At 69.4% G+C, this 230,686-nt stretch carries 203 protein-coding genes, 2 tRNA genes, 6 pseudogenes and 1 riboswitch (2 of these 212 cut by a window edge); of the genes and pseudogenes, 92 read left to right on the top strand and 119 right to left on the bottom strand.

Features of this window, described 5'->3' with window-relative positions:
• Together OG966_RS27390 and OG966_RS27385 are read left to right on the top strand one after the other, a co-directional pair.
• On the top strand, positions 1-67 hold the end of the coding sequence (locus OG966_RS27390; protein ID WP_326652533.1) for a GNAT family N-acetyltransferase. 578 nt of this gene lie to the left of the window's left edge; the window shows 67 of its 645 coding nt (coding positions 579-645); the start codon falls outside the window, past its left edge; its stop codon occupies positions 65-67.
• Positions 68-410: 343 nt separating this feature from the next.
• On the top strand, positions 411-716 hold the full coding sequence (locus OG966_RS27385) for a protealysin inhibitor emfourin (RefSeq protein ID WP_326652532.1): 306 nt from the start codon (positions 411-413) through the stop codon (positions 714-716).
• 129 nt (positions 717-845) lie between these two features.
• On the opposite strand, the gene OG966_RS27380 is transcribed toward OG966_RS27385, so the two are convergent.
• Positions 846-1,628 carry a rhomboid-like protein gene (locus tag OG966_RS27380; protein WP_326652530.1) on the bottom strand — a complete coding sequence of 261 codons (783 nt, stop codon included), beginning with the start codon at positions 1,626-1,628 and terminating at the stop codon, positions 846-848.
• A gap of 599 nt (positions 1,629-2,227) precedes the next feature.
• On the opposite strand from OG966_RS27380, the gene OG966_RS27375 reads away from it, so the two are divergent.
• The 4 genes from OG966_RS27375 to OG966_RS27360 all read left to right on the top strand — a co-directional run bounded on the left by OG966_RS27375 (position 2,228) and on the right by OG966_RS27360 (position 8,987).
• Positions 2,228-2,905 (top strand): spermidine synthase, encoded by a 678-nt coding sequence (locus OG966_RS27375; protein ID WP_326652529.1) that lies wholly within the window; start codon positions 2,228-2,230, stop codon positions 2,903-2,905.
• Between the two features lie 103 nt (positions 2,906-3,008).
• Complete coding sequence (locus OG966_RS27370; RefSeq protein WP_326652528.1) at positions 3,009-3,746, top strand: response regulator transcription factor; 738 nt, start codon at positions 3,009-3,011, stop codon at positions 3,744-3,746.
• Between the two features lie 58 nt (positions 3,747-3,804).
• Positions 3,805-4,872 carry a HAMP domain-containing sensor histidine kinase gene (locus tag OG966_RS27365; RefSeq protein ID WP_326655396.1) on the top strand — a complete coding sequence of 356 codons (1,068 nt, stop codon included), beginning with the start codon at positions 3,805-3,807 and terminating at the stop codon, positions 4,870-4,872.
• 290 nt (positions 4,873-5,162) lie between these two features.
• Positions 5,163-8,987, top strand: coding sequence for a multifunctional oxoglutarate decarboxylase/oxoglutarate dehydrogenase thiamine pyrophosphate-binding subunit/dihydrolipoyllysine-residue succinyltransferase subunit (locus OG966_RS27360; protein WP_326652527.1), 3,825 nt, complete (start codon positions 5,163-5,165; stop codon positions 8,985-8,987).
• A gap of 171 nt (positions 8,988-9,158) precedes the next feature.
• On the opposite strand, the gene OG966_RS27355 is transcribed toward OG966_RS27360, so the two are convergent.
• The 4 genes from OG966_RS27355 to OG966_RS27340 form a co-directional block, all read right to left on the bottom strand.
• A complete protein-coding gene (locus OG966_RS27355; RefSeq protein ID WP_326652526.1) occupies positions 9,159-12,419 on the bottom strand; it encodes an SAV_2336 N-terminal domain-related protein in 3,261 nt (1,086 codons plus the stop codon).
• Between the two features lie 4 nt (positions 12,420-12,423).
• Positions 12,424-13,425, bottom strand: coding sequence for an AAA family ATPase (locus OG966_RS27350; protein ID WP_326652525.1), 1,002 nt, complete (start codon positions 13,423-13,425; stop codon positions 12,424-12,426).
• Between the two features lie 94 nt (positions 13,426-13,519).
• Positions 13,520-15,523 (bottom strand): VMAP-C domain-containing protein, encoded by a 2,004-nt coding sequence (locus OG966_RS27345; protein WP_326652524.1) that lies wholly within the window; start codon positions 15,521-15,523, stop codon positions 13,520-13,522.
• Positions 15,520-15,969 (bottom strand): CU044_2847 family protein, encoded by a 450-nt coding sequence (locus OG966_RS27340; RefSeq protein WP_326652523.1) that lies wholly within the window; start codon positions 15,967-15,969, stop codon positions 15,520-15,522. The genes OG966_RS27345 and OG966_RS27340 overlap by 4 nt, the downstream gene beginning before the upstream one ends.
• 152 nt (positions 15,970-16,121) lie before the next feature.
• Here OG966_RS27340 and OG966_RS27335 point away from each other — a divergent pair, with 152 nt between their 5' ends.
• Positions 16,122-16,304 carry a DUF6104 family protein gene (locus OG966_RS27335; RefSeq protein WP_003961784.1) on the top strand — a complete coding sequence of 61 codons (183 nt, stop codon included), beginning with the start codon at positions 16,122-16,124 and terminating at the stop codon, positions 16,302-16,304.
• A 142-nt stretch (positions 16,305-16,446) separates the two neighbouring features.
• Here the strand turns inward: OG966_RS27335 and OG966_RS27330 are convergent, their stop codons facing one another.
• Positions 16,447-17,253: a hypothetical protein gene (locus tag OG966_RS27330; RefSeq protein WP_326652522.1), complete on the bottom strand. Its 807-nt coding sequence runs from the start codon at positions 17,251-17,253 to the stop codon at positions 16,447-16,449.
• 182 nt (positions 17,254-17,435) lie between these two features.
• Here OG966_RS27330 and OG966_RS27325 point away from each other — a divergent pair, with 182 nt between their 5' ends.
• The 3 genes from OG966_RS27325 to OG966_RS27315 all read left to right on the top strand — a co-directional run bounded on the left by OG966_RS27325 (position 17,436) and on the right by OG966_RS27315 (position 20,835).
• Positions 17,436-18,287 (top strand): DUF4097 family beta strand repeat-containing protein, encoded by an 852-nt coding sequence (locus OG966_RS27325; RefSeq protein WP_326652521.1) that lies wholly within the window; start codon positions 17,436-17,438, stop codon positions 18,285-18,287.
• A gap of 1 nt (position 18,288) precedes the next feature.
• Positions 18,289-19,293 carry a PadR family transcriptional regulator gene (locus OG966_RS27320; protein ID WP_326652520.1) on the top strand — a complete coding sequence of 335 codons (1,005 nt, stop codon included), beginning with the start codon at positions 18,289-18,291 and terminating at the stop codon, positions 19,291-19,293.
• 696 nt (positions 19,294-19,989) lie between these two features.
• Positions 19,990-20,835, top strand: a complete 846-nt coding sequence (locus OG966_RS27315; protein ID WP_326652519.1) for an MBL fold metallo-hydrolase — start codon at positions 19,990-19,992, stop codon at positions 20,833-20,835.
• Here the strand turns inward: OG966_RS27315 and OG966_RS27310 are convergent.
• The 3 genes from OG966_RS27310 to OG966_RS27300 all read right to left on the bottom strand — a co-directional run bounded on the left by OG966_RS27310 (position 20,813) and on the right by OG966_RS27300 (position 24,640).
• The gene (locus OG966_RS27310; RefSeq protein ID WP_326652518.1) at positions 20,813-22,222 is read right to left on the bottom strand and encodes a glycoside hydrolase family 5 protein; all 1,410 of its coding nucleotides are present in this window, start codon (positions 22,220-22,222) and stop codon (positions 20,813-20,815) included. The two genes, OG966_RS27315 and OG966_RS27310, sit on opposite strands and share 23 nt — an antisense overlap.
• A 33-nt stretch (positions 22,223-22,255) precedes the next feature.
• The gene (locus tag OG966_RS27305) at positions 22,256-23,221 is read right to left on the bottom strand and encodes a zinc-binding dehydrogenase (RefSeq protein WP_326652517.1); all 966 of its coding nucleotides are present in this window, start codon (positions 23,219-23,221) and stop codon (positions 22,256-22,258) included.
• Positions 23,222-23,428: 207 nt separating this feature from the next.
• Positions 23,429-24,640, bottom strand: coding sequence for an NAD(P)-dependent malic enzyme (locus OG966_RS27300; protein WP_326652516.1), 1,212 nt, complete (start codon positions 24,638-24,640; stop codon positions 23,429-23,431).
• Between the two features lie 529 nt (positions 24,641-25,169).
• Between OG966_RS27300 and OG966_RS27295 the strand changes: the two genes are divergently transcribed.
• Genes OG966_RS27295 through OG966_RS27285 form a run of 3 tightly spaced genes read left to right on the top strand, consistent with a single transcriptional unit; the run spans position 25,170 to position 27,886 of the window.
• Entirely contained in the window at positions 25,170-26,129 is a 960-nt protein-coding gene (locus OG966_RS27295) for an ABC transporter substrate-binding protein (protein WP_326652515.1), read from the top strand.
• 42 nt (positions 26,130-26,171) lie between these two features.
• The gene (locus tag OG966_RS27290) at positions 26,172-27,128 is read left to right on the top strand and encodes an amino acid ABC transporter permease (RefSeq protein ID WP_326652514.1); all 957 of its coding nucleotides are present in this window, start codon (positions 26,172-26,174) and stop codon (positions 27,126-27,128) included.
• 5 nt (positions 27,129-27,133) lie between these two features.
• Positions 27,134-27,886 carry an amino acid ABC transporter ATP-binding protein gene (locus OG966_RS27285; protein ID WP_406733751.1) on the top strand — a complete coding sequence of 251 codons (753 nt, stop codon included), beginning with the start codon at positions 27,134-27,136 and terminating at the stop codon, positions 27,884-27,886.
• Positions 27,887-27,945: 59 nt separating this feature from the next.
• Here OG966_RS27285 and OG966_RS27280 read toward each other — a convergent pair whose 3' ends face one another.
• Positions 27,946-28,635, bottom strand: coding sequence for a class I SAM-dependent methyltransferase (locus OG966_RS27280; RefSeq protein ID WP_326655395.1), 690 nt, complete (start codon positions 28,633-28,635; stop codon positions 27,946-27,948).
• 164 nt (positions 28,636-28,799) lie between these two features.
• Here OG966_RS27280 and OG966_RS27275 point away from each other — a divergent pair, with 164 nt between their 5' ends.
• The gene (locus OG966_RS27275; protein ID WP_326652513.1) at positions 28,800-29,429 is read left to right on the top strand and encodes a CGNR zinc finger domain-containing protein; all 630 of its coding nucleotides are present in this window, start codon (positions 28,800-28,802) and stop codon (positions 29,427-29,429) included.
• Here OG966_RS27275 and sodX read toward each other — a convergent pair.
• Positions 29,336-29,752: pseudogene (gene sodX, locus OG966_RS40930) on the bottom strand (nickel-type superoxide dismutase maturation protease); the annotation flags it as partial. The gene OG966_RS27275 and the pseudogene sodX overlap by 94 nt on opposite strands.
• A 150-nt stretch (positions 29,753-29,902) precedes the next feature.
• On the opposite strand from sodX, the gene sodN reads away from it, so the two are divergent.
• Positions 29,903-30,298 carry a superoxide dismutase, Ni gene (gene sodN, locus OG966_RS27265; RefSeq protein WP_326652512.1) on the top strand — a complete coding sequence of 132 codons (396 nt, stop codon included), beginning with the start codon at positions 29,903-29,905 and terminating at the stop codon, positions 30,296-30,298.
• A gap of 7 nt (positions 30,299-30,305) precedes the next feature.
• Here sodN and OG966_RS27260 read toward each other — a convergent pair.
• The 6 genes and pseudogenes from OG966_RS27260 to OG966_RS27235 form a co-directional block, all read right to left on the bottom strand.
• Positions 30,306-30,425 (bottom strand): annotated as a pseudogene (locus tag OG966_RS27260) (tyrosine-type recombinase/integrase); the annotation flags it as partial.
• A 91-nt stretch (positions 30,426-30,516) separates the two neighbouring features.
• Complete coding sequence (locus OG966_RS27255) at positions 30,517-31,059, bottom strand: hypothetical protein (protein WP_326652511.1); 543 nt, start codon at positions 31,057-31,059, stop codon at positions 30,517-30,519.
• On the bottom strand, positions 31,056-33,659 hold the full coding sequence (locus tag OG966_RS27250; protein WP_326652510.1) for a helix-turn-helix domain-containing protein: 2,604 nt from the start codon (positions 33,657-33,659) through the stop codon (positions 31,056-31,058). Before OG966_RS27250 ends, OG966_RS27255 begins: the two co-directional genes overlap by 4 nt.
• Positions 33,660-33,868: 209 nt before the next feature.
• A complete protein-coding gene (locus OG966_RS27245) occupies positions 33,869-35,044 on the bottom strand; it encodes a low temperature requirement protein A (protein ID WP_326652509.1) in 1,176 nt (391 codons plus the stop codon).
• 234 nt (positions 35,045-35,278) lie between these two features.
• Positions 35,279-35,872 carry a hypothetical protein gene (locus OG966_RS27240; RefSeq protein WP_326652508.1) on the bottom strand — a complete coding sequence of 198 codons (594 nt, stop codon included), beginning with the start codon at positions 35,870-35,872 and terminating at the stop codon, positions 35,279-35,281.
• Positions 35,873-36,049: 177 nt separating this feature from the next.
• Complete coding sequence (locus OG966_RS27235) at positions 36,050-37,012, bottom strand: LysR family transcriptional regulator (protein WP_326652507.1); 963 nt, start codon at positions 37,010-37,012, stop codon at positions 36,050-36,052.
• A gap of 179 nt (positions 37,013-37,191) precedes the next feature.
• Here OG966_RS27235 and snpA point away from each other — a divergent pair, with 179 nt between their 5' ends.
• Positions 37,192-37,854, top strand: a complete 663-nt coding sequence (gene snpA, locus OG966_RS27230; RefSeq protein ID WP_326652505.1) for a snapalysin — start codon at positions 37,192-37,194, stop codon at positions 37,852-37,854.
• A gap of 139 nt (positions 37,855-37,993) precedes the next feature.
• Positions 37,994-38,470 carry a group II truncated hemoglobin gene (locus OG966_RS27225; protein WP_326652504.1) on the top strand — a complete coding sequence of 159 codons (477 nt, stop codon included), beginning with the start codon at positions 37,994-37,996 and terminating at the stop codon, positions 38,468-38,470.
• Positions 38,471-38,479: 9 nt separating this feature from the next.
• Here OG966_RS27225 and OG966_RS27220 read toward each other — a convergent pair whose 3' ends face one another.
• From OG966_RS27220 to OG966_RS27205, 3 genes are all read right to left on the bottom strand, one after another.
• Positions 38,480-38,920: a DUF6304 family protein gene (locus OG966_RS27220; protein WP_326652503.1), complete on the bottom strand. Its 441-nt coding sequence runs from the start codon at positions 38,918-38,920 to the stop codon at positions 38,480-38,482.
• 456 nt (positions 38,921-39,376) lie between these two features.
• Entirely contained in the window at positions 39,377-40,408 is a 1,032-nt protein-coding gene (locus tag OG966_RS27210) for a family 2 encapsulin nanocompartment cargo protein polyprenyl transferase (protein ID WP_326655394.1), read from the bottom strand.
• 87 nt (positions 40,409-40,495) lie between these two features.
• Positions 40,496-41,917 (bottom strand): family 2B encapsulin nanocompartment shell protein, encoded by a 1,422-nt coding sequence (locus tag OG966_RS27205; protein WP_326652501.1) that lies wholly within the window; start codon positions 41,915-41,917, stop codon positions 40,496-40,498.
• Between the two features lie 240 nt (positions 41,918-42,157).
• On the opposite strand from OG966_RS27205, the gene OG966_RS27200 reads away from it, so the two are divergent.
• Both OG966_RS27200 and OG966_RS27195 read left to right on the top strand, forming a co-directional pair.
• The gene (locus OG966_RS27200) at positions 42,158-42,748 is read left to right on the top strand and encodes an N-acetylmuramoyl-L-alanine amidase (RefSeq protein WP_326652500.1); all 591 of its coding nucleotides are present in this window, start codon (positions 42,158-42,160) and stop codon (positions 42,746-42,748) included.
• A 49-nt stretch (positions 42,749-42,797) separates the two neighbouring features.
• Positions 42,798-43,901 carry a 1-aminocyclopropane-1-carboxylate deaminase/D-cysteine desulfhydrase gene (locus OG966_RS27195; RefSeq protein WP_326652499.1) on the top strand — a complete coding sequence of 368 codons (1,104 nt, stop codon included), beginning with the start codon at positions 42,798-42,800 and terminating at the stop codon, positions 43,899-43,901.
• Here the strand turns inward: OG966_RS27195 and OG966_RS27190 are convergent.
• Entirely contained in the window at positions 43,880-45,478 is a 1,599-nt protein-coding gene (locus OG966_RS27190) for a Na+/H+ antiporter (RefSeq protein WP_326652498.1), read from the bottom strand. The two genes, OG966_RS27195 and OG966_RS27190, sit on opposite strands and share 22 nt — an antisense overlap.
• Positions 45,479-45,534: 56 nt before the next feature.
• Here OG966_RS27190 and OG966_RS27185 point away from each other — a divergent pair, with 56 nt between their 5' ends.
• The 3 genes from OG966_RS27185 (at position 45,535) to OG966_RS27175 (ending at position 47,401) form a co-directional block, all read left to right on the top strand.
• Positions 45,535-45,795, top strand: coding sequence for a UBP-type zinc finger domain-containing protein (locus tag OG966_RS27185; RefSeq protein WP_326652497.1), 261 nt, complete (start codon positions 45,535-45,537; stop codon positions 45,793-45,795).
• A gap of 242 nt (positions 45,796-46,037) precedes the next feature.
• Positions 46,038-46,451, top strand: a complete 414-nt coding sequence (locus OG966_RS27180) for an anti-sigma regulatory factor (RefSeq protein ID WP_250918386.1) — start codon at positions 46,038-46,040, stop codon at positions 46,449-46,451.
• Positions 46,448-47,401 carry an RNA polymerase sigma factor SigF gene (locus OG966_RS27175; protein ID WP_326652495.1) on the top strand — a complete coding sequence of 318 codons (954 nt, stop codon included), beginning with the start codon at positions 46,448-46,450 and terminating at the stop codon, positions 47,399-47,401. Before OG966_RS27180 ends, OG966_RS27175 begins: the two co-directional genes overlap by 4 nt.
• A 104-nt stretch (positions 47,402-47,505) precedes the next feature.
• On the opposite strand, the gene OG966_RS27170 is transcribed toward OG966_RS27175, so the two are convergent.
• The gene (locus OG966_RS27170; protein WP_326652494.1) at positions 47,506-47,922 is read right to left on the bottom strand and encodes a hypothetical protein; all 417 of its coding nucleotides are present in this window, start codon (positions 47,920-47,922) and stop codon (positions 47,506-47,508) included.
• A gap of 70 nt (positions 47,923-47,992) precedes the next feature.
• Here OG966_RS27170 and OG966_RS27165 point away from each other — a divergent pair, with 70 nt between their 5' ends.
• Both OG966_RS27165 and OG966_RS27160 read left to right on the top strand, forming a co-directional pair.
• On the top strand, positions 47,993-48,961 hold the full coding sequence (locus tag OG966_RS27165) for a diacylglycerol/lipid kinase family protein (RefSeq protein ID WP_326652493.1): 969 nt from the start codon (positions 47,993-47,995) through the stop codon (positions 48,959-48,961).
• A 318-nt stretch (positions 48,962-49,279) separates the two neighbouring features.
• Positions 49,280-49,537, top strand: a complete 258-nt coding sequence (locus tag OG966_RS27160; protein ID WP_003953983.1) for a WhiB family transcriptional regulator — start codon at positions 49,280-49,282, stop codon at positions 49,535-49,537.
• Between the two features lie 175 nt (positions 49,538-49,712).
• On the opposite strand, the gene OG966_RS27155 is transcribed toward OG966_RS27160, so the two are convergent.
• The 6 genes from OG966_RS27155 to OG966_RS27130 form a co-directional block, all read right to left on the bottom strand.
• The gene (locus OG966_RS27155; RefSeq protein ID WP_326655392.1) at positions 49,713-51,188 is read right to left on the bottom strand and encodes a sensor histidine kinase; all 1,476 of its coding nucleotides are present in this window, start codon (positions 51,186-51,188) and stop codon (positions 49,713-49,715) included.
• Between the two features lie 401 nt (positions 51,189-51,589).
• The gene (locus tag OG966_RS27150; RefSeq protein ID WP_326652492.1) at positions 51,590-52,660 is read right to left on the bottom strand and encodes an SIS domain-containing protein; all 1,071 of its coding nucleotides are present in this window, start codon (positions 52,658-52,660) and stop codon (positions 51,590-51,592) included.
• Between the two features lie 72 nt (positions 52,661-52,732).
• Positions 52,733-54,310, bottom strand: coding sequence for a glycoside hydrolase family 3 protein (locus OG966_RS27145; RefSeq protein WP_326652491.1), 1,578 nt, complete (start codon positions 54,308-54,310; stop codon positions 52,733-52,735).
• Between the two features lie 10 nt (positions 54,311-54,320).
• A complete protein-coding gene (locus OG966_RS27140; protein WP_326652490.1) occupies positions 54,321-55,178 on the bottom strand; it encodes a carbohydrate ABC transporter permease in 858 nt (285 codons plus the stop codon).
• Positions 55,175-56,170 carry a carbohydrate ABC transporter permease gene (locus tag OG966_RS27135; RefSeq protein ID WP_326652489.1) on the bottom strand — a complete coding sequence of 332 codons (996 nt, stop codon included), beginning with the start codon at positions 56,168-56,170 and terminating at the stop codon, positions 55,175-55,177. The genes OG966_RS27140 and OG966_RS27135 overlap by 4 nt, the downstream gene beginning before the upstream one ends.
• 75 nt (positions 56,171-56,245) lie before the next feature.
• Positions 56,246-57,529 carry an extracellular solute-binding protein gene (locus tag OG966_RS27130; RefSeq protein WP_326652488.1) on the bottom strand — a complete coding sequence of 428 codons (1,284 nt, stop codon included), beginning with the start codon at positions 57,527-57,529 and terminating at the stop codon, positions 56,246-56,248.
• A 285-nt stretch (positions 57,530-57,814) separates the two neighbouring features.
• Between OG966_RS27130 and OG966_RS27125 the strand changes: the two genes are divergently transcribed.
• The 6 genes from OG966_RS27125 to OG966_RS27100 all read left to right on the top strand — a co-directional run bounded on the left by OG966_RS27125 (position 57,815) and on the right by OG966_RS27100 (position 65,118).
• On the top strand, positions 57,815-58,579 hold the full coding sequence (locus tag OG966_RS27125) for a GntR family transcriptional regulator (RefSeq protein ID WP_326652487.1): 765 nt from the start codon (positions 57,815-57,817) through the stop codon (positions 58,577-58,579).
• A 366-nt stretch (positions 58,580-58,945) separates the two neighbouring features.
• A complete protein-coding gene (locus OG966_RS27120) occupies positions 58,946-59,149 on the top strand; it encodes a YbdD/YjiX family protein (RefSeq protein ID WP_326655391.1) in 204 nt (67 codons plus the stop codon).
• 134 nt (positions 59,150-59,283) lie between these two features.
• Positions 59,284-59,583 (top strand): DUF3311 domain-containing protein, encoded by a 300-nt coding sequence (locus tag OG966_RS27115; protein ID WP_326652486.1) that lies wholly within the window; start codon positions 59,284-59,286, stop codon positions 59,581-59,583.
• Positions 59,580-61,205: a monocarboxylate uptake permease MctP gene (gene mctP, locus OG966_RS27110; RefSeq protein ID WP_326652485.1), complete on the top strand. Its 1,626-nt coding sequence runs from the start codon at positions 59,580-59,582 to the stop codon at positions 61,203-61,205. The genes OG966_RS27115 and mctP overlap by 4 nt, the downstream gene beginning before the upstream one ends.
• A gap of 244 nt (positions 61,206-61,449) precedes the next feature.
• A riboswitch (cobalamin riboswitch) is annotated at positions 61,450-61,575 on the top strand.
• Positions 61,576-61,717: 142 nt separating this feature from the next.
• Positions 61,718-64,099, top strand: coding sequence for a ribonucleoside-diphosphate reductase subunit alpha (locus OG966_RS27105; RefSeq protein ID WP_326652484.1), 2,382 nt, complete (start codon positions 61,718-61,720; stop codon positions 64,097-64,099).
• Positions 64,099-65,118, top strand: coding sequence for a ribonucleotide-diphosphate reductase subunit beta (locus OG966_RS27100; protein ID WP_326652483.1), 1,020 nt, complete (start codon positions 64,099-64,101; stop codon positions 65,116-65,118). The genes OG966_RS27105 and OG966_RS27100 overlap by 1 nt, the downstream gene beginning before the upstream one ends.
• 151 nt (positions 65,119-65,269) lie before the next feature.
• Here the strand turns inward: OG966_RS27100 and OG966_RS27095 are convergent, their stop codons facing one another.
• Positions 65,270-65,566 carry a hypothetical protein gene (locus OG966_RS27095; protein ID WP_326655579.1) on the bottom strand — a complete coding sequence of 99 codons (297 nt, stop codon included), beginning with the start codon at positions 65,564-65,566 and terminating at the stop codon, positions 65,270-65,272.
• Positions 65,567-65,648: 82 nt separating this feature from the next.
• Between OG966_RS27095 and OG966_RS27090 the strand changes: the two genes are divergently transcribed.
• Positions 65,649-66,617, top strand: a complete 969-nt coding sequence (locus OG966_RS27090) for a helix-turn-helix domain-containing protein (RefSeq protein WP_326652482.1) — start codon at positions 65,649-65,651, stop codon at positions 66,615-66,617.
• 53 nt (positions 66,618-66,670) lie between these two features.
• Here OG966_RS27090 and def read toward each other — a convergent pair whose 3' ends face one another.
• The 8 genes from def to OG966_RS27050 all read right to left on the bottom strand — a co-directional run bounded on the left by def (position 66,671) and on the right by OG966_RS27050 (position 74,493).
• Positions 66,671-67,303: a peptide deformylase gene (gene def, locus OG966_RS27085; protein WP_326652481.1), complete on the bottom strand. Its 633-nt coding sequence runs from the start codon at positions 67,301-67,303 to the stop codon at positions 66,671-66,673.
• 95 nt (positions 67,304-67,398) lie between these two features.
• On the bottom strand, positions 67,399-68,379 hold the full coding sequence (locus tag OG966_RS27080; protein WP_326652479.1) for a tetratricopeptide repeat protein: 981 nt from the start codon (positions 68,377-68,379) through the stop codon (positions 67,399-67,401).
• Positions 68,380-68,475: 96 nt separating this feature from the next.
• The gene (locus OG966_RS27075) at positions 68,476-69,795 is read right to left on the bottom strand and encodes an HD-GYP domain-containing protein (protein ID WP_406731060.1); all 1,320 of its coding nucleotides are present in this window, start codon (positions 69,793-69,795) and stop codon (positions 68,476-68,478) included.
• On the bottom strand, positions 69,782-71,194 hold the full coding sequence (locus OG966_RS27070) for an HD-GYP domain-containing protein (protein ID WP_326652477.1): 1,413 nt from the start codon (positions 71,192-71,194) through the stop codon (positions 69,782-69,784). The genes OG966_RS27075 and OG966_RS27070 overlap by 14 nt, the downstream gene beginning before the upstream one ends.
• A 151-nt stretch (positions 71,195-71,345) precedes the next feature.
• Positions 71,346-71,666 (bottom strand): mycothiol system anti-sigma-R factor, encoded by a 321-nt coding sequence (gene rsrA, locus OG966_RS27065; RefSeq protein WP_326652476.1) that lies wholly within the window; start codon positions 71,664-71,666, stop codon positions 71,346-71,348.
• The gene (locus OG966_RS27060) at positions 71,663-72,328 is read right to left on the bottom strand and encodes a sigma-70 family RNA polymerase sigma factor (protein WP_326652475.1); all 666 of its coding nucleotides are present in this window, start codon (positions 72,326-72,328) and stop codon (positions 71,663-71,665) included. Before OG966_RS27060 ends, rsrA begins: the two co-directional genes overlap by 4 nt.
• A gap of 233 nt (positions 72,329-72,561) precedes the next feature.
• Entirely contained in the window at positions 72,562-73,200 is a 639-nt protein-coding gene (locus tag OG966_RS27055; protein WP_406731061.1) for an alpha/beta hydrolase family protein, read from the bottom strand.
• 477 nt (positions 73,201-73,677) lie between these two features.
• The gene (locus OG966_RS27050; RefSeq protein ID WP_326652473.1) at positions 73,678-74,493 is read right to left on the bottom strand and encodes an SOS response-associated peptidase; all 816 of its coding nucleotides are present in this window, start codon (positions 74,491-74,493) and stop codon (positions 73,678-73,680) included.
• A 49-nt stretch (positions 74,494-74,542) separates the two neighbouring features.
• Between OG966_RS27050 and OG966_RS27045 the strand changes: the two genes are divergently transcribed.
• From OG966_RS27045 to OG966_RS27030, 4 genes are all read left to right on the top strand, one after another.
• Complete coding sequence (locus tag OG966_RS27045; RefSeq protein ID WP_326652472.1) at positions 74,543-75,283, top strand: M50 family metallopeptidase; 741 nt, start codon at positions 74,543-74,545, stop codon at positions 75,281-75,283.
• A 107-nt stretch (positions 75,284-75,390) separates the two neighbouring features.
• Positions 75,391-76,707, top strand: a complete 1,317-nt coding sequence (gene aroA / locus OG966_RS27040) for a 3-phosphoshikimate 1-carboxyvinyltransferase (protein ID WP_326652471.1) — start codon at positions 75,391-75,393, stop codon at positions 76,705-76,707.
• Between the two features lie 4 nt (positions 76,708-76,711).
• Positions 76,712-77,725 (top strand): ribosome small subunit-dependent GTPase A, encoded by a 1,014-nt coding sequence (rsgA, locus tag OG966_RS27035; RefSeq protein ID WP_326652470.1) that lies wholly within the window; start codon positions 76,712-76,714, stop codon positions 77,723-77,725.
• 92 nt (positions 77,726-77,817) lie between these two features.
• A complete protein-coding gene (locus OG966_RS27030) occupies positions 77,818-78,141 on the top strand; it encodes a DMT family transporter (protein ID WP_326652469.1) in 324 nt (107 codons plus the stop codon).
• On the opposite strand, the gene OG966_RS27025 is transcribed toward OG966_RS27030, so the two are convergent.
• The gene (locus OG966_RS27025) at positions 78,107-78,748 is read right to left on the bottom strand and encodes a TetR/AcrR family transcriptional regulator (RefSeq protein ID WP_326652468.1); all 642 of its coding nucleotides are present in this window, start codon (positions 78,746-78,748) and stop codon (positions 78,107-78,109) included. The two genes, OG966_RS27030 and OG966_RS27025, sit on opposite strands and share 35 nt — an antisense overlap.
• A gap of 119 nt (positions 78,749-78,867) precedes the next feature.
• Between OG966_RS27025 and hisN the strand changes: the two genes are divergently transcribed.
• Both hisN and OG966_RS27015 read left to right on the top strand, forming a co-directional pair.
• Complete coding sequence (gene hisN, locus OG966_RS27020) at positions 78,868-79,668, top strand: histidinol-phosphatase (protein ID WP_326652467.1); 801 nt, start codon at positions 78,868-78,870, stop codon at positions 79,666-79,668.
• Between the two features lie 181 nt (positions 79,669-79,849).
• Positions 79,850-80,251: a CBS domain-containing protein gene (locus tag OG966_RS27015; protein WP_326652466.1), complete on the top strand. Its 402-nt coding sequence runs from the start codon at positions 79,850-79,852 to the stop codon at positions 80,249-80,251.
• 63 nt (positions 80,252-80,314) lie between these two features.
• Here OG966_RS27015 and OG966_RS27010 read toward each other — a convergent pair whose 3' ends face one another.
• Positions 80,315-81,787, bottom strand: coding sequence for a catalase (locus OG966_RS27010; protein WP_326652465.1), 1,473 nt, complete (start codon positions 81,785-81,787; stop codon positions 80,315-80,317).
• A 126-nt stretch (positions 81,788-81,913) separates the two neighbouring features.
• Here OG966_RS27010 and OG966_RS27005 point away from each other — a divergent pair, with 126 nt between their 5' ends.
• Positions 81,914-82,330 (top strand): Fur family transcriptional regulator, encoded by a 417-nt coding sequence (locus tag OG966_RS27005; RefSeq protein WP_326652464.1) that lies wholly within the window; start codon positions 81,914-81,916, stop codon positions 82,328-82,330.
• A gap of 211 nt (positions 82,331-82,541) precedes the next feature.
• Here OG966_RS27005 and OG966_RS27000 read toward each other — a convergent pair.
• The 4 genes from OG966_RS27000 to OG966_RS26985 all read right to left on the bottom strand — a co-directional run bounded on the left by OG966_RS27000 (position 82,542) and on the right by OG966_RS26985 (position 88,005).
• Positions 82,542-82,615: transfer RNA gene (locus OG966_RS27000), tRNA-Met, on the bottom strand.
• Between the two features lie 77 nt (positions 82,616-82,692).
• A complete protein-coding gene (locus tag OG966_RS26995; protein WP_326652463.1) occupies positions 82,693-84,780 on the bottom strand; it encodes a tetratricopeptide repeat protein in 2,088 nt (695 codons plus the stop codon).
• Between the two features lie 202 nt (positions 84,781-84,982).
• Positions 84,983-85,056 (bottom strand) — tRNA-Met (locus tag OG966_RS26990).
• Positions 85,057-85,098: 42 nt separating this feature from the next.
• On the bottom strand, positions 85,099-88,005 hold the full coding sequence (locus tag OG966_RS26985; RefSeq protein WP_326655390.1) for a UPF0182 family membrane protein: 2,907 nt from the start codon (positions 88,003-88,005) through the stop codon (positions 85,099-85,101).
• A 137-nt stretch (positions 88,006-88,142) separates the two neighbouring features.
• On the opposite strand from OG966_RS26985, the gene OG966_RS26980 reads away from it, so the two are divergent.
• Positions 88,143-88,700: a PPA1309 family protein gene (locus OG966_RS26980; RefSeq protein WP_326652462.1), complete on the top strand. Its 558-nt coding sequence runs from the start codon at positions 88,143-88,145 to the stop codon at positions 88,698-88,700.
• Between the two features lie 179 nt (positions 88,701-88,879).
• On the opposite strand, the gene OG966_RS26975 is transcribed toward OG966_RS26980, so the two are convergent.
• The 3 genes from OG966_RS26975 to OG966_RS26965 form a co-directional block, all read right to left on the bottom strand.
• Positions 88,880-89,968, bottom strand: coding sequence for a YlbL family protein (locus OG966_RS26975; RefSeq protein ID WP_326652461.1), 1,089 nt, complete (start codon positions 89,966-89,968; stop codon positions 88,880-88,882).
• A 394-nt stretch (positions 89,969-90,362) separates the two neighbouring features.
• Entirely contained in the window at positions 90,363-90,824 is a 462-nt protein-coding gene (locus tag OG966_RS26970) for a molybdenum cofactor biosynthesis protein MoaE (protein ID WP_326652460.1), read from the bottom strand.
• A gap of 108 nt (positions 90,825-90,932) precedes the next feature.
• A complete protein-coding gene (locus tag OG966_RS26965) occupies positions 90,933-92,060 on the bottom strand; it encodes an SDR family oxidoreductase (RefSeq protein WP_326652459.1) in 1,128 nt (375 codons plus the stop codon).
• A 191-nt stretch (positions 92,061-92,251) separates the two neighbouring features.
• Between OG966_RS26965 and OG966_RS26960 the strand changes: the two genes are divergently transcribed.
• Positions 92,252-93,706, top strand: a complete 1,455-nt coding sequence (locus OG966_RS26960; RefSeq protein WP_326652458.1) for a zinc-dependent metalloprotease — start codon at positions 92,252-92,254, stop codon at positions 93,704-93,706.
• Positions 93,703-94,224, top strand: coding sequence for an NUDIX hydrolase (locus OG966_RS26955; protein ID WP_326652457.1), 522 nt, complete (start codon positions 93,703-93,705; stop codon positions 94,222-94,224). The genes OG966_RS26960 and OG966_RS26955 overlap by 4 nt, the downstream gene beginning before the upstream one ends.
• A 121-nt stretch (positions 94,225-94,345) precedes the next feature.
• On the opposite strand, the gene OG966_RS26950 is transcribed toward OG966_RS26955, so the two are convergent.
• The 4 genes from OG966_RS26950 to OG966_RS26935 form a co-directional block, all read right to left on the bottom strand.
• A complete protein-coding gene (locus tag OG966_RS26950; protein ID WP_326652456.1) occupies positions 94,346-95,101 on the bottom strand; it encodes an AIM24 family protein in 756 nt (251 codons plus the stop codon).
• 18 nt (positions 95,102-95,119) lie between these two features.
• Positions 95,120-95,800, bottom strand: coding sequence for an AIM24 family protein (locus tag OG966_RS26945; protein WP_326652455.1), 681 nt, complete (start codon positions 95,798-95,800; stop codon positions 95,120-95,122).
• A gap of 13 nt (positions 95,801-95,813) precedes the next feature.
• On the bottom strand, positions 95,814-97,460 hold the full coding sequence (locus OG966_RS26940; RefSeq protein WP_326652454.1) for a TerD family protein: 1,647 nt from the start codon (positions 97,458-97,460) through the stop codon (positions 95,814-95,816).
• A 120-nt stretch (positions 97,461-97,580) separates the two neighbouring features.
• Complete coding sequence (locus tag OG966_RS26935; protein WP_326652452.1) at positions 97,581-98,204, bottom strand: M48 metallopeptidase family protein; 624 nt, start codon at positions 98,202-98,204, stop codon at positions 97,581-97,583.
• 198 nt (positions 98,205-98,402) lie between these two features.
• Between OG966_RS26935 and OG966_RS26930 the strand changes: the two genes are divergently transcribed.
• Positions 98,403-99,551 (top strand): ThiF family adenylyltransferase, encoded by a 1,149-nt coding sequence (locus OG966_RS26930; protein WP_326652451.1) that lies wholly within the window; start codon positions 98,403-98,405, stop codon positions 99,549-99,551.
• A 65-nt stretch (positions 99,552-99,616) separates the two neighbouring features.
• Positions 99,617-100,981 (top strand): ABC1 kinase family protein, encoded by a 1,365-nt coding sequence (locus tag OG966_RS26925; protein WP_326652450.1) that lies wholly within the window; start codon positions 99,617-99,619, stop codon positions 100,979-100,981.
• Between the two features lie 37 nt (positions 100,982-101,018).
• Here the strand turns inward: OG966_RS26925 and OG966_RS26920 are convergent, their stop codons facing one another.
• From OG966_RS26920 to OG966_RS26900, 5 genes are all read right to left on the bottom strand, one after another.
• Entirely contained in the window at positions 101,019-101,219 is a 201-nt protein-coding gene (locus OG966_RS26920; RefSeq protein WP_326652449.1) for a hypothetical protein, read from the bottom strand.
• A gap of 112 nt (positions 101,220-101,331) precedes the next feature.
• Positions 101,332-101,655, bottom strand: coding sequence for a hypothetical protein (locus tag OG966_RS26915; RefSeq protein ID WP_326652448.1), 324 nt, complete (start codon positions 101,653-101,655; stop codon positions 101,332-101,334).
• Positions 101,652-102,029: a WhiB family transcriptional regulator gene (locus OG966_RS26910; protein ID WP_326652447.1), complete on the bottom strand. Its 378-nt coding sequence runs from the start codon at positions 102,027-102,029 to the stop codon at positions 101,652-101,654. Before OG966_RS26910 ends, OG966_RS26915 begins: the two co-directional genes overlap by 4 nt.
• Before the next feature lie 173 nt (positions 102,030-102,202).
• Positions 102,203-102,544 carry a hypothetical protein gene (locus OG966_RS26905; RefSeq protein ID WP_326652446.1) on the bottom strand — a complete coding sequence of 114 codons (342 nt, stop codon included), beginning with the start codon at positions 102,542-102,544 and terminating at the stop codon, positions 102,203-102,205.
• A gap of 165 nt (positions 102,545-102,709) precedes the next feature.
• Positions 102,710-104,884, bottom strand: coding sequence for an ATP-dependent DNA helicase UvrD2 (locus OG966_RS26900; RefSeq protein ID WP_326652445.1), 2,175 nt, complete (start codon positions 104,882-104,884; stop codon positions 102,710-102,712).
• A 179-nt stretch (positions 104,885-105,063) separates the two neighbouring features.
• On the opposite strand from OG966_RS26900, the gene OG966_RS26895 reads away from it, so the two are divergent.
• On the top strand, positions 105,064-105,306 hold the full coding sequence (locus OG966_RS26895) for a mycoredoxin (RefSeq protein ID WP_326652443.1): 243 nt from the start codon (positions 105,064-105,066) through the stop codon (positions 105,304-105,306).
• 28 nt (positions 105,307-105,334) lie between these two features.
• Here the strand turns inward: OG966_RS26895 and nudC are convergent, their stop codons facing one another.
• From nudC to OG966_RS26865, 6 genes are all read right to left on the bottom strand, one after another.
• A complete protein-coding gene (gene nudC, locus OG966_RS26890) occupies positions 105,335-106,282 on the bottom strand; it encodes an NAD(+) diphosphatase (protein ID WP_326652442.1) in 948 nt (315 codons plus the stop codon).
• Positions 106,283-106,319: 37 nt separating this feature from the next.
• Positions 106,320-107,717, bottom strand: coding sequence for a dipeptidase (locus OG966_RS26885; protein ID WP_326652441.1), 1,398 nt, complete (start codon positions 107,715-107,717; stop codon positions 106,320-106,322).
• 10 nt (positions 107,718-107,727) lie between these two features.
• The gene (locus tag OG966_RS26880; protein ID WP_326652440.1) at positions 107,728-111,594 is read right to left on the bottom strand and encodes an ATP-dependent DNA helicase; all 3,867 of its coding nucleotides are present in this window, start codon (positions 111,592-111,594) and stop codon (positions 107,728-107,730) included.
• A 57-nt stretch (positions 111,595-111,651) separates the two neighbouring features.
• Positions 111,652-112,473 carry a hypothetical protein gene (locus OG966_RS26875; RefSeq protein ID WP_326652439.1) on the bottom strand — a complete coding sequence of 274 codons (822 nt, stop codon included), beginning with the start codon at positions 112,471-112,473 and terminating at the stop codon, positions 111,652-111,654.
• A gap of 112 nt (positions 112,474-112,585) precedes the next feature.
• On the bottom strand, positions 112,586-116,095 hold the full coding sequence (locus OG966_RS26870) for an ATP-dependent helicase (protein ID WP_326652438.1): 3,510 nt from the start codon (positions 116,093-116,095) through the stop codon (positions 112,586-112,588).
• A 176-nt stretch (positions 116,096-116,271) separates the two neighbouring features.
• Positions 116,272-116,622 carry an MGMT family protein gene (locus OG966_RS26865; protein WP_326652437.1) on the bottom strand — a complete coding sequence of 117 codons (351 nt, stop codon included), beginning with the start codon at positions 116,620-116,622 and terminating at the stop codon, positions 116,272-116,274.
• A gap of 215 nt (positions 116,623-116,837) precedes the next feature.
• Between OG966_RS26865 and OG966_RS26860 the strand changes: the two genes are divergently transcribed.
• From OG966_RS26860 to OG966_RS26840, 5 genes are all read left to right on the top strand, one after another.
• A complete protein-coding gene (locus OG966_RS26860) occupies positions 116,838-119,543 on the top strand; it encodes a lysylphosphatidylglycerol synthase domain-containing protein (protein WP_326652435.1) in 2,706 nt (901 codons plus the stop codon).
• Between the two features lie 110 nt (positions 119,544-119,653).
• The gene (locus tag OG966_RS26855; RefSeq protein ID WP_326652434.1) at positions 119,654-121,216 is read left to right on the top strand and encodes an alpha/beta hydrolase; all 1,563 of its coding nucleotides are present in this window, start codon (positions 119,654-119,656) and stop codon (positions 121,214-121,216) included.
• Between the two features lie 43 nt (positions 121,217-121,259).
• On the top strand, positions 121,260-122,855 hold the full coding sequence (locus tag OG966_RS26850) for an alpha/beta hydrolase (protein WP_326652433.1): 1,596 nt from the start codon (positions 121,260-121,262) through the stop codon (positions 122,853-122,855).
• Between the two features lie 268 nt (positions 122,856-123,123).
• Positions 123,124-123,687: a hypothetical protein gene (locus OG966_RS26845; RefSeq protein ID WP_326652432.1), complete on the top strand. Its 564-nt coding sequence runs from the start codon at positions 123,124-123,126 to the stop codon at positions 123,685-123,687.
• 30 nt (positions 123,688-123,717) lie between these two features.
• A protein-coding gene (locus tag OG966_RS26840) for an IS5 family transposase (protein WP_326655389.1) occupies positions 123,718-124,598 on the top strand; the annotation gives its coding sequence in 2 pieces (ribosomal slippage) (positions 123,718-124,081 and positions 124,081-124,598; 882 coding nt in all).
• A gap of 12 nt (positions 124,599-124,610) precedes the next feature.
• On the opposite strand, the gene OG966_RS26835 is transcribed toward OG966_RS26840, so the two are convergent.
• From OG966_RS26835 to OG966_RS26825, 3 genes are all read right to left on the bottom strand, one after another.
• Complete coding sequence (locus tag OG966_RS26835) at positions 124,611-125,117, bottom strand: DinB family protein (protein ID WP_326652431.1); 507 nt, start codon at positions 125,115-125,117, stop codon at positions 124,611-124,613.
• Positions 125,118-125,460: 343 nt separating this feature from the next.
• Positions 125,461-126,334, bottom strand: a protein-coding gene (locus OG966_RS26830) for an IS5 family transposase (RefSeq protein WP_326647296.1) whose coding sequence is annotated in 2 segments (ribosomal slippage) — positions 125,461-125,944 and positions 125,943-126,334 — 876 coding nt in all. Because the reading frame shifts where the segments join, the coding sequence is not laid out codon by codon here.
• A 280-nt stretch (positions 126,335-126,614) separates the two neighbouring features.
• Positions 126,615-127,268, bottom strand: coding sequence for an HAD family hydrolase (locus tag OG966_RS26825; RefSeq protein ID WP_406733758.1), 654 nt, complete (start codon positions 127,266-127,268; stop codon positions 126,615-126,617).
• Positions 127,269-127,364: 96 nt separating this feature from the next.
• Here OG966_RS26825 and OG966_RS26820 point away from each other — a divergent pair.
• From OG966_RS26820 to OG966_RS26795, 6 genes and pseudogenes are all read left to right on the top strand, one after another.
• A pseudogene (locus OG966_RS26820) lies at positions 127,365-127,514 on the top strand (helix-turn-helix domain-containing protein); the annotation flags it as partial.
• Positions 127,515-127,832: 318 nt separating this feature from the next.
• Positions 127,833-128,039, top strand: a complete 207-nt coding sequence (locus tag OG966_RS26815; RefSeq protein WP_326652429.1) for a hypothetical protein — start codon at positions 127,833-127,835, stop codon at positions 128,037-128,039.
• 361 nt (positions 128,040-128,400) lie between these two features.
• On the top strand, positions 128,401-129,159 hold the full coding sequence (locus tag OG966_RS26810) for an ISL3 family transposase (RefSeq protein WP_326652427.1): 759 nt from the start codon (positions 128,401-128,403) through the stop codon (positions 129,157-129,159).
• Positions 129,160-129,649: 490 nt separating this feature from the next.
• Complete coding sequence (locus OG966_RS26805) at positions 129,650-131,434, top strand: reverse transcriptase/maturase family protein (protein ID WP_326652426.1); 1,785 nt, start codon at positions 129,650-129,652, stop codon at positions 131,432-131,434.
• Between the two features lie 162 nt (positions 131,435-131,596).
• Positions 131,597-132,412: a transposase gene (locus tag OG966_RS26800; RefSeq protein ID WP_326652425.1), complete on the top strand. Its 816-nt coding sequence runs from the start codon at positions 131,597-131,599 to the stop codon at positions 132,410-132,412.
• Between the two features lie 512 nt (positions 132,413-132,924).
• A complete protein-coding gene (locus tag OG966_RS26795; RefSeq protein ID WP_326652424.1) occupies positions 132,925-133,518 on the top strand; it encodes a hypothetical protein in 594 nt (197 codons plus the stop codon).
• Between the two features lie 55 nt (positions 133,519-133,573).
• Here the strand turns inward: OG966_RS26795 and OG966_RS26790 are convergent, their stop codons facing one another.
• On the bottom strand, positions 133,574-134,029 hold the full coding sequence (locus OG966_RS26790; RefSeq protein ID WP_326652423.1) for a GNAT family N-acetyltransferase: 456 nt from the start codon (positions 134,027-134,029) through the stop codon (positions 133,574-133,576).
• Between the two features lie 186 nt (positions 134,030-134,215).
• On the opposite strand from OG966_RS26790, the pseudogene OG966_RS26785 reads away from it, so the two are divergent.
• A pseudogene (locus OG966_RS26785) lies at positions 134,216-134,598 on the top strand (SMI1/KNR4 family protein); the annotation flags it as partial.
• Positions 134,599-134,730: 132 nt separating this feature from the next.
• On the opposite strand, the pseudogene OG966_RS40925 reads toward OG966_RS26785, so the two are convergent.
• From OG966_RS40925 to OG966_RS26760, 4 genes and pseudogenes are all read right to left on the bottom strand, one after another.
• Positions 134,731-135,690: pseudogene (locus OG966_RS40925) on the bottom strand (IS481 family transposase).
• 434 nt (positions 135,691-136,124) lie between these two features.
• Positions 136,125-136,334 (bottom strand): hypothetical protein, encoded by a 210-nt coding sequence (locus OG966_RS26770; RefSeq protein ID WP_326652422.1) that lies wholly within the window; start codon positions 136,332-136,334, stop codon positions 136,125-136,127.
• 197 nt (positions 136,335-136,531) lie between these two features.
• Positions 136,532-136,885 (bottom strand): hypothetical protein, encoded by a 354-nt coding sequence (locus OG966_RS26765; RefSeq protein ID WP_326655385.1) that lies wholly within the window; start codon positions 136,883-136,885, stop codon positions 136,532-136,534.
• A 319-nt stretch (positions 136,886-137,204) separates the two neighbouring features.
• Positions 137,205-137,645 carry a VOC family protein gene (locus OG966_RS26760; protein WP_326652421.1) on the bottom strand — a complete coding sequence of 147 codons (441 nt, stop codon included), beginning with the start codon at positions 137,643-137,645 and terminating at the stop codon, positions 137,205-137,207.
• A gap of 1,095 nt (positions 137,646-138,740) precedes the next feature.
• Between OG966_RS26760 and OG966_RS26755 the strand changes: the two genes are divergently transcribed.
• Together OG966_RS26755 and OG966_RS26750 are read left to right on the top strand one after the other, a co-directional pair.
• Positions 138,741-140,132 (top strand): IS1380 family transposase, encoded by a 1,392-nt coding sequence (locus OG966_RS26755; protein WP_326652221.1) that lies wholly within the window; start codon positions 138,741-138,743, stop codon positions 140,130-140,132.
• Between the two features lie 986 nt (positions 140,133-141,118).
• A complete protein-coding gene (locus OG966_RS26750; RefSeq protein WP_326652420.1) occupies positions 141,119-141,691 on the top strand; it encodes a TetR/AcrR family transcriptional regulator in 573 nt (190 codons plus the stop codon).
• Positions 141,692-142,141: 450 nt separating this feature from the next.
• Here the strand turns inward: OG966_RS26750 and moeZ are convergent, their stop codons facing one another.
• From moeZ to OG966_RS26715, 7 genes are all read right to left on the bottom strand, one after another.
• Positions 142,142-143,320 carry an adenylyltransferase/sulfurtransferase MoeZ gene (gene moeZ / locus OG966_RS26745; protein ID WP_326652419.1) on the bottom strand — a complete coding sequence of 393 codons (1,179 nt, stop codon included), beginning with the start codon at positions 143,318-143,320 and terminating at the stop codon, positions 142,142-142,144.
• 63 nt (positions 143,321-143,383) lie between these two features.
• Positions 143,384-144,169: a spherulation-specific family 4 protein gene (locus OG966_RS26740; RefSeq protein WP_326652418.1), complete on the bottom strand. Its 786-nt coding sequence runs from the start codon at positions 144,167-144,169 to the stop codon at positions 143,384-143,386.
• Positions 144,157-145,116 carry an NAD-dependent epimerase/dehydratase family protein gene (locus OG966_RS26735; protein ID WP_326652417.1) on the bottom strand — a complete coding sequence of 320 codons (960 nt, stop codon included), beginning with the start codon at positions 145,114-145,116 and terminating at the stop codon, positions 144,157-144,159. Before OG966_RS26735 ends, OG966_RS26740 begins: the two co-directional genes overlap by 13 nt.
• Positions 145,117-145,312: 196 nt before the next feature.
• Positions 145,313-146,587: a hypothetical protein gene (locus tag OG966_RS26730; protein ID WP_326652416.1), complete on the bottom strand. Its 1,275-nt coding sequence runs from the start codon at positions 146,585-146,587 to the stop codon at positions 145,313-145,315.
• Complete coding sequence (locus tag OG966_RS26725) at positions 146,584-148,275, bottom strand: DUF3492 domain-containing protein (RefSeq protein WP_326652415.1); 1,692 nt, start codon at positions 148,273-148,275, stop codon at positions 146,584-146,586. Before OG966_RS26725 ends, OG966_RS26730 begins: the two co-directional genes overlap by 4 nt.
• 362 nt (positions 148,276-148,637) lie before the next feature.
• On the bottom strand, positions 148,638-149,942 hold the full coding sequence (locus OG966_RS26720; RefSeq protein WP_326652414.1) for a DUF3152 domain-containing protein: 1,305 nt from the start codon (positions 149,940-149,942) through the stop codon (positions 148,638-148,640).
• 7 nt (positions 149,943-149,949) lie between these two features.
• Positions 149,950-150,915: an alpha/beta fold hydrolase gene (locus OG966_RS26715; RefSeq protein ID WP_326652412.1), complete on the bottom strand. Its 966-nt coding sequence runs from the start codon at positions 150,913-150,915 to the stop codon at positions 149,950-149,952.
• A 124-nt stretch (positions 150,916-151,039) separates the two neighbouring features.
• On the opposite strand from OG966_RS26715, the gene OG966_RS26710 reads away from it, so the two are divergent.
• The 4 genes from OG966_RS26710 to OG966_RS26695 all read left to right on the top strand — a co-directional run bounded on the left by OG966_RS26710 (position 151,040) and on the right by OG966_RS26695 (position 152,833).
• The gene (locus OG966_RS26710) at positions 151,040-151,258 is read left to right on the top strand and encodes a hypothetical protein (RefSeq protein ID WP_326652410.1); all 219 of its coding nucleotides are present in this window, start codon (positions 151,040-151,042) and stop codon (positions 151,256-151,258) included.
• A 147-nt stretch (positions 151,259-151,405) separates the two neighbouring features.
• The gene (locus OG966_RS26705) at positions 151,406-152,047 is read left to right on the top strand and encodes a TetR/AcrR family transcriptional regulator (protein ID WP_326652409.1); all 642 of its coding nucleotides are present in this window, start codon (positions 151,406-151,408) and stop codon (positions 152,045-152,047) included.
• A 130-nt stretch (positions 152,048-152,177) separates the two neighbouring features.
• Positions 152,178-152,405, top strand: a complete 228-nt coding sequence (locus OG966_RS26700) for a DUF3107 domain-containing protein (RefSeq protein ID WP_215095436.1) — start codon at positions 152,178-152,180, stop codon at positions 152,403-152,405.
• 158 nt (positions 152,406-152,563) lie between these two features.
• Positions 152,564-152,833 carry a hypothetical protein gene (locus OG966_RS26695; RefSeq protein ID WP_326652408.1) on the top strand — a complete coding sequence of 90 codons (270 nt, stop codon included), beginning with the start codon at positions 152,564-152,566 and terminating at the stop codon, positions 152,831-152,833.
• Between the two features lie 49 nt (positions 152,834-152,882).
• On the opposite strand, the gene OG966_RS26690 is transcribed toward OG966_RS26695, so the two are convergent.
• On the bottom strand, positions 152,883-153,608 hold the full coding sequence (locus OG966_RS26690) for a ferritin-like fold-containing protein (RefSeq protein WP_326652407.1): 726 nt from the start codon (positions 153,606-153,608) through the stop codon (positions 152,883-152,885).
• A gap of 523 nt (positions 153,609-154,131) precedes the next feature.
• Between OG966_RS26690 and OG966_RS26685 the strand changes: the two genes are divergently transcribed.
• Both OG966_RS26685 and OG966_RS26680 read left to right on the top strand, forming a co-directional pair.
• Positions 154,132-156,003, top strand: coding sequence for a DEAD/DEAH box helicase (locus OG966_RS26685; RefSeq protein WP_326652406.1), 1,872 nt, complete (start codon positions 154,132-154,134; stop codon positions 156,001-156,003).
• Positions 156,004-156,223: 220 nt separating this feature from the next.
• Entirely contained in the window at positions 156,224-157,063 is an 840-nt protein-coding gene (locus tag OG966_RS26680; protein ID WP_326652405.1) for an alpha/beta fold hydrolase, read from the top strand.
• Here the strand turns inward: OG966_RS26680 and OG966_RS26675 are convergent.
• Complete coding sequence (locus OG966_RS26675; protein ID WP_326652404.1) at positions 157,054-157,953, bottom strand: NYN domain-containing protein; 900 nt, start codon at positions 157,951-157,953, stop codon at positions 157,054-157,056. The genes OG966_RS26680 and OG966_RS26675 overlap by 10 nt on opposite strands.
• Positions 157,954-158,141: 188 nt before the next feature.
• Here OG966_RS26675 and OG966_RS26670 point away from each other — a divergent pair, with 188 nt between their 5' ends.
• A complete protein-coding gene (locus OG966_RS26670; RefSeq protein ID WP_326652403.1) occupies positions 158,142-158,294 on the top strand; it encodes a hypothetical protein in 153 nt (50 codons plus the stop codon).
• Positions 158,295-158,376: 82 nt separating this feature from the next.
• Here OG966_RS26670 and OG966_RS26665 read toward each other — a convergent pair whose 3' ends face one another.
• The 3 genes from OG966_RS26665 to OG966_RS26655 all read right to left on the bottom strand — a co-directional run bounded on the left by OG966_RS26665 (position 158,377) and on the right by OG966_RS26655 (position 160,648).
• Complete coding sequence (locus tag OG966_RS26665) at positions 158,377-158,982, bottom strand: MarC family protein (protein ID WP_326652402.1); 606 nt, start codon at positions 158,980-158,982, stop codon at positions 158,377-158,379.
• Positions 158,983-159,037: 55 nt separating this feature from the next.
• Positions 159,038-159,901, bottom strand: a complete 864-nt coding sequence (locus OG966_RS26660; RefSeq protein ID WP_326652401.1) for a PHP domain-containing protein — start codon at positions 159,899-159,901, stop codon at positions 159,038-159,040.
• A gap of 108 nt (positions 159,902-160,009) precedes the next feature.
• Positions 160,010-160,648, bottom strand: coding sequence for a DUF6758 family protein (locus tag OG966_RS26655; RefSeq protein WP_326652400.1), 639 nt, complete (start codon positions 160,646-160,648; stop codon positions 160,010-160,012).
• Positions 160,649-160,817: 169 nt separating this feature from the next.
• On the opposite strand from OG966_RS26655, the gene OG966_RS26650 reads away from it, so the two are divergent.
• Positions 160,818-162,050, top strand: coding sequence for an MFS transporter (locus OG966_RS26650; protein WP_326652398.1), 1,233 nt, complete (start codon positions 160,818-160,820; stop codon positions 162,048-162,050).
• Positions 162,051-162,056: 6 nt separating this feature from the next.
• Here OG966_RS26650 and OG966_RS26645 read toward each other — a convergent pair whose 3' ends face one another.
• Complete coding sequence (locus OG966_RS26645) at positions 162,057-162,650, bottom strand: suppressor of fused domain protein (protein ID WP_326652396.1); 594 nt, start codon at positions 162,648-162,650, stop codon at positions 162,057-162,059.
• Positions 162,651-163,063: 413 nt separating this feature from the next.
• On the opposite strand from OG966_RS26645, the gene OG966_RS26640 reads away from it, so the two are divergent.
• Positions 163,064-164,179, top strand: a complete 1,116-nt coding sequence (locus tag OG966_RS26640; protein WP_326652395.1) for a magnesium and cobalt transport protein CorA — start codon at positions 163,064-163,066, stop codon at positions 164,177-164,179.
• 13 nt (positions 164,180-164,192) lie between these two features.
• Positions 164,193-164,756 carry a hypothetical protein gene (locus tag OG966_RS26635; protein ID WP_326652394.1) on the top strand — a complete coding sequence of 188 codons (564 nt, stop codon included), beginning with the start codon at positions 164,193-164,195 and terminating at the stop codon, positions 164,754-164,756.
• Positions 164,757-164,844: 88 nt separating this feature from the next.
• Here OG966_RS26635 and OG966_RS26630 read toward each other — a convergent pair whose 3' ends face one another.
• Positions 164,845-165,612: a hypothetical protein gene (locus OG966_RS26630; RefSeq protein ID WP_326652393.1), complete on the bottom strand. Its 768-nt coding sequence runs from the start codon at positions 165,610-165,612 to the stop codon at positions 164,845-164,847.
• A 180-nt stretch (positions 165,613-165,792) separates the two neighbouring features.
• Here OG966_RS26630 and OG966_RS26625 point away from each other — a divergent pair, with 180 nt between their 5' ends.
• From OG966_RS26625 to OG966_RS26615, 3 genes are read left to right on the top strand one after another with little or no spacing between them, the layout of a single operon-like run.
• Positions 165,793-167,100, top strand: coding sequence for a magnesium transporter MgtE N-terminal domain-containing protein (locus tag OG966_RS26625; RefSeq protein ID WP_326652392.1), 1,308 nt, complete (start codon positions 165,793-165,795; stop codon positions 167,098-167,100).
• Positions 167,093-167,686 (top strand): DUF1003 domain-containing protein, encoded by a 594-nt coding sequence (locus OG966_RS26620; RefSeq protein WP_326652391.1) that lies wholly within the window; start codon positions 167,093-167,095, stop codon positions 167,684-167,686. Before OG966_RS26625 ends, OG966_RS26620 begins: the two co-directional genes overlap by 8 nt.
• A 44-nt stretch (positions 167,687-167,730) precedes the next feature.
• Positions 167,731-168,864 (top strand): Mrp/NBP35 family ATP-binding protein, encoded by a 1,134-nt coding sequence (locus OG966_RS26615; protein WP_326652390.1) that lies wholly within the window; start codon positions 167,731-167,733, stop codon positions 168,862-168,864.
• Between the two features lie 125 nt (positions 168,865-168,989).
• Here the strand turns inward: OG966_RS26615 and OG966_RS26610 are convergent, their stop codons facing one another.
• The 5 genes from OG966_RS26610 to sigE form a co-directional block, all read right to left on the bottom strand.
• The gene (locus tag OG966_RS26610) at positions 168,990-169,679 is read right to left on the bottom strand and encodes a hypothetical protein (protein ID WP_406731085.1); all 690 of its coding nucleotides are present in this window, start codon (positions 169,677-169,679) and stop codon (positions 168,990-168,992) included.
• Positions 169,680-169,798: 119 nt separating this feature from the next.
• On the bottom strand, positions 169,799-170,245 hold the full coding sequence (locus OG966_RS26605; protein ID WP_326652389.1) for a sec-independent translocase: 447 nt from the start codon (positions 170,243-170,245) through the stop codon (positions 169,799-169,801).
• Between the two features lie 138 nt (positions 170,246-170,383).
• On the bottom strand, positions 170,384-172,084 hold the full coding sequence (locus OG966_RS26600; RefSeq protein ID WP_326652388.1) for a S1C family serine protease: 1,701 nt from the start codon (positions 172,082-172,084) through the stop codon (positions 170,384-170,386).
• 92 nt (positions 172,085-172,176) lie between these two features.
• A complete protein-coding gene (locus tag OG966_RS26595; protein ID WP_326652387.1) occupies positions 172,177-173,133 on the bottom strand; it encodes an anti-sigma factor family protein in 957 nt (318 codons plus the stop codon).
• On the bottom strand, positions 173,130-173,897 hold the full coding sequence (gene sigE / locus OG966_RS26590; protein WP_326655383.1) for an RNA polymerase sigma factor SigE: 768 nt from the start codon (positions 173,895-173,897) through the stop codon (positions 173,130-173,132). Before sigE ends, OG966_RS26595 begins: the two co-directional genes overlap by 4 nt.
• Positions 173,898-174,018: 121 nt before the next feature.
• Between sigE and OG966_RS26585 the strand changes: the two genes are divergently transcribed.
• On the top strand, positions 174,019-174,705 hold the full coding sequence (locus OG966_RS26585; RefSeq protein WP_326652386.1) for an O-methyltransferase: 687 nt from the start codon (positions 174,019-174,021) through the stop codon (positions 174,703-174,705).
• A 71-nt stretch (positions 174,706-174,776) separates the two neighbouring features.
• On the opposite strand, the gene OG966_RS26580 is transcribed toward OG966_RS26585, so the two are convergent.
• A complete protein-coding gene (locus OG966_RS26580) occupies positions 174,777-174,944 on the bottom strand; it encodes a DUF3117 domain-containing protein (protein WP_003966491.1) in 168 nt (55 codons plus the stop codon).
• Between the two features lie 301 nt (positions 174,945-175,245).
• Between OG966_RS26580 and OG966_RS26575 the strand changes: the two genes are divergently transcribed.
• Entirely contained in the window at positions 175,246-176,046 is an 801-nt protein-coding gene (locus OG966_RS26575; protein ID WP_326652384.1) for an enoyl-CoA hydratase/isomerase family protein, read from the top strand.
• Here the strand turns inward: OG966_RS26575 and OG966_RS26570 are convergent.
• Positions 176,043-176,636, bottom strand: coding sequence for a DNA-3-methyladenine glycosylase I (locus OG966_RS26570; protein ID WP_326652383.1), 594 nt, complete (start codon positions 176,634-176,636; stop codon positions 176,043-176,045). The genes OG966_RS26575 and OG966_RS26570 overlap by 4 nt on opposite strands.
• Positions 176,633-176,986, bottom strand: coding sequence for a DivIVA domain-containing protein (locus OG966_RS26565; RefSeq protein ID WP_326652382.1), 354 nt, complete (start codon positions 176,984-176,986; stop codon positions 176,633-176,635). Before OG966_RS26565 ends, OG966_RS26570 begins: the two co-directional genes overlap by 4 nt.
• A 101-nt stretch (positions 176,987-177,087) precedes the next feature.
• Between OG966_RS26565 and folP the strand changes: the two genes are divergently transcribed.
• On the top strand, positions 177,088-177,948 hold the full coding sequence (gene folP, locus OG966_RS26560; RefSeq protein WP_326652381.1) for a dihydropteroate synthase: 861 nt from the start codon (positions 177,088-177,090) through the stop codon (positions 177,946-177,948).
• Positions 177,949-178,066: 118 nt separating this feature from the next.
• Here folP and OG966_RS26555 read toward each other — a convergent pair whose 3' ends face one another.
• Together OG966_RS26555 and dapE are read right to left on the bottom strand one after the other, a co-directional pair.
• Positions 178,067-178,825, bottom strand: coding sequence for a TIGR00730 family Rossman fold protein (locus OG966_RS26555; protein ID WP_326652380.1), 759 nt, complete (start codon positions 178,823-178,825; stop codon positions 178,067-178,069).
• A 79-nt stretch (positions 178,826-178,904) separates the two neighbouring features.
• On the bottom strand, positions 178,905-179,984 hold the full coding sequence (gene dapE / locus OG966_RS26550; protein WP_326652379.1) for a succinyl-diaminopimelate desuccinylase: 1,080 nt from the start codon (positions 179,982-179,984) through the stop codon (positions 178,905-178,907).
• A 39-nt stretch (positions 179,985-180,023) separates the two neighbouring features.
• Between dapE and OG966_RS26545 the strand changes: the two genes are divergently transcribed.
• Both OG966_RS26545 and OG966_RS26540 read left to right on the top strand, forming a co-directional pair.
• Positions 180,024-181,010 carry a hypothetical protein gene (locus tag OG966_RS26545; protein WP_326652378.1) on the top strand — a complete coding sequence of 329 codons (987 nt, stop codon included), beginning with the start codon at positions 180,024-180,026 and terminating at the stop codon, positions 181,008-181,010.
• A gap of 338 nt (positions 181,011-181,348) precedes the next feature.
• Positions 181,349-181,801 carry an ATP-binding protein gene (locus tag OG966_RS26540; RefSeq protein WP_326652377.1) on the top strand — a complete coding sequence of 151 codons (453 nt, stop codon included), beginning with the start codon at positions 181,349-181,351 and terminating at the stop codon, positions 181,799-181,801.
• Between the two features lie 115 nt (positions 181,802-181,916).
• On the opposite strand, the gene OG966_RS26535 is transcribed toward OG966_RS26540, so the two are convergent.
• Both OG966_RS26535 and fdxA read right to left on the bottom strand, forming a co-directional pair.
• Positions 181,917-183,038: a bifunctional succinyldiaminopimelate transaminase/glutamate-prephenate aminotransferase gene (locus tag OG966_RS26535; protein WP_326652376.1), complete on the bottom strand. Its 1,122-nt coding sequence runs from the start codon at positions 183,036-183,038 to the stop codon at positions 181,917-181,919.
• Positions 183,039-183,153: 115 nt separating this feature from the next.
• Positions 183,154-183,474, bottom strand: a complete 321-nt coding sequence (gene fdxA / locus OG966_RS26530; RefSeq protein ID WP_168101584.1) for a ferredoxin — start codon at positions 183,472-183,474, stop codon at positions 183,154-183,156.
• Positions 183,475-183,588: 114 nt separating this feature from the next.
• On the opposite strand from fdxA, the gene OG966_RS26525 reads away from it, so the two are divergent.
• From OG966_RS26525 to OG966_RS26505, 5 genes and pseudogenes are all read left to right on the top strand, one after another.
• Positions 183,589-184,584, top strand: coding sequence for a GNAT family N-acetyltransferase (locus OG966_RS26525; protein WP_326652375.1), 996 nt, complete (start codon positions 183,589-183,591; stop codon positions 184,582-184,584).
• 17 nt (positions 184,585-184,601) lie between these two features.
• Positions 184,602-185,453, top strand: a complete 852-nt coding sequence (locus OG966_RS26520) for a transglutaminase-like domain-containing protein (protein WP_326652374.1) — start codon at positions 184,602-184,604, stop codon at positions 185,451-185,453.
• Positions 185,450-185,815 (top strand): DoxX family protein, encoded by a 366-nt coding sequence (locus OG966_RS26515; protein WP_326655382.1) that lies wholly within the window; start codon positions 185,450-185,452, stop codon positions 185,813-185,815. The genes OG966_RS26520 and OG966_RS26515 overlap by 4 nt, the downstream gene beginning before the upstream one ends.
• Before the next feature lie 88 nt (positions 185,816-185,903).
• The gene (locus tag OG966_RS26510; protein ID WP_326652373.1) at positions 185,904-186,086 is read left to right on the top strand and encodes a hypothetical protein; all 183 of its coding nucleotides are present in this window, start codon (positions 185,904-185,906) and stop codon (positions 186,084-186,086) included.
• Between the two features lie 90 nt (positions 186,087-186,176).
• Positions 186,177-188,814, top strand: a pseudogene (locus OG966_RS26505) (DUF6531 domain-containing protein); the annotation flags it as partial.
• A 196-nt stretch (positions 188,815-189,010) separates the two neighbouring features.
• Here OG966_RS26505 and OG966_RS26495 read toward each other — a convergent pair.
• From OG966_RS26495 to OG966_RS26480, 4 genes are all read right to left on the bottom strand, one after another.
• Positions 189,011-191,308: a hypothetical protein gene (locus tag OG966_RS26495; protein WP_326652370.1), complete on the bottom strand. Its 2,298-nt coding sequence runs from the start codon at positions 191,306-191,308 to the stop codon at positions 189,011-189,013.
• 313 nt (positions 191,309-191,621) lie between these two features.
• Positions 191,622-192,044 (bottom strand): DUF6113 family protein, encoded by a 423-nt coding sequence (locus tag OG966_RS26490; RefSeq protein WP_326652369.1) that lies wholly within the window; start codon positions 192,042-192,044, stop codon positions 191,622-191,624.
• Positions 192,041-192,928 (bottom strand): N-acetyl-1-D-myo-inositol-2-amino-2-deoxy-alpha-D-glucopyranoside deacetylase, encoded by an 888-nt coding sequence (mshB, locus tag OG966_RS26485; protein ID WP_326652368.1) that lies wholly within the window; start codon positions 192,926-192,928, stop codon positions 192,041-192,043. The genes OG966_RS26490 and mshB overlap by 4 nt, the downstream gene beginning before the upstream one ends.
• 29 nt (positions 192,929-192,957) lie before the next feature.
• A complete protein-coding gene (locus OG966_RS26480; protein ID WP_142213873.1) occupies positions 192,958-193,152 on the bottom strand; it encodes a hypothetical protein in 195 nt (64 codons plus the stop codon).
• A gap of 157 nt (positions 193,153-193,309) precedes the next feature.
• Between OG966_RS26480 and OG966_RS26475 the strand changes: the two genes are divergently transcribed.
• Positions 193,310-195,463 carry a S9 family peptidase gene (locus OG966_RS26475; protein ID WP_326652367.1) on the top strand — a complete coding sequence of 718 codons (2,154 nt, stop codon included), beginning with the start codon at positions 193,310-193,312 and terminating at the stop codon, positions 195,461-195,463.
• A gap of 26 nt (positions 195,464-195,489) precedes the next feature.
• On the opposite strand, the gene OG966_RS26470 is transcribed toward OG966_RS26475, so the two are convergent.
• Positions 195,490-196,560, bottom strand: a complete 1,071-nt coding sequence (locus tag OG966_RS26470) for a hypothetical protein (protein ID WP_326652366.1) — start codon at positions 196,558-196,560, stop codon at positions 195,490-195,492.
• 420 nt (positions 196,561-196,980) lie between these two features.
• Between OG966_RS26470 and OG966_RS26465 the strand changes: the two genes are divergently transcribed.
• The 5 genes from OG966_RS26465 (at position 196,981) to OG966_RS26445 (ending at position 203,130) form a co-directional block, all read left to right on the top strand.
• Positions 196,981-198,021, top strand: coding sequence for an ABC transporter permease (locus OG966_RS26465; protein WP_406731092.1), 1,041 nt, complete (start codon positions 196,981-196,983; stop codon positions 198,019-198,021).
• 54 nt (positions 198,022-198,075) lie between these two features.
• Complete coding sequence (locus tag OG966_RS26460) at positions 198,076-199,866, top strand: ABC transporter substrate-binding protein (protein ID WP_326652365.1); 1,791 nt, start codon at positions 198,076-198,078, stop codon at positions 199,864-199,866.
• 81 nt (positions 199,867-199,947) lie between these two features.
• Complete coding sequence (locus OG966_RS26455; protein WP_326652364.1) at positions 199,948-200,925, top strand: ABC transporter permease; 978 nt, start codon at positions 199,948-199,950, stop codon at positions 200,923-200,925.
• 14 nt (positions 200,926-200,939) lie between these two features.
• Positions 200,940-202,001, top strand: a complete 1,062-nt coding sequence (locus OG966_RS26450; RefSeq protein ID WP_326652363.1) for an ABC transporter ATP-binding protein — start codon at positions 200,940-200,942, stop codon at positions 201,999-202,001.
• 13 nt (positions 202,002-202,014) lie between these two features.
• Entirely contained in the window at positions 202,015-203,130 is a 1,116-nt protein-coding gene (locus OG966_RS26445) for an ABC transporter ATP-binding protein (protein ID WP_326652362.1), read from the top strand.
• 60 nt (positions 203,131-203,190) lie between these two features.
• On the opposite strand, the gene OG966_RS26440 is transcribed toward OG966_RS26445, so the two are convergent.
• The 13 genes from OG966_RS26440 to OG966_RS26380 form a co-directional block, all read right to left on the bottom strand.
• Positions 203,191-204,240 carry an ABC transporter ATP-binding protein gene (locus OG966_RS26440; protein ID WP_326652361.1) on the bottom strand — a complete coding sequence of 350 codons (1,050 nt, stop codon included), beginning with the start codon at positions 204,238-204,240 and terminating at the stop codon, positions 203,191-203,193.
• Positions 204,233-205,207, bottom strand: a complete 975-nt coding sequence (locus OG966_RS26435) for an ABC transporter ATP-binding protein (protein WP_326652360.1) — start codon at positions 205,205-205,207, stop codon at positions 204,233-204,235. The genes OG966_RS26440 and OG966_RS26435 overlap by 8 nt, the downstream gene beginning before the upstream one ends.
• Before the next feature lie 10 nt (positions 205,208-205,217).
• Positions 205,218-206,198 carry an ABC transporter permease gene (locus OG966_RS26430; RefSeq protein WP_326652359.1) on the bottom strand — a complete coding sequence of 327 codons (981 nt, stop codon included), beginning with the start codon at positions 206,196-206,198 and terminating at the stop codon, positions 205,218-205,220.
• Positions 206,191-207,114, bottom strand: coding sequence for an ABC transporter permease (locus OG966_RS26425; protein WP_326652358.1), 924 nt, complete (start codon positions 207,112-207,114; stop codon positions 206,191-206,193). The genes OG966_RS26430 and OG966_RS26425 overlap by 8 nt, the downstream gene beginning before the upstream one ends.
• Before the next feature lie 96 nt (positions 207,115-207,210).
• The gene (locus OG966_RS26420) at positions 207,211-208,836 is read right to left on the bottom strand and encodes a peptide ABC transporter substrate-binding protein (protein ID WP_326652357.1); all 1,626 of its coding nucleotides are present in this window, start codon (positions 208,834-208,836) and stop codon (positions 207,211-207,213) included.
• Positions 208,837-209,005: 169 nt separating this feature from the next.
• Positions 209,006-209,428, bottom strand: coding sequence for a VOC family protein (locus OG966_RS26415; protein ID WP_326652356.1), 423 nt, complete (start codon positions 209,426-209,428; stop codon positions 209,006-209,008).
• A 241-nt stretch (positions 209,429-209,669) separates the two neighbouring features.
• On the bottom strand, positions 209,670-210,815 hold the full coding sequence (locus OG966_RS26410; protein ID WP_326652355.1) for an ABC transporter ATP-binding protein: 1,146 nt from the start codon (positions 210,813-210,815) through the stop codon (positions 209,670-209,672).
• A complete protein-coding gene (locus OG966_RS26405; protein ID WP_326652354.1) occupies positions 210,808-211,863 on the bottom strand; it encodes an ABC transporter ATP-binding protein in 1,056 nt (351 codons plus the stop codon). Before OG966_RS26405 ends, OG966_RS26410 begins: the two co-directional genes overlap by 8 nt.
• Before the next feature lie 17 nt (positions 211,864-211,880).
• Positions 211,881-212,810 (bottom strand): ABC transporter permease, encoded by a 930-nt coding sequence (locus tag OG966_RS26400; protein ID WP_326652353.1) that lies wholly within the window; start codon positions 212,808-212,810, stop codon positions 211,881-211,883.
• A 31-nt stretch (positions 212,811-212,841) separates the two neighbouring features.
• Positions 212,842-213,765, bottom strand: a complete 924-nt coding sequence (locus tag OG966_RS26395) for an ABC transporter permease (protein ID WP_326652352.1) — start codon at positions 213,763-213,765, stop codon at positions 212,842-212,844.
• 169 nt (positions 213,766-213,934) lie between these two features.
• Positions 213,935-215,581 carry a peptide ABC transporter substrate-binding protein gene (locus tag OG966_RS26390; protein WP_326652351.1) on the bottom strand — a complete coding sequence of 549 codons (1,647 nt, stop codon included), beginning with the start codon at positions 215,579-215,581 and terminating at the stop codon, positions 213,935-213,937.
• A gap of 442 nt (positions 215,582-216,023) precedes the next feature.
• On the bottom strand, positions 216,024-217,898 hold the full coding sequence (gene typA, locus OG966_RS26385) for a translational GTPase TypA (protein WP_326652350.1): 1,875 nt from the start codon (positions 217,896-217,898) through the stop codon (positions 216,024-216,026).
• A 244-nt stretch (positions 217,899-218,142) separates the two neighbouring features.
• Positions 218,143-220,617 (bottom strand): ABC transporter substrate-binding protein, encoded by a 2,475-nt coding sequence (locus tag OG966_RS26380; protein ID WP_326652349.1) that lies wholly within the window; start codon positions 220,615-220,617, stop codon positions 218,143-218,145.
• 319 nt (positions 220,618-220,936) lie between these two features.
• Here OG966_RS26380 and OG966_RS26375 point away from each other — a divergent pair, with 319 nt between their 5' ends.
• The 4 genes from OG966_RS26375 (at position 220,937) to OG966_RS26360 (ending at position 224,795) form a co-directional block, all read left to right on the top strand.
• The gene (locus tag OG966_RS26375) at positions 220,937-221,182 is read left to right on the top strand and encodes a hypothetical protein (RefSeq protein WP_326652348.1); all 246 of its coding nucleotides are present in this window, start codon (positions 220,937-220,939) and stop codon (positions 221,180-221,182) included.
• A 61-nt stretch (positions 221,183-221,243) separates the two neighbouring features.
• A complete protein-coding gene (locus tag OG966_RS26370) occupies positions 221,244-222,065 on the top strand; it encodes a hypothetical protein (RefSeq protein ID WP_326652347.1) in 822 nt (273 codons plus the stop codon).
• Position 222,066: 1 nt separating this feature from the next.
• Complete coding sequence (locus OG966_RS26365) at positions 222,067-224,007, top strand: fumarate reductase/succinate dehydrogenase flavoprotein subunit (protein ID WP_326652346.1); 1,941 nt, start codon at positions 222,067-222,069, stop codon at positions 224,005-224,007.
• On the top strand, positions 224,004-224,795 hold the full coding sequence (locus OG966_RS26360) for a succinate dehydrogenase/fumarate reductase iron-sulfur subunit (RefSeq protein WP_326652345.1): 792 nt from the start codon (positions 224,004-224,006) through the stop codon (positions 224,793-224,795). The genes OG966_RS26365 and OG966_RS26360 overlap by 4 nt, the downstream gene beginning before the upstream one ends.
• On the opposite strand, the gene OG966_RS26355 is transcribed toward OG966_RS26360, so the two are convergent.
• The 5 genes from OG966_RS26355 to OG966_RS26335 form a co-directional block, all read right to left on the bottom strand.
• Positions 224,792-225,940: a hypothetical protein gene (locus tag OG966_RS26355; protein ID WP_326652344.1), complete on the bottom strand. Its 1,149-nt coding sequence runs from the start codon at positions 225,938-225,940 to the stop codon at positions 224,792-224,794. The two genes, OG966_RS26360 and OG966_RS26355, sit on opposite strands and share 4 nt — an antisense overlap.
• A gap of 39 nt (positions 225,941-225,979) precedes the next feature.
• The gene (locus OG966_RS26350) at positions 225,980-228,568 is read right to left on the bottom strand and encodes a SpoIIE family protein phosphatase (RefSeq protein ID WP_326652343.1); all 2,589 of its coding nucleotides are present in this window, start codon (positions 228,566-228,568) and stop codon (positions 225,980-225,982) included.
• A 167-nt stretch (positions 228,569-228,735) separates the two neighbouring features.
• Complete coding sequence (locus tag OG966_RS26345; protein WP_326655380.1) at positions 228,736-229,152, bottom strand: ATP-binding protein; 417 nt, start codon at positions 229,150-229,152, stop codon at positions 228,736-228,738.
• A 288-nt stretch (positions 229,153-229,440) separates the two neighbouring features.
• Positions 229,441-229,842 (bottom strand): NUDIX hydrolase, encoded by a 402-nt coding sequence (locus tag OG966_RS26340; RefSeq protein WP_326652342.1) that lies wholly within the window; start codon positions 229,840-229,842, stop codon positions 229,441-229,443.
• A 95-nt stretch (positions 229,843-229,937) separates the two neighbouring features.
• On the bottom strand, positions 229,938-230,117 hold the full coding sequence (locus OG966_RS26335; protein ID WP_326652341.1) for an SPOR domain-containing protein: 180 nt from the start codon (positions 230,115-230,117) through the stop codon (positions 229,938-229,940).
• A gap of 206 nt (positions 230,118-230,323) precedes the next feature.
• Here OG966_RS26335 and OG966_RS40920 point away from each other — a divergent pair, with 206 nt between their 5' ends.
• Positions 230,324-230,581: a hypothetical protein gene (locus OG966_RS40920; protein WP_442806759.1), complete on the top strand. Its 258-nt coding sequence runs from the start codon at positions 230,324-230,326 to the stop codon at positions 230,579-230,581.
• 78 nt (positions 230,582-230,659) lie between these two features.
• On the opposite strand, the gene OG966_RS26325 is transcribed toward OG966_RS40920, so the two are convergent.
• On the bottom strand, positions 230,660-230,686 hold the final stretch of the coding sequence (locus OG966_RS26325) for a GntR family transcriptional regulator (protein ID WP_326652340.1). Its footprint extends 726 nt past the window's final position; 27 of the gene's 753 nt are visible here — the last part of the coding sequence; its start codon lies beyond the right edge, outside the window — the gene reads right to left on this strand; its stop codon occupies positions 230,660-230,662.

Raw genomic sequence — 230,686 nt, 5'->3', positions numbered from 1 at the left:
GTACGAGTCCCTGGGGTGGCGGACGCAGGCCCCGCTGGTCAGCCTCTACTTCGACCCGTCCGCCTGACGCGTACGCCCGGCCGGCTGACCCGTACGCCTGACCGGCCGGGGCGCCGGAGGCGATACTGCGGGCACGTACTGGTGCGGTACGGACGACAGGTGGACGCATGCGACTGATCACACGGGCTCGGTACGGTACCGCGGGCGTGCTGCTGGCGGCCGTCCTGACGGCGGGATGCGCGGGAGGCGACGGCTCCGGGTCGACGAGCCCCGCGGAATCAGCGGGCACCTCGCCCGCACCGTCGGCCTCGGCCGCCACCTCGACCCCAGCCCCTGCCTCTACCGCTACCTCAGCCTCTGCCTCTGCCTCTGCCTCGGCGAATCCCGCTCCGCCGCGGCCACTGGTCGGGGTGACGGTCACCGGCGGTATCGCCGGCGTGCACAACACGCTGCTGGTCCAGGACGACGGCACGTACACCACGTCCTCCAGGACCGGACCCGCCCGGACCGGCCGGATGACACCGGCCGAGCTGGCGGCGCTGCGCCGGGCCCTGGACAAGGCGGATTTCGCTCGCCTGCCCCGCGAGGCCACGGGCAGCCCGATCGCGGACGGGTTCACGTACCGGCTCACGTACGCCGGTCATACCGTCACCACGGATGACACCACACGGCTGCCGGCCCTGCGGGCGGTGTTCGCCGCGCTCCCGCAGGACTGACCGCTCACCGAGGCGGTCAGCCGCGCCCGACGATCCGGAGCGAATTGCCGTCCGGATCGCGGAGGAGGGACATCGACGGCACTCCGCCGCTCCGGCACGGCACCTCGGGGCCTGCGCCGCCCTCGATGCTCACCGGCCGTGGAGCACGGACTCTTTCCGTCGCGCCGAGGCGCGGCGCACCGCGGGCCAGCAGACGATTCCGGCCAACAGCGCCAGCGGATGACCCCAGTTGGTGAGCGGGTCCTCGAGGGCCAGCAGGTCCTGGACGAGCATCAGGGACACAAAGCCGAGCAGCGTCGCGCGAGCCACCGGGCGGAGCAGTCCGGCCAGGGCACCGATGCTCGCCATCAGACCGAAGCTGATGCCGTAGTCGAGGCGGTGCAGGGAGCTGGCGGGCAGATGTCCGGTCAGCACCGAGACGGCGACCGGTATCTCGGTGGCCAGCGTCGCGGCGACATGGCCCGCCAGGAAGACTCCGGCGGCGCGCCGGCCGCCGATGCGGCGTTCCAGCGCGGTGAGCGTGAAGAGGAAGGCGATGGCGTACGGGCCCAGCAGGCCGCCCGCGACCCACAGCGCGCTGGCGCCGAGAACGAGCAGGGGCGTGTCCGCCAGGTGGGCGACATCGGTGCTGGAGCCGCGGAGCAGCGAGGAGACGGTGGCAGGGTCTCCGTACTGCGCGAAGAGCGAGGTGGCGAGCAGGACGAGGACGTAGCAGAAGGTGAAGGGTGTCCCGGTCGGCGTGGGCAGCAGCTGGAGCGCTTGCCGCCACAGAGGCGGCGTCAGGCACGGGGCGGGCGCGGGCGGGGACGGGAGGGCGGGCGTCGCCACCCGCGTCGGCGCCGCGCGCTGGGTCGGGATGCCGCCGAGCAGCTCCTGGCCCGTGAGCGGATCGCGCGTCGTCAGCTGTTCCACGCGTCAGGCCCCTCTCGTCAAGCCCCGAACGAACCCCCACCCAACGCGATCACCTTCACCCCCGTCTATGACCTGCGCCACATGAGGCAACCTTGTCCCCACCTCGGGCGTCGTGCGCACGTCAGGTCATGCCGAGCGGGCTGTGATCCGGCTGCAGCCCCTGTGGATCCGGCCGTTGACCGGCAGTGCCCGGGCACACGGCGGAGTTCCGTGCGCCTGCGACGGCGCGCAATACCCTGGGACGGTGGGCATCGCCACGGCCTCGGCGGCCCTGGTCGGCGCCGGCTGAGCCGACTGCCGGCGTTCGCGTACGTCACGCGATCCGCCCGGGTGCGCCCGGCGTCCCCGGCGGCCGGGCCGCGGTGCGGGCCCGGCCCGTGCAACCGGGCCGGCAGCCCGCGGCGTGGGCGGCGGCGGCGGGAGCGGCGCTGTGCGCAGGGCGCGGGTCCCGCCGCGAGGCGCGGTAGGCCGCCGGGCACGAACTCACCGGCCAGGAAAGCATTTGTCCCTCTCGCCCCGTCCCGCGAACATGGCCACCGCAACGCGTCCGACCACTCCCCGCCTCCCGTGGGGAGACCAATTGTCCGGAGGTCACCGCCATGCCGCTCCATACCGACGGCCCCGTCATCCTCGACCGGCGCGAGGGGCCGCACGGAGAGGTCGCACTGCGGCAGCATGGCGAACATCACGAGATCATCGCCAACGGGTGCTTCCTGATGGACACCTCCGACGGCCGCTCCGAGCGCCTGCTCGTCGACGCGGCCCTCGACGCGCTCGCCGACCACCCCGCACCGTCCGTGCTCATCGGCGGTCTCGGCGTCGGCTTCTCGCTGGCCCGTGCCGCGGCGAACCCCCGCTGGCGCCGAATCGCCGTCGTCGAGCGCGAGCAGGCGATCATCGACTGGCACCGCACGGGACCCCTTGCCGCGATCTCCGGCGACGCCCTCGCCGATCCCCGCAGCGTGATCCTGCACACGGATCTCGTCACGTATCTGTGCACCACTACGGACCGCTACGACGCCCTCTGTCTCGACATCGACAACGGACCCGACTGGACCGTCACCGACGACAACGAAACCCTCTACTCACCGGCCGGACTCGCCGCCTGCCAGGGCCGGTTGGAGCCGGGCGGAATCCTCGCCGTCTGGTCCGCGCAACCCTCCTCCGCGTTTGAGGATGCGTTGCGGAATGCCGGATTCACCGGGGTTACAACCGAAGAGATCCGGGTTGCCCGAGGAGTACCCGACGTGGTCCATCTCGCTGTTCGCCCTGCGTAGCCGGGACGAGGTAAGAGCCCTTACGCTGCTGACCTACACACGGCATCTAATTCGGCATCCGCATCAGGATGCAGCTCGCGAGAACGCGTACAGGGGCGGGGCGATGGAGCAGACACACACCACGCACAACGGCGTCGCGGCCACACCCGGCGCCCAGCGCCGGGTGCTGGTCGTCGAGGACGACGCGACGATCGTCGACGCCATCGCCGCGCGTCTACGGGCAGAGGGCTTTCTGGTGCAGACGGCCGTGGACGGCCCTGCCGCCGTCGACGCGGCCGAGGCCTGGCAACCCGATCTGATGGTTCTCGATGTGATGCTGCCGGGCTTCGACGGCCTCGAGGTCTGCCGCCGGGTCCAGTCGACGCGTCCCGTCCCGGTGCTGATGCTCACGGCGCGCGACGACGAGACCGACATGCTGGTCGGCCTCGGTGTCGGCGCGGACGACTACATGACCAAGCCGTTCTCGATGCGGGAGCTCGCGGCGAGGGTGCATGTGCTGCTGCGCCGGGTGGAGCGCGCCGCGCTCGCCGCGGTGACACCGCGCAGCGGGATCCTCCGCCTCGGCGAGCTGGAGATCGACCACGCCCAGCGCCGGGTCCGGGTGCGCGGCGAGGACGTACATCTCACACCCACCGAGTTCGACCTGCTGGTCTGCCTGGCGAACACGCCGCGCGCGGTCCTCTCCCGCGAGCAGCTGCTCGCGGAGGTGTGGGACTGGGCCGACGCCTCGGGCACCCGGACCGTCGACAGCCACATCAAGGCCCTGCGCCGCAAGATCGGCGCGGAGCGGATCCGTACCGTCCACGGCGTCGGCTACGCACTGGAGACGCCGGCACCATGAGGCGGCGGCCATGAGACGGCTGCGGCCCTGGAACGGGCTGCGCGGCCGCCGGAGCCGGATGGGCTCCGATTCCATCTCGATCTCGATCAAGACCAAGCTCGGGACCCTCGTCGTCGTCTCGGTCTTCATCACCACCGGTCTGCTGGTGGTCGCCCTGCGCACCCAGACCGAGATCCGTTTCATCACGGTGTTCTCGGTGATAGCGACCCTTCTGATCACCCAGTTCGTGGCGCACAGCCTGACCGCGCCGCTGGATGAGATGAACACCGTCGCCAAGGGCATATCGCACGGCGACTTCACCCGCCGGGTGAGCGGTGCCGACCGCCGTGACGAGCTCGGCGACCTGGCCTCCACCATCAATCGCATGGCCGACGATCTGGAGGCCGTGGACCAGCACCGCAAGGAGCTGGTCGCGAATGTCTCTCACGAGCTGCGCACGCCGATCGCCGCGCTGCGCGCCGTGCTCGAGAACGTCGTGGACGGCGTGTCGGCCGCCGACCCGGAGACCATGCGCACCGCGCTCAAACAGATAGAGCGCCTGGGCCGCCTGGTGGAGACACTCCTCGACCTGTCCCGGCTCGACAACGGCGTCGTCACGCTGCGGGCCCGCCGCTTCGAGGTCTGGCCGTACCTCTCCGGTGTGCTGAAGGAGGCCAGTCTGGCCGCCGCCCAGCGGAGTCTCACCTCCGGGTCGGGCAACCACACGCGTACGGACGTGCATCTGCATCTGGATGTGTCACCGCCCGAGCTGACCGCGCACGCGGACGCCGAGCGGCTGCACCAGGTGGTGGCCAATCTGATCGACAACGCCGTCAAGCACTCCCCGCCGCACGGCCGCGTGACCGTACGGGCCAGGCGCGGCCCCCGGCCGGAGTCCCTCGACCTGGAAGTGCTCGACGAGGGCCCCGGCATCCCGGAGCCGGAGCGCCACCGGGTCTTCGAGCGCTTCAACCGCGGCAGCGTCATCTCACCTCATGGACCGGGCAGCGACGGCGGTACGGGCCTGGGCCTCGCGATCGCGCGCTGGGCGGTGGATCTGCACGGCGGGCGCATCGGGGTGGCCGAATCCTCCCGGGGCTGCCGGATCCAGGTCACCCTCCCGGGCATCCGGGCGGCACGCGGTTGACGTAGGGTTCGAACCGGAAGCACGCATTCTGCGTGTACGGAGTGAGGGCGTGGCCAATAACGGGCCAGAACGTCGTCCGGGGTGCGGGCCTACGGGTCGCAGCCGCGGTGTGGCATACCCGTGGCGAAGCGGAACTGTGCTTGTTTCCCGCCATTCACAGCCCCGAAACCCGCCCTTCGGTGTGACTTGCGCGACGATGGCCCGCCCCGCCTGCACCTCTCGGCCAGGGAGGCGTAGCCTTTATTTCCGCTGTCCATCACCTTGTGAAGCGGAAGAGGGCGGTTACCGCCGTGTCGTCTCAGTCCCCCAGTAACTCGAGCATCTCGACCGACCAAGGCGGGCAGGGTAAGAACCCTGCCGCCGCGTTCGGGCCCAATGAGTGGCTCGTCGACGAGATCTACCAGCAGTACCTCCAGGACCCCAATTCGGTCGACCGTGCCTGGTGGGACTTCTTCGCCGACTACAAGCCGGGTACCACCTCCGGCACGGCGGACAAGCCCGAGGGTGCCGCAGCCGCGGGGGCTGCGGTGACCACGCCGCAGGCCGCGCCGTCGCCCGCCCCGGCCACGAAGCCGGCAGCCCCGGCACCGGCGGCCCCGGCACCGGCACCCGCCGCTCCGGCCCCTGCCGCAGCCGCGCCCGCCGCCCCGGAGAAGCCCGCGGCCGCCGCTCCGGCGCCCGCGAAGCCCGCCCCGGCCGCCGCCAAGCCGGCCGAGGCCGCCGCTGCCCCGGCCACCGAGGCCCCGGCCGGGCCCGAGTACGTGACGCTGCGCGGCCCGTCCGCCGCGGTCGCCAAGAACATGAACGCCTCGCTGGATATGCCGACGGCCACGTCCGTCCGCGCCGTCCCGGTGAAGCTGCTGTTCGACAACCGCATCGTCATCAACAACCACCTCAAGCGCGCCCGGGGCGGGAAGGTCTCCTTCACCCACCTCATCGGCTTCGCGATGGTGCAGGCCATCAAGGCCATGCCGTCGATGAACTACTCCTTCACGGAGAAGGACGGCAAGCCGACCCTGGTCAAGCCGGACCATGTGAACTTCGGTCTGGCCATCGACCTGGTGAAGCCGAACGGCGACCGCCAGCTGGTCGTCGCCGGCATCAGGAAGGCCGACACCCTCAACTTCTTCGAGTTCTGGCAGGCGTACGAGGACATCGTCCGCCGCGCCCGCAACAACAAGCTCACGATGGACGACTTCACGGGCGTGACTGTCTCCCTCACCAACCCGGGCGGCCTCGGCACCGTCCACTCGGTCCCGCGTCTGATGCCCGGCCAGTCGGTCATCATGGGCGTCGGCTCGATGGACTACCCGGCCGAGTTCCAGGGCACCTCGCAGGACACCCTGAACAAGCTGGGCATCTCGAAGGTGATGACCCTCACCTCGACGTACGACCACCGCGTCATCCAGGGTGCCGCGTCGGGCGAGTTCCTCCGTATCGTCGCGAACCTGCTGCTCGGTGAGCACGGCTTCTACGACGAGATCTTCGAGGCGCTGCGCATCCCCTACGAGCCGGTCCGCTGGCTCAGGGACATCGACGCCTCGCACGACGACGACGTCACCAAGGCGGCGCGTGTCTTCGAGCTGATCCACTCCTACCGGGTCCGCGGCCATGTCATGGCCGACACCGACCCGCTGGAGTACCGCCAGCGCAAGCACCCCGACCTGGACATCACCGAGCACGGCCTCACGCTGTGGGACCTGGAGCGCGAGTTCGCCGTCGGCGGCTTCTCCGGCAAGTCCCTGATGAAGCTGCGTGACGTGCTGGGCGTGCTGCGCGACTCGTACTGCCGCACCACCGGCATCGAGTTCATGCACATCCAGGACCCGAAGCAGCGCAAGTGGATCCAGGACCGGGTCGAGCGCGGGCACACCAAGCCCGAGCGCGAGGAGCAGCTGCGGATCCTGCGTCGCCTCAACGCCGCCGAGGCCTTCGAGACCTTCCTGCAGACCAAGTACGTCGGTCAGAAGCGGTTCTCGCTCGAGGGCGGCGAGTCCGTCATCCCGCTGCTCGACGCGGTCATCGACTCGGCCGCCGAGTCGCGCCTGGACGAGGTCGTCATCGGCATGGCCCACCGCGGCCGGCTGAACGTCCTCGCGAACATCGTCGGCAAGTCGTACGCGCAGATCTTCCGGGAGTTCGAGGGCAACCTCGACCCGAAGTCGATGCACGGCTCCGGCGACGTGAAGTACCACCTGGGCGCCAACGGCACCTTCACGGGGCTGGACGGCGAGCAGATCAAGGTCTCGCTGGTCGCCAACCCCTCCCACCTCGAGGCCGTCGACCCGGTGCTCGAGGGTGTCGCCCGCGCCAAGCAGGACGTCATCAACAAGGGCGGTACGGACTTCACGGTCCTGCCCGTCGCCCTGCACGGTGACGCGGCCTTCGCCGGCCAGGGTGTCGTCGCCGAGACGCTGAACATGTCCCAGCTGCGCGGCTACCGCACCGGCGGCACGGTCCACATCGTCATCAACAACCAGGTCGGCTTCACCGCCTCCCCGGAGTCCTCGCGTTCGTCGATGTACGCGACCGATGTGGCCCGCATGATCGAGGCGCCGATCTTCCATGTGAACGGCGACGACCCGGAGGCCGTGGTCCGCGTGGCGCGGCTCGCCTTCGAGTTCCGCCAGACGTTCAACAAGGACGTCGTGATCGACCTCATCTGCTACCGCCGCCGCGGTCACAACGAGGGCGACAACCCGCAGTTCACCAACCCGCAGATGTACAACCTGATCGACAAGAAGCGCTCGGTGCGCAAGCTCTACACCGAGTCGCTGATCGGTCGCGGCGACATCACGCTGGAAGAGGCGGAGCAGGCGCTCCAGGACTTCCAGGGCCAGCTGGAGAAGGTCTTCGCGGAGGTCCGCGAGGCCACCAGCCAGCCGTCCCCGGCGCATGTCCCGGACGCTCAGGCCGAGTTCCCGGTGACTGTCACCACCGCGGTCTCCCAGGAGGTCGTGAAGCGGATCGCCGAGTCCCAGGTCAACATCCCCGACCGGATCACGGTCCACCCTCGTCTGATGCCGCAGATGCAGCGCCGTGCGGCATCGGTGGAGGACGGCACGATCGACTGGGGCATGGGCGAGACGCTCGCCATCGGCTCGCTGCTGATGGAGGGCACCCCGGTCCGGCTGTCCGGCCAGGACACCCGGCGTGGCACGTTCGGCCAGCGCCACGCGGTGCTGGTGGACCAGGAGACCGGCGAGGACTACACCCCGCTGCAGTACCTCACCGAGGACCAGGCCCGTTTCAACGTCTACGACTCGCTGCTGAGCGAGTATGCGGCGATGGGCTTCGAGTACGGCTACTCGCTGGCACGCGCGGACGCGCTGGTCATGTGGGAGGCGCAGTTCGGTGACTTCGTCAACGGCGCGCAGACCGTCGTCGACGAGTTCATCTCCTCGGCCGAGCAGAAGTGGGGCCAGACCTCCGGCGTCACCCTGCTGCTGCCGCACGGCTACGAGGGCCAGGGCCCGGACCACTCGTCCGCCCGTCCTGAGCGCTTCCTGCAGATGTGCGCGCAGAACAACATGACGGTGGCCATGCCGACCCTGCCGTCGAACTACTTCCACCTGCTGCGCTGGCAGGTCCACAACCCGCACCACAAGCCGCTGATCGTCTTCACGCCGAAGTCGATGCTGCGTCTGAAGGCAGCGGCGTCGAAGGCGGAGGAGTTCCTCACCGGCGGCTTCCGCCCGGTGATCGGCGACGACTCGGTGGACCCGAGTGCGGTCCGCAAGGTCGTCTTCTGCACCGGCAAGGTCTACTACGACCTGGACGCCGAGCGGGTCAAGCGCGGCAACACGGACACCGCGATCATCCGCCTCGAGCGCCTGTACCCGCTGCCGGGTGCCGAGCTCCAGGCGGAGATCGCCAAGTTCCCGAACGCCGAGAAGTACCTGTGGGCGCAGGAGGAGCCGGCGAACCAGGGTGCGTGGCCGTTCATCGCGCTCAACCTGATCGATCACCTGGACCTGGCAGTCGGCGCGGACATCCCGCACGGCGAACGCCTGCGCCGCATCTCGCGCCCGCACGGTTCGTCCCCGGCGGTCGGCTCGGCCAAGCGCCACCAGGCGGAGCAGCAGCAGCTGGTCAACGAGGTCTTCGAGGCCTGACCGGTTGGTTGTACGTCACCAAGGGCCCGTCCCCGCGCGCTGGACGCGGGGCCGGGCCCTTTGGCCTGACGAGAGGTCGGTCTGTCCGGCCCTCCGGCGCGAGCTGAACCCGGCCTGTCGCGCTCATGTGCCTGTCACGCTCGGATGCCTGTCGCGCTCACCTCGTCGCGCTCAGATGCCCGCGGCCCCGAGCCTGGACAGCTCCTGGCGTACGAGGCCCGCCGCCTCCAGGTCATCCGCGTCCGCGGCGACCAGCATGAGAAGCACCGCCCGGTGTTCCTCCAGGGCGCGCTCGGGGCCCGCGGTGCGTTCCAGGCGGGTGGCTCTCATCCACTGGGCCGTGACGGCCCGTTCGGTCAGGCCGCCGGTCCCCGGCTCGGCGGCGGCGCGGCGGAAGTAGGCGGCGGCGTCGCTGAGCCTGGGGGGCGAGGCGGTGCGCTGGGCGAGGAGCGAGGATGCCAGCGCCCGGTACCACCAGGCGTAGGCCGCCAGTTCGGGATCGTCCGCGCCGCGGGCCGTCGCGCCCAGGGCCCAGTCCGCCTCGTGGAGGTCGGCGACCGCTTCCTCGGCACGGAAGCGCTCGATGTACGCATGGCCCAGCAGGGCCCTGCGACGCGGCAGCTCCGGATCGCCGCCGGGTGTCTCCTCGATGGCGCCGCGCAGCGCCCGTACGGCCGCGTGCACATCGACGGCCGAGTCCTTGTCCACGCCGCGCTCGGCCAGCTGCCTGCCGAGTGCGGTGAGGATCACGGCGCGGCGGGGATCGCCCGGAGGCAACAGCGGCAGCGCTGAGGTCCAGGCGGCGATCGCCGAGTCGCGGTGCACCCAGCCGCCGGTGGACGCGTACCGCTGCTCCAGCACGCGGGCCATCCGCAGCAGACAGCCGGCCTCGGCCTCCTCGTCCTTGCCCACATGCCGGCGCGCCTGGTCGAGGGCCTGCAGGATACGCAGCCTGTCGTCGTCGTCCAGGTCCTCGTGGGCGAACTCGATGGCGTCGGCGTAGTCCAGCCAGGCGCGGCAGAGCTCCGCCTGCGGGACGGCGTCCCAGTCGAGTCCGTCGATGCCGGCGTGCAGATCGTTGTCGGCCCGGTCGGCGAAGGCGCGGGCGGCGATCCGGTCCTGCTCGTCGGCGTCCCTGGCCACCGGGCCCTCGCCCCGGTGGTGGCGGGCCAGTTCGAGCAGCAGTCCGCCCCTGATGAGCAGCGCGGACTCCCGGTGTTCGTCGGCCAGCAGCAGACGGACGACGGAGAGCGCGGTCCGCAGAGTGCCGGTGAACCAGTCCTCGGGCCGGCCGGGGCCGCGCAGCGCGTACGGTGCGCCGGTCACCGCAAGACGCCGCAGCACGCGGATCCTGGCCGCCGCGGCGGTCCGAGCGAGCAGCCGCGCGCCTTCCGACCGTGGAGTGGTGTCGGTCAGCTCGGTGAGACTCGTGTCCGCGGTCGACAGCAGTACCGACGCCACCAGGCCCGTGTCATGGGCCTTCCCGGCAGTCTGTACCCGTACCCACTCCGGTATCAGCTGGGGGCTGAGCCGGCCCGCCTCCACCTCGTCCGCCATCGCCTCCAGCACCTGCGCCAGCGTCAGATGCGCCTGTGGCTTCCCGGTGATCGCGTTCTGGGCGGCGTCGAGCGCCTCGCGCAGGTCCTCCGGGAGCGGGCGCACCAGCCAGCGCCGCAACAGGGCCTCGGCCAGCTCCCCGTAGAGCGCGGCCCGTTCGGTGGTGCGCCGTTCGGCCTGGGTGGCCGAGCCGAGCAGCTGGATCGCCGCGTCCAGGTCGCGTACGGTCCCGTACTCGCCGAAATGCGCCAGGCAGGCGCGCGCCTGTGCCACCAGTCCGGCCGGTCCCTCGCCCGGCGGACGGCCGGGTGGGGCGGTCCGCTCGGCCGCGCCGAGCCTCCGCAGCACCTGTGCCGACACCTGCGCGAAGGCGGAAAGGCCGCGGCTGTCCGGACTGCTCAGGACCACGGGCCTCGGGTCCACCGAGCCGGCGAGAAAGGCCGCGGCCATGGCCGGGAAGTTCCGTACCGTACGCCCGTAGCGCGTCTCGACGTACTCGGAGCAGTGCTTGAGCACCAACGCCGCGCTGCTCGCGCCCAGTTGGCCGAGCAGCTCTTCGCGTACGCCGGCCAGGAAGCTGTAGGAGGGGCCGCCGTCGTCCTCGGCCGGGCCCGTGTCGTCGCGTCGCAGCAGCCCGCTGAGCAGCACCTCCGCCAGCACATCGGGACTGCTGCGGACCAGCATCGCGCGCTGGACGAGCTGCATCACGGGAAGGACGAGCGGCACCGCAGAGAGATAGACCGCGAGCTGTGCGGCGGCCGGTGACGCGGTCCTGCGAAAGGCCCGCACCCGCTCGGCCGCGTCGATGTCCCATGCCGTACGGGCCCGGCCGACGGCCGGCTCGTGACGGCTTCTGACCAGGCCCGCCGCGGCGTTCAGCGACTGGCCGGTGGCGCCGGCCACCAGCTGCGTCCAGGCCTCGAAGGAGGAGCGGCGCAGCGCGAGCACGGGCACCGGAATGCCTCCCTCGGCACCGCCGTACTGCGGATTGAACTCCAGCCGTCCGGCGGGTCCTTCCCGCCGCCGCAGCAGTCCGGGCCGTGCGGGCAGATGCGTACGCCGCCACATGTGCTGCGGCAGCGGCTGCACCACGGCGACCGGCGCGGTCGACGCCCAGATGTGCAGCAGCCGCTGCATCCGGCCGCTGCGCCACATGGGGCCCGCGCAGTCGCTGAGCACCAGGGTCAGCTGCCGTCCTGTGGGGTCGCCGAGCTGGGCCGGGGCGGGCTCGTCCTCGCGCACCTGGTGGACGGCGATCTCGCGGAAGGCTCCGGCGCGTTCGCATACCTGCCGCAGCTCGTCGAGTGCCTTCTTCCACACGACATTGGACGAGGAGACGTCCATGACGAGGGCGAGACGTGCCTCGCGCCGCCGTACCGCGGAAAGCACCGGCACCACCAGTCCGGTGTCGGCGGCCCGGTCGGCCGTCGCGACCTCGTCGAGCTCGCGGCGCACCAGGCGCATGGGCGGCCGGTAGCGCTGCAGCGGCCGCAGGGCGCGCTGCAGTGCGAGCGCGTCGGGGAGTACGGCGGCGGCCGGCACGGGAACCCTCCGCAGACCTCCGTCCGGTACGCCGCCGGCCGCGCCGCCCGACTGCGCGGGCCCGAACAGGTCGATCCGGGTGCGCGGCACCGGGCCCGGCGTGAACGACGAGGGCGCGGACGTCTTGGCGACGTCCACGGGAGCCGGGTTCACCGGCTGCGGTCCGGCGGGCCCGGCGGGCGCGGCGCCGGGGTCGCGGGAAGCGGCCGCCGGTACAAAGCGGGACAGCCACAGGGCGTCGGCCAACTCCTCGGCAGTCGGCTTCAGTTCGGCCTCGCGCAACCGCGTGACCAGCGCGGTCAGCGCGCCGGGGAGCGGATGGGCGGCTTTCACTTCGTCACCGCTGCCTGGTCTCGAGAGGACGTATCAGCAGCTCGGCTATCTCCTCGCGCCGCCCCGGCTCCTCACGTACCGCGTGCTGCGTGAGGAATATCGCATTCAGCAGCTGGTCGGTGGGGCGCAGTTCGCCGTCGCCGTCCTCCCGGGTGAACTGGCCGATCAGATCGAGGTTCCGCTCGTCGGACCCCGCGCCGAAGTGCGCCTGGACCATCGCGGCCAGCCGCTCGTCCCGGGGCGGGTCGAGATGCAGATGGATACAGCGGCGCAGCAGCGGGGCCGGGAAGTCACGCTCGCCATTGCTGGTCATCACCACGAAGGGGAACGCGTGACAGCGCACCCGGCCGTCCCGCACCGGCGCCCGGCGGCCGTCGTCGGTGAGCACCCGCACCTCGTCCTGACCGGGCCGGTCGGCCATCCGTTCCAGCTCCGGGAGCGCGAACTCCCCCTCCTCCACCACGTTGAGCAGATCGTTCGGCAGGTCGATGTCGCTCTTGTCGAGCTCATCGATGAGCAGCACGCGGGGCCGCTCGGCGGGCAGCAGCGCGGTGCCCAGCGGCCCGAGCCTGATGTACCGGCCGATGTCGTCGGCCTGGCGCTCGGCGAGCTGGGCGTCCTGGAGCCGGCCGATCGCGTCGTAGGTGTACAGCCCGTCCTTCAGCTCGGTGCGGCTGACGATGGGCCACTGGAGCACCCGGCCGAGGCCGAGTTCGTACGCGACGGAGTGCGCGAGCGTCGACTTGCCGGAGCCCGGCTCACCGGTGACGAGGAGCGGGCGCCTCAAGTACAGGGCCGCATTGATCAGTTCGAGGGCTTCGGCGTCCTGGGCGGGCGGGGCCTCGACCCGCTCGCCGAGCCGCCGGGTCGACGAGGTGTCGATCGGCGGCGCCGGGTCGGGCAGCGGCTCTCCCGAGAAGGCGCGCCAGGGCGGCGGCGGCGGAAGTCGCCGGATCCGGTCGGGATCCGGCGCGCCGACGCCACGGTAGATCAGCCAGTCGTCCATCGCTCGCTCCTCGTCGGCGGTCGGTGGGACCCGTGGCGGACCACGTCGGTTACGTACCCACCGCCCTGCCGTCCCACTGCTCGGCGGCGGCTCCTCATGGGGAGTCCACCGGTGCGCTGTCGTCGGCCGGCAGCGGGCGGCTCGGGTCGTCGTAAAGCATGGCCACCCCCTCCGCCCAGTGTGTGCTGTTCCTCGATCCGCTGATGTCGTCCCGGATACGGCGCAGCCGGTCGGGAAGCTCAATCGCGCCCGCGGTCTGTGCGAGCAGTACGGCCGCGCCCTGGTGCACGTCCTCGCAGAACTCCGTACAACCGTGGTCGGGATGGCCGTCGGTGTGCCAGAGGGCGATGCCGTGTCCGGCCTGAAGTGCCATGCCGATGGCTCTCCGTCCGACGCCCCTGCCTGCGGGCCGGCACAGGACGGGTACGGCGGACGGCGGCATTTCCTCGAAGTGGCGGGGCCGGGGGACCTGGCGCTGCGGCGGAGTCCGGCAGGCGGTGAGCGCCTCGGCGGCCAGCATCCCCTCCCAGCGGCGCAGCCAAACGGTGTCCGGTTCTCCTCGTCTCGCAAGGTCACGCAGCACCACCATCCGTCGTACGCCGACGTACGCCGGATGGTGCAGCCGGGCCATCTCGGTGAGCTGCCAGCGGTGCACGGCGGTGTCGAAATGGTCCGCGGGCAGGGCGACTTCGAGCGGGGCCGGGGCACCGGGCGAATCGACCGAGGCGAAGACCTCGTCCAGCGCGCCGCGCAGCTTCTGGACGAGCTGCTCGGGCGGGACGCCGTCGCCCGTCTGCTCCTCGTGCAGCGGCTCGTTGACGTCATGGCCGTCGTCGACCCGGATCCGCCAGTAGAAGCGGGTGGGCCGGGCGTCGCAGACCGGCTCCAGTTCGACGATGACAACGGCTGAGCCGTCGCCGGGCCGCGGATAGCGGACGACGATCCGGTCCTGGCCGCCGGCGGTGCGCGGGTGCACGAGTCCGGGCGGCAGCGTCGCCTGGGTCACCACGGTGTGCACTATCCGGGGCACCTCCTGAAGCCGCCGGGCCACCCATTCGGCGAGCGGCGCGGCTTCGGCGCCGCGGCTGCGCTCGTACTCCACCACCAGCTGGAGGTAGTGCAGCGCGGCGATGGCGGCGACGGGCTGCCCCGCCTCGTACAGCAGGCCGTGTCCGTCGCGCCAGATACGCGGCAGCAGCTGCCCGGGCGGCGGGGCGACGCCACCGCGGGCCTTCTTGGCAAGCTCGGCGACGGGGCGGATACCGGCCGGCGGGTGTACTCCGGCGAGCAGGCTCAGTGCCTCGCGCCGGTCGACCGGGCCCCACTGCTCGCCGCTGGTGTGCACGCCGGCGCCCGGGAGCCGGTCCTGGCGCTCGATCCAGTTGTGCCCGGTGACCTTCGGGGACTGGCCGTGCCAGCGGTCGTGTGCGGCCATGACGAGCTGATACGTGGGGCCGAAACGGCGCAGGGCGGTGGCGGCGATGGCCATGCCGCCGTCCCTGCTGACGCGCCGGGACTTGAGGACGCCGACGACGGCGCCGGTATGGGCGTCGAGGACCGGTGAGCCCGAGCCGCCCTTGGGGAACTCCGCCTCTGGCCGGAATCGCATCCCGTAGTCGTCGTCGAATCCGTTGATCCTGGCGGTGGCCTTCCACCGCACGGCACGCTTCGCGGCTCCGTCCTCCTGCTGCTCGGGCCGGTAGCCCTGGACGATGCCGCGGCCGCCGGGGTACTCGGTGCGGTCGGTGAGCCAGACGCATTCGTGCTCGACGTCGGGCTCGACGAGCTGCACCAGGGCGAGATCCTGCTCGACGGGTACCCGCTGCTCGGCACGCGGCTCTCCGTCGAGCAGCCAGCAGGAGAGCTGCGCCTCGAGGGGCTCGCCGCCGTTCACTTCGCTGCCACGGAGGTGGAAGACGCGTGCCGGGTCGCCCTTGAGATGGGGGGCGAGGACGTGCGCGCAGGTCAGCACCCAGCCGGGCGCCACAAAGAAGCCGCTGCCCCACATGGTGACGGTGTCCGGCCCTTGCCGCGCGGGCGTGAGGTGGACGGTTGCAGCGCGGGTCAGGGCGTCGATGAAGGAGTCGGAATCGCTCATGGAGTCCTGGTACCCGGGCCGGGGGCAGGGTGCGGGACCGCCGGGTCCCGGGCGGGGTCCTGGGCCGGGTCCCGGGCGGGATCTCGGGCCGGGTCCCGGGCGGGATCCTGGGCCGGCTGATCCTTCAGCTTCCAGGTGAGGGTGACCTGGACGGATGCTTTGGCCTCCCCCGCGGCGAGTACGGCGAGGGCGACCCCGGACTTGGCGGTGAGCTCGACGCCGAAGGTGACGCTGGCCTCGTCCGGCCTGGCCGCGGCCGCGGCCTCGAGGACGGAGGCGCCCACCTCGGTGATCAGCCGGTCGAGCTGCTGGACCTTGGCGGTGACGTTCTCGACGAAGCCGACGTCCTCGTCGTCCTCGCCGTATCCGCCGGCGCCGGCCGTGGACAGCCGGGCGAGCACAACGGCTCCCCCGGGCAATTCGATCTGCTGGACGCGTCCGTTCACGGTCCCCCCGTCTCCACGGCCAACTCACCCTTGTGACAACGCATTTGGGTTCTGCGGCAATGGCGACGACGTTACTGGCCTGCACGGTTGCAGGGGAGAGTCGGAAGTCGCCGTAATCTGGGGGTAGACCCCGTCAGTACCAGGAGCATGTCTTGTATTTCACCGATCGCGGCATCGAGGAGCTGGAGAAGCGACGCGGCGAGGAGGAGGTCACTTTCGAGTGGCTCGCCGAACAGCTTCGTACGTTTGTGGACCTCAACCCGGACTTCGAGGTCCCGGTGGAGCGCCTGGCCACGTGGCTGGCGCGGCTGGACGACGAGGACGAGGACGAGTAACCGGGATGCGCCCCGGCTTCCGGAAAGGCTGAGTTCCAGCCCCTCCGGCGTCTGAGGAGTGGGGTCTCAGGAGTGGGGTCCGGGGCGGAGCCCCGGTCCGGGAAGGGGCGGGGTGGGGCACAGGCCCGCCGCACGCGCCGGACTACCCCCGACGCCCCCGCATCCGGTCGTACACCAGCCCCAGTACCCCATGCCCCATCAGCACCGCCCCCGCGACCACCCACCCCCCGCTACGCCGCCGCAGCCCCCAGACCGCCAGCGGTACCCCCGCCGCCAGCTGGGCCGCGCCCAGGACACGGGCCTTCGGGCCACGGAGCCAGGGGCCCAGCGGGCCCTCCTCCACCGCGTCCAGTTCCGCCCGTACCGCATCGCGCCAGCCGGACCACTCCACCGTCTCCGCGCCCTGCGCACGCGCGACCGACCGCAGCCGGTCGGCCGGTTCGCCGGGGCCGAGTCCCGTCGGCAGGGCCAGGCCCGACCGGGCCAGGACCGCGATCAGGCCCAGCAGCCGGGCCCGCGCGTCCGCCCCCGGGTCGGGCAGCGTGAGCGACTCCAGCGCCTGCAGGTCCAGCACCGGATCGAGGCCGAGCCGCGCCGCGAACGTCCGCATCGCCTCGTCCTCGCCGACCGGCGTCCCGTCCGCCAGCCACACGTACCCGACCGTCCGGCGGAATCCGGACGCCAGCGTGAACCCGGCCCGGTCGCCGTCCCACCACAGCGCGAGCACCGGCCAGTTCGCACCGACCGCGAGCGCCGCGGCCCAGCCCGCCAGTACCCGGTCCACCGGTTCGCCGCCGTCCAGCCACGGCTTGCCCTCCGGGACCAGCACGCTCCACTCGTCGCCGGCCGCGACGAGGAGCTGCCGTTCGCGCAACAGATGGGCCGGTTGCCGTACGGCGTCAGGTTCCGCCCGGCACAGCAGCAGCGCTCCCACGGATGTCGCGTCCATGGCCCATACGCTAGGCCAATTTGCCCCCATATGAAGCTCAATGGGGCTCGCATGGCGCCCGATGACACCTCACCTACGCACCGGGATGCCGCCTTGTCGCTTGACACAGCGCAACCGCGATATATCGTGTTCAGCAAGAGACGCGATATGTTGCGTCACGGCCGACCCAGGGAGGTCGCACCATGTCCGAGTGGTCCGTCGCAGAGCCGAAGAAGCTCACCTTCGACGACCCGGTGACGGCACTCAACGTGCGTATCGTCAACGGAACGGTCAACGTCGTGGGCACGGACGAAGGTTCCGCCCGCCTGGAGATCTCCGAGGTCGAGGGACCCCCGCTGATCGTGACCCAGCAGGGCTCCACCCTCACCGTCGCGTACGAGGACCTGCCTTGGAAGGGCTTCCTCAAGTGGCTCGACCGCAAGGGCTGGCACCGCAGTGCCGTCGTCTCCCTCGCCGTCCCGGCCGGCTCGTCCGTCGAGGTCGGCGTCGTCGGCGCCGCAGCCGTCGTCTCCGGCATCCAGGGGCCCACCGCCATACGCGGCGTCAGCGGCGACACCACTCTCGTCGGTGTCTCCGGCGCGGTCCGCGCCGAATCCGTCTCCGGCAACCTGGAGGCCCAGTCCGTCACCGGCGACCTCCGCTACAACTCGGTCTCCGGCGATCTGACCGTGATCGAGGGCTCGGGTTCCTCCGTACGGGCCGAATCCGTCAGCGGCGACATGGTCATCGACCTCGACCCGGGCGGGAAGCCGACGGACATCCGGCTGACCAGCGTCTCCGGCGAGGTCGCGATCCGGCTGCCGCACCCCGCGGACGCGCAGGTCGAGGCGAACACCGCGAGCGGCGCGGTCTCCAACGCCTTCGACGACCTGCGGGTCAGCGGACAGTGGGGCGCGAAGAAGATCACCGGCACGTTGGGCGCGGGCACGGGGACGCTCAAGGCGACGACCGTCTCCGGTTCCATCGCGCTGCTCCGCCGGCCGCCCGCGGAGGACGAACCGCACGACGCAGCCCCCACCGGAAAGGTGCTCTGACATGCCGCCCGTCTTCGCCCACGGCCGACTGCGCCTGTATCTGCTGAAGCTCCTGGACGAGGCGCCGCGCCACGGCTACGAGGTGATCCGCCTGCTGGAGGAGCGCTTCCAGGGCCTGTACGCGCCGAGCGCCGGCACCGTCTACCCGCGGCTCGCCAAGCTGGAGGCCGAGGGTCTGGTCACCCATGCCACCGAGGGCGGTCGCAAGGTCTACTCGATCACCGACGCGGGCCGCGAGGAACTGGCCGGGCGCAGCGGGGAGCTGGCCGACCTCGAGCTGGAGATCCGCGAATCCGTCTCCGAACTCGCCGCGGAGATCCGCGACGACGTGCGGGGTGCGGCGGGCAAGCTGCGCAGCGAGATGCGCGCGGCGGCGACGGAGACACGGCACGCGCCCGGCGGCGCGAAGGAGCGGGCCGACTGGGAGTCCGCCTTCGGCGACAAGGAGGCGTGGCGGGCGGCGAAGGAGGAGCTCCGCCGCGCCAAGCAGGAGTGGAAGGAGCAGGCGCGCCGGGCGAAGGACGAGTCGCGCCGGGCCCGCGAGGACGCGCAGCAGGCGCGTCGGCAGGCCAAGGAGGCGCAGGACACGGCCCGCCAGGAGATGCAGCGCATCGCCAAGCAGGTCCAGGACCAGGTGCAGGACCACTTTGCGCGGGGTGACTGGCCGACGGGGGTACGGGAGGGCCTGTCGGAGCTCAGCACGCAGCTCGGGGGCCTGGCGCGGGGGACGGCCTGGCCGCCGTACACCAAGGCGGAGGCTTCGAAGGCGGAGGCGGCTGGGGCCGGGGCCGGGGCTGGGGCCGCGGCGCCGGAGTGGGCGGAGGACACGACGGGCTCGGGCGACCCGGCACGCGATCTCGACCGGCTGCTGGACCGCTTCCGGGACGACATCAGGGATGCGGCGCGGGACCACGGGGTGACGGAGTCACAACTGGGCGAGGCCCGCCGCCACCTGTCAACGGCGGCGGCCCACATCGGAGCGCTCCTGCGCAAACCGAACGCCTGAGCAACACGGCGGGTCCCTTGCGGGCTTGGTCCCGGGGTTCGGGTTCCCTGCGGGGTGCCGGGTCCCTTGCGGGGGTGCCATGGTCCCGGGGTGCGGGTGCCTTGCCGGCTTGGTCCCGGGGTACGGGTTCCTTGCCTGGCTTGGTCCGGGGTGTGGTGCCTTGCGGGGTGCGGGTCTTGGGTGCTTGGGCGTGCCCGGTCTTGGGCCGGAAGCCGTCCGGGGTCCGCTCCGGGGCTCGTGTCCGGGACTGCTTTCCTCACCGCGCTTCGCGCGAGTTGCGAAGCTCTACGTCCCGGACACGACCCCTGCGCGTCCCCCTGCCACGGGGCAAGGGCGGGGCCCCTCGGGTGCCCGCCCTCCTGGGTGTGAGGGGCCGCGACGCGGAGCCGGTGACCGTAGGTGGGTGAGGCCGCGCCGCCGGAACGTCCCGCCGCGGGCGGTCGGCGTGCCCGGTCTTCGGCCGGTGGCCGTCCGGGTTCCTCACCGCGCTTCGCGCGCGAGTTGCGACGCCGACCCCTGCGCGTCCCCCTGCCAGGGGCGGGCCCTGGGCCCCCGGGTGGCCGCACCCGGTGGTGTGAGCACGCTGCCGCGGAGGCGCCGGAACGTCGCGCCGTGGGGGCGTGAAGCTGCCGCACCGGGGGTGTGGGGGAACGCCGCACAGCCACCCCGCGCGACGCCCCGTCGTACCGTGGTCCCGTGATCGATTTTCGTACCGCCGCACCCGTGACCGGCAGTCTCGACGTCCAGTGGCATGCCGGCTGGCCATCGCCCAAACACGACCCGGCGCCGGAGATACAGGTCCACGCCTACTCCGAGCACACCGTCATCCTTCGGCAGAACAAGTCCGTGCACTTCGAAGCCCCGTTTCTCTTCCTGCTGTTCGGGAACGAACGCGCACTGCTGCTGGACACCGGTGCCACGGCCGACCCCGCGTACTTCCCCCTGCGCGCGACCGTCGACGCGCTGGTCGACGGGTGGCTCGACCGGAACCCGCGCGCGGAGTACGGACTGGTGGTGGCTCACACCCATGGGCACGGCGACCACATCGCCGGCGACGCCCAGTTCGCGGACCGGCCGCGGACCGAGGTCGTCGGTCCCTCGCTGAAAGAGGTGACGGACTTCTTCGGCATCGAGGCCTGGCCAGAGTGCCAAGGAGAGCTGGACCTCGGCGGGCGGGTGCTGGATCTGCTGCCGGGGCCCGGGCACCAGGAGGCCGCCGTTGTCTTTCACGACCGGCACACCGGCCTGCTGCTGACCGGCGACTCCCTCTACCCCGGCCGGCTGTACGTCCAGGACTCCGCCGTCTTCACCGCCACCGTCGACCGCCTGCTCGCGTTCTGCGAGGCGACACCGGTGACCCACATCCTCGGCTGCCACATAGAGATGACGACCACCGCGGACGTGGACTACCCACGTGGCACCACGTATCAGCCGGACGAACCCCCGCTTCAGCTGACGACCGCGCATCTGCGCCGGCTGCGCAGCGCCCTGGCCGTGCACGACGGGCCCTGCCGCGACTTCATCGTGGTGTACGAGGAGTGATGACCGCCGTGATCCGCGCCCCCGGCCGGGCCAGGACGCGCACCACACGGGGGATGCCCGCGGCCACCGTCCGGCTGTCCGTCCAGGCCGGTCCTGCCACGGCGATACGCCAGCCCGACGGGCTCGGCGGCAGTGAGATCTCCGTCGTGCCGGGCCGCGCGGACGCCCGGTACACCAGGCGGTACGTCCCGCTCGCCGGGTCGTACGTGTCCGCGCCCACCCGGCCCGCCACGGCCGCGGCGTACGGCGCGGCGGTCTGCTCCTTGTTCCTGCGGAGCGCTCCCGCGCTGTCGACCGCGCAGTACCCGCCCCCGTAGCACCACACATAGCCGGCCCAGCCGGAGCTGTAGCGGCGAAGGGAGGCAAGCGCCTCGCGGTAGAAGCGCGACATGTTCGGGAGGGAGTTGTTGAGCGGGCCCCACTCGCCCACCACCACCGGGATCTTCTGTGATGTGGGGTATGCGGTGACGGCCGCCTCGTACGACTCGATCCAGCCCGCCGCCGGGTCGTAGTCCGCGCCCGCCTCCATCGCCGCGTTGTAGAAGTGCGGTGCGTAGACGACCTTCGGGTCCTTGACCGCCCCGAGGCCCGTGGGGACGCTCTCGCCGACGATCGGGGTCGGCTCGATGAAGAGCCGGCTGTCGTCGTCGGCCGAACGGATCGCGTCCGCGAGGCGGTTGTACATCGGCGTCAGCTGGTCGCGCTCGATCCGGCGGGCCGCCGTGGGCAGCTCCTCGCCCGCGCGCATCTCGCCCATCGGCTCATTGATCAGGTCGTAGCCGAGGACGGCCGGATGGTGCCCGAGGCGGCCGGCGAGGACCCGCCACATCCGCGCCTGCGCGCGCCGCAGGTCCCCGTCCTCGTAGAGGTGGGTGAACGCGCGCTGCACGGCCGGCTCGAAGTACTCGGAGAACCAGTCGTCCGGGTGCGGGGTGAAGGGCAGCCCGTCGGTCCGGGTCGCCCACTCCGGGATGCCGCGATGCCCGAAGGCGGGGCCGAAGACGTCCTGGTGGGCGTCGACGAGCACCTGGATGTCGTACCTCTCGGCCCAGTCCAGGATCCGCTCGATCCTGCGCAGATACGCTGCGCTGTACTGGCCCTGCTCGGGCTCGAGGTCGTCCCAGAAGACCAGCAGCCTGGCGAAGTTGAAGCCCTTGGCGCGCATATCGCGGAAGTGCTTCTCGGTGATGGCGGAGAGCGCGTGCTCACCGCGGTTCGCCTTGTCCTCGACGTTCCAGCCGCGCAGCGTGAGCGTTCTGCCCCGGTCGTCGGTCAGCCGGGGAATGCCACCGGGACCGCCCGGGTCCGCGGAGGCAGGCGCCCCCGCGAACAGCAGAAGAATGCAGCAGACCGTCGCCAGTGCCCGGGTCGTTCGGCGCGTACGCATGGGACGGATCCCATCAGCGCACCTGACGGTCCATCAAGAGGTCGTCAGCACGATCTTTCCGAAGAGGTCGCCGCCGGCCATCCGCTCGAAGCCGTCCCTGGCCCGGTCCAGCGGCAGCACCTCGTCGATCACCGGCCGTACGCCCGTCGCCGCGCAGAAGGAGAGCAGATCCTCCAGCTCGTCCTTCGAGCCCATCGTCGAGCCGACGACCTTCAGTTCCAGGAAGAAGATCCGGGTCAGCTCGGCGTGCGAAGGGCGGTCGCCGCTGGTCGCGCCGGAGATCACCAGGGAACCGCCCGGCCTCAGCGACTTGACCGAGTGCGACCAGGTCGCGGCGCCGACCGTCTCGATGACGGCGTCCACGCGCCGCGGCAGCCGCGCGCCGGGCTCGTACGCCTCCTCCGCGCCCAGCTCGACGGCCCGCTTCCGCTTGGCCTCGTCGCGGCTGGTGGCGTAGACGCGCAGCCCCGCCGCCTTGCCGAGGACGATCGCGGCGGTCGCCACACCGCCGCCGGCGCCCTGCACGAGGATTGAGTCCCCGGGCCGCACTCCGGCGTTGGTGAAGAGCATCCGGTACGCGGTGAGCCAGGCGGTGGGCAGGCAGGCGGCCTGCTCGAAGCTGAGCTCCTTCGGCTTCGGCAGGACGTTCCAGGACGGGACGGTGACCTGCTCGGCGAAGGTGCCCTGGTAGCGCTCGGTGAGGATGGAGCGCGGCTCGTCCGGGCCGACGCCGTGCCCGGTCTGACCGATGACGGAGTGGATCACGACCTCGTTGCCGTCCGCGTCGATGCCCGCGGCGTCGCAGCCGAGGATCATCGGAAGCTTGTCCTCGGCAAGGCCGACACCCCGCAGCGACCAGAGGTCGTGGTGGTTGAGCGAAGCGGCTTTGACGTTCACGGTGGTCCAGCCGGGGCGGGCGCCCGGAGCCGGGCGTTCACCCAGCTCCAGGCCGTTGAGCGGGGTGTCACGGTCGATACGGGCGGCGTAGGCGGCGAACATGACCATGACGATAGGGCGGGGACGGGAGGCGACGGAACCACTCCGGGGTGTGACACGCGCCGCGTCGCCCGGACCCCTGGGGTTCCGTACCCACCTGTTCGGACGAAGCCCACGAACGAAGTTCGGCCGGTCGCCGAGCGGAACGGGCTGTGCCGCATCCCTCGGGGGATGCGGCACAGCCCGTTCTCGTACGCCGAACGTGACGGATCAGCGCCTCGCGACGCCCTCCGCGCGCGCGGCGGCCGCCACGGCCGCGGTGACCGCCGGGGCCACCCGCTCGTCGAACGGCGACGGGATCACATAGTCGGCAGCCAGCGCGTCGCCCACCACGTCCGCCAGCGCGTTCGCCGCCGCGATCTTCATGCCCTCGGTGATCCGGGACGCCCGCACCTGCAGCGCACCCGCGAAGATCCCCGGGAAGGCGAGCACGTTGTTGATCTGGTTCGGGTAGTCACTGCGCCCCGTGGCCACGACCGCCGCGTACCGGTGCGCGACATCGGGGTGCACCTCGGGGTTCGGGTTGGCCATCGCGAAGACGAAGGCTCCCGGCGCCATCGAGGCGACCGCCGGCTCCGGCACCGTACCGCCGGAGACGCCGATGAAGACGTCCGCGCCGGCCAGCGCGGTCTCCAGCGAGCCGCTCAGGCCCGCCCGGTTCGTGATCTCCGCGAGCTCCCGCTTGACCGGGGTCAGGTCCTCGCGGTCGGCGCTGACGATGCCCTTGCGGTCGGCCACCGCCACATCGCCGATGCCCGCCTCCAGCAGGAACTTCGCGATGGCCACACCGGCCGCTCCGGCGCCGGAGATGACGGCGCGCAGTTCACCGAGACCGCGCCCGGTCAGCTTCGCCGCGTTCCGCAGCGCGGCGAGGGTCACCACGGCCGTGCCGTGCTGGTCGTCGTGGAAGACGGGGATGTCGAGGCGCTCCTGAAGCTTGCGCTCGATCTCGAAGCATCGCGGTGCCGAGATGTCCTCGAGGTTCACGCCGCCGAAGGACGGTGCGAGCCGCACCACGGTCTCGACGATCTCGTCGGCGTCCGTGGTGGCGAGAGCGATCGGCACCGCGTCCACGCCGCCGAACTGCTTGAAGAGGATGGCTTTCCCCTCCATCACCGGAAGCGACGCCTCCGGACCGATGTCGCCGAGACCGAGCACCGCGGTGCCGTCCGTCACGACAGCGACGACCTGTGACTTCCAGGTGTAGTCGTGGACGAGCTCGGGCTGCTCGGCGATCGCGGTGCAGACCTTGGCGACGCCGGGTGTGTACGCAAGGGACAAGTCGTCCTTGTCGCGGATCGGCACAGTGGCCTGGATGGCCATTTTGCCGCCACGGTGCAGCGCGAAGGCCGGATCGAAGGGCTCCTCGGGAGCACTCTCCGTACCGCTGTCGCTGCGAGGATTGACGATCTCCGCTGCCATTTGGTTGACCCCTTAAGTCTTCATCTGTTGAGGGTGGCCACTCCTGGTTGAGGAGGGGTGGGCGGGCACCGCGTCCGTGCCCCGCCTCAGCGGTTGGCCCGCCTGGCGGGGGGAGGTACGTACGCGCGGGCGCGCCGCACACGCGCCCTGAGCCCCGGATGAGGGGTGTAAACGTCCTTCATACCGGACGGACGGCACCGCGACGAGTCGTTATCCACGCGGTGACACGACTCATCGCCGAATATCTGGACACGTCCGCTTCGCGCACTGAAAACCGTCCGCGAAGCGAGATGAGCCGCAGATCTTCCGGTCGGAAGAAGGCATTCCCGTAAGAGGTCCGGCCTTGATGTACCGGCCTCGTGAGGTTCGGGGGTGACCCGTTACCCGATTTTGACATGCGCGGCCCCCTGATTGGGCTAGTCCGAATGGCAAGATGCCGAAAACACTCAAGGTCGCGACACTCGAAGGTGAGTACAACGACCGGAATGTCCAAAAAGGCTGCCACCTCACCCGCCGGAGGATCCTGATCATGACCGCAAGCAACACCTGTCGTACGACCGCCGCCCGTTCCCGGATCGCCGCGGTCGGCGCAATCGCGGTCGCCGGCTCACTCATGCTCACCGCCTGTGGTGACCAGACGAACTCCGGCACCTCGGCGTCCGGGGGCACCAAGGAGAGCAGCGCCGCGCTCTTCGACAAGCTGCCGAAGAAGTACCAGGACGCCGGCGTGATCAAGGTCGGTACGGACGCCGCGTATGCCCCGATGGAGTACGAGGAGGGCGGCAAGATCGTCGGCATCGACCCCGACATCGCCGCGGCCCTCGGCACTCAGCTCGGCGTCAAGTTCCAGTTCACCAGCGGCACCTTCGACGGCCTGATCTCCTCGCTCAACACCGGCCGCCAGGACATCGTCATGTCCGCCATGAGCGACACCAAGGCCCGCCAGGAGGGCCTGGACGACAAGGGCAAGAAGGTCGGCCAGGGCGTCGACTTCGTCGACTACTTCACTTCCGGCGTCTCGCTCCTCGTCAAGAAGGGCAACCCGGACAGCATCAAGTCGCTCGACGACCTGTGCGGCAAGAAGGTGGCCGTCCAGCGCGGCACGATCTACGAGGACACCTTCAAGACCCAGGCCGCCAAGTGCAGCAAGGACGGCAAGGGCAAGCTCACCATCGAGGCGTTCGACACCGACGCCGAGGCCCAGACCCGCGTGAAGTCCGGCGGCGCTGTCGCCGACCTCAACGACTACCCGGTCGCCGCGCACATCGCGAAGACCGCGGGCGGTGGCAAGGACTTCGAGGTCGCGGGCGACCAGACCGGCGCCGGTCCGTTCGGCATCGCCGTCGACAAGGACAACGCGCAGCTTCGTGACGCGCTCAAGGACGCGCTGAACGCGATCATCAAGAACGGCGAGTACGCGAAGGTCCTGGAGAAGTGGGACGTCAAGAACAGCGCCGTGACCGAGGCGACCGTCAACGCCGGCAAGTAATACGGCGTTCTCGCCTCAAGCGTTCACTGAAGGGCAGTCACTGTGACTGACAAGTTCGACAAAACGCCCGCCGACGAGCCACCAGCGGACTCGGCGGTCAGCAAGGGGGCATTCATTCCCCCTGAGAAGATCAAGGCCATCCCGGTACGGCACTGGGGCCGCTGGGTCAGCGGTGTCGTCGTCGTGGCGTTGCTGGGCACGCTGGTGTACTCGTTCTCGCAGGGCGACGTCAACTGGGGCACGGTCGGGGACTTCGTCTTCGACGACCGGATCCTGGCGGGCATGGGCCGCACGGTGCTGATCAGCGTGCTGTCGATGCTGATCGGCCTGATTCTGGGCATTGTTTTCGCGGTCATGCGGCTGTCGAAGAACCCGGTGACGGGTGCGGTGTCCTGGCTGTACATCTGGTTCTTCCGCGGCACCCCGGTGTATGTGCAGCTGCTGCTCTGGTTCAACCTCGCGCTGATCTTCCCCGTCCTGAACCTCGGGTTCTACAAGGACGAGATGGTCGACGTCATGACCCCGTTCGTGGTCGCCCTGCTGGGCCTGGGCCTGAACGAGGGCGCCTATATGGCCGAGATCGTCCGGGCCGGCATCCAGTCGGTCGACGAGGGCCAGACCGAGGCTTCGCACGCGCTGGGCATGCCCACCGGCAAGACCATGCGGCGGATCGTGCTCCCACAGGCGATGCGGGTGATCGTGCCGCCGACCGGGAATGAGTTCATCAACCTGCTCAAGACCTCCTCCCTGGTGTCCGCGGTGCAGTACAACGAACTGCTCCGCGCGGCGACGAACATCGGCTCCACGTCGTTCGCGGTCATGGAGATGCTGCTGGTGGCCTCGATCTGGTACCTGGCTCTGACCAGCGTCTTCAGCGTCGGCCAGTACTACGTCGAGCGCTACTACGCCCGCGGGTCGCTGCGGCAGCTGCCGCCGACGCCGTGGCAGAAGGTCAAGGCCAATCTGGCGTTCGGCCGTCCGAAGGGAGGCGTCGCATGAGCGCCATGGTGAAGGCCGAGGGCGTCCACAAGTCCTACGGTCCCGCGCACATCCTCAAGGGCATCGATCTTGAGGTCGCCCCGCGTGAGGTGTTCTGCCTGGTCGGCCCGTCCGGTTCCGGCAAGTCCACGTTCCTTCGGTGCATCAATCACCTGGAGCAGATCAACGCCGGCCGGCTCTCGGTCGACGGCCGGCTGGTGGGCTACCGGCAGAAGGGCGACAAGCTCTACGAGCTGAAGGACAGCGAGGTCGCGGCGCAGCGCCGGGACATCGGCATGGTCTTCCAGCGCTTCAACCTGTTCCCGCACATGACCGCTCTGGCGAATGTCATGGAAGCCCCGATCCAGGTCAAGGGCGAGTCGAAGGCCGTGGCCCGGGCCCGCGCGGAGCGGCTGCTGGACCGGGTGGGCCTGTCGGACAAGGCCAGGAACTATCCGTCGCAGCTCTCCGGCGGCCAGCAGCAGCGCGTCGCCATCGCCCGTGCGCTGGCGATGGAACCGAAGCTGATGCTCTTCGACGAGCCCACCTCCGCCCTCGACCCGGAGCTGGTGGGTGACGTCCTGGACGTCATGCGCGGCCTCGCCGAGGACGGCATGACCATGATCGTCGTCACCCACGAGATGGGCTTCGCCCGCGAGGTCGGCGACGCCCTCGTCTTCATGGACGACGGCGTCGTGGTGGAGTCCGGCCACCCCCGCGACGTACTGAACAACCCCCAGCACGACCGCACCAAATCCTTCCTCTCGAAGGTTCTGTAGTCACGCGAGAGGGCGGTACGGACGTGATGTCCGTACCGCCCTCTCGTGCTGTCCGGAAGCTACTTCACAGCCAGCAGCAGCGTGTCGGAGGGCGAGGCCCATACGGCGCGGGCCTCGCCGAATCCGGCCGTGCGCAGCGTCTCGGCGTGCCAGTGCGGGGACGGCATGTCCCCGTCGGCGTGCTCGCCGTAGATCTCGTAGCGCCTGGCGGTCGGCCCGGCGAGTACGGGGTCCTCGGCGGCCAGGGCCCACCAGTCGGACCAGTCGAGCGCACCGGCGGCCTTCGCCCGGTCCATGTGCGCGTGCCGGCGGGCCCGCTCGGCGGCGTTGATGCGCGGGGTGGTGCTGTCGATCATGTGGTCGGCGTTCATGAAAACACCGCCGTCCCGCACGAGCCCCGCGATGTGTCCGTACAGCGCGGTCAGCGGCTCGCTGTGCAGCCAGTGCAGGGCGGTGGCGGTGAGCACGGCGTCGTACCGGTCGTGCGGCAGCTTCGTCACCCACTCGGGGTCCTTCAGATCGGCGGTGACAAAAGTGATGCGCTCGTCGCCGTCGAAGTATCCCTCCGCGATGGTCAACAGCGCGGGGTCCAGATCGACCCCCGTGCTGGTGGCCTTCGGGAACCGCTTGAGCAGCCGGTCCGTGATACTTCCCGTACCGCAAGCGAGATCCAGCACCCTCGGCTCGGGGCCCACCAGGGCCTCGACCATGTCCAGCATCACCCGGAACCGCTCCTCGCGGTCGGGCATGTACCACTCCTGCTGCCGGTCCCAGCTCTCCTGCCAGGCCCGCCAGTCGGTCCCCGTACTCGCCCCTGCCGCCGTCTCCGCCACCGGAACCCTCCCGTCCGTAATACCCTCGAAGCATCATCAGCCGTTACGCCGACACTAGAACGTCGCGGTAAGGACTACAAGTGGAACTGGCCTATTACTCGGACTATGCCGTGCGCCTGGTCAACACCGAGGAGCCGGCTCGCAACAAGGACTCCCTCACCTCGGTCGAGTCCATTCGCGAGCTCTTCGGCGAGTCTTCCCAGGCCGCACGCCGCGCCACCGACGCGGATGTCACCCGTTTCCGGTCCGTACGGGGCCGCCTGCGCGCGGTCTTCACCGCGGCCGACGCCGGCGACGAGACCCAGGCGGTCGACCTGCTCAACTCACTGCTGCTGGAGTTCCCGGTGAACCCGCAGATCTCGGGCCACGACTTCCGGGACGAGGACGGCCGCCCGAAGTGGCACATGCACCTGGCCGACCACCCGTCCAACGCGACCGCGGGGTACGCAGCGATCGCCGCGATGGGCCTTGCGTTCCATCTCACGGAGTACGGGGTCGACCGGCTGGGCCTCTGCCAGGCGGCGCCGTGCCGCAACGCCTACCTCGACACCTCGACCAACCGCTCACGCCGCTACTGCTCGGACCGCTGCGCGACCCGCGCCAATGTGGCCGCGTACCGCGCCCGCAAACGCCTCGAGACGGAACGGTCGGCGAGCACGAGCCGCAGCGACGACACCGCCCAGGAGACCACCCCGCGGACCGATCGCTGATCCTCGGACAGCGGCCGGTATCTGCCGCGCACCCGCCCCAGCAGCAACTCGTGGGGAACCGTGCCGAACAGCCGGCTGTCCCCCTCCGCCCCCGGATTGTCCCCGAGCACCCACCAGCCGTCCTCGCGGCGCTCGACGAGCCGCTTGACGATGAGCAGATCCTGCTGCAGCGGATGGCGCAGTACGGCGATATCGCCGGCCTTCACCTCCGCGCCGTAATGGACCAGCAGTTGATCGCCGTGCTTCAGCGTCGGGTACATGGAAGGACCCGTCACTTCGGCGACCCCGAACGGCGCTCTCGGCTCCCGCCCCTGGTCAGTCATCCGCCACCTCCGAGTCCCACGGTATGTTCGGCCACCAGTCCCATACTGACCCTGGACTTTTGTCCTAAGCCCTAGGGGGCACCCGCGAAAACACGCTTCTCACGGAGTAATGTCCCACCTGAGAAGACGATCACGAGGAAGGACAGCTCAATGCTTTCCCGCCTGTTTGCCCCCAAGGTGAAGGTCAGCGCCCACTGCGACCTTCCCTGCGGTGTATACGACCCGGCCCAGGCCCGCATCGAGGCCGAGTCGGTCAAGGCCGTCCAGGAGAAGTACCAGGCCAACGAGGACCCGCACTTCCGGGCCCGCGCCACGGTCATCAAGGAGCAGCGCGCGGAGCTCGCCAAGCACCACGTCTCGGTGCTGTGGAGCGACTACTTCAAGCCCCCGCACTTCGAGAAGTACCCGGAGCTGAACCAGCTGGTCAACGACACCCTGAAGGCGCTGTCGTCCGCGAAGGCCTCCACGGACCCGGCGACGGGCCAGAAGGCACTGGACTACATCGCCCAGATCGACAAGATCTTCTGGGAGACGAAGAAGGCTTGATCTTCGATCATGCCATCTGACCTGCGATTTCCTTGGTCGCAGTGTCTCCGAGTCCGCACCCGGTCCGCAGGCCGCCGAGAACGGCGTCCATGACGGTCCGGGTGCGGTCTTCTTCGCCCGGCCAGAGGTCTTGCGGGCACGACGTCGTATCCACACCGACCGTGGTCCAGTCGAGCATGTCGGGTCGTGACTCCTCCTCGGCTGCTTTCGCCAGCCGATTACGGTGCGGGAGGCGGCTGTGGTGGCTGGGACTGGGAGGCGACGTTTGTTGCGTTGTTTGAGGCGCGCGACAAGAGCTTCATGTCGTCGGGGTCACTGCGGTGCAGTACGAAGACCTTCGAGAGCGCGAGCAGGCTCGGGCCACACAGGAGGACGGACAGCCAAGGAGCTGAGTCGACGACCGCAACGCCGGCAGCCAGAAGAGCGATGGAGATGACCGCGCCGACGCTCACGTTCACAACATGTCGACGATGGCGCAGCTTCTCGACCTGCGCGGCGGCTTCCCGCTCCGCCGCCTCACGTTCCGCGCGTGCCTGGATGCGCTCCTTCTCCAGGTCATGATTCAGCCGAAGCCGGAGGACGGTCTCTTCCGACCTCAGAGCCCGCTCGGCCTTGGCTGTGGCGAGAGCCGCCCGGAACACCTCTGAGGGGGCATCAGCCCACTGTGCAACGAGCCGATGTGCCTCGGCCGCCAGGATGTCGAGCAGCTCAGGCTCCTGGTGCTGCGGGACAGGGAGGGATCCCTCGTCATCCGTACTCACTCCTGTGTCCCCCCACCGCCGCTGTTGACGGGCTCGTAGCGGCCTCTACCGGTCGCTTCCGGAGGTGGCCCCAGCTTCAGGAACAGCTCGATAAGGTCGTTGTTGACGGCCTCCCGCGCTTCTCTGGCAAGGCGTCGTGCCTCGTCTGGATCCAACGTGCCAACCTGCCTTGACGCACCCGGATCGGCCTCTTCGAACTCGTGTGAAGCATCGTCGAGGATCCCGGCCACACGGGCCGCGTGAGAAGCGAAGAGATCATCAAGCGACGGCACATCACGGGCTCCCTCGCCCCTCGATGGGACCGATTCGGCGGACGAGTCCGAGAGGGTGTCATCGGCCGGGGTGAGGTCGTCCGGCGCGCGCAGGGGTACTGGATCCGGCACGAGTACCGAGGGCAGACCGAGGCGGTTCTGGAGTCGGGCGTGGCGGAATTGGTGGATCGCGCCGACCTGGCGCAGTACGCCTCGTCGGCAGGCATCGTCGAGAAATCCGGACAGTGCCCACGGCAGACGCCCCGTGAGCGGCAACCAGATGCGTGCCAGGGCAACCCACTGACCCCAAGCGGTCAGGCTGAACCAGTACCCGAGCGCGAGTGCGAAGGCCGTCTCGAGCCCAGCCGTGAGCCCGGGACCGGACCCCGCCGTGAACACATTGATGAGCCCGAACACGAGCCCCCCGACGAGCAGAGTGAAGACCACGTACCGACGGTTGGTGTTCAGCAGGTCGGCGGGACTGAAGGCGGACCGGATGTCGATCGGAGCCTCCAACCAGACCATGAGCCCGAAGATCAGCCCGGTCCCGAGCCCGACCCCAGGGATGAACACGAGCGTACTGTCGAGCCGGTCGTCGAGTCCGAGCCCCGCGAGCGCGACCTGGTCCAGGAGCACCAGCACCAGCGCGGCCAGGAGCCCGAGCACGAGCCCGAGCACGAACAATCCGGAGAGCAACCTCGCGCGCATCGCTCTGGGGCTGCCGAAGGCCGGGACACGGAGACGCGTCGGTCCTGCCGGTCGCCGATCGCCGACCGCCCCGTACAGGATTCCGGAGCCGAGCCCGGCCACGAGCCCGTGCAGGAGCCCGGCCACGAGCCCCCGCTCGAGGGCGTACCCGAGCCCGTGCGGCGTCGCGATCAAGTCCACGGCGATGGTCCCGAGCCCGGTTGTCGCCCCGACGACCAGCGCGGTCAGGAGCCCCAGCGCGAACATACGGGAAGAACGGTTGACGGTGGTGCCCAGGCGCCACCATTCCAGGTCGGGAGTGCCGAGCTGCTTGAGGTGGTCGGCGAGGTGACCGAGCCAGCGGCGGGGACGTTCCGCGTCGAAGCTGCGTAGGAGCTGACCGCTCCGGCCCAGCCCCGGTCGAGGACCGTAGACGGTGGGGACGAAGTTGTCCAGAAGGTGGTCTTCCAACTCCTCCGGGCTGCCGAACCGTTCGTTGTCCAGGAGCTCTGAAGGGTCGCGACCGGGGGTGTCGCTGTATATGGTGCGGGCGAGCGTGACCATCAGCGGCGTGGCCAGAACCGCGGCGAGGGGGGACGCGGGCTGCTCGCGCAGCTCGGTCAGCACGGGGTCCCAGGCGTTTGCGTCGGGGTTCGCGCTGCTGGAGTTGCGAGTGGTGCGCGGCAGGTAGGCAGCCAGGTCGTCGAGGGTGAGATCGGTCAGCTCGATTGCGGCGGCGGAGGTCAGCACGTCGGTCTCCGCGACTGCGGCGGCGTATTCGCCTGGACGACTGGTGAGCAGCAGTGGCAGGGTGCTGGCGTTGAGGGCCTCCAGCGCGGGGCGGCGCAGACCGTCGGCGATCTCGTCGAAGCCGTCGAGCACGGGGAGCAGGCGGCCGGACTCAACCAGTGTGGAGGCCAGGGTCGCCCCGCCGGAGTCCCGGGCGGCGAGACCGGGGTGATCGCGTATCAGCTGATCGGTCAGCCAGTCCTGCAGGGTGGCGGTCGCGGGATTCCACGTACGGGTGCTGAAGATCACCGGCACCCGCTCGCCGTGGGTCCGCCACTTCAGCTGGTCGAGGACGAAGCGCAGGGCCAGGATCGTTTTCCCCGAGCCGGGCCTGCCCAGCACCACCATCCGCCCGGACGGGATCCGCCGGTACGTCTCGGCGATCTGGCTCAGTTGGCCGACAAGGTCGAGGGGATCGTCAGTCGTTCCCGCGGGGACTCGGCGGATATTGGCCCAGTGGTCGGTCAGCGCCTGTGGGGCCGTCCACCAGCGAACCGGCAGTGGGAACGGATCCAGGACCCGCCGGTCATCCGCCTCGCGCCGCCAGCGGACGGCCACTGCCTTCGCGAGTTGCTCGGTCGCGTCCGCCAGGGCGTCATGCGCTGCCGGCTGTCCCGAAACGAACTCGTTCTGCTCGTCGCCGCCCGAGTCCCGGCGGATGGCGGCGCTGAGTAACTTCTCGCGTTCCCTGGGCCGTAGCGGCAGCGCATCGGCCAGCACCTGAACCGTGGTCATACGCGGGTTGGAGCGCTTGCCGGTCTCCAAGCCGCGGATAGTGGACACACTCACCCCGGAACGCTCCGCCAGATCCTCCTGGGTCATCCCCGCCTGGACCCGCAGCTGCCTCAACACCGCGCTGAACTCACTGGCCACGGTGACGACCCTTCCCCCGGGTACATCGTCATTTCCCTGGTGAGGACTCTAGCGTGGCACCGACCGAACGCGGACGATCTGCTGGGCCGTTCGTCGTTCGGCACCATGCCCACCGCGCCAGGTTGCGCTGGGATGTCCTGCCGCGCGGGTCACAGCGGCTGTCGCTGACAATGGTTGAGGCGGCTCTGAGGCTGGTTGACGCTCGGAGGTCATGCCCCGCCCGTCCCGGCGGCCCGGTCCTTCCGGCTGAGCAGGATCACCATGCCGGTCACCACCACGGCCAGCAGCCCCAGCGCGACCAGTGCGGGCATCAGGACGACCACCGCTCCCGCGCACAGACAGCCGAGCCCTCCGGCGATGAGGATCACAGAGCTCCGGCCGCCGCTGCGCACCAGGATCGCCGCCGCCGCCAGCAGGAACACCCCCACGCCTCCGCCGAGCGCCCAGGCCACCACCCCGTGCAGCGGCTCGTACAGGTCGTAGTGCCCGGTGTCGGCGACCTGGTGGAGGACCGTCTTCATGCCCAGCGCGGTGAGTACGACTCCCGCCACGAGCGGCAGGTGCAGGAACGTGTAGGCGTCGCGGGCCAGCCGGGTGCGGGCGTCGCCGTCCAGCGTGGTCAGCCGGTGTTCGGCGGTTTCGCTGATCTGCCGGAAGTACACGCGCCACAGTCCGGCGACGACCAACAGGCCCGCGGCGGCGCCCGCCAGTACCGGCGCGGTGAGGGGAAGGCCGGACACGCCCACACCGATCGCAACGATGGACTCGCCCAGGGCGATGATCACGATCAGGCCGTGCCGCTCGGCGAAGTGCCCCGGCGAGATGACACGCCAGCCCGACGCCCCCGTGACGTAGATCCCGAAGTAGTCGATGACGACCGCGCCGAGCCACAGCAGCACCTGCGTGACGCCGGTGAACGAGCTGCCGATCAGCAGCAGTACGAACGGCGGCGCCACCGACAGCAACGCCGTCCGGCGCAGCGTGACATGGAGCGCCTCGTCACCGGGGCTGGAGATCCAGTACGAGACCAGGTGCAGGATCCGGACCGCGCCGTAGCAGAGCACGAACACCAGTGGTGCGGACAGGCCGCCGGGCGCGTCGGCGTAGACATCCGGGACGGTCAGTGAGACGACGAGCACCACCGCCATCACCGCGACCAGCACGGCGAACATCGGCCCGGTGTCGGCTCGCACCACATTTCCCAGCCAGGCGAAGCAGCACCAGCACCACCACAGCAGTGCGAGCACCACGGCCGCGCCGAGTATCCGCAGGAGGCTCGGATCGGCCGCCATCAGGGCGGTGACCTGAGTGATCGCGTACACGAACACCAAGTCGAAGAACAGCTCGGCCGGCGTCACCCGGTGACCGCCCTCGGTTGCAATCATCCGGGAACGATCTCTGTCTGTCGCCACGGCCTCTCCCCCTCCGGAGCCCAGCACTCGGTTCGGCCGGCTACGCGCGGAAGGATACGACGCGCCGGCATCGGCGGCGTGACGAAACGTGGGCAGGAGCCGCTCAAGCAGCTGCCCCGCCCCCGGGGTTCGGCCAAGCCGGGCAAGCCGCTCAGGCCCGCCCGGAGCGCTCCGGTGGTCGGCGGCGCGCTGCCATCGAACCGGAATTCAGCTCCAGTCCGTCCGGTAGCCCGGCCGGCGCAGTATCCGCAGCAGCTCTTCGTCCGTCGCCGGGTGCGTACGGGTGAGCAGGCGGCGCAGCCGGCTCTGGTCCGCGTGGACGCCGTTCACCGCCACGCTGAACACCCGGTCGCCGTGCGGCTGGTAGAGAGCGACCGAGGCAGCGCTGTTGCCGGTCCGGTGCGTGACGACCTTGGTGATGCCGTTTCCGATGTCCGTACAGCTGAGGATCTTCGCCGCGCAGTTCGCGCCCTCGGCGGCGAGAGAGCCGTCGTCGGCCGGCTGGAACATCCGGTAGGTGGCCAGGGCCCGTGGGTCATCGGCGGTGGGGAGCGGAAAGCTGAAGCTGAAGCCGGATTCGTACGTCTCCCCCTGGACACCCTCGCGCGGTGTCCCGTCGGGGATGCGGAGTTCGTCCCTGGGCCAGGGCGCGGGCCGGGTGAGGTCGGCCAGGTCCCGGCGGTCCTTCGCCCGCTCCAGTCCGCCTTGCACGCGCTGGAACACCGTGCAGCCGCCGACGGTCACGACGGCCGCGGCCACGACGACCGCGACGGTACGGCGGGGGCGGGGTATCCGGGCCATGGCAATGATCATGCCAGCGACCCGCGACCTCCGATGGTCCGTTATCGGCCGAGTGTGCCGAAGAAGGGCCGGACATCCTCGGACCGGCCGGTGGGCGAAGCCGATGGGCGAAGCCGATGACGAGGCCGGTCCGGACGCGGAAAGGGCGGCCGTCGGCCCGGTGCCTCAGGTCTCGGATCAGGCCGCGGGCGCGTGGAGCAACGGGCTCTTGTGGCGCAGCAGCCACTGCCGGTACGCGGACACGCGCAGGGCCGCCTCCCGGTACGCCGCCTCCAGCTCCTCGTACACCGCCGCGTACAGCTCCGCGCACGCTCCGGGTCTGGAGAACAACAGCAGCCGTACGCCGAGCGGATCGCCACGCAGCGGACGGATCGCCATGTCCTCGCGCGGTCCCGTGGTCGGCTGGCACGGCGCGACCGCCTCGCCGACCGCGATGAGGGACGCGGCGGTGAGGTAATCCCCGTGCAGGACGGAGGGGTTGAGGCCGGCTGCGCCGAGCACCCTGCGCAGCCCGTCCCATTCGCCGTCCACCGTCGGGTCGACCATCCAGCGGTCCCCGGCGAGATCGGCCAGCTCCACGACGGAGGCCGCCGCCGCCGGATGGTCGCGCGCCATCGAGATGAACTGCGGCTCGCGCTCCATCAGTACGCGTACGGCGAGTCCGTCCGGCACCAGGAGCGGACACCCCTCCACCTCGTGCACGAAGGCGACATCGAGCTGGCCCGCCGCGACCATCCGCAGCAGCACGTTGGCGGAGACACTCATATGCAGCGATAAATCGGTTCCGGGCAGCCGCTCGCGCAGCCGGCGCAGCCAGCCTGCCAGCGCGCGGCTGGCGGTGGAGCCGATGCGCAGCCGGGGGCCGCCGGCCCGTGCCGCGGCCGCCTTGGCCTCCACGACGAGCGCGGCCATTTCGGCCACGAGCGGGCGGGCCCGGCTCAGCACGGCGCGGCCCAACGGTGTCGGCCGGCAGCCGGTGCGTTCACGCGAGAAGAGCTCGGCGCCGAGGGAGTTCTCGATGCGCCGAAGCTGCGTCGTCAGGGACGGCTGGCTCATGCCCAGTTGGCGGGCCGCTTTATGCAGGCTTCCGGTGTCCGCAATGGCGCACAGCGCACGGAGGTGCCTCACCTCGAGCTCCATCCCCCGAGCGTAGAGCCGCCTCAACTGTCACACCAGGCACCTTAGTTGGGGCACACATGGCGGAACTGGACAGCGTGATGCGCCCGTGTTATCGGCAGTTGGCATCATCCGGAACGCGGCAGGCTCCTCAACACTCTCCCCAACCGCACCTGTTCATCCCAAGAGTAGGAGCCCCCCACATGCGTCACCCCAGAACCGTATTAGTGTCCGCCGCCCTCAGCGCCGGCCTCGCCGCCGCGCTGAGCGCGGTGCCCGCGACCGCAGCCACCACGACGGCCAACTCCCCTACGGCCGCCGTCTCTTCGTCGTACTCCGCCTACGCCGGCTCGTCGGCGGACGCCAAGGCGACGAAGGCCTTCTTCGACGCCGTCGTGAAGTCGGTCGCCGAGAAGCGCGCCGCGAACCCAGGCGCGCAGGCCGTGACGGTCGTCTACAGCACCAGCAGAGCGCCCAGCTTCCGCAGCCAGATATCCCGGAGCACCCAGATCTGGAACAGCTCCGTCAGCAATGTGAAACTGCAGGAAGGCTCGGGCGCGGACTTCTCCTATCGCGAGGGCAATGACTCCCGCGGCTCGTACGCCAGCACCGACGGGCACGGCCGGGGCTACATCTTCCTCGACTACGCGCAGAACCAGCAGTACAACTCCACCCGCGTCACCGCCCATGAGACCGGGCACGTGCTCGGCCTGCCGGACCACTACTCGGGCCCGTGCAGCGAGCTGATGTCGGGCGGCGGCCCCGGCACGTCCTGCCAGAACGCCACCCCGAACGCGCAGGAGCGTGCCCGGGTGAACGCCCTGTGGGCCAACGGCCTGGCGGCGGCGATCGCCCGCGTCTCCTGACGGTCCTCGATGCACGAGAGGCGCCCCGCCGGCTCACGGCGGGGCGCCTTCCGCTCTTGGCGGAAGTATTCCGAAACGCTTGGGCCCGCGGACGGGGCCGTGAATCCTGGCAGCGCACACACCGGAGCCAGGAGGGCCCGTGACCGAAGAGACGAACAGACCGGGCGAGCGTCCCGCGACGCTGTACGAGGCCGTGGGCGGCGCGGACGCGCTGCGGCGGCTGAGCAACGCTTTCTACGAGGCCGTCCTCGCCGACCCGCTGCTCGCCCCCGTCTTCGCCGACTTCACCCCCACCCACATCGAGCATGTCGCCGTCTGGCTGGCCGAGGTCTTCGACGGACCTGCCCGCTTCACGGCCGAGCTCGGCGGCCACCAGGCCCTGCTCCGCGCCCACCTCGGGCTCTCGATCACCGAGGAGCAGCGGCTGCGCTGGATGGAGCTGATGACGGAGGCGGTGGCGAAGGAGCTCCCGGACGACGAGATGCTGCGCCGCCGGGTGATGGAGTACTTCGACTGGGGTACGAAGATCGCCCGTGAGGTCTCGGCCGACCCGGCGGGCACGGACCTCGGTGATCCGGGCCCGACGCCACGCTGGGGCTGGAACGGAGTGCGCTGAGGATCTCCGTCAGGCACCCACGGGTGCTGACTGCCCGAGCTCCGCACCGGGCGGCAGCTGGTCCCGGATCCGGCTGAGGGCGTCGTCGAAGTCACCGCCGGCGACGCCGGATTCGTACGCGGCTCCGCCGTAGTGCAGGGTCAGATTGAGGTCCGCGCGGTCGAGCTGCCCGCCCGGCTGCGCCTCGCCGAGCGTCAACAGGCAGCTGAGCGTGGCCCGTTGGACCGTCCCTTCCGAGTGGACGGGCAGCGGCATGTCCCACTCCAGTACACAGGAGGACAGCACCCCGCTCAGGCCCACCGGCTCCAGGGCGGCGAAGGTCGCCCCTTCGTACTCGATTCCCCTGATTCGCGTGCGCAGTTGCTGCTCGTGCGCCGCTATGGTGACCGCTTCCGCGCCCAGCCGGTCGCGGTACCAGCCCGCCCAGACTTCCGTCGACTCCGATGACATGGCGCGGACTGTAGCGGTACGGCCCCTTCCGCTGAACAGCAGGGATCCCTCAGGCGGTCCCGACCCCTGCGGCGGGTCCCTCGGGCGGCCCCTCGCCGGGTGCCTCATGCGGTGCCTCGCCGGGTGCCTGATGCGGTGCCTCGCCCGGCTTCCCGCCCCCGTTCCCGGAGTACTCCGGGCACTGGGGATTATGGCAGGGCCCGGGGCCCCAGGACGGGACGAAAGCCCCGAGAGTCTTGCGTCGTCTGATGACGGAACCGACAGGCTGTCCGCAAGCCGGGCACACATGGCCGTCGGCCTGCGGGCGGCGGACGGTCCGACGTCCTTCGCTGCCCATACATCCAGGATATAGCGGTATGCGCAGGCCGGACAGCCGACAGTCACGCCGCGCTCACCTCGGCCGCGGATCGCGCCCCATGGGCCATGTTCCAGGAGTTCGCTGTCCTGCCGCGGGCGTCAGCGCGTGCGGCGAGTGACGAATTCCGCCAGGGCCAGCAGATCGCCCGCCGCCGACAGGTCCCCGACCGCGCGTGAGAGCTCCTGCACGGCACGCGCCATCCGGTCGGCGGCCTGCAGCTGCGCCCAGTCGCGGCCGCCCGCCCGGTCGACCGCGTCGGCGGCGCGGCGGACTGCCGATGCGTTCATGGGCCCGCGGTAGAGCTCGGCCAGTTCGGCGCCGGCCGGGGTGCCTGAGGCGAGCGCCGCGACCACCGGCAGGGACTTCTTGCGGGCCGACAGATCAGCGCCTGCCGGCTTGCCCGTACGGTCGGGGTCTCCCCAGATCCCGATCAGGTCGTCGATGAGTTGGAAGGCGAGGCCCGCCTCCCGCCCGAATGCGTCCATGGCAGCCGCCTCCTCCTCGCCCGCGCCCGCGTAGAGCGCGCCGAGCGCGCACGCACAGCCGAGCAGCGCCCCGGTCTTGGCGGTCGCCATGGCGAGACACTCCTCCAGTGAGACCTCGTGCGGGGCACGCTCCTCGAAGGCGCAGTCCGCCTGCTGTCCGGCGCACAGCTCGATCACACAGGCAGCGAGCCGCTCCGATGCGGCGGCCGACCCGGGGTGCCGGTCCTCGGCGAGCAGCTGCAGCGCGAGGGCGAAAAGGGCGTCGCCCACGATGATGGCGGCCGGAGTACCGAAGACCGTCCAGGCGGTGGGGCGGTGCCTGCGGGTGGGATCCTCGTCGATGACGTCGTCGTGGAGGAGGGTGAAATTGTGCGCCAGCTCCACGGCCGCGGCCGCCCGTACGGCCGGCTGCGGGTCTCCGCCCAGCGCCCGGGCCGAGGCCAGTACGAGCGCGGGCCTGATGGCCTTGCCCGCCGCGCCCGTGGCCGGCGTGCCGTCGGCGTGCTCCCAGCCGAAGTGGTACATCGCGATACGGCGTATGGGCCCTGGCAACGACTCGACGGTAGCGCGCAGTCGGGGATCGACGGCGCTTCTGGTGCGTTCGAGGAGCGCGACGGCCTCGCTGCCCTCGACGGTGTCCTGCATGGTCAACTCAGCGGTCCTTTCGAGGTGTTGGGCCCGGGCTGTCGGGCCGGGGGCGCGAAGTGGCACCGGGCCCCCGGCCGCGTCGGTTCACCGCCAGCGGCTGATTTCGACGTTCTCCAGGACGCCGAGCGCGTCCGGCACCAGCACCGCCGCCGAGTAGTAGGCCGTGACCAGGTAGGAGATGATCGCCTGCTCGTCGATGCCCATGAAGCGCGCGGACAGGCTCGGCTCGATCTCGTCCGGGATGCCGCTCTGCTGCAGTCCGATGACTCCTTGCTCGGCCTCGCCCGTACGCATACAGATGATCGACGTCGTACGGGCGTCGCTCACCGGGATCTTGTTGCACGGGAAGATCGGCACACCGCGCCAGGCCGGCACATGGTGCCCGGCGACCTCCACACTCTCGGGGACCAGACCGCGCTTGTTGCACTCGCGCCCGAAGGCGGCGACGGCCCGCGGATGGGCGAGAAACAGCTTCGAGCCGCGCCGCCGCGAGAGCAGTTCGTCCATGTCGTCGGGGCTCGGCACACCGTCGTGCGGCTGCAGCCGCTGACCGTAGTCGCAATTGTTCAGCAGGCCGAACTCCCTGTTGTTGACGAGCTCGTGCTCCTGGCGCTCGCGCAGCGCCTCGACCGTGAGCCGCAGCTGCTGCTCGGTCTGGTTCATCGGCTGGTTGTAGAGGTCGGCGACGCGGCTGTGGACCTTCAGTACGGTCTGGGCGACGCTCAGTTCGTACTCGCGGGGCGCGGCTTCGTAGTCGACGTAGGTGTGCGGTACGACGGCTTCGCCGATATGGCCGGCGGACAGGTCGATCGCCGCCTCGCCGTATTTGTTGGTCCGCTGCTGCGGCAGTTCGCAGAGCCCGGCCAGATGGGTGCGCAGCGACTCCGTACGCTCCGCGAGGTTCAGCACATCGTCCCTGGTCAGGACGAGCACCGTGCATGCTGTCGCGGCGCGTGCGGTGTACTCCCAGACCGCTTCCCGGTCCGTGAGCGTGTGGTCGCCGAAGTATGAGCCGTCGGCGAGGACGCCGAGCACCGCCTCGTCGCCGTACGGACCGGTGCCGATCTGCTCCACCCGGCCGTGCGCAATAAGGAAGACGCGGCCCGCGTCCGAACCGGACGCTGCCAGCACCTCTCCCGGCGCGAACTCCCTTTGCTCACAGCGGTTCGCCAGCTCGGCGAGCACCGCCTCGTCACCGTACTCCCGCAGCGCGGGGAGTTCGCCGAGCTCGGCGGGAATGACCGCCACCCGGTCACCGGTCTGCACGAACGTCACGCGTCCGTCGCCGACCGAGTAACTCAGGCGGCGGTTCACCCGGTAGGTACCGCCCTGTACTTGCACCCACGGCAGCATGCGCAGCAGCCACCGTGAGGTGATCTCCTGCATCTGCGGGGCCGATTTGGTGGTGGTCGCAAGGTTCCGCGCGGCTGCCGTACCGAGACTCTGCTGCGCCGTCTGCTGCTCGCGGATCTCGTCGCCGACCGGACCAACCGAACCAACCGACATAGGACTCCCTCTCCATCATGGGGTCTGACCTGCGAGAGGAAGCCTTTCAGCACAGAGAGTGCGGACGCCATTACACAAATGAGTGGGACTGGATCGGTCGGGCCCGGGGCACTGTCCGGATCGGCTCGCTCACCAGGTGAACGGATGGTCCCTCCACCGGAGTTCGGGTACAAGCACGGTACGGAGCATTCCGCCCGGAACATTCCGCTCCGATCCCCTCACCCCCACAAGGAGACGGCCATGTCCCCACCCATGTCCGCGAACAGTTTCCTCGACGCCCTGCGCGACGAGGGGCTGACGGTCGTCGAAGTCGGCGAATGGCGTACGCACAACCGCAACCACGTAGGCCCCTGGGGTCCCGTACACGGCGTGATGATTCATCACACCGTGACCAAGGGCACCGCGAGCACCGTCCGTATCTGCCGGGACGGTTACGCGAGCCTGCCAGGTCCGCTCTGTCACGGCGTCATCACCAAGGACGGCAGAGTCCATCTCGTCGGCTACGGCCGCGCCAACCATGCGGGGCTGGGCGACGACGACGTGCTGCGTGCGGTCATCGCGGAGAACCCGCTCCCGCCGGACAACGAGGCGAACACCGACGGAAACCGCCATTTTTACGGCTTCGAGTGCGAGAACCTCGGCGACGGCGTGGATCCATGGCCGGCGGTCCAGCTGGAGGCGATCGAGAAGGCCGCGGCGGCGATCTGCCGGCCCCATGGCTGGACCGAGCGCTCGGTGATCGGCCACCTGGAATGGCAGCCGGGGAAGGTCGACCCGCGGGGGTTCACGATGAGCTCGATGCGCGCCCGCATCCACGAACGCCTGCAGTGACACGCGAAGCCGACGTGATCGACAACCGGCGTGAAGTGACAATGGGCAGGTGACCCGGGAAGCGTTCGACCTCACCTCCGCGCTGCGGCCGCGACTGCCGTCGCCGCTGCAGCCGGTCGAGGACGAGCGCTTCGCGCGTCACGGCGTCCGTCTGCTGCTCAAGCGCGACGACCTGATCCACCCGGACATCCCGGGCAACAAGTGGCGCAAACTCGTCCCGAACCTGCATGCGGCGGCCGGCCGGCCGCTGCTGACGTTCGGCGGCGCGTACTCCAACCATCTGCGGGCGACGGCGGCCGCGGGCCGGCTGCTGGGCTTCACGACGATCGGCATAGTCCGCGGCGACGAACTGGCTTCGCGCCCCCTGAACCCGTCGCTGTCCCGGTGTGCTGCGGACGGTATGCACCTGCATTTCGTGGACCGCGCGGCGTACCGCGGGAAGGACGACCCGGAGGTGCGGGAGCGCATCCTGACGGCTGCGGCCCAGGCGCTGGAGCAGCGGTGGGCGCGAGACGCCGCCGACGGGGGCGGCTGGAGCCCGCAGGACCGGCACCCGTCGGCTCCCGTGGGCCCGGCCTTGGAGCACGCTCACCGCGCCGGGCCCACGGCGGACGGCGCCCATGGCTGCCCGCAGGGGCCCGGGGGACCTGCCCACGGTTCGGGACGGGGTGGGCCCGGGGACATCTACGTCGTCCCGGAAGGCGGCAGCAACGCTCTCGCCGCCCACGGCTGCACCGCGCTCGGTCACGAGCTCCGCGACGCGACTGACGTCGTCGCCGTCGCCTGCGGGACCGGCGGGACCATCGCCGGACTCGCCGCCGGTCTCGGGCCCGGCCGGCGCGCCATCGGGTTCCCCGTCCTCAAGGGCGGCTTCCTCGGCGACTCCATACGCACCCTGCAGCTGGAAGCGTTCGGCGGCCCCGTCGGGAACTGGTCCCTCGACGGGCGCTTCCACTTCGGCGGATACGCCCGTACCACCCCCCGGCTCGACGCCTTCGCCGCGGACTTCGAGGCGCGCCACGGGCTGCCCGTCGAGCGTGTCTATGTCGCCAAGATGCTGTACGGCCTCACCGTGCTCGCCGCCGAGGGCGTCTTCCCGCCCGGCACCACGATCGCCGCCGTCATCACCGGTCAGGGCGCGTCCTCGCGGTAGGCCGCCGCCTCCTCCAGATCGAGCCGGCGCAGCAGCGTGCGCATCATCTCGTCGTCGATCCTCCGCTGGTCCCGAAGCTGAACGAAGACCTCGCGCTCGGCCTCGATCATCTCCCGCGCCAACCGCCGGTAGGTGTCGTCCACCGACTCGCCGGTCACCTCGTTCACCGTCCCGAGCCGCTCCCAGACGGAGTTCCGCCGCCGCTCCAGTACAGACCTCAGCCGGTCGGCCAGCGGCTGCGGCAGGGCGTTCCGCTCGTCCTCCAGCAGCTCGTCCAGCCGCAGCTCCGCGGCCCGCGAGGCCTCGCTCTGGGCCTGTGCCTCGGCCAGCGTCTCGGCGTACCTGTCGCGGCCGGGCAGCTTCAGAGCCCGGATCAGCGACGGCAGCGTGAGCCCCTGCACCACCAGTGTCCCGATCACCGTCGTGAAGGTCAGGAAGAGGACCAGGTTCCGCGCCGGGAAGGGCCCGCCGTCCGCCGTCGTCATCGGGATGGAGAAGGCGATCGCCAGCGAGACGACGCCTCGCATCCCGGCCCAGCCCACCACCGTCGACGCGGTCCAGGTGATGCCCGGCTCGCGCTCCCTGATCCGTTTCGACAGGACGCGCGGCAGGAATGTCGCCGGGAAGACCCAGATGAACCGCACCACGACCACGGCGACGAAGACCCCGACGGCGTACCAGAGCGATTCGCCGACGCCGTACCCGCCGAGACCCTTGAGTACGTACGGCAGCTGCAGCCCGATCAGCGCGAAGACCGAGGACTCGAGGATGAAAGCCACCATCTTCCAGACCGCCTCCTCCTGCAGCCGGGTCGCGAAATCGACCTGCCAGGAGCGGTGCCCGAGGTAGAGCGCGACGACGACCACGGAGAGCACTCCGGACGCCCCGACCTGCTCGGCCGCCGCATACGCGACGAACGGGATGAGCAGCGAGAGTGTGTTCTGCAGCAGCGCTTCCCTGAGATGCGTGCGCAGCCAGTGGATCGGCACCATCAGCACCAGGCCGACGGCGACTCCGCCGACCGAGGCCACCGCGAACTCCTCGATGCCGCCGGCCCAGCTCGCGCCCTCGCCGACCGCCGCGGCCAGCGCCACCCTGTACGCGGTGATCGCGGTCGCGTCGTTCACCAGGGACTCGCCCTGCAGAATCGTGGTGATCCGGCTCGGCAGGCCCAGCCGGCGGGCGATCGCGGTCGCGGCGACCGCGTCCGGTGGCGCGACCACCGCGCCGAGCACCAGCGCCGCCGTCAGCGGCAGGTCCGGCACCAGCAGAAAGGCGAGGTAACCGACCGCGACGGTCGCGAAGAGGACATAGCCGACCGAGAGCAGCGCGACGGGCCTCAGATTCGCGCGGAGGTCCAGGTACGAACTGTCGACCGCGGCCTTGTGCAGCAGCGGCGGCAGCACCAGCGGCAGCACGATGCTCGGGTCGAGCGTGTAGTCGGGCACCCCCGGCACATACGCGGCGATCAGCCCCACCGTCACAAGCAGCAGCGGCGCCGGGACGGGTGTCCGGCGGGCCACCCCGGCGATCGCGGCGCTGGCCGCGATCAGCCCCACCAGTGGCAGTGCGTCCATCTCGCCCTTCCTCACATCCGTACGACGCGCGAAGTCCGCGTCGTAGTCTGGCAATCATGAGCGAGTGCCCACATGTAAGAGAACTGCCGCGTCCCGAACCTGCGCCGCTGAGCGAGACCTGCGCCCAGTGTCTGGCGGTCGGCAGCCACCCCGTACAACTGCGGATGTGCCTGGTCTGCGGCCATGTGGCCTGCTGCGACTCCTCGCCCCACCAGCACGCCGGAGCGCATTTCCGGGAGACCGGGCACGCGGTGATGCGGAGTTTCGAGCCGGGGGCCCTCTGGCGCTGGTGCTTTGTCGACGGTTCGATCGTCTGACGCGTGGGTACGTCAACCCTCCGCTGGGTCCTCGCAATTGGACGCCGCAGACCTCTAGCCACTGTGTGTACTCATAGGTTTACCATGAGTGACAGTCATCGACTGGGGGTCCCGGCGACAGGGCACCATGGATCGCGATAGCGTCGCCGGGCCAGTACCGGCTACGTACGAATGCGTAGTGACGGCTTCGGGATCTCCCCTCCCGTAGCCCCGAAAGAGCTTGTGCCACCTTGGAGGTGAGGGTGTCCCAGATCGCAGGCGAGCCCGGGACCCAGGACTTCGTGGAAGTCCGGCTGCCCGCTGCGGGTGCCTACCTGTCTGTGCTGCGTACGGCCACGGCCGGCCTCGCAGCGCGCTTGGACTTCACCCTCGACGAGATCGAGGACCTGCGGATCGCGGTCGACGAGGCGTGCGCGATTCTGCTGCAGCAGGCTGTTCCCGGCTCCGTCCTCAGCTGCGTGTTCCGGCTCATCGACGACTCGCTCGAGGTCACGGTGTCGGCGCCGACCACCGACGGTCGCGCGCCCGAGCGTGACACCTTTGCCTGGACAGTGCTGTCGGCACTGGCGGGCAAGGTCGACTCCACGGTCGCGGACGACCGCACGGTCTCCATCAGCCTGTACAAACAGCGCGGCGCGGGACCCGGGCCGGCGTGAGGAACAGGGACGGGGGCGGTCCGGTGCGGGACGAGGAGCGCGGGCCCAGGGCGCTGAGCGCGCCCGCCGACATCCCGGAGCAGGAGGCGCGGCCGCACCCGGAGGACGGAGACGGCCGGACGGCCGCGGCGGAGCAGGCGCAGGCAGAGCGGGCGGACCGTATGAGCGAGCACGTGCACGAGCAGCACCACGATCCACATGACCGCAGCGGGGCGCGGGCGATGTTCATCGAGCTGCGCAAGCTGCCCGACGGCTCGCCGGAGCGGGCGGAGCTGCGCAATCAGCTGGTGCGGATGCACCTGCCGCTCGTCGAGCATCTGGCGCGCCGCTTCCGCAATCGCGGCGAGCCGCTGGACGATCTGACGCAGGTCGCGACGATCGGCCTGATCAAGTCGGTGGACCGGTTCGATCCGGAGCGAGGCGTCGAGTTCTCGACCTACGCGACGCCTACGGTCGTCGGCGAGATCAAACGCCACTTCCGCGACAAGGGCTGGGCGGTACGGGTGCCGCGCCGCCTGCAGGAGCTGCGGCTCGCCCTGACCACGGCGACGGCGGAGCTCTCCCAGCAGCACGGCCGCTCCCCGACGGTGCACGAGCTGGCGGAACGCCTGGGCATCTCGGAGGAGGAGGTCCTGGAGGGCCTGGAGTCCGCGAACGCGTACTCCACGCTGTCCCTGGACGTCCCCGACACGGACGACGAGTCACCGGCGGTGGCGGACACACTGGGCGCGGAGGACGAAGCCCTGGAGGGCGTCGAATACCGCGAGTCACTGAAGCCGCTGCTGGAGGACCTGCCGCCGCGCGAGAAGCGGATTCTGCTGCTGAGATTCTTCGGCAACATGACGCAGTCGCAGATCGCGCAGGAGGTGGGCATCTCCCAGATGCACGTCTCCCGCCTGCTGGCCCGCACACTGGCCCAGCTGCGCGAGAAGCTGCTGGTGGAGGAGTAGGGACGGCTCGGGGCGCGGCCGGGACCGCGCCCGGCGCCGCTCGCGGGTTGTGAGCCCCTGTCCTCCACAGCGCCGAAGAGCGGGCGGACAGGGCCCCGCGGCCGCTACGTGTCCCGCGCCGCGCCGCCCCGGATGCCCAGCGCCTCGGCCGTCGTCGGGTTGACCAGCAGCACCAGGCCCGTCACCGCGACCAGCGCCAGCACGATCCCGAGCGGCATCAGCCCGCCCGCCGCGCGCAGCAGGGTCCACGACGGAATCAGCGTCATCAGATGCGTGATGATCGCCGGGCCCCGGCTCCAGCTGCGCCGCAGCAGGAGCCCCCTCGCCGCGACCAGCGGGAGCGCGGCGAGTGCGATCAGTGTCACTCCGCCCATCTCCGCCTGCGAGGCACTGTCCGGCCGGTCGAGCAGCCCCAGCACCAGCATGAAGATGCCGCCGGCGGCCAGTGCCAGGCCCTCCAGGCCGGATACCGCGGCCGCGGCGGTCAGACGGGCAGGGCGGGGGGTCCGGTCATCGCTCATTTCTGCAGGGTAGCCCGGGTTCCAGGCCCGGGGCTGGAACCGGTACCACCCACTGGGTACGCTGCTGCGCATGCGCGCACTTCTTGTGGTCAATCCGGCAGCAACCACCACCAGTGCCCGCACCCGTGACGTGCTCATCCACGCACTCGCCAGCGAGATGAAGCTGGAGGCCGTCACGACGGAGTACCGCGGACACGCCCGTGACCTCGGTCGGCGGGCCGCTGATTCCGACGACATCGAGCTGGTCGTCGCCCTTGGCGGCGACGGCACCGTGAACGAGGTCGTCAACGGTCTGCTCCACCATGGTCCCGACCCCGACGGCCTCCCCCGTCTCGCCGTCGTCCCCGGCGGCTCGACGAATGTCTTCGCCCGGGCCCTCGGACTCCCGAACGACGCCGTGGAGGCGACCGGCGCGATCCTTGACGCGCTCCGCGACCGGACCGAGCGGACGGTCGGCCTCGGTCGCGCGGCCGGCACGCCGGGCACGGAGGACGAGTCGGTCCCGCCCCGCTGGTTCACCTTCTGCGCCGGACTCGGTTTCGACGCGAGCGTCATCGGACGGGTGGAACAGCAGCGGGAGCGCGGCAAGCGCTCCACGCACGCCCTCTATATGCGCCAAGTGGTACGGCAGTTTCTGGACGAACCCCACCGCCGGCACGGTCCGATCACCCTCGAGCGCCCCGGCGAGGACCCGGTCACCGATCTTGTGCTCTCCATAATCTGCAATACCGCTCCTTGGACCTACCTGGGCAATCGCCCGGTGTACGCGTCTCCCGAGGCTTCCTTCGACACCGCCCTGGACGTCGTCGCACTGTCCAAGCTGTCGACCTCCGCCGTGACCCGGTACGCCACCCAGCTGCTCACCTCCAGCCCCGAGCGCGGACCGCGCGGCAAGCACGCCGTCACTCTCCATGACCTGACGGACTTCACCTTGAATTCAAAGGTTCCGCTCCCGTTCCAGATGGACGGTGACCACCTGGGACTGCGCACGAGCGTGACGTTCACAGGCGTACGCCGTGCACTGCGTGTGATTGTGTGAGCGGAAGGACCTAAAGTCCTTTATCTCGAACGTATGGGCTGGGATCCACCCCATAGAAGTACGGCTGTGACCTAGTCGACACCGAGGAATCAAAAAAAAGTTTCCGGAAGGGGTTGTATCCGCCGCCGAGGTTTGCGAATCTCTACATGGCGATCGGGACGGCCCGCGACATCGGCCCCACAGACCGCCAGAACCCCTCCTAAGAACCCAGGACCCACGCCGGGAAACTGGCAGTCGGCCCTTCCCTCGTGGGGGGATTCGTGAAAGCGTTCACATTCACAAGCAACCTGAATGTAATACCAAGGAGAGGTAGCAGCCATGGACTGGCGTCACAACGCCGTTTGCCGCGAGGAAGACCCCGAGCTCTTCTTCCCCATCGGCAACACTGGTCCTGCGCTGCTGCAGATCGAGGAAGCCAAGGCCGTCTGCCGTCGCTGCCCCGTCATGGAGCAGTGTCTGCAGTGGGCGCTCGAGTCTGGCCAGGACTCAGGCGTCTGGGGTGGTCTCAGCGAGGACGAGCGTCGCGCTATGAAGCGCCGTGCCGCTCGCAACCGGGCGCGTAACGCCAGCGCCTGACCCCCCTGCTACGAGCCTGAGCCCGGCGGAGCGTACAGCGAGTACGCACTCACCGCCTTCGAGCCGCAGCGCGCAGTACCCCCGATGCGCATAGCAACGTGAGCTTCGAGCCCCGGACCGTTCCACACGGTCCGGGGCTCATCGCTGTTCCGGCCGCCCGCTTGCTTCGGCTTCTCTACTTCTCGCCCTGGACGGGGATGTCGAGGACGACGCGGGTACCACGACCGGGCGCCGGGACACGCACCATGTCGAAGGTTCCGCCCAACTCCCCTTCCACCAGGGTCCTTACGATCTGCAGACCCAGATTGCCGGCCCGCTGCGGGTCGAAGCCCTCGGGCAGTCCGCGCCCGTCGTCCTGGACGGTGATCAGCAGCCGGCCGGTCTCCGCGCGCTGATCGGCCCGTACGGCCGCTACCTCGACCGAGCCACGCTCGCCCTGCGCGAAGGCGTGCTCCAGGGCGTTCTGCAACACCTCGGTCAGGACCATGGAGAGCGGTGTGGCCACTTCGGCGTCGAGGATGCCGAACCGTCCCGTACGGCGGCAGTCGACCTTGCCCGGCGAGATCTCGGCGACCATCGCGATGACCCGGTCCGCTATCTCGTCGAACTCCACGCGCTCGTCCAGATTCTGGGAAAGCGTCTCATGGACGATCGCGATCGAACCGACGCGCCGTACCGCCTCGTTGAGCGCCTCCCGGCCGCCTTCGGAATCCATCCGGCGGGCCTGGAGGCGGAGCAGGGCGGCGACCGTCTGGAGGTTGTTCTTCACCCGGTGGTGGATCTCCCGGATGGTGGCGTCCTTGGTGATCAACTCGCGCTCGCGGCGCCGGAGTTCGGTGACGTCGCGGAGGAGTACGAGAGAACCGATCCGCACGCCCTTGGGCTTGAGCGGGATGGCGCGCAGCTGGATGACGCCGCCGTTGCCCTCGACCTCGGTCTCGCGCGGCGCGTAGCCGCTGGCGAGTTTGACCAGGGCCTCGTCGACCGGTCCCCGGGACGGGGCGAGTTCGGCGGTGGTCTGGCCGAGGTGGTGTCCGACGAGGTCGGAGGCGAGGCCCAGGCGGTGGTAGGCGGAAAGGCCGTTGGGGCTGGCGTACTGGACGACGCCGTCGGCGTCGAGCCTGATCAGCCCGTCGCCGACGCGCGGCGAAGCATCCATGTCGACCTGCTGCCCAGGGAAGGGGAACGATCCTGCAGCGATCATCTGGGCGAGGTCGGAGGCGGACTGGAGGTAGGTGAGCTCCAGCCGGGAAGGGGTCCGTACGGTCAGCAGGTTCGTATTGCGGGCGATGACGCCGAGCACCCGGCCCTCGCGGCGTACGGGGATCGACTCGACCCGCACCGGAACCTCCTCGCGCCACTCCGGGTCGCCCTCGCGGACGATCCGCCCCTCGTCGAGCGCGGCGTCCAGCAGGGGCCGGCGGCCGCGGGGAACGAGATGGCCGACCATGTCGTCCTGGTAGGAGGTGGGCCCGGTGTTGGGCCGCATCTGGGCCACGGAGACATAGCGGGTGCCGTCGAGGGTGGGGACCCAGAGGACGAGGTCGGCGAAGGAGAGGTCGGAGAGCAGCTGCCACTCCGAGACCAGCAGATGGAGCCACTCGAGGTCGGATTCACTGAGGGCTGTGTGCTGGCGTACGAGGTCGTTCATGGAGGGCACATCTGCGAGCGTACCCGCGGGGTGAACCCGTTGAGCCGTCCGCCCGTGCTGGAGGATGGACCGGGACTAAGCTCTGCAGATGGATGGACAGCGGAGAATGGTCTAGTCCACAATGTTTGAGTAAAGCCTCCACTCTCCCCGCACAGGAGGGTGGAACGAGGTACCCGGCGCTCTCTGCCCTGACTGCGTCGAGACCTCTTACACGGCCGAGCGGGACCGCACACCTGCCGGCCGGAGCAGCTCCGGGCTGCGGTGCCGTACGGGCTGAGGGTCCCGGCACGGCGCCGCGGCCCGCGGGTGCTCCCTTCCCTCAGCGCCCCTCACACCGCCCGGCCACGGGGCCGGGAACCCAGAGTTCCGCGCCACCGGCGCCGGAGGACGGGAAACCCCCGTCAGTGCGTCTGCGTCACCTTCGCCAGGGCGCGCGGCGCGTCCGGGTCCTGGCCCCGCGCGATCGTCACCTCGTACGCCAGCAGCTGCAGCGGCAGGATCTCCAGGATCGGCTGGAGTTCCTCCGGGACGCCGTCCACCGGGAGGGCGAAGCCCGCCGATGCCGCGTCGACCTGGGGCTTGGGACCGATCACCACCAGATCCGCGCCGCGGTCGCGGAGGCGGTCGAGAACCGGCTGCAGGGCCTCGCCGCCCTTGCCGTCCGTGACCACCGCGATGACCGGGGAGATGTTGTCGACCATGGCCAGCGGGCCGTGCAGCAGGTCCGCGCCGGAGTAGGCGAGGGCCGGGATGTAGCTCGTCTCCATCAGCTTCAGCGCGGCCTCCTTGGCCGTGGGATAGCCGTAACCCCGCGACGTGATCACCATCCGCTCGGCGAAGCGGTAGCGGGAGGCCAGCTGCCGCACCTCGTCCTGGCGCGACAGGGTCTGCGCGGCGAGCTCAGGGAGGATCTTCGCCGCCGCGCCGTCGCCGCCGCGCAGACCCTCCACGAACAGATAGAGCGCGAGCAGCGACGCGGTGTACGTCTTCGTCGCCGGGAGCGCCTTCTCCTCGCCTGCCAGGATGTCGATGTGGAATTCGGAGACCGCCGCCAGCGGGGAATCCGCGTTGTTGGTCACCGACAGCGTGACCGCGCCCGCCTCCCGCGCCGCCTTCGTCGACGCCACCAGGTCCGGTGAGCCGCCGGACTGGCTGACCGTGATGACCAGGACGTCGGTCAGGTCGGGCCGTGCTCCGTACGCCGTCGTCGTCGACATGGAGGTCAGCCCGCACGGCAGACCCAGCTGGATCTCGAGCAGGTACTTGGCGTACAGCGCGGCGTTGTCGGACGTGCCACGCGCGGTCAGCAGCACGAAACGCGGGCTGCGCGCCGCGATCGCCGCCGCCACCTCGCGGATCTTCGGCGCGCCCTCCTGGAGGAGGCGCCGCAGCACCGCCGGCTGCTCTGCCATCTCGCCGGACATGATCCGGCCGGGACGCTCGCTCTGCGCGGCCGAATTCGTGGCGGACATGCCGGGTGCCTCCATGTGGCGTTCCTGGTGCCGGGGACGGAAGGGCCTCCGGTACAGCACGGTCCGCGTCGGTCAGGCGCCGGCGCCCTTGCCGGTGATGACCTCCGCGGCGGCCCGTCCGCAGACGCGGGCGGCGCCATGGGTCGCGATGTGCAGGATCCCCCTCGGCTCCGCCCGGTCCACCCCCATCTCGACCACGACCGTGTCGGGACGGGCCGCGATCAGGGTGTCCAGGGCGTCCGCCATCCAGGGGTGTCGGTGGACGTCGCGCACTACAGCGACGATCCTACGGTCCCCGGCAAGACCCAGCACATTTCCGACCAAGGAGGCCGTATCGGTAGATCCGTCACCCGCGCTGCCATAGGTGTCGGTCGTCGTGCCCCGCAGTATCGCGGCCAGCTCCGCCGCCACTCCCCACGGAGTCTCGTCCCCCACCGCGATGTTGGCGACCGGCGTGAATGCGGCGACGTACGGAGCCCTCGTCAGCGGTTCGTACGGCACCTCCGCCGCCGTCACGCGCACCGCCCGGCGCGCCGCGACAAGGCCGATGTCGGTGCCGGGCGCGGTCCCTTCCCCTGGCATCGCCAGAGGGGCCCCCACCCCTGAAGCCGCGCCCGGCTCCCCTCCTGCCCCCCTGGCCCGTCGCGTCCAGTCGGCGAGCGCGCGCACCCGCGCGGCCGCGTCGGCCAGTCGCTCCTCGGGCAGTTCGCCGTCCCGTACCGCCGTGACCAGCGCGTCGCGCAGTCGCAGTACGGTCTCCTCGTCGGCCAGCCCGCCGCCGACGCAGATCGCGTCGGCACCTGCGGCGATCGCGAGGACGGAGCCGCGCTCGATGCCGTACACCGCCGAGATGGCCTGCATCTCCATGCCGTCGGTGACGATCAGGCCCTGGTAGCCCAGCTCTTCGCGCAGCAGACCGGTCAGGATCTGCGGGCTCAGGGTCGCCGGGCGGTTCGGGTCGAGCGCGGGAAGCAGGATATGCGCGCTCATCACCGCTTTGGAACCCGCCGCGATGGCCGCGCGGAAAGGCACCAGCTCACGGGCGTGCAGCGTGTCGAGATCCACGTCGATCCGGGGCAGCGCGTGGTGCGAGTCCACATTGGTGTCGCCGTGCCCGGGGAAGTGCTTGGTGCAGGCGGCGACTCCGGCGGCCTGGAGACCTTCGACGTACGCGACGGTGTGGCGGGCGGCGAGGGCCGTGTCCGCGCCGAAGGACCGTACGCCGATGACCGGGTTGTCCGGGTTGGAGTTGATATCCGCGGACGGCGCCCAGTTGAGGTCGACTCCACACTCGGCGAGCCGGCGGCCGAGCTCGCGGGCGACGGCCCGGGTGAGGTCCGTGTCGTCCACCATGCCCAGCGCGTAGTTGCCGGGGAAGGAGGAGCCGGTGCGCACCTCGAGCCGGGTGACGTCCCCGCCCTCCTCGTCGATCGCGACCAGTACGTCGTCCCGCTCCGCCCGCAACTGCGCGGTGAGCGCCGCCAGCTGAGGGGGCGAGACGATATTGCGGCCGAACAGACCGACGGCCGAGAGGCCTTCGCCGATCCGGCGCAGCAGCCAGTCCGGTGCGGTGGTGCCGACGAAGCCCGGCTGGAGGACGGCGAGCGCGTCGCGGGTCAGGGTGTCTGTACTGCGTACGAGAGTTGTCATGTGGACGGCGTCATCCCTTCACTGCGCCGGCCGTCAGACCCGCGGCCATTTTGCGCTGGACGAGGAGGAAGAGGATCACGATGGGGATGGCCATCATCGTGGCGCCCGCCATCATCGGGGCGTACTCGGTGCCGTTCTTGGTGGTGAAGTTGCCCAGCCACACGGTGGCGGTCTGGTTCTGCTGGCTCATCAGCATCAGTGCGTACAGATACTCGTTCCAGGCCTGGATGAAGCCGTAGACCGAGGTGGCGACCATGCCGGGGGCGAGCAGCGGGAAGACCACGCGGACGAAGGCGCCGGTGCGGGTGCAGCCGTCGACCATCGCCGCCTCCTCCAGTTCCCTGGGGATGTTGACGATGAACCCGCGCAGCGTCCACACCGTGAAGGGGAGGATGAAGGTCAGGTACGTGATGATCAGGCCGGTGAGCCTGTCGTACTGACCGAGGTCGTTCAGCAGCAGGAAGACCGGGATGATCATGGCGACGAGCGGGATCATCTGGACCGCGAGGATGCCGACGATCACGATTTTGCGGCCGCGGAAGGCGAACCGGGATATAGCGAGCGCGGCGAGCATGCCGACCGCGATGCCGATGACGACCACGACGAGCGAGACGGTCAGGCTGCGTCCGACCGGTCCCCAGAAGTCGGCGATGTCCAGGGCCCGCCGGAAGTTCTCCGTCGTGAAGACGTCGGGGAAGAAGTGCGGGTCGGGGTCGATGGCGTCCTTGGCCGGCTTGAACGCCGTGTTCAGCATCCAGTAGACCGGGAAGCCCGCGGTGACGAAGACAAGGAGGCCGAGCAGATTCCAGCCGAGCCGGCTCTTCCCGGGACGGCGGGTGGCGGCGGGAGCCGCGGCGGTCGAAGTCACTCCACCTCTCCGATCTTGAGCATTTGGCGCATGTAGACCGCGACCACACCGAGCAGCAGAATCACCGTGACAAGCGCGATCGCCGAGCCGGTGCCGTAGTCGTTGACGACGAAGGCCTTGTCGTACGAGTACGTGGTGAGCAGCTGGAACTCCGCCTCGGGATGGCCGTTGCGCATCACGAAGACCTGCGGGAAGACACCCATGTCCCAGATCACCGAGAGCGTCGTCAGCATCACGATGATGGGCTTGAGGATCGGCAGGGTGACGAAGCGGAAGACGCCCCAGGCGCCGGCGCCGTCGAGACGGGCTGCCTCTTCGAGCTCCTTGGGCACCTGGGTGAGGCCGGCGCCGAGTGTGATCACGACGAAGGGCACGGCGCCCCAGACCACCAGAAGGATGATCACGGCCAGGCCCTGGGGGCCGCTGGCGAACCAGTTGTGGCCGATCATGTCGACTCCGGGCAGCCGGGAGAGCAGCCAGTTGAGTACGCCGTAGTCGGCGTCGAAGAGCCACTTGAAGATCGCGGTGGCGACGATGATGGGCATGCCCCAGCTCGCCACGAGCGCGATGTTGACCAGGGTCTTCACCCAGCCCGAGACACGCTGCAGCAGCAGGGCGACCAGCATGCCGAGGACCATCGTCAGGACCACGGCGCTGAAGGCGAAGACCACGGTCCGTACGACGACGCTCCAGAACTCGCCGTCCCCGAGGATCTTGGAGAAGTTGCCGAAGCCGACCGGCTCCGGGTCCTTGAAGCCCCACAGCTGGGGCTGCCCGAACTTCTGGAAGGAGAGGGTGACCAGCCGCACCAGCGGATAGCCGAGGACCAGCAGAAGGATGAGCAGGCAGGGCGCGAGCAGCAGCCAGGGCACTCCTGCCCCGCCCGTTGTCGGCTTTCTGCCCGGCTTTGCGGGGGCGGCGGCGCCGGTCCCCGGCGGTGGCGATTGCCGCGTCGGCGGCACCGTGGCGGTGGTTGTCTCTGCGGCACTCATCCCGTGCTCCTCAGCGGTCCCTCTCCCGGTACGAGCGGCAGGGCCCCGTCGCGGTGACGGAGCCCTGCCGATAGGTCACTTGGTGTTGATGACCTTGTCGATCGCGGCGTCCGCGGCCTTCGCGGCGTCCTCGACCGACTTCTTGCCGGTGCCGATCTGCTGCAGCATCGTCTTGAGGGTCTGGGCCTTCTCGACCTGACCCCAGCCCGGCGCCATCGGCACGAACCAGTTGGACTCGGCGGCGGTGGCCGGGACCACCGTCTTCGGGTCGTTCTTCAGGGTCGCCAGGTCCGTCTTGTTGTTGGGCAGGTTGCCCTTGGCGAGCAGACCCTTCTGGCCCTGGGCGCCGGTGAAGGCGTTGATCCACTCGGCCGCGACGTCCTGCGCCCTGGACTTGACCGGGACAGCCAGGTCGGAGCCGCCGAGGAAGACGGGAAGGGCCTTGCCGTTCGGGCCGGGCATCACGAAGTTCTCGAGCTTGTCGGCGAGTTTGCCGACCTTGTCGTTCTTCGGGTCGGCGGCAGTGCCGCCCTCCCAGGCCGCGCTGAAGATGGTCGCGGACTTGCCCTGCCCGAAGACGACCGGCCGGTCGGACTCGTCCTTCGTCTTGTCGCCGTGCATGTACTTGTCGAGGATCGACTTGTACTCATTGAGGCCCTTGAGGGACTCGGGCGAGGAGAGGTTGGCCTTCCACTTGTCGCCGTCCTTCTTGGCGATGGAGCCACCGGCGTCGTACACGAAGGACATCGCTGCGTACCAGTCCGGCGAAGGCTGGTACCAGGCGCTGAACTTGTCGCCCTTCTTCTCCTGGATCTTGTCCAGGGCGGCGGTGAGCTCCGCGTATGTCTTCGGGGCGGCCTTGACGCCGACCTCGGTGGCGATGTCCTTGCGCCAGGTGCCGACACGGCCACCGGCGTAGTAGGGGATGCCGTAGGTCTTGCCGTCGTACGTGACGGACTCCTTGAGGCCATCCAGCCACGCGTCCGACTGCTCGAACTTCTTCGGGTCGACCTCGGCGAACGCGCCCTTGGTCATGTAGCCGAGCATCTCGGTGTTGCCCATCTCGACCACGTCCGGAGCCTTGTCCGTGGCGAGTACGGCATCGAGCTTGGCGTTCTTGTCCGGCCAGCCGTAGTACTCGTGCTTGATCTTGATGCCCGGGTGCTTCTCGACGATCGCGTCGTCGGCGGCCTTCACCAGATCGGGCCAGTTGTTCTGGGCGTCGACCGTCAGCCAGACGGTCAGTTCCTTGGCGTCGCTGCCGCCGGCCTTGTCCCCGCCCTTGTCCGAATCACCACAGGCCGCAAGGCCGATCATCATGCCCGCGACGCCTACCGCCGCGATGAGCTTGCGCTTCACGCCACCCTCCTCAGGGATGCCTGCAACCCCCCTGCCCACCGCGAAGACATACGACGAGTACTGCTCGTGGGGCTGGGACCTGGTCTTTAATGGTTTAGACCAGTACCCGGAGCTTGGCCTAGACCTTTAGGGGTGTCAAGGGTGTATAAGAAGGGCTGTCACCTCCGTTATCGGACCGACACCTGAGGGAGGTCGACGACCCGCGACCGGACCGTGCCACCATGTGAGCCGCAACAGACGGAGGAGCCGGTGACGGCAGCAGGACAAGAGTCGGGAAGGCGGGCCATGGCCACGGACGGGGGCGGCACCGAGACCGAGGGCGGGGCACAGACCCGTACCGCGCGTGTGCCCAAGTACTACCGGCTGAAGCGCCACTTGCTGGACATGACGGAGACGATGCCGCCCGGCACGCCCGTTCCGCCGGAGCGGACGCTCGCCGCGGAGTTCGACACCTCGCGCACGACGGTGCGCCAGGCGCTCCAGGAACTGGTCGTCGAGGGCCGCCTCGAGCGCATCCAGGGCAAGGGCACCTTCGTGGCCAAGCCCAAGGTTTCGCAGGCCCTGCAGCTCACCTCGTACACCGAGGACATGCGGGCCCAGGGTCTCGAGCCCACCTCGCAACTGCTGGACATCGGGTACGTCACGGCCGACGACACGCTGGCCGGACTGCTGGACATCGCGACCGGCGGACGGGTGCTCCGGATCGAGCGGCTGCGGCTGGCGAGCGGCGAACCCATGGCGATCGAGACGACGCATCTGTCGGCCAAGCGCTTCCCGGCGCTGCGGCGCAGCCTGGTGAAATACACCTCGCTCTACACGGCGCTGGCCGAGGTGTACGACGTCCATCTGGCCGAGGCCGAGGAGACGATCGAGACCTCGCTGGCCACACCGCGCGAGGCGGGGCTGCTCGGTACGGACGTGGGCCTGCCGATGCTGATGCTGTCGCGCCACTCGCTGGACGCGCAGGGTGAGCCGGTGGAGTGGGTCCGCTCGGTGTACCGCGGCGACCGGTACAAGTTCGTGGCGAGGCTTCAGCGCCCCAAGGACTGAGTCCTGCACGCGGTGGCGCAGGTGACATTCCTGCTCTACGGTCCTCCCGTCATCGCAAGCGACGGGAGGACGACCCGGTGCGCTCAGCAAACTCCCGAATCATCGTCATCCGGACGCTCGTTGCGCCGATCGGCGCGGCCGGCAGGACCGTACTGGCCCTCTCGCGCGGCGATGAGGTGCCGGCCACCCGGATGGTCGCCGCCGCCCTCGGCTCGTACGCCATCGGCTACGGCACCACTTCGCCGCGATCGCGGGCGGTGCGCCGGCCGGCGACCGCGACGCTGGACGAAGCGCCGCATGTGGAGTCGAAGCTGACAGCCCCGGCCGGACTCCGGCCCACCGAGGAGGAGAAGGGGGAGGCGCGGGATGCTGCCGAACGGGCTGCGGCGGGCCGCCGGCGCGGTGCGCTGGTACGTGCGCGAATTGATGGACGAGACGGCATACAACCGGTATGTCGCACACGCGCGGTCCCACGATCCGGTCGTATCCGTGCCGTCCCGGCGGGAATTCGAGCGGATGCGGACGGACCGTCAGGAGTCGGACCCGGGTTCAGGCTTCCGCTGGTGCTGAAACCGCTGGTGAAGGCGGCGGGGCTGAAAGTTGTTGCCGTACCGATATGCGAACAGGGGGTGACTCTCCGCGAGACCCTCGCCTAGATTGCCTGCGCATTACACAGGTCACAGGTGAGGGGACGGAGCCGCCGTATGTCAGCAGAGCCTGGCGCGCCAGAAGCGCCGGAAGTGCCTGAAGTTCCTGAAGTTCCTGATGCGAAACCGCCGGTCATCACGCCGGTGCGCGTGATCATCGCCCTCTGCCTCTTCGCACCGTTTGTGGCGATGCTCTGGGTCAGTTCGTATGCAAAGACCGAGCCTGCCTTCATCGGCATCCCGTTCTTCTACTGGTACCAGATGCTCTGGGTGCTCGTCTCGACCGCACTCACCATGATCGCTTACCAGCTGTGGCAGCGTGACCAGCGCGCCCGCAAGGGAGGTGCGTCGAAGTGAAGGACGGCGTGAACGGCGTCGCACTCGGCGTCTTCATCTTCTTCTTCCTGGCCGTCACGGTCATGGGCTTCCTGGCCGCGCGCTGGCGCAAGGCCGAGAGCGACAGCCTCGACGAATGGGGCCTGGGCGGCCGGTCGTTCGGCACCTGGGTCACCTGGTTCCTGCTCGGCGGTGACCTGTACACGGCGTACACGTTCGTCGCCGTGCCGGCGGCTATCTACGCGGCGGGCGCGGCGGGCTTCTTCGCCGTGCCGTACACGATCCTCGTATATCCGCTGATCTTCACCTTCCTGCCGCGGCTGTGGTCGGTGTCGCACAAGCACGGGTACGTCACCACCTCGGACTTCGTACGCGGGCGCTGGGACTCGAAGGGTCTCTCGCTGGCGGTCGCCGTCACCGGCATCCTGGCGACCATGCCCTACATCGCGCTCCAACTGGTCGGCATCCAGGCGGTGCTCGATGTGATGGGCGTCGGCGGTGGCGAGACGACCAGCTGGTTCGTCAAGGACCTGCCACTGCTGATCGCCTTCGGTGTACTGGCGGCGTACACATACTCGTCCGGTCTGCGGGCGCCGGCACTGATCGCGTTCGTCAAGGATGCGCTGATCTACATCGTCATCGCGGTCGCGATCATCTACATCCCGATAAAGCTCGGCGGCTTCGACGACATCTTCGCGAAGGCGGGCGACGCGTTCGCACAGGTCAACCCGGCGACGGAGAAACCACGAGGCGCGCTGGTACCGGGTGAGGCGGGCCAGTGGGGTTACGCGACACTGGCGCTGGGCTCGGCGCTCGCGCTCTTCATGTATCCGCACTCGATCACCGCCACGCTGTCCTCCCGCAGCCGTGACGTGATCCGCCGCAACACCACGATCCTGCCGCTGTACTCGCTGATGCTGGGTCTGCTGGCATTGCTCGGGTTCATGGCGATCGCGGCCGGAATCAAGGTGCAGAACGGTCAGCTGGCGATCCCGCAGCTGTTCGAGACGATGTTCCCGGACTGGTTCGCCGGTGTGGCGTTCGCGGCGATCGGCATCGGCGCGCTGGTACCGGCGGCCATCATGTCGATCGCGGCGGCGAATCTGTTCACCCGGAACATCTACAAGGACTTCATCAAGCCGGATGCGACACCCGCGCAGGAGATGAAGATCTCCAAGCTGGTCTCGCTGCTGGTGAAGGTGGGCGCGCTGGTCTTCGTCCTGACGATGGACAAGACGGTGGCGATCAACTTCCAGCTCCTCGGCGGCATCTGGATTCTGCAGACCTTCCCGGCGCTGGTCGGCGGCCTCTTCACGCGGTGGTTCCACCGCTGGGCGCTGCTGGCGGGCTGGGCGGTCGGCATGATCTACGGCACGTCGGCGGCATACGGAGTCGCGAGCCCGGCACAGAAGCACTTCGGCGGCTCCTCGGCTGAGATCCCGGGCATCGGCGAGATCGGCTACATCGGCCTCACGGCGTTCATCCTGAACGTGGTGGTGACGGTGGTCATGACGTTCGTCCTGCGTGCACTCAAGGCCCCGGAGGGCGTCGACGAGACCAGCCCGTCGGACTACACGGCGGACGCGGGCGACCCTGACGTCCAGGTGGAACTGCCGCCGGCGACGGCGGGGGTGAGTCACTGACGGTGCGGCCGGCGTGAGGGCCGTCGCGTTTCCCGGGAGGGGACGCGACGGCCCTTTGCTGTGTGGGAGGGGCTGAACCTCCCGCCGCGCCCGGCGGATCAGGCCCCGCCGACGATGGGCGGCGCGGGGTCCGGGGCGGAGTCACGGCCCATCCCCGGGATCGCCTTGCTCACTTACGCGTTGGAGCTGCAGTGCTCCATGACACAACATGTGGGGGGTGCCGCATCAAGCGGCCCCCACATGTATGCTCATGCTCGCTGTCGACGCAGGGGAATCCGGTGCGAATCCGGAACTGTCCCGCAACGGTGTGATGCGGTGCGCTTTGTCGTACCCCGCCAGTCCGAGGACCTGCCGATGGTGCATCCGGCTCGACCGAACCGGGTGCCGAGACGTCCGGGCCTCGCGGTTGGGCCGGTGGACGCCGTACGGTGTGCTGCCCTTCGACGGGTGAGTACGCCCGTACCGGCCTCCCCTCCCCCGCCGGCCCAGAGCCGAGCGAGGGAGAGCACCACGTGACCATCGCGCCAGCCGATCCGGCTTCAGGCATCTCCGAGCAGGTGGCCGACGGCCCCGGGACCGCGCTGCTGCGGACCCTCACGGACCTCACCGCCGATCTGCCCGACACCGACCCCGGACGCGTCGCCGCCGCCGCGCTGCGCGGACGACACGCCGGGTCGGACGCGGCCGAGCTGCGGAGCCTCGCCACCGACGCGGCCGCGGGGCTGATCTCCGAGGATCCTGCCTACTCGCGGCTCGCCGCCCGACTGCTGACCCGTCATATCGCGGACGAAGCAGCGGGACAGGGCGCGGTGGCCTTCTCCGCTTCCGTCGCGGTCGGGCACCGCGAGGGCCTGATCGCGGACCGTACGGCCCGGTTCGTGACGCTGCACGCCGCGCGGCTGGACTCCCTCGTCGACCAGGCCGCCGACGACCGCTTCGGCTACTTCGGTCTGCGCACCCTCTACAGCCGGTATCTGCTTCGGCACCCGATCACCCGTCAGGTCATCGAGACCCCACAGCACTTCATGCTGCGCGTCGCCTGCGGTCTCGCCGAGGACGATTCGGTCCTTGCCCTGGACGAAGTCGCCGCGCTGTACGGCCTGATGAGCCGCCTCGACTACCTCCCTTCCTCGCCCACGCTCTTCAACTCCGGCACCCGCCACCCGCAGATGTCCTCCTGCTATCTGCTGGACTCGCCGCTGGACGAGCTCGACTCGATCTACGACCGCTACCACCAGGTGGCCCGTCTTTCGAAGCACGCGGGGGGCATCGGCCTCTCCTACTCGCGTATCCGCTCGCGCGGTTCGCTGATCCGGGGCACCAACGGCCACTCCAACGGCATCGTCCCGTTCCTCAAGACCCTCGACGCCTCGGTCGCCGCGGTGAACCAGGGCGGCAGGCGCAAGGGCGCCGCCGCCGTCTACCTGGAGACCTGGCACTCCGACATCGAGGAGTTCCTGGAGCTGCGCGACAACACCGGTGAGGACGCCCGGCGTACGCACAATCTGAATCTCGCGCACTGGATCCCGGACGAGTTCATGCGCCGCGTCGAGGCGGACGCCGACTGGTCGCTGTTCTCGCCCGCGGACGTGCCGGAGCTGGTCGACCTGTGGGGCGACGAATTCGACGCGGCGTACCGCAAGGCCGAGGCCGCGGGTCTCGCACAGAAGTCCATGCCGGCCCGTGACCTCTACGGCCGCATGATGCGGACGCTCGCCCAGACCGGCCAGGGCTGGATGACCTTCAAGGACGCCTCCAACCGCACCGCCAACCAGACGGCGGAGCCGGGCCACACGGTCCACTCCTCGAACCTCTGCACCGAGATCCTCGAGGTGACGGACGACGGTGAGACGGCCGTCTGCAACCTCGGCTCGGTCAACCTGGGTTCGTTCGTGGCCGACGGCGGCATCGACTGGGAGCGGCTCGACGCGACCGTCCGTACCGCCGTCACCTTCCTCGACCGCGTCGTCGACATCAACTTCTACCCGACCGAGCAGGCCGGCCGCTCCAACGCCAAGTGGCGTCCGGTGGGCCTTGGCGCGATGGGCCTCCAGGACGTCTTCTTCAAGCTCCGTCTGCCCTTCGACTCGGCCGGGGCGAAGGCGCTCTCCACGAAGATCGCCGAGCGGATCATGCTCGCGGCGTACGAGGCGTCCTGCGACCTCGCCGAGCGCAACGGCCCGCTGCCCGCCTGGTCCCGGACGCGCGCGGCCCGTGGCGTGCTGCACCCCGACCACTACGACGTCGAGCTGAACTGGCCGGAGCGCTGGGACGCGCTGCGCGCCCGGGTCGCCTCGACGGGCATGCGCAACTCCCTGCTGCTCGCCATCGCGCCGACCGCGACCATCGCCTCGATCGCCGGTGTCTACGAGTGCATCGAGCCGCAGGTCTCCAACCTCTTCAAGCGCGAGACACTGAGCGGTGAATTCCTCCAGGTCAACGGATACCTGGTGGCGGAGCTGAAGAAGCTGGGTGTATGGGACGCGCAGACCCGTGAGGCGCTGCGCGAGTCCAGCGGTTCGGTGCAGGGCTTCAGCTGGATCCCGGCCGACGTCCGCGCGCTGTACCGCACCGCGTGGGAGATCCCGCAGCGCGGCCTGATCGACATGGCGGCGGCCCGTACGCCGTTCCTGGACCAGAGCCAGTCGCTGAACCTCTTCCTGGAGACGCCGACGATCGGGAAGCTCAGCTCGATGTACGCGTACGCCTGGAAGCAGGGGCTGAAGACGACGTACTACCTGCGCTCCCGGCCGGCGACGCGGATCGCCCGTGCGGCCGGCTCCGGCGCTGCGGCGGCCGCCGCTCCCATCCCGATGCAGCAGGCGTCGGAGCCCGACGCGGACGCGGTCGCCTGCTCCCTCGAAAACCCCGAGTCCTGCGAGGCATGCCAGTAATGACCACCCCGAACACCGAGAAGAACCTGCTGGACCCGGGCTTCGAACTGACCCTGCGTCCGATGCGTTACCCGGACTTCTACGAGCGCTACCGCGACGCGATCAAGAACACCTGGACCGTGGAGGAGGTCGATCTCCACTCCGACGTGGCCGACCTCGCCAAGCTCTCCGCCGGTGAGCAGCACATGATCGGCCGGCTGGTCGCGTTCTTCGCGACGGGCGACTCGATCGTCTCCAACAACCTGGTGCTGACGCTGTACAAGCACATCAACTCCCCGGAGGCGCGGCTCTATCTGAGCCGTCAGCTCTTCGAGGAGGCGGTGCACGTCCAGTTCTATCTGACGCTGCTGGACACCTATCTGCCGGACCCGGCCGACCGCGCTGCCGCCTTCGACGCGGTCGAGGAGATCCCCTCCATCCGCGAGAAGGCCCAGTTCTGCTTCAAGTGGATGGACTCGGTCGAGAAGATCGACCGGCTGGAGTCGAAGGCCGACCGGCGTCGCTTCCTGCTGAACCTGATCTGCTTCGCGGCGTGCATCGAGGGCCTGTTCTTCTACGGCGCGTTCGCGTACGTCTACTGGTTCCGCTCCCGCGGTCTGCTGCACGGTCTGGCCACCGGCACCAACTGGGTGTTCCGGGACGAGACGATGCACATGAACTTCGCCTTCGAGGTCGTGGACACCGTCCGTAAGGAGGAGCCCGAGCTCTTCGACGATGCGCTCCAGCAGCAGGTCACCGACATGCTGAGGGAAGCCGTCGAGGCGGAGCTGCAGTTCGGCCGTGATCTGTGCGGCGAGGGTCTGCCCGGGATGAACACCGAGTCGATGCGCGAGTACCTCCAGTGCGTCGCCGACCAGCGGCTGACGCGGCTGGGCTTCGCTCCGGTGTACGGCTCGGAGAACCCGTTCTCCTTCATGGAGCTGCAGGGCGTCCAGGAGCTGACCAACTTCTTCGAGCGCCGTCCCTCCGCCTACCAGGTGGCCGTCGAGGGCTCGGTCGGCTTCGACGACGACTTCTAGGCCCTCAGGACCAGGACTTCAGGACCATGTGAATACGGGGGACGGGGGCTGAACGGCCGGGCGGATGCCTTCTGCGCATCCGCCCGGCCGTTTCAGATGTCCTGCCGCGCGCAGCACTTGGGCCCGCGCTGCTGACGCGGCACACGGACCGCTATCCCGCATTGCACGGGGCCTTCACCGCGACCGTCGTCGGCGCCGGCCGGGACGAGGAGCCGGAGTTCGCACGGACCGTCGCCCTCGACGGGACCGGCGCGCTGGTCGAGGAGCGGCGCACCGCGCGACGCGGCTCGGCCTTGAGCGGCTCGGCCTTGAGCGGCTCGGCCTCACGCAGCTCGGCCTCACGCAACTGACGGTCGATGGCCCGCTCCCTGGCGTGCCCGACCAAGGCGGGAAGCGTGATCAGCCCGAACAGGGCGAGTACGAACAGGTAGTTCAGGAAGGTGTTCATGACGTCCACTGTCGTCCTTCCGCACTGAAGAAGTCAGTGGCAGGACTGTCATGAACCATCGAATTACTGCCACACTGATTCCATGCTGAAAAATGTGGCTGCCGTCCTGCTGGACGAAGTGCACCCCTTCGAGCTCGGCGTCGTCTGCGAGGTGTTCGGCCTCGACCGCAGCGACGACGGTCTGCCCGTCTACGACTTCGCGGCGGTCTCCGCCGAGGGCCCCACCCTGCACACCCACGCCGGGTTCACCCTCAGCACCCCGTACGGCCTCGAACGGCTGGAGGATGCCGACCTCATCGCCGTCCCCACCGGTGGCTCGTACCCCACCCGCGGCTATCCCGGTGAGCTCCTCGACGCACTGCGCCGCGCCGTGGACCGCGGCGCGCGCGTGCTCAGCGTCTGCACCGGAGCGTTCGTCCTCGGTGCGGCCGGACTCCTCGACGGCCGCCGCTGCACCACCCACTGGCGGCACGCGCGGGCACTGGCCGACCGTCATCCACTGGCCCTCGTGGACCCCGATGTGCTGTACGTCGACGAAGGTCCGGTGATCACCTCGGCCGGCACCGCGGCGGGGATCGACGCCTGCCTTCACGTCGTACGCCAGGAGCACGGTCCCGAGGTCGCCAACCAGGTCGCCCGCCGGATGGTGATCCCGCCGCACCGCGACGGCGGGCAGGCGCAGTACATCGAGCGCCCGCTGCCACGCACCCCCTGCGACACCGTCGGCGACGCGCTGTCCTGGATGGAGCGGCATCTGGACCGCGAGATGAACGTCGAGCAGCTCGCGGCCCGCGCCCATATGTCGCCGCGCACCTTCGCCCGCCGCTTCCAGCAGGAGACGGGGACCACTCCGTACCGCTGGCTGCTGCGCCAACGGGTGCTGTTGTCACAGCAGTTGCTGGAGTCGACTGACGAGACGGTGGACGCGATCGCGGGCCGCGCCGGCTTCGGGAACGCGGCCGGGCTGCGCCACCACTTCCTCCGTACGCTCGGCACCACACCGAACGCGTACCGCAGGACCTTCCGCGGCCCGGTGCGCGGGGTGGCGTGAACGCCCAGGGGCCCCGCTCGCTGTGAGCGGGGCCCCTGGGCAGACGTACAGGATCAGGCGTTCGGGACGGTCTCGTAGCGCGGCGTGCCCTCTTCCATCTGCCGCAGCGCGTCCTTGCGGTCCCGCTTCGAGAGCCGGTCGATGTACAGGTAGCCGTACAGGTGGTCCGTCTCGTGCTGCAGGCAACGGGCGAAGTACCCCGTGCCGCGCACCTTGATCGGCTCGCCCTCGGCGTCCTGCCCGCGCACCACCGCGTAGTCGGGTCGCGCCAGCGCCGCGTACGCCGTCGGGACGGACAGGCACCCTTCGTTGGCCTCGTCCAGGACACGGCGCTCGGCCGGCAGCTCCTCGAGTACCGGGTTGCAGACGACACCGACGTGACGTACGCCCTCGTCGTCCATGCAGTCATAGACGAAGACCTTCAGGTCCACGCCGATCTGGTTGGCGGCCAGGCCAACGCCCTCAGCCGTCCGCTGGCTGGCGAACATGTCGTCGATGAGAGCGGCGAGCTTGTCGTCGAACTCGGTGACGTCCTTGCACTCCTTGTGAAGCACCGGATTGCCGACGACCGTGATCGGGCGCGACGTGCCACGCTCCCGGTACGCCAGCTCGCGCGCCTCGCAGTCTTCTGTATCCACGACGAAACCATCGTTGACCTGCTGGTCCGTCTCCTGCTGCGACGCCATGTCAGCCGTACGCCCTTCTCGGTACTGGGGGTCCCCGGACGAAGTCCCTGGGGGGAGCTTGGTCACTCTGTGCCCGTACAGCCTACGGCCAGAGGTCAGCAGACTTCCTCGAGATCCCGCCACTCACGGGAGTCCGGGCTGTCCGCGACCCAGCTGTCGAGCAGCCCGCGTACGAGCCCGACGGGCGCCGCGATGCCGCACTCACGCTCCGGGGACCACAGATCGCCGGCCGTGCGGTGGCCCAGCGGCCCCGGGTGTCCCGGCTCGCTGTGGTCGTGCGGATCGAGGTGCTCGCCCTCGCCCTCGGCACTGGGCATCCGGCCCTCGGAACAGGCCCGGCACAGCAGTCGCACCGACGAGGACCAGTCCTCGGCCGCGAATCCGGCGTCGGCGGCGAGCCGCTCCAGGGCGTCCCGGTCGGCCTCGGTCGCGGCCTCGAGCAGGACCACCCAGGTGGGTACGGGCGAGGGGGCCCAGAGCTCGATCTCGTCGAAAACGGGGTAGGACGGTCCCGCGGTGGTGGTCCGCTCGCCGTGGGGCACTCCGTCGTGCAGGACGACCTCGCCCCAGCGTCGCCCTGAGGACGGCAGCGGGATGGAGAGCACTTCTATCCGTGCCGGGTCGAGCCTGCGGCCCCACACCACTTCGGCCTCGCCCTCGGGCGAGAGCCGGACGGCAGCACTTCCCAGCTCCATGCCGACCGGCTCGCCGTTGGCAGCGGCCGCGCCCGGCACCTTGAGTCCATAGGCCTGCCAGGCGCGACGGGCCAGTGGCCAGTCCTGCAGGGCGGTTGCGGCGATCCCGACGTTCCACCAGTCGGGGGCACCGCTCTCCTTGTCGAGCAGTGCGACGGCACGCAGTCCCGCGGCGCGCGCCTGCTCCCAGTCGTGCCGGAATTTGTGCAGCAGCGCCAGATTGAACCAGGACTCGGAGAGCCAGGGCTCAAGATCCGCCGCCCGCGTCAGCAGTGCACCGGCGTCCTCGTACCGGCCGTCGCCGATCAGCGTGAACGCGCGGTCGGTGGCCTGCCGCCAAGAAGCGGAGGGCCGATGCCGTACCTTCCCGAAGATCCTCACGATTCCCGCCTGCCGGTCGCTCGGGTCAGTGCCCCCGGACACCCTCTTCTTCGCATCCAACCATGCCCGGTCACAGGCTCGCTCATTACCCATGGGTTACCCAGGTGGGACCGGGGCCAGACCGCCTCGTGCGAGGACTCTGGCAAGCGATTCCACCACCTCCGGCTGGTAGTCGTGGCCGGTCCCGAGACGCAGCCGTTCGAGTGCCGTGAGCACGCCGCCCGCCGTTCCTCCGCTTCCCCCGGTGAGATCGTCGTATGCGTTGACGGTCCGGACGATTCTGGCGGGCAGCGGCTGCTCCCGGTACGGATCTGCCTGACGCTCCACTACGACGGCGACGGCCACGGGGACGCCGGTCTGCCGGACGACCGCTCCGCCGAGGAGTGCTATGCGGCGCTGCTCGGCGGCGGGCAGCAGGGCGGTGGCGCCCTCCGAAACGGGGTCCACCAGCGAGAGCTGGCCGATGTCGTGCATCAGCGCCGCGTACTCCAGAACGGTCAGATCGGGCCCGGAGAGCCCCAGCTCGCGCCCGACGGCGGTACTGAGCGCGGCGACTCTGCGGGCGTGGCCCGGCTGTGTGTAGCCGGCGATCTCGGTGGACCTGGCGAGGGAGGCGATGGTCTGCCGGTTGGTGGTCCGCACCGCGGTGTAGCGCCGGAAGGACAGCTGGGTGAGCAGCAGGGGTACGCAGAACACCGGGAGCGCCCACAATCCGGCGACGGCGACGGCGAGGGCCATCACGGCTCCGGTGGCGCAGACGGCGGAGCCGATTCCGAGGAGGGCCCTCAGCTCGTCGCGCAGCAGCGGCCCGTACGGAATGGGGGTACCTCCCATGCGCTTGGCGCTATGGGGGAGGGTGCGGGCGCGCAGCATCGCGGCGGCCAGGACCGCGTCGCACAGGGCGGTCAGTACGAGCAGGACGAGAAGGAAGACCGCGTGGTACGCCCCGGGCCCGACGACTTTGCCCAATTCACCCGAGTTGTACAGCGGTTGGAAGCATGCTGCCGCGAACCCGACGGTCAGCACCCGCCGCGTCACCTGATCGAGCACGGGCCCGCTCCCGCGCGCCACATGCGGTACGGAGCCGACAAGCGCGGCCGCGACCACGACGGCGACGACCTGGAGGACACCATGGGTGGTGGGCTCCCCGGCGCACTCTCCGAGCAGCGCATACGCGAGCGCCCCGGCGGCCGCGAGCGGCGCGGGTTCCCGTTCTCCGGGCGAAGCCCCCCACCGGACGAGCGCGCCGACGACGATGAGGGCGCCGAAGGCGAGGGCGTTCCCCGGCTGCTCCACTCCCTGCCACAGGGTCCACGCCAGCCCTGCGCCGGTGAGCAGGGCGGCGGCGGTGTAGATGGCGCCGACGATGACGCCCGGCCGCCGTATCACGCCTCGCCCGCTCTCACCCCGGGCCATCCGCCGCGCCGTCGTCGCGCCCGGGCACCGCCACGCGTGGCGGCTCCGGCTGAGGCGGTACGTTTCCTCGCACGTCCGGCCCGCGCCCCACCCCCGCCGGCTCGTCCGACGTCACCGCCGTCTCCCAGCCGTCCCGCTCCAGCGCCTTGGCCAGTGCCCGCACCATCTCCGGGTCGAACTGCGTCCCCGCGCACCGCCGCAGTTCCTCCAGCGCCACCGGCACCGGCCGGGCCCGCCGGTACGACCGGGTGGAGGTCATCGCGTCGAACGCGTCCGCCACCGCCACCACCCGTGCGAACTCCGGGATCTGCCCCCCGGCCAGCCCGTACGGGTAGCCGCTCCCGTCCAGCCGCTCGTGATGGTGCAGGATCGCCGCCCGCGCCTCCCCCAGGAACCCAATGCCGCGCACCATCTCGTGCCCGTACTCGGGATGCAGCTCTATCACCCGCCGCTCGTCCGGCGTCAGCGGACCGTCCTTGCGCAGCACCCGCGTCGGCACGCCGAGCTTGCCGACATCGTGAAGGATCCCGGCGAACCGGAGTACCTCGAGGCGCTCCTCCTCCATGCTCAGTTCGCGCGCGATCAGCACCGACGCCCGCCCCACCCGCTCGCTGTGCCCGCGGGTGTACTTGTCCTTGATGTCGACGGCCTGCACCAGGGCCCGGATGGTTGCCTGATGGGCGGCGTGCTCACGGTGGTATTGCGCGAAGATCCAGCAGGAGATGTACATCGGCAGCAGGACGAAGAGCGCGGAGAGCGGCCCGTACGGACTCCGCCACAGCACCGCCATCATCAGTCCGGCGAGCCCGTGCGCACAGTGCGGCGCAGGCGAGCGCAGCAGCAGCCCGCGCCAGGCGGTCCATACGGGCAGCCGTTCCGCGGTGGCCAGGATGCCGACGTCGAGCGTGGTCAGCACCAGGCAGAAGGCGAGCGCACCGGCGGCGGCCGGCAGCAGCGCGTACGGAAAGTCCGGCGCTCGCAGTACCCGCTGACCGTTCAGCAGCAGATAAGCCTGCGCCGCGCCCCAGGTCGCGAGCGCGAGCTGCGCGGCGCGCCAGATCCGGCGGACTCCGGCCGGGCGCCGGTCTACCCGCCCCAGCAGCGCGCCGGGCACGGCGACGAGCGCGGCCGCGGCCGGCGGCAGCAGAAAGGCGGCGGCGAGGAGCACGGGAAAGAACGATCCGGCAGCCACCGGCACGGAGTCGCCCAGGTAACGGCAGCGGGCGGGCAGCTCGCACACGGTGTACAGCCCGGCGAGCATCAGCACGGTGGTCCAGGGGACCTCGGCGCCGGGCCGCGACACAGGCAGTACGGGCGGCAGTACGGGCAGCACACACGCCACAGCGCCCAGCACGGCGCACAGAATGTACGCCCGTGCCGCCGTCGGTATGGCCTTCACCGCCCCGCCCCCTCCTCAAACCGAGCGCCAGGCTAGCGATTTGAGGGGTGCGCGGCGGCCGGAAGCCCGTGATTCGCACCTACGGGTGAATATGAAAAGGGTGCGTCGCGACAACCGCGACACACCCCGTTCATATGTTCGTATGTGCGACCTACTCCTGCGCGACGCTCGGCAGCTCGGCGCCGGAGACCGTCACATCGTGGTCGGGCACGGCCTGCCCGGACCGGATCAGATCGATGCGTCCCATCACCTTGGCCCGCAGATCGCTGGGGACGTCGTCATGTCCGCAGCAACGCTTGACCAGCTTCTTCACGGCCTGCTCGAGCCCGTACTTCTCCAGACAGGGAGAGCACTCCTCGAAGTGCACCTCGAACTTGGTGCAGTCGCTGTCGGGCATCTCATGGTCGAGAAACTCGTAGAGATGGTCCAGGACCTCTGAGCAATCCGTCTCATGCGGCTCTCCGCAGCTCATGAGCCCGAGCCTTTCGCTTCGTTCGACTCTCCTGCACCGGCCGGGACGAGCCCGCGCTCACGGGCGTAGTCCTCCAGCATTCCGCGCAGTTGACGGCGGCCACGGTGCAGCCGGGACATCACCGTACCGATGGGTGTTCCCATGATGTCCGCGATCTCCTTGTACGCAAAGCCCTCCACATCGGCGAGATAGACCGCCATGCGGAACTCTTCGGGGATCGCCTGGAGAGCCGCCTTGACGTCCGAGTCCGGCAGATGGTCGAGGGCCTGCGACTCGGCGGAACGCAGCCCGGTCGACATATGCGACTCGGCGCGCGCGAGCTGCCAGTCCTCGATCTCCTCCGCGGCGCTGCGCTGGGGCTCGCGCTGCTTCTTGCGGTAGGAGTTGATGAAGGTGTTCGTGAGAATCCGGTACAGCCACGCCTTGAGGTTCGTGCCCTCACGGAACTGATGGAAGGATCCGTACGCCTTGGCATACGTCTCCTGCACGAGGTCCTCCGCATCGGCCGGATTGCGCGTCATGCGCAGCGCGGCCGAGTACATCTGATCGAGGTACCCGAGGGCGTCCCGCTCGAAGCGGGCATTGCGCTCGGCGGTCGTCTCCTCGGGCTGCTCCGCCCGGCCGTCGTCGGTCCCTGCGTCGGTCCCAGTGACCGGACCCACCTCCTCCAACGATGTGGCGAGGCCGAATGCGGACCCGCTCGAATCGGAGGATAGACGACGATCCGCTCCGCCCGCCGCCCCAACAGAGGCGGTCTTCGCCGCGGGAAGCACCGTCCACTCCAGGTCAGCGGTGTGCGAGCGACTCGGGCAGATGGTCGAACCCATGCGACGGACTCCCTACTCAATGCACCATGCTCTGTTCTCCGACATCCGCCACAACAGTGCTCGTACGCTCAGCATTCCCGGAGCCCGCGGACCCAGCCGCCGGCCGCGTCCGTGATGAGGCTCACCACCTCGGCATCTGTCGTCCCCGCCCGTTTGGGTACGCCGAACCCGTGATCCCCGTAAGGGACTTCCACGAGCTCGTACGCCCCCTCGGGGAACTCTCCGGGCTTGCCGAAGGGATCATTGCCGCCCTGTACGACGAGGGTCGGCACCCCGGTGCCGAGGAGCTCGTCGGCGCGGGACTTCTCGGGCCTGCCGGGCGGATGCAGCGGAAAACTCAGCGCGAGCACCCCGGCGGCGCCGAGCTCCTGCGCGGTCCGGCAGGCGACCCGCGCCCCGGCACTGCGCCCACCGGCGACGACGGGCAGCCCCGGCTTCCGCAGCACGGGCCAGACACCGCGCCACCCCACGTCGAGCGTCCTGGGTGCGGGCGCGACCTTCTTCCCGGCCACCCGCCAAGGCTGCTCGACGAGCGCGACGGTGACCCGCTCCCCGGGCAGGACGCCGGCGATCGCCTGCAGATCGCGCGCCTCGATCCCACCCCCGGCCCCATGGCTGAGCGCCACCACGAGCCGCGCCCGCCGGGCCGGGTACCAGGTGATGCGGGCGTCCCCGGCTGCTGTCTCAACAATCTCGCTCCGACTCACGAGCCCCATCCTGCCGCTGCCGGGGCACGGGGGGCGCGTCGTGGGGGTCCGGGTGCGCGTGCGTCCCCTCGCGCGGCAGCAGCGCCGCTCCGGCGAGGAGCGGGAGTGGGTGTCGTACCGCCGCAGGCGGGATCCGGCGGATGACGCCCACGCCAGGACGAGCCCGGGCGCGCTGCCGGAGCTGCCGGAGCTGCCGGAGCTGCCGGAGCTGCCGGAGCTGCCGGAGCTGCCGGAGCTGCCGCGAGGATTTACGACGAGCGAGCCCGGGCCCGACTCGATGACCTGCCGCCTGGCCGGCGGGACGCAGCTGACGCTTTCAGCCACCAGCCACTGGGGCACGCCCGCGTCACTCACCCGCCGCCGGCCCTCGCGACGCTCTGCTGCCGCTGCTCGGGTCGCGGGCCCGCCACGGCCCCTCGGGGGTCCGGGGGGTTGCCCCGGTTTCGGGAAGGGGCGGGGCGGGGGAGAAGCCCCCGGTCAGAACAGCGTGCCCACCTCCGGCCCCGACAGCTCCTCCAGCAGCTCCGGCCCGTTGTTCCGGACATTGCTGACCGCCGTCGTGACCGGATACGCCCTCATCAGCCCACCCGGCGGTGGCTCCAGCAGCCCCCGCAGCTCCCCCTCATCCGTCCTGGACGGGTCCAGCCACGCGTCCCACCGGTCCGGCGTCAGCATCAGCGGCATGCGCGGGTGGATGTCCGACAGCGACTGCGGGCCCTCCGCCGGGGCCACCCCCAGCGGCCCCGTCTCCGCCTCGGTCGTGATCACCGAGCACGTCACCCACCACGCCCGCGGATGGTCGTCCGGCAGCGTGCGGTCGCGCCAGAACTCGTACAGGCCGGCCATCGCGAACACCGACCCGTCCGACGGCGTCACGAAGTACGGCTGCTTCCGGGGCCGCTTCTTCTTCCCCTCCACCTCCAGCTCCCGCTCCCCCGCCCCGGTCACCCACTCGTAATAGCCGTCCGCCGGCAGGATGCAGCGCCGTGACAGAAACGGTTTGCGGAACGACGGCTTCTCGTGCACCGTCTCCGCACGCGCGTTGATCATCCGCGCGCCGCCCTCCGGCGACTTCGCCCATGACGGCACGAGGCCCCACTTCAGCGCCCGCAGCTGGCGAACCGGACGACGGTCTTCAGCGTCCTTAACAGGGCGTTCGAGAATCGCGTAGACCTCTTTCGTGGGGGCCACGTTCCAATCGGGCGCCAGCGTCTCCTCCGGCTCCCATTTCTCGACCTCGAAGAGTCCCGCGAGATCCTCGGGTCTACGACTCGCTGCATACCGTCCGCACATGAGTGCCAGACTGCCACTCCCGCCCGCCGCCCGAGGAGCCGCCCGAGAAATGGCCAGCACCGATCCCGTCACCAGCCTCAGCAGCGCCGCGATAGGCGACCTCTGGGACCGCATCTCCGGCACCCAGCCCGTCCCTGACGAGTGGCTCGTCATCGTCACCGGCCTGGTCGCGCTCGCCGCCGTCGTACCCCACCCCCTCTGGCGGCTCTCCCGCAACGCGATCACCATCGCCCACGAAGGCGGCCACGGCCTCGTGGCCCTGCTCACCGGCCGCCGCCTCGACGGCATCCGGCTGCACTCCGACACGAGCGGCCTCACCGTCAGCGCCGGCAAGCCGACCGGAATCGGCATGATCCTGACCGCCGCCGCCGGCTACACCGCACCGCCGCTGCTCGGCCTCGGAGGCGCCTACCTGCTCGCCGCGCACCACATCACGCTGCTTCTCTGGCTGGCCACCGCCCTGCTCATCGCGATGCTGGTGATGATCCGCAATGCGTACGGCGCGCTGACCGTGATCATCACGGGTGCCGCCTTCCTGCTCATCTCCTGGCTGACGGAACCCGGCGTACAGTCCGTCTTCGCCTACGTCGCCGTCTGGTTCCTGCTGTTCGGTGGGGTACGGCCGGCCTTCGAGCTCCAGTCCAAGCGCCGACACGGCGGGGCCCCGGATTCGGACGCCGACCAACTCTCCCGGCTGACCCATGTGCCGGCCGCGATGTGGCTGTTTCTCTTCCACTCGGTGTCGATCTGTTCCCTGATCGGCGGCGGCCGCTGGCTGCTGGGCCTCTGACACCCCGCCAAAGCCCCGGTGAGCCCTCTACCACCGCTTGGTTACGCCCCCATTTCGGCGTATTTGATCAAGATCCGGCTCTCCGTCGAGCCACTAAAGTGTTGGCCATGACCGAAAGCTCCGTGCACCCTGCCCTCTGGCCCGCCCCCTACGCGACCGGAGCCGTCGAAGCGACAGTCACCGTGCCCGGATCGAAATCGGTCACCAACCGGGCCATGGTGCTTGCCGCGCTCGCCGCCGAACCCGGCTGGCTGCGTCGCCCTCTCCGCTCCCGAGACAGCTTCCTGATGGCCGAGGCCCTGCGCGCTCTCGGCGTCGGCATCGAGGAGGGCGTGGGCCCCGACGGCGGGGGTGAGACCTGGCGCGTCATCCCGTCCGGCCTGCACGGCCCTGCCACAGTCGACGTCGGCAACGCCGGTACGGTGATGCGTTTCCTGCCTCCCGTCGCCGCGCTCGCCGACGGCCCGGTCCGCTTCGACGGCGACCCCCGTTCCTACGAGCGCCCGCTCGGCGGCGTGATCGACGCGCTGCGCGTCCTCGGCGCCCGTATCGACGACGACGGCCGGGGCGCGCTCCCGATGACCGTGCACGGCGGCGGGGCGCTGGACGGTGGTCCGGTGGAGATCGACGCCTCCTCGTCCTCCCAGTTCGTCTCCGCACTGCTGCTCTCGGCCCCGCGCTTCAACCAGGGCGTGGAGGTACGGCACATCGGAGGCAAGCTCCCCTCCATGCCGCACATCCGGATGACCGTCGACATGCTCCGCGCCGTGGGCGCCCAGGTCGACGAGCCGGAGACCGGCGGCGAGCCCGATGTCTGGCGGGTCTCCCCCTCCGCCCTGCTCGGCCGTGATCTCACCGTCGAGCCCGATCTCTCCAACGCCCAGCCGTTCCTGGCGGCCGCGCTGGTCACCGGCGGCCGGGTCACCATCCCCGACTGGCCCGAACGGACCACCCAGCCCGGTGACGCGCTGCGCGAAATCTTCACCGAGATGGGCGGTTCCTGCGTGCTGACCGACGTCGGTCTGACGTTCACCGGCAGCGGCCGTATCCACGGCATTGACGTCGACCTCGGTGAGGTCGGCGAGCTGACTCCGGGCATCGCGGCGGTCGCGGCGCTCGCCGACTCGCCCTCCACGCTGCGCGGCGTCGCCCATCTGCGCCTCCATGAGACGGACCGCCTCGCGGCCCTCACCAAGGAGATCAACGAACTCGGCGGCGACGTCACCGAGACCGAGGACGGCCTCCACATCCGCCCGCGCCCGCTGCACGGCGGCGTGTTCCATACCTACGAGGACCACCGGATGGCCACCGCCGGCGCGATCATCGGCCTGGCGGTAGCCGGCGTCTCGATCGAGAACGTGGCGACAACCGCCAAGACGCTCCCCGACTTCCCGCAGATGTGGGCCGGAATGCTCGGGGCCTGAGGACATGCGGCGCTACGGCAAGAACCCCGACGAGGACGACATCCGCGTCCGCCCCAACCGCAAGGGCAACCGCCCCCGGACCAATATCCGCCCCAAGCACGAGGACGCGGTCGAGGGCATGGTCCTCACCGTCGACCGGGGCCGGCTCACCTGCCTCGTCGACGACCGCGTCGTCATGGCGATGAAGGCCCGCGAACTGGGCCGCAAGGCCGCGGTGGTCGGTGACCGCGTCAGCATCGTCGGTGATCTCTCCGGTGAGAAGGACACCCTCGCGCGCATCGTGCGTATCGAGCCGCGCAAGTCCGTGCTGCGCCGCACGGCCGACGACGACGATCCGTACGAGCGCGTGGTCGTCGCCAACGCCGACCAGCTGGCGATCGTGACGGCGCTGGCCGACCCCGAACCGCGCCCCCGGCTGATCGACCGCTGCCTCGTCGCCGCGTACGACGGCGGGCTGACCCCGCTGCTCGTACTGACCAAGTCGGATCTGGCCTCGCCGGACGAGCTGCTGGAGATGTACGGAGCGCTCGGCGTCCCCCATGTGGTCACCACCCGCGACGAGTTCGTGGACGGCGTCGCCGCCGACCGGGTCCATGAGCACCTCAAGGGCCGTACCACCGCGTTCGTCGGCCACTCCGGCGTCGGCAAGACGACCCTGGTCAACGCCCTCGTCCCGAAGGAGCGGCGGCGGAGCACCGGTGTTGTCAACGCGGTCACCGGACGCGGCCGGCACACCACCACCTCTGCGCTCGCCCTCCCCCTCGCGGACGCGGACGGCGGCTGGGTGATCGACACCCCGGGTGTGCGCTCCTTCGGTCTGCACCACGTCGATCCGTCCCGGGTGATCCTCGCCTTCCCGGATCTCGTACCGGGTACGGAGGGCTGTCCGCGCGCCTGCAGTCATGACGAGCCGGATTGCGCGCTGGACGAGTGGGCGGCCGAGGGCCACGCCGACCCGGCGCGGCTCTACTCACTGCGGCGGCTGCTCTCCACGCGGGAGCGACGCGAAGGCGACTGACGGGCACGCGTTTGCGGCCCGCCGATGCTGGTAAGTGCATACTCGCACCAAGTGCGACGAAGCAGTCACCGACCGACGCGGGAGGCACAGCCATGGCGTGGCTGCTAGTGGTGGTCGCCGGGATCCTGGAAACAGGCTTCGCGGTCTGCCTCAAGCTCTCGCACGGTTTCACCAGGCTCTGGCCGACGGTCGCCTTCGCCAGTTTCGCGCTCGGCAGCTTCGGCCTGCTGACGCTCGCGCTGAAGAAGCTCGATGTGGGTCCCGCGTACGCGGTGTGGACGGGCATCGGCGCGGCGGGCACCGCGATCTACGGAATGGTCTTCCTCGGCGATGTGGTCTCCACCCTCAAGATCATCTCCATCACGCTGGTGATCACCGGCGTCATCGGACTGCAGCTCTCGGGCTCGGCCCACTGACGGCCCCGCCGACGGCCGTACGCACCAGCAGGCCGACCCCCTCACCGACCGGCGCGATCACGTACGAGAGCGCGAGCCGCACGGTCAGCTCGCAGCGGTGCGCCAGATCGGCCCACTCCTCCTTCGTACGGCTGTCCTGACGGCCCCGGCCCAGCGCGGCGAGCGAGCGGTCCCGTACCGACGCGACCAGCTCGGCCGGGGCCGGCAGCCCCGCGTCCGCACGGCGCTGGGCCGGCACTCCGGACATCGCGGCGCCGCTTCGGGCGGGCCTCGGCGCCGGCAGCCGTTCCCCCCAGCAGCCGGTGAGCAGGGCCCGCAGCAGCGGCCTTGCGCGGGCCTCGCCGACGGTCCACTCGGCGACCGCCACCAGCCGGTCCGCGGCCCCGGTCCACTCGGCCAGCATCCGCTCCACGCCACGGAGGTACTGGTCGGCCTCGCGCCGCACCAGTGCGCGGGCGAGGCCGTCCTTGCTGCCGAACTCGTTGTAGAGGGTCTGCCGCGAGAGCCCTGCGGCGGATGCGACGTCCACCATCCGCACCGCCGACCAGGGCAGGTCTGCGAGCGCCGCGAGCGCGGCGTTCAGTAGGGACTCTCGCGCTGTAGGCATCGTCGCCTCCCAGGCCAAGCGGGTCTGGGCTCAGAGTTGACGTGCGCACCCTCACTGTCAATAGTCCTGTCGGACAGCGACCCGGGAGGGGCCCCGGAAGCCCCGATAGAGTGACGACCATGCCCGATTACCACGATGATCTGCGTCTCGCCCATGTCCTGGCGGACGCCGCCGACGCCGCCACCATGGACCGGTTCAAGGCTCTGGACCTCAAGGTGGAGACCAAGCCGGACATGACACCGGTGAGCGAGGCCGACAAGGCGGCGGAAGAGCTGATCCGTGGACAGCTCCAGCGGGCGCGGCCGCGCGACGCGATCCTCGGCGAGGAGTACGGCATCGAGGGCACGGGCCCGCGCCGCTGGGTCATCGACCCGATCGACGGCACCAAGAACTACGTACGCGGTGTGCCGGTCTGGGCAACGCTGATCTCGCTGACGGTGCAGGGCGAGGGTGGCTACCAGCCCGTCGTGGGCGTGGTCTCGGCCCCGGCGCTGGGCCGCCGGTGGTGGGCAGCGCAGGGCCGCGGCGCCTACACCGGGCGCAGTCTGACCTCCGCGAGCCGTCTGCAGGTCTCCAAGGTCGGCCGGATCGCGGACGCCTCGTTCGCGTTCTCCTCGATGACCGGCTGGGAGGAGCAGGGCCGGCTCGACGGGTTCATGGACCTGACCCGGGCCTGCTGGCGCACTCGCGGTTACGGCGACTTCTGGCCGTACATGATGGTCGCCGAGGGTTCGGTCGACATCTGCGCCGAACCGGAGCTCTCGCTGTGGGACATGGCGGCGACCGCGATCGTCGTACAGGAGGCGGGGGGATCGTTCACCGGTCTCGACGGACGCCCGGGCCCGCACAGCGGCAACGCGGCCGCGTCCAACGGCCTGCTCCACGACGAACTGCTGGGCTACCTCAACCAGCGGTACTGACGGCATATACACCTTTCCCGTCGGCTCCGCGGCGTTTTCCCACGGGCTTCCGCGCGCCTCCCAACCGGCGACGCGCGCCCCCTTGCTGCCGCACCGCAGGGCTGCGACTCTGAGAGTCCCCCACTTGTGAACTTGTGAATCGGTTCCCGAACGACCGATCACCAAGGAGGTGGCTCCATTCATGCTCGTCCGTGACGCCATGAGCACGGTGGTCCTCACCATCGGACCCGCACACACACTCCGACAGGCGGCCTGCCTGATGGCCGCGCGCCGTATCGGCGCCGCCGTAGTCCTCGACACCGACGCCGGCGGCCTCGGCATTCTGACCGAGCGCGACATTCTGAACTCGGTGGGCGCGGGGCAGGACCCCGATCGTGAGACCGCCGGTACCCACACCACCACCGACGTCGTCTTCGCCGCGCCGTCCTGGACCCTGGAGGAGGCCGCCGAGGCCATGACACACGGTGGCTTCCGGCATCTGATCGTGCTCGACGACGACGGGCCCGTCGGCATCGTCTCCGTACGCGACATCATTCGCTGCTGGGCCCCGGTCAGGCGGCACCCCGCGATTCTGGCGGGTTAGGGCATACGAGAGGGCCGGACCCCCCGACAGGAATCCGGCCCTCTGTACTGCGACAAGCGTCCGTCAGGCGCGAAGGGCCTGGACCGCGGCCTCGAGCCGCTTGCCGAAGTCACCATCCGCCTGGCGGAAGTTGTTGACCGCGCGCTCGGCGATGTCGTCGCGCGACACCTTCGAGATGAACCCGGCGAGGTTCTCGATCAGACGGCCCTTCTCGTCCTCGGACATCAGCCGGTAGAGGTTGCCCGCCTGCACGAAGTCGCTGTCCTCGGCGTGGCTGGGCGCCTCGTGGTTGCCGGTGCCACCGGTGACCGGGACCGACTGCCACAGCGGCTTGTCCGTCTGGAACGGGCCGCCGAAGCTGTTCGGCTCATAGTTCTTCGTGCCCTTGTGGCGACCGTCGTACAGGTAGCCGTCACGGGAGTTGGTGCGCGCCTCGGTGGCGTGCGGGCGGTTCACCGGCAGGTGGTCGGCGTTGATGCCGACGCGATAGCGGTGGGCGTCGCCGTACGCGAAGAGACGGCCCTGGAGCATCTTGTCCGGTGACGGACCGATGCCCGGCACGAAGTGCGCGGGGCTGAAGATCGACTGCTCGACCTCGGCGAAGATGTTCTCCGGGTTGCGGTTGAGCTCCAGCTTGCCGATCTCGATCGGCGGATAGTCCTCGTGCGGCCAGACCTTGGTCAGGTCGAAGGGGTTGAAGCGGTAGTTCGTCGCCTCGGCCGCCGGCATGATCTGCACCTGCACGGTCCAGGACGGGAAGTCGCCGCGCTCGATGGACTCACGCAGGTCGCGCTGGTGGGAGTCCGGGTCCACACCGGAGAGGCGGTTGGCCTCGTCGGTGGTGAGGTTCTTGATCCCCTGGTCGGTCTTGAAGTGGTATTTGACCCAGAAGACCTCGCCGGCCTCGTTGTTCCACTGGTACGTGTGCGAGCCGTAGCCGTTCATGTGGCGCAGCGTGGCCGGGATGCCGCGGTCACCGAAGAGCCAGGTCACCTGGTGCGTCGACTCCGGGCTGAGGCCCCAGAAGTCCCAGACGTTGTCCGCCTCCTGCGAGCCGGTGTACGGGTCGCGCTTCTGGGTGTGGATGAAGTCCGGGAACTTGATGGCGTCCTTGATGAAGAACACCGGGGTGTTGTTGCCGACGAGGTCGTAGTTGCCCTCTTCGGTGTAGAACTTCAGGGCGAAGCCGCGGGGGTCACGCACCGCGTCCGCCGAGCCGAGGTTGCCCGCGACGGTGGAGAAGCGCAGGAACGTCTCGGTCTGCTTGCCGACCTCGGAGAGGAACTTCGCCCGCGTCCACTGCGAGACGTCTCGGGTCAGCGTGAAGGTGCCGTACGCACCAGCGCCGCGCGCGTGCACGATGCGCTCCGGGATGCGCTCACGGTTGAAGTGCGCGAGCTTCTCGAGCAGCGCCTGGTCCTGAACCAGAACCGGCCCGCCGACGCCCGCGGTCTCGCTGTTCTGATTGTCGGCTACCGGCGCGCCGGCCTCCGTGGTGAGCGGTCCCTGCGTCACGTGCGCCTCCTGCTGCGTCATCCCTGCAAGTCCTGTCCTTGGCGTTTGCCGAGTTTCGATCCTACAATGGACATTGTCTAAGTCAAGTGGCCATCCAATTTCACACCCGTTCGGGACCTGGCTCCCTTCACTGTTAGGCTGGTCCTTATGAGTGACCTGTTGGAACGACTTCGCGGACGCGGCTGGCGCATGACGGCGCAGCGGCGTGTCGTGGCTGAGGTCCTCGACGGCGACCATGTCCACCTGACGGCCGACGAGGTGCACGCGCGCGCGGTGACGAAGCTGCCCGAGATCTCCCGGGCGACCGTCTACAACACGCTGGGCGAGCTGGTCAGCCTCGGTGAAGTCATCGAGGTGTCGACCGACCGCCGCGCCAAGCGGTACGACCCGAACGCGCACCGGCCGCATCAGCACCTGGTCTGCGCCCAGTGCGGCGCGATCCGCGACGTACATCCGGCGGGCAGCCCGCTGGCCGACCTCCCGGACACGGAGCGCTTCGGCTTCACGATCTCGAGCGTCGAGGTGACGTACCGGGGCACGTGCCCGAACTGCGCGGCCGCCTGACGCACGCCTTCACGAACGGCCCGGTACCCGAGAGGTGCCGGGCCGTTCGTGATGGTCCGCGGGCAGTCGTTGGCCGCGGGCGACCACGGTCCGTGGGCAATCGTTCCGCAGACGCGCGCAAGGCCGTGGCCGGGCCCTTTCACCGCGCCCGGTTGGCATGCGGGTACGACAAAGGCCCGGATCCATCAGGATCCGGGCCTTTGTCTGTCAGTAGCGGGGACAGGATTTGAACCTGCGACCTCTGGGTTATGAGCCCAGCGAGCTACCGAGCTGCTCCACCCCGCGTCGATGAACGCAACACTACGTCACCCCGCCGACCAGCGCAAATCCCTATTCGTCGCTACGCCGTGAGCCCGCAACGCTCACGCCGTGAGCTCCTGGTGCAGCGCCTCGCGCAGCCGCGCCGCCCGCTCCGCCACCTCGGCAGGACCCAGCTCGACGGCCCGTGCGCACCACCGCTGGCCCTCGGTCAGCTCCCCTCTGCGGGCGGCGAGCAGCGCCAGGCGCAGTGCCGCCCTGCCGTGCCCGGCACGAGCCGCGCGGCACCACCACAGGGCCGCCTCCCGCTCATTGCCCTCGCGGGCGAGGAGCAGTCCGAGGTTGAAGGCACCGTTACGGCTGCCTGCCTCGGCCGCCTCGCGGTACCAGCGGGCGGCATCCACCATGTCGCCACGGGCGGCTGCGAGCATGCCGACCCGCACCTGGGCACGACGGTGCCCCTGCTCGGCGGCCCGCTCGTACCACTCCTCGCACTCGCTCTTCTCCGCCGTCGCCTCGCCGAGGGCGGGCGGCCCGGGCAGCGACTGGCGGGAGTCGAGCACCGTGGCGAGACGGAAGGCGGCCTCGGCGCTGCCGCCGCCCGCCGCGCAGCGCAGATGGCGCTCGGCCGCCTGCTCGTGACCGTCTCTGAGCAGCGCGATGCCGACCTGCAGTGCGGCCTCGGTGTGACCGGCGGCAGCTGCCCTCTCGTACCAGGTCAGAGCCGTACGGTCGTCGTCACGGCCGACGTAGAGGATGCCCAGGTTGAACGCCGCGTCGACGCTGCCGGCCTCGGCGGCCTTGGAGAACCAGGGCTCGGCACCGGTCGCGTCGCCTGCCTGCAGAAGCAGTACGGCGAGCGCGTTGGCGGCCTCGCGGTGGCCGGCGTAGGCGGCACGGCGGTACCACTGCTCGGCCTGCGGCGTACGGTCCTGGGCGGCGCAGAGCAGCCCGAGGTTGTATGCGCCGTTTATGTCACCCGCGTCCATGGCGGCGCGATACCAGCGCTCGGCGGTCTGCTGCTCCCCACGCGCGGCGTGCAGCGCGCCGAGGGCGTTGGCGGCGTTGCCGTCACCCTCCTGCGCGGCACGCAGCCACCAGACGGCGGCGCTCTCCTCGTCGCCCGCGTCCCGGAGCAGGAACCCGAGCGCGCAGGCTGCGCGGGCCTCTCCGTCCTTGGCTGCGGTGAGGTACCAGCGACCGGCCTCCTTGAACTCACCACGCTCCTCGAGGATCGCGCCGAGGTGCAGCGCGGCCCGCCGGTGCCCGCGGGCCGCGGCCTGCCGGTACCACTGCACGGCTTCGTCGAGCGCGGACAGCTCGACGTCGTGCTCACCGTCCGTGCCCGCGCCTGTGCCCGTTCCCGTTCCCGCGCCGTCGGGCTTCACGTCGTCCCGACCGACCGGGACCCCTCCAGCACGCCCGGCACGACCCGCGCCCGCGCCGTCGGACTTCACGCCGTCGGGCTTCACGCCGTCCTGGCCGACCTCGCTGGCCCGTCCCGCACGTCCCTCGCGCCCCATCCGCAGGCCCACGTCCTCGCCCGGGCGAGCCTCCTCCGCCGCCAGCCGCTCCAGCGTGCGGGCCAGCCGGTACGCCGCTTCGCGGTGGCCCTGCTCGGCCGCCGCGCGCAGCCAGCGCTCCGCGCCCGCGTCGCTGCGGTGCTCCAGAAGATCGGCGAGGGCGTACGCGCCCAGCGCGTGGCCCTGTTCGGCGGACTGGCGCAGCCAGTACTCCGCGGCGGGCTCGTCGCCACGCTCACGGAAGTGACGCCCCAGGGCGTGCGCCGCCGCCGCGGAGCCGGCGACGGCCGCGATACGCCACCACCCCGCCGCCTCGTCGGCGTACCCACGCTGATGGAGGAGGACACCGAGATTGTTGGCGGCGGCGCGGTCGCCGTCGGCGGTCGCACCACGCAGGTAGGGCTCGGCGCCGTCGAGGTCTCCGCGGCGCAGCAGCAGCGCGCCGAGCACGCTCATGGACGCGGTGTCGCCGCCGTCGGCGGCACGCCGGTGACCCGCCTCACTCCCCGCGGTCTCCACGGAAACCGAGTCGACGCCTTCACCACCGCCGGCGTTGTCAACGTTGTCAACAGCGTCGCCCCCGCTGCTCGCGTCCGCCACGCTTCCGGCATGCCGCCGCACAAACCGCCCTGTCTTCAACAGTGTTGCCCTGTCCCCCATAAATTCCATCGTCGCACCACCCGCAACCCGCGTACACCTGGTATACCGCAGCCAGTGAGGTCACTTCAGCGTTTTGTCGACATGCCCACAGATGGACAAGTCAAACACGACCGGACCCAACTCGCCCCGCGCGGCACACAGTTCTCACCGCAGCACATACGCACGAACAGGGCCCGAATCCTCAAAGGATTCGGGCCCTGTTCTTTTTCAGTAGCGGGGACAGGATTTGAACCTGCGACCTCTGGGTTATGAGCCCAGCGAGCTACCGAGCTGCTCCACCCCGCGTCGTTGTGTTGCAACCGTACCACGACGCGGGATGGTCCCTGCTCAGCCGCCCTTGGGGGTAGTCGTCGGACCGGGCTTGCTCTGAGCGCCTGCCGCCCGCTCCAGCGCGTCCTGCAGGGCAGCCTGCGCCTTGCCGTACGCCTCCCAGTCCGTCGGCTTCTTGTCGAGCGCCGCCTGGGCATCGTCGTACGCCTTCTGGGCGTCCGCGATGGCGGCCTTCAACGCTGCGTCACCGGTCGCCGGCGGCGGCTTGGTGGTGTCGCCCGGTGGCGGTGTCGTCGTCGGTGGCTCGGCGCCGCCCTCCTCGAAGACCGCGTTGAGTGCCTCCGTGAGACTGTCCTTGAAGACCGGTTTGCCTCCGCCGTAGGCGACGGCGACCTTCTTCAGCAGCGGATAGTTCGCACTGCCGCCTCGCGCGTACACCGGCTCGATGTAGAGGAACCCGCCGTCCAGCGGCACCGTCAGCAGGTTGCCGTACTCGATGTCGGAGTCGGTGCCTCTGAGGTCCCTGACGAAGGTCGCGACCTCCGGCACACCGTTGAGCTCACTCTGCACCTGCTGTGGCCCCTGCACCGTCTCGGTGACTCTCAACAGCCTCATCGTGCCGTACTTTTCGCTGTTGGCATCGGCGTCGACCGCCATGAACGCACCCAGGTTGGGGCGTCCGGCCGGCGTGAACGTCGTCGTCAGAGAGAACTTCTGCGCCTTGTCCCCGGGCATCTTGAGGCTCAGGTAGTACGGCGGAACGGCGCTGGTGTCCTTGTTCGTCGGGTCGTCCGGCACCTGCCAGGCGTCACTGCCGCTGTAGAACTGCTCGGGCTGGGTGACGTGGTACCGGGTGAGCAGCTCGCGCTGCACCTTGAACATGTCCTGCGGGTACCGCAGATGGGCCTTGAGGTCCGGCGAGATCTTGTCCTTCGCCTTCACCGTGCCCGGGAACGCCTTCATCCAGGTCTTCAGCACCGGGTCCTTGGTGTCCCACTGGTACAGGTTGACCGTGCCGTCGTACGCGTCGACGGTGGCCTTCACCGAGTTGCGGATGTAGTTGACCTGGTTCTGCTGCGCGACGACCGCACGCTGGTTGGTGGTCAGCGAGTCGGCAGTGGTGTCCCCCAGCGTCGTACGGGAGGCGTAGGGATAGCCGTTGGTCGTGGTGTACGCGTCGACGATCCACTGGATGCGGCCGTCGACGACCGCCGGGTAGGCGTCGCCGTCAATGGTCAGCCAGGGGGCGACCGCCTCGACGCGCTCCTTGGGCGTGCGGTTGTAGAGAATCCGCGAGCCCTCGCCGACTGCTCCCGAATAGAGGATCTGCGGCTCGCTGAAGGCGACGGCGTACGCTGCGCGGTTCAGCGGGCTGGAGAGGTTGACCCCGCTCTTGCCCTTGTAGCTGGTGGTCTCCTCACCGTTCTTCTCGTAGTCGAGTTCCTTCTGCGGGCCACCGACGATGGAGTACTGCTCGGTCTTCTCGCCGTAGTAGATCCGCTGCTCGTACTTGCCGAGCTGGCCGCTGGTCGGCAGCCCGGACTCGGTGAAGTCGGGGGAGCCGACGGTGCCCTTGTCCGGGTCCGTGATGGTGTTCGTGCCCTTGGCCGCGATCGCGCCGTAGCCGTGGGTGTACGTGAAGTGGTCGTTGATCCAGTTGCGCTTCTGGATGCCCTTGATGTTGAGCTCGCGCAGACCGATGACCGTGTCCTGCGGCTTGCCGTCGGTTCCGGGGTACCGGTCGACGTCGAGGGTCGCGGGGAACTGGTAGTACTTACGCTCCTGCTGGAGCTGCTGGAAAGCGGGTGAGACCACGTTCGAGTCGACCAGGCGGTAGCTTGCCGCCGTGGGGGCATCGGCGCGCTGCTGGGCCTTCCGCTTGGGGTCGCCCTTGCCCGAGTAGTCCTCCGGGTTGGCGTTGTCGATTCCGTACGCGTGCCGCGTGGCCTCGATGTTCTTCTTGATGTAGGGGCTTTCCTTGGCCTGCTCGTTCGGCTGGACCTGGAACTTCTGCACGATCGCCGGGTAGAGGCCGCCGATGAGGATCGCCGACAGGACCATCAGCCCGAAGCCGATCACCGGCAGCTGCCAAGTGCGGCGCCAGAGCGTCGCGAAGAAGAGCAGGGCGCAGATGACCGCGATGCAGAAGAGGATCGTCTTGGCCGGGAGGTAGGCGTTGGCGTCGACGAAGCGCAGACCCGTCCAGTTGCCGGTGGCCTTGAAGTCACTGGACTTCACCGCGAGGCCGTACCGGTCGAGCCAGTACGCGACGGCCTTGAGCGAGACGAAGACACCGAGCAGCACGGAGAGATGACCGGTGGCCGCGCCCGTCGCCCGGGCGCCGGGGCTGGTGATGCGCAGCCCGCCGTACAGATAGTGGGTCAGCGCGGCGGCGATCAGCGAGAGCACGGCGGCCGCGAAGCCGAAGCCGAGCAAGAACCGGTACCAGGGAAGATCGAACGCGTAGAACGACACGTCCATGTGGAACTGCGGGTCCTTCTGGCCGAAGGAGACGCCGTTGACCCACATCAGCCAAGTGCGCCACTGTCCGGTGGCGGAGGCTCCGGCGATCAGCCCGACGAGAGCGGTGATCGCGAGGAGCACCCACTTCTTGTACGGGGCGATGCTCATCCGGTAGCGGTCAAGACTCTGCTGCTCCAGCGACATGGCGCTCAGCGGTGGCCGCAGCCGGTGCGCGAGCCAGATGTTCACACCGACGGCTGTGGCCATCAGCAGCCCGAAGACAGCGAACAGCCCGATCTTGGTCCACAGGGTGGTGGTGAAGACGGAGGAGTACTTGACCGAGCGGTACCAGAGCCAGTCGGTCCAGAACCCGGCGAACATGACGAAAGCCATGGCCAGCACGGCCAGCACGCCCAGTGTCATGAGCAGGGTGCGGACACGCCGGGACGGCCGGCCCACTCTGATCCGTGGCCCGGTCGGGCCTCCGCCGCGGTCCGGCATCTGGAAAGCCAACGTGCGCACCTCTAAGTTCGCGGTCGTGGGAAATCGGGCCCCGCGATCGTAGAGCCCACTGATGCAACTTACTGAGGCTTTACCTAGTTCCCGTCCCGGGCCCGGAAGGAGGCAGGATATTGCCCATGTCCAACGATTCCTCTTCCGGCCCCCCGACGGCCGCGAGCCCGCTCACCCGAGCCGTGCTCGAAATCGACGAGTACGCATCAGGGCTCGGCTGGGACCAGCCGGCCAGGCTCTTCGCGCTCGTCGACACCGCCCACCTGCGCTCCCAGGAGCCGGGCCTCGCGGCCCAGCTCGGCCTCGACAGTGACGAGGCGGCCGCGCCGCTCACCCCGATCGAGCAGGACGAAATCCCCGCCGGCAAGGCGCTGGACGAGTTCCTCGCCACGATCGCCTGGCCGGAGGCGGTGGCAGGCTGCGCACTGACAGTGGAGCGCCTGATGCTCCCACCGTCCGCGGAGTCCTCAGTCCCGGACGGCCTCGACGAAGCGGCGCTCACCAAGTGGGTCGCCGGCCACCCGAAGCGCCAGGAGGTCCGCATGACCGTGGCGGTCCTGCGCGACGGCGCCCGCGAATCGGCGGTACGCCTGCGCGAAAAGGACTCTCCGACGGAAGTCCTGACGGGTTCGGACCTGGTCCCGGGCTTGGCGGAGGCGCTTGCGGCGACGTTCGAGGCCTAGCGGCGGGTGAGGGCACCGCCGTACCGGATCGTGAGGGATCGGGTGCGGCGGTTTGCTGTGTGAGCCCGCGGCCGGCCGGGCAACGGGGCGGGCGGCATCCGGGGTGCGGCACCACGCGCTCCCGGGGCAGGGAGCCCCCGGTTCCGGGAAGGGGCTGGTCGGGGGCAGCGCCCCCGGCATCAGCTCGGCGCGCAGGCCGGCAGCGCCGCCGTGTCCCCCGACTTGATCTTCTGCAGCGACGTCGCCGCATCGGCGATCGTGTTCACCTTCACCAGCGTCAGCCCGTCCGGGATGTCCGACGCGGCCGCCGCGCAGTTGTCCACGGGCGTCAAGAAGTACTGCGCCCCCGCGTTCCGCGCGCCGACCAGTTTCATCTCGATGCCGCCGATCGGCCCGACCTTGCCCTTGTCGTCGATCGTCCCCGTGCCCGCGACGAACTTCCCGCCCGTCAGATCCTGCGGCGTGAGCTTGTCGACGATGCCGAGGGCGAACATCAGACCCGCACTCGGCCCGCCCACATCTGCCAGGTTGATGTCGATACCGAACGGGAACGTGTGGTCGGTCCCGGCCTGGATGCCGACGATCGCCCGGTCGCCCTTGCCCGACTTCACCGTGGTGATCGTGACCTTCTCGGTGGTCCGGGGTTCCTTCCCGGCCTTCTCCGCCGCAGCCGCGTCCTTCGCCGGCACGATCGTGAAGGCGACGTCCTGGCCGGGCTTGTGCTTCACGACCAGCTTGGCGACGTCGGCCGGCTCCTTGACGGGTGTGCCGTCCACGGCCCGGATGACGTCACCGGCGTGCAGCCGGTTCTCCGACGGCGTGTCCTTGAGAACCGTGGACACCACGACACGCGACTTCACCGGGATCCTCAGCTGCTCCAGCGCGGCAACCTTCGCGCTCTCCTGCGACTGGGTGAATTCCTCGGCGTTCTCCTGCGTGGACTGCTCTTCCGTCTTCCCGTCCGGGTAGAGCGTGTCGTGCGGCACCACCACGTTGTCATGGGCCAGCCAGCCGTAGACCGCCTCGACGATGTTCATCTTGTAGTCCGCACCGGTGACCCTGACCGTGGTCATGTTGAGGTGACCGGTCGTCGGGTAGGTCTTGCGGCCGGAGATCTGAAGCACCGGCTCTCCACCGGCCGCGCCCAGGGTGTTCACCGTCGGCCCGGGCGACATCTCCGAGTACGGCACTGGGATGAACACCCCTGCGCAGAGCAGCGCAATGAAAACGAGGGTGGAAGCGAGCATCGTCGCGGTGCGGCGTGGCATGGAACGACAGTACGGGACGGGTTTGTCAGACCACCTTCGGGGCCGGTCCGTACGTGGCGGGGTGGCAACTGCGTACGGTCGGCGGCCGGGTCGTACCCGGTTACGCGGTATCAGTACCGGAGTCCGTCTTCTCCATCGCGTCGCGGAACCGCGCATATCCGGCAAGCTCGGCCACATCCCCGGTCGTCCGGTTCCGTGAAGCCCAGCTTCCCCATATCGCCGCACCGACGGCAGCGAAAAGCGGAATCAGCAACCAAGCGAGCGCTGCCATCACGACCTCCCTACCCCATGAGCAAACCCAACTGAGTGATCAGCAGATTAGCCATCTGCCAGTCCAACGCTCATGGCAGGGGGGCGGTTACGCAAATCGGGGTGCTTGAGCTCTGTGAGGGTTTCAGCAGGCTCCGACCCACTCCTCCGTGCCGTCGGAGAACTTCTGGTGCTTCCAGATCGGCACCTCGTGTTTGAGGTCGTCGATCAGCTTCCGGCAGGCCTCGAAGGCCTCCCCACGGTGCGGGCAGGACACGGCGACCACGACCGCCAGATCTCCGACCTCCAAGTCACCCACACGGTGGACGGCGGCCAGCGCCCGAACGGGGAAGTCCACGGTGACCTTCTCCGCGATGCGGCGCATCTCGGCCTCGGCCGTGGGGTGGCACGAGTACCCGAGAGTGTCGACATCGGCGCCGCCGTCGTGGTTGCGCACGGTGCCGACGAACAGCGCGGTGCCGCCCGCCGCGTCGTCGCCGACGGCCGCGAAGACCTCGTCGAGAGAGAGCGGGGTGTCGCGGATCGCGAGCAGACGGATGGGGTCGTCCGCCGCTTGCTCGCCGGGGTGGTCGTACCTGCTTGCCATGCCTTCCATCGTGCCGTACCGCACTGACAACTCGGAATAGCTCTTTCGACCGGTCGGTGACACACCGTCCTGGAGCCTCCTACAGACCGCCCACAGCGCCCGCGGGCGCTAGATACGGCGCCGCGCCTTGCGGGCACGGCGCACCAGGGCCGCCGTGCCGAGCAGCGCGACCGTCGCACCCGCCGCACCCGCAGCCGTGGCGTCCTTGCGGCCCAGGCGGCGGCCCGCGACGGTGTGGCGGCCCTCCACCTCCTCCAGCAGCGCGGCGAGGACCTCCTCATTGGTCCACTGGGGCCGCCAGCCCGCGTCATGCAGCCGGCTCACACTGACCACCCAGGGGTGCATGGTGTACGCCAGGTCACCGGCCGGGGACGGGGTCAGGCCGATCCGGTGGAGCCTGGCCGCGGCCCCCAGGGCGACCGCCGAGGGCAGCTCCATCCGGCGGATGCCGCTGAGCTCCTCGACCTCCTCCTGCTCCAGCCAGCCGTCGCAACCGACCGCGAGTTCCCCGTCGACCTTCTCCAGAGCGGCGTACTCGAGCGCGCTCACCAGGTCCTCGACATGGCAGAACTGCCAGGTGGGACGCGATCCGGCGACCACGAGCAGACGCGGCGACTCGAAGTAGCGGGTGAGCGCCGTGTCAGTGCCGCCCACCAGGACCGCGGGTCTTACCACCGTGACGTTGAGCCCGGGGTGGGCGCGGGGTGCCCGGCGGCCCAGGCGCTCGATCTCCAGCAGGTCACCGACGCCCGTGGCCTCTGCGGTGGCGCGCAGCTCCGCGTCCTCGGAGAGCGGGATGTCGTTGTCGGGCAGCGCCCCGTACACCATCGCCGAGGTGCACAGGACGACCCGGTGGACACCGGCCGCCGCGGCGGCGGTCAGGACGGTCTGGGTACCGCGCACGTTGTACGCCGTACGGGCGGCGGAGTCGGTCTCCAGGTCGAGATCGAGGGCCAGGTGCACCACCACGTCCGCACCGCGCAGCTTCTCCGCGATGGCCGGGTCACGTACGTCGAGGATGTGCCAGTGCGCCTCGGAGACCTCGCCCCGGCGCTCGTCGATGGCGACGACCTGCTTGATCTCCTCGGAAGCGGCCAGGCGCCGGACAAGCAGGTCACCGACGCCGGAGGCGGCGCCGGTGACCGCGACGACGGGACCACGGCCGTGGGACCCGCGGCCTGAGGCCGGGGTTGATTGGTTTCGCGCTGCGCGAACCTGCGGATCTGGGGAACTCACCAGGCGTCTCCAGCGGTTGTCTTCAGTACGTACGCGAACGACGCGTCCGCACCAGGTGGCGTCCATCCTGCCGCAGGCCAAGAGTCGGCGGAGCACCGAGCCCATATGCGGCCCGGATGTCTACGCTGGGTGGTGTTGTCGGGCAGTCGCCGTCGGCAGGAAGCCGGCGGCCCTACGAGCCGAGGAAACCCGTGAGTGACACCCCATTCGGATTCGGCCTTCCGCCGGAGGAGCCGGAGAACGGCGACGAGGGCAAGAAGAAGGATCCCGCCGGAGGTGGCCAGGGCTCCGGCGGGCAGTTCCCGACGAATCCCTTCGGGTTCGGTGGGGGCGGCGGTGACAATCCGTTCGCCGCGATGTTCGGTTCGCTGAATCCGAACGACCTGGGCGCGGCCTTCCAGCAGCTCGGCCAGATGCTGAGCTACGAGGGCGGTCCCGTGAACTGGGACATGGCCAAGCAGATCGCGCGCCAGACGGTCTCGCAGGGCACGCCGGACGGCACCAAGGACCAGAGTGTGGGTCCGGCCGAGCGCACCGCGGTCGAGGAGGCCGTACGGCTCGCCGACCTGTGGCTGGACGGAGCGACCTCGCTGCCCTCCGGCGCGAACACCGCCGTGGCGTGGAGCCGTGCCGAGTGGGTCGAGGCGACGCTCCCGGCGTGGCAGCAGCTCGTCGACCCGGTCGCCGAGCGTGTCGGCCTGGCCATGGGCGATGTGCTGCCCGAGGAGATGCAGGCCATGGCGGGCCCGCTGATCGGGATGATGCGCTCCATGGGCGGCGCGATGTTCGGCCAGCAGATCGGGCAGGCCGTGGGTGTGCTGGCGGGCGAGGTGGTCGGTTCGACCGACATCGGCCTGCCGCTCGGCCCGGCCGGCAAGGCCGCGCTGCTGCCGTTGAACATTGAGGTGTTCGGCAAGGACCTCGGCGTGCCGAAGGAAGAGGTGCGGCTGTATCTGGCCCTGCGCGAGGCCGCCCACCAGCGGCTCTTCGCCCATGTGCCGTGGCTGCGCTCGCATCTGTTCGGCGCGGTCGAGGGGTACGCCCGCGGGATCAAGGTCGACACGAGCAAGCTGGAGGATGTGGTCGGCCAGTTCGACCCGACGCATCCCGAGCAGCTGCAGGAGGCTCTCCAGCAGGGCATGTTCCAGCCGGAGGACACCGCGGAACAGAAGGCGGCGCTGGCCCGCCTGGAGACCGCGCTCGCGCTGGTCGAGGGCTGGGTCGACGCGGTGGTGCACGAGGCGGCCTCGACCCGTCTGACGTCGGCGGACGCCCTGCGGGAGACGCTGCGCAGGCGCCGGGCCTCCGGCGGTCCCGCCGAGCAGACATTCGCGACGCTGATCGGTCTTCAGCTGCGTCCGCGCCGGTTGCGGGACGCCTCACGGCTGTGGGCCTCGCTCACCGACGCACGGGGCGTGGACGGGCGGGACGGACTGTGGGAGCACCCGGACATGCTGCCGACGGCCACCGACCTGGACGATCCGGACGGCTTCGTCCACCGTGAGCAGCTCGATTTCTCGGAGCTGGACAAGATGCTCGGTGAGGCGGCGGGCGGCAGCGGCAAACCGAAGCTCGACAAGGACGACCTCAAGAAGGACGACCCCCAGAAGGGCACCAAGGACGACGAGGGCGACAAGGACCAGTGAGCCTGCACGACGACGCCGTACTCGTACTGAAGGGCTACGAGGATCAGGAGGAGCTTCGGCAGGTCTATCTGGACCACCTGGCGGCGCACCCGGACGGGATGTGGAAGGCCTGCCGGGCCGGGCATCTCACCGCGAGCGCGCTGGTGGTCGACCCGGAGCGCGGCCGGGCGTTGCTGACACTGCACAAGAAGCTCGGCATGTGGCTGCAGATGGGCGGCCACTGCGAACCTGACGACGCGACGCTGGCCCTGGCCGCGCTGCGCGAGGCCACGGAGGAGTCCGGGATCCACGGGCTGACTCTGCTGCCCGGTGGTCCTGTGCGGCTGGACCGGCATGCGATTCCGGCGCCGTGCCACTGGCATCTCGATGTGCAGTACGCGGCGCTGGCTCCGGCCGGGGCGGTCGAGGAGATCAGCGAGGAGTCGCTGGATCTGCGTTGGTTCGCGTACGACGAGGTGGCGGGTGTGGCCGACGAGTCGGTCGTACGACTGCTTGAGCGTACGCGTGCGGCGCTGTAGCGAGCCGCTCATGAGCCGGGGCGTGAGGAAGAAGCGTCAGTAAGGGGCGGCCTCTTATGGAGGCCGCCCCTTACCTGTATGAGCCGCCCCTTACCTGTATGACCTGTGTGCCTGGCGTGTGTCAGTTCCAGGCGTTGTTCTGGTTCTGGGCGTGAGCCCCGTGCTGGCCCACGCCGTACTGGGCGCGCAGGCCCTGTCCGATCTCCGCACTCTGCGGCGGCATGACCTCGCTGGGCTGCACGAGCGCGAAGCCCTGGCCGAGGAAGCTGAGTTCCCAGCCCTCGCCGGTGCTGCCGCGCCGACGCCGTACGCCGGAGGAGTGTGTCTGCGCCTGCATCTGGACGCGCAGCGCGGAGGACCAGGCGACGATCGCGTCGGCATCCACGTTGATGTACTTGTCCGGCGTGACCTGCATCATCAGTGGCTGCCCGGAGGTCATCAGCGCGACCTTGCCCCGGCCGGAGATATTGAGCTGGTACTTCCCGGAGCCGGAGATACCGTACTGGCTGTCCACCGCGATGACCTCGGTGTGCAGTGTGGAGTCGAGCGCCAGGACATAGGCGCTGTCGACCGTCATGCCCTCCTGCTCGACGTCCACGACGTGGATGTACTGCGCGAGATTGGCAAGGTAGACCGTGCCCTGCCCGGAACAGCGCATCAGGTCCAGGCCTTCACCGGTGTTGGCGCGGGCCCGCCGCTGGTTGTTCGACTGGTACTCGCCGTCGAAGTCCATCAGCCCCTGGTACGCGACCATGGCGCCCTTGCGGGCGAGGACGTCGTCATGGCCGGTGAGCGAGACCCGCAGCAACTGCGGGTTCTGCACGGTGTACCGGTCCTGGGACTGCTGTTCGGTGTAGCTGAAAAGCGGACTCTGCATGATGTGTGCTCCTCCCCCTCAGTGCCGGATCCGCAGGCGGTCGGTACTGTCCTCGCTCGGCTGTACGACGACAATGCCCTGTCCCGAGAAGGCCATCTGGTAGGCCTCTCCGCTGCCCCGCCCGATCAGCGAGGAGGCCTTGAAGCTGCGCTTGCCCTTCACCTTGAGGTTCGGGGACCACGCGACGAGGGCGTCCGGGTCGACGTACGTCTCGTCCTCACCACGGCCGCAGTCGACGACGATCGGCGTACCGCGCGAGGTGAGGGCCACCCAGCCGGTGCCCGCGACCTCGACGTTCCACAGGCCCTGACCGGCGAACTTGGCCATGCCCTTGACCCGCTCGACGCCCCACTGCAGGTGCGCGTCGAAGGCCAGCAGATTGGTGCCGTTGACCGCGAGCGAGTCGTTGTTGAGGTTGATGACGACGACATCCGCGCCGTAGTCGGCGAGGTAGAGCAGCCCGTCTCCGGAGCACTTCATGATGGGAGCGCCCTCGCCGGTCACCCACTGGGAGGCGATCTGGCGGACGGCGGGCGGGTTCGGCTCGTACTGGACGAAGCCTTCGTAGGCGACCATCGAGCCGGTGCGTGCGTACAGGTCCTGGCCGGTGGCCATGGCGACCTTGAGCATGGCGCGGCCGTGGTTCTCCATCCGGGCCGCGATCGGGGTCGGGGCGAAGCCCGCGAGTTGCTGGTTCATTCTTCGGGCTCCCTCAGACCTCGTACGGCTGGACGACGATGAAGTTGCCGGGTGCGCCCCGGAACTGGAGGTTGATGGTCTCTCCGCTGTGCCCCGGGTACGCGTTGCGGCGCAGCCGGACCTGGCTGGAGAGGATGACCTGTGACGCGGCCGACCAGGCGACGACCGCATTGCAGTCGGCGAACGTCGTCGGCGTGACCGGCAGGACCACGGGGATGCCGTGGGTCTTCACAATGACGGTGCCGGTGCCCTGGAACATCATGGTGAACAGGGCGCCGCCGGGGATGCCGTGGCCCTCGATCCTGCGGACCTCGTGCTGCAGCGACTCGTCGAAGGCGAGGACGTTCTCCGCGGAGACGCAGATGCCGTCGCCCTGCAGCTCGATCGAGTGCAGATGAGAGCCGTCCTCCGCGAGGAAGATCTGGCCGCGGCCGCTGCAGCGCATCAGCTGCATCTCCTGGCCGGTCGCATTGCCGACGATCCGTCCGGCGAAACCGGCACCCTTGTAGCTGAAATCGACCTTGCCCTGGTACATCACCATGCTGCCCTGGCGGGCGAGGACAGGCGTGCCACCCACGGTCAGATCGACCCGCATGAGCTGCTGGTTCTGCGGGGTCCAGCGCTGGCCGGTGGGGGTCTCGCGGTAAGGCTGGAGGGCGGCCTGCAGGCCGGCGCCGGCCTGCGGGGCTCCCTGGGGAACGCCTTGCGGGAAACCACCCTGAGGGGGCATGCCGGGAGGCTGCTGACCGTACGGGGGCGGGGCCTGCTGTCCGTACGGCGACGGCGCGCCCGGCTGCGGGACCTGACCCGGCATCTGCCCCGGGACCTGCCCGTACTGCGGCTGCTTGGGCGGTTGTCCGTACGGGGAGGGGGGAGCCGGCGGCGGTACGGTGCCGCCGTGCGGGGTCATCGGCGCCACGATGGTCGGCGCGGAATGCATCTGCGGGTTCTGCTGAGGGGCGGGCGCCTGGGCCGCGGGAGCACCGAAGGAGGGCGCGGGCTGCGGTCCTTGAGGGGCCTGCGGCATCTGGGGCGCCTGCGGTGCGCCGAACGCCGGGGCGGGCGCGGTGGCCTGCACGGGCGGCGCGAACGAGGGCGCGGCACCCTGCGGTTGCTGTGCGGCCGGTGACTCCTCGGCGACCTCGCCGCCGAAGTTCTTCAGCAGCGCGTCGAGACCGCCGTCGAAGCCCTGGCCTATGGCGGCGAAGCGCCACACGTCCTTCAGGTAGAAGTCGCCCAGCATCACGGCGCGCTCGGTGGAGAACTCCGAGCCGTTGAAGGCGTAGCGGACGACCTCCTCGCCACCCGCGACGATGCGGATGTACCCGGGGCCGACCTGAGACATCTGTCCGGCACCGTCGATCGTCGCGGTGAAGGAAAGCCGGTGGATGCTCGCCGGAATGCGGTCCAGAGTGACGCGAAATGACTCGGTGTCACCGGATTGCGCACCGAGCAGCTGAATGGATTCCTCGGGAGACTTCGGCTGGTTGAAGAAAATGAAGTACCGGTCGTCCGAGAGCTGCTCGTTGGCGTCGAGTCCGAAGCAGCTGATGTCGAAGGTCAGCCCAGGAGCGGCGATCTGCACACCTACGTACAGATCCGTTCCCGGCGTGAGATCACTGATCTTGGCCTTGTGGCCGCGTTGGAATTCCCTGGCCATGCGTAACGACCGTCCCCCATCCCGAAATGTAATGCGTCGCGCCAGGCTAACGGCTGAGGCCGACATTGAGCCAAGCCGGTACACATTCGGTACAGGACCGTCGACGGTCCTCCCCGCCGGTCACTCTCCGCGCGCGGCGGGCAGATGCGGCAGCCGGTCGGCCGCGACAACGCCTTCGAGGTAGCCCCTGGCCCGCTCGGTGCGGGGGTACGCCTCCAGCAGCCGCCAGAACCGCGGGCCGTGGCCGGGCACGAGCAGATGGGCCAGCTCATGGACGAGTACGTAGTCGACGACGTACTCCGGCATCCCCTGCAGGCGGTGTGACAGGCGGATACTGCCCTCCGCCGGAGTGCAGGAGCCCCAGCGGGTGTTCTGATTCGTCACCCATCGCACGGATGTCGGCCTTGCGCGTCCGTCGAAGTACTGGGCGGACAGCCGCTCGGCGCGCTCGCCCAGTTCGGCGTCTCCCAGGATCCGCTTGCTCTCCTGGGCAGCGAGCTTGTCGAGCATCACGCCGACCCAGCGCTGCTCCTCCGCCTCCGACATCCTGGCGGGGATGAGAACGATGGTCCGGTCACCCTCGCGGTAGGCCGAGACCGTTCTGCTGCGCCGGGCGCTCCTGCGGACCTCGACCGCGCTCGTCCCCGATCCGCGGGGCGGGTGGCTTGGCGCGCTGCGGTGTTGACTTCCGGCGCTGTGCTGTGGGGTCTCCCCAGCGAAGCGAGGGGAAGGGTCGACGGACACGCCCCGACGTTACCCGCTGTCAGAGGAGGAAGTCCCGCCTCCGGGACGGTTCGATCTTGATCCACTCCATGGCGTGCACCATTTGAACGACTAATGCCCGCACCTGTGGATAACTTTTCACACCCGTCGGCGCTGCCGGGCATTCTGACAACAGTTCACAGGAGAAGGCCGGACGAAAGATCAACGGGGGAAGCGGATATGCATCCGACGGTGAAGCCTGCCTTGAGGCGCGCATGGCGGGAGCGACAGACCGTGCAATTCGGGGCCACACCCGCACACGCGGTGATGGTCGGTCCGGTGGACACCGCGACAGGTGCCCTGATCGAGCTGCTGGACGGGACGCGGGGGTTGCCGTGGCTGCGCCAGGAGGCGCGGTCGATAGGCCTGCCCGAGGGACAAGTGGACGCCCTCGTGAACCGGTTGACGGCGGCCGGGCTGCTCGACGATCCGACGGCAGGCGGCCCCGCGGCCGATGCGCTGCGGAAACGACCCGGGGCCCTCGACCGGCTGCGCTCCGACCTGGCGTCGCTCTCCGTGGTCCATCCGGAACCGGGCGGCGGGATACAGCGCCTGGCGGCCCGGCGGGCCATGCGTGTCCAGGTCCGGGGCGCGGGGCGAGTCGGTGCGACGGTCGCCGCAGTGCTCTCGGCCGCCGGCGTGGGCGCGGTGGAGGTGCTGGACGGCGGATGCACCGAGCCGTGGGACGTGGCGCCCGGCGGGCTGCCGGCGGAATCGGTCGGTGAGCGGCGGGACGCGGCGGCCCGGCAGTTGGTGCGGCGGTCCGCGCCCGACCGTCCCCCACGCGCGGGAGAGTCGGCAGGGACCACGGAGTGCGCCGAGCCCGGTCTCTCCCTGGTCATCGTCGCGCCGCGGGACGGCCTGGCGGCCTATGCCCCCGATCCGGCCGCCGCCGAGGACTGGATCGTCACCGGGACACCCCATCTGTATGCGGGAGTTGTCGAGGGGACCGGTGTGGTGGGCCCGCTGGTGCTGCCCGGCGGCACGGCCTGCGCCGGGTGTCTGGAGCTGGACAGGGCGGAGCGCGACCCGGCGCGTCCCAGGCTGCTGGCACAGTGGCGCTCGGGCCGCCGGAGAGCATTGCCGGCCTGCGATGTCGCTCTGGCCACCGCCGTGGCAGGGATGACGGCGGCGCACGCGCTGTCCTTTCTCGACGGGGAGCTGCCCGCGAGTACGGGGGCGCGATGGGAGACTTCACTGCCTCTGCTTGACTGGCGCTCGGAGACGATCAAGCCGCACCTCGACTGTGTCTGCAGTGCGGTAGGGAAGAGTGAGAGGGAGCACACCTCGGGGATCGGGCCGCCGCCGCACGAGACAATGGCCGGGTAACCGCCGTCGACGAAGCAATGCTGTACGGCACACGCGGCACGGCAGTCTGGGATTTGGAGGGGCGCATGTCTGATCTTCCCCGGAAAGCGGTCACCCGAACCGCCAAGTTGGCCGCGCTGCCACTGGGCTTCGCGGGCCGTGCCACTTGGGGTCTGGGCAAGCGGATCGGCGGCAAGTCCGCGGAGATCGTGGCCCGGGAGCTGCAACAGCGCACTGCGGAGCAGCTGTTCAAGGTGCTCGGCGAGCTCAAGGGCGGTGCGATGAAGTTCGGACAGGCCATGTCCGTCTTCGAGTCGGCTCTCCCCGAGGAGATCGCGGGCCCCTATCGCGCGGCCCTGACCAAGCTTCAGGAGGCGGCGCCCCCGATGCCGACGCGCACGGTCCACTCGGTGCTGGAAGAGCGGCTGGGCGAGGAGTGGCGGGAGCTGTTCCTGAAGTTCGAGGACAAGCCGTCGGCCGCCGCGTCCATCGGCCAGGTGCACCGGGCGGTGTGGCACGACGGGCGCGAGGTCGCGGTGAAGGTGCAGTACCCGGGGGCGGGGGATGCGCTGCTGTCCGACCTGACGCAGCTCAGCCGTTTCGCCCGGCTGCTGGGGCCGCTGATTCCCGGGATGGACATCAAGCCGCTGATCACCGAGCTCCGCGACCGGGTGTCGGAGGAGCTGGACTACGAGCTGGAGGCGCAGGCCCAGCGGGAGCACGCGGCGGAGTTCGCGGACGACCCGGATGTGCTGGTGCCCGATGTGGTGCACCAGTGCGACCAGGTGCTGGTGACCGAGTGGATCGACGGGATACCGCTGGCCGAGGTGATCGCCGACGGCACGACCGAGCAGCGGGACCGGGCGGGGCAGTTGCTGGCGCGCTTCCTCTTCTCGGGCCCGGCCCGTACAGGACTGCTGCACGCGGATCCGCACCCGGGGAACTTCCGGCTGCTCCCGGAGGAGGACGGCGAGAGCTGGCGGCTCGGCGTGCTGGACTTCGGCACCGTGGACCGGCTGCCCGGCGGACTGCCGCAGACCATCGGCGACTGTCTGCGGATGACGCTCGAGAGCGAGGCCGAGGCGGTCTACGAGCTGCTGTGCGATGCAGGCTTCGTCAAGGAGTCCATAGAGCTCGACCCGGACGCGGTGCTGGAGTATCTGCTGCCGATCATTGAGCCGGCGGAGGCCGAGGAGTTCACCTTCACCAGGAGCTGGATGCGCAACCAGGCAACGAGGATCGCCGACATCCGCTCCCCCGCACATCAGCTGGGCAAGCAACTCAATCTGCCGCCCTCGTATCTGCTGATACACCGGGTGACGCTGAGCACGATCGGGGTGCTGTGCCAGCTGAACGCGACAGTGCGGCTGCGGGACGAACTCGAATCGTGGCTTCCCGGTTTCCTGCCGGAGGACGAGGAGGACAGCACGGCGGTCGGCGCCCAGGCCTGAGCGACCGCCGCCGTGCCAAAGCTGCCGCGCCCGGTCGTCACCACCAGGCTGAGTCGAGCCTGCCCTCGATCGCCCTGATGTTGGCACGTGCGCATTCGTCGCAGAAGTAGTGACGGCTGCCGTTCTCCACAGAGCAGATCCAGGTGGGCGGTGGTCCCTCGGCGATCGCGCCGCAGTGGGAACACACGATGCTCTCGGCACCCGGCTGCGCCGGGTGCGGAGTCTGCTGCTGGTCCACCTCGTGACGATAACCCCACAAGGGACCGGCCGCCGGGACAACGCACCGCGGGGGCCGGTCCGTGCGGACCGGCCCCCGCGGGTCAGTGTCTGACGTCAGTGCGCTTGTGTGGTCAGTGCATGACGGCCATGGCCAGTGCGCGGCGGGCGCGCAGCGACGCACGCTCGGCGCGGCGCTGCATCCGCCGGGCGGCGATCAGGCGAACGGCCTGGCGTTCCGCGTCGGCCTCCCGCAGGCGTTCGTGCATATGCGCACGCGCCATGGCTTCTGGGATGAGTTGCATCTCACGGGTCCTGTTCTGACGCGAGGCGTTCGCGCCGATGATGGTGACGGCTGGAGTGGCGGAGCCTGACGGCTCGCTCGTGGAAGAGGTCATTGGGGCCAGCTTCTGGGGATCGTGCGTGACGGGACGGTCGATGGTTCCGATGGCGTTCATGCCGCAACCGGGTTCTTGCGCGGGCGACCACGCGGCCGCTTGCGGGCGACGACGACGCCCTGGACGAAGAGCTCGCCGCCCCAGACGCCCCACGGCTCACGCCGCTCCTTGGCGCCCGCGAGGCAGGCCTCCATCAGCGGGCAGGTACGGCAGAGGGACTTGGCGTACTCGACATCGGCCGGCGACTCGGCGAAGAAGACCTCCGGGTCGTAAGAACGGCAGGGGACGGGTGCGCCGAGGGCCTCGATGGCGTCGTCGAGCGCGGAGAGCGCGGTGAGCGGAGTGAGCGGAGTCAAGGTGGTGTCCTCAGTGAGGGCGGGCGGGAGGATCGTCTCGGAAGGCGGTACGGACGGGGCGTGCGCTTCGAGTTGCACGGTGGTGTCGTTCCTCGTCTGGTCGTTCCGGCCTGTTGGCCGGGTGGCGGCTGGTACCGGGTGCTTCTTGTCCCGAGGCCCCTTCGCCCTGTCGTCCCGCTTTCGGGAAAACAGAAGGGCCGCGGATCCCGGGTGGGGTTCCGCGGCCCTGAAGGCGCCGGCCTGATTCTGGATCAGGCTGGATCACTCCAGGGTTCGAGCCCGCGGAAGGCCCACATCGTGTGGTGCTGCGTCGTCTGGTGCTGCGTCGTCTGCTTCTGGGTTTCGGCACTGGCTGCCGCAAAGGCATAGGCCCGAGCCTTTGCCGCTGCTACTCCTGCTTCCAGTGCCTTGGTCGGTCGCTCATTGCGCTCCAGGACGGGGAGACCGCCCAGACGGGACACAGGAAGTGCGGCCGAAATGCCGGACACACCGGTGCCGTTGAACGCCGCGGAGAAGCCGAGCGAGCAGGCGGAGACGACCGAGCGATCGGTCATTTTGGCGGTGCTGACGAAGCTCGTCTTGATGCTGATCACTGGAATCGCCTCCTCTCGGCGTCTAGAGGACCGGCCGGGGCCGATCGCGCGTATTCGGATAAGTACAGCACGGGGACAGGGCTTCAGAGAAGCCGCCGTTCCCGTGGTTAAGAACCTATGGGGATTGCTGGGGCGGGCGCAAACTATTTTTTCGACGAGTTTGTATCAGTCCTCCTCGTCCTCTCCCCCAACCTCCTGACCTGCGCAGATCGTCAGCACATCAACTCCGAAGCGCTCGAGCTTGCGGCCGCCGACCCCGGAGATCCCGGCCAACTCGCCCTCACTCCCCGGCACGGCCTCGGCGATCGCCATCAGCGTCTTGTCGGTGAACACGCAGTACGCGGGCTGGCCCAGCTCCTTCGCCTGCTCAGAGCGCCACTCGCGCAAGCGCTCGTACAGTGCCTCGTCCATGTCGGAGGGGCAGTCCTCGCAGCGCATCAGTTTCATCTCGCCCGCGTCGGTGAGCGTCTTGCCGCAGACGCGGCACAGGACGGGCCCGCGCCGCTTGCGCCTGCCGCCGCTGCCGCGGTCGATGCCGCCGGCACCGCCCGCGGCCCGGGCGCCGGGGGCTGCCGAGCCGGGACGCATCCCGTTCAGGAACCGGGTGGGGCGGCGGGAGGCGCGGCCGCCGGGCGAGCGGGAGAGCGCCCAGGACAGGGAGAGGTGGAGACGGGCGCGGGTGACGCCGACATAGAGCAGCCGGCGCTCCTCCTCGACCTGCTCGTCCGTCTTCGCGTAGGTGATGGGCATCATGCCCTCGGTCAGACCGACCAGGAACACGGCGTCCCACTCCAGGCCCTTCGCCGAGTGGAGCGAGGCGAGAGTGACTCCCTGGACGGTGGGGGCGTGCTGGGCGGCGGCGCGCTCGTCCAGCTCGGCCACCAGATCGGCGAGGGTCGCCTCCGGCTTGACCCGTACATAGTCCTCGGCGAGGCGGACCAGCGCCGCCAGGGACTCCCAGCGGTCGCGCACCGCTCCCGATCCGGCGGGTGGCTCGGTGGTCCAGCCCTTGGTGGAGAGCACTGCCCTGACCTGAGCGGGCAGGTCCTCGGCATCGTCGAGCAGCGAGTCGTTGCCACCGGCGCGGGCGGCACCGCGCAGGGCCACGCCCGCTTCCCGTACCTCGGGCCGGTCGAAGAAGCGCTCGGCACCGCGCAGCTGGTAGGGCACTCCGGCATCGGCCAGCGCCTGCTCGTAGACCTCCGACTGGGCGTTGATCCGGTAGAGCACGGCGATCTCGCCGGCCGGGACGCCTGCGGCGATGAGGTCGCGGATACGGCGGGCGATGCCCTCGGCCTCGGCCGGCTCGTCCGCGTACTCCGTGTAGGCGGGCTCGGGGCCGGCCTCGCGTTGCGAGATCAGTTCGAGGCGGTGTTCTGCAGCCCGGCCGCGGGCCTGGCTGAGCAGACCGTTGGCCAGATGGACGACCTGGGGCGTGGAGCGGTAGTCGCGGACCAGCTTGACCATGGTCGCGTCGGGGTGGCGGGTGCGGAAGTTCAGCAGGTGGTCGGGGGTGGCGCCGGTGAACGAGTAGATCGTCTGGCTGGCGTCGCCGACGACGCAGAGGCTGTCGCGGTCGCCGAGCCACAGGTCGAGAAGCCGCTGCTGGAGCGGGCTGACGTCCTGGTACTCGTCCACCACGAAGTGGTGGTACTGCCGGCGGATCTGGTCGGCGATGTCGTGCCGGTCCTGGAGGATACCGACCGTGAGCAGCAGCACATCCTCGAAGTCGATCACCGAGCGGTCGCGCTTGAGCTGCTCGTACATCCCGTAGACCTGGCTGATCTCGGCCGGATCGCGCGGGGCGTCGCGGTGCGACTTGGCGACCGCGGCCGGATAGTCGGCCGGCACGGTCTGGGTGACCTTGGCCCACTCGATCTCGCTCGTGACGTCGCGCAGCTCATTGCGGTCGAGCCGGATGCGGCAGCGGGCAGCGGCCTCGGCGACCAGCTGGATCTTGCGCTCGAGGAGCCTGGGCAGCTCGCCGCCGACGACTTTCGGCCAGAAGTACTGCAGCTGGCGCAGGGCGGCGGAGTGGAACGTGCGCGCCTGGACGCCGCCCGCGCCGAGCTGCCGCAGCCGCCCACGCATCTCGCCGGCGGCGCGGTTGGTGAAGGTGACGGCCAGCACGCTGGCGGGCTGGAGTATCCCCGCGCGGACGCCGTACGCGATGCGGTGGGTGATCGCACGTGTCTTGCCCGTGCCGGCGCCTGCCAGCACGCACACCGGCCCGTGCAGAGCCGTCGCGACCTCGCGCTGCTCGGGGTCGAGCCCGTCGAGCACCGCGTCCGCCGAATCGGGGACCTGTGGGAAAAGAGAGGAGTGCGTTGCTGCTGTCACACCGCCATGCTGCCAGGTCGGCGGAGATGGGTGCGGCCGTTGTCCCCAGGGGGACAAGAGCAGTCGTACTTATGCGGGAATGGTGGCCAGGTCAGCTACGTTCACATACCCGGTGCGAACACGCATCGAGCGAAAGATCCGGCGAGATCCGGCGGGACGAACAGAGGAGCGCAGAGACAATGCAGGGTTCTGTGACGATGTACAGCACGACGTGGTGCGGCTACTGCCGTCGGCTGAAGAGCCAGATGGACCGCGAGGGCATCGCGTACACCGAGATCAACATCGAGCAGGACCCGCACTCCGCGGCCTTCGTCGAGAAGGCCAACGGGGGTAACCAGACCGTTCCGACCGTGCTCTTCGCGGATGGTTCGACGCTGACGAACCCCTCGCTGGCCCAGGTCAAGCAGAAGATCAGCGTCTGAGCAGGCAGGCAGCGGGCCCGTCGGCCGACTAGGCCACCTCTCCGGGCTTCGGCAGCGGCTTGCCGTACCAGAGCTCGATGAGACGGGCCGCAATCGAGACCCCGTAGGGAGGCAGCACCTCCCCGGACTCGAATGCGGCCCGCAGGTCTTCCCGGGAGAACCAGCGCGCCTCGTGGATCTCTTCACCGTCCACATTGATCTCGGAGGACGTCGCCCGCGCCATGAAGCCCAGCATCAGGCTGGACGGGAAGGGCCAGGGCTGGCTGGCGATGTACTCGACCTCGCCGACCGAGACGCCCGCCTCCTCCCAGACCTCGCGGCGCACGGACTGCTCGATCGACTCGCCTGGCTCCACGAAGCCGGCGAGCGTCGAGAAGCGGCCCTCCGGCCAGTGCACCTGCCTGCCCAGCAGCGCGCGGTCCTCCTCGTCGGTGACGAGCATGATCACAGCAGGGTCGGTACGGGGGTAGTGCTCCGCTCCGCAGGCCTGGCAGCGCCGGATGTGGCCCGCGGCAGCGATGACCGTGCGCTCACCGCAGCGTGAACAGAAACGGTGCAGCCGCTGCCAGTTCTCCAGCGCGACCGCGTGCACCAGCAGGCCCGCGTCGCGCTGTGAGAGCAGCAGCCCCGCTTCGCGCAGTCCGGCCGGACGGGCCGACTGGTCGATACGCCCGGGCAGGGCGTCCTTCTGGAGCGCGAAGTAGCGCGCCCCTTCCTCGTCCGTCCCCAGGAAGTAGCGATGGGTCTCGGTGACGGGGGCCTCGAAGGCGGGCGTCATGACGAGTTCGGTGCGGCCGTCGGGGGTGTCGTCGATCAGCGCCTGACCGCCGGAGACCACGAAGACCCGGGTCGACGGGTGGCTCCACGCCGCCGCCAGCCAGGCCTCGTCGAGACGGTGGTGGGCCTCGCGGTCGATACCGCTCGGCGCGGTGAGACCGATCGGGCGGTGCGTGGTGCCGTTGCTTGTGGTGCTCACGGTTATTTCCAACTCCCCCGGGTGGATTGGGTTCAGGTCAGCGGAGTGCGGCGGCGAGGTCGCCCCACAGGTGGGCTGTCGTCTCCACGCCCTTGAGGAGCAGGTCCAGTTCGACCTTTTCGTTGGGCGCGTGCCAGCCGTCGGACGGTACGGAGATGCCCAGAAAGAGGACGGGTGCGTCCAGCACGTCCTGGAGGTCGGCGGCGGGGCCCGAGCCGCCCTCCCTGGTGAAGCGGATCTTCCGGCCGTCGAAGGCGCGACTCATGGCCCGTACGACCGACTGCAGCGCGGGGTGGTCCAGCGGGGTCAGACAGGGGCGGGTCGACGCCGCGAAGGTGATCTCATGGCGGATGCCCGCCGGGACGCGGGCCGCGACCCAGTCGCCCACGGCCTGCTCCACTTTCTCCGGGTCCTGGCCCGCGACGAGGCGGAACGTCAGCTTCAGCTGTGCGGAGGACGGAATGATCGTCTTGCCGCCGGGGCCCTGGTAACCGCCGCCGATGCCATTGAGCTCGGCGGTCGGACGGGCCCAGATGCGCTCCAGGGTGGAGTATCCGGCCTCACCGAGGGTGCCGTGCGACCTGGCGGTTTTGAGCCACGACGCCTCGTCGAAGGGAAGCTCGGCGAAGAGCTCGCGCTCGGCATCGGTGAGCGGCGCGATGCCGTCGTAGAAGCCGGGGATCGTGACGTGTTCCTCATCGTCGTGCAATGCGGCGACGAGGCGGGCGGCGACGGTGGCGGGATTGGGCACGGCGCCGCCGAACGAACCGGAGTGGATGTCCTGGTCGGGGCCGTACAGCACGATCTCGCAGTCCGCCAGGCCGCGCATGCCGGTGCAGACGGTGGGGGTCGTCTCGGACCACATGCCGGTGTCGGACACAATCACGGCGTCGGCGGCGAGGCGGTCGGCTGCGCTCTCGACGAGAGCGCGGAAGTTCGGGGAGCCGGACTCCTCCTCGCCCTCGATCAGCAGCTTGAGGTTGACCGCGGGGGCGGTGCGCCCGGTGGCGGCGAGGTGGGCCCGTACGCCCAGGGTGTGGAAGAAGACCTGGCCCTTGTCGTCCGCCGCGCCGCGGCCGTACATGCGGCCGTCGATGATCTGGGGCTCGAACGGGTCGGTGTGCCAGCCGTCCTCGCGGGTTGCGGGCTGGACGTCGTGGTGGCCGTAGACCAGGACAGTGGGCGCGTCCGGGTCTCCGGACGGCCACTCGGCGAAGACCGCGGGGGCGCCGGGCGTGGGCCAGATCTCGACGACCGGGAAGCCGGTCTCCCCCAGTTTGGCCGCCAGCCAGTCGGCGCTGCGCCGTACGTCCGCGTCGTGGTCGGGCTGGGCCGATACGGACGGTATGCGCAGCCAGTCGGCGAGGTCGTCGAGGAAGGCGGCGCTGTGCTGATTGATGTACGTACGGACGGCGCTGTCCGGGGTGTCGCTCATGCATGTGAGCCTAACGGGCTCCGGCAGCTGTCCCACCGGCCGTCTCGCCAAGCAGGATGCCCTCCAGCTCGGCCCGGCCGGGGAGTGCGTCGGGGCGGACGATCTCTCCGCTGCGTACGTAGACGAACGCGGCGCCGACGGCTTCGAGGGGGAGGCCGTGCTGCTCGGCCCAGGCGAGGCGGTAGACGGCGAGTTGGAGAGGGTCGGCGGTGCGGGTGCGGCTGGTTTTCCAGTCGACGATTTCGTACATGTGCGGCACGTCGTCCGTCTGTGGCACGCCGTCGACGCGATCGCGATCGCCTTTGCCTTTGCCTTTGCCGTTGCCGTTGCCGTTGCCGTCGGTATCGCCAGGGTCGGTTCGGTAGACGGCGTCGATACGGCCCCGGATGACGCGGCCGGCGAGGGTGAGCTGGAACGGAGCCTCGACCCGGTACGGGGTGCGGTAGGCGTACGGGGTGCGCTCGAAGGCCTCCTTGAGCGCGGCGAGGTCGCGCTCGTCCGCGATCTCGGGGTCGTCCGCGTCGCCGCCGGGAAGCTCGTCGGGGCCGAGCATGGGCAGCGGGAGCTCCTCGAACCGCGACTCCACCCAGGCGTGGAACCTTGTGCCACGGCGGGCGGAGGGCTGCGGGGGGCGTGGCAAGGGGCGGGCCAGTTCCTGGGCGAAACCGTCGGGGTCGGCGGCGAGGCGCAGCAGCTGCGAGGCGGAGAGTGACGGCGGTACGGGGACGTCGCGGACGGTGGCACGGGTGCGGCGGAGTTCCCCGGCGAGGGCGTCCAGGTCACGGTCCCAGGAGGCGATGGTGCGGGCGTCTTCGGGGTGCGGGGGGATTTCCCCCACCCCGCCCCTTCCCGAAACCGGGGGCGGGCCCCCGGGTCCCCCGGGGGTGGTGGTGGACGTGGGGGCTGACGCCCCCACACCCCCGGCACCGGCTTCGCGGCGCGGATGAGGAGGCCTTGCCGGGCTGCGCCCGTCGCCCGCCGGGGGACGGGCAGCGTCGGTGCGGTGCGGCGGCAGGCGCGGGCCGTCTGCCGGGGGCTCGGCGACGTCGGAGTCGAACGACAGCGGAACCCGGTCCGCCGCAAGCTCGACACCATCGGAGCCGGACGACAGCAGGCCAGGACCCACCGGATGCCCGGCGACGCCCGTCCCGCGAGCCGGGTCCTCGTCGGCCGTCCCGGCGAAGTCCGGGTGGTCCCTCGGGGCCGGGACATCCGTGTCGTGCCACGGGTCCGGCTCATGACCGTGATCGTCATCGCCCTCCCGGAACGGCTCCGGCTCCGGTTCCAGCTCCCAGTCGTCCCAGTCCGGCAGGTCCACGGCGTCGGCGTCCGTGCGCTCGTCCACGGGCCCATCCGGCGGAGGCGGTTCCTCATGGGACCCCGTCGACCCGTTGGCCAAATAGGAGAGCACCGTGTCCGCCGCGGCGCGGCGGCGGGTCATGGATGCGGCGTCCAGAGGGAGCGGCCAGGCCTGCGACGCCGTCGTCGTGTGCAGTGCCGGGTTCTCCGCGTCTTCCTCCGGCTCGTCCGCCCAGACCTCGATCTCGCCGAAGTCCTCCGCGCAGTGGTCGTACAGCGCCTGGAGGAACGCCGAAGGGCCGCGCCGGCGCTTCTGGGTCGGGCCCCACCAGTGGGCCGAGCCGAGGAGCAGTGAGCGGGGGCGGGTGAACGCGACGTAGCCGAGGCGCAGTTCCTCGGTGTGCTGGTGGTCCTTCATCGACTCCTTGAAGGCCCTGAGACCCTTCGCGTCCCAGGAGGGCACGTCCGGGAGGGTCGCCGCGTCCCCACGCAGCGCATGCGGGAGGACCTTGGACTGGGAGGTCCATGCCTCGCGCGCCTGGTCGTTCGGGAAGTGCTTGGCCACCAGGCCCGGGATGGCCACGACGTCCCACTCCAGGCCCTTCGACTTGTGCGCCGTCAGGACCTTGACGGTGTTCTCGCCTCCCGGCAGAGCGTTGTCCAGGCCCTTCTCGTACTGCGCGGCGGTACGCAGGAAGGCGAGAAAGGCGAGCAGCGTCGCCTCCCCGTCCAGCGCCGCGAATCCGGCCGCCGTGTCCAGAAAGTTGGCCAGAGTCTCGCGGCGGCGGGCGGCCAGGGCGTGCGGTGAGGCGGAGAGTTCGACCTCGAGGCCGGTGGTGGCCAGCACTCGGTGCAGGACGTCCATCAAAGGGTCGGCAAGCGAACGGCGCAGATCGCGCAGTTCGGCGGCGAGGCGGGCGAAGCGGACCCGTGCCTGTGTGGAGAAGGGCAGGCCGTCGTCCTCCCCGCCGGCCGACTCCAGGAATGTGTCGAGCGCGTCGGCGAGCGAGATGACCTCGGCCGGGTCGATGCCTTCCACGGCGGCGGCCAGTCGCTCGTCCGGCTCCTTCTCCTCGGACGAGGTGCGGTGGACCAGCAGCCGGGCCCGGCGGCCCAGCAGCGCCAGGTCGCGCGGGCCGATCCGCCAGCGCGGTCCCGTGAGCAGACGTACGAGAGAGGCGTTGGCGCCCGGATCCTGCAGGACCTCGCACATGGCGACCAGGTCGGCGACCTCGGGGAGGTGCAGCAGCCCGGACAGGCCGACGACCTCGACCGGGACGTCCCTGGCGACCAGCGCGCCCTGGATCTCGGCGAAATCGCCCGCCGTGCGGCACAGGACGGCGATCTCGCCGGGCTCCTTGCCCGTACGCACGAGGTGGGCGATCGAGTCGGCGAGCCACTCGATCTCCTCCGCGTGCGTGGGCAGCAGGGCGCAGCGGACGATGCCGTCACGCTCGGCTCCGGGAGCGGGCCGCAGCGCTTCGACGCCTTCGTGCATGGCGCGCAGAGGCTCGGCGAGGCCGTTGGCGAGGTCGAGCAGGCGGCCGCCGCTGCGGCGGTTCTCGCTGAGCGAGAAGCGGGTGGCGGGGCGGCCGTCGGCGTACGCGAAGTGGGCAGGAAAGTCGTCCAGGTTGGCCACGGAGGCGCCACGCCAGCCGTAGATCGCCTGGCAGGGATCGCCGACCGCGGTCACGGCATGGCCGGTGCCCTGCCCGAACAGGCCGGACAGCAGCAGCCGTTGGGCCACGGACGTGTCCTGGTACTCATCGAGGAGGACGACCCGGAATTCGTCCCGCAGGATGGTGCCGACCTCCGGCCGCGTGAGCGCGAGTTCGGCCGAGAGTGCGATCTGGTCACCGAAGTCGAGGAGGTCGCGGGCGCGTTTGGCCTCGCGGTAGCGGACGGTCAGGTCGAGCAGCTCACGGCGTGCGGCGGCCGCCTCGGGGACCTTGCGCAGCTCGGCGTTGCTGAGCCGGGCGCTCTGAAGCGTGCTCAGCAGCTCGGAGTCGTACGCGCCGAGCTGCTCGGGTCGTACCAGATGCTCCGCGAGGTCCGCGTCCAGTGCCAGCAGGTCGCTGACCAGGGACGGGAAGGACTTGGTCAGCGAGGGGTAGGGCCCCGGCGCCTCGCGCAGCACACGCGCGGCGAGCTGATAGCGGGTGGCGTCGGCGAGCAGTCGTGCGGTCGGCTCCAGGCCTATGCGCAGTCCGTGGTCGGTGAGGAGCTGTCCGGCGAAGGCGTGGTACGTGGAGATGCGGGGCTCGCCCGGCGGGTTGTCGGGATCGATGGCGTCGGGGTCCGTCACCCCGGCCCGTACGAGGGCCTTGCGGACACGCTCGGCGAGCTCGCCCGCGGCCTTGTTGGTGAAGGTGAGACCGAGGACCTGCTCGGGCGCGGCCTGGCCGGTCCCGACGAGCCACACCACCCGCGCCGCCATCACAGTCGTCTTCCCCGACCCGGCTCCGGCCACGATGACCTGCGGGGCTGGCGGCGCGGTGATGCAAGCCGTCTGCTCCGGGGTGAAGGGGATGCCGAGGAGCTCCTTGAGCTGCTCGGGGTCGGTGATGCGTGCGGTCACCTCAGAGAGGCTAATGGGGACCACTGACAGCGGTGGTCCCCCTCGGCCTCAACCGCGTCAGGCGCCGGAGCCCGCGCCCAGCTTCTCCAGGTCGACGACCTGGTCGGCCGGCGGAGCCGCGGCCTTCACCGGCTTGTTGTAGTCGGAGAAGACCATCGTGCCGGGCTCGTCGCCGCCGACCTTGACGACCTTGAGCAGGTAGGGCTCCCCCTCCTTGGCCACGTACATGGTCGTCGTCTCGCCGTTGGCCGCCTTCTTCACCACGGTCGCTGTGGCCTGGCCGTCGACCTCGGCGTCTGGGCCCTTGGTCATGCCCTTGCGCTCCGACTTGTTCTTGTCCATGTCGGCGATCATGGCCTTGAGGTCGCAGACTTCGCCCATGTCGCCGGAGCTGCCCGCCGGCATCTTCATCCAGCGGCCCTTCATCAGCTCGACGACGCTGTCGGTCTCCTTGCCGGACGCGCCGTCCCCGCTCATCGAGGCGCGCCAGAACTTCTCGTCGCCCTTCATGTACATGACCTTGTTGACCTGGAGGAGCTCGGCGTTCCCGCCCTCCATGCTCATCTTGCCCGCGCAGGCGCTCTTGGTGTCGACCGCGAAGTCGACGGTCAGCTGCTCGCCGTCGCTCTTGATCTGGCCCACCATCCGGATGGACTGGGCCGCCTTCGTGGCCGTCATGGCCTTGTCGCCGATCTGGTCGGCCGTGAGGCCGGCGAACGGGTCCACCGGAGCCTTCGAGGACGTAGCGGCCGCCGGCTCCTTCGTCTTCCCCTCAGAAGTGCCGTTGTCCTTGGTGCCGTCCTTGGAGCAGCCCGCCAGTCCGGCGATCGCGGCCACACAGACCGTCGCCGAAACCAGGAACTTCCTATTGGCTGCCATGTGTCTCTCCCTGTAGATCCTGCTTATCGCACCTTTATGCGACTGTCGCGGACCTCATTTGGATGCACGGAGTCAACGTGAGTTGGACCACATCGCCGAACGCAGGCGGCTGTCACTCGACGATCTGGCGGCCCTCGGGCTGGGCGCTGCACGAGGCGCGGAAGCTGCAGTGGGTGCAGTGCTGGCCGGTGGACGGGGTGAAGCGCTCGTCGAGTACACGTCCGGCGGCGGTGGCGAGCAGATCGCCGACCCAGGCGCCGCTCAGGGGCTCCTGGGCCTGGATCCTGGGGAGCTCGTCGCCGCCGTCCTTCTTGGCTGCGGGCTGGCGCAGCTGTACGAGTTCGGCGCCGCCGGGTTCCGGGCGCCGGCCGTCGAAGGCCTCGTCGAGCGCGCCTTCGCGTACCGCGAGCTGGTAGACGGCGAGTTGAGGGTGGGCGGCGACCTCGTCCCTGGTGGGTGTCTGCTTGCCGGTCTTGAAGTCGACGACGTACGCGCGTCCTTCGGCGTCCTGCTCGACGCGGTCCATGGAGCCCCGGATCCGTACCTCGTACTCCCCCGCCTCGAGCGTCACGTCGAAGTCGTGCTCGGTGGCGGCGGGGGCACGGCCGCCGCGGCCGCCGCGGTCCATGACGTGCCAGCGCAGGAAGCGTTCGAGCGCCACGCGCGCGTGCTCCTTCTCCTGCTGCGACTTCCAGGGCGCGTCGAAGACGAGCGCGTTCCAGACGGAGTCGAGGCGCTCCATGAGAACGGCGAGGTCGGCGGGGGTCTGTCCGGAGGCGACCTCGTCCGCGAGCACATGGACGACGTTGCCGAAGCCCTGGGCGGCGGTGGCGGGTGCGTCCGCCTTCACCTCGCGCCCGAGGAACCACTGGAGCGCACAGGTGTTGGCGAGCTGGTCCAGTGCGCTGCCGGAGAGCGTGACGGGCTGGTTCCGGTCCCGGAGCGGGATCTCGCTCTGCGTCGGCTCGTACAGGCCCCACCAGCGGTAGGGGTGCGCGGCCGGTACGAGCGGCTGGCCCTCGTCGTCGGTGAGCGCGGCGAGGCGGGCGAGGCGGCGGGCGGCGGCGTCCCGCAGCGCGTCCGTCGCCTGCGGGTCGACGGTGGTGGCGCGCAGCTCGGCGACGAGCGCGGCGACGGCGAGGGGGCGGCGCGGGCGGCCGGTGATGTCCTTGGGCTCCACACCGAGCTCGGTGAGGAAGCGGGAGGGCTGGTCGCCGTCGTCGGCGGGGGCCTTGACGGCGGTGACGACGAGGCGGTCGCGGGCGCGGGTGGCGGCGACGTAGAAGAGCCGCCGCTCCTCGGCGAGGAGGGCGCCGGGGGTGAGCGGCTCGGCGAGGCCGTCGTGGCCGATGCGGTCGGCCTCGAGGAGCGAGCCGCGGCGGCGGAGGTCCGGCCACAGGCCCTCCTGCACACCGGCGACGACGACCAGGCTCCACTCGAGTCCCTTGGAACGGTGGGCGGTCATCAGACGGACGGCGTCGGGGCGGACGCTTCTCCCGGCGAGGGTGTCGGCGGCGATGTCCTGGGCCTCGACCTCTTCGAGGAAGTTGAGGGCCCCGCGTCCGCCGGTGCGTTCCTCGGCGCGGGCCGCCGTGTCGAAGAGGGCGCAGACGGCGTCGAGGTCGCGGTCGGCGTTGCGGCCGGCCGCGCCGCCGCGGAGAGCCGCGCGCTCGAGTCGCTGTGGCCAGGGAGTGCCGTCCCAGAGCTCCCAGAGGGCCTCTTCGGCGGTGCCGCCACCTTCGAGGAGCTCGCGCGCCTTGCGCAGCAGCGCGCCGAGGCGCTGGGCGCCGCGGGCGTATGCCGGGTCATGCGCGACGAGGCGCTCGGGCTCGGCGAGTGCGCGGGCGAGGAGCTGGTCGGAGGGCGGTGGTACGCGGTTGCCACCGGCCCGCTCCTCGTCCCGGAGGGCGCGGCCGAGCCGCCGGAGATCGGCGGCGTCCATCCCGCCGAGAGGGGAGGTGAGCAGGGTGAGTGCGGTCTCGGTGGAGAGCCAGGAGGTGGGGGTGCCGGTTTCGGCCGCCTCGGCACCCGGCGTCGGATCCGCGGCCGCATCCGCAGCGGCGTCCCCATCCGCGTCCACATCCGCATCCGCATCCGCATCCGCGTCCGCGTCCGCGTCCACCGACGGTGCCCCGGCGGGTCCGGATGCCTCCGCAGCCCCCTCACCCGGTTCCGCCGGACCGCGCAGTGCGGCCGTTGCCGCCGTCCGCAGGGCCGTCAGCAGGGGCGATACCGCCGGTTCGTGGCGCAGCGGAACGTCGTCGCCGTCGATCTCCAGCGGGACGCCTGCCGACGTCAGCGCACGGCGGACCGAAGGGATGGTGCGGCCGCCCGCGCGGACCAGGACCGCCATGTCGTGCCACGGGACGCCCTCCTCCAGGTGGGCGCGGCGCAGGATGTCGGCGATGTTGTCGAGTTCCGTCGACGCCGTCGGGAAGGTGTACGTCTCCACCCGCCCGCCCTCGCGGACCGGCGCCGGCTCCCGGTGGGCGCGGGCCTGCTCCGACGGGAGGCGGGGCAGCGGCATCCGGCGGGTCAGCAGCCGGGTCGCCGCCAGCAGGTCCGCCCCGCTGCGACGCGACGTGGTGAGTACCGACACCTGCGAGGGTCTGCCGTCGGCGTGCCGGAAGGCGTCGGGGAAGTCGAGGATGCCGTTCACGTCCGCGCCGCGGAAGGCGTAGATCGACTGGTCCGGGTCGCCGAAGGCGACCAGTGTCCGGCCATGTCCGGCCAGCGCCTGGAGCAGCCGTACCTGGGCCGGGTCCGTGTCCTGGTACTCGTCCACGAACACCGCGTCGTACGGGAAGGGGTACGCCGCGTCGTACGGCGATCCGGTCCGTTCGGCCAGCAGCACCGCGCGGTGCACCAGTTCCGCGTAGTCGAGGACCCCCTGCATGTCCAGGACGTCCAGATACTCGGCGAGGAAGGACGCGGCCGCCCCCCAGTCGGGACGGCCGGTGCGGGCCGCGAAGCGCGCCAGCGAGTCGGGGCCGAGGCCCAGTTCCCGGCTCCGGGCCAGCACCGCCCGTACCTCGTCCGCGAAACCGCGCGTGGTGAGGCACGCCCGCAGCTCGTCCGGCCAGTGATTGCGCGCCAGCCCTTCGGCCTCCAGGTCGAGCTGGCCCGCCAGCATGTCGCGTACGGCGACGTCCTGCTCGGGACCCGACAGCAGCCGCAGCGGCTCGGAGAACAGGTCCGCGTCCTGGTGCGCGCGGACCAGCGCGTAACAGAAGGAGTGAAACGTCGTCGCCTGCGGCCCGCGCGCACCACCCAGCCGCAGCGCCATCCGGTCCCGCAGCTCCACCGCCGCCTTGCGGCTGAACGTGAGGACCAGGATCCGCTCCGGATCCACCCCCTTCGCGACGCGCGCGGCCACCGCCTCCACCAGCGTCGTCGTCTTGCCGGTGCCCGGACCTGCCAGAACGAGCAATGGACCGTGACCGTGGTCAACCACCGCACGCTGAGTTGCGTCCAGGAGAGGGGGATCCACCGGGCCCGGCGGGGTACGCACCAGTCGGTACGCGCCCGGGGTCCTCGCCTTGCGCCCCTGCGGGCGTGGGGGGACCCCCTGCCGTACCTGTTGCCGGTACGCCGTACGCCCGGTGGTGGAGGAGGAGCTCACGTGGATCGCCGGTCCTGGTGGGTGTGCTGGTGGTGATGGAGCGGTTCGTGCCGCGCGCTGGAGACGCTACGCCGACGCGGGGCGGGGACGCAGCGAGTCGGCCGCGCAGCAAGGCCTCCTACGGTCTTCGTACGCCGTACAGGCCCTCGCTTGGCGCCGCCTCTTGGCCGAAGCTGTCATACGTGACCGCTGTCGCCCGCACCACCTTCGCCCTCCCATCGCGCGCGCTTCATGTCGAGCCGTGGCACATGGCCTTCGGCGCTGCGCGAAGCCTCGCGCAGCGGCGTGCCCTCCGTGCGGTACCGCGCCAGGGCCCGCAGCTCGTGCCCGGGCAGCAGCGTGCCGTCCGAGCGCACCACACGCCACCAGGGCACTCCACCGCCGTACAGCGCCATCACGCGGCCGACCTGGCGCGGCCCGCCCTCCCCGAGCCACTCCGCGACATCCCCGTACGTCATCACCCGGCCCGGCGGAATCAGCTCGGCGACCTCGAGCACCCGCTCCGCGTACTCCGGCAGCTCATCCATCCCGCCCATCCTGCCGCACGCCACCGACAACGCCTCCGACAGCAGGCACAGTGGAGGGTGTGGGACCGGAGAAGGAGAGGGGCGTATCTCACGTGCCTGAAGTCCCCGCGATGCACCCTGATGCCCCCCTGTGTCGTCCGGTCGTGCCACCATCATGCGGGCGGTGACTGGTGATACGAGATCAAGAAGAGACAGAGACGGCGAAGGAGCAGGGCGTGCAGCCTCCGAAGGCGGCAAGCACCCCTGAGTCCGAGACGTCCCCAAAAACGCCCGCTCCGCAGGCCGACGCGAGCGACGCGACGGGGGCGTCCGACGTCGCGGACGCGACCGGCGTCGACCGGGTTTCCGGGGACGAGCCGCTGCTCGCCGCCCGTGTCCACCGCCCCTCCGACCTGCTGCGGCTGCTCATCGGCATCCTGGCGATCGCCGTGGTGCTCGCCGTCGCCGCCTTCGCCCACGGCACCACATCCGGTCTCGAGCAGGACATCAACAAGGGCACCGGACAGGCCCCCGACCTGCTGGTCAAGATCGCCGGGCTGGCGTCCAGCATCGCCGTACTGCTCGTCCCGGTCGCCTTCGCGATCGAGCGGCTGGTCAAGCGGGACGGCCTGCGGATCGCGGACGGCGTCCTCGCCGCCGTCCTCGCGCACGGCGTCACCCTCGCCACCGATCTCTGGGTCGCCGAGGCCGCGCCCGGCACACTCCAGGACGCGCTGACCCAGGCGCAGACCGGCGGTGGGCTGACCGATCCGGTGCACGGCTATCTCGCGCCCGTCATCGCCTATATGACGGCCGTGGGGATGGCACGGCGGCCGCGCTGGCGTGTGGTGCTGTGGGTGGTGCTGCTGCTCGACGCCTTCGCGATGCTGGTCGCCGGCTACACCACCCCGTTCTCGATCATCCTCACTGTGCTGCTCGGCTGGACCGTCGCGTACGGCACGCTGTACGCCGTCGGCTCGCCGAACGTACGGCCCACCGGCCAGACCCTGCTGGCCGGTCTGCGCCATGTCGGTTTCCGCCCGGTCACCGCGATGCGCTCCGAGGACGTTTCCGACTCCGCCGACAACGGCGACCGCGGCCGCCGCTATCTGGTCTCACTGGAGGAGGGCGCGCCGCTCGATGTCACCGTCGTCGACCGCGAGCAGCAGGCGCAGGGCTTCTTCTACCGGGTGTGGCGCCGGCTGACGCTGCGCTCCATCACCACCCGCCGCTCCATCCAGTCGCTGCGACAGGCACTGGAGCAGGAGGCGCTGCTGGCGTACGCGGCGATCGCCGCCGGAGCCAACGCCCCCAAACTGATCGCCACCTCGGAGCTCGGTCCGGACGCCGTGATGCTGGTGTACGAGCACCTGGGCGGCCGCTCCCTGGACTCCCTGACGGACGACGAGATCACCGACGACGTGGTGCGCGGGGCCTGGCAGCAGGTGAAGGCGCTCCAGTCGCGGCGTATCGCGCACCGCAGGCTGACCGGAGACGCGATTCTGGTGGATCGCCTCGGCAAGGTGATCCTGACGGATCTGCGCGGCGGCGAGATCGCGGCGGGCGATGTGGTCCTGCGCATGGACATCGCACAGCTGCTCACCACGATCGGGCTGCGGGTGGGTGCAGCGCGCGCGGTGGCCACAGCGGTCCAGGTGCTCGGCCCGGAGGCGATCGCCGACTGTCTGCCGCTGCTCCAGCCGATCGCGCTGAGCCGCTCCACCCGGGCGACACTGCGCAGGCTGGCCCGCGAGCGGTCGCATCGTGAGCGGGAGGCGGTGCTCGAGGCGTCCGCGGCCGCCAAGCGGGCCCGTACGGAAGAGGCGGCGGAGGAAACGCCGGCCGACGACCGCAAGGCCGTCCGCAAGTCGGAACGGGCGGAGAAGCAGGCCGACAAGAAGGCCATGGACGAGGCCATGGACGAGGCGCGCGAGGAGGATCTGCTCTCCCAGATCCGTCGCCAGGTGCTGCTGATCAGACCGCAGGCACCGGTCGAGCCGGTCCGTCTCGAGCGGATCAGGCCACGTACGCTCATCAGCTTCATCGCCGGTGCGGTCGCCGCCTACTTCCTGCTCTCGCAGCTCGCCGGCATCGACTTCGGCACGGTCTTCCGGCAGGCCGACTGGCGCTGGGTGGCGGTGGCCGTCGCCTTCTCCGCGATCAGCTACTTCGCCGCGGCGATGAGCCTGCTGGGCTTCGTGCCGGAGCGGGTCGGCTTTCTGCGGACCGTGGTCGCGCAGGTCGCCGGTTCCTTCGTCAAGATCGTCGCCCCGGCTGCGGTCGGCGGCGTCGCGCTGAACACCCGCTTCCTCCAGCGCTCGGGCGTACGGCCCGGTCTCGCCGTGGCCAGTGTCGGCGCCTCCCAGCTCTTCGGGCTCGGCGCGCACGTCCTGCTGCTGCTCTCCTTCGGCTATCTGACCGGTACGGAGCGAACGGCGTCGTTCACGCCGTCGAGGACGGTGATCGCGGGTCTGCTGACGGTCGCCGTGCTGGTGCTTGTGGTGACCGCGATCCCGTTCCTGAGGAAGTTCGTCTCCACGCGGCTGCGCTCGCTGTTCGCCGGTGTGGTGCCGCGCATGCTCGACGTACTGCAGCGGCCGATGAAGCTGCTCACCGGCATCGGCGGGATGCTGCTGCTGACCGGTGTGTTCGTGATGTGTCTGGACGCGTCGATCCGGGCCTTCGACCACGGCCACCAGCCGCTGAGCTACGCCAGCATCGCCGTGGTGTTCCTGGCGGGCAACGCGCTGGGCTCGGCGGCGCCGACACCGGGCGGTGTGGGCGCGGTCGAGGGCGCGCTGACCTTCGGTCTGGTCCTGGCCGGAGTGCCGAAGGAGGTCGCGGCGCCGGCGGTCCTGCTGTACCGGATGATGACGCTCTGGCTGCCCGTGCTGCCGGGGTGGTTCGCCTTCAACCACCTCACCCGCAAGGGCGCGCTCTAGCCGGGTCCGGACGGTCCCCGCACGGCCGCCCCGCCGCGCATACGCTCCGTAGCCACCCGCATGGACCGCCGTCCCGCGCGGCGCGCGCTCTCGCGGCGGACGATGGCGGCATGCCGACCACTTCCGTCGCCCTGCGCGCTGTCGCACTCTCCGCCTCCGCCGCCGTACTGCTGGCCGCCGGCTGTTCCGACAGCAGCGGCAAGAAGACGGATCAGGACCGGAAGAGGGATCTCGCCTCCCAGGAGCTGGACTGGCAGAAGTGCCCGGCCCCGTCCGAGGCCGAGGGCGGCGGCACCGAGCCGTCGCCGCTGCCCGGCGGCACCACCTGGGAGTGCTCCTTCATGGAAGTCCCGCTCGACTACGCTGAGCCGGGCGGCAAGACCATCGAGCTTGCCCTGATCCGCGCCAAGGCGCTCGACAAGAACAAGCGGATCGGCTCCCTCATATTCAACTTCGGTGGCCCCGGCGGCTCCGGTGTCAGCACGCTGCCGGCCGTCGCCGAGGACTTCGAGCCCCTGCGCGCCCGATACGACCTGGTGAGCTTCGACCCGCGCGGGGTCGGTCGCAGCATCGGCGTGGAGTGCGAGGACGACCGGCAGCTCGACGCGTTCTTCTCGCAGGACTGGACCCCCGACGACACCGCCGAGGAGAAGACCCTCGTCGAAAATCTGAAGTCCTTTGCGGACGCCTGCGAGAAGAACTCCGGCCCGGAGCTCCCGTACGTGGGCACCACGAACGCCGCCCGCGACATGGACCTGATGCACCAGGTCCTCGGCGACAAGAAGCTCTACTACTTCGGGATCTCGTACGGCACCGAACTCGGCGGCGTCTACGCGCACTTGTATCCGAAGAACGTGGGCCGGGCCGTTTTCGACGCCGTCGTCGACCCGACCGACACCTCGGAGCAGAGCGCGCTGGGGCAGGCCAAGGGCTTCCAGCTGGCCCTCACCAACTGGGCCAAGAACTGCGTGGCCCGCGGCGATCAGTGCCTCGTCCCCGGCTCGACACCGCAGGAGATCCAGGACTGGATCATCGCCCTCCTCAAGAGGCTCGACCAGCATCCGATCCCCGGCAGCGGCGACCGGAAGCTGACCCAGACGGAGGCCACCAACGGCATCGCGCAAACTCTCTACTCCACGGAGTACTGGGAGTTGCTGGAGCAGGGTCTCGACGAGGCCGACGGAGGCAACGGCGCGCTGCTGCTCGCACTCTCCGACGCCCTGAACGGACGCAGTGAGAACGGCGACTACAGCAATATCCAGGCGGCCAACGCGGCCATCAACTGTGTCGACTACAAGGACCGCTACACCGTGGAGCAGACCAGGGCGAAGCTGCCTCAATTCCGCGAGGTGTCACCGGTCTTCGGCGATACCATGGGCTGGGGCCTGATGGGCTGCAGCCAGTGGCCGGTGCCGGGCACCTGGCGCACGCCGAATGTCTCCGCCCCGGGCTCCGCCCCCATCCTCCTCGTCGGCAACACCGGCGACCCGGCCACTCCGTACGAGGGTACGAAGGCGATGGCGGACGCGCTCGGCAAGGGCGTCGGCATCGAGATCACGTACAAGGGCGAGGGCCACGGCGCTTACAACAGCGGCAGCAAGTGTGTGCAGAAGGCCGTGAACGCCTACCTCCTGGACGGCAGGGTTCCCGCCGCCGGAACGGTGTGTCAGTAGGTCCGCGTAGGATGCCGAAAAATCTTCGAAGCCGGGGGCATCCATGACGACGCGGGTACGGGCGGGGGCCCTGGCCGCCGCGGCGCTGCTGGCGGCCGGCGCCATCGCCGGCTGTGACAGCAGTACGGACACGGCAGGGGACGACGGCAAGAACGCCGCCGGGCCATCGGCCTCCCGGACCACCCCGGGCAGGGCCGCGCCGGGTGGGCCGGGCGAGCCCGTCCTGCCCGCCACCCTCACCGGCCAGAAGCTCGAGTGGAAGCAGTGCGCGGCGCCCGTGAAGGCGCAGGGCAGCTCCGCGCAGAAACCGGGCAAGCAGTGGCAGTGCGCCCGGCTCAAGGCGCCGCTCGACTACAAGAAGCCGACGGGCGAGACGATCGCGATCGCCCTGATCCGCTCGAAGGCCACGGACCGGTCCAGGCGGATCGGTTCACTCCTGTTCAACTTCGGCGGCCCCGGCGGCTCGGGTGTCGCCGGACTGCCGGGCTCGGCCGACGAGTTCAAGACGCTGCACAGCCGTTACGACCTGGTCAGCTTCGATCCGCGCGGCGTGGCGGAGAGCTCCGAGGTGACCTGCCGGGGCGACAAGGAGATAGAGGCCGGGCACAGGCTGGACTTCACCCCCGACACACCCGCGGAAGAGCAGGCCTACCTCGACGACTCCAAGGCCTTCGGCGCCGGCTGCGCCAAGAAGTCCGGGCGGGTGCTGCCGCATGTCGGCACGGCCAACGCCGCCCGCGACATGGACCTGATGCGCCAGGTCCTCGGCGACAAGAAGCTCAACTACCTCGGCTTCTCCTACGGCACCGAACTGGGCGGCACCTACGCCCACTTGTTCCCGAAGAACGTCGGACGCCTCGTCCTGGACGCGGTGGTCGATCCCGCCGCCGACTACGCCGCCCATTCGCGGGGCCAGGCGCTGGGCTTCCAGCGCGCCCTGGAGAACTACTTCAAGAGCCGGGGCATCAGCGCGAAGGACGGCACCGCGCGGGTGGTCGGGCTGCTCGGCCGGCTGGACCGCAAACCGCTGCCCACCACGGAGGGGCGCACGCTCACCGAGAGCCTGGCGCTCACCGGGATCGTCTTCCCGCTGTACTCCGAGGACCGCTGGGAGTACCTCACCAAGGGGCTGAACGAGGCGGAGAACGGTGACGGGACCCGCCTTCTGCTGATGGCAGAGGCGTACAACAGCCGCGACGAATCAGGCCACTACAGCACCCAGGACCACTCGCAGCGCGCCATATCCTGCGCGGACACCAAGGGCCGGGTGACCGCCGCCGAGGTCAGGTCGCGTCATCTGGCCGAGTTCACCAAGGTGTCGCCGGTCTTCGGCCCGTATCTGGCCTGGGACCTGGCGGGCTGGTGCGCGGACTGGCCGGTGCCGGGCGAGTCGGACACACCCGAGGTGGCCGCCGCGGGCGCGGCTCCGATCCTGGTCGTCGGCACCACGGGCGACCCCGCGACCCCGTACGAGGGCGCGAAGCGGATGGCGGACGAGCTGGGCGCGGGCGTCGGGGTGCTTCTCACCAACAAGGGCGAGGGGCACGGCGCGTACGGCAACGGCGCCTGCGCGACCGGCACGGTGGACGCGTATCTCCTGGACGGCAGGATCCCGGCGAACGGCAAGACCTGCTCGTAGGACGGCAGGACCTGACGGAAGGGCCTGTCGTAGCAGCGCGCGCCGGGAGAGATGCCCGACGCATTCAGGGCCGGGCGCCAGGCCCAGCGGTTGAAGTCGTTGCGGTTGACCGGGCGGCCCTGATCCCTATGGAAGAGCAGGGATGCCGTGACTGGCGAGCCGTCGACCGCCCGCCACGGCAGCGTCACAGCGGCGGGCGGGTCAGCCCGCCTGTGGGGAGCCCCTCCCTACTGGGTAGGGAGGGGAAGCAACCGGGAGGGGACATCCGATGGAGCTTTCGCTCGCTGGGCTGCTCGGACCCGTCTTTGGCGGGGTCGTGGTCGCTCTGACCACCTACTGGACGACGAAACAACGGGCGAGGGCTGAGGTAACGAAGCTCGAGGCCGAAGCTGAGAAGACTCGGGCAGAGACATCGATCATCTTGGCGGACCTTGACCTGCGCAGGGCGAAACCTCGTCTTCGTGACGCGCTGCCAAGGGGGTGGATCGTTAGCGGCGACAACCCAACGAACTATGAGATGGGAATCGACCACGAAGTCTTCCACGCTGGTCGGGCCAGTGGCTTCATCCGCTCGCGCCCAGACCCCGTTGGTTTCGCCACGCTGATGCAACAGTTCAAGGCCGACTCTTACCGCGGGACGCGTTTGCGAGTCTCAGCCCTGATCAGAGCGAACGAGGTGCTTGGTTGGGCCGGCCTGTGGATGAGGATTGACGACGGGGACGGCAAAATGCTTGCGTTCGACAACATGCAGGAGCCGGACCGGAGGATATCCGGAAGCTGCGGCTGGCAGAGACACGCCGTGGTCCTAGGGCTTGTCCGGCGGATCTTGTGACCGTCGTGGCTTGGGGTCGTTGGCATGAGCATGGGGCGGGGAGATTTAACGCATGCGGAGTGGGCCCGGCTGAAGCCGCATCTGCCGAAGTCCGGGCAGCGCGGCGGCCGCTGGGCCGGCCACCGCAGGGTCATCAACGGGATCCTGTACCGACTGCGCACGGGGGTGCCGTGGCGGGATCTAGCTGCGCGTTTCGGTCCTTGGAAGACGGTGTACGAACGGCACAGACACTGGTCGGCGGACGGCACCTGGGACAGGATCTTCGCGGCCGTCCGGGCCGACGCCGACGCGGAAGGCCGGATCGACTGGTCGATGGTGAGCGTCGATTCGACCTCCTGCCGGGCCCATCAGCACGCCGCCGGGGCTCGTAGGAAACCGCCACGAGTGCCGGGAAAAGACGCACGCCCCGGCAGCACCGCCCCGACGAGGGACTCGGACGCTCCCGGGGCGGTCTGACCTGCAAGATCCACCTCGCCGGTGAGGGTGGACGCCGCCCCCTGGCCCTGCTGATCACTCCGGGCCAGTGGGGCGACGCTCCGCAGCTCATCCCGGTCATGGAACGCATCCGTGTCGCACGCCTCGGCGGCGGGCACCCGCGCACGCGGCCCGACCATCTCGGCGGCGACAAGGCGTACTCCTCCCGTCGCAACCGCCGCTACCTGCGACGACGCCAGATCAAGCACACCATTCCCGAACCGAAGAACCAGCGGGCCAACCGCCAACGAAGGGGCAGCAAGGGCGGCCGGCCCGCAGGCTTCGACAAGGCGATCTACAAGCGCAGGAACGAAGTCGAGCGGACGATCAACGCGTTGAAGAACTTCCGGGCCGTGGCGACGAGGTTCGACAAGCGCGGCTACGTCTTCCACGGCACCGTCACCGTCGCCTCGATCCGACTCTGGCTTCGCCCGTGATCTCTGCCGGATCTAGTCGCCGGTCGTGCCGTCGAGCATCTCGCGCAGGATGTCCAGGTGGCCGTTGTGGCGGGCTGTCTCCTCGGTGAGGTGGAGGAGGATCCAGCGCAGGTCGACATGGAGGCCGTCGCGGATGGCTCGCTGGGCCTGCTTGTCCAGGCCGTTCCCGGCGACCAGTTCGCGGTAGTGGGCGCTCTGTTCGGCGTATTCGTCGAGCAACTGCGTGAGCGGGAAGTCGACGGCGATACGCATCTCGCGGTCGGGGTCCTCCTCGGTCCAGGGGCCCTGGTCTTCCTCGCCGAGGAAGACCACCTGGAACCAGTAGTACTCGACCCAGCGGAGGTGGTTGATCACTCCGCTCATGGTCATCAGCGGTGAGCCCGGCAGGAGCGCCTTGTGGGCGTTCTCCGCAGAGACGCCATCGCACTTGGCGCGGGCGGTGTCACGTGCGTAGTCGAGAAACGTGGTGAGCTGGGTGCGCTCGTCCCACGCGGGCGGCGTGTCGTCGATTCTTGTCATCGCGCGAAGCGTCCCCGATCACCGCGCCCGATGTCGAGGCATTTAACGGCGGGCCTAACCTGCCCCACCAGCTCCTTGTCCGGTGGGTCGCCACAGCCAGTCAGCGCCGGTGGGCCGCCCGGCAAGATCCGCCGGACAGGCCCTAGCCATCCCTGAAACGAGTACCGTCATCGCCTTTGGAATCCTGCTTGATGGGCCAGGGCAAGTGTGGATCGATGGTGTGGAGTTCGAGGTGGTTGGGGAAGACGTTCCGTCAACCCACTACCTGGAACGGATGCCACTACAGCCGATCAACCTTGATTTCGAAGGTGGCGCTAACTAGGGCCTGTTGCGAAAGTGCTGGTCAAAGCCATTCGTTGATGGCTGCGACCAGCACGGTGGCTTCGTAGCGGACGGCGAGTTTGTCGTACCTCGTTGCCACTGCGCGATGTCTCTTGAGGCGGTTGATGCCGCACTCGACCGCGTGGCGTTGTTTGTAGTCTTCCCTGTCGAACTTCGGTGGTCTGCCTCCGCGGGAGCCGAGGTTCTTGCGGTTGCGGATCTGGTCCGCCTTCTCCGGGATGGTGCAGGCGATCCGGCGTCCGTGCAGGTAGGCGCGGTTGGCGCGGGATCCGTAGGCCTTGTCGCCCCGGACCTTGTCAGGTCTGGTTCGCGGCCGTCCGGGGCCTGGACGGCGTACTCGGATCTTCTCCAGGACCGGGCGGAAGTAGGGACTGTCGTGCCGGTGGCCGGCGGTGATGAGCAGTGACAGTGGTTTCTGTCCCTGCTCGGTGGCGAGGTGGATTTTCGTAGTCAGACCGCCGCGGGAACGTCCGAGGGCGTGGTCGTCGGGCTCGGTGACGAAGCCGCCGGGCGGTTCCTTTTGAAGGTCCCCTTTTACGTGCCCCGGCGGCGTGCTGATGAGCACGGCAGACCGTGGAGTCCACGCTGACGTCCCACGTGATCAGGCCCTTCGCATCGGCATCGGCCTGCAGTTGCTCCAGAATCCGGTGCCAGGTGCCGTTACGCTGCCACCGGCGGAACAGGTCGTAGACCCGGTCCCACGGCCCGTACCGCTCGGGCACATCCCGCCACGGCGTTCCCGCCCGCGTCCGCCACCGTATGCCGTCTATAAGCTGCCGCCTGGTCCAAACCGGCGGCCTCCCGGCCTTCTTGCCCATCGGCAGCAGCGGCTCCAGCCGCGACCACTGTGCATCTGTCAGATCTCCACGCGCCACAACGCATGATCATCACCGATCAAGATCCACTTTCGCAACAGACCCTAGTGCCGTATCAGGCAACGTTCGCCCTGTTGACGACCCGCGTCACTGTGACCGAGGCCTTCGGTTGGCCACGCTGAGCACCCCCGTAGACCGCCCCGGGCCAACGGGTCGAGTGGTTCGCCGAGCCGAGCCGCGGTAGTTGGAACCTGGCCGTGATTCTTGGAACCAGCTGATACGTGCCCCCCGGGGAAAGCGTTGACCCGGGTCGCTCACTTACGACGGCCATGAGAGCCGGTCAGGCGTTCGTGTGTGATAGGTGGTCGGGGAGGTCGGTGAGCCGTTCGATGCGGAGCACCGTCTCGTCTGCCGTCGGCGATGGTCCACCGGTGACGAAGTCGATGCCGCGGTCCAGCCAGATGCCGGTGAGCCCGGCGAGGGCGGCTGCGTTTGCATCGCTTTCCAGCATGTCGCCCACGTTGACCGCCTGCGCGGGGTCCGTCCGCATCCGCCGGCAGGCGGTGGCGTAGGCGCCGGGCTTGGCCGCACCGAGCTCGGTCGGGGTCAGGACGGCTTCGAAGTATTCGAAGAGGCCGAAGCGGGCGAGCTTGGCGCGCTGCTGCTCGGGGTCCCCGTTGGTGAGAACAGCCAGACGCGGTCCTCGGGGAAGCCGTTTCAGGGTCTCCAGGCATGGCTGGACATCGGGATAGCACCGCCAGGACTCCTCGAACACGGCGAGGTAGCGCTCGGCGATCCAGGCGTCCAGAAGGCCGGGACGTTCAGGAACCGGCTCGCCCAGCATCGGCAGGAAGGAACGGAGCCTGCGTCGGTGGTGCTCAGTGAAGGAACACTGACCGGCCAGGTATTCCCGCATGTGGCGCGCCTCCAGCGTCCACCACAACGTCACCAGCTCCTCCGGTGGAGCCGTCGCGTTCGGCGCAGCCTCGACGATCTGGCTGTTCGCACTGTCGACGACGGCGCGTAGGCGCCGGTCGTCGGCGTGGCGCTGGTGCGGGTGGTGCGGGAGCGGGGCGGAAACGGTCCCGGTGGCGGGCGGCCGTGGTGCCTGCCGCTGGCGGACCGGGTGCTGCTGGTGGCTGTCTACTACCGCACGAACCTCACGATGCGGCAGCTCGCGCCGCTGTTCGGGGTCTCGCCGGCGACCGTGTGCCGCGTCATCCAGCGGCTGCGGCCCCTAGAGACCCCTCCGGCAGCTGAACCTGCCGGAGGGGCTCTCGCGCTGTGGGCTCGAGGTGACTGTCAGCGGATAGGCCGCTAACGTCGAAAGAGGTGAGGTCGCGATTCAGGACACGTCCCGCGACGCGCTCCCGCAACGGTGGGCCTGCAGCCGGGAGACGTGCGTCCCTGGCTTTCACGCGGCGACCTCGACGACAGCGCCGCATCGGTCTTCGAGCGGCACCATCCAGCCATCGCGGACCCCACGCTTCGGCGTGAGGCCGCGGCCATCCCTTTCGTGCTGGGACAGCGCGAGAACGTTGGAAGAAAGAGCAGAACCATGCGAGCACATCGCGCCAAGCGCGCCTTCGCCTGCGTCGCTGCCGGCATCCTGCTGGCCGGCGGCACCGCAATCGGAGTGGCGGGCACGGCCGCAGCAGCCGCCCCCGCCACGACGACCGTCTCGGTTCCCACGGGCTGCTCGTGGCACAGCGGCTGGTACGACAGTCACCACCACTGGCACAAGGGCTATTGGGACTGCAACTGAACGGGAACAAACCGCTGACCTGCCCGCCGTCCGGGCGAGTGGCCGCTGGTACGACTCACCCCTCATGCTCTGCCGGGCGTTCAGCGGTCACCAGGGCGTGCGCTGGCCTGTGCATCCAGTACAGGGTCAGCGGGAACACAGCGTGCAGACCTGCAAACACCCACGTATCGACGCTGGCCAGCGACCCAGAGGTGAGGACCCCGGCCACGTTGGCGGACACAGTGGCTCTGTACACGGAATGGGCTCTGGTCCACTTGGTGTGGTCATGCACGCAGGGTGACTGTTGATCTTCGAGCGATGGCAGTTGAGGTCGCCCGAAAATCGCCCGACTGGACGGTGGCGTGGTCGACAGTCCTTCGCCGTGAACGAAGTGCTGCCGCAGCTGGACGAGCTGCTGTTCTCCTCGGTCGAGGGCGTGTTGGTGGAGTCGGTCAAGGTGACCGACACGGTCGTCCGGGTCGAGGCTCGTACGACCGCAGGACGGGCGGCCTGTCCGGAGTGCGGATACTGGTCGGGGCGAATACATGGCTCCTACCTGTGTTTTCCTCGTGATCTGCCGACAGCGGGCAAGCTGGTCGTGGTGTCGTTACGTGTGCGGCGGTTCGTCTGCGCGGAGGACTCCTGCGCGCGCAAGACCTTCGCTGAGCAAGTCCCTGGGCTCACGCGCCGGTTCGGACGACGGACCGAGCGGTTGCGATCGACGCTGGTGTCGGTCGGTCTCGCGCTGGCAGGCCGGGCAGGCGCCCTCATGACGGATGCTTTCAAGATCCCGGTCAGCAGGAACACCCTGTTACGGCTGATCGCCTCGCTCCCGGACCCCGCCACTGCCGCACTCCGCGTGGTCGGCGTGGACGAATACGCCCAGCGCAAGGGCCGGATCTTCGGAACTGTGCTCGTCGACGTCGAAACACGACGTCCGATCGACCTCCTTCCCGACCGGGAGGCAGACACCCTCGCGGCCTGGCTCGCCGAGCGGCCCGACATCGAGATCATTTGCCGTGACCGGGCCCCCTTCTTCGCCGAAGGCGCCACCCGCGGTGCCCCGCAGGCCCTCCAGGTCGCCGACCGCTGGCAGTGCGCCATGAGGCGCCTTGTCGTATCCCCGATTCAGTCGGGATGAACTCAGAGGGAGGTTCTTGGGTCCGATGGCTTACCCAATCTGGAAACGGTGATGGGGACCGCAGCATGCCAGGAAATCGATGACCGGGCTCAGGTATCAGAGACGGGGTATCGAGGGACCCGCGTGACATGGCGAAAGCTGGATTGCCTGAACCCAAATCCCCAGAAGACTGAAGGTCGAGTCCGCCGGAAAGATATCTGAAACCGGCGCCGTGCCCTGCGATGGCTTTGTGCCATGGCCAACGCAACCTCTGGAGCACGGAGCGATGCCCAACGAGGGCATTCAAGGGGATGAGTTGGGCGCCTACATCACGCTATGAAGTACGACAAGGACGAACATGGGATCACCTAAGGGAGGAGACCTTCCTATGGCGACGGAGGCCCCGTAGTAGTCGCCGGAGTCACGACCGGCCAAGGAGGACGGGAAAGCCGTCCACATCGGGCGAAGGGGGCCAGGTGATCGGACACTCACTACTCGGGAGGTATGCGAAATGCAGAGCGCCGAAACGGTGTTGAGTGTCCTCCGTGAACGCGGCAGGCGTGGCCTGCCGTGCAATGAACTGTATCGACAGCTCTTCAATCCGCAGTTGTATCTACTGGCTTACGGACGTCTGTACTCCAACAAGGGAGCGATGACACCTGGAGTCAATGGGGAGACCGTGGATGGCATGTCGCTGGGCAAGATCGAGCACGTCATCGACGCGCTGCGCCACGAACGCTACCGATGGAGCCCGGCCCGAAGGGTCTACATCCCGAAGGGGCGGGGCAGCACGAAGCTGCGGCCGCTCGGCCTGCCTCCGTGGAGTGACAAGCTCGTCGGCGAGGTGATCCGCCTGCTGCTTGAGGCGTATTACGAACCGACGTTCTCCAACTCATCTCACGGTTTCCGTCCCCACCGGGGCTGCCACACCGCACTGCGCGATGTGGCCAACACCTGGACGGGGACAGCCTGGTTTGTTGAAGGAGATATCGCTCAGTGTTTTGACCGGCTTGACCACTCGGTCATTCTCCGGATTCTGGGTGAGAAAATCCATGACAACAGGTTCCTTCGGCTGATGCGTAACATGCTCACAGCCGGATACATGGAGGACTGGGTCTGGAACGCCACGCACAGCGGGAGTCCGCAAGGCGGAGTTGTTTCACCGATCTTGTCGAATATCTATCTGCACAAGATGGATGAGTACGTCGAAAAGGTTCTAATCCCGGAATACACCCGGGGAGGGATCAGGAGGCGGAACCGCGCCTTTCACCGGGCGTGGACAGCTATGCAACGCGCGCGCAAGCGCGGCGACCGCGCCGAGGTGCGGGAGCTGCGCAAGCAATTCCTCAGCATGCCCAGCATGGATACTCATGATCCCGGCTACCGGCGGCTGCGATACGTGCGTTATGCCGATGACACCCTGCTCGGGTTCGCCGGACCAAAGGTAGAAGCTGAGGAAATTAAGAGACGTCTGGCGCAATTCCTGCGTGAGGAACTCAGGTTGGAACTGTCGCCGGAGAAGACCCTCATCACGCACGCCCGCACCCGGGCGGCGAGGTTCCTCGGCTACGAGATCACCGTGCACCATAACGACCGCAAGATCTCTGGCGGACGGCGCTCCGTCAATGGGGTCATCAGATTGCGCGTCCCTCGTTCGGTGGTATCTGCCAAGCAAGCCCAGTACATGAAGCGCGGCAAACCCGCGCGTCGGCCCGAACTGCTGAACCAGGACGACCACGTCATCCTCAGCACCTGCGGGTCCGAGTACCGCGGCATCGTCCAGTACTACCTGCTGGCCGGCGATGTCTTCCGACTCGCCCGGCTGCAATGGGTCATGGAGACCTCGATGCTGATGACGCTCGCCAACAAGCATCGCTCGTCGGTGTCGAAGATGGCTCGCAAGCACGCGGCCACCATCGAGACAGCGCACGGGCAGCGCAAGTGCTTCGAGGCCCGCGTCGAACGCATCGGCAGGAAACCGCTGGTCGGACGATTCGGCGGGATCCCGCTACGACGGAACAAGAAGACGGTCATCAACGACCGTCGGCTGGCCCCGGTCAACACCAAACGCAAGGAGTTGGTCACCCGGCTCCTCGCCGGACGGTGCGAGGCATGCGGACGGATCGACGAGGTGGAAGTCCACCACGTCGCCAAGCTCGCGGACCTCGGACGACCAGGCAATCGGCCGCCGTGGGCAGATCTCATGACCACGCGACACCGCAAGACCCTTGTGGTCTGCGGGACTTGTCACGCGGACATCCACGGCAAGAGACCCGTCGCAGCACTCACGGAGTAGTCACTGGAGAGCGATGTGCGGTGAAAGTCGCATGCGTCGTTCGGGCTGGGGGCCGTTGGAAAAGGACCTGCTCAGCAGGCACCTCGCCAACGGCCCACCAGTACTCTCTGGCACAACCTGGGCGAAGCCGCCGAGAAATGCGTCTACCGGCACCGCGGCTGCTTGCGCCCCACGCCGACGCAGCCGGAGGAAGCGCAGGAGGAGGCGGAGCCGACCGCGTCGTCGCCCTGGCCGACAGGGCGCCGGTTCGCCGAACGCACCCGCGCCAAGCACGCCACCATCCACGCTCTACTCGCCGCCGGGCACAGCAAGCGATCCGTCGCCCGGCAGCTCGGCATGACCCTCAACACCATCCTGCGCTTTTCCCGCGCCACCACCCCGGAGGAGATGTTCATCGGCCAGTGGCAAAGCCGTGCGACCAGGCTCGACGACTACAAGCCCTACCTCGATCAGCGCTGGCAGGAAGGCTGCACCAATGCCTGGAAACTGTGGGAGGAGATCAAGGGCCACCCACGCGGATACGCCAGCGTCCGTGACTACGTCAGCAGGACTCTTCGCGGAAAGCCCCAGCCAGTCGGCCCGCGGCCGCCATCGGCCCGCGCCGTCACGCGCTGGATCCTCACTCACCCAGACGCTCTACCCGAAGGCGACCGGCTCCACCTCAAAGCCGCTTTCAACTGCCCCGAACTGACAGCACTCGCCGAGCACGTGCGCTCCTTCGCCCACATGCTCACCCACCTGCAAGGCGACCGACTCCCCGAATGGATCGAAGCAGCCAGCGCCACCGCCGAACTGCCCAGCCTCCCCCACTTCGCTCAGCACCTCCTGCGCGACCTCGACGCCGTCACCGCCGGCCTCACCCTCTCCTGGAACTCCGGCGTCGTGGAGGGCCATGTCAACAGGATCAAGATGCTCAAGCGCCAGATGTTCGGCCGCGCAGGATTCGAACTCCTACGCAAACGGGTTCTATTGGCGTGACCGAGCGTCACCGGACCACACGAAGTGGACCAGAGCCGTGAGTCGCGTACACAGCCAGACACAGCGACGGCCACGGCGAACAGGACGTCACGGCGTGACCGGACAGCCCGGACAAGGAACAAGTCAACGGCCACCGGAACGGCGTAGGACGGCCAGCCGGGTACTCCGTGCGTCGCTGCTAGCACAGCAAGGTGAACGGGTCGCCCCGGCAGCACCGCTGCCCATCAGACTCACGAGCAAGGCCTGTTCGGCGGATCGATCTGCTCACCCTGCCCCGGTCGAGGCGCCCAGCCAAACCGAGGCAAGTGGTTTCAAGCATCAGGTGAAAGCACTGTGTCAAGCATCAATCGAAACCGGACAGCACCCGCCTGGTGGTGCGCGGACAGACTTTCCCTGATCGGCTGCGTCGAGTACGACATGGGCGACCGAGCCGCCGCCGAGAGCACGCGCCGGGCTGCGCTGTCCCTTGCCCATGAGGCGACAACTCCGAAATCACTGGTTGGGCACACGAGATGCGGGCGTGGTTCGCCCTCACGACCAGCGACTACCGCGGCATCCTTGCTGCTTCTCAGGCAGGCACCGACGCCGCACCAACCCACGGCGTAGCCGTCCAGCTCGCAGCGCAGGAAGCCAAGGGATGGGCCCGACTTGGTGACCGTCGGCAGACTGAGGTGACGCTCGATCGCGGCCGGAAGCTGCTCGAAGGAATGCCGTACCCCGAGAACCTCGATCACCACTTCGTGGTGGACCCAGCGAAGTTCGACTTCTACGCGATGGATTGCTACCGGCTACTCGGAGAAGACCGTTTCGCGGAGAACCTTGCGCACGAGGTGATTCGCGCCGGAACGGACTTCGACGGAGCCGAGCGATCGCCTATGAGGATGGCTGAAGCCCGGATCACTCTAGGTGTGGTCGCAGCCCGGCAGGGCGACCCAGATCAGGCCGTGAACTACGGCGAGTGGGCACTCAAGGGGGACCGGCAATCCTTGCCTTCGCTCCTCATGGTCAGCCGAGAACTGGCCTCGATCGTCAACCGCGACTACGCCAACGAAACTGTAGGGCGTGAGTACTTGGACCACCTCAACACCCTCACCCGCGCCCGCTGAGTTGCCTAGTGCTGTGACCGTAAAGGCTCACCGGGTTGGGCTGGCGAAATTCCGGTCAGGTCCGAAGCAGCCGTTCGAAGCACCAGGAACTCTCCACGCCGATATAGGCGTCAAAGTTCGGGATCCGCTCATAGCCGGAACGCGTGTAGAAGCGGACGGCATCGGGCTGGGCGTCCCCTGTCTCCAGCCGAAGACTGGTCCATCCCCGTCCCAAGGCCCAGTCCTCCAGCCCTCGCAGAATCTGCAGCGCCATACCCGAGCCACGCCAGGGCGGGGCGACATACATGCGCTTGACCTCGCCAATCCCTTCACCCAGGTAGCGAAGTCCTCCGCACCCCACGGCGGTGCCGCCATCCTCGTAAGCCACGAAGAACGCCGCGATGTCCGCTGCCGACGGCGCCACCCCGGGCTCACTGTCCGGGGTGCCGTATCTCTCCGCGATTTCAGCTCGCTGCCGGGCACGCAGCGCGGCGGCTTCCGGGTCCGCCCAGGCAACCTGTTCGATCTTCACGTTGCAGGATTCTGCCGAGAGCCTGTTTCGGACAGGTAAATCCAACCGATACCGCCGACCACGACCGGCGCCTCACCAAACCCGGTGAACGTTCGCGGTCACAGCACTAGACGGTTTCTCTTGGCTAATCGTGCGTCCCGGGGGCTGACCCGACGGTGTCGGTGGGGGCAGTTAGCCTGCGCAGATCTACGCCACTGGACCGGCAACCACAAGCTCGACGGCGGCACCTACCGGGTCTTCGGTCAGGATGGCACCGGAGGTCTCGCCGCCATCTGGTACGTGCGGCCAGGGCGGCCTCTCACCGAGCAGCCAGTAGTGTTCATGGGCTCGGAGGGCGAGTGCGGCGTGGTGGCCGGGGACTTGTCCGGTTTCCTGTGGGTGCTTGCCGACGGTTTCGGGCCAATGGAGGCCGCCCTGTATGAGGAGCGCGAGGCGCGCCCGGACGCAGCTCTGGCCAAGCTCGCCGAGCGGCATTCGACCACCCGCGCCGACCCGCCCGAGAGATCATCACCGAGGCCCAGGCCGAGTTCCCGACCTTCGCCGAGGACCTCGACGAGCTCTGCCGCTGAGGCGGTCAGCGCACAGCCAAGCCGCGGAAAGCGGGGTCAAGCATCAGGTGAAGCCACTGCGTCAAGCATCAACCGAGACCGGACAACTGTGCAACTGTGCAACTGTGCAACTGTGCAACTGTGGATCACCGATTACGCCTGGGTCGTGGTCTTCTGCTCGAGGCGTTCGTAGGGGATTTGGCCGCCTAGGCCGCCATGGGGGCGATGGTAGTTGTAGTAGTCCTCCCATTCGCGCAGCTTGTCGTTGAAGACCTCGGCGTCGTCGATGATGACGCCGTCGAGGAGCCGGTAGAACTCCTCGGCGTCGATGCGGTGGGAGCGTTCGACCTTGCCGTACAGCCGCGGTGTTCGCGGCTTGATGTAGGTGTGGGCGACGCCCTTGTCGAGCACGTGCCAGTGGAAGGCGGACTGGAACTCGGCGCCGTTGTCCGTCTGAATGACCTCGACCTGGAACGGCAGGCGTTGGATGACGTAGTCGTGGAACTGGATCGCGGTCGCCTGGTTCAACGTCGGATAGATCCGCAGCACCCGCAGCCGTGTGCAGTCGTCGATCGCTGTGAACTGGAAGTACTTGTTGCGCCCGCCGCGGCGCCCCTGCGGCATCGAGGCGAGCGGCTCGATGAACTTCACGTCGATCTGCACCCGGTGGCCGGGAAGTTGCTTCTCGTACCGCTTCCACCGGCGGTCGTGGCGCTTGTACCGCTGGGAGGCAGGCAGACGGCCCATGTCCAGGCGGTTGAGGATCCGCCAGACGCCGGACTTGCTGATGGTGACGTCGTGGTACCGCTTGAGGTACATCGCGATCTTCTCTGGCCCGAAGTGGTAGTTCTGCCGCCGGTAGATGATCTTCCCGACCACCTCGACGTGTGTCGCGTTGGGGCTGTGCTTGGGTGCCTTGGAGCGGGTGCGCAGCCCCTCGACGCCCTCGGCCTGATAACGGCGGTACCAGGTGTAGTACGCCTACCGGCTGATCCCGAAGTACCGGCAGGACATCGCGACGTTCCCGGTGACCTCTTCAACGTGACGTATGACCGCCAGGCGCCGCTTGGCCTCACGGTCAAGCGGCGGGGTGGTAGGGGTGGACTTCGACATGCGGATCTCCGTAGTGATCGGAGACCCAGGTGTCAACGATGAACGTCAGTTTTAGAAACCGCCACCTTGGCTAGCGTCTCTCCATTGCCGTGAAGCGGCCGGTATGACCGACGCTGACCGATCCGGGTAGATCTATGGATCACAAGTTCCCTGTGCCACAACCGCGCCAGAGCGTGCAGGGGCCCACGGGGAACGCGGCTGCCGGCAGGAGCCACAGCCAGCGGACGCCGGAGTTGGTGTCCCGCGGGCAGGCCCGCCGTTCACCCCACTGGGGGCCGCCGTCCAGCAGCGAAGTACAGCAACCGCTGCGACCACCGCTGACCTTCGCAGGCCCTGTATGGCCTAATGGCGCGCTGTGTGGACCGCAGTGACCGTCTTGCCGATAGTTCGCATCGAGGGGGTCACTGCAAGTCTCATCTGCGGCCGGCACATCCCTAGAAGTAGAAGCCAACCCAGTACTCGCCATGACTGCACGCGAAGTCATCCGGCCGCTCTACCCGCAGCGCCTCGTACCGGGCAGCAAAAACCTCCAGTGCCTCATGGAGCGAGCAGCCGAGATGCTCGCGGAGCGTCTTGAGGCCGCGGATGATCTGGTTGGCGAGGATCTGGTCGTCGGCAACGGCGACAGCGGCACCATCGGTCATGGTCGTGATCGAAGCCGATCAGCACCACCTCTGCAACGAGGTTTGCTGCCGTGGACCGCTCGACAGGATGCCGTGCCACAGGCGTGCCAGATGGAGCGGGGACTCACGGGGAACCGCGGCTGCCAGAGGGGCTGAGGTGTCGCAGGCACCGAAGCCAGCGTTACCCAGGTCAGCGCCCAACTCGCCCCACCTCGCTCCTAAAGCGGTGATTGCTCGACCCACCGCTGCAGGCGGGCGCAGGCCACCAGTGCGCTGCCGTCTTCGGTGAAGTAGATCAGGAAGGTCCATTTCTGATCGACAGAATCGATCAGCCCTCCTCGCACCGGCCGGCTATGCTCGCGGAGGAGCTGCACCATTCGTTCCAGCCCAAGAGGTTCGACTCCGTGCAGCCGCATGCGCCGAAGTCGGCGTGCAAAGACCCCGGCATGCTGCTCTGCGGGATGCGTCGTATCCCACACGCGGTAGGTGGCACCGCTGCGGAGAGCGGCCAGAGCAGCCACGGACGCCTCGTCCTCACCGGCCAACAGCTTCTCCAGCAAATGCCGTTCCATGGTCACCCCCGTCGAGATCCTGCGGTACAGCAGTCAGGTACCGCAACCCCAGCAACTGCCCCCGCCCGGTAACGTCCCTCTGGGGCCCAGTAGCGGCCGGAATGGCCGTCACTGACCGATCCGGCTACAGCTACGGATCAGAAGGTCTCTGACATCCACGGCTGACTGTGAGGATGTCGATGGCACCGGACGAAGGCGTACCCCAGCGTCCCTGTCCGGCCGTCGTGTCAGTGAGCAGTGGCAGCCGGTGCAGGCCCGGATCGAACTCCGAGGTCCATCTCATGGCTTCCGTTCGGCTGCATGGTTCGGTTCCTCCTTCTCAGCGCAGTTGCTCGGCCAGTCCGACGATGATGCCCTCCGGGCCGCGGAGGTAGCAGAGCAGATAGCTGTCCTCGAACCTGGCGATCTCGCCGACGAGTTCGGCGCCGTGCGGGCGCAGGCGGGCTACGGTGTCCTCGATGTCGTCGACGGCGAACATGACGCGGTGCGTGCCCAGAATGTTGTGCGGCCGGTTGCGCGGCCCGGCGCTGATCACCGCGGGGCTGCGGTACTTCGCCAGCTCGAGCCAGCTGTGACCATCTGGGGTCCGGACCATCGCGATGTCACAGCGGACGCCGTCGAGTCCCGTGCACTGGTCGGCGAAGAGGCCCTCGACCTCCGCCCTGCCCTCCAGCTCCATACCGAGTTCCACGAAGAACGCGATGGCGGCATCCATGTCCTCGACGACGATGCCGACGTTGTCCATCCGCTGAATCGCCATGCTGGTTTCTCCTTTTCCTCGTGCGGCCGGTGGTGGCCGCTGATGTCCCTGGGACGGGGCCGGTGGCACGTTCTCGACATCCGCAGACCGCTGAACTCCGAAAAATCTGGATCGCGCCTCAGGTGAGATTCATCCGGATACCAACCCACCGCCAGCACGATGAGAATGGCTCCCACGAAGGCCCACACTGTGGTTGCTGCGCTGTGCGAGGTATAGATCAGAGCAAGCATGCTCAGCCAGATACCCGGCAGGAGCGGCCGTAGCCAGTGGACGTTGGCGCCCCCCTCTGTCGAATAGGTGTCGAAGGCGCCGATCTATCGCGCTCGGCGTCCGTGGAGCACCAGGTCAGGAGGGATGCGCCGACGATCACACCAGGCGCCTTCTAAGCGCTACGCAGTTGGAAGGCTCGCCGGCGTGGCACGGGGGGGCAGTGCTAAACCTCGCCTAGCGTGTGCAGCGGTGATACTGCACCCGCAGCCTCGACGGGAACCGCTGTCCGCATGGCGCGAACGGCACGATGATTCACGTGGTAGGACCCAGCCCCGGGGGGCGTGAAGACGGCCCAAACGTGTGACGCTGATAGCCCGCCCCGGTATGCCGAGGTCTTGCCGAATGGCCCCGTGGAACGCTTCACGCGCCACGCGGTAGTGGGTGTACGCCACCTCCCACTGCTCCGAGTCCCCTTCAATCACACCGCGGGCGTAGTCGCTCAGCTGCCATACCGTTGAGCGCCACACGCGAGCCGCCTCGCCCGTCCGCTCATCGCACAGCATCTGCACTGTTTCGTAGGCAAGCGCGAGCTGCCGGTCAGATTCAGCGATCTCCCGGACCCCATCTTCGACAGATACGGGCGGCGGTCCTTCGAGCAGGTTCCGTGTCGTGGCAAGCGACCGGGCGGCCCCCACTTGGACGTGAACAATGTGGATCAGCTCGCGGCAGGCGTCGAATCGGTGCTGAGTCCATTGCCTGCCTAAGCCTCGATCCACCGAGTGACCCGCCTCCTGTGGATAAGGAATCAAGAAGAGGTGCCTGCTGACCTGCGATGATGGGAGTTCTGACGCTTCCAGCACGCACAATCAGCAAGGCACCTCGTAGATGAAAGTTTCCCATACTCCGGCGGCGGTCTCCGCTGCGTTCGACGACCCGAATCTGATCGCGCATGCCGGGCTGGTCCCGGTGATGCAGCTGGCCGAGCGGTGCGGGCTGGCCCGTCTGGTGGCGGAGAAGGTGAAGCTGACCGGAGCGAAGAACGGCGCGGGTGCCGGGCCGGATGCCAAGGTCACCAGCATCGTGGCCGGGATGGCCGCCGGTGCGGACAGCATCGACGACCTTCACGTCCTGCGCCACGGCGCGATGCCCGTGTTGTTCGCAGGCGTCCGTGCGCCCTCCACGCTGGGCAGCTTCCTGCGCGCGTTCACCCACGGTCACGCACTCCAGCTCCACGCGGTGCACCGCAGGTTCCTGGCCGCTTTGGCCTCGCACACGCCGCTGCTGCCCGGCGCAGGCGAGAAGGCGTTCATCGATGTCGACTCCACCCACAAACGGGTCTACGGCCGGACCAAGCAGGGCGCCGAGTACGGCCGGTTCAAGGGCGTCCGCACCCTGCACCCGCTGCTGGCCACGATCTGCACCCCCGCCTCGCGGCCGGTGATCGCCACCGTGCGGATGCGCCGCGGGAAGGCAGCCGACTCACGCGGCGCCCCGAAACTGGTCAGTGAGGCGCTGGCCACCGCCGTCGAGGTCGGCTGCACCGGCCTGCGGATCCTGCGGGCAGATTCACAGTTCTACAACGCCGGTGTAATCGCCGCCTGCCGCCGGACCGGGGCCCGCTTCTCCATCACCTGCGGCATGAACCCCTCCATCAAGCGGGCCGTCCTCGGCATTCCGGACGAGGCATGGCAGCAGATCACCTATCCCACCGCGGTGCCCGACCCCGACACCGGCGAGCTCATCTCCGGCGCCGAAGTCGCCGAGATACCCGCCTACACCGCCTTCACCGGCCGCAAGAAGAGCGAGCGGGTCACGGCCCGGCTGATCGTGCGCCGGGTCCGGGACCTGGCCGAACCCGCCGTCGTGGGTGAACAGGGCGAGCTGTTCCCCCTCTGGCGCTACCACCCGTTCTTCACCGACAACCCCGCCCCGACCCTCCAGTCAGAACGGGAACACCGTCACCACGCCGTCGTCGAGCAGGTCATCGCCGACAGCAAAGCCGCAGCTCTGGCCCACCTGCCGTCCGGACACTTCCACGCCAACTCCGCCTGGCTGACCCTGTGGGCGATGACCTACAACCTGCTGCGGGCCACCGGTGCTCTGACCTCCGCCTTCCACGCCAAGGCCACCACCGCCACCCTCCGCGCCCACCTGATCCACGTTCCCGCCCGGACCGCCCGCTCCGCACGGCGCGTCACCCTGCACCTACCGAACAACTGGCCCTGGCAGCACGCCTGGACACACCTCTTCGACACCGTCCACGGCCCAGCCGGCTGACACGAACGTCCCTGCCCACCCCGCCCGCAAGGGCCCAACCGGAACCGAACACGTGGAAACGCTGGGCAGACCAGCAGCTACAAGGTGCCCAATCCAACGGCCGTCCCCCGACCTCAGCCAGAAGATCACCCTCAGCCCACATCGGTGGATCGAGGCTAAGTCACGCTTCCAGCGAGACCGCTCAGAGAGCGTCGCTCCCACGAAGGAGACGGCCCCTCCTATCACCACGCTGAGTAGAGTTGCGAGTTGCGTTCCCAGATTCATGGCGCCGGCTCCCCGTACCAACAGGCCTACTCTGCGACCACATTCGTTGCTGATCAGGCTAGCAATGGTCGCGCGGGCTCGGTCTACAATCGGGCGTCGGAGCAGTCTCCGATCACAGTCGGGCCATGAGCACTGGAGCGGACAGCAGGAGAGCTGCTACACCCTGAGCAACCGCCACAACTCGCCTACGCCAATGAGCTGCCCGCGTACAGCAGCGAAGTACAGCAACCTCGCCGACCGTCAACGTCCTCAGCGAGCACCAGAGCTCGGTTGATCTAGTCGGGAGACCTCAGTAACCGCCCTGCCGGTAGTTCGCATCGAGAGGGTCAGCCCGTGCCACAGGCGTGCCAGATGGAGCGGGGACTCACGGAGAACTGCGGCTGCCAGCGGGCCTGAGGTGTCGCAGGCACCGAAGCCAGCGTTACCCAGGTCAGCGCCCACCTCGCCCCACCTCGCTCCTAAAGCGGGTGTCGCAGGTTCGAATCCTGCCGGGGCACAGCGAGGAGGGCCAGCTCAGGAGGGGTTTCTCCCGGGCCGGCCCTTCGGTGTTCGAGAAGGACCCTGCAGGCCCGTAGTGGCACGTCTGTGACACGACCTTCACCCTGACCGTGGGTCAGGTGGTCACCCGAGTGCGCCGCCGCCTCAGGTGGGGGCGCAGGCTCACCAGGACCGCGGCGATCACCGCCCACAGCGCGAGGGTGACCAAAGGCAGGAGGTGCCCTATGGGTCGCGTCTCACATGCACAGGCACAGGCGAACCGCCAGCGGGTCGTGGAGCGGGCCTCGCAGCTGTTCCGCGAGCGGGGCACGGGCGTGAGCGTCGCGGATCTGATGAAGGCGGCCGGCCTGACGCACGGCGGCTTCTATAAGCAGTTCGCCTCCAAGGAGGCTCTGATCGACGAGGCGGTCATCCACGCGGTCGGCGAACTGGCCGAGCACCACGCCACCACACTCGAGGAGCACGAGGGGCACCGCGGCGAGGCCCAGCAGGCCCTGATCGACGGATACTTGTCCGTCCGGCACCGGGACAACCCCGCCTCGGGCTGCCCCGTCGCCGCGCTCGCCACCGACATGGCCCGACACAGTGGCGACCACGGGGCGCACCGCACCTACACCGAAGGGGTACAGGACTTCACCCAGTGGCTCGCCACCGACGACGAGGACGGCATCGCCCGGCTGTGCACCATGCTCGGCGCCCTTCTCCTGGCCCGCGCCACCAAGGACTCCCCGCTGTCCGAGCAGGTCCTCTCCGCCGCCCGCACCGCACTGTCACCCGCCCCGCAACCACGTGTCTGACATCTACTGCTGACATCAACGGCGCCGGACGGGGGCGTACACCAGCGTCTGGGCCGGGTATCGCATCAGTCGCCAGCAGCAGCTGGACTGCGCTCGGACCGAACTCCTAATGCGGGTGTCAGCCCACCTGGCCCGGATGCGGGTGTCAGCCCACCTGGCCCGGATGCGGGTGTCAGCCCACCTGGCCCGGCTCGAACGGGCTAGCCCACTTCACAACCGGCCGGTGCTGCGGGTCTACAGCTTCCAGCCGACGCAGGCAAGGCGATCGTAGAGCGGCGTCGAGCTGCTCCGCACCGCGGTTTCCCGCACGACGGCCACCACCCGCAGTCCGGGCCGTCTCTGGGCCGTGCGAGGGCGCCCGAAGCCGACCAACAACGACAGAAGCCCACGGCACCTGACCTGGTCAGAGCCGTGGGCTTCTTCAGCCTTGCTGGTCAGCCCAAGGGCTGATCAGTAGATCGGCTTGTCCGGCTCGATCTTGTTGACCCAGCCGATCACGCCGCCGCCGACGTGCACCGCGTCCGCGAAGCCCGCGGACTTGAGTACCGCGAGGACTTCCGCACTGCGGACACCCGTCTTGCAGTGCAGGACGATGCGCTTGTCCTGCGGAAGTTCCTGGAGGGCTGTGCCCATCAGGAACTCGTTCTTCGGGATCAGCCTGGCGCCGGGGATCGAGACGATCTCGTACTCGTTGGTCTCGCGGACATCGATGATGTCGATGTTCTCGCCGTCGTCGATCCACTCCTTGAGCTGCTTGGGAGTGATCGTCGAACCGAGCGCCGCCTCCTGGGCCTCCTCGGACACGACGCCGCAGAAGGCCTCGTAGTCGATGAGCTCGGTGACGGTGGGGTTCTCGCCGCAGACCGCGCAGTCCGGGTCCTTGCGGACCTTGACCTGGCGGTACTGCATCTCCAGGGCGTCGTAGATCATCAGCCGGCCGACCAGTGGGTCGCCGACCCCGGTCAGGACCTTGATCGCCTCGGTGACCTGGATGGAGCCGATGGACGCGCAGAGCACGCCGAGCACGCCACCCTCGGCGCAGCTCGGGACCATGCCGGGCGGCGGGGGCTCCGGGTAGAGGCAGCGGTAGCAGGGCCCGTGCTCGGACCAGAAGACGGAGGCCTGGCCGTCGAAGCGGTAGATCGAGCCCCAGACGTACGGCTTGTTCAGCAGCACGCACGCGTCATTGACCAGGTAGCGGGTCGCGAAGTTGTCGGTGCCGTCGACGATCAGGTCGTACTGGCTGAAGATCTCCATCACGTTCTCGGCCTCGAGCCGCTCTTCGTGGAGGATCACATTCACGTACGGGTTGATGCCGAGCACGGAATCCTTGGCGGACTCCGCCTTGGAGCGGCCGATGTCGGCCTGGCTGTGGATGATCTGGCGCTGCAGGTTCGACTCGTCCACCTCGTCGAACTCCACGATGCCGAGCGTGCCGACGCCGGCGGCGGCCAGGTACATCAGGGCAGGCGAACCGAGGCCGCCCGCGCCGACGGCGAGGACCTTGGCGTTCTTCAGCCGCTTCTGCCCGTCCATCCCGACATCGGGGATGATCAGGTGGCGGGAGTACCTGCGGACCTCGTCGACGGTGAGCTCAGCAGCTGGCTCGACCAGGGGTGGCAGCGACACGGGGACTCCGTTGGTCGGTAAGTCAGTACGGTGGTTCTCCCCGTAACACTGCCACGCTCCCACTCATTCCGAGACACCCGGTCCGATCTGCGAGACGATTTCGTCCCAGTAGCCGGGCAGCGCCTCGAATGCCCCATAGTGCCCGTTTTCGCTCCTGTCCCCGGTCCGATCGGTGAAGAAAATCGTCCCGGCGCCCTGCCAGCGGGCGATGCGCATGGCTTCCTCCAGGTGCGTGCGCGGCACGCCATGGACGAAGTGCACAAAGCGCTCCGGCGGGTAGTCCGCCGTCCACCCCGCCACCTGCGACCAGCGGTAGTCGGTCCATGGCCCGGAGAAGGTAACCAGCTGGTCGGCGGCCTCCGCGTAGCCGGGATACGGGTGCGAGCCGTGCCCGAGCACCAGATGGCCGCCGTCGAGGACCGCCTCCAGCGTCGCCGTCGTACGCCGCACCTCGTGCAGGGCGGCACGGTCCGCCGGGCAGCGGTCCAGCAGGAAGCCGTCGACCCGGTACCACTCGAGATAGCGGTGCGCGTCCGAGACGAGATCACCGAAGGATCGTGAGCCGTGTGCGAGGTCGAGATGGCCGAGGACGCGTACGCCGGCGTTGCGCAGCTTGCCCGCGGCCTCCAGACAGTGCGGGTCGGGGCGGTCGCCGGGGCCGTCGTCGACATTGAGGACCACCCAGTGCAACGGCGTCCCGGGCCGGGTCAGTCCGGCCCATTCGACTGGGGCGACGAGCGGGTGGGCGTAGCCGGGAATGCCGAAGCCGAGCTTCCCCCAGACTTCGTCCGGGGGGACCTCCGTCGCGCCGGTCGCCAGCTGGGTGCCCGTTCTGGTCAAATGCGGCATGCCGCCTCCATCCAGATGTCCGCAAGGGATTCTTCGAGGTTGATACGGGGGCGCCAGCCGAGCCGGTCGCGGGCGGTGCGCACATCCGCCTGCTGCCAGCCGCCGCAGCCGTCGGGGTACGGCGCCGGGGACGCGGACAGGTGGTCCAGTACGGATTCGGTGCGCGGGGCGCCGATGGGGGGCCGGCCGGCCGGCAGGTCCAGCTCGTGCAGCCCACCTGCGTAGCCCGCGACCCGGGCCAGGACGGCGGCCGCGTCCCTCAGCCGTACGGCACGTCCTGTACCGATGTTGACCACGCCCTGCGCGGCGGAGAGGGAGGCGGCATGCACGGCGCGCGCCACGTCCCGTACGTCGACGAAGTCGCGCTGCACGCCCAGGCCGCTGAGCTTCAGCTCGCCGTCCCCGGACTGCATGGCGCGGCGCATGGCCTCGGCGAGGCGGCCGAGCGGGGATCCTGCCGGAGTGCCGGGGCCGACGGGCGAGAAGACGCGGAGTACGACGGCGTCCAGGCCCGAGCCGAGCACCAACTCGGTGGCGGCGAGCTTGCTCACTCCGTACGGGCCGCCGGGACGCGGGATCGCATCCTCCGCAGTCGACGATCCCTGCTGGGACGGCCCGTACTCGGAGGCGCAGCCGAGCTGGACAAGCCGGGCGCCGCAGCCGCTGCGCCGCAGTGCCTCGCACACGGTGGCGACAGCGACGGTGTTGTGGCGGGTCAGTTCGCGGGCGCCGCCGCGGGTGGCGCCCGCGCAGTTGATGACGACTCCGGGGTGGACGGCGCCGAGGAAGCGGGTGAGCGCGCCCGGGCTGCCGCCGGCGAGGTCGAAGCGTACGTCGGCGTCGTCGCCGCGCCCGAGGGCGGTCAGGTGCACGGCCGGGTCGGCGAGCAGCCGGTCGGCGACGAAGCGGCCGAGGAATCCATTGGCACCGAGCAGAAGCACCCTCATCGCGCGGCCGCCCCTCGGTGCCGACGGGCCGGAGCTGGGGGTAGGGGGGTCATGTCGCTTTCTCCTTAGGGGTGTCGCTGTCGATGCCGGTACGGGTGCTGGTGCTGGTGTGGGGACGTCGGCGGTGCCGGGGAAGCGGTGTGTCGGGAACGCGTGCGGTGTCGGGAACGCGTGCGGTGTCGGGAACGCGGCAGGTTCAGCCGCTGTGCGCCGAGGCCCGGGACAGTGCCGCGGTGGCGTGGGCCAGCAGGCCGAGGGCGGCGGCGCCGCAGGCGAGAGCGGGTACGGCTCCGGTGCCCCAGGCTCCGACGACCGCCTCGACCGGGCTCGCCAGGAAGCCGCAGCCCGGGAGGCGTCCGGCCAGCAGGAGGGCGGGGGCGGCGGCTTCGACGGCGCAGGCGGCGCCGAGTCCGGCGGCGGCGGAAGCGGGAAAGCCGTGGACGATGAGCAGACGGGCGAGGAAGAGCAGGATGCCGAGGGCGACGGCGGGGACGAGGGCCTTGTGCGGGAAGACGAGGCCGGCGAGCACAAGAAGAGCGGTGAGGGCACAGACGAACATCGCGACGACGCCGAGGAGCAGCGGACGCGCGCCGGAGGCGAACTCCTCAAGTCCGCGGCTGCCCCCGAGCCTGCGCCGGGCCCGTACGGAGAAGAGGTGCGCGCACCAGGCCGCAGGGGCGACGCCGAGTGCGAGTCCGACAAGCGGGCCCGCGGTCATGGGCCAGGAACCGTCCCGACCGCCGCCCATGAGCTGGGCCTGCAGCCCTTCGCCGTACGCCGCGTACGCCAGCAGCCAGAGTGTCCACAGGCGTACGGCGGCGACCGTGCGCCCCTCGGCTCGCAGCGGTCCACGGCGCAGGCAGAGCGCGAGTGCGACGACGACTCCGCACACGCCCACCGCCCCGGCCGCGAGCCGGACCGTGCCTTCCGCAACCTCCAGGGGCTCCGTGGATTGCACGGCGAGGGCGAGGGCGCAGACGGCGCCCGGCAGCAGCGCGAGGAGTGCGTGTCCGGCGCGGCCGGGCCGTCGACCGGCGCTCGGACCGGCACTCGGACCGGCGGCGCGCGCCGGACGTTCGGCGGTCTCTGTCGTTTCCCCGCCGCGCGGCACGCGCGCGTACAGCTCTTCGGCGAGCGAGAAGATGTCCCGGTGGCGGAAGCGGGCGGCGGTTCGGTCGGTGAGGCCGTGTGCCTCGAGACCGGCGGCGATCTCCAGAGGGTCGACGGCCCGTTCGCACAGCTCGCGGTGGCGGTGCATCAGCGCCTTGACGGGGTCGGCGGGGCCGCGGCGGGCAGCGGGCTGGCGCGTCTGTGCGGGCCCGTCCACCCGGACCCCGGCGAGCAGGGCCTCCGGGTGGGTGTCCGCGTGGGCCGCCGAGCGGGTGTCCCAGCCACTCGCACCGGCGGGTGATCCGCGTTCGTCGGCGCCCGCGCTCTCGGTGATGGGGGACGTACTGCGGGACGTTCTCATGCGCGTACCTCCTTCGCCGTTGCCAGCGTGCCGACGAACCGTGGCCCCTCCGCCCAGCGCGGGAGGCGGCCGCCCGACGCGGTGCCGCCGCCCGTCCAGTGACACGGCGCGTACGCCTCGGCGGGGCGAGCGAAAGGCAGCGGCTCACCGTCCGCGTTCACCGCTTCGCGCTGTACCGGGGAGTGCGAGATCAGCTCCAGGTAAATGCCGCGAAATGCCGTCAGGTTCTGCTCGATCGTGAAGAGCTCGAGCGCGCGGGCCCGGGCGGCCGCGCCGAGCCGTTCACGACGCTGGGGGTCGCGCAGCAGCGCGAGGCAGGCTCCCGCGAGCGCCCGCGGATTGCGCGGGGGCACCACAAGCCCCGTTCCGCCGATGACTTCGACGACCGCGCCGACGTCCGTGGAGACCGTCGCGCGGCCGCAGAACATCGCCTCGACCAGGCTGATCGGGAAGCCCTCGACGACGCTGGACAGGACGACGACCGCGCCGGAGGCGTACGCGTCGGCCAGCTCGAGAGCGTCGGGTCCCCCGATCTCCTCGAAGGAGACCGGGTTGTCGCCGACGGCGTGCGCGTCGGCCGCCTCGTCGGGGAAGACCTGGGCGGCCAGCGCCTTGCAGTGGGCGAGATACGTGACGGCCTCCGGCCCCTGCACCGGCGCGCCGAAGAGCCGCAGCCGCGCCTGCGGCTCCTCCTTGCGCACCTCGGCGAAGGCATGCAGCAGTGCGATGAGGTCCTTGGCGGGCTCGATCCTGCCGACCCAGGCGAGGGTGTGCGGGTCGCCGCCGCCGTCGCCCGCCCCCACCGATTCCCCGACCGCCGCGAAACGCTCCACCTCCATGCCGGGGTAGACAGTCCGCAGCTTGGCGCGGTCGGCGCCGCACTTCTCCTGCCAGCGGCGGGCATGAGTATTGCCGGGCGTGATGACGGAAGCCTGCCGGTACACCTCGGCGGCCAGCCGGCCCTGGAAGGCCGCGAGCAGGGCCCGCACGGGCGCGGTCAGCTCGCCGTCGCTCGCCGCGAGATAGTGCGCGCGCAGCTGTACGCCGTACTCGGTGACCAGCAGCGGGACGCCGAAGAAGCGTTTGGCCAACAGGCCGGGCAGAGCGGCGGACCCGCCGGACGCGGCATGGCACAGGTCGACCGCGCCCAGGCAGTCATCGGCGTACCAGTCGAGCGAGAGCGGGCGCAGAGCGCGCTCCAGCTCGTCGGCGAAGGCGAGATAGTCGGGGACGGTGGCGGCGTGCACGGTGCGGCGCGCGCCGGGGGCGCGACAGGCGGACTCGAGGACGCGCACGGCGAGTTCGGAACGGAGCGCGGCGTAGAGCCCACCGCGCTCACGGGCCAGTTCGGCGAGTCCGTACAGCGCGTCGGCGAAGCTTTCGCCCTGGCCATCTCCCTCCGCACAGACCGCGGAGGCGAGCTCCTTGAAATGGCAGACGAAGCGGCGTCGTTCACGCCGTCCGTACGTATGCCCGTCGTCCTCGGGCGCCCACAGCGGGGCCGTCCGCACCCGCTGCACCTGCGGCGGGAGCTGGATCCAGCCGTGGTCCTCCTGCTGGGCGCTACGGCTCAGCGCATAGACATCGAACTCGTGCTGCGCGAGCCCGCGCACAAGCCGGTCACACCACAGCCTGGACTCACCCGTCGCATATGGATAACCACCGTCCGTAAGCAATCCGATCCGCACCAGCGCACCCCCGATCTCCCTTGTGGGCGGCCGCCGTTGGTCCGGCGACTCACAGCGGGACGACGTTAAGCGGATACGTCGGTGGCACGACGGACGGTTGTCCATCGCGCCACCAGAAGGGGTGAATGCACGTAACTTTCCCGCCCCGGTAGCGTTCTGTCGCGCTACGGAGCAATCCGACTACGGATTGTCAAGCTGCGGCCAACTCTTTGCGAGCGGTTCGGCGGGCCGCGGCGAACAGCGGAGCGAGCGCCGGCCCGGTGGCCTCGAGCAGAGCCGACCGGCCGCACGACGGCGAGATCGTTCGCGATGAAGACCGGCGCGACGCGGTCCCGACCCGCCACCGCCACCCGTCGCTCAGCTCAACTGCCGGGATGCACCCACGGGTTGGGCCGGCACTTGACCCCGTCGATGTCGAGGGACTTGGTCTGCTGCTGCATGACTGGCGCGAGCGCGCCCGGAGTGCTGCAGTTCACATGACCGTGCCCGAGCCGGTGCCCGACCTCGTGATTGATGAGCATCTGCCGGTAGGTGAGCATCGCCCTCTCGCCGTAGGTCACCGAGCCCTGCGCCCAGCGGTACGCATTGATCATCACGCGGTCCGTCGACGCCGAATCACAACTGACGTTGTCGTCGGTCGTGTCCAGACCGGATTTGGCGCACCAGGTCGCCGTGGTCCCGGGACTGGCGAGCGTGATCACGAATTCAGGCTCCCCCGACGAGATCCGCTCGAAGGTCATCGCCCCGCCGTGCGCCCAGCTCCGGTCGTCGTTCAGTGTCTTCTGGACCGCATCGGCGAACAACGCGCCGTCCAGACCGAGGCCCTTCTCGACATCCACCCGGTAGCGGATCTTGCGGCCCCTGCCCGGCGCCTTGTCGAAGCCGGGCACCGCCTCGAAGTCACCCGACGCCGTCAGTTTGGGATTGATCGGGAACCGGGTGGCCATCAGCTGCGCGTACGTGGCCGGAACCCCGGGCTTCCCCGCACCATCGGGCGGCGCCTGCCGTTCGTCCGAGCGGGATGCGGGGCTCTCCGCGCCCGCCCGGTCCTTGCCCGCGGACTGTGCGCTCGACTTCTGAGGACCGTCCGCGGCGAAGTGGCCGGCCACGACGACCGCGAGCACCGTGGTCACCGCGGCGGCCGCGATCCCGGTGAAGGCGCGCCCCTTGCCGCCTTTGGCGGGCTTGTCCTCGGGCGATTCGGCCGCGGCTCCGGCGGCCTGATCCGGCTCGTCGCCCCGTTCGGTGACGGAGTCGTACAGGTCGGGCTCCGGGGCCGCTTCCGGCCGGGGCCGGTCGAAGGCCTCGACGAACTCCCGTCGCGGGCCCGGTATCCGGGCCGCTCCGGGCATCCGCGGCGGCGGCGTCTGCACACGCTGTCGGCCGTCGGCCTGCCTGTCCCCGTACCGCTGCTGCTGGTGTACGCCCCAGCCACCGCCCGCTTCATGCTGTTCCGGGTGTCCGCCGCGGGTCTGGGGCACGCCGTAGCCGGAGGAGCCATGCTGCTCGGGACCGGGCGCGGTGCTGCGTCTGCGCCGTCCACTGCCGGGGCTCGAGCCCACGACTTCCCACTCGCCGGTGCCGGATACACCGGCGCCGGCTGGACCCGCGCCGCCTTCGGAGTCGGAGCCCTTGGGCGCGGGGCCTTTGCGGCTGTGTCGTCCCACCCCCGGATCAGCTCCTGTCGTAGTCGTTCAGCAGTTCCCGGAAGGCCTCGGCGACCGTTTCCGGGTACTCCATCATGGCAACATGTCCGGCGTCCGGGAGCGTCAACAGCCGGGAATCACGGAAGGCCGCCGCTGCCTTGCGCGCCATACGGTACGAGACGAGCTGGTCCCGCCCTCCGTAAACAAGCAGCGTCGGCGCGAGCACCCGCTCCGCCTGCCGCCACAGCCCGTGCTGGCCCCCCAAGGTGTACGCGTCGACGATGCCGCGCGCGGAACGAGTCATCGCGTCCCAGAAGTACGGGAGGCGAATGCGCCGCTCCATCTCCTCCACAGCATGGTGCAGCGCTTCGTCGTCGACCCGCGAGGGGTCTCCGTAGCAGAGCGCCATCACGCCTTTGGTGCGCTGCTCGGCCGTCCAGTCCTTGGTCAGTCTGCTGAACAGCGGGGCGACCCCGGGCAGTGCCATCAGTGCGGTGGGCACGGCGGAGCGCTGCACGCGGAGCTCCGGCAACGCGGGCGAGATGAGCGTGAGCGTGCGCACCAGGTCGGGCCGGACGGCCGCGACACGGGTGGAGACCGCTCCGCCCAGGGAGTTTCCGAGGAGGTGGACGGGGCCGCGGCCCGCGGCGTCCAGGTAGCGGATCAACGCTCTGGCGTGGCCGGTGAGGGAGTAGTCCCCGTCGTCCGGCGGCGGGGAGTCCCCGAAACCGGGCAGGTCGACCGCCTCACCGTCCAGGATGTCTTCGAGCAGCAGCATCAGCGCCGACCAGTTCTGCGAGGAGCCGCCGAGCCCGTGCACATACAGCGCCGGCGCGAGGCCGGATCGCGCCGGCGGCCTGGATCTGACGGTGAGCGTCAGGCCGGGCAGTCGGGAGGAGCGCAGCTCCTCCCCCTTAGCGACCCGCACGGTCGCGACCTTGGGCGCCACGGCGGCGTTGGCGGCGCGTACTCCCGGCAGCTCGGTCGAAGACATGCGGGCAATGTTACGAGACGATCACACGCTGGATCGTGTGTTCGGCGTCACACACCGCGTAGCGTCATGAATGAGTACCTCCTACGCTCGTAGGAAGGGCACTATCCATGGAAAGCGGTGCCGCATGTCTGTCGACCCCACAGACCCGGATACCTTCGATGTAAACGATCAGGACGCCTCGCTCGACGAAGAGGTTCCCGAAGCCGACGCCGCCGAGCAGCACGCGGATGTGCTGCCCGAGGACGACGACCATGTGAACGGCGCCGACCTGGACGCCGCAAATGAGGCCGATGCCGCGGAACAGGCCCGTGTCGTCGCCCTCGACGAGGACGACTACCGATGACCTGCCCCTCTTTGTCCCTGAATCGGGAGCTACCGCGACTGTCCGGTCCGTGAAATTCTGCGTCCGCACCACGCACAGCCGGGTTACCCAAAAGTACGATGGCGGCGCGGCGCACAGCGCGCAAGAAACAATTTTTTGGGAGGCGGCGTGACAGCCATCGAGCAGACAGAGGCGACGCGCCCGCGGGGCACACGCCTGCCACGCCGAGCCCGCAGGAACCAGCTTCTGGGCGCCGCCCAGGAAGTCTTCGTGGCTCAGGGCTATCACGCGGCCGCCATGGACGACATCGCCGAGCGGGCCGGCGTCAGCAAACCCGTGCTCTACCAGCACTTCCCGGGCAAGCTCGAGCTCTATCTGGCGCTGCTCGACCAGCACTGCGAGTCGCTGCTGCTCTCGGTCCGTACGGCGCTGGCGTCGACGACCGACAACAAGCTGCGCGTCGCCGCGACGATGGACGCCTATTTCGCGTACGTCGAGGACGAGGGCGGGGCCTTCCGGCTGGTCTTCGAGTCGGACCTGACGAACGAGCCCGCGGTGCGCGAGCGCGTGGACCGGGTCTCGCTGCAGTGCGCGGAGGCGATCTCCGACGTCATCGCCGAGGACACGGGCCTGTCCAAGGAAGAGTCCATGCTGCTGGCCGTCGGCCTCGGCGGCGTCTCCCAGGTGGTCGCCCGCTACTGGCTCTCCAGCAGCTCCGGCATCCCCCGCGACACGGCGGTGCAGCTGCTGACGTCGCTGGCATGGCGTGGTATCGCGGGGTTCCCGCTGCACGGCACCGATCAGCACTGAGGGGTGACCCGCGGCTGTTCGCTCCTGGCGTTTCCCGGGGACGCCTGCCGCATCCCCTCGCCGGGCTAATGTGTGCTGCGTACAGCGCGGCTGACCGCGCAACACACTGACCGTTCGGAGGGACATAGCCGTGGAGGTCAAGATCGGCGTGCAGCACGCGCCCCGGGAGATCGTTCTGGAGAGCGGGCAGTCCGCCGAGGAGGTCGAGCGCGCGGTCGGCGACGCGCTGGCCGGCAAGGCGCAGCTGCTCAGTCTCTCGGACGACAAGGGCCGCAAGGTCCTCGTACCGGCCGACCGGATCGCGTACGTCGAGATCGGCGAGCCGGCGACGCGGCGCGTGGGCTTCGGCGCGCTGTAGGGCGCCGCAAGCGACTGGAGCGTGACAGAAGAGGGCCCGGCGGGAATCCCCCCGCCGGGCCCTCTTCCGCTGCTGTGGGGAGGGTTGCATTCCACAGGCGCCGGGTAGTACCGGCTAGGACCGTTTTGCCCGCACCGGCGTCCGTGAGGTGATCAGTAGTGCTCTTGGAAACGCTCGGTTCAGTCCTGCTCGGACTCGCCCTCGCCTGGTCCGCGGCCCGTCACCTGTCCGAACGTCTCCCGTCCCGTCGTGTGGTCTTCACCACAGGCACGCTCGGCGCCCTCTTCGGCGCCTATGTGACGCATGCCGCGCTCGGTCCAGGCCACACACTGGCGACGCTGGTGGGCGCGGTGACGATCGGAGCCGTACTGCTCTCGCTGCTGATCCGGCCCTCGACGCGGCGGCTGCGTCGCGCATTCCCTTTCTGAGTCCGCGCGACCGGCCGCCCACGCCACCGAAGAAACCGTCGGGCGGAGGCTAGGCCGCGAGGCCCAGCGCCGCCATCCGCTTGGTGTGCGCCTCGGTGATCCGGGAGAACATCCGGCCCACCTCCGCGAGGTCGAAGCCGCCCGCCACACCGCCCACGAGCATCGTGGAGAGCGCGTCGCGGTCCGCCACCACCCGCTGCGCCTGCGAGAGCGCCTCGCCCATCAGACGGCGCGCCCACAGCGCGAGCCGTCCGCCGACCCGCGGCTCGGCCTCGATCGCGGCGCGAACCTTCTCGACCGCGAAGTTGCCGTGCCCCGTGTCGTCGAGGACCGCAAGCACCAGGGCACGGGTGTCGGTGTCCAGCCGGGCCGCGACCTCACGGTAGAAGTCGCTGGCGATCGAGTCGCCGACGTACGCCTTGACCAGGCCCTCCAGCCAGTCGGACGGCGCGGTCTGGCGGTGGAAGTCGTCCAGGGCCTGCGCGAACGGCTCCATCGCGGCAGTCGGCTCGGCGTCGACGGCGGTGAGGCGGTCGCGCAGCTGCTCGAAGTGGTGGAACTCGGCGGAGGCCATCTTCGCCAGCGCGGCCTTGTCGCCCAGCGTCGGCGCCAGCTTGGCGTCCTCGGCGAGCCGCTCGAAGGCTGCCAGCTCGCCGTACGCGAGTGCGCCCAGCAGATCCACGACGGCGGCGCGGTACTGGGGGTCGGCGGATGCCGTGGCCCAGTCCTGGGCGGCGATTCCGGTGGGTTCAGTGGCGTTGTCAGGCGTCTCCATGAAGCGCACAATAGCCCGCTCATCGTGAGGCGGAAGGGCCTGGTCAGCCACGTCCGTACCGCGGTTCCTACCAATTCACCCAACACACATGCGCGAATCCGGGGTACAGTGGTAATGCGCCTGTCGAGCGTTTTGGTTACTCGGCGGGCGATCTCAGTGTATGACTGGGGGATTTGCTCCCCCAGAGTCCCCTTGAGGATGCCCGGTCGGTGGCCCGATCGGCTCCGCCCCGACCGCCCTCCGCGCGGACCGTGCGCACACATGTGCACGACCGCAGATGAGGGGCCCCTCAGCGGCACGAGCGCTCGAGCGACAGCAGTGGTCCCGCGCCATCCGGCCAATCCACGGCCGGCCCAGTACCCAGGTGCGGTACGACCCCCATCGTTCGCCTCATGCCGCGTCTCACAGAAGAGGCAACACCCTGACTACGCAATCTAAGACTTTTCGGGATCTTGGGATCCTTCCCGAGACCGCCGAGGCCCTCGAGGCCGTCGGCATCCTCAACCCGTTCCCCATCCAGGAGATGACCCTCCCCGTCGCGCTCGCCGGCGCCGACGTCATCGGCCAGGCCAAAACCGGCACTGGCAAGACGCTCGGTTTCGGTCTGCCGCTGCTGGAGCGGGTCACTGTCCCCGCGGACGTCGAGGCCGGCCGGGCGCAGCCCGAGCAGCTGACCGACGCGCCGCAGGCGCTGGTGGTCGTCCCCACCCGCGAGCTGTGCCAGCAGGTCACCAATGACCTGCTGACCGCCGGCAAGGTCCGTAACGTCCGCGTTCTCGCGATTTACGGCGGCCGTGCCTACGAGCCCCAGGTCGAAGCGCTCCGCAAGGGCGTCGATGTGATCGTCGGCACCCCCGGCCGCCTGCTCGACCTGGCCGGCCAGCGCAAGCTCGACCTCTCGCATGTGCGCGCGCTCGTCCTCGACGAGGCCGACGAGATGCTCGACCTGGGCTTCCTGCCCGACGTCGAGAAGATCATCAACATGCTGCCGGCCAAGCGCCAGACCATGCTGTTCTCGGCGACCATGCCGGGTGCGGTCATCGGCCTCGCCCGCCGCTACATGTCGCAGCCGACGCACATCCGCGCCACCTCGCCGGACGACGAGGGCGCGACCGTGGCCAACACCACGCAGCACGTCTTCCGTGCCCACTCCATGGACAAGCCGGAGCTGGTCTCGCGCATACTGCAGGCCGAAGGCCGCGGGCTCGCGATGATCTTCTGCCGTACGAAGCGGACTGCGGCGGACATCGCCGAGCAGCTCCAGCGTCGCGGCTTCGCCTCCGGCGCGGTCCACGGCGACCTGGGCCAGGGCGCGCGTGAGCAGGCGCTGCGGGCCTTCCGCAACGGCAAGGTCGACGTCCTCGTCTGCACGGACGTCGCGGCGCGTGGCATCGACGTCGAAGGCGTCACACATGTCATCAATTACCAGTCGCCGGAGGACGAGAAGACATTCCTCCACCGCGTCGGCCGCACCGGCCGCGCGGGCGCCAAGGGCATCGCGATCACGCTGGTGGACTGGGACGACATCCCGCGCTGGCAGCTGATCAACAAGGCGCTGGATCTCAAGTTCCCCGAGCCGGTCGAGACGTACTCCACGTCTCCGCACCTGTACGAGCAGCTGAACATCCCGGCCGGCACGAAGGGCGTACTGCCCCGTGCCGAGCGGACCCGTGCGGGTCTGCGCGCCGAGGAGGTCGAGGACCTGGGCGAGACGGGCGGCCGCGGCCGCAAGTCGGCGGCGGCGTCGGCCCCGGCTCGCGAGGAGCGCCCTGCCCGTACCCGCACGCCCCGCCAGCGCCGCCGCACGCGCGGCGGGTCGACGCCGGACGGCGTCGAGCCGACGACAACGGTGACGGACACGGCCGCGCCGGAGTCCACGGAGGATTCGACGGAGCCGCGCACCCCGCGCCGCCGTCGCCGCACCCGAGTGGGAGCGCAGGCCGGGGCCGAGGCGACGGCGGTCGTGGAGACCGTCGAGCTCGCGGACGTGGAGGTCGCGGAGGAGACGAAGCCTCGTCGCCGGGCGCGTGCCGCGAAGGCAGTCGACACGGTCGAGGCCGTTGAAGTCGCGACCGAGACCGAGACGAAGCCCCGCCGCCGCACCCGTGCCGCGAAGGCAGTCGACACGGTCGAGGCCGTTGAAGTCGCGACCGAGACCGAGACGAAGCCCCGCCGCCGCACCCGTGCCGCGAAGGCAGTCGACACGGTCGAGGCCGTCGAGGCCGTCGAGGCAGTGGCGAGCGAGGCCGAGCCGGAGACCAAGCCCCGCCGCCGCACCCGCGTGGCGAAGACCGCCGACACGGTCGAGGCAGTGGCCACGGAGGTCGAGGCGGAGCCCAAGCCGCGCCGCCGCACCCGCACCCGCACGACGAAGGTTGCACAGCCCGAAAGCTGACGCACCCGGAGCCCAGATGGCCCGGTCCCCGCCACGGGGGCCGGGCCATCGGCGTTTCGCGCCAGAACCGGTTGAGCCATCCGGATGTGCGGGGTCCGGGGCGAGGTCCCGGCCCGGGAAGCGGCGGATGGGGGAACAGCGGGCGGACGGGGAACGGGGAACAGCCCCGCAACCCGCGCCCGGAGCACCGCAGCCGACGCGCCCCCGCTAGCCTCGTCGCATGAGTCGGCCGCCCACCTTCACCCCGCCCCCCTGCACCCGTCCCCGCACGCTCCCCACCGCACGCGGCACCTTCGCCGTGCTCGATGCGCAGCCCGTCGGTGACGTCAAGGGCACCGCGTTGCTCCTGCCCGGCTTCACCGGGAGCAAGGAAGACTTCATCGCGCTGCTGGAGCCACTCGCCGATGCCGGCTACCGCAGTGTCGCCGTCGATGGGCGCGGACAGTACGAGACCGACGGGTCGGACGACCAAGAGGCTTACGCCCAAGGCGAGTTGGCCCAGGACGTACTCGCCCAGGCCGAAGCTGTCGGCGGGCCCGTGCATCTCCTCGGGCACTCCCTCGGCGGTCAGATCGCCCGCGCCGCCGTGCTCCTCGATGCCACCGCGTTCACCACGCTCACCCTCATGTCCTCGGGGCCCGCACAGATCACCCCGGCTCAGCAGCAGAAGGTCAAGCTGCTGAGCGACGCCCTCGCGGTGATGGGGATGGATCAGGTCTGGGAGGCGATGAAAGCGCTCGATCCGCCGGAGGACGCGGAGACCGACGGCGAGGAACTGCGCCGCCGCTGGCTGCGCCACAACCCGGCCCAGCTGATCGCCACCGGCCGCCTGCTGACCGTCGAACCGGACAGGGTCGACGAACTCGCCGCCGTACAGCCGCTGCCCAAGCATGTGCTGTCCGGCGAACGGGACGACACCTGGCCGTTGCCCCTTCTCGACGAGATGGCGCGGCGCCTCAGCGCCCACCGGACGGTCATCACGGGCGCCGAGCACTCACCGAACACCGACCGCCCCCTCGAGACCGCCGCGGCCGTCGCCGCCTTCTGGGATCAGAACTGAGCCTGCAGGTGCTGCCAGAAACCGTCCCGCAGCGCTCGCCGCAGCACCGCGTGCCCCCGCAGCGACCGCTGCAGCACCCTCTCCGCCTCGATCAGCAGGTCCTGGTCCACCGGGCCGGGCAGATAGGGATGGCCCGGCAGCAGCTCCGCCATCGCCTCCCGGCCGCGTTCCGCCAGCCAGGTCGCGGCGATCTGCGCGCCCACGAAGCGCACCTCGTCCCGTGACGGCGGCGGCGCGCCCTCGTTCTCGTACGTCGTGACCGGGCGGCGCGTGATGTACGGGCGGCAGAAGTCCAGGTCGAACGTCCGCTGGCTGTCCACCTCCCACAGCAGCGGCTCCGCCTGATTGCGCCCCTCCGCGGCCTCGATGCCCCACAGATGGACCCGCGCCCCGTACCCCTGCGCCGCCTCGACCGCCGACACCAGGTCCTCGTCGCCGCCGACGAGCGCCGCGTCGCTGATCGCGCGATGCCGGGCGAGCGACTCCAGATCGGTACGAATGAGTGAGTCGACGCCCTTCTGCTGGTTGTTCGCGTTGAGGTTGCCGAGGCGCACCTTGACGTCCGGCAGCTCCGCTATGGACTGCTGCTCGGAGGTGTGGATACGGCGCCGGGCCCCGTCGTACCAGTAGACCCGCAGCAGTCTGCTGTCGGCGAAGATCGTGCGGGCCTTGTCGATGAACGCCTCGATCAGCCCCTCCGCGTCCAGGTCGAAGGAGCGCCGGTCCTCGGTGCCCGCGACAAGCAACCCGGCCGCAGCATAGACGTAACCTGCATCCACGAAGATGGCATGGGTAGAAGGGGTCTTGGCGACCTCGGCGAGCATCCGCTGCAGGAGCTCATTGGTGCGCTCCAGGTGGGCCCTGATCTCCGTGGTCTCTGCGTCATCCATACGGTGCTCATTCATACGGTGCTCATTCTCCGTGGCCAAGCCACTACCCGCCAGTAGTTAGGCATCCGAAAAATTTCCTTAGCGTAGGGAATGTTTGCAGGGTGCATACCGTTGAACACCTATAGAACACAGACGGACAACCGTCGCCACCAGTTCTCCAGCAGGAGGATCAGACGAAGGGAGAAGCCTTGCGCTTCGAGATCATGCGACTGGACGACGTCGACGGCACCGCCGTGGACACCACCGTCGTAGACGCCGCCTCCGTCAACCGGATCGTGCAGCAGGCCGCTTCGATCGGCCAGCGCATCTATATCCGACCGGCCGATTCCACGGCCTCGTAACGCTCGACGACGTTGTGATGTGACGCGCCGCGCCCCCGTACGGAGTTCCGTACGGGGGCGCAGTGCGTTCGGCACCGGGCGCTCAGGCTCCCTGGATGACCTGGGTGATGCCGTTGATGATCTGCTGCACGGCGATCGCGGAGAGCATCATGCCCGCGAGCCGGGTCACCAGCACCACGCCGCCGTCCTTGATCAGGCGGATGATCAGCAGCGAGTAGCGCATCGTCAGCCAGAGCACCACATGCATCGCGATGATCGCCGCCCATACCGACACCTGCTGTGTGACGCCGTCCGCGTGCTGCACAGCCAGGATCACCGAGACGATCGCACCGGGACCGGCCAGCAGCGGCATGCCCAGCGGTACCAGCGCGACATTGACGTCCTTGGTCTGCTTGGGCTCGTCGGTCTTGCCGGTCAGCAGGTCGAGTGCGATGAGCAGCAGGAGCAGACCGCCCGCGATCATCAGCGCGGGCACCGAGACATGCAGATAGTCCAGGATCTGCTGACCGAGAATACCGAAGACGGTGATCACGCCGAAGGCGACGGCCACCGCCTGCCAGGCCATGCGGCGCTGCACCTTGGCGGGGCGGCCCGAGGTGAGCGCGAGGAAGATCGGGGTGATCCCGGGGGGATCCATGATCACAAAAAGGGTGAGGAAGAGAGAACCGAAAATGGCAGCGTCGAACACAGTGAGGGCCTAGCGCGAAGAGGGGTCGTACAGACGGAAGAGAGCGGCCGGAGAGTTACGAGCGGCCTCCGCCGGCGCCCGGCACCGGGAACGCGCCGGTCGCGCGACGCGTGATCTCGCCGTAGATCTCCGGGTCGGTGGTGTACTCGCCGAGCACACAGGTCTTGCGGCTGCCGTGATAGTCGCTGGACCCGGTGGCCAGCAGCCCGAGGTCGGCGGCGAGGCCGCGCAGCCGGGCACGCGTCGGCGCGTCATGGTCCATATGGTCGACCTCGATGCCGTCCAGGCCGCACGCGGCGAGATCGGCTATCGCGGACTCGGGCACCGTACGACCGCGCTGGACGGCGAGCGGGTGCGCGAAGACGGTGACGCCACCGGCGGCCTTGACCAGCCGGACCGCCGTGAAGGGGTCGAGTTCGTGCTTGGTGATGTGCGCACGGCCGCCGTCGGCGATCCACTCCGGCGTGAAGGCGTCGGAGACGGTGGGTACGACGCCGAGTTCGACGAGCGCGGAGGCGATGTGCGGGCGTCCGACCGAGCCGTCCCCGGCGATACGGGCCACCTGGGACCACTCCACGGGAACGCCCAGCTCCTGGAGCTTGGCCACCATGGCCCGGGCGCGCGGCACCCGGTCGTCCCGTACGAGCTCGCGCTCGCGCAGCAGCTCGGGCTCGTCGGCGTCGAAGAGGTACGCGAGCAGATGCAGGCTCACGCCGTCGATGCGGCAGGAGAGTTCGGCTCCGGTGACCAGAGTCACGTTCTCCGGGAGGGCGGCGATCGCCTCGGCGTGGCCGCGGGTGGTGTCGTGGTCGGTGAGTGCGACGACGTCCAGACCGGCCGCGGAGGCGTTGCGCACCAGCTCGGCGGGGGTGTCCGTACCGTCCGATGCCGTGGAGTGGGTGTGCAGATCGATGCGCACGACGCGTGACTCCAGGGACGGCAGGCGGACAGGGGGACGGTCAAGTGTATCGGGGATTCGAACAGCGCTGGTTCACCGCAGAAGCCGCCCGCGGACCACGGGACCGGACTACGAGAGAAGCCGCGGCGACAGCGCCCCGCAGGGCAGCAGCTCCATCTCGGCACCCAAGTCCCGCAGGTCGGTCAGCACCAGCTCGTCGTACATCAGCAGCCCGGACTGCTCGGGCCAGACGATCGCCCACAGCCACAGCCCGCGTGCCTCGCCGGCGAATACCGCGCGGTCCTCGGGAGCGTCGGCCACATGCCACAGCGGGGTGGGGCGGCCGGCGGCGAGCAGCTTGGCCTGCGGCGGTTTGTCGACGCAGATGTGCGGGCCCGGGTCGGGTCCGTCGATACCGGCGTAGCGCGCACCGAGGCCCACACCCAGTTCCTCGGCGACCAGGAGCAGCTCACCCATCCCACCGAGCGGGCCGGGCCCCGAGCAGGCCACGGCGGTGGCGCGGCCTCCGCTTCGGTCGTCCCCCGCATACGCGACACCGGTGAAGAGCCACCCCACGGGCAGCGGCCACGGCATCCACACGGGGACTCTCGCGCGGTGCACGACCACACCGAGGGCCTCGACGCTGGGCGGGATCACCGGCTGCAGCGGGTGCACCGCTCCGTGCACATCGCACTGCCACGAGTCGGCAAAGAGACCGGGCGCCCTCACCCGGCTACCGCACTTCGGGCAACTGGGTTCGCCCCTCATAGCGCTCAACGGTCCTCTCCGGCCGTCGCCGCGTCAAGGACGATCACCCGTCCGGAGTGTGCCCGCTCCGGCCAAAAGTAGTTGTAACTTGAATTCATTAGGTTGTCTAAATTATTGTTTGTACATCGCAACGATCCAGTGGAGAAGCAGAGAAACAGAGGAGCCGTCCATGCACGGAAAGGATCCGTACGACGAGGGAGCCACCAGCATCCTGCGTCAGCCGAAGGCCGTCTGGGCCACGGCCGGGGCATCCGTCGTCGCCTTCATGGGGATCGGCCTGGTGGACCCGATCCTGCCGTCCATCGCCAGGGGCCTGGCCGCGACGCCCAGTCAGGTCTCGCTGCTGTTCACCTCGTACTTCCTGATCACCGCGGTCGCGATGCTCGTCACCGGCTTCGTCTCCAGCCGCATCGGCGGCAAGAAAACCCTGCTCGCCGGGCTCGCGCTCGTCATCGTCTTCGCCGCGCTCTCCGGCACCTCCGGCTCCGTCGGCGAACTCGTCGGCCTCCGGGCAGGCTGGGGCCTTGGCAACGCACTCTTCGTCTCGACCTCACTCGCCGTCATCGTCGGCGCGGCGGCCGGCGGAAGCGCCGCGGCGATCCTGCTCTACGAGTCGGCGCTCGGCCTCGGCATGGCCTGCGGACCACTGCTCGGCGCGCTGCTCGGCGACGCCAGCTGGCGCTACCCCTTCTTCGGAACCGCGGCCCTGATGGCGATCGGCCTCCTGTGCATCGCGGCCTTCCTCAAGGAGCAGCCGAAGCCCGCACGCAAGACTTCGCTGCTCGACCCCGTGAAGGCGCTCGGACACGGCGGCCTGGCCTCCGCGGCCGCCTCGGCCTTCTTCTACAACTACGCGTTCTTCACCGTGCTGGCCTTCACACCGTTCGTGCTGAACATGACGCCGTACACGTCGGGCGCGGTGTTCTTCGCCTGGGGCGTGCTGCTCGCGGTCTTCTCCGTACTGGTGGCACCGCGGCTGCAGGCGCGCCTGGGGTCACTCAAGGTGCTGGGCTGCTCGCTGCTGCTGCTCGCCGTCGACCTGCTGGTCATCGGATACGGGAACCACACGGTTGCCGTCGTCGGGACGATCGTGTCCGGCGCCTTCATCGGCCTGAACAACACCGTGTACACAGAGCTGGCGCTGGGCGTCTCGGACGCGCCGCGGCCGGTGGCCAGCGCGGGCTACAACTTCGTCCGCTGGTTCGCCGCGGCCGCAGCGCCCTGCTTCGCGCCGAAGATCGAGGAGTGGAGCAACATCCACATCCCCTTCGTGGTCGCGGCGGTCGCGGCCGTGACCGGCGCCGGCATCGTCCGGGTACGGCGCACCTCGCTGAGCCGCGAGGCGGAGCGGCTCCAGCCCGTCCACGCCACCCAGGACGGTGCGACGGTCTTCGCCAACTAGAGGACCTCAGTCGAGAGTTACGGACCTGCGCAGCGGATCGCGCAGGTCCGTACCGTGCGTCAGCCACCGCTCCTGGAGCTCCTGCGCGCCGTGCACCCGCTTCCACGCGGCCTCGTTCGGTGTCATCGGGAGCAGCGGCAGGAAGTGCACCGGATCCATCGGCTCGTCCAGCTCCAGGTCCTCCACCAGGCCGCCCGGCTCCGCGACGAGCACCGAGCTGAACGGTGCGGAGGGCCAGAGCGGATCGCCGACGTCCAGCGAGGCGCCCGGTGCCACGACCACGCCCTCGACCTGCGGTGAGGCGGCCAGTACGGCGAGCGTGCGGAGCACCTTGTCGGTGTCGGCGACCCCGGCCCTCACCGAGAGGACCAGCTCCGCGCGCGGGCCCTTCACCGGGTCGGCGAGGGCCGCGGTGGGGTCTGTCATCGGATGCGCGGACATGCCGAGGGTGGCGTAGCGCACGACGCCGTCACCGTCCCGGTCCAGGAAGCGGAGCACCTCGATGCGGTCCGTACCGAGGAATGTCACCGCGGCGCGCGCGTCCGGTTCGCCAAGTGCCGTACGCAGCCTGGCCTCGACCAGAACAAGAACTTCTTCCATGCCGCGAGCATAAAGCGCGTAAGGAACGGGCAAACGAAGGGATTGGCCCCCAGTCGGCTGATAGTCTTGGCCGCTGGTCGGGATGGCACGCAGAAGCGTTGCTCTCGAGTCCCGACGACACGTCATCCCCTACGGGGGACCGGCCGGAGGAGGTGGGGCTGCGGTGGATCGAAGTCGACCGGTCAGTACCAACCGCTCTTCCGCACGGAAACATTCCGCAGTGATCTGAGGCCTTCCCGCACGGGGCCCACGGCATTTCGCACGACGGAAGAGCACTTCGTTTTTGCCTGTCTGTAGCGAACGCCGTCACCGCGATCCCGCGGTGCCGCCCGCTTTGCGGACGTACGCATCACGTCCTCATTCCGGGCTGCGCCACGCCACTCGCCGACGGCCTCTCCGTGAAGGAGCCAGCCATGTCGATGATCCGTGACCTGCGTGCAGCGGTCCGTCCGTCCCTGCGCAAGAGCAACACCCCGTACAGCACGTACGACACCACTCGCGATCCTTCCGCCTCCAGCGCCGTCGTCGACTGCGCGGTCTACCGCGACGGAAAGCGGATGGAGAGCGAGGCCTGCCAGACCCCGCGCGAGGCGATGCTGCGGGTACGCGACGGCGGCGGCTTCGCGTGGATCGGGCTGCATGAGCCGACAGAGGCCGAATTCGCCGGTATCGCAGCGGAGTTCGGGTTGCACCCGCTGGCCGTCGAGGACGCCGTCCACGCCCACCAGCGGCCCAAGCTGGAGCGGTACGACGACACACTGTTCACCGTCTTCAAGACGATCCACTACGTCGAGCACGCGGAGCTCACGGCGACCAGCGAGGTCGTCGAGACCGGCGAGGTGATGTGCTTCACCGGCCGGGACTTCGTCATCACGGTGCGGCACGGCGGCAAGGGCTCGCTGCGGGCACTCCGGCACCGGCTCGAGGAGGACAACGAGCTGCTCGCCAAAGGGCCGTCCGCGGTGCTGCACTCCATCGCCGACCATGTGGTCGACGGGTACATCGCGGTGGCCGCGGCCGTGCAGGACGATATCGACGAGGTCGAGATCGATGTCTTCTCCGCGCCCGCGAAAGGCAGCCCGCGCGGCAGCGACGCCGGCCGGATCTACCAGCTCAAGCGCGAGGTGCTGGAGTTCAAGCGGGCCGTGTCCCCACTGCTGCGGCCGATGCAGCTGCTCAGCGAGCGTCCGATGCGGCTGGTCGACCCGGACATCCAGAAGTACTTCCGCGATGTCGCCGACCACCTCGCCCGGGTGCAGGAGGAGGTCATCGGCTTCGACGAGCTGCTGAACTCCATCCTGCAGGCAAATCTGGCGCAGGCGACGGTCGCGCAGAACGAGGACATGCGCAAGATCACCTCCTGGGCGGCGATCATCGCCGTGCCGACGGCGGTGTGCGGTGTGTACGGCATGAATTTCGACCACATGCCCGAGCTGCACTGGAAGTACGGGTATCCCATGGTGCTCACCGGCATCATCGGCGTCTGTCTCGCGATCCACCGCACCCTGAAGCGCAACGGCTGGCTGTAGATAGGCTGCGGGCATGACAGACCATTCCCCTCGCCTCGCTGGGGAGATCCCACGGCCCGGTCAGGCGCTCGTCGAGGAGGCCACGAAGAAGTCCGGCCTCATCTGGGTCCGCGGCGACGGTCCCCGACAGGCGCTCTGGCACGTGTGGCACGACGGCGCCGCGCATATCGTCGGCGACGGCCCCGGCGAGCAGCCACTGCCGCAGCTGACAGCCGGCGGAACGGCCGAGGTCACGGTCCGCAGCAAGGACAAGGGCGGCCGGCTGGTCGTCTGGACGGCGTCGGTGGGCGAACTCGTCCCGCACTCCGAGGAGTGGGAGTCGGCCGTCGCCGAACTCAAGGGCAAGCGCCTGAACGCGCCGGACGCGGAGCAGATGACGGAGCGCTGGGCACGCGAGTGCCGGGTGCTGCGCCTCGAGCCGCGGGACGTGACCACGGACCTGCCGGACACTTCGGGGGCGGCCGTACCGCTGCCTACGCCGGCGACGACGCGGCAGCCCGCGCCGGCGGCTTTGCCGTTGCTCCTGAGGCGCAAGAAGAGGCGCGGCCGGCCCACGGCCGATCCGTCCGGTGACTGAGGGCCGGGGTCCGGTGCGGAGCTCAGGGAGACAGCCGGCCTCCGGTCGCTGATCTCCGGTCGCTGGTCTCTGGTTGCGGGTTGCGGGTCTAGTCGCTGGTCTTCGGCAGCTGGCGGCCGTAGTCGACCGTCTCGTCCTTCTCCGGCGCCACGAGCGTGAAGTCCCTGTCCCAGTCCGCCAGCGTCAGCACGCCCGCGCCGCCCGCCCGTGCGAACTGCAGCGGATACGGTTTGCCCTCCAGCGAGACATCCAGCGTGCCGCCCTCGCCCTGGCCGCCGATGACCTTGATGGCGCGCACACCGCCCACCTCGGTGCGGTCGCCCGTACTGAGCTTGCCCTGCATCCCGAGCAGGCCCTCGAGCAGCACATCCATGTCCGTGAAGCCGCGGAACTGCTTGTACGCCGGATCGCCCTCCGGCACCTTCACATACATGTCCTCGAGCTTGCCCGCCGCGTCCGTGTCGGACTTGCTCGGGTTCTCCTTGTCCTTGGCATCCGCATGGCTCCAGAAGCCCGCGTCGGCCTTCAGATAGAGCTCGTCGCCGACCCGCAGCAGTGCGAAGGTGTTGTCCTTCGAGGTGACGGAGCCGGTGCCGCCGTCGTGTTTGAGCCGCATGTTCAGCTTGTACGTACCGCCCTTGCTGACCAGCGTGCCGGAGAGCCGTACCGACGTCGCCGCGTGCGCGGCGTCGCGCGCCTTCGTCTCGATGTCGGTGGCGGACAGCTTTCCGACGCCGTTGGTCCCCGCGTCCGGATCCTCGCCGCCGCATGCCGTGAGCGCCGCGGCCAGCCCGGCGCAGAGCACTACCGAGAGCGCGGCCCGGCGGGCTCGGGCAGCCAGGGGGAGGGGAGTCACAAGCGCACTGCCTCTCATCTGCGAGTCGTGAGTCATGGGTGGCAGACGGCAGCGTACCCGTGCTGGGCACATCGATCCTCAGGGAGCCGTACGGACGCCAGCCGGGGCGCCACGGAACGGCACGGGCTAGCCTGAAGCCGTCAAACAGCGGCATTCGAGGGCAAAGAGGAGGCGCGCAGAATGGCACCAGCCGCCCCCCGGATCTTTGTCTCGCACCTCGCCGGCGTGCCGGTCTTCGACCCCCAGGGCGACCAGGTGGGGCGCGTCCGCGACCTGGTGGCGATGCTGCGCGTCGGCCGCCGTCCGCCGCGATTGCTCGGCATGGTGGTCGAGGTGCTCAGCCGCCGCCGGATCTTCCTCCCGATGACCCGGGTGACCGGCGTCGAGTCGGGCCAGGTCATCACCACGGGCGTACTCAACGTGCGGCGCTTCGAGCAGCGTCCGACCGAGCGCCTGGTACTCGGCGAGCTGCTGGACCGGCGCGTGCGACTGGTCGAGACCGGCGAGGAGGCCACGGTCCTCGATGTCTCGATCCAGCAGCTGCCGGCCCGTCGTGAGTGGGAGATCGACAAGGTCTTCGTGCGGAAGGGCAAGCCCGGGGCGCTGCGCCGCAAGGGCGAGACGCTGACCGTCGAGTGGTCGGCGGTCACCGGCTTCTCGCTGGAGGAGCACGGCCAGGGCGCCGAGAGCCTGCTCGCGACCTTCGAACAGCTGCGCCCCGCCGACCTCGCCAATGTGCTGCACCACCTCTCGCCGAAGCGGCGCGCCGAAGTGGCGGCGGCGCTCGACGACGACCGGCTGGCGGACGTCCTTGAGGAGCTGCCGGACGACGACCAGGTGGAGATCCTCGGCAAGCTCAAGGAGGAGCGCGCGGCGGACGTCCTGGAGGCCATGGACCCGGACGACGCGGCCGACCTGCTGTCCGAGCTGCCGGAGGAGGACAAGGAACGGCTGCTGGCGCTGATGCGGCCCGACGACGCAGCGGACGTGCGGCGGCTGCTCGCGTACGAGGAGCGGACGGCGGGCGGTCTGATGACCACCGAGCCGATCGTGCTGCGGCCGGACGCGACGGTCGCCGACGCCTTGGCGCGGGTGCGACAGCAGGACCTCTCCCCGGCTCTCGCCGCGCAGGTGTACGTCTGCCGGCCGCCGGACGAGACGCCGACCGGCAAGTACCTGGGCACGGTGCACTTCCAGCGGCTGCTGCGGGACCCGCCGTTCACCCTGGTCAGCTCGATCGTGGAGAGCGATCTGCCGCCGCTGGCGCCGGACACCTCGCTGCCCGCGGTCACCAGCTATCTCGCCGCGTACAACATGGTGGCGGCGCCGGTCGTCGACGAGAGCGGTTCGCTGCTGGGAGCGGTGACCGTCGACGACGTACTCGACCATCTGCTGCCGGACGACTGGCGGGAGACGGAGTTCGAGGAGTTCGCCCACGAAGAGTCCTCCGACGACAAGTCCCCCAGCGGAGAGCCCGCCCATGGGTAGCGGCAGCCAGGACGGGCTGACCGATCGCAGCGAGCAGAAGGAGCGCCTGCCCGCCGGGGCGAGCGCGGCACCGCGCCCCCGCGCCCGGCTCGACCAGCCCCGCACGCCACGGCGCAGTCTGCTGCCGGAGTACGACCCCGAGGCCTTCGGCCGGTTCTCGGAGCGGATCGCGCGTTTCCTGGGGACCGGCCGGTTCCTGGTCTGGATGACGCTGATCATCATCATGTGGGTCGTCTGGAACATCTCCGCGCCCGGGGATCTGCGTTTCGACCCGTACCCGTTCATCTTTCTGACGCTGATGCTGTCGCTCCAGGCCTCGTACGCGGCCCCGCTGATCCTGCTGGCGCAGAACCGGCAGGACGACCGTGACCGGGTCACACATGAGCAGGAACGAAAGCAGAACGAGCGGTCGATCGCGGACACCGAATACCTGACACGGGAGATCGCGTCGCTGCGGATGGGGCTCGGCGAGGTCGCGACCCGCGACTGGATCCGCTCCGAATTCCAGGATCTGATCAAGGATCTGGACGGGCGTCGCCTATTCCCGCACGAGCGTCCGGACGAGAGTGACGAAGGCGACCGCTGACCGCCCTATCCGGGAGTGGGAGTCAGCGCCGTACCATCGTCCGTATGGCTACGGAAGACGCGGTGCTTGAAGCACTGGCGACGGTGAACGACCCCGAGATCAACCGACCGATCACCGAACTCGGCATGGTCAAATCAGTCGAGATCGGGGCGGACGGAGCGGTCGCCGTCACGGTGTACCTCACCGTCTCCGGCTGTCCTATGCGCGAGACGATCACCAAGAATGTGACCGATGCGGTCACGCGCGTCGAGGGCGTCACGCGCGTCGACGTCACGCTGGACGTGATGAGCGACGAGCAGCGGAAGGAGCTCGCGAGCTCGCTGCGCGGCGGGACCGCGGAGCGCGAGGTGCCCTTCGCCAAGCCCGGCTCATTGACCAGGGTGTACGCGGTGGCCTCGGGCAAGGGCGGAGTCGGCAAGTCCTCCGTCACCGTGAACCTGGCGGCGGCGATGGCGGCCGACGGGCTGAAGGTCGGTGTCGTCGACGCCGACATCTACGGACACAGCGTGCCGCGGATGCTGGGTGCGGACGGCCGTCCGACCCAGGTCGAGAACATGATCATGCCGCCGTCGGCCCACGGCGTGAAGGTCATCTCGATCGGGATGTTCACCCCGGGCAACGCGCCGGTGGTGTGGCGCGGACCGATGCTGCACCGCGCGCTGCAGCAGTTCCTCGCGGATGTGTACTGGGGCGACCTGGACGTGCTGCTGCTCGACCTGCCGCCGGGGACCGGCGACATCGCCATCTCGGTGGCGCAGCTGGTACCGAACGCCGAGATCCTGGTGGTGACCACCCCGCAGCAGGCCGCGGCCGAGGTCGCCGAGCGGGCCGGCTCGATCGCCGTACAGACCCACCAGAAGATCGTCGGCGTCGTCGAGAACATGTCGGGTCTGCCGTGCCCGCACTGCGACGAGATGGTCGACGTCTTCGGCAGCGGCGGCGGCCAGCGGGTCGCCGAGGGCCTGACGAAGACGACCGGCGCCAATGTGCCGGTGCTGGGCTCCATCCCGATCGACGTCCGCCTGCGGGAGGGCGGCGACGAGGGCAAGCCCGTCGTGCTCACCGACCCGGATTCCCCTGCGGGCGCCGCGCTGCGCGCGATCGCGGGGAAGCTCGGCGGGCGCGCCCGCGGGCTGTCGGGCATGTCACTGGGGATCACCCCGCGCAATAAGTTCTGACGAGGCCGTGGCTTCGTTCCGCCGAGCGGATCGGGTGCGCACAACCCGGCCACCGGCCCGAACGGTACGCGCAGCGTGAAGGGGCGCCGCTCATGAGCGGCGCCCCTTCGTCGTACGCCGTCGCTCTAGACGTACGCGCCCAGGTTCGGGACCGCCGAGAAACCCAGCCCGTACGCGCTCATTCCGCGCCCGTACGCGCCGACATGCACCCCGCCCCCGGTGGAGCCGGCGAGCACCCAGCCGAACTCCGACTCGCGGTAGTGGAAGGGCGTCGGCACACCGTCGACGGGCAGCGAGAGCATCAACCAGGCCGGTCCCGCCAGATCGTCGGCGAGCTCGAAGGCGGTCTCGGTCTGCTGGTCCAGCCAGTCGTCGCGCAGCGAGTGGTCGAGCTGGCCGGGCCAGGTGTGGGCCAGCAGGCCCGAGCCGGCGAGCCAGGCCGCGGAGGAGACCGTGGTGGCGTCCAGTACGCCGGTGCCGTCGCCGCTGCGCCGTACCGGGCTCGCAGCCACGGTGACGACGGCCGCGAAACGCTCCTTGTCCGGGCCGCCCGCGTCCGACCGTATCGACGGCTCGTCGCCGTGACCCATGGAGCCGTGCTGGACCGTGCCGTCCGCCGCGGTACCCACATGCATCAGCCAGCGCGGGCCGGTGAAGGCCTCGTCCAGTCCGTACCAGGGGAAAGTCGCACGCAGGAATCCGTCGACCACACGCTGCGCCGCTGTCACCCGCTGCGCCGAGAGCGGGTTGTCCCCGCCGGGCGCAGGAGAATCACTGACCGTGCCTTGCGCCGCTAGCCGACTTGTCGTCTCCATCTACCCGGCCGCCTCCTCTGTCTCCGAGGCCCGGAGCGGACCCGCCCCCCTCGGGCGTCCTCACTACCGGACAGATGGAGAATAGCCACCCTGTCCCGACTCGCAGGGATTGACGGCACTCAGGTGGCGTCGGCGTCGAACGGGGGCCGCTCGCCCCTATCGACGTTTTCGCGCTTCTTGAGCAGGTCGGGGGTGCCGGGCGAGCCGTTGACGGCGGCCGGGACCGAGACCGCGGATTCGTTGCCGTTCACCGCGTCCGCGACCTCGTTGATCTCCTTCTTGAGGTCGAAGCTGCTGCGCAGGTCCTTGAGGTCCTTCAGGTCCTCGTTCTCGTCCAGCTGCTTGCGGATGAACGTCTTGGGGTTGAGGTCCTCGAACTCGAAGTCCTTGAACTCCGGCCCCAGTTCGCTACGAATGTCCTGCTTTGCGCTTTCGGAGAACTCGCGGATCTTCCGGATGAACCGCGTGGCGTCCTGGATGACCTTCGGCAGCTTGTCGGGGCCGAAGATGAGCACGGCGAGCACCACGAGCGCCACCAGCTCCAGTGCGCCTATGTCATTGAACACCCTGCTGCTCCTCGTGTTCTCTGCGGCCCGCAGGTCGGATGGGGTCCGGGCCCGATCCACGGTACCCGTCGAAACTGTCTGCGCGGTACCTTCCGATGGCCGATGCGCCCACCCGTCCGGCGGCCGTTCGGATGGTCGTCATGTGCCGGACGCGGAGCCGAGCGTCAGCGTCATCCTCCGTTCACGGCCGGCGCGAACCACCGTCAGTTCCAGCCGGTCGCCGGGGCGATGGGCACGGATCTTGACGATCAGCTCCTCGCCGCTGTGCACTCGCTGGCCGTCGATCTTGGTGATGACGTCGCCCGCCTTGATGCCCGCCTTGGCGCCAGGACCGCTCCTGGTGACCGACGGGGAGCCGTCCTTGCCCTTGTCGCCGACGCGTGCGCCGTCGCCGGTGTACTTCATGTCGAGGCTGACGCCGATCACCGGGTGGGTGGCCTTACCGGTGTTGATCAGCTCTTCGGCGACGCGCTTGCCCTGGTTGATGGGGATCGCGAAGCCGAGTCCGATGGAGCCGGCCTGGCCTCCTTCGGTGCCCGTGCCGCTGTCCGCGGCCCGGATCGCGCTGTTGATGCCGATGACGCGGGCCTTGGTGTCCACCAGCGGGCCGCCGGAGTTGCCGGGGTTTATCGGGGCGTCGGTCTGCAGCGCGTCGACGTAGCTGACATCGCTGCCGTCGCCCTTCTCGCCCCCCGCGGTGATGGGGCGCTCCTTGGCGCTGATGATGCCGGAGGTCACGGTGTTCTGGAGGTCGAACGGCGCGCCGATGGCAACGACCGGATCACCCACCTGGACGTTTTCGGAGTTGCCGAGGGGCAGCGGCTTGAGGCCGGTGACACCGGAGACCTTGACGACGGCGAGGTCGTAACCGCTGTCCTTGCCGACGAGAGTGGCCTTGGCGCTCTCGCCGCCGCTGAAGGTGACCGAGATCTCGCCGGAGGAGCCTGCCGGGTCGACGACATGGTTGTTGGTGAGTATGTGGCCCTGCTGGTCGAGTACGAATCCGGTGCCGGTGCCCTGTTCGCCCCCGCCGCTGACATGGAGGGTGACGACGCTCGGCAGGGCGCTGGCGGCGATACCCGCGACGCTGTCGGGCGCGCGCTTGCCGTCGTCCTTGACGGACTGCGGGAGTTCGACGCTGGTGATGCCGCCGTTGCGCTCGATGTACGCGCCTGTGCCGCCGCCGATAGCGCCGGCGACGAGCGCGAGCAGGACCGCCCCGACCAGCAGCGATCCGCGTCGGCCCTTCCTCCTGACGGGCTCACCGGAGTGGGTGAGCGGCTGCCCGGGTGCGCTCCACGGGTCGTACTGCAGCCACAGCGAGGACAGTGGCTGCGGACGCTCCTGGGGCTGCTGCTGCGGCTGGAGGGGCGATTGCGGCTGGTCGTGCGACTGCGGGAGGGACGGGGCCGGCGGCGGCGCGTATCCACCGCCGGTGCCCCCGCCCGCCGGTGTTCCGTTCGGCGCGGGATACGGCGACGGTACGGGCGTGCCCTGCGCCGGAGTCGGCATCGGCCGCTGTACGGGAGGAGCCGGTGCCCATGGACCGGGCCCGCCGTAGGGCGGAGTGCTGTACGGATCGGGCTCGTGCAACGGCTGCGGCCGGCCCTGTTCCGGTGCGGGCTGTGCCGCGGGCAGCACCGGGTCGGCGGCCGTCTCGGCATCCCGCGGCAGGGGTACGGGGGATTGCACCGGAGGCAGTTCCGCCGTCACCTCGGTCTCCCCGGGCACCGGCGCCGCGGCCGGCGTCTGAGCCTCCGGCTCGGAGTGAGCCGTGCGTCCCGCACTGGGCCGGCTCCACCACTTCGCCTTCGGCCCGGTGGGCTTCCCGTCGTCCATGCTCTCCCCGCAAACTGCCGACCGTGCGGCACCCCCGTGGGGCACCCCTCAGAAGATTCAACCAGGTTTGCGAATCGCCGGGCAGGGCCTGGTCAGCGCTCGGACAAGAGGGGCCGGGAAGGCTGGGTCGGTGCGGCGAGATGGGTGGGAGCGGGTGTGGCGGACGGAAGGAGTCCGGGAGCGGTGGCGAGCTGGAACGCCGAGCCCGTGGGACGTATCAGCGGAGACAGGGAGGACGAGGTATCGGTCAGTATCGAGGCGGAGAACGGGTGGTTCAGCGGCGCTGCCGGGGCCAGCAGGCTCGGTGCACCGGCGATGACCGGCCGGTTGTCCGACCTGGCCGGGCCATTGCCACCACCGCGGCGGCGCTCGGCCTCCGTGCCCCTGGGTGTGGCCCCTGTGCCCGTACCGCCGTTCGATCCGCCGTTGCCCGGGGTCGGGGCCGCGGCGCGCAGCGGTGTGACGCTGTTCCCCGCTCCCTCGCCCCTGGGACCTGCCTGCACCGAGCCATCCAGCGGAATCGCCCCGCCGAGAGCGATCGCGGCGAAGGACACCGCGCTGGCCGCCGCGAAGACGAACCTCCGGCCAAGCCAGGGTGAACGTTCCGCGTCGCTACGACCCACCTCATGGATCCGGAAGCCGCCGCCGGAGCCGGGAAGCACGGTCGCGTGCGCGCCCGCGGGTACGTAGCCGAAGGTCTCCGTCCGGGAGTCGCGTCCGTGTCTCGCGGAGGGGTTCAGTGCGGCGAAGACGCCGTTGGCGAGTCGCCCCCCGTCGAAAGGCCCCCCCGGGCGGTCGTCGTCACCTCCGGGTCCTGCGGGCAGCCCTTGGAGCCGCGCGAGCAGCCCTTCGGAGGGGGGCGGCGGAGCGCTCTGCGCGAAGACGTTCTTCAAGCGGCGCTGGGCGTCGGCCTCGGCCTTGCACTTGGGACAGGTCGCCAAATGGGCCAGTACCCGGTCGCGGACATCGTGTTTCAGCTCGCCGTCGACCAGTGCGGCCAGCCGATCCCCCAGGTGCTGCTCCGCGGGGGTGGGACTTGAGCCAGTCACGCCGGTCCGCCCTCTCCTGAGAGGCTGACCGCACCCGCCAGCGTGCGCTGCTCGGCACGAGCCTCCGGGGAGCGGTGCTGCAGGGCCTTGCGCAGGTGGGACCGGCCGCGGTGGATGCGGCTGCGGACCGTGCCGAGCTTGACGCCCAGCGTCGCTGCGATCTCCTCGTACGAGAGTCCCTCGATGTCGCAGAGCACCACGGCGGCGCGGAACTCCGGCGCGAGGGTGTCCAGCGCCTGCTGCACATCCGCGTCGAAGTGGGTGTCGTTGAAGACCTGCTGCGGAGACGGCTCGCGACTGGGCAGCCGCTCTGCCGCGTCGTCGCCGAGCGCGTCGAAACGGATGCGCTGCTTGCGGCGGACCATGTCCAGGAAGAGGTTTGTGGTGATGCGGTGCAGCCAGCCCTCGAAGGTGCCGGGCGTGTACGTCGACAGCGAGCGGAAGACGCGGACGAAGACTTCTTGCGTGAGGTCCTCGGCGTCGTGCTGGTTGCCCGTCAGCCGGTAGGCGAGGCGGTAGACCCGGCCGCTGTGCGTGCTGACGATCTCCTCCCAGCTGGGAGGCGTCCACGCCTGCGATTCCGCATCCGATGCGAAGGTCGCGGTAGCTGCGGAGTCGGTGGAGCGGGAACGGTCAGCAATGTAGGTCACGGATCTCGGCTCACCCGGTGACCTGAGGAAGCGCCTGAGCACTCCCCTCCGATCCGCAGGTGCAGCCGCACCTCCCCTGTCGGCTCTGGTGGTGTCCAGCGGAGCCCCTACCATAGCCACCTCGCCCGTTAGCTCCGGATAAGAATCTTTACGCGAATTTGGGTCCTGCTTACGGCCCTGATCCATGCGCTTCCCCCTGTCTCCCATAACGACCGGTCCCATCTGCGGGTTCCCGATGCAGCGGATACAGTCAGCGTCGCGCCAACTTCGGGGACAGGAGAGGGTCATTACCGCCAACCGGCAGACGAGCTGGGCGTTCGCCGACGCCTTTGTCGCCGAGGACGAGACGCTCCGCTGGGCCCGCGACCGGGCCAGGGAGTCAGGGCTCCCCTCGGTGTCACCAGGCACCGGCGCAGCGCTGCGAATGCTTGCTGCCACGGCTGACGCAAAAGCGGTGGCCGAGATCGGTACGGGGACCGGTGTCTCCGGGATCTATCTGCTGCAGGGCATGCGGCCCGACGGCGTACTGACGACCGTGGATCCGGAGCCGGACCGGCAGCAGTTCGCCAAGCAGGCCTTCCGCGCGGCCGGCTTTGCCGGGAACCGGGCACGTTTCATCCCCGGCCGCGCCCTCGAGGTACTCCCGCGGCTCGCGGACGGCGGCTACGACCTCGTCTTCTGCGACGGCGACCGGATGGAGTCGCTGGACTATCTCGCTGAATCGTTGCGCCTGCTGCGACCAGGCGGTCTTGTCTGCTTCGAGGGCGTCTTCGCGGACGGTCGCACGGTGGACTCGGCGGCACAGCCGGCGGAAGTCGTACGCATTCGCGAGCTGCTGCGCGCGGTACGGGAGAGCCAGGAGCTGCTGCCGTCGCTGCTGCCGGTGGGCGACGGCCTGCTCTGCGCGGTCCGCCGCGGCTGACCGGCACGGACACAGCACTGCCCCGGCACCATGAGTGCCGGGGCAGTGAAAAAGTGTGCGCGCTTCCCGCGTCAGCCGACGACCTTCTTCAGGGCGTCGCCGAGGGCATCGGCTTCGTCCGGAGTCAGCTCGACAACAAGCCGACCGCCGCCTTCGAGCGGAACGCGCATGACGATGCCCCGCCCCTCCTTGGTCACCTCGAGCGGGCCGTCGCCCGTCCGCGGCTTCATGGCCGCCATGCTCGTTCCCCTTCCTGAAACCAGCTCATCGCAGCCGACAACCCAGGTGTCACCGGCATCGAACACATTGCTTCCAGGTCATTATCCCGCATGGCGGGACCCGATGACCAACATCGGTCGGCATCGCTTGCGCAACGCGCTCTCTCAAAACCACGCAAAGCGGCGATCCGCCTGCGATACTTCGCCACCGCCCACGGGCCCGGAGCCGAAGATTGTTTGACGCAGGTCACATGTTCGCCCCCGACGAACTCCGCCATGCTGGGCCTGAACACCACTCTTTGAGCCGTAAAGGGGACCTGCCATGGCCGACTCCGTGCTGTACGAGGTGAGCGACGGACTCGCGACGATCACGATCAACCGGCCCGAGGCCATGAACGCGATGAACACCGAGGCCAAGGTCGCTCTCCGGGACTCGGCCCGGGCAGCCGCCGCCGATCCCGCCGTACGGGCGGTACTGCTCACCGCGTCCGGGCGCGCCTTCTGCGTGGGTCAGGACCTCAAGGAGCACATCTCGCTCCTCGCCGAGGACCGGGAGCACGGCACCGACCGCACCATGAACACGGTGCGGGACCACTACAACCCCATCGTGCGGGCTCTCACCGAGATGCCGAAGCCGGTCGTGGCCGGGGTCAACGGCGTGGCCGCGGGCGCGGGCCTGGGCTTCGCCCTCGCCGCGGACTACCGGGTCGTCGCCGACAACGCCAAGTTCACGACGTCCTTCGCGGGCGTCGCGCTGACCGCCGACTCCGGGGTGTCCTGGACGCTGCCCCGACTGATCGGCCAGAGCCGCGCCGCCGACCTGCTGCTCTTCCCGCGCTCGTTCTCCGCGCAGGAGGCATACGAGCTGGGTATCGCGAACAAGCTGATCCCCGCGGCCGACCTGGCCGCCGAGGCCACCGCGGTGGCCCGTGCGCTGGCCGAGGGCCCGACCGTGGCGTACGCGGCCCTCAAGGAGTCCCTGGCTTACGGCGCAGGTCACACGCTCGGCGAGGCGCTGGCCAAGGAGGACGAGCTCCAGACGAGGGCGGGCGCGTCGGAGGACCACACGATCGCTGTCCAGGCTTTCATCGCCAAGGAGAAGCCGAAGTATCTCGGCCGCTAGGAACGGGAGCCGGCTCCGCGCACGACACAGTCGCTCAGGTGGTCGTCGACGAGACCGCAGGCCTGCATCAGCGCGTACGCCGTCGTGGGTCCGATGAAGCGCAGACCGCGCTTCTTGAGGGCCTTCGCCAGCGCCGTGGACTGATCGGTGACCGCGGGGACGTCGGCGGTCGTGCGCGGGGCAGGCCGCTTCGCCGGATCCGGGGCGTACGACCAGATCACTGTGTCCAGTTCACCGGCAGGCCAGTCGGCGAGCACGCGCGCGTTGGCGAGCGTCGCCTCGATCTTGGCCCTGTTGCGGATGATCCCGGCGTCGGCGAGGAGGCGTTCCTTGTCGGCGTCGGTGTACGCCGCCACGGATGCGATCTTGAAGTCGTCGAAGGCGGTACGGAAACCCTCGCGGCGGCGCAGAATAGTGATCCAGGACAGGCCGGACTGGAAGGCCTCGAGGCAGAGGCGCTCGAACAGGGCGTCGTCGCCGTGGACCGGACGTCCCCACTCCTCGTCGTGGTAGGTGACGTAGTCCTCCGTGGACAGGCCCCACGGGCAGCGCAGCTTCCCGTCGGGCCCGGGAACGGCGTCGCCGGTCACCGGTCGCGCTCCTCGCCCGGCTTGGTGAACAGGTCGGGGCCGCCCACCGCCCGGGCCTGCGCGCCGGCCAGCGCCGACTCCAGCTCGGCGATACGGGCGTCCCGCTCGGCGAGCTCCGCACCGAGGCGGCTCAGCACATCGTCCACGTCCGACATCCGGTAGCCGCGGGGCGATACCGGGAGCCGGACCGCCTCGACGTCCGCACGGCCGACCGGCCGGCCGGCCGGCAGCGGGTCCACCAGCTGCTCCGGGGCCGCCTCCGGCAGGGCCGCGCTGTCGCCGCCGCCGACCACGGCGAGGGTGACCGCGGCGACGACCACGACCATCGCGATCAGCAAGAACAAGAACACGAGCGAGCCTCTCCCCAAGCGGAAACTGTCCGGTGCTGATCGTGCCACGACAGTCTGGGAGTTAGGGTCGCAGGCGACCGACCTGAGGAGGAAAACCGCTGATGCTGCGGCTGGGACGGCGCGAATTCGACGCGCACGAGCCGGTGATCATGGCGATCGTGAACCGGACGCCGGACTCGTTCTACGACCAGGGCGCTACGTTCCGCGACGAGCCCGCGCTCGCCCGCGTCGAGCAGGCGGTGTCAGAGGGTGCTGCCATCATCGACATCGGTGGGGTGAAGGCCGGTCCCGGCGAGGAGGTGACGGCCGAGGAGGAGGCGCGGCGCACGGTCGGATTCGTGGCCGAGGTGCGCAGACGGCATCCGGATGTCGTCATCAGCGTCGACACCTGGCGGCACGACGTGGGCGAGGCGGTCTGTGAAGCGGGCGCGGATGTGCTGAACGACGCGTGGGGCGGGGTGGACCCGAAGCTGGCGGAGGTCGCCGCGCGGTACGGAGCGGGTCTGGTGTGCACGCACGCGGGTGGCGCGGAGCCGCGGACACGGCCGCACCGGATCGCGTACGACGACGTGGTGGCCGACATTCTGCGGGTGACGGTCTCCCTGGCGGAGCGGGCGGTCGAGCTCGGCGTCCGCAGGGACGCGATCATGATCGACCCGGGCCATGACTTCGGGAAGAACACCAGGCACAGCCTGGAAGCGACGCGCAGGCTCGGGGAGCTGACGGAGACGGGCTGGCCGGTGCTGGTCTCCCTGTCGAACAAGGACTTCGTCGGCGAGACGCTCGACAGGCCGGTGAAGGAGCGCGTGATCGGCACGCTGGCGACGACGGCGGTGTCGGCGTGGCTGGGCGCGCAGGTCTACCGCGTCCACGAGGTGGCGGAAACGAAGCAGGTCCTGGACATGGTGTCGGCGATCGCGGGCCACCGGGCACCGGCGGTGGCGAGGCGGGGGCTGGCGTAGGGGCGCGGGACGGGGGCGCCCGCAGCGGGCTGCTCCCGCCCCTCCCGTCACCGGGGCTCCGCCCCGGACCCGCTCCCCCATCGCCGGAAGGGCTTGAAAACAAGCCCCTCCGGCCACCTCAGTGGCCGGTCTCCTTCGTGACCAGCGCCACCGCCTCCTCCACGTCGTCCGTCACGTGGAACAGGAGCAGGTCCCTCTCGGACGCCTTGCCCTGCGCCACCACCGTGTTCCGCAGCCAGTCCAGCAGCCCGCTCCAGTACTCCGTGCCGAACAGCACGATCGGGAAGCGTGTGACCTTGCGGGTCTGGACGAGGGTCAGCGCCTCGAACAGCTCGTCCAGCGTGCCCAGTCCGCCCGGCAGGACCACGAAGCCCTGCGCGTACTTCACGAACATCGTCTTGCGGACGAAGAAGTAGCGGAAGTTCACGCCGATGTCGACGTGTGGGTTGAGCCCCTGCTCGAAGGGGAGCTCGATGCCGAGGCCCACCGAGATGCCGTGGGCCTCCCGAGCGCCCTTGTTCGCCGCCTCCATCGCGCCCGGGCCGCCGCCCGTGATCACCGCGAAGCCTGCCTCGACCAGCGCCCTGCCGAGCCGGACCCCCGCGTCGTACTCAGGGGTGCCCGGTCCCGTACGGGCCGAGCCAAACACGCTGATGGCGCTGGGCAGTTCGGCGAGCGCGCCGAAGCCTTCCACGAACTCCGACTGGATGCGCATGACCCGCCAGGGATCGGTGTGCACCCACTCGGAGTCGCCCTCCGTGTCCAGCAGCCGCTGATCCGTGGTGCCGGGCTGCACCTGTTCCCTACGGCGCACCACCGGTCCCAGCCGCTGCTCCCCCAGCGCCCGCAATCCCTCGGTTCCCTCGGGGTCGCCCATGGCCTGCTCCCTCCGCCGCACATCGTTGCTTTGAGTCAGGGTAGGTCGGAGAACGTTACGAAAGGTGAAATCGGGGCGGTCAGGAAGTGAGCCAGTCCCTGAGCCGGTCCTCGCAGTGGGTGATCTTCTCCACCGCGACATGCTCGTCCCGCTTGTGGGCGAAGAGCGCGTCGCCGGGTCCGTAGTTGACCGCGGGCACGCCGAGGGCGCTGAAGCGTGAGACGTCCGTCCAGCCGAACTTGGGCTGAGCCGTCCCGCCGACGGCTTCCATGAAGGCGGCGGCTGCCGGGTGCGAGAGGCCGGGCAGCGCGCCGCCCGTGTGGTCGTCCACGATGAACTCCGTGACCCCGCAGTCCGCGAAGACCTCGTGCACATGGGCCTCGGCCTCCGCCATGCTCCGGTCGGGCGCGTAGCGGTAGTTGACCACCACGGTGCACTCGTCGGGGATGACGTTGTTGGCGACGCCCGCCTCGATCCGTACCGCGTTGAGCCCCTCCCGGTACTCAAGACCGTCGATCACGGGCCGGCGCGGCTCGTACGCGGCGAGCTTCGCCAGGATCGGCGCGGCCGCATGAACGGCGTTGGACCCCATCCAGCTGCGCGCGGAGTGGGCCCGCTCCCCCGTAGTGCGGAGCAAGACCCGCAGCGTGCCCTGGCAGCCGCCCTCGACCTGGGCGTCGGACGGCTCGAGCAGTACGGCGAAGTCACCCTCCAGCCAGTCGGCATGGGCATCTGCCACATGACCCAGACCGTTGAGGTGTGCGGCGACCTCTTCGTTGTCGTAGAAGACGAAGGTGAGGTCGCGGTTCGGCTCGGGGACGGTCGCGGCGATCCGCAGCTGTACAGCCACGCCCGACTTCATGTCGCTCGTGCCACAGCCCCACAGCACGCCGTTCTCGTCGAGCCGGGACGGCACGTTGTCGGCGATCGGAACCGTGTCGATGTGCCCGGCCAGCACGACCCGCTCGGCGCGGCCGAGGTCCGTCCGGGCCACGACGTTGTTGCCGTAGCGGTCGACGGTGAGGTGCGGCAGGCCACGCAGCGCCTGCTCGATCGCGTCGGCGAGCGGCTTCTCCTCACCGCTGACCGAACGGAAGTCGACCAGGCGGGCGGTGAGCGCCGGAGCATCAAGGGTGAGGTCAAGCACGGTTTCGGGCATGGCTCCGACCTTAACGCGGGCTCCAGTACGGTGGGCGGCGTGCCTGAGACCGCCTCTCCCCTCCGGCGCGGCCGCCTCCTGCGCATCGCAGCCGCGCTCTCAGTGCTGCTGGCACTCATCGGCTATGTCGTCGTGCAGTACGTCACCGGCGGCGGCGCTCCGCGCTGCACGGTGCGTACGGCCGCAGGTGCGGGCTCCACGTACGAGCTCAGCGCCGAACAGGCCGCGAACGCCGCGACGATCTCCGCGGTCGGCACCACGCGCGGCATGCCGGAGCGCGCGGTCACCATCGCGCTCGCGACCGCACTCCAGGAGTCGGGACTGCGCAACATCAAACATGGCGACCGGGACTCGCTCGGGCTCTTCCAGCAGCGTCCGTCGAAGGGGTGGGGCACGGCAGGGCAGATCCTCGACCCCGTCTACGCCTCCGGGAAGTTCTACGAGCACCTCGCCGAGGTCCCCGGCTACTCGCGGCTGCCGCTGACTGTCGCGGCACAGCGTGTGCAGCGCAGCGGCTTCCCGCAGGCGTACGCGAAGCACGAGCCGGACGCCACACTGCTTGCGGCTGCGCTGACCGGCCGCGCGACCCGGGCCCTGACCTGCGATCCGGGCAGGGGCGACAAAGCGGGCGACGCGTCGAAGGTACGGGCCGAGCTGGTGCGCGCGTTCGGGTCCGAGGTGCTGCCGAAGGCCGGCGCCCCGGGCCGGACGGGCGCCCCGGCGCCGCGCGAGGTGTCCGTACCGGTGCGGACGACGATCGGGACGGACGGCGGCGGGGCGGCACAGCGGGGCTGGGAGCTGGCGCACTGGGCGGTGGCGCGGGCGGACGGGCTGCGCATAGACGAGGTCTCGTACGCGGGCCGGGTGTGGAGCGCGAAGGAGTCCGGGAAGGGCTGGCGGGCGGCGGGCGCCACGTCGGCGGAGACGGGCGCGCGGGGCTCCGGGGGAAACTCCGGCACGGACTCCCACAAGGCTTCCGGCGCGGATTCCCCTACCGGCGAAGTCCGAATTCACCTCGCACGGTAGTCCGCGTCACACCTCGAACGAGGTGCTCCGGTCGCCTCCGGACAAAGTGTCGGCCTGCCGTTCGCGCCGGTAGCGATCAGTCCCTCAAACTCCTTGCGGGCAAAGAGGAGTGACGATTCGGCACACCATTGCACAATGGAATGTTTGCCCGTCTTTATCCGAAGATGATAATGCGACGCATTGCCAACTCTTTACCTTCGCTCACCGCAACTTCTCCCGCCCCCCGAGCGGTTGTCATTGCGTCCGAACGCCGGACCTGCGGCACTGCCGGTCCGGCGGCGCCGGTCCGGCACCGGACAGACACCATTCCGCACGTTCTTCTCGCCTCAAGGAGCATCATGTCCCTCCCCCTGACCCGTCGGATCGCCCGTGCCGCGCTGCTCATCGCGGCGGGTGCAGCCCCCGTGGTCGGTGCGGTCGGCTCCGCAAGCGCCGCGGACCTTCCTCAGGCCCCCATCGGCGGCCTGACCGCGCTCGACGCGGACGGCGCCGGCGGCACTGTCGACGGTGCCACGCAGAAGACCTCCGACCTGGCGGGCAAGACCGGTGGCGACGCGGTCGAGCAGGCCGTCCCGGCCGCCGGCAAGACCGTCGGCAAGGCGGGCGGGACGGCGGCCCCCGTCGCCCAGAAGGCCGCCGGTGACACCGCGGGCGGCGCGGGTGACGTCGTGGGCGCGACCGCCGGCACCACGACCGAGCGGCTCGGTGGCAGCGGCCTGCAGGCCGACTCGCTCGGTGGCGACAGCCTGCCCACCGAGCAGCTGCCGGTGACGCCCCTGCCGCTCGGCTGACGATCCGCACGCGAAGGGTCCCGGGAGTACGAACTCCCGGGACCCTTGCGCATGTTCGGCCGAGGCGTGTTCCGCCGAGACTCGCCCAGCCGCGAAGTGTTCAGTCGCGAAGTGTTCAGTCGCGAGGTGTCGGGCCGAGACGCTTCACCGCGGCCTCGACCCGCTCGTCCGTCGCGGTGAACGCCACACGTACGAAGCGCTCGCCCGCCGTTCCGTAGAAGTCGCCGGGCGCGACCAGGATGCCCAGCTCCGCCAGGTGCGCCACCGTGTCCCAGCACGGCTGGTCACGCGTTGCCCACAGATAGAGGCTGGCCTCGCTGTGCTCGATCCGGAAGCCGTGCGCCTCCAGGGCCGTACGCAGCGCCGCGCGCCGGGCCGCGTACCGCGCCCGCTGCTCCGAGACATGTGTGTCGTCGCCGAGTGCCGCGACGGTGGCGGCCTGCACCGGCGCCGGGGTCATCATCCCGCCGTGCTTGCGGATCTGGAGCAGCTCACCGAGCACGCTCTCGTCGCCCGCGATGAAGGCGGCTCGGTACCCGGCCAGGTTGGAGCGCTTGGAGAGCGAGTGGACGGCGACGACGCCCTCGTACGTACCGCCGCAGACGTCCGGGTGCAGGACCGAGACCGGCTCCGCCTCCCAGCCCAGCTCCAGGTAGCACTCGTCGCTGAAGACCAGCACGCCGTGCTCGCGCGCCCACGCGACGATACGGATCAGCTCGTCCTTGGCCAGCACCCGGCCGGTCGGGTTGGAGGGCGAGTTGAGCCAGAGCAGCTTCAGGCCGGTGGGGTCGAGCCGGGTCGGGTCGTCGTAGACCACGGCCTCCGCACGGGCCAGCCGCGCGCCGACCTCGTACGTCGGGTAGGCGAGCCGCGGGTAGGCGACCTTGTCGCCGGGGCCGAGACCGAGCTGGGTCGGCAGCCAGGCCACCAGCTCCTTGGAACCGACGACGGGCAGAACGTTCGTATGCGCGACATCGACGGCGCCCAGCCGCCGCTCGACCCATCCGGTGAGCGCGTCACGCAGCCCGGCCGTTCCCCACACCGTCGGATAGCCGGGCGAGTCGGCGGCCTCGACGAGCGCCTTCTGGATCAGCTCGGGGACGGGGTCGACGGGCGTGCCCACGGAGAGGTCCACGATGCCGTCGGGATGGGCCGCGGCCGTAGCCTTGTACGGCTCGAGCTTGTCCCACGGAAAGACGGGAAGGCGCGAAGAGACTCGCGAAGAGACTGCGGACACAGGGCTTCTCTTTCTCGTACTCGTGCGTACCTCGTGCACAGGGCGTCAAATGCCTCGGTCCCGTACGGACGACGAACCGTACGGGACCGGGGGCGACGCACTAGCGGGCCGCGTACTACTGGTTCTGCGGCGGCAGTGCGGCAATAAAGGGGTGGTCGCGCTCGATCAGGCCGAGCTTGGAAGCACCGCCGGGCGAACCGAGCTCGTCGAAGAACTCGACGTTCGCCTTGTAGTAGTCCTTCCACTCCTCCGGAGTGTCGTCCTCGTAGAAGATCGCCTCGACCGGGCAGACCGGCTCACAGGCCCCACAGTCGACGCATTCGTCCGGGTGGATGTACAAGGACCTGGCGCCCTCGTAGATGCAGTCGACGGGGCACTCCTCGATGCACGCCTTGTCCTTGACGTCGACACAAGGCTGCGCGATGACGTAGGTCACGCTGTCGTTCCTCCTCGGTAGGGCTGGCATTGCGCGGGAGCGCGGCGTCGTCGATGCCCGCCCCTAGTATCTCCGTTCCTGGGCACGATCCGAACAGGAGGGGCTCGCAGAGCTGTGGAATTCACTGGCGGCGGACGGTTCAAGGTCCGTATTACACCCATTGACGTGGGTAAACGAGTGTCTGTGAGGTGCTTGATCGACTCCGGCTCCGGGGCCGGGAGGTTCACCGACACGGTCGGCGTTCTCACATCATGGAACAAGGGTGTGCTGCTGATCACACGCCGAACCGGAGAGACTGTCCGTATCCCGGAATCGTCCCTGGTCGCGGGCAAGGTCGTGCCCGCCGCGCCGGCCCGCCGACGCGGTCCCGCGGCGGATTTCGAGGAGCTCGCCGGGGTCGTCGCGCGCGCCTGGCAGCCGGTGGAGAGCGAGCGGCTCGGCGGATGGGAACTGCGGGCGTCCGCCGGATTCACCCGGCGCGCGAACTCCGTGCTCCCGCTCGGTGACCCCGGGCTTCCTCTCGACGAGGCGCTGGCGCGTGTGCGTGCGTGGTACGAGGAGCGGGATCTGCCGGCGTATGTACAGACCGCGACCGGGGCGGCGGGCACTCAGGAGGAGCTCTGCGCGGAGCTGGAGGCGCGCGGCTGGCATCCCGAGGTCTCGGCGGAGGTACGGATCGGGGCCCTCGCCCCGATCGGCGACCTGGACGCGGATGTGGCGCGGGTCCGGCTGGCGCGCTCCTTCGACGAGGCGTGGCTGCAGCGCTATCACCGGTTCGGCGTACCAGGACCGCATGTACTGAAGGTGCTGGGCAGCGGCCCGTCGGTGTGGTTCGCCTCGGTGGCCGGTGAAGGGGCGGTGCCGGCGGCGATCGGCAGGTGTGTGATCGACGGCCGCTGGGCGGGCTTCATGGCGGTGGAGGTGGACCCGGCGTACCGGCGCCAGGGCCTGGCGACCACGGTGATGACCGCGCTGGCGCGGCGCGCGCTGGAGGAGGGCGCGTCCGCGGCGTGGCTGCAGGTGGAAACTGAGAATGACGGGGCGCGCGCGCTGTACGAGGCGATGGGGTTCGCGACCCACCACCGCTACCACCACTTCCGATCTGCGTAGACGGGTACGAGTCGCGTATGCACGACGAATCCGCCGGCAGGCCCGCCGGCCGGCCCGACTGGCGTCAGCAGTTCGCCGAGGAGGCCCGCGCGGAGCGCGCGGACCTCGCGTTGATGTGCCTGCTGGTCGGCGCGGAGGCCGACCCCTCCGTGGACGAGGCCGTTCTGGACGCGGCCCAGATCGAACTGGACCGGCTCGCCGGACTGCTCCCCTTCGGCCTGACCGATCCGCACGCGTGGGCCACGGCGCTGGCCGAGCTCCTGGGCGGGCGCTGTGATTTCGGCGGCTCGCCCGCCGACTACCAGCGCCTGGAGTCCTCACTGCTGCACGAGGTACTGCGCCGCCGCAGGGGCCTGCCGATCCTCCTCTCGGTGGTCTGGATCGAGGTCGCCCGCCGGGCGGGCGCGCCGGTGTACGGGGTGGCCCTGCCGGGCCACTTCGTCGTGGGCTTCGGCGACCCGGAAAAGCAGGTGCTCGCGGACCCCTTCGCGGGCGGCCGTGTGCTGACGGGCCCGGACGCGGAACTGCTGGTGGCGGGCGCTACGGGAGCACCCATGGACCCTTCGATGCTGTTGCCGGCGGACCCGGTCGACGTGGTCGTGCGCATCCTGAACAACATCCGTGCCTGGGCCGCGACCCGCCCGGAACGCTCGGACGTCGCACTGTGGGCGGTCGAGCTGTCCCTCCTGCTGCCCTCGCATCCGGCGCGACTGCGCTACGAGCGGGCTCAACTGCTCGTACAGCGCGGGGAGTTCCTGACGGGGGCGGCGGAGCTGGATGCGTACGCGGATGTGGTGGCGGCGGTGGACCAGACCGCGGCGGACACGATCAAGGGGAAGGCGCGGGCAGCGCGGGCGATGCTGAACTGAGTCCCGGACACCCTGATCGTTCGGTATATCCCGCGCGTCCCGTCTGTCCCGGGCGTCCCGCGTGTCCCGGGCGGCCTGAGCGTCCCGGTGTCACACTCGCGCGCCGTCGCGACTCTCAGGATGCCGGGCGCCCCCGTTCGTGGACGCCCGCGCTCGGCGTCCCAAAGGCCGCGGCCGCACTCGGCCTACTCATCGGCTTCTGGCTCCCGTCACTCGACACGGCGGCGGCAGTCGGCCTCGTGCTCATCTCCGTCTGCGCGGTCGTGACTCATTTGCGGGTGCGGGACTACACGTTCGGGCTGCACTACCCCGTCCCTGGCGCCGGCCGTTGCAACTCTGACGCTCAGTCTGTTGTGACGTGAATCCGCATTGATCATTTACGCGGCCGCATGAGACCGTATTCGCACATGCATTCTGCGAACGGCGTCTCAAACGGGGGGACTTCAAGCCGTGGCTGTGACCGTGCCGGACTGGGCCGACACTCTGCTGGATCTGATCGGCGTCTCGTGGCCGAACGTCGATGAGGACGCGTACCGCGATATGGCGGACTCCTTGCGGGAGTTCGCCGAGGACCTGGAGGACGACGGGCAGCTCGCCAACAACCACGTACAGAGGCTCCTAATTCGTGAGTAGGCGGTTCCAGCTCGGCCCGGAGTGGGCTGCTGGACTGTCGAGATGGGCTGGGTTCGTGGTGGTCCCGTGGGCGCCGGGCTGACCCCTATGTGTTCCGGGTCCGTCGAGGCCTTGGACGCCCTCAACGAGCACTGGGGAAAGGTCAAGGACAAGCACCTCAAGGACGTCGCCTCGGCGGCGCGCACGATCGCGGGCGCGCTGGACACCGCCGCCGGGGCGATCGAAGTCATGAAAGGCGCCGCGCTGGTCCAGCTCGGCTACCTGGCGAGCGAGGCCGGGATCGCCATCTCCCTGATCCCGGTCACGGGCGGTCTGTCCGCGCTGATCGGCGCCGGGGCGATGCGTGCGACCCAGGAGGTCGTCAGGCGCCTGATCAAGGAGTGCGTGGAGGAGGCGGTCGGCTATGTCATCGAGGCGATGACCGAACCGGCCGTCGCAGCCCTCGAAGGCCTCGCCGCCGACCTCGTCGTCCAACTCGGCGCCACTGCACTGGGGTTGCAGGAAGGCGTCGACCTCGACCAGGCCAAGCAGGCGGGCAAGGACGGCTTCAACGAAGGCGTGCAGGGCTCCAAGGAGGCGATGCACCTGGCCTCCGCCGGGGGCTCGGGCGGCGGAGGCGGCAAGGGCAAGGGCGTCCATATCGAACACGGCGAGCACGACCACGCCTCCACCCAGCTCAACGGCGTCAGCGTCAACATCCACGGCAAGACCGCCGGCAAGCTCACCAAGGCCAAGTCCCATCACGGCCGCACGCGCGGCCGCGACAGCATCGCCGAGGCCATCGACCCGGTCGCGGACAAGGCCATGGACGCCCTGGAGAAGGCCGTCAAGACCATGGGGAACCATGTCGGCAAGACGCTGCCCAAGGCCGTCAAGCAGATCTCCAAGGACCACAAGAACAACGACGACGACATCGGCGCCCGCTTCGCCAAGCAGCGCAAGGGCGACGGAAAGGACGGCGGTAAGAACGGCAGGAGTGACGGCCCCTCGTCGCGCAAGAAGCCGGACTCCCTGCGCAAGGCCAAGGACGAGCCCCGCCGCAAGGGCATCTCCCTCGAGAAGAAGAAGTGCGAGAACGACCCGATCGACGTCGCGACGGGCGAGATGACGCTCCCGCAGACGGACTTGTCACTGCCGGGCGTCCTCCCCCTCGTCCTGCGCCGCACACATCTGTCCGAGTACCGCTACGGCCAGTGGTTCGGCCGCAGCTGGGCCTCGACCCTCGACGAGCGCATCGAACTCGATCCGGTCGGCGGAGGCGCGGTCTGGGCGCGCGAGGACGGCTCACTCCTGATCTATCCGCGTCTGCCGCACCCCGACGACTCCGAGCCGGTCATGCCCCTGGAGGGCCCTCGCCTTCCGCTCTCGTACGGCGAACAGGACAACGCGGAGACGACATACCGCGTCACCGACGCTCACACCGGCCTGACGCGCTCTTTCACCGGCAGCCCGTACAACGGGTCCGCCGCGTACTGGCTCACGGAAGTCGAGGACCGCAACCTCAACCGCATCACTTTCGCCCGCCAGGGCGACGGCACCCCGACCGTCGTCTCCCACTCCGGCGGCTACATGGTCACGCTGACTTCCGGGGACGCCCGAATACGCGAACTCGCCCTGCGCACTCCCGACGGCCCGCTCACCGTCATGCAGTACGGCTACGACGACCTGGGCAACCTCACCGAGGTCATCAACTCCTCGGACCTGCCCCTACGCTTCACGTACGACCCCGACAGCCGCATCACGTCCTGGACCGACCGCAATGACTCGACCTTCCAGTACGTATACGACTCCGTCGGGCGAGTCATCCGCACGATCGGCCCGGACGGCTACCTGTCGTCGACCTTCGCGTACGACGTCCACGAGGAGACGGGCGACCGGATCACCCGCTACACGGACTCGACGGGCGCGACGAAGGTTTACCACCTCAATGACCACCTCCAGGTCGTGGCGGAGACGGATCCGCTGGGCAACACGGCCCGTCAGACCTGGGACCGGTACGACCACCTCCTGTCCCGCACCGACCAGCTCGGCCGGACCACCGCGTACACCTACGACGAACGAGGCAATCTCACCGACGTCGCGCACCCGGACGGCACCTCGGCCACGGTCGAGTACAACGAGCTGAACCAGCTCACCGCCGTCACCGGACGGCGCCGTGTCGCGTCAGGAGTACGACGAGCGCGGCAACCCGGTCCTCTTCACCCGCCCCAACGGGACGACGACCCGGCTTACCCATGACGCACGCGGCCATCTCACGGGTGTCGACGACTCCCTGGGTGCCCTGGACCGGCTGCGTTGCGACGCGGCCGGCCTCCCGCTGGCGATCCGCGGCCCGCTCGGCACGGTTACCCGCTACGCGCGCGACGCGTTCGGCCGCGCGGTCCGGATCACCGATCCGCGCGGCCGCGTCACCGAGTTGGAGTGGACCGTCGAGGGCAAGCTCGCCCGCCGCACCGATCCGGACGGCTCGCAGCAGTCCTGGACGTACGACGGCGAGGGCAACTGCCTTGTCCACACGGACGCGATGGGTGGCGAAACCCGCTTCGAGCACACCCACTTCGATCTGGTCTCCGCCCGCACCACACCGGACGGCGCGCGCCACAAGTTCGCCCACGACACCGAGCTGCGCGTGTCGCGCGTCACCAACCCCCAGGGCCTCACATGGAGCTACGCGTACGACCAGGCCGGCCCGGCCGTCAGTGTCGGCGGTCGTGACTCGGGGATGACAGATGTCATGCACGCGGCCGTGACAACAGGGGTTGAGCGCGGGTGCGGAGACCGCGTTGGTTCGCCGTGGCCGCCCGGTCGCCGGTTCGCCCGGTCTGTTCGCCCGGTCGCCGGTTCACCCGGTCTGTTCGCCCGGTCTGTTCGTCATCGACCGCCGGACGGGCTCGGAGTGAGCCGTCCGGCGATCGGTGACAGAACTAGCTCGGGTCGAGCGCTATCTCGCTGACGCGCTCGGTCGGCGACTTGCCGCGCAGCGCCGTTCCCATGGCCTGGGCGACGTCGTCCGCGGAGAGCTGGTGCTTCTTGCCGTCACCCTTGGTGATCATGACGCCGTCGAAGACACCGTCGAGGAGGTCGTCGATCGCCTTCTTGTCGTAGACCTCGACGAGCTTGCCGTCGATCGCCTTCATGGAAAGGATCTTGGGCAGCGACTTCGCCGGTCCGAACTGGATCTGCTTGCCACCCGCCTTGATGGTGATCAGGCCGGACATCGCGGGCTCTGCGAAGTCCTTCATCGCCCGGTCGAGCTCGGCCTTCTTGATGGTCGGCTCGCGGGTGGCGACGGGCAGCTGGACGACGTTCGGCCTGCCGGTCTCGACCTGGGCGCGGTAGGCGTCCTTGACCGAGATCATCGAGCGGCCCACGTCCAGCGTCTGACCCGCCTTGCCGGGTATGGCGACGGCCTTGCCGGGCTCGAATTTGATCGTGCCCTCGGAAGCCGAGCCGGAGACGCCCGCCAGGTCGGTGAGCGCGACGCCCAGCTTTTCCTCGTCGACCAGGATCACCGGTTCGGCGGCACGCTCGGCGCCGAGGAGGGAACCGATCACCGAGACCGGGTTGTAGTCGCTGCCCGCGGCGGCGCGAACGGTGGCCTGGCTGTCCAGGGAGAGTCCGGCCTTGTCCGGGGCGAGCTGCTCCTTCTTGCCGCCCACCGTGAGCTGGAGCGGCCCGGCAGCGCGCTTGCCGAGGGCGGCGTCGAGCTTGCTGACCGCCTGCTCCTTGGTGCCGCCGCCGATGTCGACGCCGAGCACCGTGGTGCTCTTGGGTACGTCGGAGTGATTGATCAGCAGGCCGGCGCCGTAGGCGACGGCGAGCAGGCCGACCACACCGGCTCCGGCGAGCACCAGCTTGGAGCGGCCCTTCTTGGCGGGCGCGGACCTGGGGCTGGGAGCGGGCCTGGCGGCGGCGGGCGCGGGCACCACGGGACCGGCGGGGCCGCCGGGTCCACCACCGGGACCACCGGGGAACTCCGGTGCGGAGAAGTCCCCCTCGTCGAAGCCCTGCTGGCCGGAGCTGTGGGGCGCCAGCGGGTTCGGACCGGTGCCGGGGCCGGAGAGCGGGCCGCCGAGAGGCGGGAAGGGCGAGCGGTGCTCCGGTGGGACCACGGGGATGCCACTGGTCAGCGTGTCACCGGAGACATGGCTGCCACCGGGCTCGGGGGCGGGCTGCTGAGGGGTGAGCACCGCGGTGTCGTCGGACATCCGGGGCGCGCCACCGGGACCGGGACCGCCGAAAGCTGGACCGGGGGGACCGCCAGGACCCGGTACGCCGGGAACGCCGGCTCCCGGACCACGCTGGCCGCCCGCACCGGCAACGCCCGCGCCGGGAACGCCGGCTCCCGGACCGCCGGGGGGCCGGCCGAGCGGCATGCTGCCGGTGACCGGTCCCGTCGTCGGCCCGGTGGGGCCGAGGGACGCGCCGGGCGGACGTACACCCAGCGGAGGCATGCTGCCCCCGGGAGCGAAGCCGTTCGCGCCGGAGGCAGGGCCGTCCGCGTTCGCGGCGAGGTCGCTGAGCGAGCCGCCACCGCGCGGCGCTCCGGGCCCGCCGTTGCCGGGACCGCTGTTCGCCGGTCCGCCCTGGCCGGGAATGTTCACACCGGGACGGCTCTGACCGGGACCGTCCTGCCGGCCGTCCGAGAAGTACGGGAGACCGGCACCGGGACCGCCGCCGTTCGCGCCGGCGCCCGGCCCCGTGGGCGCGGCAGGAGCGGACTGCTGTCCGGCCGAGGCCGCCAGACCCGCCCCATTCGTGCCCGAAGCCGGATTCGTACCCGAAGCCGGACTCGTACCCGAAGCCGGACTCGACTTGCGCGGTGCGAACCAGTCGCTGGTCGGCGCCTTCTCCTCGGCCGCCGGCTCCGCCGCAGGCGCGGCAGGCTGCTCCGGCGCGTCGGGCCGCCGTGTGCTGCCCGTGCGCTCGCTGTCCTGTCTGGCCGAGGCGGCGTCCACGTCGCTCATCGGCGTACGCATCACGACCGGCGGGATCGGCCGCGAACCCGGGATGTTGATCCGGATACGCGTCGTCAGCGTGGTCTCGGTCCTGGGCTCGTCAGGCTGCGGCTCGGGAGCCACGTCGGCGGCCTCGTCCGGAGCGCCCTGCGGAGGATGCAGCGACGGATACTGGCGGGATCCGTACGGCGGTGTCCCCGAGGGGTACGCGGCTCCACCGCGCCCCTGGGGGCCGGAGGACGAACTGTCAGTTTCACGACTCAAAGCAGGTTCTCCCGGTTGGCTCCGCCGCCCGTTTCTTACTGGATAGCTACTGCTGCGGGCGGCTCGGCGGCGCGCACCACCATACTGGCCGCTGCCGACAGACACCCCGGGACTGTGGAAAGCGACATTTCCGCCGACCGTACGGGCATGGTCAGTTCAGTGGCTTCCCACCCCTTGGGGCGACCCACCATAGGGGCCTGCCGCCAGGACTGCATGGCGGGGGTCCCGCCCGAGGTGAGCGCGGTCTCCGGCACCTTGACCTCGCACACCCCGGAAAGCCACACAACCCGGGAAGAGTTGCTCCGCCCGGGCCCTACTTGCCGAGTCGGCCGGGCCCGCCACCCGGGTGCGGGGGCCGCGACATCGTGGCGCACATCACAGCCAACGCCATTCCGCCCAGCATGAAGACGAGCGGTCCGATCCCCGCGGAGAACAGCCCGTCGCCCTCCGGGCGTCCGATGCTGAGCAGCACGATCGCGAGCAGCCAGCCCACGGCCGGCGCCAGCACGCCGAGCTGCGTCCCGGTGGCCCGCAGCGAACCGTAGAACAGACCTGCCGTGGCAAGCAGGGCGAGCACCAACCCGCCGGGGAACCAGGCCCCTTGGACAAGTGAACCGGCGACGCCGATGAGCGCACCGAGAACGGCGAGTCCGAAGTAGGCGGCGATCCGGCCCGGCTTCGGCGACCGGGAGAGCCAGGCCCCCGGTACGTGCTGTCCGCCCGTGGATCCGCTCATGCCGGCACCCCCGCGAAGAGATCGTGTTCGCGCGCTCCGGCCGGTGCGCCGGACTCGCCCCGCACCAACTGGTAGTACTCGGTCGCGAAGATCGGCTGCCCCAGGTCGTTGGAGAGTGCGAAGAAGGGGCCGTCCACGGCGATTTGGGTGGCATGGGCGCGCATCGCCGCCGCCTTCTGTTCCGCGTACGCCGTGGCGTCGATTTCGGTGGTGATCTCGGAGTCGTCCACAACACCCGGAATGTCGTCGAGGGCCGCGATGCCCGGGAAGTCCGCACCGGCGGCGCGGAGGCGGGCGAAGCCCTCCTCCGCCACCGAGCGCGGCACCCGGTTCCAGTAGATCTTGGCGATGGTGTGCGCCTCGCCGAGGTCGCGCCGGAAGGCGGGATCGGCGGCCAGCTCGGCGGAGCGCATCGCGACCCGGTGCGCCTGGATGTGGTCGGGATGCCCGTAGCCGCCGTGCGGGTCGTACGTCACGAGCACCTGCGGACGCGCGGAACGAATCACCTCGACGAGATACGGGGCCGCCTCGTCCACATCGGTGTTCCAGAACGCGCCCTCGCGGTGGTTCTGCTCCACGCCCATCATCCCGGAGTCCCGGAACCGGCCGGGACCCGCGAGGAAGCGGTGGTCGGTGACGCCCAGCTCCTTCATCGCGGCGGCGAGTTCGCCGACGCGATGAACGCCCAGCCGGTCCTCCCGGTCGGGCGCGAGATGGGCGAGGTCGGGCGGGATGACCTCGCCCTCCTCACCGAGTGTGCAGGTCACCAGGGTGACCTGGGCGCCGGCGGCCGCGTACAGAGCCATCGTCGCGCCGTTGTTGATCGACTCGTCGTCCGGATGCGCGTGCACCAGGAGCAGACGACGGGCGGGAAGATCCTTCATACCGGACAGCCTACGAGGCCTGACCTTCGCTAGAACTTGATGCCGCCGATCATTCCGGCCACGTTTGTCGTGAGTTCGTTGATGGTGGGAGCAATGGACGAGCTTGCGAGATAGAACCCGAGCAACACGCAGACCGCCGCATGCCCACCCTTCAGCCCGGACTTCCGGACCAGCAGGAAGACGACGATCGCCAGCAGCACCACCGCCGAAATCGAGAGTGCCACGGCGGTTCACCTCCACAGATATTCGGTAGGGACGGGCAGGTTGCATGTGCCGGGGGGGTTCATACCCACCTTGCGCTACGGATCATAACTATCCGTACCAACGCATCGATCGGTGCACGGCAGCACATGGGGGCGCACGAACGCTAGGTTCGGTCGCATGACCTCGAGGCAGCAGCTCTCCTTCCCGCGTCAGTACGCCAGGACCCAGCGCTTCACGCTGGGCGCACCGCGCGCCTTCACCGTGTCCCCGGACGGCTCCCGGGTGGTGTTCCTCCGTTCGGCCTCCGGGACCGACCGGACGGGCCGGCTCTGGGTGCTGGAATTCGACGCGCGCGGACGCCAGGCCCAGGAACGCCTGGCCGCCGATCCGGACGCGCTGCTCGGCGGTGCCGCGGAGAAGCTGTCGGCGAACGAGCGGGCCCGGCGCGAGCGCAGCCGGGAGGGGTCGGCCGGCATCGTCGGCTACGCGGTGGACCAGGCGGCCGAGTTGGCGGCGTTCGCGCTGTCGGGGCGGCTGTACACGGCCGAACTGCGGGCCGGGACCACGCGCGAACTGCGGGTGCCTGGGCCGGTGATCGACCCCCGGCCGTCTCCCGACGGCCGCCATGTCGCCTATGTGGCGGGCGGCGCGCTGCGGGTGACCGGTGCGGAGGGGGAAGGCGACCGGGCGCTGGCCGAGCCGGAGGACGAGCAGAGCGCGTACGGTCTCGCGGAGTTCATCGCGGCCGAGGAGATGGACCGCTCGCGCGGCTTCTGGTGGGCGCCCGAGTCGGACCGGCTGCTGGTCGCCCGGGTCGACGAGCGGGACGTACAGCGCTGGTGGATCTCCGATCCCGCGCATCCGGACCGGGAACCGGAGCGGGTGGCGTATCCGGCGGCGGGGACGCCCAACGCCGAGGTGCGGCTGTTCCTGCTCACCCTGGACGGAGAGCGTACGGAGGTGAGCTGGGACCGGGCCCGCTATCCGTATCTGGCACGGGTGCACTGGTCGTCCGCGGGCGCTCCGCTGCTGCTCGTCCAGTCCCGGGACCAGCGGACCCAGCTGTATCTGGCCGTGGACACGGCGTCGGGCGAGACCCGGACGGTGCATGTCGACGAGGATCCGGTGTGGCTCGAGCTCTTCCCCGGAGTGCCCGCCTGGGCGCCGGACGGGCGTCTGGTGCGGATCGCGGACGAGGGCGGGGCACGGGTGCTCGCGGTGGGCGACCGGGCGCTGACCGGAGCGCAGTTGCAGCTGCGGGCGGTGCTGGACATCGGCGAGAGCGACGTCCTGGTGTCGGCGGCGGCGGGCGAGGAGGCCGCGGAGCCGGAGACCGGCGAGATCCATGTGTACCGGGTCAATGAGCTGGGGATCGAGCGGATCTCGGACGGTGCGGGAGTGCACTCGGCGGTGCGCTCCGGCAGGGTGACGGTACTGGCTTCGTCCCGTACCGAGGTGAGTGGCGCGTCCGTGCAGGTGCTGCGGGACGGGAAGCCGGTCGCGGTCGTCGCGTCGTACGCGGAGCAGCCGGTGCTGAAGGCCCGGGTGCGGCTCTGCGAGGGGGGCGCGCACCGGATTCCGTGTGCCGTACTGCTGCCCTCCGGCTACAACGACTCGGACGGGCCGCTTCCGGTTCTGCTGGACCCGTACGGGGGACCGCACGGTCAGCGGGTGTACGCGGCACAGAATCCGTATCTCACCTCCCAGTGGTTCGCCGACCAGGGATTCGCGGTGATCGTCGCGGACGGCCGGGGCGCTCCGGGCCGCTCCCCGGGCTGGGAGAAGGCCGTCAAGGACAACTTCCCGCTCACTCTCGACGACCAGATCGAGGCGCTGCACTCGCTCGCCGGGACCTTCCCGCTGGATCTCGGCCGGGTGGCGATCCGCGGCTGGTCGTACGGCGGCTATCTGGCCGCCCTCGCGGTGCTGCGCCGTCCGGATGTCTTCCATGCGGCGGTCGCGGGTGCGCCGGTGACCGATTTCCGGCTGTACGACACCCACTACACCGAGCGCTATCTGGGCGATCCGGCGACGAGGCCCGAGGTGTACGCGGCCAACTCACTCGTCACGGAAGACGGGTTGACGGCCCCGGAGAACCCGCCACGCCCCTTGATGATCATCCACGGTCTGGCGGACGACAATGTGGTGATGGCGCACAGCCTGCGGCTCTCCTCCGCGCTGCTCGCTGCGGGCCGTCCGCATGAGGTGCTGCCGCTGACCGGAGTGACCCACATGACGCCGCAGGAGCAGATCGCGGAGAATCTGCTGCTGCTCCAAGTGGACTTCCTCAAGCGGTCGTTGGGGCTGCCGTTCAGGCCGCCCGGCGACTGAGCAGCGGGGCGGGGAGCCTCGGGGGGCTACCAGCCCGGCGGCGGAGAGGAGGGCGGCGGCGGGCCGAATCCGCCGCCGGCCTGCGGCGGGCCGTAGCCGCTCTGCGGACGGCCGTAGGCGGACCGCGGCTGCTGCCGGTCCGGGGCACCGCCGCCCGCCGGGCCCCTCTCGCCCCGTCGGGCGAGCGCGAGCAGCAGCACCGCACCGGCCGCCAGCTCGAACAGCCAGGTCCCCAAGAGGAGTTGCTCGCGGACCGGCAGATCGCCGAGCCGGGAGAAGAGACGGTTCCGTACGGCGAAGTCGAGCCCGGTCCCACCCATACCCACCAGGAACACCGCGACGACCAGCCCCAGCGGCCGGGAGAAGACGGCGTGGAACAGCGCACCGGCCGCCGCCACCAGGGCGAGCACCACCATCACCGCGGTCAGCCAGCCCGGCGGAACCCCGAGCAACGGCAGCCGGACGGTCTCGCTGCCGGTGAACCGGTCGAGGTAGCGCGTACCCGCGTATCCGGTGGCCGTGTCGATCTCCCAGGCCACCAGCACACCCGCCGATGCGCCCAGCAGCAGAAGGGCGAGCACCGAGACACCCCGGGTGGGCCGGGTCGGCGTCCGCTCATGGGCGTACGTGTCATGGGTGGCGTAAGAGTCGTGGGCCGCGCCGGGCGCGCGTCGGCCTGCGGCGGCCGTGATGATCAGTCCGATGCCGAGCCCGAGCGCGGCGAAGACGCAGTACATGGCACGGGTGCGCAGTTGATGGGTGGACAGCACATCCATCCAGGAGGAGCTGAGCACCCACAGCCCCGGCAGCCGTACGGCGAGCGTGATCACTCCGGCTGCCACCAGGGCCGCGGCCGCGACGGGCGAGCGCGGGGCGGCGATGGCCACGGTGACGTACACCGCCAACAGCAGCGGGTCCTGGAGCGTGGTCGTCAGTGGGGCGGGGGCAGCGCTGCGGCGGCTGCCGGTCCAGTGCCGCCAGAGATCGAGCGGATCGGCGGCCGTGGTGAGATCCCGGACGATCCAGGCAGCCACGATGAGCGCGAGCGCGGCGCACAGCACCGCTCCGGTGATCCGGGCTGCCCGCGTGAGAGTCACAAGGGCGATCCTGCATCGCCGTACACCCTTGAACAAGGGCTCGCGCAGCGCGCGGGCGACCGGCCGGGGCTACATGGCGAGCCCCGGCCGGTCTACGGCACCCGCACGGCCGTACGCTGTTCAGCCTGACGCGTTCGTATATCGGAGTTGCGACAGTCAAGTTGCCTACGTGTTAACGAAATTGATGGGCATTTATAGAGCTATGTCGCTCGCCCGAAAGGCCTGTCAAGCACGTGGGCAGATCGATCTGCAGAATCTTCGCTCAAGAAGCGCATGGACAACACAGCTTGCGCCGCGAGACTCTTGACCGGCACAGACCACGATTGCCACAGTCCGCTCAAACAGCGGCGTTTACCGACGTCCGCGGCCGGTGCGTAAGTCATGAACCGAGAGTCATGAGTTGCGGGGGCGAGAAGTGACGTGACGATTCCATCCCGTGCCGGGTCGACCGGCCCGGAGGCCGGCCCGACCGCCGAGACCGGGCCGCTCCCTGTCGCTGCGAGCAAGGAGGAGCGGACGCTTGTCGGCCGGTCCCCGGGCCAGCTGGCATGGCGGCGCTTCACACGCGATCGTACGGGCTTACTTGCCGCGTACATCGTGCTGTTCTTCTTCCTCGTGGCGGCGCTCGCTCCGGTGATCGGCTGGCTGTACGGAAAGGATCCGTACACCACCTACGGCCTCGATCATCCGGAACTGCTCGATCCGGTCACCGGCTATCCGATGAAACCGAACGGCGGCATCGACGGGGAATTCTGGTTCGGAGTCGAGCCGAGACTGGGCCGCGACGTTCTGATGCAGTTGGTGTACGGAATCAGGACCTCGCTCCTGATCGGCCTGGCGGCCACCATTCTCTCCACCATCACGGGAATTCTCGTCGGGGTGACGGCAGGTTACCTGGGCGGCCGTACCGACTACTTCCTCGGCCGCTTCATCGATCTGCTGCTCTCCTTCCCGCAGCAGCTCTTCTTCGTCGCCTTCATGCCAGTGGTCACCGCGCTCTTCGTGAGCCCGCAGAAGGAGACCCCGACGTACTTCCGGGTCACGGCGCTGGTGCTCGTCCTGTGGCTGCTGGGCTGGATGACGCTGGCGCGGCTGCTGAGATCCTCGGTACTGAGCCTGCGCGAGAGGGAGTTCATCGAGGCCGCCAAGGTCACCGGCGCTCCGCCGTGGCGCATCATCCGCCGGGAGCTGCTGCCGAATGTGACGACACCGATCCTGGTGCAGTCCACGCTGATGCTGCCCAACTTCGTGACCCTCGAGGCCGGCCTCTCCTTCCTCGGGGTGGGTCTGGTGGAGCCGACGCCCGACTGGGGCCGGATGTTCGCCAAGGGGGCCGACTTCTACGAGGGCGACATCACGTACATGTTCTTTCCGGGCATCGCCATGGTGATCTTCGTGGTCGCCTTCAACCTGCTCGGGGACTCGGTCCGGGACGCCATCGACCCGAAGACCAAGCGTTGACGCACGCCGCAAGGCACTGAGTGTTCCCTCCGACGAGGCAGGTGAGTGGAGACCATGACATCCACCATTCAGCGAAGAGTGCGGATTCCGGCCGTCGCGGTTGCCGCCGGCGCGCTTGTGCTGTCCGCGTGCAGCAGCGGCGGCGGAGGCGACAGCAAGGACAAACAGTCCAAGGAACCCGAACTCACGCAGCGGTCCGTCACCATCGGCACCGCCCAGGACTCCACCGGACCCGCCCCGGACCTGCCGGGGGCCAAGCCGGGCGGCACGGTCACCGTGCTGCAGCGTGATGCCTTCGAGCATCTGGACCCCGGCCAGATCTATGTCAGCGACGAGCTGATCATGCAGACGCTGTTCAACCGCACGCTCACCACGTACAAGATCGACGACAGGACCGGCAAGGTGACGCTGGTCGGCGACCTCGCCAGGGACACCGGCAAGTCCTCCGACGGCGGCAAGACCTGGACGTACACCCTGAAGGACGGGCTGAAGTTCGAGGACGGTACGCCGATCACCTCGAAGGACGTGCGGCACGGCGTCGAGCGGCTGTACGCCAAGTACCAGGTGAGCGGGCCGACGTATCTGCAGCAGTGGCTCTCCGGAGCCGGTCAGACCTTCCGCAAGGCGCTGCCGGACGGCCCGTACAAGGGCAGGCATCTGCCGGACAGCGTGCTGGCGACGCCGGACGACAAGACCATCGTGTTCCACTTCGCCCAGCCACGCGCCGAGGTGCCGTTCGCGGTCGCCATGCCGAACATCACCGCGGTCCCGGCGGCCAAGGACACCAAGGAGAAGTACGACAAGGCGCCGGTCTCCTCGGGTCCGTACAAGATTCGGAACTTCAAGCCGGACAAGAGCATCGAGTTCATCAGGAACACCAACTGGGACCCGAAGTCGGACGCCGTACGCCACCAGTACGCCGACAGGTTCGCGGTCACCTTCGGCCACCAGTGGGTGGACTCCACCCGCCGGCTCGTCGCCGAACAGGGCGCCGACAAGACCGGCATGACCTTCACCAACGCGGTCGACCCCTCGCTGATCGCGACGGTCCTGAAGAACAAGGACGCGATGGCGAGGTCGCTCACGAAGACCCAGCCGTACGTCGACGTGGTCAGCTTCAACATGGACCGGATCAAGGACAAGCGGGTCCGCGAGGCGCTGGCCTGGGCCTGGCCCTCGGGTCAGGTGCTGCAGCAGTACGGCGGCGTCAAGGCCGGCGAGGTCGCGGGCTCTCTGGTCGGCCCGACCCTCAAGGGCTACCGGCCGGCCGACCCGTTCGAGAAGAAGAAGTACCCGGCGGGCAACCCCGAGAAGGCCAAGGCGCTGCTGAAGGAGGCGGGCGCGGAGGGCAGGACGATCGTCTATGCCTACGCCAACACCGGCCCGGCCCAGAATTCCGCGGTGGTCGTGGAACGGGCGCTGGAGAGGGCCGGCTTCAAGGTGGAGAAGAAGGAGCTCGACTCCTCGACGTACTACACGCAGATCGGCAAGGTGAAGAACCAGTACGACGCCTACCGCTCCTCGTGGGGCGCCGACTGGCCGTCCGCGTCGACGGTCGTGCCGCCGCTCTACGACGGCAAGAACATCTACGACGACTCGGCGAACTACTCGCACCTCAACTCCCCCGCCGTCAATGGTGATATCGCCAGGGCGGAGAAGATCGGCGACATCGACCGGGCCGGCAGCGAGTGGGTCAGGATCAGCCAGAAGATCCTGACCGACGAGGTGCCGCAGGTGCCGATCTTCTACAACCGGCTGTTCACGCTCTGGGGTTCGGGCGTCGGCGGCGTGAAGTTCCACGAGCCGTACGGCACCGTGGACCCGACCGCCGTGTACGTCAAGTAGTCACCGGCGCACCGGATCGGCTCCCCGCCCCCGACCGGGCGGGGAGCCTCCTCCGGTCCTCTCCCGGAAGCCCGCGAAGCCATGCTGAGATTCCTCGTCCGCCGCTCGCTCGGCGCTCTCGTCATCCTTCTGGTGATCAGCGCGGTCACCTTCTTCCTGTTCTTCGCGCTGCCCGCCGAGCCCGCCCGGCTGGCCTGCGGGAAGAACTGCGATCCGGCCGCTCTCGCGCTCATCAACAGCAACCTCGGCCTCGACAAGCCGGTCCCGGTGCAGTACTGGGACTTCATGGTGGGGATCTTCGCGGGCCGTGACTTCACCGTCGGGCACTGTGACGCACCGTGCTTCGGCTACTCGTTCGTCAATCAGGAATCGGTGTGGGGCACGATCCTCGACCGCTTCCCGACCACGCTCTCGCTCGCCTTCGGCGGCGCGGCCGTCTTCCTCCTCGTCGGAGTCGGCATCGGCCTGCTGGCCGCCGCGCGCCGTGGCACCTGGGTCGACAAGCTCCTCAGCTCGCTGTCGCTGCTCGGCTCGTCACTGCAGATCTATTTCGTCGGCGTGCTCTGCCTCGCGCTGTTCGTCTCCGACCTCGGCTGGCTGGACCAGCCCGAATACGTTCCGATCACCGAGGATCCGGCGGGGTGGTTCGCCGGGATGATGCTGCCGTGGCTCGTCCTCTCGATGATCTTCATCGCCAACTACAGCCGTCTCGCACGGTCGTTGATGGCCGAGCAGCTCCAGGAGGAGCATGTCCGGGCGGCCCGCGCCAAGGGTCTCGCCCGCCGGACCGTCTTCTTCCGGTACGCCATGCGAGGCGCGGTCGCCCCGGTCCTGACCATCTTCGGCATGGACCTCGGCTCACTGCTCGGCGGCGCGATGATCACCGAGGTCACGTTCACCCTGCACGGCATCGGACGCCTTGCGGTGCAGTCCGTGCAGCTCACCGATCTGCCCATGCTGATGGGCGTGATGCTGATCAGCGCCGCGGCCATCGTCTTCTTCAACATCGTCGTGGACGCCGTCTACGCCCTGCTCGATCCGCGCGTGCGGCTGGCCTAGGAGTCCTGAGCCACATGACCACCCTGACCAAGACCGATCAGCCGCCCCGGCCTGCCGCCGACGGCCCCTTTCTCTCCGTACGCGATCTGTACGTCCACTTCTCCACCGAGGACGGAACGGTGAAGGCGGTCGACGGGATCTCCTTCGATCTGGAGCGCGGCAGGACGCTCGGCATCGTCGGCGAGTCCGGCTCCGGGAAGTCCGTCACGAATCTCTCCATCCTCGGCCTGCACGATCCCAGGTTCACCGAGACCCGGGGCGAGATCCTGCTGGACGGCCAGGAGATGACCGGGGCCGGGGAGCGGACGCTGGAGCGGCTGCGCGGCAACAAGGCAGCGATGATCTTCCAGGACTCGCTGACCGCGCTCTCGCCGTACTACACGATCGGCCGGCAGATCTCCGAGCCGTACCGCAAGCACGCCGGGGCATCCAGGCGGGAGGCGTGGGCGCGGGCGGTTCGGATGCTCGAGAAGGTCGGTATTCCGCAGCCGAAGCTGCGGGCGCACGACTACCCGCACCAGTTCAGCGGCGGCATGCGGCAGCGCGCGATGATCGCGATGTCGCTGGTGTGCAATCCGGAGCTGCTGATCGCGGACGAGCCGACGACCGCCCTGGACGTCACCGTGCAGGCGCAGATCCTGGACCTGCTGCGCGACCTCCAGCAGGAGTTCGGCTCGGCGATCATCCTGATCACCCATGATCTGGGCGTGGTCGCCAATGTCGCCGACGACCTGCTGGTGATGTACGCGGGCCGGGCGGTGGAGCGCGGTTCGGTGCGCGAGATTCTGCGGGATCCCCAGCACCCGTACACCTGGGGCCTGCTGGGGTCGATGCCACGCCTCGGGTCGGACGTCTCGGAACCACTGACCCCCATCCCGGGAGCCCCGCCGAGTCTGCTCTCGCCGCCTTCGGGCTGCCCGTTCCATCCACGCTGCGGTTTCCCCTCCACGGTCGGCGGCACGGCCTGCGAGGACGTACGGCCGGAGCTGCCCGAGGGGCGGGGCTCCGCCTGCCACCTCACGGCCGAGCAGAAGCAAACCGTCTTCATCGAGCAGATCAGGCCCCGGCTGGGGTAGGGAGAGACTCGACATGGCGCACAGAGCCACCATCCCCGCCCCCCGTGACCGGGCTGTCGCCGACGGCGAGGTCCTGATGACTGCGGAAGGGCTGACGAAGCACTTCCCGATCATGGGCGGTTTTCCGTTCAAACGGCGGATCGGCGCGGTTCAGGCGGTCGACGGCATCGATCTCACGCTGCACGCGGGCGAGAGCTTCGGGCTCGTCGGCGAGTCGGGCTGCGGCAAGTCGACGACGGGCCGGCTGCTGACCCGTCTCCTGGAACCGACCGCCGGGAAGATCACCTACCGTGGCCAGGACATCGGCCGGGCCGACCGCAAGCAGCTGGCGCCGATACGCCCCGAGATCCAGATGATCTTCCAGGATCCGTACTCGTCACTGAACCCGCGGCAGACCGTCGGAAAGATCATTTCCGGACCCATGGAAATCAACAACGTACGGCCCAGGGGCGGGCGCGAGAGGCGGGTCCGCGAGCTGCTGGAGATCGTCGGCCTGAGCCCCGAGCACTACAACCGCTTCCCGCACGAGTTCTCCGGCGGCCAGCGCCAACGCATCGGCGTGGCAAGGGCCCTGGCGCTGGAGCCGAAGCTGATCGTCGCGGACGAACCCGTATCGGCGCTCGATGTCTCCATCCAGGCGCAGGTCGTCAATCTGCTGCAGGAACTCCAGCGGGAGCTGGGCATCGCCTTCCTCTTCATCGCCCACGACCTGGCGGTCGTACGGCACTTCTCGCAACGGGTGGCGGTGATGTACCTCGGCAAGGTGGTGGAGGTCGGCCACCGCGATTCGATCTACCACCGGCCCCGGCATCCGTACACCCACGCACTGCTCTCCGCCGTCCCGGAGGCGGCGCTCAGCGACGAGGCGGACGCGCGGGCGCAGGAACGCATCCGCCTGGCGGGCGACGTGCCGTCGCCGATCGATCCGCCGTCGGGCTGCCGTTTCCGTACGCGCTGCTGGAAGGCGCAGTCGAAGTGCGCGACCGAGGTACCGCCACTGGTGCGGATCGGGGGGAACCACGAGGGTCACCTGACGGCGTGCCACTTCCCGGAGGAGCCGACGCGGGTGCGGGAGGAGGACGTGATCCTGGACCCGGCGCTGCGGGACCTGGAGGCGGACACGGGCTGAGATTCGGCCCCTCCGACGTTCGGGAGCGGGTCCGGCGGAGCGGAGTTGCAGGGGGGCGGGTCACTCACCGCCGTCCGGCTCCTCTTCCGCCGGCACCACGCGCTTCTCCTCCGCGAAGTGGCACGCCGACGGATGATGCGCCGGCCCGCTCGCCAGCCGGAACTCCGCCGGCACCGCCAGCATGGGCACCTCCAGCTCGCACCGCTCCTGCGCCTTCCAACACCGCGTACGGAAGCGGCAGCCGGACGGGATGTTCGCCGGCGACGGCACATCACCGCGCAGAATGATCCGCTCCCGGTGCTCGCGCGCCTCCGGGTCCGGCACCGGAACCGCCGACAGCAGCGCCTGGGTGTACGGATGCGTCGGATGGTCGTAGATCTCCGCGTCCTTGCCGATCTCCACGATCCGCCCCAGATACATCACGCCCACCCGGTCCGCGATGTGCCGGACGATCGACAGGTCGTGCGCGATGAAGACGTAGCTCAGGCTGAATTCACTCTGCAGCTTGTCCAGCAGATTGATGACCTGCGCCTGCACGGAGACGTCCAGCGCGGAGACCGGCTCGTCGGCCACGATGACCTCCGGCTGAAGAGCCAGACCGCGCGCGATGCCGATGCGCTGCCGCTGGCCGCCGCTGAACTGGTGCGGATAGCGGTTGATGTACTCGGGGTTGAGACCGACGACATCGAGGAGGTCCTGGACCTTGCGGCGCCGGTCGCCCTTGGGCGCCACCTCGGGATGGATCTCGTACGGCTCACCGATGATGTCGCCGACCGTCATCCGCGGATTGAGCGAGGTGTACGGGTCCTGGAAGACCATCTGGATGTTGCGGCGGACCGCCTTCAGCGCGCGCCCGGACAGCTTGGTGATGTCGTCACCCTTGTACCGGATCTCACCGGCCGTGGGCACCTCCAGGTGCACCAGCATCCTGGCGAGCGTCGACTTGCCGCAGCCCGACTCCCCCACGATGCCGAGAGTCTCGCCCGCGACCAGGTCGAGATCGACGCCGTCCACCGCCCTGACCGCGCCGACCTGCTTCTTGAAGAGGATGCCCCGGGTGAGCGGATAGTGCTTGACCAGACCGCGGACCTCCAGGATCGCCTCAGCCATTGAGCGTCTCCTCCCAGAAGTGGCAGGCACTCCTGCGGTCCTCTGACACCTGGTACAGAGGCGGGACATCGGTCCGGCACACGTCCTGCGCCATCGGACAGCGCGGGTTGAAGGCGCAGCCCGGCGGGATCTTCATCAGGTTCGGCGGCAGGCCCTTGATCGCGTACAGCTCCCGGCCCTTCTGGTCCAGGCGCGGGATCGACTCCAGCAGGCCCTTGGTGTACGGATGGGCCGGGGCCTTGTAGATGTCGTGCACGGGAGCCGTCTCGACGATCCGGCCCGCGTACATCACCGCGATCCTGTCGGCGACGTCGGCGACCACGCCCAGGTCGTGGGTGATCAGGATGAGCCCCATGTTCAGCTCGGTCTGGAGACTGGCCAGCAGATCCATCACCTGGGCCTGGACAGTGACGTCCAGCGCGGTCGTCGGCTCGTCCGCGATGATCAGGTCCGGCTCCAGGGACAGCGCCATGGCGATCATGATGCGCTGGCGCATACCGCCGCTGAACTGGTGCGGATACTGCCCGACCCGCTCCTTCGCCCCCGGGATGCCCACCCGCTCCATCAGCTCGACGGCCTTGGCCCGAGCGTCCTTGCGCGACATCTTGCGGTGGACGGTGAACATTTCGCCGAGCTGGTCGCCGACGCTCAGCACCGGGTTCAAGGACGAGAGAGCGTCCTGGAAGATCATGGCCATCCCGGCCCCACGGATCTTCCGCCGCTCCTCCTCCTTGAGCCGCAGCAGATCCTGTCCCCGGAAGAGGACCTCGCCGCCGGCGATCTTCCCCGGTGGTGTGTCCAGGATTCCCATGATCGCCTGCGCGGTGACGGACTTCCCGGACCCGGACTCGCCCAGTACTGCGAGCGTTTCGCCTTCGTCCACCGTGTAGTTGACGCCGTTGACGGCCTTGGCCACGCCGTCCCGCGTACGGAACTCCACGTGCAGGTCGCGCACTTCGAGCAACATGGCGGCCTCCTCAGCGCAGCTTGGGGTCGAGGGCGTCGCGCACCGCGTCGCCGAGCATGATGAACGCGAGCACCGTGACCGCCAGCGCGCCGGCCGGCCAGAGGAGCATGTGCGGGGCGTTGCGGATGTACGGGGACGCGGAGGAGATGTCGATGCCCCAGGACACGGTCGGCGGCTTCAGCCCCACACCGAGGTAGGAGAGTGTCGCCTCCAGGGAGATGTACGTACCGAGCGCGATGGTCGCCACGACGATCACCGGCGCGACGGCGTTGGGGGTGATGTGCCTCAGCAGAATCCGGGAGTGGGAGGCACCGAGCGCCCGGGCCGCCTGGACGTAGTCGTTCTGTTTGGCGGTGATGACCGAGCCGCGTGCGATACGGGAGAGCTGCGGCCAGCCCAGCAGCACCATGAAGCCGATGACGGGCCAGACCGTGGTGCTGGTGACGACGGACAGCAGGACCAGACCGCCGAGGACGACGGGGATGCCGAAGAAGATATCGGTGATCCGGGAGAGGGCCGCGTCCGACGCCCCGCCGAAGAAGCCCGCCAGACCGCCGAGGACGGAACCGAGCAGCGCCACACCGAGAGTGGCGCAGACGCCGACGGTGACCGAGGTCCGCGCGCCGTAGACCGTACGCGTATAGACGTCGCAGCCCTGCCCGTTGAAGCCGAACGGATGGCCGGGCTGGGAGCCCTGCTGGGCCTTGGCGAGGTCGCACTGGAGCGGATTCTGGGTGGCGATCGACTGGGGCCAGATCGCGATGACGACCAGGAAGAGGATGATCAGGCCCGAGACGATGAAGACGGGGTTGCGACGCAGATCGCGCCAGGCGTCGGACCAGAGGCTGCGGGGCTTCTCGGCAGGACCTGTGCCCAGCGGACCGCCGGGGGTCTTCTCGAGGGTCGCTCCCTCGGTGGTCGCGAGGTCCATCGCACCGCCGGCGCCGGTGGAGGCGATGGCTCCCCCGTTGTCGTACTGAGGCTCAGGCATACCGGATCCTCGGGTCGAGAACGGCGTACAGAAGGTCGACCAGCAGATTCGCCACCAGGAAGACGATGACGAGCACGGTCACGAAGCCCACGACGGTCTGGGTGTTCTGGCGCAGGATGCCCTGGTAGAGCTGGTAGCCGACGCCATGGATGTTGAAGATGCGCTCGGTGACGATCGCACCGCCCATCAGCGCGCCGATATCGGTGCCGATGAAGGTGACCACCGGGATCAGTGAGTTGCGCAGCAGATGACGGCCGATCACCCGGCGTCTGGGCAGGCCCTTCGCCTTCGCGGTGCGGACGTAGTCGGAGCGGGCGTTCTCGGCGATCGAGGTCCGGGTCAGCCGGGTGACATAGGCGAGCGAGACCGAGGCGAGCACAAGGCCGGGGACGATCAGCTCGTTGACCGGCGCCTCCGGTGAAACGGCGGGCTTGATGATGCCCCACTCGACACCCAGCAGCAGTTGGAGGATGAGACCGGTGACGAAGGTCGGGACCGAGATCACGACCAGGGTGAGCAGCAGCACGCCGGTGTCGACGGGGCGGCCGCGCTTCAGGCCCGTGATCACACCGAGCGTGATGCCGATCAGCATCTCGAAGACGATCGCGACGACGGTGAGCCGGATGGTGACCGGGAAGGCCTCGCCCATCAGCTCCGTGACCTGCTGTCCGTTGAAGGCGGTGCCGAAGTCGCCGGTGAAGACACTGCCCATGTACGTCAGGTACTGCTGCCACACCGGCTTGTCGAGGCCGAACTCCTTGCGCAGCTGGGCAGCCGTCGCCGGGTCGCACTGCCGGTCGCCGCAGAGACCCGCGATGGGGTCGCCCATCACGTTCACCATGAGGAAGATCAGCAGCGTGGCGCCGAAGAAGACCGGGATCATCTGCAGCAGACGTCGGATCACATAACGTCCCATGAAGGCCTCCGGGGTTCGTGGGCGCGGAATGCGGGGAGGCTCGGTGTAGCTGCCGGCCCGGCGCGGTCGGTCGCGCCGGGCCGGATGCTTCCGCCGTCACTTGACCTTGATCTCGTTGTAGACCGGGACGCTGAAGGGGTTCAGTGCGACGTTCGTGACACGGTCCGAGTAGCCGGCGCTGCCGTTCTGGTACCAGAGCGGGATGGCCGCCATCTGGTCCCGTACGACTTCCTCGGCCTTCTGGAAAGTCTCCACGGCCTTCTTCGAATCGGTCTCGGCGTTGGCCTCGTCGACGAGCTTGTCGAACTCCGCGTTGGTCCACAGGCCGTCGTTGGACGAGGCGTTGGTGTAGTAGAGCGGCTGCAGGAAGTTCTGGATCAGCGGGTAGTCCATCTGCCAGCCGGCCCGGAACGGACCGGGCATCTTGTGCTGCCCGATCTGGTTGCGGAAGTCGGCGAAGGTACCGACCGGGTTGCCGACGCACGCCGTGTCGTTGCCCAGCGCGTTGTTGATGCTGTTGCAGACGGCGTCGATCCACTCCTTGTGCGAGCCGCTGTCCGCGTTGTACGAGATCTTCACCTGGCCGCCGGGGATACCGCCGCCCTCCGTGATCATCTTCTTCGCCTCTGCGGCGTTGTACTCGCAGGCGTCACCGCACAGGGTGTCGCTGAAGCCGCCGTCCACGCCGAGCACCGGCGAGGTCCAGTCCTTGGCGGGCGTACGCGTCTTCTGGAAGATCGTGTCGGTGATCTGCCGACGGTTGATCGCCCTGGACAGGCCCTGGCGGACCTTCACGGCGTCCGGCGTGTTCCAGGCCTCGTCGTAGTACGGGAAGGCAAGGGTCTGGATGATCCCGGCGGGGGTGTTGATGTACCTGCCGCCGAGGTCCGCCTGCACATTCTTGAGCTGCGAGGCCGGCACATCGTCGACAAGATCGAGGTTGCCTGCGGTCAGGTCCGTGTAGGCGGTGTTGTTGTCCGTGTACACATTCAGGTCGACGCCGCCGTTCTGCGCCTTGTCGGAGCCCGGATAGCCGTCCCATCTGCGCATGGCCAGCTTCGAGCCCTTGGCGTACGACTCGACGGTGTACGGACCGTTGCCGATGGGCTTGGACAGCCATGCGTCGTGGTTGTCGAAAAACGCCTGGGGCAGCGGGGAGAAGGCGGCGTAGCCGAGGGTGTCGGGCCAGGTGGAGAACTTCTGGGAGAGCTTGACCGTGAAGGTCTTGTCGTTGACGACCTTGAGACCCGAGAGCGTCTTTGCGGTGGGCGTGCCCTTGTCCGGGTGGACCTGTGCGTAGCCGTCGATGTAGCCGAAGAAGTAGGCGTTCTTCTGGTTGTTCTTCAGGTTGGCGCCGTAGTTCCAGGCGTCCACGAAGGACTTGGCGGTGACCTTCTCACCGTTGCTGAAGGTCCAGCCGTCTTTCACGGTGACGGTGAAGTTGACCGAGTCCGTGGTGTCGATCTTCTCGGCGAGCATGTCCTTGGCCTCGCCGGTCTTCGAGTCGTATCTCTTGAGACCGCGGAAGAGCATGTCGAGGACCTTGCCGCCCTGGACCTCGTTGGTGTTCGAGGGCTCCAGCGGGTTCTGCGGGTCACCCCAGGAGGAGCTCACGATTCCATCGGCACCACCGGCGCCACTGTCGCCGCCGCCGCACGCCGTCGCCGCGAGGCCGGCAGCCATCGCGCATACGGCCCATTTGGCGTGCGTGACTCCACGCATGGAGTGCCTCCTGTGTCCTCAGACTTGCTCAGGCCCAAATATCACCCCATTTCAACGCAGACCGCATATTCTCCTCGCCCGTGCGCATGAGAGAACCCTCAGATGTATGAACAGCGCGAGCCGGGGCGTTCGACCTGCCCTGCAAGGCGGCACACGTCCCGGCCCGGCGTCACTCCCCCTGCGCCGGGTCGAGGGCGACAAGTTCGACCTCGAAGCCGTCCTCGTTCTCCAGATAGGCGGCGTAGTGCCCCGCGCCTCCGGCGTAGGGATGCCGGTCGCCGAAGAGCAGGCGCCAGCCGTGCCGACGCGAGTCGGTGACAAGGGCGTCGACCGCGGCCCGTGACTCGATGTGGAAGGCGAGATGGTTGAGTCCCGGCCGGCAGCGGTCGTAGCGGCCGGCCGCCGTCATCGCCGGAGACTGCTCCAGGACCAGATAGGTCGGCCCCAGGCGCCAGCTGCGTCCGGCGTCCCAGTTCTGGAACGGCGTGTAGCCGAGCGCGCCCAGTAGCCATCCGAAGGAAGTGAGAGACCGCTCGAGGTCGGGGACCCAGATCTCGATGTGGTGCAGCGTCCCGCTGACCGGCCGCCTCACGCGCCAGCGCTCCTGGCCGGAGCCGGGGTGAGTCCGGCGGCGAGCCGGGCATGCCTGTCCCTGTCGTGGCCGGCACCGGTCCCGCCCGAGGCGGGCAGCACCGCGAGCATCGTGACCCCGGTCAGACTCAACCGCGTCCTCCAGGTCCACTCGGCACAGCTGACAGCTGCTCAGGTTCGAGGGCTCCAAAAAAACCAGCTGGTCTCCGGTGCGAAATCCGCCCGGAGACCAGCTGCTCTGATCACACCGCGTGAACGACGTCCTTCTCCTCGGCGAAGTGGCACGCCGATTCGTGCGCCACCGGGGAGTCCACGCCCTTGAAGCGCTCGGGGACCGCCAGCAGCGGGACATCCGTGGCGCACTTGTCCTGCGCCTTCCAGCACCGCGTACGGAACCGGCAGCCTGACGGCGGGTTCGCCGGAGACGGCACGTCGCCGGTGAGGATGATCCGCTCGCGGCCCTCGCGGGCCTCCGGGTCGGGCACCGGGACCGCCGACAGCAGCGCCTGGGTGTAGGGGTGCGTCGGGTGGTCGTAGATCTGCGTGTCCGTACCGATCTCGGCCATCTTGCCGAGGTACATCACGCCGACCCGGTCCGAGATGTGCCGGACGATCGACAGGTCGTGGGCGATGAAGATGTAGGAGAGGTTGAACTCGTCCTGCAGCTTCTCCATCAGGTTGATGACCTGTGCCTGGACGGACACGTCCAGAGCCGAGACCGGCTCGTCGCAGATGATGATCTCCGGGTTGAGCGCCAGGCCGCGGGCGATGCCGATGCGCTGCCGCTGACCGCCGGAGAACTGGTGCGGATACCGGTTGATGTACTCCGGGTTGAGACCGACGACGTCCAGCAGCTCCTGCACCTTGCGGCGCCGGTCGCCCTTCGGAGCCACCTCCGGGTGGATCTCGTACGGCTCACCGATGATGTCGCCGACCGTCATCCGCGGGTTCAGCGAGGTGTACGGGTCCTGGAACACCATCTGGATGTTGCGGCGGACCGCCTTCAGCGCGCGACCGGACAGCCTGGTGATGTCCTGGCCCTTGTAGAAGACCTCGCCCGCGGTGGCGGTCTCGAGCATCATCAGCAGCCTGGCGACGGTGGACTTGCCACAGCCGGACTCGCCGACGATGCCGAGCGTCTCACCCTGGTAGAGATCGAAGGAGATCCCGTCCACGGCCTTGACCGCGCCGATCTGCCGCTTGAACAGAATGCCCTGGGTCAGCGGAAAGTGCTTGACCAGGTTGCGCACCTGAAGAATTGGCTCGCCCTGGTCGACCGGGGCCTCGATGGCAGCTACGGCCTCGGCCTCGGTGACGGCGTCGGCCGTCTCGACCTCGACGATGTTCGGAGTGGCGTCCACGGCCTCGTCCTTGTTGAGCTCAGCCATGGATCTGCTCCTCCCAGAAGTGGCACGCGCTGCCGCGGCCGGGCAGCTCGGAACCGTCCCGCTCCGACACAGGTACCAGTACCGGCGCGTCCGTACGGCAGATGTCCTGCACCTTCGGGCAGCGCGGGTTGAACGGACAGCCGGCCGGCGCCTTCAGCAGGTTGGGCGGCAGGCCCTTGATTGCGTAGAGCTCCTGGCCCTTCTGGTCCAAGCGCGGGATCGAGTCCAGCAGACCACGGGTGTACGGGTGCGCGGGGCGCTTGTACAGCTCGTGGACCGGGGCGGTCTCGACGATGCGGCCCGCGTACATGACCGCGATCTTGTCGGCGACGTCGGCGACGACGCCGAGGTCGTGGGTGATCAGGATCAGGCCCATCTGGTACTCGCGCTGCAACTCCGCGAGGAGCTCCATGACCTGGGCCTGGACGGTGACGTCCAGTGCGGTCGTGGGCTCGTCCGCGATGATCAGGTCGGGCTCCAGGGCCATCGCCATCGCGATCATGATGCGCTGGCGCATACCGCCGGAGAACTGGTGGGGGTAGTCGTTGACCCGGGCCGCGGCGGCCGGAATCTTGACCTGGTCCATCAGCTCGATGGCCTTGGCCTTGGCGGCCTTCTTGGACATGCCCTGGTGGACGCGGAACATCTCGCCCAGCTGGTTGCCGACGGAGAACACGGGGTTCAGCGCCGACAGGGCGTCCTGGAAGATCATGGCCATCTTGGGGCCGCGCAGCTTGCGGCGCTCGCTCTCGGGGAGCGTGAGAATGTCCCGGCCCTGGAAGAGGATCTCTCCCTTGGCGACCCGCCCGGGAGGCGAGTCGAGGATGCCCATGATGGCCTGCGCGGTGACGGACTTACCGGAGCCCGACTCGCCGAGCACGGCGAGCGTCTCGCCGGACCTGACGCTGTAGTTGACGCCGTTGACCGCCCTGACCACGCCTTCGCGGGTCTTGAACTCGACGTGCAGATCGCGCACTTCGAGTACGGGGGTCTCCTCGTCGCCGGCCCGCTGGCGCGGCACATCGGCGGTGACGTGTGAAGTAGTCATAAGTGGTGCCGCCCTCCTCAGCGCAGCTTCGGGTCAAGGGCGTCACGCAGCCCGTCGCCGACGAAAACAAATCCGAGAACGGTCAGCACGATCGCGACACTCGGGTAGACCCACAGGTAGTCCTTGACTCCCAGGAAGTCCTTGGCGGACGCGAGCATGTTGCCCCACTCCGGAACCTCCGGGCTGACGCCGACGCCCAGGAAGGACAGCGACGCCTCGGCCACGATGGCGCCGCCGACGCTGAACGCGGCGTAAGCCATCACGGCGGCGATGGAGTTGGGGATGATGTGCCGGATGATGATCCGCGAGGTGCTCGCGCCCAGGGCGCGCGCGGCCAGCACATAGTCGGCTTCGCGGACCGAGAGTATCGAGCTGCGCAACAGGCGGGAGACCGTCGGCCAGGAGAAGACGGCCAGCGAGATGATGACGGGCATCACGCCGCGGCCCATGGCGATGATGATCACGATGGCGCCGATGAGCAGGGGGAAGGCGAAGAAGACGTCGGCTATTCGCATCAGCACCGAGTCGGTGGCCTTGCCGAAGTAGCCGGCCAGCGCGCCGACGATGATGCCGATGAAGCAGGCCAGGAAGATCGACGCGAGGCCGACCTCGACGGCGATACGGGTGCCATAGATGATGCGCGAGAACTGGTCGCGGCCGAGCGCGTCGGTGCCCAGCCAGTGCGCGCCACCCGGGCTTTGCAGCGTGCTGTTGAGGTCCTGGTGGTACGGGTCCGCGGGGGCGATCAGCGGAGCGAAGATCGCGGTGAGGAAAAGCACGGTGACCAGCAGGAGGCCGACCACCGCGAGCCGGTTGGCCAGGAAGCGGTGGCGGATCTCGCCCCACTGGGTGACGCGTGCGATCGCGGGTTCGCCCTGTGTGGGACTGACCACCGATTGTGTGGCCGGTTCCCCCGCCCCCGCTGTGCTCTTGGTGAGCTCGGTCATGGGTGTAACTCCTAGAACGGGCTGCCTGGGATCAGGCGAGACGGATGCGCGGGTCGAGGACCGCGTACAACAGGTCGACCAGCAGGTTGAGCAGGACGAACACGGCGACGCCGAAGGTCACCACGCCGATGATGATCGGGTTGTTCTGCTGCTGTACCGCTTGCACCAGAGCGAGCCCGATGCCGTCCCAGTTGAAGATCGCCTCAGTGATGAGGGCGCCGCCCAGCAGCGTGCCGAAGGAGATACCCAGGTAAGTGACCACCGGGATGATCGAGTTGCGCATCACATGCTTGAAGAGCACGGTCCGCCGCGGCAGCCCCTTCGCGATGGCCGTCTTGACGTAGTCGGCCTTCAGCACCTCGAGCATGGTGCCGCGCATGAGTCTCGCGACGAGCGCCGCGTCGAGGATTGCCAGAGTGAAGGCGGGCAGGATGAGCGAGTTGAACGAGCCGTCGGAGATCAGCGGGAACCAGTCCAGCTTCACCACGAAGGCGGACTGGAGGACCATTCCGATGACGAACGAGGGGAAGCCCACGGCCATCGTGGTGAGCAGGGTGATCAGCACGTCCCAGAACGAGTACCGGAAGAGCGCGGCGATCAGGCCCGCGAAGACACCGATGACGATGTCGATGACGATGGCGACGATGGCCAGTTCGGCCGTGTTCGCCAGCTTTGGCTTGAGGACCTCGGTCACCGGACGCCGCTGAGTGAAGTCCTCACCCAGGTCGCCCTGTGCCAGGTTTTTGACGAAGTTTCCGTACTGCACGGGAAGCGGGTCATTGAGCCCGTACCGTTCCCTGAGCTGTTCGACGACCGCCGGATCGCGAGCCTTGTCGCCTCCGAGCGAGCCCACGGGGTCTCCCGGGAGAACGAAGAGACAGGCGAAGAGAACAACAGTCGCACCGAAGAGGACGACCACCATCTGCCCGAGCCGCCGGATCACGTATCTGCCCACGATGCCTCCTTCACATACTGAGCGTGGGGGTGGGCGGCATCATCCGATCGGGAGAGAGGCCGCGACCGGGCGCGGATCGAGGGGGCGCCCGGACCTGAGCAAAGGCCGTGGAGACCGAAGAAGATACTCCGACCTCCACGACCTTCGCTGAACTTGCTGTGAGAAGGCGCTACTTGAGCGTGATCTCGGCGAGGTTCGGGTCCTCGAAGAAGTTCATCGCAACGTTGCTGAACTTCGTGGTGTTGGCGAGGCGGTACTGGCTGCGCTTCCAGAGCGGGATGAGGCCCTGGTCGGTGTCGATCGCCAGCTTCTCGGCCTCCTGGTAGATCTTGGCGCGAGCAGCGGAGTCCTTGGTGGCGCGAGCCTTCTTCAGCAGCTCGTCGTACTTCGGGTTGCTGTAGCGGCCCCGGTTGTCACCGAGCGCCTTGCCTTCCTTGTCCTCGTTGATGGAGCCGGTCGCGAGCAGCGGGAACAGGAAGTTGTCCGCGGTCGGGTAGTCGGCACCCCAGGCGGAACGCCACAGACCGGCGGTCTTCTTGTCCTGCTGCTCGGCCAGGGCCTCCTTGAACGGCTTGCCGTTCAGCTTGACGTTGAGGCCGAGGACGTCCTTCAGCTGCTGCGCGATGGCCTGGACCCACTCTTCGTGGCCGGCACCGGTGTTGTAGCCGAAGTTGAGGACCGTGCCCGGCTTCAGGCCGGACTTGGCGGCCAGCTCCTTGGCCTTCACCTTGTCCTGCTTGGCGCAGGTGGTGCAGACGCCCTCCTGGTAAACCTCCGAGAACGACGGCGGCAGAACCGAGGTGGCGGGCTTCATCATGCCCTGGAAGACGCCCTTGGCGATCGCCTCACGGTCGATCGCGTACGAGATCGCCTTGCGCGCGTCGGGCGTGTTCAGCGGAGCGTTCTGGTTGAAGGCCACCAGGTAGTTGACACCGCTGGAGTCCATCTCGAGCCACTGCTTCTTCGCCTCGTACTTCGCCTTGGCGACCGGAAGCTGCGGGGTGGGCATACGCGCCCAGTCGAACGTGCCCGACTGGAAGCCCTGGTACTCCAGGTTGGAGCTGTTGGCCGGGTTGAGGATGCTGATCTCAACCTTGTCGAGCTTGGCCTTGGTCAGACCGTAGTCGTCGTTGCGGACGAGCGTGATCGACTTGTTGTGCTGCCACGAGCCCTGCATCTTGAAGGGGCCGTTGCCGATGGGGGCGTCGTTGAACGCCTTGTTGTCGGCGGCGCCGGCCACCTTCGGCACGGGGCTGAAGACCGCGTGGACGGTCTTCTTGTCGAACTCGAAGTCGCCCTCGCTGAGCGTCACCTTGAGGGTGGTCGCGTCGGGCGCGGTGAGACCGGCGAACTTGGCGCTCTTGCCGGTGTTGAGGTCCTCGTAGCCCGCGATGCCGGCCATGTGGTACGCGACGTCGGAGGCCGAAGCCTTGGCGGCGACACGAGTCCAGCCACGGATGAACGACTCGGCGTCAACCGGCTCACCGTTGGTGAACTTGGTGCCGCTCTTGATCTTGAACGTCCAGGTCTTGCCGTCCTCGCTCGTGGTCGCGGACTCGGCCAGAGTCGGGACGAGCTTGCCGTCAACCTTCACGCCGTACAGGCCGGTGAAGAGGTTGTGGGCGACGAGCATGCCCTCCGATTCCTGGGCGTTGTACGGATCGATGGCCGTAGGCTCGGTGACGCCGAAGCGGAAAGTACCGCCGGCCTTACCCGCGCCCTTGTCGCCGTCCTTGTCTCCGCCACCACAGGCAGTCGCAGCAAGGGCAATGATTGCCGCTCCCGCGACCCACTTGGCGCTCTTGGCACCACGCATGGGTTCCTCCTCATGAGTCCACTTGTCACAACAAGAGGGGCACATCTACGCGCGCTGACACCCCTGACAGCGCAATTCGTCAAGTGCCCCGAATGTGCTCGCGAGTCGGCACTCCCCACAGTGCATGACCCATTGACCCGAGCTCAACGGAGCCAACTATTGAGTACGGCCGGGCCGTAAACCACACTTAAAGGGTCTCGTTTTGACAACATCAGTCCTGGTCAACGGATCGAAATCCGGACAAACTGAGTGCAGACAGACACCCCCGAAACGGACCGTTAACACATCTTCCGGAGATCAGCGGCCGATAGTCGAACAGCACGCTCATGAAAACAACTTGACCCGGAAGCCACATCGCGCAGGTCGTCGCGACGAACGGCCCGGCCCCCCGCAGTTGCTGCGGGGGGCCGGGCCGTCGTCACGGCGTGCTGCTGACTCGATGTCAGTTGCGCTTGGCGCGGGAAGCGGTGCGGCCGCGCTCCTTCTGGTCCAGGACGACCTTGCGGATACGGACCGTCTCCGGGGTCACCTCGATGCACTCGTCGTCGCGGCAGAACTCCAGGGACTGCTCGAGCGACAGCTTGCGCGGCGGCACCACGTTCTCGGTGGTGTCCGCGGACGCGGCACGCATGTTGGTGAGCTTCTTCTCTTTGGTGATGTTCACGTCCATGTCGTCGGCACGCGAGTTCTCACCGATGATCATGCCCTCGTAGACCTCGGTGCCTGCCTCGGTGAAGATGACACCGCGCTCCTGAAGGTTGATCATCGCGAACGGCGTCACCGAGCCCGAACGGTCCGCCACCAGCGAGCCGTTGTTACGGGTGCGCAGCTCGCCGAACCAGGGCTCGTGGCCCTCGAAGATCGAGTGCGCGATGCCCGTGCCGCGGGTCTGGGTCAGGAACTCCGTACGGAACCCGATCAGGCCGCGGGACGGCACGATCCACTCCATACGGATCCAGCCGGACCCGTGGTTGGTCATGGTCTCCATACGGCCCTTGCGGGTCGCCATCAGCTGCGTGATGGCGCCGAGGTGCTCCTCGGGAGAGTCGATCGTCATGCGCTCGATCGGCTCGTACGTCTTGCCGTCGACCTGCTTGGTGACGACCTCGGGCTTGCCGACGGTCAGCTCGAAGCCCTCACGGCGCATCTGCTCGACCAGGATGGCCAGCGCGAGCTCACCGCGGCCCTGGACCTCCCAGGCGTCGGGGCGCTCGGTGTCCAGGACGCGCAGCGAGACGTTGCCGACCAGCTCCTTGTCCAGGCGGTCCTTCACCTGGCGGGCGGTGACCTTGTGGCCCTTGCCGCCCTTGCCGACCAGCGGCGAGGTGTTCGTACCGATGGTCATCGAGATCGCGGGCTCGTCGACCGTGATCAGCGGAAGCGCGATCGGGTTCTCGGTGTCGGCGAGGGTCTCACCGATCATGATGTCCGGGATACCGGCGATGGCGCAGATGTCGCCCGGGCCCGCCTTGTCGGCCGGCTTGCGGGTGAGCGCCTCGGTCATCAGCAACTCGGTGATGCGGACGTTGGACATCGTGCCGTCACGCTTGATCCAGGTGACGGTCTGGCCCTTCTTCAGCTCACCCTGCTCGACACGGCAGAGGGCGATACGGCCGAGGAAGTTGTCGGCGTCCAGGTTGGTGACGTGCGCCTGGAGCGGCGCGGCCTCGTCGTACTCCGGGGCCGGGACGTGCTCGAGGATCGTGGTGAAGAACGGCTCCAGGTTCTCGCTGTCGGCCGGGACGGTGCCGTCCTCCGGCTTGGTCAGCGAGGCGACGCCGTCACGGGCGCAGGCGTAGACGATCGGGAACTCGATCTGCTCCTCGTCCGCGTCCAGGTCCAGGAACAGGTCGTAGGTCTCATTGACGACCTCGTCGATCCGGGAGTCCGGGCGGTCCGTCTTGTTGATGCAGAGGATGACGGGCATCCGGGCCTGGAGGGCCTTGCGGAGCACGAAGCGGGTCTGCGGGAGCGGGCCCTCGGAGGCGTCGACGAGGAGGACGACCGCGTCCACCATCGACAGACCGCGCTCCACCTCGCCACCGAAGTCGGCGTGGCCGGGGGTGTCGATGATGTTGATGGTGATCGGGGCCCCGCCGGCCTTGGGGTGGTACTTCACGGCGGTGTTCTTCGCCAGGATCGTGATGCCCTTCTCACGCTCCAGGTCGTTCGAGTCCATCATGCGGTCGTCGAGGTGCTCGGCGGCGTGCGCGGCGAAGGAGCCGGCCTGCTTCAGCATGGCGTCGACCAGGGTGGTCTTGCCATGGTCGACGTGGGCGACGATGGCAACGTTACGGATGTCGTGGCGCGTGGGCATGCTGGCTGGCGCTTCTCTCGATCGTGGGATGCGGCGTTGTTTTCCTCGTACGCCCGCCGGGCGGACACGCCACGGCTGGTCCCCATGGTACGGGGCCGTCGCGTCCGGGGCTTCCCGGGCCGATCGGGAGGGGGTCCTTGTGCGCTGGGGGTGCGAAAAAGCCTGGGTCAAGGGTTGGTACGAGCTTGCCCGCCGGCGCTGCCGGCGGGCAAGGGACTTGAGCCAGTTCTGAGGTTCTGACCTGCTACTTCTTAGTAGACTTCGAACTTTCTGCCTTCTTGAAACCAATGTCCTGGTACCTGGGTGCCGCGAAGCCGAAGGCGCCGGCGTTGACCACCTGAGGCTTGGCCGCCACCAGCTCGGGACGCTGGTAGAGCGGGATGGATCCCGCCGCGGCCCAGATCCGGGCGTCGGCCCGGCGTACCAGAGCGCGTGACTCGTCCTCGTCCAGCTCGGCGGCGGCCTGGTCGAAGAGCTGGTCGATGTAGTCGCTGCCGACACGCGTGTAGTTCTGCTCCACCAGGAGCGAGCCGTCACTGGCGGGCCGGGGCTTGGCGAAGATCGGCCGGGCGTCGGTCGCCGGGAAGGCGGTGGCGGGCCAGGAGTAGAGGGCCATGTCGTAGGCGCCCGAGGCGATGTGGTCCTTGAAGAAGGAGTCGTCGTCGACCTTGGTGATCTCGGCGTGCACGCCGATGCGGTCGAGCATCTTGGAGATCTTCTCGCCCACCGTGCGCAGCGCCTCGGAGCCGGGCCCCGCGGGGAGGACGAAGCGCAGCGTGAGCGGCTTGCCGTTCTTGCCGAGCGGGCCGCCCGCGCGGGCCGGTGCGGCGGTGCCGAGCGGGGCATACGCCCCGGCCACCCCGCCCTTCCGCTCCTGGGGCTTGATCCCACCCTTGTTCGCGATGTCGTCGTGCAGGGCGTCGGCCCGCTGCCGCGGGGCTTCGCCCTGGAGGGCCGCACCGGGGGCGGGGGCGAGGATGCGTGTACCGCTGGTGCCGGTCTCGGCGCGGTGGCCGCCATTGGCGGGCTTGTCGTCGCCGACGATGTACATCCCCTCGCTGGACGCCTTGTCCTCCTGCTCTTCCTCCGGCTTCGTCCTGAGCTCCGCCGAGCCCGGTGCTGCCTTCACACTCGGCGCTGCCTTCACACTCGGCGCTGCCTTCACACTCGGCGCTGCCTTCACACTCGGCGCTGCCTTCACACTCGGCGCTGCCTTCACACTCGGCGCCGTCTTTGCGCCCGGCGCCGTCTTTGCGCTCGCGCTCGGCGCCGTCTGCGAGCTGGGTTCCGCTTTCTTGCTGCTGCCGCCCTCGCCGCCCGCCTTGGGCGGGTCGTGCTTCTCGAGCGCTCCGCCCCGCGTCCAGCCCGCGTCGGCCAGCAGCGCCTGCGCGTCGTGGGTGCTCTGCTTGCCGAGCGCGCCGCTGTTGTCGGCGTACGCCCGCTGGCCGGCCAGCGCCAGATGGCTGCCGGGCGGAACGGCGGGCAGCCCGAGCGGGGTCAGTACGGCCTCGGCGAGCTCCTTGCGGTTCAGAGCCCGGCCCACCGCGCGGCGCACCCGGTCGTCGGAGAGCGGGCCGGACTCACCGTTCAGCGCGAGCTGCGTGTACGCGGGCTCCAGCGACTTGCGGACCACGAAGCCGCGGAGGGCGGTCTGCTCATTCGCGTACGCCTCGGCGGCCACGGCGCTCTGTCTGCGGGCTTCCCGAGCGGCCTGGGCCTTGCCGTCGTCGGAGCCGTTCGCCAGCGCCCAGGACTTGAGCGCGGCAGACGGGGTGATGTCCGCGCCCGGCCCGTGGGAGAGCGCCTTGCTGCCCGCGCCCTTGTCCCGTAGCGCGAGAGAGATACGGTCCGCCACGTGCCGGTCGACGGCCGCGAGGTCGAGACGGCCGGCGGCGAGCGCGGCGGCACGGTTCTCGCGCGGCACCGCGGTCAGCACCAGCCGCTCCAGCTTGGCCGCCTGTCCCCACCAGCGGGGATTGCGTACGAGGGTGGCGGTGCCCGCCTTGGCGTCGGTCGACGCCAGCTTAAAGGGGCCGGCCATCGCCTTCAGCGTGGTGCGGGCTCCGTCGTTGAAGGAGTCCGGGGTCCCCGTCACTTCCTTGGGGTAGAGCGGGGTGAAAAGGGACTGCCAGTCCGCGTACGGCTTGTTGAAGGTGACTTTGACCTCAAGGTCGCTGGCACCCTTCTCGATCTTCTCGATCCGCTCGTAGCCGGAGTTGTGCGCGGTCCAGTACGCGGAGTCCTTGCCGTTCAGGGCGTGCCACTGGGCGACGAAGTCGGGCGCCCCGATCTCCCTGCCGTCGGTCCACACCGCCTGCTGATTGAGCTTGTAGAGCACGACCTGCTTGGGCTCGCGATCGATGATCTCGGCGGACTCGACGTAGTCGGGATTGCGCTGCGGGCGGCCGCGCCGGTCGAGCGTGAAGAGAGAGGGAAGTACCGCCCCGGCGATACGGGTCGTGGTGGCGTCGGCATCGGCCTGGAAGGCGTTCAGGGTGGTGGGCAACGCGTCGACCGCCCAGCGCAGCGTGCCTCCGTCGGCGACCAGGTCCCGCGCGGCGGGGGCGATGTCCTGGGCTGCCGCCGCAGCATCGCTCTCGTCCTCGCCCGAGCTGCAGCCGGCCAGGACCGGCAGAGCGAGCACGCCGCTGGTCAGAAGCGCGACGGAGCGGAGCGTTCGGGAGCATGTCCTCCCGCGGGGGGCGTCGACCTGGGACATGGCTTCTACCTCTTTGTCCTGGTTTATGGAATTTGGAGATGATCACACCGATTCCCGTCCACTGAAGTGGACGGAACCGGACAGGCGACGGAGACACGGCGACCCCACTCGCAAGGTCACCCGTGCAGCCCAATGCAGAATCCGACATATCTCATCGGAAAGGGAGAAAATGGGGGAGCAAAATACGAACTACGAGGGGCGCGCCACAAGCGCATGCGCCGGGAATCCCTGCACGTCCCTTCACAAGCGGGGATGTGACGCGCGACACTCGCAGGCGCATGAGCGATGCCACCGCACCCTGCGGAAGTGAGGGCAAGTCATGTCCGAGCAGGAAGAACTGACGGCGATCCAGCACCGTCTCGACGAGCTGCTTCAGCGCGTCGGGCAGCTGGAGCACACCGTCGATCAGCTGCGTACCGCCGGCCCGGCCGCGCCGGCGCCCGCCCCGTTGAAGTCACCGGGTCGCCCCGAGCTGGTCACCATCCCCGACACCCCGTACAACACCGCGCTGTGGACGGACACGGACGACGAGGGGCTCGGAGCGCGCGACCGGCACGCACCCTGACGGGCCCGGCCCGTAGGCACACCGGAGCCCACACCCGACCCCACTCCATACGGAGCCTTCGTTGGCCACTGGTACCGAACCACCACAAATCAATACAGGCGTACACGGCGCCACGCGCGCCGCCATCGGCCTCCGCCATCTGCGGACGGACCGCTGGTGGCTCGCCCCGGCCCTGACTGCCGCCGGGCTGCTCGCGTTCATCGTCTACTCGACGTGGCGCGCCTTCTCGAACGCCGACTACTACGCAGCGCCGTATGTCTCGCCGTTCTACTCGCCCTGCCTCGCCGAGAACTGCGTACCCATGCGGGGCGGCCCCAACTGGGAGATCTTCGGCAGCTGGTGGGGCCTGTCCCCCGCGCTGCTGATCCTGATCTTCCCACTGGGCTTCCGGCTGACCTGCTACTACTACCGCAAGGCCTACTACCGGGGCTTCTGGGCGTCGCCCCCGGCCTGCGCGGTCGCCGAACCGCACAAGAAGTACACCGGCGAGACCCGCTTCCCGCTGATCCTGCAGAACATCCACCGGTACTTCTTCTACGCGGCGATCCCGGTCGCCGGAATCCTCACGTACGACACTGTGCTCGCCTTCCGCAACGAGCACTACGAGTGGGGCCATATGGGCCTCGGCACCCTCGTCTTCCTGGTCAACATCGTGCTGATCTGGGCGTACGCCTTCTCCTGCCACTCCTGTCGGCACATCATCGGCGGCCGGCTGAAACATTTCTCCGAACACCCGGTGCGCTACCGCCTGTGGGGCTGGGTCGGCAAGCTGAACGAACGCCACATGCTTCTCGCATGGACGTCGTTGATCAGCGTCGCGCTCGCCGACTTCTACGTCTATCTCGTCGCGTCCGGTGCCTTCGACGATCCGAGGTTCTTCTGACATGACGCAACTCGAACGACAGCAGTGGGACGTCGTGGTGGTGGGTGCGGGCGGCGCGGGCCTGCGCGCCGCCATCGAGGCGCGCGAGCGGGGCGCCCGAACCGCGGTGATCTGCAAGTCCCTCTTCGGCAAGGCTCATACGGTGATGGCCGAGGGCGGCATCGCCGCTTCCATGGGCAATGTGAACTCCGGGGACAACTGGCAGGTGCACTTCCGCGACACCATGCGCGGCGGAAAGTTCCTCAACCAGTGGCGGATGGCGGAGCTGCACGCGCGCGAGGCGCCCGACCGGGTCTGGGAGCTGGAGACCTGGGGCGCGCTCTTCGACCGTACGGCCGACGGGAAGATCTCCCAGCGCAACTTCGGCGGGCACGAATACCCGCGCCTGGCGCACGTCGGCGACCGCACCGGCCTGGAGCTGATCCGCACCCTGCAGCAGAAGATCGTCTCGCTGCAGCAGGAGGACAAGGAGGAATTCGGGGACTACGAAGCCCGGTTGAAGGTCTTCCAGGAGTGCACGGTCACCCGCGTGCTGAAGGACGGGGACAGGGTCTCCGGCACTTTCTGCTACGAGCGCGAGTCCGGGCGCTTCTTCGTTCTCGAAGCGCCGTCCGTGGTGCTGTCCACCGGCGGCATCGGCAAATCCTTCAAGGTGACGTCGAACTCCTGGGAGTACACCGGCGACGGGCACGCGCTCGCGCTGCTGGCCGGCGCGCCGCTGCTCAACATGGAGTTCGTGCAGTTCCATCCGACCGGCATGGTCTGGCCGCCCTCGGTGAAGGGCATCCTGGTCACCGAATCGGTGCGTGGCGACGGAGGGGTGCTGCGCAACTCCGAGGGCAAGCGGTTCATGTTCGACTATGTCCCTGACGTCTTCAAGGAGAAGTACGCGCAGTCGGAGGAGGAGGGCGACCGCTGGTACGAGGACCCGGACCACAACCGGCGTCCTCCCGAGCTGCTGCCGCGCGACGAGGTGGCCCGCGCCATCAACTCCGAGGTGAAGGCGGGCCGCGGCTCCCCGCACGGCGGGGTGTTCCTGGATGTCTCGACCCGTATGCCGGCCGAGGTGATCCGGCGCCGGCTGCCGTCGATGTACCACCAGTTCAAGGAGCTTGCGGACGTCGACATCACGGCCGAGGCGATGGAGGTCGGCCCGACGTGCCACTACGTGATGGGCGGCATCGCCGTCGAGTCCGACACCGCGGCGGCGGTCGGCGTCCCGGGCCTGTTCGCGGCGGGCGAGGTCGCGGGCGGGATGCACGGCTCCAACCGGCTCGGCGGGAATTCCCTGTCCGACCTGCTGGTCTTCGGCCGGCGGGCGGGGCTGCACGCCGCCGAGTACGCGCAGGGGCTCGGCGAGCGCCCGGCGCTGGAGGAGGCCCAGATGGACGAGGCCGCGGCGGAGGCACTGCGTCCGTTCAGCGCCGAGGGGCCGCAGCCGGGTGAGGAGAACGGGCGGCCGCCCGAGAATCCGTACACCCTCCACCAGGAGCTCCAGCAGACGATGAACGACCTGGTCGGCATCATCCGCCGCGAGTCAGAGATGAGGCAGGCCCTGGAGAAACTGGCCGACCTGCGGGTGCGGGCCCGGCGGGCCGGAGTCGAGGGCCACCGGCAGTTCAACCCCGGCTGGCACCTGTCGCTGGACCTGCGCAACATGCTGATGGTCAGCGAGTGCATCGCGCGGGCGGCACTGGAGCGCACGGAGAGCCGCGGCGGGCACACTCGCGAGGACTGCCCCACCATGGAGCGCGAGTGGCGGCGGGTCAATCTGCTGTGCCAACTGATCGATCCGACGGGAGGGTTGGCGGCCACCGATCCGGTGCGCGGCCAGATCTCACTCGCTCGGAAGACGACCGAGCCCATCCGACCCGACCTGCTCGCTCTCTACGAGAAGGAGGAGCTGGTCAAGTACCTCGCCGAAGAGGAGCTCTACGAGTGAGCAGCTACGAAGCGGCCTTCAGGGTCTGGCGCGGTGATGCGGACGGCGGGGCGCTGGAGGACTTCGCCGTCGAGGTGAACGACGGGGAGGTCGTCCTCGACATCATCCACCGCCTCCAGGCCACCCAGGCCTCCGACCTCGCGGTCCGCTGGAACTGCAAGGCGGGCAAGTGCGGTTCGTGCAGCGCCGAGATCAACGGCCGGCCGCGGCTGTTGTGCATGACCCGGATGTCGGTCTTCTCGCGGGAGGAGACGATCACGGTGACGCCGCTGCGGGCGTTCCCTGTGGTGCGGGACCTGGTGACGGATGTGTCCTTCAACTACGCGAAGGCCCGGGAGGTTCCCTCCTTCGTGCCGCCGCCGGGTGTGAAGGCCGGCGACTACCGGATGCAGCAGATGGATGTGGACCGCTCGCAGGAGTTCCGCAAGTGCATCGAGTGCTTCCTGTGCCAGGACACCTGTCATGTGGTGCGCGACCACGAGGAGAACAAGGCCGCGTTCGCGGGTCCGCGTTTCCTGATGCGGGTGGCGGAGCTGGACATGCATCCGCTGGACGCGGCGGCCGAAGCGGGCCTGGACCGCAAGAAGGCCGCCCAGGACGAGCACGGCCTCGGGTACTGCAACATCACGAAGTGCTGTACGGAGGTGTGCCCCGAGGGCATCAAGATCACGGACAATGCGCTGATCCCGCTGAAGGAACGGGCGGTGGACCGTAAGTACGACCCGCTGGTGTGGCTGGGCGACAAGATCAAGCGCCGCGGGGCGACCGACCAGGGGAGGGACTCCTAGGACACGCCCCGTCGAGGACCGGCGGCGGGACTCCCCCATCCTTCCCGGTACGCCGTCCAGTCGCCCTCCTCCGCCGCGAAGTCGACATACAGCGCAACCCCGAACCGCTCACGGCCGCGGTCCGTGCGCCCCAGGCCCAGCCGGGTGCCACGGACCGCGGCCGCGACCGTCTCCGCGGACTCGTGGTGCCCGACGCCGTCCTCGTGGAAGAAGGGCAGCCCCATCAGCAAGTCGGTCTCCTCCGGGGTGACTTCCAGGGCGAGGCTGGTCTGCTGGGCGACATAGCCGCCGTACAGACTCTCCAGCGGCATGGAGGTGTCGTACGACATCACGGCGATCTGGTCGACCCGGCGGGCGACCTGGCCGAAGAACTCCTGCGACCACCACTTGGGGTGCCCTGTGAGCCCGCCGGCGACGGAGTGGAGTGCGGGCAGCGGATCGATCTGGTGGGCCGCTATGGAGAGCGGGACCTTGCGGGCACGGGTGAGCTCGCGCAGATCGTCCAGCAGGGACAGATAGTCGCGGTCGCCCGAGTGCAGCGGCTCCAGGTCGTAGTGGATGCCGCCGAAGCCCGCGTCGAGGACCTGCCTGGTGGACCGCACTACGGCGGCCCTGGTGCCGGCATCGGGCAGCCGCAGTCCGACCGGGTCCTCGCTCGCCAGCTTGTCGCCGAGCCAGGCCTGCACGCGTATACCAGGGAGCTTCCGGTGTACGGCGTCGATCAGCCACCGCGCACGTGCATAACGGTCGGCGGGAAGCGTCCCGTCGTGCTCGAGCGGCCCGGCGTGGACGTACAGGTCGCGTATCCCGGCGCCCCGTATACGTCGGGCGAAGGCGTCCAGGTCGGCGTCCTTCTTCCGGCCGTCCACCCAGGCGTGACCGAGCCAGATGGCGTCCTTGCCGCGCGTCCTGGTGCCTTCTTCGATGTCACCCGCGTAGTTGGCGCGCAGCGCGATCGCACCGCCGAGGGCGGGGAGAAGGAGGAGGACGGCGAGGGTGAGCGCGATCCGCCTGGGCCACTTCAGGCGGGGGCTGCGCCACCCCCGTACGAGCGCGCGCGCACCCGGAACGAGCGCACGCGCGCCCGGAGCCCCGCGCAGCGCCCGTACGCGCTCGCGCATCCCCACCTGCTTGTTGATCCCCATGGGCCGCAAGGCTAGATCACGGGTCCGACAATCCGGGTGTCAGAACATGCTGAGCAGCTGCTCGACGGTGGGCTCGGCCGTCGAGTCACCATCGGGCAGGGCGAGTTCGAACCAGACCGTCTTGCCGCGTGGGGTCCGGCGCGAGCCCCAGGCCGCGCTCAGCAGTCCGACGAGCTGCAGTCCACGGCCGCCCTCGTCGGTGTCGCGGGCCCGTCGCCGTCTGGGCTGTACGAGGCCGGCGTCCCACACCTCGCAGACAAGGGTGCGGTCGCGCAGCAGCCGCAGCCGGATCTCGTCCTCGCCGTACCGCAGGGCGTTGGTGACCAGTTCGCTGACGAGCAGCTCGACCGTGTCCACCAGCGATTCGAGGTCCCAGGTGATCAGCTGGGCGCGGGCCAGCTCACGGGCCCGTCCCACCGATCGGGGCTCGCGCGGCAGCCGCCAGTCGCCCACCGCCTCCGTGGGCAACCCCTGGATGCGTGCCATCAGCAGCGCGATGTCGTCCTCGCCGTGCCGGGTGTCGAGAGTGTTCAGCACGTGGTCGCAGACGTCTTCCAGGGAGCGTGAGGTACCGGCGCGCAGCGCCGTCGTCGAGGGATGGTGGCCGGGCGACGGGCGGGAGGGATCGGTGAGCGCGGTCCGGAAGGCACGCAGGCCCTCGTCGAGCGGGTGGTCCCGGGATTCGACGAGCCCGTCGGTGTAGAGCGCGAGGAGCGCGCCCTCCGGGAGCTCGACCTCCACCTCCTCGAAGGGCTCGCCGCCCACACCGAGCGGCATCCCCGGCGGCACGTCGAGCAGCAGTGCCTCCTCGCCCGGTTCGACGAGGACGGGTGGCAGATGGCCGGCGTTGGCGAAGGTGCAGCGTCGGGTGACGGGGTCGTAGACGGCGTAGACGCAGGTCGCGAGATAGACCTCGGAGAGGTCGGCGTCACGGGACTTGTGGGCGACGCGCGAGGCCTGCTGGGTACCGCTGGGGCTGCCGAGGCCGCGGGCGATCTCGTCGAGCGCGGAAAGTACTTCCGCCGGCTCCAGGTCCAGCAGCGCCAAGGTCCGTACCGCTGTGCGCAGTTCACCCATGGCGACGGCGGCCCGCAGACCGCGGCCCATCACATCGCCCACGACCAAGGCTGTGCGGTGGCCGGGCAGTTCGATGACGTCGAACCAGTCCCCGCCGACCTCGGTGGCCGTATTGCCCGGGAGATAGCGGCAGGCGATGTCGAGTCCCGCGGCCTCCGGGTCGCCCGGCGGGAGCAGGCTGCGCTGGAGGATCAGTGCCCGCTCGTGCTCCCTGCGGTAGAGCCGGGCGTTGTCTATACAGACGGCGGCGCGGGCGGCGAGCTCGGTGGCGAGCGCCCGGTCCCGTTCCCCGAAGGGCTCGCTGCCCTTCGTACGGGAGAACTGGACAAGTCCGACGACGGTGTCGTGCGCGACCATCGGCACCGCGAGCGTGGACTGGACGAGGGTGCCTTCCTCGCCCGGGATCGACTGGACCCGGGCGGTGCGCAGGGCGCTCGCACAGGGCGAGTTGAAGGGATAGCGGTGGACCTCGCCGACGGCGGTGGGGGTGCCGCCATCGGACCGGCAGCCGGGGGTCGTCACCAGCGGGGCGTCGGAGACGGCGCTGGCGAAGGCGACCCTGCGCAGCTCGGCGCTGCCGTCGGCCCGGCCGGGCGGGGCCTCGTCGCCGGTGAGGAGCCCCAGGAACAGGTCGACCGATGCGAGGTCGCAGAAGCCGGGGACGGCGACGTCGAGGAGTTCGCGGGCGGTGGTCTCCAGGTCGAGGGAGTTGCCGATGCGGGCGCTCGCCTCGTTGAGGAGCGCGAGATTCCGCCGGGCGTTCGCGGCCTCGCGGGCGGCGACGTTGCGGCGGGTGACATCGGTGCCCAGACCGGCGACGCCGATGGGCCGGCCGGTTCCGCTGTGCACCCGGTAGAGATTGATCGACCAGTGCCTGCGGTCCGCGCTGCCCGGGGCACTCCCGACGATCTGGAGATCGATGGCGGATTCGCCGGTCTCCAGTACGCGGCGCAGTGAGGCGTTCATCCGCTCCGCCTCGGGGCGGGCGAGATAGTCGTGGACGGTGCGCCCGCGGTGGTCTTCGACGGCGCCCCCGAAGACCATGGCAAAGCGCTGGTTGGCGCGCTGCACCGTGAGATCCGTGCCGAAGAGGAGGAAGCCAAAAGGAGATTGGCCGAAAATAGCCTGCGACGCGGCGAGATCAGTTTCGATCCGGCGCAGTGCCCGGACGTCGACCACGATGCAGAGCGCAGCCCTTTCGCCACGCTCCGTCTCGCTCGGCATCACATAGACCTCGGCTACGCCGTGCGCGCCGTCCCGACCCGGCATGCGGAAAGGGACCAGGCCGGTCCACTCCTTGCCGTCGAGTATCTCGGCGACCTTCCGGTGGCCGCGCGGGCGCAGCTCGGCGGGCATGAAGACCTCGATCGGGTCCTTGCCCCTGACCTCGTCAGGGGTGATGCCGAAGAGGTCGACGGCACGCCGACTCCACTGGTCGACCAGCCCGTCGGCCCCGATCGAGAAAGAGGCAACCTTGATGTAGTCATAGATCGAGCCAGGTGGGCTGCTCTGCCACACGACACCGCTCGCCGTCCCAGGTATTTCGCTCACGCGACCGTCCCCTCCAGCTCACCGCACCGGACCGGCCATGACCGCAGTATTCAGCACTACGGCTCCGACCGACACGGCGTTCACGATCACAGCACGGTCTCGTTCATTTTCGGCCGAGTCCGAACCGGCCGGAACCGCTCCGACGTGATCGTTGTCCCCTGACTCTTCTAACCAGCGACGGGCAGCTCGAACCACACGGTCTTGCCGTTCCTGCCCCGCCGCGTTCCCCAGCGGCGAGCCGCGCCGGCCACCAGTTGCAGACCGCGGCCGCTCTCCTCGTCGGGCTCCGCGTTGCGTTCGGTGGGGGGATCCGGCAGCGGATCGGAGACTTCCACCAGCAGAGCGGGGGCGGTGGCGCCCCGTTCCGGCCGGACCAGCCGGACACCGATCGGGCCCGACGCGTACCGCAGGGAGTTGGTCACCAGCTCACTGACCAGCAGCACGGTGACATCACCGATCACCGAATCCAGTCCCCAGGCGCGAAGGGTGTCGCGGACGGCGTGACGGGCGGTGCGCACGGCACCGGCCTCGGCAGGAAAGGTCCACTCGGCGCATTCGCCATCAGTGTCGATCACGCTGCCCACTTCCCGGACCAGCAGCAGACCATGCCCCACTTCAGGGACTAACCAGGGCATACCCGATATTTGGTACGAGGCACCCCGGTCACCGGATCAATGAGCCACCGAGGCGCGTACGGGCGCACGCGTCATTCGCGCGCCGCCTTCGCACCCGGTGAGCGGTTCGGGCTGGACCGGCCGACAAATTGGTGATCCGTCATGGCCCGGCCGAGCCTGGCTCAACAGGCTTACACAGAACTGACATGTCGGGCCGTGACACGTCGGCCCTCAGCCCGTCCGCTCGCACGACGAGGGTCAGTCCAGTTCGCCCGACGCCTTGAGCTCATCGAAGAGCAGTTGGTCGACCGGAGGGACCTGCGCCCGGTCGAGGTAGGACAGCCAGGCGATTTCCTCGATCTCACTGCTGGCGATCAGCGTGCCCCGGTAGTCACCGGCGTAGCAGCTCATGCGCACGACAACGCCGTCCGAATGACCGTGAGCCTGGGCTTCGTATGTGCCCACATGCGACACGGTCGCCGGGAGGACGGCCACGCTCAGTTCCTCTTCGACCTCGCGGAGCAGGGTCTGCAGATCATTCTCGCCACCCTCCCGCTTCCCGCCGGGGATGTAGTAGACGTCCTTGCCCCGGGAGCGCGCGCAGAGGATCCTGCCGTTCTCCACCCGCACCCACGCCACCGTGTCGATCAAGACCGACATGCCCTGCCCTCACTCATGCGGAATCCGTCAGGCTGGACCTTACCCGCACGAAGTCCGGCCGGGAGAGCGCCGTGGAAAAGGCTGTCGTGCCCCGGCTAATGGGCCGCCTGACCTACACGCTCGACCCAGTAGAGCTGCTTGTGGCCGCGACCGTCGAGGGTGTCCGCGATCTGCTGCGCCTCGTCCCTGGTGGCGTACATGCCGACGCGGTAGCGGTTCCCGTTGTCGTCCCGCCGTATGACGAGCCAGGGGAGTAAAGCGCCACTGTCGTTCATCGCGCCCCTCCCCGGGTCGACCTGCAGGTCTGTAACGATCGCCAGGAAACCCCATTACGCATATGCCCGAGCCTACGCCTGACCTTTACTCAGCGGATACGGGTTTTCACAAAGGGATATGAGAGAGGGGGCGTATCCGGCCGGATGCGCCCCCTCTCACTCATGTCTCCTCGGCTCCCCTCAGTCCGTGGGTTCCGTGTCAGTCCGTGGGCTCTGTGGACACCGCAGGCACAGTGGGCACCGGCATCAGCACCGGACCGGCGGCCGCCGGATCCATGCGGCAGACATCCCCGCACTCGGAGTCCAGCGAGCAGCACAGCGAGCGGATCGGCCCCGACCGGACCGGACAGTCCGCGATGTCCGCGAGCTCGTACGCCGTCTCGCACACGGAGCAGGTGTGGGTGGCGGTGATGTCCTGGATCTCGGCCTCGGGCCCGCTCACCGGGTTCGCTCTGGCCAGGTAGTACTTGTCATTCGTCGCCCAGGCGATCAACGGGCAGAGCACCAGGGCGAGTCCGGCCGCGACAGAGGCGCCTCGCGGGTCACTTCACCGGCAGGTGGTATGCGAT

The sequence above is a fragment of the Streptomyces sp. NBC_01750 genome, assembly GCF_035918095.1.
GTDB lineage: Bacteria > Actinomycetota > Actinomycetes > Streptomycetales > Streptomycetaceae > Streptomyces.
The sequence above is the reverse complement of the archived record's forward strand: the minus strand, read 5'-3'. Positions and strand labels throughout refer to the sequence as shown.

Coding starts and splice junctions, on each gene's coding strand:
- OG966_RS27095 (WP_326655579.1), bottom strand. CDS start 65,566: ATGAACACCTTCCTGAACTACCTGTTCGTACTCGCCCTGTTCGGGCTG.
- OG966_RS26995 (WP_326652463.1), bottom strand. CDS start 84,780: ATGGAATTTATGGGGGACAGGGCAACACTGTTGAAGACAGGGCGGTTT.
- OG966_RS26730 (WP_326652416.1), bottom strand. CDS start 146,587: ATGAGAACGTCCCGCAGTACGTCCCCCATCACCGAGAGCGCGGGCGCC.
- OG966_RS27090 (WP_326652482.1), top strand. CDS start 65,649: ATGCTGAAAAATGTGGCTGCCGTCCTGCTGGACGAAGTGCACCCCTTC.
- OG966_RS26710 (WP_326652410.1), top strand. CDS start 151,040: ATGTCTGTCGACCCCACAGACCCGGATACCTTCGATGTAAACGATCAG.
- OG966_RS27310 (WP_326652518.1), bottom strand. CDS start 22,222: ATGCGTACGCGCCGAACGACCCGGGCACTGGCGACGGTCTGCTGCATT.
- OG966_RS27240 (WP_326652508.1), bottom strand. CDS start 35,872: ATGGCCCGGATACCCCGCCCCCGCCGTACCGTCGCGGTCGTCGTGGCC.
- OG966_RS27145 (WP_326652491.1), bottom strand. CDS start 54,310: ATGACAACTCTCGTACGCAGTACAGACACCCTGACCCGCGACGCGCTC.
- OG966_RS27075 (WP_406731060.1), bottom strand. CDS start 69,795: ATGGCCCGGGGTGAGAGCGGGCGAGGCGTGATACGGCGGCCGGGCGTC.
- OG966_RS26455 (WP_326652364.1), top strand. CDS start 199,948: ATGCTGAGATTCCTCGTCCGCCGCTCGCTCGGCGCTCTCGTCATCCTT.
- OG966_RS26740 (WP_326652418.1), bottom strand. CDS start 144,169: ATGCCGCATTTGACCAGAACGGGCACCCAGCTGGCGACCGGCGCGACG.
- OG966_RS26940 (WP_326652454.1), bottom strand. CDS start 97,460: ATGGCCAGGGAATTCCAACGCGGCCACAAGGCCAAGATCAGTGATCTC.
- OG966_RS26980 (WP_326652462.1), top strand. CDS start 88,143: ATGTCCAACGATTCCTCTTCCGGCCCCCCGACGGCCGCGAGCCCGCTC.
- OG966_RS26875 (WP_326652439.1), bottom strand. CDS start 112,473: ATGGCAGCCAATAGGAAGTTCCTGGTTTCGGCGACGGTCTGTGTGGCC.
- OG966_RS26715 (WP_326652412.1), bottom strand. CDS start 150,915: ATGTCTTCGACCGAGCTGCCGGGAGTACGCGCCGCCAACGCCGCCGTG.
- OG966_RS27375 (WP_326652529.1), top strand. CDS start 2,228: ATGCCGCTCCATACCGACGGCCCCGTCATCCTCGACCGGCGCGAGGGG.
- OG966_RS26445 (WP_326652362.1), top strand. CDS start 202,015: ATGGCGCACAGAGCCACCATCCCCGCCCCCCGTGACCGGGCTGTCGCC.
- OG966_RS26795 (WP_326652424.1), top strand. CDS start 132,925: ATGCGGGCGTGGTTCGCCCTCACGACCAGCGACTACCGCGGCATCCTT.
- OG966_RS27135 (WP_326652489.1), bottom strand. CDS start 56,170: ATGAGTGCCGCAGAGACAACCACCGCCACGGTGCCGCCGACGCGGCAA.
- OG966_RS27150 (WP_326652492.1), bottom strand. CDS start 52,660: ATGTCCGCCACGAATTCGGCCGCGCAGAGCGAGCGTCCCGGCCGGATC.
- OG966_RS26855 (WP_326652434.1), top strand. CDS start 119,654: ATGCCGACCACTTCCGTCGCCCTGCGCGCTGTCGCACTCTCCGCCTCC.
- OG966_RS27295 (WP_326652515.1), top strand. CDS start 25,170: ATGACCGCAAGCAACACCTGTCGTACGACCGCCGCCCGTTCCCGGATC.
- OG966_RS26340 (WP_326652342.1), bottom strand. CDS start 229,842: ATGTCGGTCTTGATCGACACGGTGGCGTGGGTGCGGGTGGAGAACGGC.
- OG966_RS26895 (WP_326652443.1), top strand. CDS start 105,064: ATGCAGGGTTCTGTGACGATGTACAGCACGACGTGGTGCGGCTACTGC.
- OG966_RS27200 (WP_326652500.1), top strand. CDS start 42,158: ATGTCCCCACCCATGTCCGCGAACAGTTTCCTCGACGCCCTGCGCGAC.
- OG966_RS27100 (WP_326652483.1), top strand. CDS start 64,099: ATGACCACCCCGAACACCGAGAAGAACCTGCTGGACCCGGGCTTCGAA.
- OG966_RS26985 (WP_326655390.1), bottom strand. CDS start 88,005: ATGCCGGACCGCGGCGGAGGCCCGACCGGGCCACGGATCAGAGTGGGC.
- OG966_RS26690 (WP_326652407.1), bottom strand. CDS start 153,608: ATGGAGACGCCTGACAACGCCACTGAACCCACCGGAATCGCCGCCCAG.
- OG966_RS26580 (WP_003966491.1), bottom strand. CDS start 174,944: ATGGCGGCCATGAAGCCGCGGACGGGCGACGGCCCGCTCGAGGTGACC.
- OG966_RS27300 (WP_326652516.1), bottom strand. CDS start 24,640: ATGGCAGCGGAGATCGTCAATCCTCGCAGCGACAGCGGTACGGAGAGT.
- OG966_RS27005 (WP_326652464.1), top strand. CDS start 81,914: ATGAGTGACCTGTTGGAACGACTTCGCGGACGCGGCTGGCGCATGACG.
- OG966_RS26615 (WP_326652390.1), top strand. CDS start 167,731: ATGGCTACGGAAGACGCGGTGCTTGAAGCACTGGCGACGGTGAACGAC.
- OG966_RS27045 (WP_326652472.1), top strand. CDS start 74,543: ATGGCCAGCACCGATCCCGTCACCAGCCTCAGCAGCGCCGCGATAGGC.
- OG966_RS26930 (WP_326652451.1), top strand. CDS start 98,403: ATGCATCCGACGGTGAAGCCTGCCTTGAGGCGCGCATGGCGGGAGCGA.
- OG966_RS26520 (WP_326652374.1), top strand. CDS start 184,602: ATGCACGACGAATCCGCCGGCAGGCCCGCCGGCCGGCCCGACTGGCGT.
- OG966_RS26970 (WP_326652460.1), bottom strand. CDS start 90,824: ATGGCAAGCAGGTACGACCACCCCGGCGAGCAAGCGGCGGACGACCCC.
- OG966_RS26815 (WP_326652429.1), top strand. CDS start 127,833: ATGCGAGCACATCGCGCCAAGCGCGCCTTCGCCTGCGTCGCTGCCGGC.
- OG966_RS27365 (WP_326655396.1), top strand. CDS start 3,805: ATGGGCTCCGATTCCATCTCGATCTCGATCAAGACCAAGCTCGGGACC.
- OG966_RS27330 (WP_326652522.1), bottom strand. CDS start 17,253: ATGGACGCGACATCCGTGGGAGCGCTGCTGCTGTGCCGGGCGGAACCT.
- OG966_RS26760 (WP_326652421.1), bottom strand. CDS start 137,645: ATGGCGATTCAGCGGATGGACAACGTCGGCATCGTCGTCGAGGACATG.
- OG966_RS27190 (WP_326652498.1), bottom strand. CDS start 45,478: ATGGACGCACTGCCACTGGTGGGGCTGATCGCGGCCAGCGCCGCGATC.
- OG966_RS26575 (WP_326652384.1), top strand. CDS start 175,246: ATGGCCGACTCCGTGCTGTACGAGGTGAGCGACGGACTCGCGACGATC.
- OG966_RS26735 (WP_326652417.1), bottom strand. CDS start 145,116: ATGAGGGTGCTTCTGCTCGGTGCCAATGGATTCCTCGGCCGCTTCGTC.
- OG966_RS26625 (WP_326652392.1), top strand. CDS start 165,793: ATGGCACCAGCCGCCCCCCGGATCTTTGTCTCGCACCTCGCCGGCGTG.
- OG966_RS26640 (WP_326652395.1), top strand. CDS start 163,064: ATGTCGATGATCCGTGACCTGCGTGCAGCGGTCCGTCCGTCCCTGCGC.
- OG966_RS27210 (WP_326655394.1), bottom strand. CDS start 40,408: ATGCAGGACACCGTCGAGGGCAGCGAGGCCGTCGCGCTCCTCGAACGC.
- OG966_RS26425 (WP_326652358.1), bottom strand. CDS start 207,114: ATGGGACGTTATGTGATCCGACGTCTGCTGCAGATGATCCCGGTCTTC.
- OG966_RS26765 (WP_326655385.1), bottom strand. CDS start 136,885: ATGGAACGGCATTTGCTGGAGAAGCTGTTGGCCGGTGAGGACGAGGCG.
- OG966_RS27015 (WP_326652466.1), top strand. CDS start 79,850: ATGCTCGTCCGTGACGCCATGAGCACGGTGGTCCTCACCATCGGACCC.
- OG966_RS26750 (WP_326652420.1), top strand. CDS start 141,119: ATGGGTCGCGTCTCACATGCACAGGCACAGGCGAACCGCCAGCGGGTC.
- OG966_RS26925 (WP_326652450.1), top strand. CDS start 99,617: ATGTCTGATCTTCCCCGGAAAGCGGTCACCCGAACCGCCAAGTTGGCC.
- OG966_RS26645 (WP_326652396.1), bottom strand. CDS start 162,650: ATGGAAGAAGTTCTTGTTCTGGTCGAGGCCAGGCTGCGTACGGCACTT.
- OG966_RS26585 (WP_326652386.1), top strand. CDS start 174,019: ATGCAGCGGATACAGTCAGCGTCGCGCCAACTTCGGGGACAGGAGAGG.
- OG966_RS26620 (WP_326652391.1), top strand. CDS start 167,093: ATGGGTAGCGGCAGCCAGGACGGGCTGACCGATCGCAGCGAGCAGAAG.
- typA (WP_326652350.1), bottom strand. CDS start 217,898: ATGCCCACGCGCCACGACATCCGTAACGTTGCCATCGTCGCCCACGTC.
- OG966_RS26390 (WP_326652351.1), bottom strand. CDS start 215,581: ATGCGTGGTGCCAAGAGCGCCAAGTGGGTCGCGGGAGCGGCAATCATT.
- OG966_RS26655 (WP_326652400.1), bottom strand. CDS start 160,648: ATGAGGGGCGAACCCAGTTGCCCGAAGTGCGGTAGCCGGGTGAGGGCG.
- OG966_RS27305 (WP_326652517.1), bottom strand. CDS start 23,221: ATGTTCGCCGCCTACGCCGCCCGTATCGACCGTGACACCCCGCTCAAC.
- OG966_RS26540 (WP_326652377.1), top strand. CDS start 181,349: ATGTCCCTCCCCCTGACCCGTCGGATCGCCCGTGCCGCGCTGCTCATC.
- OG966_RS27370 (WP_326652528.1), top strand. CDS start 3,009: ATGGAGCAGACACACACCACGCACAACGGCGTCGCGGCCACACCCGGC.
- OG966_RS26975 (WP_326652461.1), bottom strand. CDS start 89,968: ATGCCACGCCGCACCGCGACGATGCTCGCTTCCACCCTCGTTTTCATT.
- OG966_RS27030 (WP_326652469.1), top strand. CDS start 77,818: ATGGCGTGGCTGCTAGTGGTGGTCGCCGGGATCCTGGAAACAGGCTTC.
- OG966_RS27115 (WP_326652486.1), top strand. CDS start 59,284: ATGTCAGCAGAGCCTGGCGCGCCAGAAGCGCCGGAAGTGCCTGAAGTT.
- OG966_RS26405 (WP_326652354.1), bottom strand. CDS start 211,863: ATGACTACTTCACACGTCACCGCCGATGTGCCGCGCCAGCGGGCCGGC.
- hisN (WP_326652467.1), top strand. CDS start 78,868: ATGCCCGATTACCACGATGATCTGCGTCTCGCCCATGTCCTGGCGGAC.
- OG966_RS26355 (WP_326652344.1), bottom strand. CDS start 225,940: ATGGGGATCAACAAGCAGGTGGGGATGCGCGAGCGCGTACGGGCGCTG.
- OG966_RS27280 (WP_326655395.1), bottom strand. CDS start 28,635: ATGCCCGACCGCGAGGAGCGGTTCCGGGTGATGCTGGACATGGTCGAG.
- OG966_RS26680 (WP_326652405.1), top strand. CDS start 156,224: ATGAGTCGGCCGCCCACCTTCACCCCGCCCCCCTGCACCCGTCCCCGC.
- OG966_RS26400 (WP_326652353.1), bottom strand. CDS start 212,810: ATGACCGAGCTCACCAAGAGCACAGCGGGGGCGGGGGAACCGGCCACA.
- OG966_RS26430 (WP_326652359.1), bottom strand. CDS start 206,198: ATGCCTGAGCCTCAGTACGACAACGGGGGAGCCATCGCCTCCACCGGC.
- def (WP_326652481.1), bottom strand. CDS start 67,303: ATGGCGTCGCAGCAGGAGACGGACCAGCAGGTCAACGATGGTTTCGTC.
- OG966_RS26885 (WP_326652441.1), bottom strand. CDS start 107,717: ATGAGCGACACCCCGGACAGCGCCGTCCGTACGTACATCAATCAGCAC.
- OG966_RS27125 (WP_326652487.1), top strand. CDS start 57,815: ATGGCCACGGACGGGGGCGGCACCGAGACCGAGGGCGGGGCACAGACC.
- OG966_RS26375 (WP_326652348.1), top strand. CDS start 220,937: ATGTCCGAGCAGGAAGAACTGACGGCGATCCAGCACCGTCTCGACGAG.
- OG966_RS26915 (WP_326652448.1), bottom strand. CDS start 101,655: ATGAACGCCATCGGAACCATCGACCGTCCCGTCACGCACGATCCCCAG.
- OG966_RS26675 (WP_326652404.1), bottom strand. CDS start 157,953: ATGGATGACGCAGAGACCACGGAGATCAGGGCCCACCTGGAGCGCACC.
- OG966_RS27050 (WP_326652473.1), bottom strand. CDS start 74,493: ATGTGCGGACGGTATGCAGCGAGTCGTAGACCCGAGGATCTCGCGGGA.
- rsgA (WP_326652470.1), top strand. CDS start 76,712: ATGCGGCGCTACGGCAAGAACCCCGACGAGGACGACATCCGCGTCCGC.
- OG966_RS27205 (WP_326652501.1), bottom strand. CDS start 41,917: ATGTCGGTTGGTTCGGTTGGTCCGGTCGGCGACGAGATCCGCGAGCAG.
- sodN (WP_326652512.1), top strand. CDS start 29,903: ATGCTTTCCCGCCTGTTTGCCCCCAAGGTGAAGGTCAGCGCCCACTGC.
- OG966_RS27170 (WP_326652494.1), bottom strand. CDS start 47,922: ATGAGCGATGACCGGACCCCCCGCCCTGCCCGTCTGACCGCCGCGGCC.
- OG966_RS27120 (WP_326655391.1), top strand. CDS start 58,946: ATGCTGCCGAACGGGCTGCGGCGGGCCGCCGGCGCGGTGCGCTGGTAC.
- OG966_RS27235 (WP_326652507.1), bottom strand. CDS start 37,012: ATGGAGCTCGAGGTGAGGCACCTCCGTGCGCTGTGCGCCATTGCGGAC.
- rsrA (WP_326652476.1), bottom strand. CDS start 71,666: ATGAGCTGCGGAGAGCCGCATGAGACGGATTGCTCAGAGGTCCTGGAC.
- OG966_RS27350 (WP_326652525.1), bottom strand. CDS start 13,425: ATGGACGACTGGCTGATCTACCGTGGCGTCGGCGCGCCGGATCCCGAC.
- OG966_RS26945 (WP_326652455.1), bottom strand. CDS start 95,800: ATGAACCAGCAACTCGCGGGCTTCGCCCCGACCCCGATCGCGGCCCGG.
- OG966_RS27345 (WP_326652524.1), bottom strand. CDS start 15,523: ATGAGCGATTCCGACTCCTTCATCGACGCCCTGACCCGCGCTGCAACC.
- OG966_RS26380 (WP_326652349.1), bottom strand. CDS start 220,617: ATGTCCCAGGTCGACGCCCCCCGCGGGAGGACATGCTCCCGAACGCTC.
- OG966_RS27245 (WP_326652509.1), bottom strand. CDS start 35,044: ATGATTGCAACCGAGGGCGGTCACCGGGTGACGCCGGCCGAGCTGTTC.
- folP (WP_326652381.1), top strand. CDS start 177,088: ATGCTGCGGCTGGGACGGCGCGAATTCGACGCGCACGAGCCGGTGATC.
- OG966_RS26440 (WP_326652361.1), bottom strand. CDS start 204,240: ATGGCTGAGGCGATCCTGGAGGTCCGCGGTCTGGTCAAGCACTATCCG.
- OG966_RS26610 (WP_406731085.1), bottom strand. CDS start 169,679: ATGGAGACGACAAGTCGGCTAGCGGCGCAAGGCACGGTCAGTGATTCT.
- OG966_RS26835 (WP_326652431.1), bottom strand. CDS start 125,117: ATGACAAGAATCGACGACACGCCGCCCGCGTGGGACGAGCGCACCCAG.
- OG966_RS26420 (WP_326652357.1), bottom strand. CDS start 208,836: ATGCGTGGAGTCACGCACGCCAAATGGGCCGTATGCGCGATGGCTGCC.
- OG966_RS26460 (WP_326652365.1), top strand. CDS start 198,076: ATGACATCCACCATTCAGCGAAGAGTGCGGATTCCGGCCGTCGCGGTT.
- OG966_RS26845 (WP_326652432.1), top strand. CDS start 123,124: ATGGAGCTTTCGCTCGCTGGGCTGCTCGGACCCGTCTTTGGCGGGGTC.
- OG966_RS26450 (WP_326652363.1), top strand. CDS start 200,940: ATGACCACCCTGACCAAGACCGATCAGCCGCCCCGGCCTGCCGCCGAC.
- OG966_RS26475 (WP_326652367.1), top strand. CDS start 193,310: ATGACCTCGAGGCAGCAGCTCTCCTTCCCGCGTCAGTACGCCAGGACC.
- OG966_RS26555 (WP_326652380.1), bottom strand. CDS start 178,825: ATGGGCGACCCCGAGGGAACCGAGGGATTGCGGGCGCTGGGGGAGCAG.
- OG966_RS27160 (WP_003953983.1), top strand. CDS start 49,280: ATGGACTGGCGTCACAACGCCGTTTGCCGCGAGGAAGACCCCGAGCTC.
- OG966_RS26685 (WP_326652406.1), top strand. CDS start 154,132: ATGACCCTCCCCGTCGCGCTCGCCGGCGCCGACGTCATCGGCCAGGCC.
- OG966_RS27025 (WP_326652468.1), bottom strand. CDS start 78,748: ATGCCTACAGCGCGAGAGTCCCTACTGAACGCCGCGCTCGCGGCGCTC.
- OG966_RS26335 (WP_326652341.1), bottom strand. CDS start 230,117: ATGAACGACAGTGGCGCTTTACTCCCCTGGCTCGTCATACGGCGGGAC.
- mshB (WP_326652368.1), bottom strand. CDS start 192,928: ATGAAGGATCTTCCCGCCCGTCGTCTGCTCCTGGTGCACGCGCATCCG.
- OG966_RS26865 (WP_326652437.1), bottom strand. CDS start 116,622: ATGGATGAGCTGCCGGAGTACGCGGAGCGGGTGCTCGAGGTCGCCGAG.
- OG966_RS26805 (WP_326652426.1), top strand. CDS start 129,650: ATGCAGAGCGCCGAAACGGTGTTGAGTGTCCTCCGTGAACGCGGCAGG.
- OG966_RS27165 (WP_326652493.1), top strand. CDS start 47,993: ATGCGCGCACTTCTTGTGGTCAATCCGGCAGCAACCACCACCAGTGCC.
- OG966_RS27185 (WP_326652497.1), top strand. CDS start 45,535: ATGAGCGAGTGCCCACATGTAAGAGAACTGCCGCGTCCCGAACCTGCG.
- OG966_RS26650 (WP_326652398.1), top strand. CDS start 160,818: ATGCACGGAAAGGATCCGTACGACGAGGGAGCCACCAGCATCCTGCGT.
- OG966_RS26850 (WP_326652433.1), top strand. CDS start 121,260: ATGACGACGCGGGTACGGGCGGGGGCCCTGGCCGCCGCGGCGCTGCTG.
- dapE (WP_326652379.1), bottom strand. CDS start 179,984: ATGCCCGAAACCGTGCTTGACCTCACCCTTGATGCTCCGGCGCTCACC.
- OG966_RS26365 (WP_326652346.1), top strand. CDS start 222,067: ATGACGCAACTCGAACGACAGCAGTGGGACGTCGTGGTGGTGGGTGCG.
- OG966_RS26410 (WP_326652355.1), bottom strand. CDS start 210,815: ATGGCTGAGCTCAACAAGGACGAGGCCGTGGACGCCACTCCGAACATC.
- OG966_RS27285 (WP_406733751.1), top strand. CDS start 27,134: ATGGTGAAGGCCGAGGGCGTCCACAAGTCCTACGGTCCCGCGCACATC.
- OG966_RS26600 (WP_326652388.1), bottom strand. CDS start 172,084: ATGGACGACGGGAAGCCCACCGGGCCGAAGGCGAAGTGGTGGAGCCGG.
- OG966_RS26755 (WP_326652221.1), top strand. CDS start 138,741: ATGAAAGTTTCCCATACTCCGGCGGCGGTCTCCGCTGCGTTCGACGAC.
- OG966_RS27220 (WP_326652503.1), bottom strand. CDS start 38,920: ATGTCATCGGAGTCGACGGAAGTCTGGGCGGGCTGGTACCGCGACCGG.
- aroA (WP_326652471.1), top strand. CDS start 75,391: ATGACCGAAAGCTCCGTGCACCCTGCCCTCTGGCCCGCCCCCTACGCG.
- OG966_RS27325 (WP_326652521.1), top strand. CDS start 17,436: ATGTCCGAGTGGTCCGTCGCAGAGCCGAAGAAGCTCACCTTCGACGAC.
- OG966_RS26490 (WP_326652369.1), bottom strand. CDS start 192,044: ATGAGCGGATCCACGGGCGGACAGCACGTACCGGGGGCCTGGCTCTCC.
- OG966_RS27010 (WP_326652465.1), bottom strand. CDS start 81,787: ATGACGCAGCAGGAGGCGCACGTGACGCAGGGACCGCTCACCACGGAG.
- OG966_RS26770 (WP_326652422.1), bottom strand. CDS start 136,334: ATGACCGATGGTGCCGCTGTCGCCGTTGCCGACGACCAGATCCTCGCC.
- OG966_RS26635 (WP_326652394.1), top strand. CDS start 164,193: ATGACAGACCATTCCCCTCGCCTCGCTGGGGAGATCCCACGGCCCGGT.
- OG966_RS27155 (WP_326655392.1), bottom strand. CDS start 51,188: ATGAACGACCTCGTACGCCAGCACACAGCCCTCAGTGAATCCGACCTC.
- OG966_RS27320 (WP_326652520.1), top strand. CDS start 18,289: ATGCCGCCCGTCTTCGCCCACGGCCGACTGCGCCTGTATCTGCTGAAG.
- snpA (WP_326652505.1), top strand. CDS start 37,192: ATGCGTCACCCCAGAACCGTATTAGTGTCCGCCGCCCTCAGCGCCGGC.
- OG966_RS26435 (WP_326652360.1), bottom strand. CDS start 205,207: ATGTTGCTCGAAGTGCGCGACCTGCACGTGGAGTTCCGTACGCGGGAC.
- OG966_RS26950 (WP_326652456.1), bottom strand. CDS start 95,101: ATGCAGAGTCCGCTTTTCAGCTACACCGAACAGCAGTCCCAGGACCGG.
- sigE (WP_326655383.1), bottom strand. CDS start 173,897: ATGGTAGGGGCTCCGCTGGACACCACCAGAGCCGACAGGGGAGGTGCG.